The following is a 224,744-nucleotide window of genomic DNA, read 5'->3' as shown; positions in this document are numbered from 1 at the left end:
AGCGCCGCGCGGCGGGCGTGATCCTTGTCGCGGCCCTGCACACAGGCATGGCCCACAGTGCCGCAGGCCAGTTGCACCGAACAGCGCGTCACCGTCATCTCGCCAAGGTTGAAGCGCGCCCCGGTTCCTCCGGCGCGGCCCTGCACCATGACCGTGCCAATCTCGGGCGGACGCAGGCAGGTATGGGGCGCCAGGTCCGGCATCAGGCCGGCCAGCTGCGCGGGCGGCGCCTTGGCCAGCACAGAGATCCAGGCGCGGCGTGCATCGGGTTCAGGGGTATGGGGCATTCCGGCCTCGACAAGCTTGCGGATATGTCTAGATTACTATACAACTATACAAATCCATACGCGCCCAGCCCTGAGTCCTCAACCCTCGTTTCGTGAAATTTTGGTGACACCATGCCCAGAGCGCCGATCTGGACCGCCATCGCCGACACGCTTTCGTCGGAAATCGCCAAGGGACATTACCATCCCGGCGACCGCCTGCCGACCGAGGCCGACCTGGCCGCACGCTTTGGCGTCAACCGCCACACCGTGCGCCATGCGTTGTCGGCACTGGTGCAGGCCGGGACGATACGGACCCGGCGGGGGGCTGGCGCCTTTGTCACGGCGCGCCCGACGGAGTATGCCCTGGGGCGCCGCGTGCGGTTCCACCAGGCGGTCAGCGACTCGGGCCGCACGCCGTCGCGTCGGCTGACGCTGCTTGATACCCGTGGCGCCAACAGCAAGGAGGCAGAGGCGCTGCGCCTGGCCCCCGGTGCGTCGGTGCATGTCGTGGAAGGGGTCTCGCTGGTGGACGGGCAGCCGCTGGCGGCCTTCCGGTCCGTCTTTGACGCGGTGCGCTTTCCCGACTTCTTGCGCCATATCGGGGACCGGCAATCCATCACCGCCGCGCTGGCCGCCTGTGGCCTGCCTGATTACACGCGCGCGCAGACCCGTCTGACGGCGAAACTGGCCCCGACGGTGCTTGCGCTTGTGCTTGAACTTCCCGAGGGCGCGCCGATCCTGCGCTCGGTCGCCATCAACGTGGATACGATGGGCGTGCCGGTGGAATATGGCACCACCTGGTTTGCAGGCGACCGCGTGACGCTGACCGTCGCGCCGGATTGAGCGACAGGGCGCGGCGTCGCCTTGCGGCAGATATCTTGGGGGTGCCTTGCCCGTGACGCGGGCCGTTGGCCCCAGGGGGCAGCGCGGCGTCACGCCTTAGCGGTATTTCTCCACAAAGGCTTCGGCACCCAAGCGGCGGAAATCGGGCAGCGCCTCGCGCAGGCGGTCATGGCTCCAGTCCCACCAGGCCAGGGTTGCCAGCCGTTCGGCCAGGTACGGCGGAAAACGGTCGCGGATCGGGACTGCCGGGCATCCGGCGACGATGGCAAAGGGCGCCACATCCCGCGTGACCACCGCCCCGGCCGCCACGATGGCGCCCATGCCTACCGTCACCTCGGGCTTGATGATCGCGCCATGGCCGATCCAGCAATCCGGCCCCAACACCGTACGCCGTGCCGAACGGGCGGCAAAGAATGCGGCGTCATCCTCCAGGTCTTCCCAGTAATACGACGAGCGGTAGGTGAAATGATGCAGGGCCGCGTGCCCGATCGGATGGTCGGTCGGCCCGATCCGGGTCAGTGCGGCGATGTTCGAGAACTTGCCGACCGTCGTGTTGGCAATGTCGGCCAGCCGGTCGCAATAGGCATAGTCGCCGAATGCGGAATTCTGGATGCGGGCGCCCTGGCCAATCTCGCACCAGCCGCCAAAGGTGGAATTCACCACCTGCGCGCCGGGATGCAGGACTGGGGCGTCGGGGGACAGCTTGGGCATTGGTCATTCCCCCTTGATCAGCTTGCGGCGCAGCCAGCCCGACAGGCTGTCCATCGCCATCACGGTCAACACGATCAGCACCATGTAATAGGCGACATCCTCCCATTCCTTCTGGGTCTGGATCGCCTGGGTCAGCAACAGCCCGATGCCGCCGCCGACGATGGCCCCGATCACCGTGGCGCCGCGCGTGTTGGATTCCAGGAAATACAGCACCTGGCTCAGCAGCACCGGCATCACTTGCGGCAGCACGCCGAACCGCGCCCGTTGCAGGGTATCGGCGCCGGTGGACCGCACACCTTCCACCTGCTTTTCGTCAATGTTCTCCAAGGCTTCGGAGAACATCTTGCCAAAGCTTCCGGTGTCCGTCAGCAAAATGGCCAATGATCCGGTCATCGGGCCGGGCCCGAAGGCGCGGGCCAGGATGATCGTCCAGATCAGCCCGTCCACCCCGCGGATGAAATCGAACACCCGGCGCAGGCCAAAGCGCACGGGGGCCAGCGGGTTCATGTTGCGCGCGGCCAGAAAGCCCAGCGGCAGCGCGACCAGAGCCGCACCAAAGGTGCCCAGAAACGCCATCAGCACGGTTTCCGACATGGCCCAGGCCACATCGCCATGCCGCCAGACCCGGTTGGTCCAGAAATCCTGCGCCATGGCGGCGATGTTGGGCATATCGGCCCGCACCCGTTCCCCCCACAGCGCCGCGCCCGCCAGTTCCCCCCAGGTCATGTAGTGGAACGGGCTGTCCAGCGTGAAGAAGAACATTTCCCAACCGGGGGAATAGCGGAACACCTCGACCTTGGACCGGGTATAGGTGAAGCGACCCGCGTCGGTTGTCACCGTGACCCGGTTGGCCGATGCGTTGATCCAGTCGGGCAGCGGCAGGGGGGCGGTCAGGTGCAGCTCGGTGTCTGCCGGGCGAATGTCCACCGTGCCATAGCCGGGAACGACATAGCGCGCGCCCTGGGTGTCATAGGTGACCAGATGGCCGCCGCCCAGATCGACCGTGGTGACGTCCCCCGACGCAGTGATCCACCCTGGCAGACGGTCGGCAGGATAGACCGCCTTGGTGTCGCCCTCGATCGAGACGCTCAGCGCGCCGCTGCGGTTGTCGCGTGTCACATGTGTCTTGTGCGACAGGAAATCCGACAGCAGGATGGCGGCGTTGTCCATCCGGGCGCGGGCCGCCAGCCCGGCCAGATCAAAGGCCACGGCGGCATACAGCAGATAGGCCAGGATCGCCGCCGGAACCGCAAAGGACAGCAGGCGGCGGCGGGCGAACAGGGCCGTCACGGTTTCGGTCTGCATGGGCGACAGGGTTGCGGTGCTCATGGGATCAGCCTTTCACCAGACGGTGGCGCGCGTGGTCGGACAGCCGGTCGATGGCGACGATGGCCAGGAACAGCAGCAGAAAGATCGCCACCACCTCGTCATAGCGGCCCATGCCCCATTGCATGGCGATCTTGAGGTCATAGCCGATGCCGCCCGAGCCGACGAAGCCAAGGATCGCGCTGGCCCGCACGTTGATTTCAAAGCGCATCAGCGCATAGGACATCCAGTTCGGCGCCACCTGCGGGATCACGCCCAGATACATCTGCTGCCCCCAGGTCGCCCCGGTCGAGGCAAGCCCCTCGACCGGCTTCAGGTCGGCATTCTCGGCCACTTCGGAAAACAGCTTTCCCAGCGCGCCCGCCGTATGCAGCGCGATGGCCGCCACCGCAGGCACCGGGCCGCCGCCAAGGATATAGATCAGCACAAGCGCGATGACGATTTCGGGGATGGCACGGCTGGCATCCATCGCGCGGCGGAACAGTGGCGTCAGGCGCGGCCAGCGCGCCAGCCCGCGGGTGGACAACAAGGCCAGCATCATCCCCGCCAATCCGCCAAGCAGGGTGGACACGGCGGCGATGTTCAATGTCTCGATCAGCGCGGGGAGGTGGTCCAGAAACAACTCCGGCAGGTTCGCGCGCTTGTCCCAGGCCTCGGCCAGCACTTCGGCGGGAAAATCGAAGACCTGCGGCAGCCCTTGCCAGAAGCCGCCAGCATTGCGGCTTTCGGTCAGCCGGAACCCCGAGGCCATCAGCGCCACGAACAGCACCACCAGGATCCCGCCATACATGCGGCGGCGGCGCACCAGGTCCAGATAGGCGGCGCCTGCGGGGCCGGGGTCGGGGTGCGGATCCCGCTTGGGTCCGAAGGCTATGTCGACCATGGGATCTCTCGTGGCTGGGGGCGGATATGAAATTGCCGTGCCCCCGGACAGGGAGGACACGGCAGAGGCGCTTGAAAACTCAGTTTTTCCTGGCGGATTCCTGCAACTTCCGCGCCGCGATGATGCCCAGATAATCCTCGTGTTTCACCGGAACGAAATCCTTGGCGTCGCCAGCGGCCACGTTGTAGCCGCAGGCCGGATCGGTTTCCCACATCGTGTCCAGCATGGCGAACATCTTGTCCTTGACGTCTTGCGGCAGGGACTTGCGGATCACCATCGGCCCTTCGGGGATCAGCTTGGACCGCCAGATCTCGGTCAGGTCGTTCATGTCCACCAGACCGGAATCCGATGCCTTGCGAAATGCGCCCGAGTTGAACCCGTCTTCCCAGTTGCCCAGACCATCGGCCCAGGACACGCCGGCCGCGAAATCGCCGTTTGCCACGCCGACGATGGACTGCTCGTGCCCGCCAGAAAAGCGCACTTCCGAGAAATACTGCTCCAGCGGTCCGAAGGTTTCCGTCAGTTCCGCACCCGGCACCAGATAGCCCGAGGTCGAGTTGGGATCGGCAAAGGCAAAGGACTTGCCCTTGGCGTCGGCCATGGACCGGATGCCCGAATCCGCACGGGCAAAGCCGATGGCGTAATAGCCGGTCGTGCCGTCCACGTTCTGCTTGGTCAGCAGCACTTCGACCGCCTCGGGGTTGGTCAGATAGGTCTTGGCATAGGCCGAGGCGCCCAGCCAGGCATAGTCCAGCGTCCCGCCCAGCAGGCCCTGGATCACGCCGTCATAGTCGGCCGGGGTGAACAGCTTGACTGGCACGCCAAGCAGTTCTTCGGTCTTGCTGCGCAGGCACTCGGTCGAAACCATGCGGTCCTGCGCGTTTTCGCCGCCCAGAATGCCGATGTTGAACTGGGTGATGCCCTGGGCCGAGGCGGCCGAGGCAAGGGCGGTGGTGGCGGCCAGCAGGGTGGCGGCAAGCGTTTTCATGGGGTGCTCCATGGGTGGGGTTACGGGATCAGCTCAGCATCCGGTCCGCATAGGCGCGGTCGGGGGCCGTTTCGGTGGGAATAGCGGTCGAAGTGGCGGATTCATTGAAGCTGGCATCGGCGCCATAGATGTCGCGCGCGACGCCGGTGGACAGCTGGTCGGGCGTCCCGTCGAACACCACCCGGCCGTCGCGCATTCCGATCACGCGGTCGCAATAGCGCCGCGCGGTGTCCAGCGTGTGCAGGTTGGCGATGACCATGCGGCCATCCTCGACATTGATGCGTTTCAGCGTGTCCATCACCACCTGGGCGTTCATCGGATCAAGGCTGGCGATGGGTTCGTCGGCCAGGATGATCCTGGGATCCTGCATCAGCGCGCGGGCGATGGCGACGCGCTGCTGCTGGCCGCCCGACAGCGCCTCGGCGCGTTTGGGGGCCTGTTCGGCAATGCCCAGCCGGTCGAGGATCTCCAGCGCCTTGAGGATGTCGGCACGGGGCCACAGGTTGAACATGGTGGCCAGGGTCGAGCGCCGCGACAGGATGCCGTGCAGCACGTTCGAGGCCACATCCATACGGGGAACAAGGTTGAACTGCTGAAAGATCATCGCGCAGTTGCCTTGCCATTGGCGGCGATCAGCGCCACGCAGGGCCAGCACATCCTGCCCGTCGACCAGAATCTGCCCCGAACTGGCATCGGTCAGCCGGTTCATCATGCGCAGCAATGTGGACTTGCCCGCCCCCGAGCGCCCGATGATCCCGACAAAGGCGGGGCGGTCCACGGCAAAGCTGACATGATCCACCGCCGCGCGGGTTCCGAAGATGCGGGTCAGGTTTCGAACGTCCAGCATGGTGCCTCCGGCTTGCGTCGGGGCGAGTCCTAGGCGCGGGCTGTGACAGGCCGCCGACGGTTCGTTGAAGGTTTTGCGACGCTTGCCCGCCGGGGTGGGGGCCGATAACACTCGGTGCCATCGCAAGCGAAAGGACCGGCATGACCGAACGAGCCGCACAGAGGGCCGCACCGCCTGCCGCGCCCGGCATTGCGCCGCCGCGCGTCGCGGTGCTGGGCGCGATGGCGCTGGTGTCTGTGTTGGCTGCGGGGGCGGCGGGCATGGCCAGTTGGCGCAACGGGCTGGGCGCCCTCGATGCCCGGCTGGAGGACCGCCTGTCGATCACCGCCCACGGGCTTGGCTCCGAGGTGGAGCGCCTGCGCCATCTGCCGCGCGTGCTGGGCGAGGATCCGCGCCTGTGGGCGGCGCTGGATCGTCCCGGCGATGCATCGGCTGTGGCGGCGGCCAACGGGTATCTGCAACGGATGCGCGATCTGACCGGCGCGGACGAAGTGTATCTTGTCGCGCCCAGCGGCCTGACGCTGGCCGCATCGAACTGGAACGAGCCGGGCAGTTTCGTGGGCATGAACTACAGCTTTCGCCCCTATTTCCTTCAGGCCATGCGGCAGGGCGCGGCGCATTACTATGCCATCGGCGTGACAACCGGGCGGCCCGGCGCCTTTCTGTCGGCGCGGCTTGGGCCTGCCGATGCGCCGGGCGGGGTTGCGGTGGTCAAGATGGATCTGGGCGGAATGGAGGCCGCCTGGTCCCGCGCGGGGGAACTTGCGGCGGTGGCGGATGCCGATGGGGTGGTGTTTCTGTCCTCGGTGCCCGGCTGGCGCTTTCGCCCGCTGGCCCCGCTGGACCCGCAGCGGCTGGACCGTATCGCGCAGGAGCAACGCTATGCCGGGCTGTCCCTGGCCGAGGCAGAGCCGTTACCGGTCGAGGATCGGGTGATGTCACGTGCGGGGCAGGGGCAGGTGCGGCTTGGCTTTGGTATGGTTCCGGGCACCGACTGGCGGCTGTTGCAGGCGCTGCCGATGGCCGAGGCCCGGACCCAGGCGCTGTTGGTGGCGGCGGTGACGGCGGCGGCGGGGTTCCTGCTGTCGGCCTTTGCGCTGGTGGTGATGCAGCGCCGCCAGATCCTGCGCCTGCGTCTGGTCGAGGCCGACCGGCTGGAGGCGCGGGTCGAGGAACGTACCCGCGAACTGGCCGCAGAGGTCGAGGAGCGGCGGCGGGCCGAGGCGGAGTTGCGGCGCACCCAGGAAAGTCTGATCCATTCGGCCAAGCTGGCCGTGCTGGGCCGCATGTCGGCGGCCATCGTGCACGAGGTGGGACAGTCGCTGTCGGCGCTGGACAACAACCTTGCCGCGGCAGAACTGCATGGGGCCCGCGGTGCGGCGGACCGGCTGGCCCCGGCCCTGGGGCGGTCGCGGTCGATGCTGCGCCGGTTGCAGGGGGTTGTCGCGCGGCTGCGCGGATTTGGCAGCCGTCAGGTGCCGGTGGCGCTGGGCCCCGTGGGGCTGGAACCCGTTCTGACGGTGGCGGCGGAACTGGTGCAGCCGCGCGCGCGGGAACTGGGCGCAAGGCTTGACCTGCCCCGCGCGGCCTTGCCCGCCGTGCAGGGGGACGGGCCGCGTCTGGAACAGGTGCTGACCAATCTGATGCTGAATGCGCTGGAGGCGACGGCCCGCGCCGACCGCCCCCGGCGGGTTGTGGTGGCCGTCGCAGGTGGACCCGACGCGGTGGAGATCACGATCACCGACACCGGCCCCGGCATTCCGCCCGAGTTGCTTGACGACGTGATGGAACCCTTTGTCACCACCCGCACCGGCGAAGGGTTGGGCCTTGGCCTGTATATCGTGCAATCGCTCCTGGAACAGATGCAGGGCAGCCTGCGGTTCGGGACGGATGCCACCGGCACCACCGCCACGGTGCGCCTGCCTGTCGCGCTGGCCAGGGGGCGGGCGGCATGACCAGTCGCGGACAGATTGCCTTTGTCGATGACGAACCCGACCTGTGCGCAGCGGCGGCGGATTGGCTGGAAAGTTCTGGCTTTGCCGTGGCCACATGGTCCGACCCGGTGCGCGCCCTGGCCGAGATTGATCCGGCGCGTTGCGATGTGGTGCTGACGGATCTGCGGATGCCCGATCTGCCCGGCGACAGGCTGATGGCGGGCCTGCGCGCGCGTGATGCCGATCTGCCTGTCATCCTGATGTCGGCCCATGCCGATGTGCCGGTTGCGGTGGCGGCGATGCGCGAAGGTGCGCATGATTTCATCGAAAAGCCCTATATGGCCGAATATCTGGTGGCGGTGCTGGACCGTGCCGTCGAATGGCGCCGCCTGCGGCGCGAGATCGCCCAGGCCCGCGCCCCGCAGACACGCCGCGACCGGGTGGACCAGCGCCTGATCGGGCGTTCGCCCGCCATGGCCCATCTGCGCGAGGCGGTGTTGCAACTGGCCGATGTGCCCGTCGATCTGTTGCTGACAGGCGACGCGGGCACCGGGCGCGAAACGCTGGCGCGGCTGATCCACGACATTTCGCGCCGGGCGCGACGGCAGTTTGTCGCGTTGGATTGCGCCGCGATTCCCGAAGGGGCGCTGGAGGCGGAACTGTTCGGGCATGAACGCGGCGCCTTGCCGGGCACCAGCACCGAGCGCGCGAGCCGGTTCGAATTCGCCACGGGCGGCACGATCTATCTGGCCGGTATCCAGGCGCTGTCGTCCGGGTTGCAGGCCCGTCTGATCCGCGTGTTGCAGGACCGTGCGGTCGTGCGGCTGGGGGGCAATGCGCCGCGCCCGGTGGATGTAAGGCTGATCGCCTCTACCACGGGTGATCTGGCCGGACAGGCACGGCAAGGCGGGTTCCGGCAGGATCTGTACTTCCGCCTGTCCAGTGCGGGGCTGCGTGTGCCCTCGCTTGCGGAACGGCCCGAGGATATTGCGGCGCTTTATGCCCAGTTCCTGACCGAGGCGGCGGCCCGGTTCCGCCGCCCTGCGCCCGAACCCGGCCCTGCCGAGATGGAGGTGTTGCGCGCCCGTGCCTGGCCCGGCAACCTGCCGCAGCTGCAGGCGGCGGCAGAACGTCACGTGTTGGGACTGCGCGACGATTCCGGGCGGGGGCCGATGCCCAGTGCGACCCCGGATGACCGGCTGCCCTTGCCGCGCCGCGTGGCGGTGTTCGAGGCGCAGGTGATTGCCGAGGCGCTGGCACGGTGTGGCGGGTCTTCGGCGGCGGCGGCGGAGCTTCTGGGGGTGCCGCGCCGCACGTTGAACGAAAAGATCGCCCGCTATGGCTTGCGGGAGGGGGACGGCGCCTGAGACGGCGCGCGGCCCGCTCCGGCATTACGCGCGCCTGTCCCGCATCCTCGACCCGGCACCGGAACGCGGGCGGAATTTCGCCAGCCCTGGGCGCCCTGGCGGAATTCCGCCAGCACCGGGCCAGATCACGCGCAGGCAACGATTTTGTTACCGCCTTGTTTCCGGTGAATTTTCGCCAGAACCGCCCGAGAAACGGGCGCCTTGAAAAAAATGCTTCGTTCATGCCGTTCGGGCGCCCACCCTGAAGGTCGATTCACAAGGGAGGGGAATACCCATGACTCGCATGTTCACCATCATCGCGGGCGCCGCACTCGGCGCGGCCAGCGTCGGTCTGAGCGCCACGGCGGCGCGGGCCGAATTCATCAACGTGCTGACCGGCGGCACCTCGGGCGTCTATTATCCGCTGGGTGTGGCGCTGTCGGAGCTGTATGCCGGTGGCATCTCGGGCGCGCGGACCCAGGTGCAGGCCACCAAGGCATCGGTCGAGAACCTGAACCTGCTGGCGGCTGGCCGGGGCGAAGTGGCCTTTGCTCTGGGCGATTCCGTGATGGCAGGCTGGGAAGGCCGCGAGGAAGCGGGCTTCAAGGCGCCGCTGACCAATCTGCGCGCCATTGGCGGGATGTATGACAACTACATCCAGATCATCGCCGAGAAATCGGCCGGGATCGAAACCATTGCCGATCTCAAGGGCAAGACCATTTCCGTCGGCGCCCCGGCCTCGGGCACCGAGTTGAACGCCCGCGCCATCTTTGCCGCGGCTGGCATGAGCTATGGCGACATGGGCAAGGTGGAATATCTGCCCTATTCGGAATCCGCCGAACTGATCAAGAACCGCCAGTTGCAATCGACGCTGCAATCCTCGGGGTTGGGGGCCGCCTTCATCAAGGATCTGTCCACCACCCACGAGATCACCATCGTTTCGATTCCTGCCGAGATCGTGAATTCCATCGGGGCGCCCTACAAGGCGGCAGTGATCCCCGCGGGCACCTACAATGGCCAGGATGCCGAAGTGCCGACGGCCGCAGTGACGAACATTCTGGTCACGTCGGAGAAGGTGTCCGAAGAAACCGTCTACCAGATGACCAAACTGATGTTTGAAAACATCGACAAGCTGCGCGCGGCCCATTCGGCGGCCTCGGCGCTGGATCCGGCAAAGGCGGTGCAGGCGCTGCCGATCCCGCTGCATCCGGGTGCTGAAAAGTACTACCGCGAAATCGGCGTCCTGAAGTGACGGGCGGACGGGCAGGGGGCATCCCCCCTGCCTGACCCCAGCGGGAACGCGCGGGCCAGCCCGGCGCGTTCCTTCGTCTCTCTTCCCGGCCACGAGGAAACGCCATGAGCCAGTTGCCCCATTCCAAGGATACCCCTACCGCCGACGAAAAGGTCGAGGGCCTGCCCCCCGGTTTCGGCACCGGCCTGCCGGGCCGCATCGCCTTCTGGATCGCCTTTACCTTTTCCCTGTTCCAACTTTGGGTGGCGGCCTATGGCGCGCTGGCCAGCCAGATCGTCCGGGCCATGCATGTCGGATTCCTGCTGCTGCTGGGGTTCGTGCTGATCGGCAACCTGCTGGCCAAGACCCGCATGGGGCAAGGGGTTTACTGGGTGCTGGGCATACTCGGGTTTGGCACGGGCCTGTACAACTGGGTGTTCTACAAGGATCTGATCCTGCGGTCGAATTTCCTGACCACGGCGGATCTGATCGTCGGTGCCGTCCTGATGGCGCTGGTGTTCTGGCTGGCGCGGCGGCTGATGGGCTGGCCGCTGGCGATCATTGCCGGGATCTTCCTTGCCTATTGCGCCTGGGGGCAGCACCTGCCGGGGCTGCTGGGCCATCGCGGCTATGACTGGGACATGCTGATCGAGCATTTCGGCTTTGGCACCGAGGGGATCTATGGCTCTCCGGTCTATGTGTCGTCGGCCTATATCTTCATCTTCGTGGTCTTTGCGGCGTTTCTGGAACGCGCCGGGATGCTGGATCTGTTCAACGACGTTGCGCTTGGCCTTGTCGGGCACTGGCGCGGTGGCGCGGCGCAGGTCTGCACGCTGTCCTCGGCGCTGATGGGCACCATCTCGGGTTCGGGCGTCGCCAATGTGGTGGCCTCGGGGCAATTCACCATTCCGTTGATGAAGAAATCCGGCTTTCGCCCCGCCTTTGCCGGCGGGATCGAGGCGACTGCCTCGATGGGCGGGCAGATCCTGCCGCCGGTGATGGGTGCGGTCGCCTTCATCATGGCCGAAACGCTGAACCTGCCCTATGGCGATGTGGTGCGCGCCGCTATCGTGCCCGCGCTGCTGTACTTCGGCGTGTGTTTCTGGAGCGTGTATCTGGAATCGGGCAAGCACGGCCTGCTGGGCCTGCCCCGCAACGAACTGCCCAGCCCGTGGCAGGCGTTGAAGAAACAGTGGATGCTGCTGATCCCGCTGGGCGCGCTGGTCTATATGCTGTTTGCCAACTATACGCCGATCTTTGCCGGGTCCATGGCGCTGGCGCTGGTCGTGGTGCTGATCCTGGGCATGGCCATCGCGGCCACCATCGGGCCGGTTGCCTTCCGCTTTGCCTTCTGGATCGCCCTGGGGCTGGCATCGGCGGCGTTCCTCAAGTTCGGCGTCAACCTGCTGATGATCGTGATCGGCGTGCTGCTGGCGGCCTGTGTGGTGCTGCGGGGCGGGCGGCAGGCGCTGGTGATCGTGCGGGATTCGCTGGCACAGGGTGCGCGCAATGCGCTGCCGGTCGCGGCCGCTTGCGCCATCGTCGGCATCGTGATCGGAACGCTGACGCTGACCGGCATCGCCTCGACCTTTATCGGTGCCGTGATCCGTATTGGCGAGAACAACCTCTTCCTGTCGCTGGTGCTGGTGATGATCACCTGCCTGATCCTGGGCATGGGGATTCCGACGATTCCGAACTACATCATCACCTCGTCGCTGGCCGGGCCTGCGCTGGAACAACTGGGCGTGCCGCTGCTGGTCAGCCATATGTTCGTGTTCTACTTTGGCATCATGGCGGACCTGACCCCGCCTGTCGCGCTGGCCTGTTTCGCCGCGGCACCGATGGCAAAGGTGTCGGGGCTGCGCATTTCCATCGACGCGACCAAACTTGCGATTGCCGGGTTCGTCATGCCGTTCATCGCCGTCTATTCGCCGGTGCTGATGTTGCAAGAGCCCTATCCGGGGTCGTTCTTTGCCGAAACCTTCGGCTATTGGGCAGAGTTCCTGTGGACACTGGCGCAGGCGGCGTTTGCGGTCGGGCTGTGGGGTGTGGCGGTTGTCGGCTTCCTCGTCGCACCGGCCGCCATGTGGGAGCGCGCGATGGCGCTGGGAGCAGGCATCTTGCTGGTCACGCCGGGCATGGAAACCGATCTGGCAGGCTTTGCGCTGGGGATTGCCTTTGTGGTGCAGCATCTGTTGCGTCATCGCGGCAAGCCCTCCATGCCGGTGGCCGCCTGATGCTGTGCGTGGCTGCTGCCGGCGCCATTCTGGCGCTGGCAGCGGACAGGTTCACCCTGGAATGGACCCATTCCGTCACCCGCACCCAGTGGGAGGAAAGCTGGGTCGCCGGCCCCGAGGGCCTGCACCCTGTCGAAGCCCGGATCGCCGGCCCCGGCGCCGGGATGGAGATCCCCGACGGAGCCTGGCGCGTGCCGGGCGGCTGGCGGTACCGGGTGCAGGTGCCGCCGCAGAAACTGGTTGTGCTGGCAAGTTCCGGCGCCACGCCTTCGGGGTGGCGAGTGTGTGCGGCGGGCCAGTGCCACGATCTGGCGCTGGCGGCCGATGCGCCTGTGCGGATGTGGTGGGGCGCGCGCTGCGCATAGCCAGCGCCCCCCGCGATCGCGTTCTTGCCCTTCCCCTTTCCATTCGGGCAAAAGCCTGCAAACATGCCGCGCTGCCGGGCATGGCGACAGCCGGCAGACGACAGGGCAACGTGGCAACGCTGGACGGGTGTGCAGGAATGCAACATGCACAGGACAGGTTCCAGTGGGACGATCTGCGCTATGTTCTGGCCGTTGCGCGGGCGCGCTCGGTTTCGGGGGCGGCGCAGCAGTTGCGCGTGGACCACACCACAGTCAGCCGTCGGGTCAGCAGGCTGGAGCAACTGCTGAACACGGCGCTGTTCAACCGCACCCGGTCGGGCTATTCGACCACGGCGGCCGGGGCGCGGGTGGTGGAACTGGCGCAGCAGATGGAAAGCGCGCTGATCCGGTGCGAAGGCGAGATCACCAACCGCAACGATGAATTGCGCGGCACGGTGCGGGTGGCCGCGCCGGACGGGTTTGGCAGCATCTTTCTGGCGCCTCGGCTAGCGCAGCTTTGCACCGATCACCCGGAATTGCGGGTCCAGCTTTATCCATCGCAAACGCGCTACAGCCTGGCCGACCGCGAGGTGGATATTGTCATCGGGCTGCAAAAACCCGCGACCGGACGGCTGACGGCGCGCAAGTTGACGGAATATCGCATCCGCCTTTATGCCAGCCGCAGCTATTGCGACCTGCATGAACTGCCCCGCAGTTTCGAGGCGCTCCAGGCTGCGCCGATCATCGGTTATGTCGAGAATCTGGGCACCGAACCGCCCGTCGATTTTCTGCCCTTGTTGCCCGGCAAGGTCCGGGCGCGGTTTGCCAGCTCGAACCTGTTGGCGCAGATCAATGCGGTTCTGGCCGGGCAGGGCATCGGGTTTCTGCCCGATTTCGTGGTGGACGGGCGGCCCGAATTTGTCCCGGTTCCGGTCGAATTCCAGATCGACCGGGAACTCTGGCTGATGATCCACGAGGACAACCGCAATCTGGCCCGGGTGCAGGCCGTGGCCGAATTCATCCAGTCCGAGGTGCGCAAGAGCCGCAGCACCTTTTTCGCAGACTAGCGCCAGTCTGCCCCATTCATCTGCATGAGGGTCACGTGAATCCAGTTCCACTGCACCGCGAAAGTGTTGTGCCGCAAACGTCGCGCCCGGATCCGTCGCGTCTGGTGGCCGGGGATCCGGTACATACCACCTGGAATGTCGAAGAGCGCGGGGCGCTGTTCGCCGGGATCTGGCAATCGACGCCGGGCAAGTGGCGCGTGGCCTATGACGAGTGGGAATATGTCCATATCCTATCGGGCCATTCTGTCCTGACGGATGATCAGGGCAGCGAGACAGTTCTGAAAACCGGGGACCGCTGGATCATCCGCCCCGGATTCTCCGGCACCTGGGAGGTGATCGAAACCACGGTGAAGGACTATGTGATCCTGGCCTGAGCGGGCCGGTTCAGCAAAAGGGGGCTTTGTGCCCCCTGATCCGGTTGGCGGGCCAACCGTAACGTTCCCCGCAGGATCGGTCGATCACAGCGGAAAGAGGCAGGGGGGGATCCCCCCTGCCGATGGGATCATTCCCAGGACATCGCCGTCAGATCGTCGATCGGCGCAGGCCAGTTTTCCCACAGCCCCTTGAGCCCGGCCTTGGCGACGCCCGCCTTGGCAAGTTGGAACAGATAGACGTTCACATAGTCCTGCGCGATCATCTCCTGCGCGGCCTTGGTCAGATCCGAGCGCTTGTCCGGATCGACCGTCACGGCCAGTTCGTCGATCAGGGCGACGAATTCCGGCTTGCCATACTGGAAGTAATAATCGGGCCGGGCGTAGATGTTGATGTCCATCGGCTCGACATGGCTGATGATGGTCAGGTCGAAATCCTTGCCGCGGAACACCTGTTCCAGCCATTGCGCCCATTCGAGGTTGGAGATCTCGGTCTCGACCCCGACGGCCCGCAGTTGTGCGGCAATGATCTCGCCGCCGCGGCGCGCATAGGTCGGCGGGGGCAGGGCCAGCCGCAGTTTCAGGTTTTCCACGCCGGCCTCGGCCAGCAGGGCCTTGGTCTTTTCAGGATCATGGGCCGAAAGGCCGGTCAGATCCACGTAGTCCGGGTGGTGCGGGGCGAAATGGGTGCCGATGGGGGTGCCATAGCCGAACATGGCTCCGTCGATCACCTCCTGGCGGTTCACCGCATGGGCGATGGCCTGGCGGACCTTTACATTGTCCAGCGGCGCCTGCCGGTTGTTCATGGCAAGGATCGTCTCACCCTCTGTCGAGCCCTGGAGAACCTGGAACTCCGGGTTGCCTTCGAACTGGGCCAGCGTCTCGGGGGCGGGGAAGTTGGGGAAATAGTCCACTTCGCCGGTCATCATGGCGTTGAAGGCGGCGGTCGGGTCGGAAATGATCTTGAAGGTGGCGCGGGCCAGGGCCGGTTTTTCGCCCCAGTAGTCCGGGTTGGCCGCCAGTTCGATGGAATCGCCCTGGGTCCATTTCACGAACTTGAAGGCGCCGGTGCCGACCGGGTTGGTCGCATTGCCAGCCACGGATTCCGGCCCCATGATGACCGCATCGCCCCAGGCCATGTTGAAATCGAAATTGCCCGTGGGCGCCTTCATGGTGATCTTCACCGTCAGCGGATCCACCACCTCGACGGTCTCGATATTGGCGAAAAGCTGCTTTTGGGCGTTGGTGCTGCCTTCGGCGGTGGCGCGTTCCAGGCTGAACTTGACGTCCTCGGCATCCATCGTGGTGCCGTCATGGAATTTCACGCCGTCGTTCAGGTGAAAGACCCAGACCTTGCCGTCTTCCTCGACGTCCCAGCTCTTGGCCAGAAGCGGATGGATCGAACCATCCGGGCCAAAGCGGGTGAGACCCTCGAAGATGTTGATCTGGGTAACTTCGCGGATCGCCGCCGCCGCGCCCGAGGTCGGGTCGAGGTTCGGCGGCTCCAGCACCAGACCCACGGTGACGCTGTCCTGCGCCAGCGCGGAACCGGCCATCAGCGCCAGCGCCGCCACCGAGAGTTTCATACGGTTGAACATGGGATAACCTCCGTGTCGCGGGGCATTGCGCCCCTTGTTGTGATGGTGGGATCAGGCCAGAAAGCAGTTACAAAAGCAACTCTTTCAGGGTCAACGCCATGACCCGCGCGCTGTCCATCATGTCGTCCACGCCGATCCATTCGTCCGGCTGGTGCGCCAGATCCAATACGCCCGGCCCATAGGCGATGCAGTTCTTCAGCTTGCCGATGCGGTCGATGTGCTTTTGGTCATAAGTGCCTGGCGAAACGACATATTCCGCGTGTTTGCCCAGAACCTTGGCGATGGCGCCGGCGACGGTCCGCACCACGGGGGCGGATTCGTCGGTCATGCTGGGCTGCACTTCGAACAGGTCGCGCACCTCGTATTCGAAACTGGGCCGCTGCGCCTTGACCCGCTCCAGCAGGGTCGAGATCTCGCCCTTCACGTCCTTGATGTCTTCCTCGATCAGGAAGCGACGGTCGATGATGATGCGGCAGCGGTCGGCCACACAGGGCGCTGGCAGGCCGGTAAAGCCCGGCTCGGGTTCCGGCTCGCCACCATGGATCGAGTTGATGTTCATGGTCGATTGCCGGGCCCCGGCGGGGATCACCGGCATGGCCGTGTGCTTGGTGGTCAACAATGGATAAAGCTGGTGTTCCATCTGTTCGAGCACCGCGCCCATATGGCGGATCGCGCTGTCGCCCAGAAAGGGCATCGAGCCATGGGCGATGCGCCCCTTGGTTTCGATTTCCGCCCACCATACGCCCCGGTGGCCCAGGCAGATACGGTCCTTGTGCAGCGGCTCCGGGATGATGACATGCTGCACGCGATCCGGGCTGAAATAGCCCTTTTGCGCCATATAGGCCACGCCGCCGAACCCGCCCGATTCCTCGTCGGCGGTCGCGGAAATCTCGACCGCGCCCTTGAACTCGGGGCAGGCGGCGATAAAGGCCTCGGCGGCGATGATGCTGGCGGCAAGGCCGCCCTTCATGTCGCAGGCGCCGCGGCCATAGATCTTGCCATCGGCCAGTTCGCCACCGAACGGATCCCTGGTCCAGCCGTGGCCGACCTCGACCACGTCATGGTGGCTGTTGAAATGCACGCATTCGCCGGGCTGCCCGCCCTCGCGCCGTGCCAGCAGGTTCCAGCGCGGATAGGTCTCGCTGTCGCCCGGTGCGCCATGGGCCCGGATGAATTCCACTGTGAAACCCTTGGGTTCCAGCCGGGCGGCAAGATAATCGCAGATTTCCCGGTAGTTGCGCCCCGGCGGATTCAGCGTCGGAATGCGGATGAGGTCTTGCGTCAGCGCGATCAGGTCATCGCGGCGCGCGGTGATTTCGGAGAGGATGCGGTCTTCGGTCATGGTGCGCGCACGATGCGCCAGCGCGACGTCCCTTGCAAGAGCATGAAAGCGGATGACGCTGGGGATGCAATTTGCGATAACGCTTCCCAAATCAGGTGAACGTATTTTCCGCAGGAGTATCCCATGGCCGATTTCGATGCCGCAATCCGCAAGAGCCAGGAAGAGGTCGCCAAGGCGCAGACCCGGATCTCCGCCGTGACCGCCAGGGTCGAGGAAGCGCGGGCCAAGATCGCGCAGGACGGCCCCGAGATCGACATCGAAACCGCAACGCTGGAAGATGTTCACCAACACACCGAACTGATGAACGCGAATATCGCCGAGCTCATCATGGGGCTGGATGATGTGACGGCCGCCTTCTCGAAGGATTTCGACGAGATGCGCAGCAAGACCGGCTGGGAGAGCTTTATCGGCGTCTTCTCGCGCGGCAAATCCGAATCGCTGCGCCAGGAACGCCTGCGCACCGCGTCCATCGACACCAAGTTGCAGGATCTGATCGCCAAATCCGACGTGATCGTGCGCCTGCTGCAATCGCAACTCGATCTGCTGAACGAGCAGAAGGTCAAGGTCGAAGGCAATCTTGGCGAAACCCTGACCGACCGCGAGACGGTGGTGGGCCAACTGGAAGCTGTACGGGCCGAAATCGCGGCACTGGATCCCCGGCTGATCGAACTGGAAAACCGGATCTCGGTCGAACAGGACGCCGCCGCGCGCACCCGGCTCGAGACCGATCTGGCGGCCCTGAACGCGCGTCACAATGCGCTGGTGCAGGACGAACAGGTGATGCTGGCGAAATCCCAGACGCTGGAGCGCTATATCGAAAAGGGCAAGACCTGGGTCGACTCGCTTACCAATCAGGCGGCGACCCAACTGGTGCTGATCAACAAGCTGCAAACCGATACCAAGCAGCGCGTCGTCTTGTATGATGCGCTGGTCAAGTCGCTGAAAACCGCCCAGCAACAGGATGTCGCGCACCGCATCAACGAAATCGGCGTCCAGACCGACAAAGAGGCCCAGACCGCCATGGCCGCCATTGGCACCGCCACCAACCAGCGCATGGCCGACATGCTCGAAGCGCACGAGGACCACATGGTCTTTGCCCGCAAGGTTCTGGAACAGAAGGCCAAGGCCGATGAACGCTTTGCCCGCCGCTTTGCCCGGATCGTCGAAAAGCACGACAAGAACCTCTACGGGCAGAACTGACGCGCCCCATGGTCGATCAAGCCCCTGACCATACCGAACTCTACGATGACCTTGCCGCCCGGCGCTATTTTGCCAAGTTCGACCGGATCACCGGCCATATGCCGCGCGTCGCGGCGGAACTGGAACGCGATGGCCATCTGAGCCGCCCCGAACTGCGCCTGATGGGCGGCTATATGGAGGCGCTTCAGCGCAGCTTTCAGGCGCTGTCGCTGAAATATCTGATGACGGGCCGGGCCGAAGGGGCCGGAATCCGGCAACGGCTGGCCTTCGACCGGCACGAAAGCGGATTTCCCGTCGCGGCGGAACTGCTGTTCATGGCCAATGACACCGCCCAGGCCATGGGGCATCTGGCGGCGCTTCCCTCCGAGGATGAGCTCAAGGACCGGATGATCCGCCAGATCGTCGGCGAACATACCTTGCCGACGGGGCTGCAATACAGCCTCGCCCAGCGGCTCTATTACCAGATGCTGGTGCAGGGCGGCCTGTTTCTGGCACGCAATGACGTACAGGCCCAGTGGCTGGCCGGGGACGACGGGCAGCGGCGCACCTGGCTGTTGTCATGGGCGGTCTATGACACGCTGGTCAATCTGCCGGTCATCTATCTGATGCAGGTCGAGGATTCGGGGCGCGTCCCGCTGCCCAGGGATGACCGCCGCTGGCCGGCCGCGCAGTCGCATCTGATGGCGCAGTCGCTGAACGGGCTGAAACTGCTGACGATTGCCCAGGGCTTCGACACCGATTACGACGATCTGCACCCCAAGCATCTGAAACGCCTGCACCTTGGCCCGATGTATTCCAGCGCCTTCACCCTGCAATCGGGCCCTATCGGCGAAGTGCTGGCCGAGGCCCGCGCGCCCGAAGGCCAGGACTGGTCGCTGGTCTGGACGCTGGAGGTGCTGACCGCTTCGGGCAGCCAGCGGGAAAAGACCGGCTGGTTCTCCACTGCGGAACGCCAGACCTTCGCCCTTGACCCCTTCATGGGGCGCGGCGCCGAAACCGGCGCCAGTGCCACCCACCGTTTCGTCATCCTGCCCGAGCGCCCCTATCAGGTGCTGGCCGAACGCAATCCGCCCGGTTTTCATGACGTTACCCGTTTCGTGGTCGCTCCGGCCGGCCATGTGATGAAGGTCCGCTGAATGCGGCCCCCTTTCATCTTGCCCCAAATACCCTGGGGGTCCGGGGGTGAAACCCCCGGCCTCTCCGCCTGACCCGAGGTTCGCCATGTCCAGCCCCCGCGATACGATGGAACTGCGCGAGGAATCGATCCGCGCCCATTACGCCGCCGCACTTGCCCTGCTGCAGGGATTTGATCACGCGCCCCGCCTGGCGACTGCCCGCAGCGCCGAACCGGCGCCCGAGCGTTCTGCCGGGATTCCCGCCAGATCGCGCTTTCGCTCCACGACACCGGGGCTGGTCACGCGGCCTGCCGTGCGGCCGGGCACCGTTCATGTGCTGGACCGGATCGGCGCTGTGGCCGAGGATGGCCTGCCCACCCCCGCCAGCGCCTCTGCCACCCAGGCGTTGCGCCGGGCGCTGGCGATTGCTCTCGCGATGGGCGAGACCTATTCCGACCGCACCGGGCTGGTCGAACTCAAAAAGGCCAATCTCGAATCGCGGCTGCCTGCGCCCCGCCGCGCCGAATTCACCGAACTCCTGGCGGCCGAGGCGCTGGCGGTCCTGCATACCTTTGCCAATGCGCTGGCCTATCTGGTGGCGCCCCATCTGGGCGAGACCACCGTCGATATCGGCGGTGTCGAGGAGGTGTTGACCGACAACGCTGCTCTGGCCCTGCATGGGGCCCTGTGGGAACTCGATCAGGACATCGCCGCCTTCGGCAGTGATGACAGCCGCCTGCTGGCCACCCTTGCCGCCTTTGCCGAGGGGGTGATGACCAAGGCGCAGGCTCGCGCCGAAACCGCGCCGCGCCTGGCGCCCTTCACCCAGGCAAGCTGGCAAGTCGAGGCCGACGGGCTGACCATCGCGGGCTTTGCCCCGGCCCGCAAGGCGCGCGGCACCACGCTGACCATGGCGTTCAAGAAACCCTCCGAGGTGATCGGCAACCACATTGCCAAATATCAGGCGATGAAACTGGCCAAGATGCTGATGGCCTACGACTTCGACCGCAAGCTGAACCCCTTTGCCGAACTGGGCGGCTTCATCTTCACCTTCATGGGCGATGGCGCACCGGGAACCGGCAAGACCACGCTGATCCAGATGATGGCCGGGCTGCTGAACGACTATTGCAAGGTGGCGGGCTATCCGTTCCGCTACCAGAATTTCAGCATCGACCAGATCGACAGCTATCAGGGCAAATCGGGCCAGAACGCGAAATCCTTCATCACGAACATTTTTGACCCGGCGGTGATCGGCTTTGGCACCATCGACGATATCGACCAGATCGCCGGCAAGCGCGGCGACCGCCAGTCCAGCGCCGGCCAGCAAGAGGTGACGGCGGTGTTCATGGAGGCGTTTGCAGGTGCCAACACCGTCGTGCGCGGCAACTGCACCTTTGGCATGTTCTCGAATTTTCCCGAGAATGTGGATGACGCGCTGCGCCAGCGCGCGGGCGCGCGCTTCCTGGTCGATGGCCCCCAGTCGCGCGAGGATTACATCGACATCCTGTCGCTGCTGCTGGGCAAGAACCACGCCATTCCCCTGGGCGCGCATGACCTGTTCGCGGCCCAGGCCATCCAGCGCGCGGTGGCCGACAGTTTCGCCGCCCACAACCTGCCGCACGAGGGCGGGTTGCGCGCCGTATGGGACAGGGTGGCGGCAGAGCTTGGCCCGCTGGACACGCTGGCGAAACTCGGCAGCTATCTCAAGGCGATCCAGACCGCCGACCCGCGCTTTACTGGCCGCGCGATCAAGAATATCACCGATGCGGTCAAGGTGCGGGCGATGGATGTGGACCTGCCCGACGCATGGATGGAACAGCCCGATCTGTTCCTGTTCCAGCCCTATGACCGCAAGACCGCGATGCTGCGCGAAATGGTCCGCCCGATCACGGTTGAGATGGTGGTGCAGGAAATCAACCGCTATGCCGACAGCGAATTCCGCTATGCCGACAAATCGGACGAAGTGGCGATTGCCAACATGGTCCGCGACATGGGCCGGACCGAGGAAGCCAGACGACGGTATCTCGAGGGGCGGGGGTGAGCGTCACATGACCCGTATCGCCCCGCATACGCGCGACCAGGCAAAGGCGCTGCGCCTGGATATGACCCGCCAAGAGCGCCGGCTCTGGACGCAACTGCGCGAGCTCAACCGCCTGATCGGCACCCGGTTTCGCCGGCAGGCGCCGGTTGGCTCCTACATTGCTGATTTTTGCGATTTCGGCCGCCGTCTGGTGATCGAGGCGGACGGCGGCGGGCATGGCGGGTCGAAAGATGCCGTCAGGGACGCCTGGTTCGCCCTTCAGGGGTTACGGCTGCTCCGGTTCTGGAACCGCGAGATTGAGGATAATCTGGATGGCGTCATGCAGGTGATCCTTGAGGCGATTGAAGCGGCCCCCCCACCCCCTCCCTCCCCCACAAGGGGGGAGGGGGCCACCCGGCACTGCACCGGCGCGCCGCGATGGAAACCCGGCGCCTCCCCTCCCCCTCGTGGGGAGGGGATGGGGGAGGGGGGCAGCCCGCACCACCCCGGCGGCCAGACAGGACTCCAGCCATGAAACGCCTCATCGAAAAGGGCCTGATGTTCGGCAACCTTGTCGAAATCGCCAGCCCGGCGCTTGTCACGCGCTACAACCGTGCGCTCAAACACCTGACCGGGCGGGAAACGCAGCTTCAGGATTTCCACATCGACATTTCCGGCTATTCGCCCGAAGTGGGCGACGAGCTGGGGGATGATCTGTATCTCAACCCCGACGGCGCCAACCGGCAATTCATCCTGCTGAGCACGGCGCAGAAACATGCGCCGCTGCTGAATGCCAAATTCTCCACCGCCCGCGGCATCCTGCGCCAGTTCATCGACGCCAATGAATCGCAACTGTTCGCCTTGACCGCGCGGGATGCGGTGGCGGGGGAATTGCAGAATTCGGTCTATGAGCTGTCGAACCCCGCGCGGCTGTTCGACATCCGCCGCATCACGGTCGAGGCCGATACCATCGGCCGCCATGTCGCCGATGCGGGCAAGCTGACGACGCTGATCGAACGTTTCCGCACCGAACCCGATGGCTGGCGCGATGATGTGCTGATTGCTGACATGATCGGGCTGGCGAAAAAAACCGGCGACGTGACCCGCGTGCCCATTGCCCTGCCGGCCATGGGGTTCGAACAGGCGAATTTCTGGACCAGCCATTTCGGCGGCCTCTATATCTTCCGCAAGGCCGCCGCCCCGGCCGCGATCAGCGTGGCCCCGCCCGAGTCGCTGGGCGCGTTGCCCATCGGTCAGGTGATCTGGCTGCGGAGCAGGAACATGCTGGCGGATTGGCTGGCCAAGAACGCGCTGGTCGAAAGCATCGTGACCGCGCGCAACGTCGATACCGCCGCGCTGTTGCGCCAGAAGATGGATTTCGTTCTGGTCGCCGCGGCGGACAAGCTGGGCCTTGATCTGTCGGGGGCCACCCGCGCCGATCTGCGCCAGATCGCGCGCAAGCTGGGCAGCGCGCTGCCCGAGGAATTCACCGGGCTGGCTGCCGTCCTGCGATGGGCCGAAACGGGCGGCGACTGGCCGCAGATCAGCTCTGACCATCCGGCGTATTTCTATCTCTTGCGCGCGGTGCAGGGGCCGGACAAGGGGCTGGTCAACATGCTGCTGTCGGAGCTTTCGCCGCTGGATGTGCGGCAGATGTATATCTGCCACAAGGAACTGTTCTACCACAGCTATGCGCAATGGTCTGATGCCAAGCGCGGCTGGGTGGCGGAATTTCTGGAACGGGAATACAAGATCGACAAGGCCGGGGCGCGTGCTGCCCTGTTCGGCCCCGAACCGGCGATGGACGAGACGCCCCGCTCTGCCCCGCGCGTTGCCGGGCCGTGGACGGGAACGCCCATCCGGGCGGTCGGCCCATGGGGCGCTGTGGCAAGGGAGCGGCGATGATCGGTTTTCTGCGGCTTGGGATCTTTCTGCTGATCGGGCTTTCGGTGCTGTATGTGCTGATATCCGTCTTTGCCCGGTCGCTGGAACGCGAGCGGCTGGAGAAACGCTGGGATGCAGGGCAGGGCGAGGGCGAGCGGACCGCCTATGTCGAGGCAGGCATGGCCCGCTACCAGAAATCGCTGCGCCGCCGTTTGCTGTGGGGCGTCTACATCGTGCCGCTGGTGGTGATCGGTGTGCTGATCTATGTGCTGAACTTTTCCTGAGGAGTGGGTGTGATGCGCTGGCTGAAACGAGGGTTCTGGACCACACTGGTGCTGCTGGTGGTGACGGTCCTGCACTACACCCTGCCGCAGACCGACATCGTGCGCGTGGTCGGCACCGAAACCCGCCGCATCGACTTTGGCGAGAATTCGTTCTTCTGGTCCGGCCCCGATGTCGGCACTGCGACCGGCGGCCTGACGCGCGACGTGTTCTTCATCCAGACCGTGCGGCCCAACGGGCGCCCGATGGTCTATCGCAACGAGGATACCGGCTGGGGCTGGCCGCCGTATTTCAAGTTCAACAGCTACAACCTTCAGGCGGTCTCCACCTCGCTTGTCTCGCAGTCCGAGGCGCCGAAATGGGTGGCGATCAAGCATTATGGTTGGCGGAACGAGTTCTTTACCATCTTTCCCAACGCCATCGCCGTGCGGCAGGTGTCTGGCCCCGATGAAACGATCGTGCCGTGGGATTCTATCCTCATCCTGATCCTGCTGGCCGGGCTGGTCGTGCTGATCTGGCGGATGCTGGCGCAGTTCCGCGAGCGCATGATCGACCCGCTGGTGGACGAGGTCGGCGACAGGTTCGATGCGATGGATGCCCGCGCGGACGAGGCGCGTGGCCGGGCGCGCGGACTCTGGGGGCGTTTTGTCGCCTGGCTGAACACCTGGAAGGGCAAGCCCCGGCGCTGACCGCCCGGCAAGGGCGGGCGAGGGCACCACCGGGGCAGGCCGACCCGCCGGGCTGCTGGCTGCCCCGCAGAACACATCGACCCATGCGATGCGTCGCATCACCGAAAATCATGTGTGCCTGCCAGGGGTCTGCCATTGTTTGCGGCCTGCCGCAGGGGTAGCGAGGCAGGTACCGGACGCCGCGTCCGGCGGGGAGGGAATCATGGTGCAGCCTGTCGGGGCTGGGCGCTCGGCAGCGCCCGTGTCGGACAATATCAAGGGCGCGGGTTTCATGCTTGTTGCCATGGCGGCCTTTATCCTTGGCGACGCCTGCATGAAGGTGGTGATCGGCCATATCCCGCTGTATCAGGCGGTGACGTTGCGCGGGGTGGTCACGGTGCCCCTGTTGCTGGTGCTGGGGCGGCTGTTCGGCGGCATCAACCTGACCCGACTGCGCGACTCGTGGCGCGTGATCAGCCTGCGCACGGCCGGAGAAATCGGCGCAACGCTGACCTTTTTCTATGCGCTGGTGAATATGCCGCTGGGCGCCTTGTCGGCCATCCTGCAATCCGCCCCCCTGGCGGTGACGGCCGGGGCGGCGCTGTTCATGGGGGAAAAGGTCGGCTGGCGGCGCGGCCTTGCGATTGTCGTCGGCTTTGCCGGTGTGTTGTTGATCGTGCAACCGGGAACCGAGGGTCTGAACATGGCGGCGGTGGTGGCGCTGATTTCGGTGGGGTTCATCGTCGTGCGTGACCTCTCGACCCGCCGTTTGCCTGCGGATGTTCCATCGGTGGGGGTGGCGCTTGTGGCATCGGTTGCGGTGATGGCGACGGGCGCGGTCCTGTCGCTTGGTACGCCCTGGCAGCCCGTGCCGCTTGCGGTTCTGCCGATTCTGGTGCTGGCGGCGGTGCTGGTCAACATCGGGTATATCTTCATCATTCGCGTCATGCGTGTGGGCGAGGTCGGATTCACCACGCCGTTTCGCTATACGGCTCTGGTCTGGGCGATGGCCCTTGGCTGGCTGATCTGGGGCGAGGTTCCGCGGCCGACGACGCTTGTCGGTGCGGCCATCGTCGTCGCATCTGGCCTGTTTGTCCTGCTCCGCGAGGCGCAACTGGGCCGCACCCGGCGGCACTGACCGCGCTGGTCGTGTGCAAGGGCTTGACCTTGCCACGCTTTCCCTGCGCAAATGCCTGCCAACCGGGCACCGAGTCCCGGATACGTCACAAAAGGGACATTGCCCGTGTTTGCCATTCCTGCCATCCGTACCCTGTCGGCCTTTGCCCTTGCTGCCCTGTTGGCGGCCTGTGGCGCGGCCCCGCCGCCCGCCCCGCTTGAAGTTCCGGGCTATGGCACGGTCGAGGATGGAGGATTTACCATCGCCGCCGTGCCGCCCGATTTCGCGCCGCTGCAAAACCGCCGGACCACCGTCAGCTACGCCGGGACCGAGGCGCCGGGGACGATCGTGGTCGATCCGCATGTCAAGCTGCTGTACCTTGTCGGCGACGACGGCACGGCAGAGCGGTACCGGATTGCCGTAGGTGCCGAAGGCCGCGGGCTGCGATCGACCACCTATGTCGGACGCAAGGCCGAATGGCCGTCGTGGACACCGACCCGCAACATGATCCGCACCCAGCCCGAGCTGTATGCCGATCTTGCCGATGGCATGGGGCCAGGGCCGGACAATCCGCTGGGTGCGCGGGCGCTCTATCTCTATCGTGGCGGCAAGGACACGATGTTCCGCATCCATGGCACGGGGGACTACACGTCTATCGGTCATGCCACGTCGGCGGGCTGTATCCGGCTGTACAACCAGGACATCCTTGATCTGTACGAACGTGTGCCCAGCCGCGCGACGATCAAGATCCGCAGTGTCGCCGAATCCCGGCTGCTGGAAGGCGATGCGGCTGTCGATGCCTCGTTGGCGGCGGATGCCGAATTCCTGGCCCGTACCGAGCTTGCGCTGGCCGAACGTCGCCGGGCAATGGGGCTGGAATAACCCCCCCTCGCGGGTGCAAGGTGCAACCAAAGGCCCGGTCGGCAAGGACATGCTGGCCGGGCCTTTGCGTTTCGTGCAGCGGGTTTCAGCCCTGCGCCCGCAGGGCCCGCCCGATGACGATGTTCATGATCTCTCCTGTGCCATCCATGCATTCCGCGATGCGTACGGCGGCCAACTGGCGGGCAAATCCGTTTTCACGCTTCAGCGCATTGGCTCCCAGCGCCCGCATCGTCTGGCTGATCGTGTCAAAGGCGCTGCGGGTGCCCAGCTTCTTGGCATGGGCGGTCAGCGTGGCGTCGGGCGTGCCGGTCTCGAAGTGGCGGGCGGCCTGAAAGGTCAGGCTGCGGCTGGCCTCGATCGCGGTGGCGGCATCGGCCAGAATCCATTGCATCCCCTGATGGTCGATCACCGGCTTGCCAAAGGTGGACCGCCCTGCGGCATAGGCCAGCGCGCGGTCCATCGCGCCCATGGCCGCCCCGTTGCACATCGCGGCCACGCCCAGCCGGGCGACGTCGATGCCGTACATGGCGGCCTTGAACGCGGTACCGGGGGCGAAGGCCACGGCCGTATCCGGGGCAAAGGCGCCGTCAAAGGTCAGGTCGGTGGTGCCCATGGCGGCCGACCCCATCAGGTCCAGCGCCGGTTCCACCAGCACCCCGCTGTCGCCGCGTGCAAAGCCAAGCGCGGTCACGCCACGCGCGCCGCTGCCGGGTTCGGTCTGGCAAAAGGCGGCAAAGATGTCGGCATATAGTCCGTTCGTGACCCATGCCTTGCGCCCGCTGACCGCATAGCCGCCCGTCACCCGCTGGGCATGGGTGGTGATTGCCGTGGCATCCGATCCGGCCCCCGGTTCGGTCAGCAGAAACGCCCCCACCGCCTGACCAGAGATCAGCCGGGGCAGTGCCGCCGCGCGCAAGGCGGCATTGGGCGACAGCGACATGGCCACTGTCACATTGGTATGCACCGCCAATGCACAGGTGAACCCCATGTCGCGCCGGGCGAGCTCCTCATAGATGCGCAGCTGAGTGGCCACACCATCGCCAAAACCGCCCAGATCGCGCGGGATTGCCGTGCCGGTGAACATGGAGATCGCCTCGCGCAGCGCGGATTCCGGGCTGGCGGTGCCGGTATCCCAGGCCTCGCCTTGCGGGGCAAGAACGCGGTCGGCAAATTCCACCGCTGCGGCGATGCGGTTGGCGTTGACGGGGCCGTGGGGTTGGGCAAGCGGCTGATAGGTCATGGATCGTCCCTTAGATGTGCAGCGCATGGCCAAACGCCTTCAGCGCGGCCTCTGGAAACGCTTCGCCCTGGGTGGGATGGGCATGGATGGTTCCGGCAATGTCCTGCACCGTTGCCCCCATCTCGATCGCCAGGGCAAAGGCGGCGGCCAGTTCGGAGATACCCGCCCCCACCGCCTGCACGCCCAGCACCAGCCCGTTGTCCTTGCGCGAGACGACGCGGATGAACCCATCCTCGCGGCCCAGGGTCATCGCCCGGCCATTGGCCTTGAAGGGAAAGCTGTCGCTGCGCGCGGCGTCGCCCGCTTCGGACGGCGACTGGCCGACGGTGACGAGTTCGGGGTCGGTAAAACAGATGGCGGGCATGGCGCGCTTGTCCCAGGCGGCCCGGCCGCCTGCGGCAGTGTCCACCGCGATTTCGGCCTGCGCCATGGCGCGATGGGCCAACATCGGCTCGCCCGTCACATCGCCGATCGCCAGAATTCCGGTCATCGAGGTGCGCATCCGGTCATCGACCCGCAGGAAGGGGCCGTCCATCGTCAGACCCAACGGCTCGATCCCGGCAGTGTTCGGGCGGCGGCCAACCGTGACCAGCACCTTTTGCGCCGCAACCTCTGCCGCGCCGTCTGGCCCCCGTACAGTCAGCCCGCTGTCGCTCAGCCCCAGCGCCTGCGTGCCGGTCAGCACCGTGACCCCCAGCGCGGCCAGCCGGGCGGCGACGGGTGCGGTCAGATCCGCATCATAGGCGGGCAGGATGCGTTCCCCGGCCTCGATCACCGTGACCTTGGCGCCCAGCTTGGCAAAGGCCGTGCCCAGCTCCAGCCCGATATAGCCGCCGCCCACCACCGCCAGCGATTTCGGCACCTCGGTCAGCGCCAGCGCCCCGGTCGAGGACAGCACGCGCCCGCCAAAAGGCAGGAAGGGCAGCTCCACCGGCACCGATCCGGTGGCGATGATCACCGTTTTCGCCTTGACCGTGACTGGGCCCTCGGGGGTGTCCACCGCGACGGTCTTGCCATCGACGAACCGCGCCCGGCCCGTGACCACGCGCACCTTTGCCTTTCTCATCAAACCGGCCACCCCGCCGGTCAGCCTGGATACGATGCCATCCTTCCACGCCATGCCCTTGGTCAGGTCGATGCCGGGCGCACCGGCCGAAATCCCCAGCGGGTTATCGTGGGTCAGTTCGGTCGCGCGGTGGAATTCCTCGGCCAGATGGATCACCGCCTTCGACGGAATGCAGCCGATGTTCAGGCAGGTGCCGCCGGGCTGGGCGGCCTCGACCACCACGGTATCCAGGCCGCGTTGTCCTGCCCGGATCGCGGCGACATAGCCGCCGGGGCCTGCGCCGATGACCAGCAGTTGGCAGGCGATCGTTCTCATGCCTCGCCACCGGTGAACAACAGGGCGGGTTCTTCCAGCAAGCCCTTGATCCGCTGGACAAAGGTTGCGGCGTTCCAGCCATCGACAATGCGGTGGTCAAAGCTGGAGGACAGATTCATCACCTTGCGCGGGACAAAGCCGTTGCCATCCCAGACCGGGCGGATCTGCATCTTGTTCACGCCGACAATGGCGACCTCGGGGTGGTTGATGATCGGGGTATGCGAGATGCCGCCCATCGGCCCCAACGAGGTGATGGTGATGGTGCTGCCCGTCAACTCGTCGCGTGTCAGCGTGCCCTTGCGCCCGGCCTCGGCCAGCCGGGCCAGTTCACCCGCCAGATCCCACAGGCCGCGTGCCTCGGCATGGCGCAGGTTGGCCACGACCAGCCCGGTCTGGGTCTGCACGGCGATCCCGGCATGAACGGCGCCATACTGGTGCACGATCCCGGCATCGTCATCGAAACGGGCGTTCACCACCGGCTCGTCGCGGATGGCGATCACCATGGCGCGGATCAGAAAGGGCAGCAGGGTCAGCTTGGGCTGTCCCTCGGTGCGCGAGCGGTTCATCGTTTCGCGCAGGTCTTCCAGCCTGGTGGCATCCACATCCTCGACATAGGTGATATGCGGGATGCGGCTGCGCGAGGTGGACATCTTGTCCGCGATCATCCGGCGCAGGCCGACGACCTTGATCTGCCTGACCGTCAGGTCGCGCTGGCGGGCGGCGGTGGCCGACGCCGCACCGGGGCCAGCGGCGAATACCGCGTCCAGATCGGCATGGGTGATGCGACCCGCCGGGCCGGTGCCGGGCACAGCGCGCAGGTCGATCCCGGCATCGCGGGCGCGGGCGCGGACGGCGGGCGAGGCAAGCGGCGCCTCGCCTTCGGGGCGTGGCGCGCGGGCGGTGGCAGCGGGCGGGGCAGCGGCGGGTTTGGGTTGCGGGGCAGGAGGCACCGGCGCAGCGGGGGCCGGTGGCTCGGCCTTGGCCGGTTCCGTCTTGGGGGCGGGTTCTGCCCCATCCCCCTCGCCGTCCACCTCGATGCGGATCAGCGCGGCACCGATGGCGATCACCTTGCCCACCTCGCCGCCCAGTTCGACCACCTTGCCGCCAAAGGTCGCGGGGATTTCCACCGTTGCCTTGTCGGTCATCACGGCGGCCAGCGGCTGATCCTCGGCGATCAGATCGCCGGGGGCGACCAGCCATTCCACCAGTTCCGCTTCGGCGATGCCTTCGCCGATGTCCGGCATCTTGATCGTGCGAATGCCCATGGCTCAGCCCTCCATCACATCGCGCAGGGCTTGCGCCACCCGGTCGGGGCCGGGAAAGTACAGCCATTCCTGCGCATAGGGGTATGGTGTATCGTAGCCCGCCACCCGTGTGATCGGCGCCTCCAGATGCCAGAAACACGCCTCTTGCACGATGGCCGACAGCTCGGCGCCGAAGCCGCTGGTCTGCGTTGCCTCGTGCACGATCACGCAGCGCCCGGTTTTCGCCACCGAGGTCTCGATGGTCTCGTAGTCGATCGGCACCAGCGTGCGCAGGTCGATCACCTCGGCGTCGATGCCGGATTCGGCGGCAGCGGCCAGCGCCACATGGACCATCGTGCCATAGGCCAGCACCGTCACCGCCTGACCGGGACGGCGCACCACCGCCTTGCCCAGCGGCACGGTATAATGCCCCTCGGGCACCTCGCCCAGCTCATGCGCCGACCAGGGCACCACCTTCTGGTCATGGTGGCCATCAAAGGGGCCGTTGTAGAGGCGCTTGGGCTCCAGAAAGATGACGGGATCGTCATCCTCGATGGCCGAGATCAGCAAGCCCTTGGCATCATAGGGATTCGAGGGGATTACCACCTTGAGGCCGGTGGAATGGGTGAAACAGGCCTCGGGGCTTTGCGAATGGGTCTGGCCGCCAAAGATGCCGCCGCCCGTGGGCATCCGGATCACCATGGGGCAGGTGAACTGCCCGGCCGAGCGATAGCGCATCCGCGCCGCTTCCTGGGTGATCTGGTCATAGGCGGGAAAGACATAATCCGCGAACTGGATTTCCACGCAGGGCCGCAGGCCATAGGTGGCCATCCCCACGGCCACGCCCACGATGCCACCTTCGGCAATCGGCGTGTCGAAACAGCGGGTCTTGCCGTATTTCGCCTGCAACCCTTGCGTGCAGCGAAACACACCGCCAAAATACCCCACATCCTCGCCAAAGACGACCACGCGGGAATCCTGGCCCATCTTGACGTCCATCGCATCGCGGACGGCCTCGATCATCGTCATGCGTGCCATGGTCAGATCCCCGCTTTCTGGCGCTGGCGGCGCAGGTTTTCCGGCATGTCCTTGTAGACATCGCTGAACATGGCGCCCGCCGGGGCCGTGCCGCCGTCCAGCATGGTGCCAAAGGATTCCGCGATCTTCTGTTCGGCCTTCACATGATCCTCGATTTCCGCCTGCGCCTGGTCATGGCGTTCGTCCGACCATTCGCCCATGGCGATCAGATGCTGCTTCAGCCGTTCGATCGGGTCGCCCAGCGGCCAGGCCGCCGCCTCGTCCTTGGCGCGGTAGACCCCGGCGTCATCCGATGTGGTGTGCGAGGCCGCGCGATAGGTCAGCCATTCGACAAAGGTCGGGCCATGGCCCTGCCGCGCCCGTTCCGTCACCCATTTCGAGACCGCCAGCACGGCCAGATAATCATTCCCGTCCACCCGGATCGCAGGCAACCCATAGCCGATGCCCCGCGTGGCAAAGGGCTGCGATCCGCCCCCCGTCAGACCGGCAAAGGTGGAAATGGCCCATTGGTTGTTGACCAGATTCAGCACCACAGGAGGCTTGTAGACCGAGGCGAACAGCATCGCCCAATGAAAGTCCCCTTCGGCCGCCGCGCCATCGCCGATCCAGCCCGCGGCGATCCGGGTATCTTCGGCAATGGCCGATCCCATGGCCCAGCCCACCGCCTGCACGAATTGCGTGGCCAGATTGCCCGAGATCGAGAAAAACCCGTGATCCTTGGCCGAGGTCATCACGGCCAGTTGGCGCCCCTGGATCGGATCGCCCGCATTGCCGAACACCTGGTTCATGTACAGGTGGATCGGATAGCCTGCCGCAAACAGCAGCCCCTGCTGGCGATAGGTGGGAAAGTTCATGTCGCCCTGTGCCAGCACCGACTGAAAGCCGCAGGCAATCGCCTCTTCGCCGGTGCATTGGGCGTGGTTGGTGGTTTTGCCCTGCCGCTGGGCCATCTGCATCCGGCGGTCGATGGTGCGGGTCGTCATCATGTCGCGCAGGCCCTTGCGCAACATGTCGGGGTCCACCGCGCCCAGCCAGTCGGCCCAGGGGCCTATCGCGCCGCCCTTGCCGTCCATCAGCCGCACAAGGCCCCAGGGCATGTCGCGCATCGCCTCGGCGGGTTCGTCCAGCGCGGGCATCCGGGTCTCGCCGGGGGCGGCCATCGGCAGGTAGTCAAAGTTCGGCGCCTCGCCGGGGCGGGCAGGGGGATCGGGCACATGCAGCCGGATCTTCGGGGTCTTGTCCATGTCGGGTTCCTTGGAAGCGGGCCGTCAGGCGAAGCCGTATTTTCCCGGATTCAGAATGTTCTGCGGATCCAGCGCCTGTTTGATGGCGGCCATGAAATCCACCGCGTCGCCCAGTTCCTTGCGCAGATAGGGGGCCTTGCGCTGACCCACGCCATGTTCACCGGTCGAGGTGCCGCCCATGGCAATCGCCCGCGCCACAAGACGCGCGGTAAAGGCATCGACCGCCGCCACCTCGTCGGGTCGGGCGGGATCCAGCGTCAGCAGGACGTGGAAATTGCCATCGCCGACATGCCCCAGGATGGGCCCGGTCAGCCCGTGCTGCACCAGATCGTCCTGGGTTTCCACCACGCAATCGGCAAGGCGAGAGATCGGCACGCAGACATCGGTGGAAAACACCTGCTTGTCCGGCGCAGCGGCGGCGGCGGCCCAATAGGCATCGTGCCGCGCCTGCCACAGCTTGCCGCGTTGCGCAGGGTCGGGCGACCAGGCAAACCCCTTGGCTCCGTTCCCTTCGGCAATGGCGCGGAACGTGTCGGTCTGGGCCTGAACCTCGGCCGGGCTGCCGTGGAACTCCACGAACAGCGTGGGCGCGACCGGCAGGCCCAGCCTTGAATAGGCGTTGCAGGCGGCCACCTGTGCCTCGTCCAGCAGTTCGACACGGGCCATCGGCACGGCGGACTGGATCGTCTCGATGACGGTGGTGCAGGCATCCTTGACGCTGGCGAATGTGCAGGTGCCAGAGCCGATGACCTCCGGGATCGGATAGAGCTTCAGGGTGATTTCGGTCATCACGCCCAGCGTGCCTTCGGACCCGACCAGCAGCCGCGTCAGGTCATACCCGGCCGACGTCTTTTTCGCGCGCTGTGCCGTGCGGATCAGGCGGCCATCGGCCATGGCGGCCTGCACGGTCAGGACATTGTCCTTCATCGTGCCATAGCGCACCGCCGTGGTGCCCGAGGCGCGCGTGGCCGCCATGCCCCCGATGGACGCATTGGCACCGGGGTCGATGGGAAAGAACAGCCCTGTATCGCGCAGCCAGGAGTTCAGCGCCTCGCGCGTGATGCCGGGCTGGACGGTCACGGTCATGTCCTCGGTCGAGACGGACACCACCTGATCCATCCCTGCCAGGTCGATGGACAGCCCCCCCTGCGGCGCGTTCAGATGCCCTTCCAGCGACGACCCGGCACCAAAGGCAATGACCGGCATCCGGTGGCGGGCACAGATGGCAACAGCCGCTGCCACCTCCTCTGCCGTCTCTGCCTTCAGCACGGCATCGGGCAGTTCCGGCGCAAGATAGGTCACGGTATGGGTATGGGTGCGGCGGCTGCCAAGGCTGCGGTCCAGCCGGTTGCCAAAGCGTTCGGTCAGGGCCGCGCAGGCGCCTTCGATGTCGCGGGGGGGCAGGGTCATGGTCGTCTCCGGTCAGGAACGGCGCAGGCGTTCGGCATCGCGCACGGCCCCCTGGGCCGCCGAGGTGACAAAGGCCGCATAAAGCCGCAAGGCGGTGGAAATGACGCGCGGACGCTGGGTCGCGGGGCGCCAGGCGGCCTCGCCCAGGGCCTCCATCGCGGCGCGGCGGGTGGCCAGAATGCCGGGCGTCAGATCCACGTCGATGCGGCGGTTCGGAATGTCGATCATAATCGGGTCGCCATCCTGGACAAGGCCGATGACCCCGCCGCTGGCCGCCTCGGGCGAGACATGGCCGATGGACAGGCCGGCGCTGCCGCCCGAAAAACGGCCATCGGTGATCAGCGCGACGGTCTTGTCCATGCCGCGGGCGCGCAGGATGGTGGTCAGCTTCAGCATCTCGCGCATCCCAGGCCCACCGCGCGGCCCCTCGTAGCGCAGGATGATGGCATCGCCGGGCTGGATGGTGCCGTCCAGAATGGCGGCTTCGGCAGGGTCTTCGTCATCGAACACCCGCGCCACGCCGCGGAAATTCAGGATCGAGGCATCGACGCCCGCCACCTTCACGATGCAGCCGTCCTCTGCCAGATTGCCATACAGCACCGCCAACCCGCCATCCTGCGAATAGGCGTTGGGGCCATCGTGGATGCAGCCGTTCACCGGGTCGGTGTCGGCGGTGGGATAGCGGCGGTTCTGCGAAAATGCCCGCAGCGACGGGATGCCGCCGGGCGCCGCGCGGTAGAACTCCAGCACTTCGGGCGATGGGTTGCGGCGGATGTCCAGCCGCTCGATCGCCTCGCCCAGCGTGGCGGAATGCACCGTGGGCACATCGCGGTTGATCACGCCCAGACGGTCCAGTTCCCCCAGCAGGCGGAACACGCCGCCTGCGCGGTGCACATCCTCCATGTACCAGTCGGCGGTCGAGGGCGAGACCTTGGACAGATGCGGGGTGGACCGGGAAATCCGGTCGATGTCCTGCATGGTAAAGGGAATTTCGCCCTCTTGCGCGGCGGCCAGCAGGTGCAGAACCGTGTTTGTGGATCCGCCCATGGCCACGTCCATCCGCATCGCATTCTCGAACGCGCCAAAGCTGGCGATGGACCGGGGCAGGACGCTGGCATCATCCGCGCCGTAATATCGGCGGCACAGATCCACGATCAGCCGGGCCGATTGCAGGAACAGCTGTTCGCGGTCGGCATGGGTCGCCAGCAGGGTGCCGTTGCCCGGCAGCCCCAGCCCCAGCGCCTCGACCAGGCAGTTCATCGAATTGGCGGTGAACATGCCCGCGCAAGACCCGCAGGTCGGGCAGGCGCTGCGTTCGAATTCCTGCACCTTGTCATCGCCAGAGTCAGGATCGCTTTGCACGATATAGGGGTCGATGGCCGAGATGCGAGCATCCTTGTCGGCCCATGTCACCTTGCCCGCCTCCATCGGCCCGCCCGAGACGAAGACGGCCGGTATGTTCAGCCGCAGCGCCGCCATCAGCATTCCGGGGGTGATCTTGTCGCAGTTGGAAATGCAGACCAGCGCATCGGCGCGATGCGCCTCGACCATGTATTCCACGCTGTCGGCGATCAGATCGCGCGAGGGCAGCGAGTAGAGCATCCCGTCATGGCCCATGGCGATACCGTCATCGACGGCGATGGTGTTCATCTCTTTCGCCACGCCACCCGCGCGGTGCACCTCGTCGGCGACCAGCTTGCCCAGATCGCGCAGATGGACGTGCCCCGGCACGAACTGGGTGAACGAATTGACGACCGCGACGATGGGCTTGCCGAAATCGCCATCCGTCATCCCGGTCGCCCGCCAGAGCGAACGGGCAAAGCTGCGGTCCTTGCCGGCGGTGGTGCGTCTGGAGCGAAGTTCGGGCATGGCGGAAATCCTGTTGGCGGGCATGGCTGGGCCGGACGCGCGCCCGCAGGGCCGCGTTGGGGGTGGGGTGCAATGCGTGGCGGGGGCGCGGGAAGGGGCCGGGGCGCGGCGTCTGGCGCGCCCCGGTGGTCAGATCACCGGACCTTGCTGGCAAGGAAGCCGTCGAACGGCAATTCGGCCAGACGGTTCCAGACACGCTGCTTTTCGGTATAGGCCGACCATTGGTCGTACATCTTCTTGAAGGCCGGATTCTGCGCCGCGTATTCCGTATAGACCTCGCGCGAGGCCGAGTAGCCCGCCTCCAGCAGATCCTGCGGGAACACGCGCAGTTCCGTGCCCTGTGCCGCAAGGCGGTACAAGGCCTCGGGGTTGTTGGCGTCGTATTTCGCCAGGCAATGCGTCATCGTCTCGCAGGAGATGGTTTCCAGCGCGGCCTGATAGGCGGGCGGCAGGCTGTCCCACTTTTCCTTGTTGATGTAGAGCGAGGCGTTGGCCGTGCCCTCCCACCAGCCGGGGGCATAGTAGTATTTGGCAACCTTGTAGAAGCCCAGCTTTTCATCGTCATAGGGGCCCGAGAATTCGGCGGCGTCCAGCGTGCCACGCTCCAGCGCCGAATAGATGTCGCCCCCCGCGATCTGCTGCGGCACCACGCCCAGACGCGCCATGATGGTGCCGCCCATGCCCGCGATGCGCATTTTCAAGCCGCTGAGATCGGCCAGCGAGTTGATTTCCTTGCGATACCAGCCACCCATCTGGGCGCCGGTGTTGCCAGCGGGAATGGCGTGGATGTTGTAGCCGGCCATGAATTCGTTGACCAGTTCGCGCCCGCCACCATAGTACAGCCAGCCCACATGCTGACGGGTGTTCAGGCCAAAGGGCAGCGAGGTGTCGAACTGGAACGTCGGATCCTTGCCGATGTAGAAGCTCGACAGCGTATGCGCGCATTCGACGGTGCCTTCCTGCACCGCGTCCAGCGCCTGAAGCCCGCCGACAAGCTCGCCCGCCGCGAATGGCTGGATGGTGAAATTGCCATCGGTGATTTCGGCGATGCGCTTCGACAGATGCTCGCTGATACCATAGAGCGTATCGAGGCTTTTCGGATAGCTGGACGTCAGGCGCCAGCTGATCTTCGGCATGGATTGCGCGATGGCGGGCGCCGCGACGGTGGTCGCAGCCGCAGCCAGCCCCGCCCCTTTGATGAACGAGCGTCTGTGCATGAAGTCCTCCCTTGGCCAGTCACTTCTCTGGTGCAAGGGTTTTACTGCGCCGATCCGGCAAGCGTCACATGGATTATCGCGCTTCGGCTGTGCAGGAATGCCCGGACGTGGCCGGGCTGCGCCCTGCGAACCGCATGATCGCGGCCGACCCGCCACAGGGCCGCGCCTCCGGTGAGGTCGAGCGGCAGCGTCGCAGGCGGTCGGCCGCGGCCGCGCGGTCAGCGTTTCGGCCAGGCCCAGGGTGGGGGGGCGTGTCCGTCGATCACGGTTTCGCCAGTCGCCTTGCGAAGGTCATGCGTCAGCGCGCCTTCGGCATCCAAGGCGGCGGCAAGTGCGGCGCTGTGCGACACGACAACCAACTGGCTGGTCCGCGCCGCCGCCGCGATCAGCCGGGCAAGGGGGGCGATCAGATCGGGGTGCAGGCTGGTTTCGGGTTCGTTTAGCACCATCAGTTCCGGCGGGCGTGGCGTCAGCAGCGCCGCCGCCAGTAACAGGAACCGCAACGTGCCATCGGACAGTTCCGCCGCGCCCAGCGGCCGCAACAGCCCGTGCTGGCGCATCTGCACGGCGAACAGCGCCTCGTTCCGCACCACCTCGACCAGGGCGCCGGGAAAGGCATCGGCGATGGCGGTGTCAAAGGCCACGTGGTCGCCCACTTCGCGGATGGTCTGGATGGCGGCGGCAAGATCGGCGCCATCGCCTGCCAGAACCGGGGTCCGGGTGCCGACACGGGCCCGGCGGGCCGGCGCCTCGCGGTCGGTGCGCAGATGGTCATAGAACCGCCATGCCCGCATCCGGTCGCGCAATGTCAGCAGTTCGGGCGCGGTCGCGGCATCGGCGGCATGGGTCATCATGCTGTCATAGGGCGGCAGTCCGGTTGCCAGATGCAGCCATGCGCCCTTGTCTCCGCGGGCACGTACCAGCGTATTGGTGCGTTCCGCGATGACATTGTGGCGGTTGAGGCACTCTCCGACCCAGACGGCTTCGGTCTTGATCTCGGGGTCCTGGGCAAAGGCGCTGGCCCCGGCCACGGGCAGGCCAAGGTCGACGGCATATCCGTAGTCGTCGGCGGCAAACCCCAGCTTCAGCGCGACGCGATCCTTGCGGACGGTGCCTTGCACGGCGACCTCGCCGCGGTGCATCGCGCGCGATATGGTTTCCGGCCCGGCCCACAGGGTAGAGCCCAGCCCGCCCTCGGCGGCCAGCGATCCGATGGCCCGCCCCTGCGCGACCTCTGCCAGCAACCGCAGGGCCCGATACAACGAGGATTTGCCCGTCCCGTTCGCGCCTGTAACCACCGTCAGCCTGTCCAGCGGCAGGACGATGTCGCGCAGGCTGCGATAGCCCGAAACGGCCAGGGTCAGGATCATCGGCGCTCCCGGAGACATGCAAGGCAGATGCCTCTGGTCTAGGGCAGGGCTCAGGCGTCGGCAACAGGTCAGTGCGCGCCGCCCCTGCGCGGCCCTGCCGGGCGCCCGCGCCCGGCGCGGCCCACGGCCGTGCGCTGCCGCGCCGTGGCGGCCAGGCAACGGGCGTGGCGGCGGTCTCAGTTGGCGGCGGAGGTCTTTGCGGTGGTCGCCTTGGTGGTTTTGGGGCGGGCGGTCGCCTTGGCCGTCGATGCCGCCGCCTTGGCTGCTGTCGTCGTTTTCGGCTTGGCTGCCGTTTTCGGCTTGGGCGCCGCCTTTGGCTTGGTTGCAGCCTCCGCCTTTGGCTTGGCCGTTGCCTTTTGCTTGGCGGCTGTCTTGGGCGCGGCTGCTTTTGCCTTTGTGGTCTTGGCCTTGCCCGATTTGCCGCCTTTGGATGCCTTGGCGGCAATCAGTTCCAGCGCCTGATCCAGCGTCACATCCTCGGGGGTCAAGTCCTTGGGCAGGGTTGCGTTCACCTTGGCCCATTTCACATATGGCCCGTACCGCCCTGGCATCACATTGACCGGCCCGCCATCCGGGTGTTCGCCCAAGGTTCGCAGCGGTTCCGATGCTGCGCTTGCGGGGCGTCCGCCGCGCGCGGCCTTTTGGGCCAGCACCTCGACGGCGCGATTCATGCCGATGGTGAATACCTCTTCGACATCGGGCAGGTTGGCATAGGTGCTGTTATGCTTGACGAAGGGACCAAAGCGGCCGATCGCCGCCTCGACCGGGGCACCGTCTTCGGGATGGGCGCCGATCTGGCGCGGCAGCGACAGCAGATCCATCGCGCGCTCGAAGGTCAACGCATCGGGCGCCCAGCTTTTGGGCAGGCTGGCGCGGGGCGGCTTTGGTATGTCCTCGGTCGGTTCGCCCTTTTGCACATAGGGCCCGAAGCGCCCGTTGCGCAGCGTGACATCGACACCGTCCACCGTTCCCAGCACCTTGCCATCCAGCGCCGCCGCCGGATCGTTCGCGGCAACCGAGATCGGGCGCGTGTACCGGCATTCGGGGTAGTTTCCGCAGCCGATGAAGGCCCCGCCGGACCGGGCGGTCTTCAGATGCAGGCGGCCTGCTCCGCAGACCGGGCACGACCGCGGATCCGTCCCGTCCGGGCGCGGCGGGTAAAGATGGGGGGCCAGAAACTCGTCCAGCTTGTCCAGCACTTCGGTGATGCGCAGATCGGCGGTTTCCGCCACCGCCGCCGAGAAATCGCGCCAGAACCGCGCCAGCACATCCTGATAGGCACGCTCGCCCGCCGACACATCGTCCAGCTCGCCTTCGAGATCGGCGGTGAAGTCGTATTCCACGTAGCGCCGGAAGAAATTGGTCAGAAAGGCCGTGACAAGCCGCCCGGTATCTTCGGGAATCAGCCGGTTCTTGTCCTTGCGCACATAGCCGCGATCCTGGATCGTCGTCACGATGGAGGTATAGGTCGAGGGGCGCCCGATCCCGAGTTCCTCCATCCGCTTGATCAGCGTGGCTTCGGTATAGCGCGGGGGTGGCTGGGTGAAATGCTGTTCCGGGGCCGGGTCGCGCTTGTCCAGCTTTTCGCCCTGCATCACCTGGGGCAGGCGGCGGCTGTCCTCGTCTTCCTCGTCGTCGCGGCCTTCGTCATAGACCTTGAGAAACCCGTCGAACTGGACGACCTGGCCGGTTGCGCGCAATTCCACCTGCCCGTCGGGGCTGGCGAAATCGACGGTGGTGCGTTCCATGCGGGCGGCGGCCATCTGGCTGGCGATGGTGCGTTTCCAGATCAGATCGTACAGGCGGCGCTGATCGGTATCGGTGATGCGCAGCTTTTCAGGGCTGGCCGACAGATCGGTCGGGCGGATGCATTCATGCGCCTCTTGCGCGTTCTTGGCCTTGTTCTTGTACATGCGGGGGCTGTCGGGCACATAGGCGGGGCCAAAGACCGCCTTGATCGTGTCGCGCGCGGCCATCACCGCCTCGGGCGCCATGTCGATCCCATCGGTCCGCATATAGGTGATGTGCCCGGCCTCGTAGAGTCGCTGCGCCGCCGACATCGTCGCCTTGGATCCCATGCCGAACTTGCGGCTGGCCTCCTGTTGCAGGGTCGAGGTCATGAAGGGCGGAAAGGGATTCCGCGTTGCCGGTTTCGACTCCACGGATTTTGCAGTGAAATCCCGGCTCTGGATCGCGGCGACCGCCAGTTCCGCCGCCTCGGCGGTGGCCAGGTCGAACTTGTCCAGCTTCTTGCCGCCCAGCACCGTGAGGCGCGCGGTGATCTCTTGTCCGCGCGGGGTGATCATCGTGGCGGTGACGGTCCAGTATTCGCGGGCATTGAACGCCTCGATCTCCATCTCGCGTTCGACCACCAGCCGCAGCACGACCGATTGCACCCGGCCTGCCGACCGTGCGCCGGGCAACTTGCGCCACAGCACCGGCGACAGGGTAAAGCCGACCAGATAATCCAGCGCGCGGCGGGCCAGATAGGCCTCGACCAAGGCGGTATCCACCTCGCGCGGCTTGGCCATCGCGGCCAGGATCGCGGGTTTCGTGATGGCGTTGAAGGCGACGCGGCTGACCTTTTTGCCCTTTTTCAGGCTGGAGGCGAGCGCCTGTTGCAGGTGCCAGCTGATGGCCTCTCCCTCGCGGTCGGGGTCGGTCGCCAGGATCAGTTCGTCGTCGGTCTTCAGCGCCTCGGCAATGGCGCGGATATGCTTCTTGCTGTCGGCCGCGACCTCCCAGGTCATGGCAAAGTCCTGCTCGGGGTCGACCGAACCGTCCTTGGGCGGCAGGTCGCGGACATGACCGTACGAGGCCAGAACCGTGTAGCCGGAACCGAGATACTTGTTGATGGTCTTGGCCTTGGCCGGGGACTCGACGACGACGACTGCCATGAATGCTTCCTTTGCCGACCCTTGCGGTGGCTTGGGTAAATGGGGGAGTGGCGCGGGACTTGTCAAGGAAGGCTTGTGTCGCAATGTTTCAACGGCGTGTGGCCCGGCACCTGTCCAGCCACCGCAAGAGGGGGGGCTGGGCGGCCTGTCGCGGGGGGGCTGTGCCCAAGGGATCGGGCAGATGTCATGCCCGGCGTGCCGCCGCTGGCACATCCCGCAAGCCCGGCCTGGCGACCCGGAGGTTTGCCGCCTGCGCCGGGGTGTGAACCTGTCGTGATCCGCGAATATGGCGCGGCGTTTCGGTGAGCCTGTCCCCACGATGGCCGCCAGCATCCCGGTGGCTGGCGCCGTTCCCGGATGGTCGGGGTGCGAAGGTCGCCTGTGACCGGGGCGAGAAGCCGCCATTCTGACGCGCGGTCCGATGGCCGAATATGGGGCCGCTCCCCCCTTGGGCCAACGTCTTGTCAGCCGGAGCGGCTGAGCAGGCCGCCGGGGCGTCGTTCGATGTGGCCATCGAGTTCCAGTGCCAGCAGTTGCGATGCGACGCGGGCGGGGGGCAGGGCGAGGTCGCGGATCAACTGGTCTTCGGCCAGGGGGGCCGTGCCCAGCCGGTCAAGGATTGCCTGGTGCAGATCCCGCGTCTCGGCCTGCGGGCGCGGGGGCGGGCCAGGGGGAATTGCGGCCAGCGCCCGTTCCGACAGCCGGCCCGGCGCCATGGGGGCGACGGTGGCGACGGCACGGGCGGCAATGGCGCGCGCCGCCTCTGTCAGCCGGTTGGGGGCGATCGGCGTGGCGTCCGGCAAAGGCGGCGGGGCCATCGGGCGGATCTGCTGCGCGCGCGCAAGGGGTTGGGCAATGGCCTCCAGCACATCCGCCGCGCTGCGGATCAGGGTGGAGCCATCGCGGATCAGCAGATTGCATCCGGCTGCGCGCGCATCGGCCGGATGGCCGGGCACGGCCATCACCTCGCGCCCCTGATCCAGGGCGTTGCGCGCGGTGATCAGGCTGCCAGAGCGTTCTGCGGCCTCGACCACCACGACACCCACCGACAGGCCGGCGATGATGCGGTTGCGCGCCGGGAAGTGACGCGCCTGTGGTTCCAGCCCCGGCGGCTGTTCCGAGACGATGGCGCCTTCGGCCGCGATGCGGTCTGCCAGCGCGGCATTTTCGGCCGGATAGATCACATCGGCCCCGCCCGCCAGCACGGCAATGGTGCCGCTGCCCAGGGCGGCCTGATGTGCCGCCGCGTCAATGCCGCGTGCAAGGCCCGACACCACCGTCAGGCCGGCGGCACCCAGACCCTGCGCCAGCCGCGCCGCCATTCTTTGACCAAGGCTGGAGGCATTTCGGGCGCCGACCAGCGCCACCATCGGGCGGAACAGCCTGCCCGGATCGCCGCGCAGCCACAGAACCGGCGGCGCATCCGGCAGGTCGGCTAGGTCCGGCGGATAGTCCGGGGCCCCATGGCACAGCATCCGCATCCGCGCCTTGCGCGCCGCTGCCAGTTCAGCCCGCGCCACCCCCTCGGGGCAAATCTCGTATCCGGTGATCCCCGCAGCGCGGGCGATGCCAGGCAATGCATCCAACGCTGCCAGAGCCGAGCCATGTTCGGCCATCAGCCGGTGAAAGGTGGTTGGCCCCACGCGGCGGGAACGGATGAGACGGAGCCACGACAATCTGTCGTCTTCCGTGGTGGGTGGGGTGAAGGGTGTGGTGGAAGAATACAAACCGTGTTCCATCGCAACCTCGTCTCATCCGCGAGGCCAACCTGCACCACAATGGGTTAACAGGCCGTAAAGCAAAACGGCTGCCATCGATTTTTTCAGCCGGGGGCCAGACGCAGTGCCCGGCGCACGATCAGCAGGGTGATTGCACCGAACACGGCGGTCAGCGCCGCGCTGGTGCCGCCAAGAAAGGCCGCCGCCACGACCCCCGCCCCCGCGCCGATCACCAGGGCGCTGACCGGGCCGAACCAGCCGCGCCGATCAGCCAGGACGGCGACGGGCAGCGCGATCACCAGCCCCACCCAGGAATAGGCCGGGGCAAACACGCCCGCCAGCGCCGCCCCCATCAATCCCAGCGCAATCCCGGTGTCGAGCGCCCCGACCAGCGTCGAGGCCAGCCAGAGCAGCAGCCCGACAGGCACCGACCACAACCAGCCGATCAGCGCGGCCACCGCCCAGCCCGGCAGCCGGGTCGCCGGGCCAGAACGCCAGAGCATCATGCCGCCGATCCGCCCACGGTCAGCCCGCCCAGCATCAGCGTCGGCTGTCCCAGGCCCACGGGCACCCATTGCCCCGCCTTGCCGCAGTTACCGATGCCGGGATCCAGTTGCAGGTCGTTGCCGATGGCGCGGATCTGGCTCATGGCATGGGGGCCATCGCCGATCAGGGTGGCGCCTTTCAGCGCCTCTCCGACGACACCGCCCCGCACGCGATAGGCTTCGGTGCAGTTGAACACGAATTTTCCGTTGGTGATGTCCACCTGTCCGCCACCGAAGCCGACGGCATAGATCCCGTCCTTGAGATCGGCCAGGATCGCGGCAGGATCGTCGCCGCCGGGCAGCATGAAGGTGGTGGTCATGCGTGGCATGGGAATATGGGCGTGACCTTCGCGCCGACCGTTGCCGGTAGAGGCGCCGCCCATCAGCCGCCCGTTCTGCCGGTCCTGCATGTAGCCCACCAGGATGCCATCCTCGATCAGCACGTTGCGGGCCGAGGGTGTGCCCTCGTCGTCGATGGTGATCGAGCCGCGGCGGTCGGGCAGGGTGCCGTCATCCACCACGGTGACACCGCGCGCCGCCACCTGCTGGCCCATGCGGCCGGAAAAGGCCGAGACGCCCTTGCGGTTGAAATCCCCCTCCAGTCCGTGGCCCACGGCCTCGTGCAACAGCACGCCGGGCCAGCCCGGCCCGACGACAACCTCCATGGGGCCGGCGGGCGCTGCGACGGCGGTCAGGTTGACGCCGGCAATGCGCAGCGCCTCGCGGACCACGCCTTGCCAGTTGTCGCGCGCCATCAGCCCATCCAGCGAGATGCGCCCGCCGCCGCCCGCGCTGCCGCTTTCGCGCCGTCCGTCCTGATCCAGGATGACCGCGACATTAAGCCGCGCCATGGGCCGCACGTCACGCAGGCGGGTGCCTTCGGGGCGCAGGATTTCGATCTCTTGCAGCGATGCGGCAAGGCTCGCCGTCACCTGAACGACGCGGGGATCCTGGTCGCGGGCAAAGGCGTCGATCTCGCGCAGAGTGTCCAGCCGCAGCGCAAAGTCAGAGCCGGAGAGCGGGTCGACATCGGTATAAAGATGCCGGTTCGTGCCCGATGGCGGGGCGGCCAGAATTCCTCCGCCATCCCCCACGGCCAGCCGCGCCGTTTCCGAGGCCCGGCGCAGGGCAGCCAAGGAGATATCGGTGGAATGGGCATAGCCCGCCACCTCTCCCTTGACTGCGCGCAGCCCGAAACCCTCGGTCGCATCATAGCTCGCCTGCCGGATCCGGCCATCGTCCAGGACCAGCGACTCGGATCGCTTGCGTTCCAGAAAAAGCTCGCCATCCTCGGCCCCCGCCAGCGCCTCGCGCAGCACGGCCAGTGCTTCGGAGTCGTCCAGCCGGGTTTCGAAGGGGCGGAAAACCTCATCTGTCATCGGGGCACCTTTCTGCGTCGCAGCGCGTCGTTGATCCAGATCAAGCCGGGCGAGTTGTCGCACGTTTCGCTTGTCCGTCCGCGCACAATATGGTTTCACCACAGGCAGGAACAACGGGATTCTGTCCCGGCATTTGGACATTCTGTCCGGGCGCCGGGGCTGCGGCTAGCACGTCGCACCACGCACGAGAAAACGCACGGGATGAAGACATGCGCTTTTTGACCTCCTTTCCGGCCAGCCTGACCGCGGTTGTTGCCGCGTTCGCAGCCACCGCCGCCACTGCGCAGGAACAACTGCCGGTGATCGGTCGCCCCACGCAGGGGGCGATGGGGTTTCAGCCGGCTGCGACCGAGCTGGCGCATGACCTGCAGTGGCTGGACCACTTCATCCTCTACATCATCACGGCGATCGTGCTTTTTGTCACGGCGCTGATGCTGGTGGCGATCGTGCGGCACAACCGCCGCACCAATCCGACGCCTTCGACCTTTACCCACAACTCGCCGCTGGAAGTGGCCTGGACGGTGATTCCGATCGTCATCCTGATCGTCATCGGGGCCTTCTCGCTGCCGGTGCTGTTCAAGCAGCAGGAAATCCCGACCGCCGACATCACCATCAAGGCGACGGGCAAACAGTGGTACTGGTCCTATGAATACCCCGACCACGAGTTCGAGTTCGACAGCTACATGATCGGCTCGCCCGCCACCGGCGGCGACAACCGCCTGACCCCCGAGGTCGAGGCGCAACTGGTCGAGGCAGGCTACAGCCGTGAGGATTTCCTGCTGGCCACCGATACCGCCATGGTCGTTCCGGTTGGCAAGACCATCGTGGTTCAGGTGACCGCAGCGGACGTGATCCATTCCTGGACCATCCCCGCCTTTGGCGTGAAGCAGGATGGCGTACCGGGCCGTCTGGCGCAGCTTTGGTTCAAGGCGGATCAGGAAGGCATCTACTTCGGCCAGTGCTCGGAACTGTGCGGCATTGCCCACGCCTACATGCCGATCACCGTCAAGGTCGTCTCGGAGGCCGCCTATCAGGAATGGCTTGATGGTGCGATTGCCGAATACGCCGGTGTGCCGCGCACGGTGACGGTGGCTTCGGCCGATTGATGACAGGGACAGGCAGGGCCGCGTTCGGCGCGGCCCCACCGAAGGACCGGACATGACTGATTTTCGCGCCTCCGACATCGCTGGATCCGACCCGCACGAGGCGGGTTTTGGCGACTATGTCGCCTTGCTTAAGCCGCGGGTGATGTCGCTGGTGGTGTTCACGGCGCTGGTCGGGCTGGTCGTGGCGCCGGTTCCGGTGCATCCGTTCGTTGCCGCGACCTGCATCCTGTTCATCGCCTTGGGCGGTGGCGCCTCTGGCGCGCTGAACATGTGGTATGATGCCGATATCGACCGCATCATGAAACGCACCGCGAATCGCCCCGTGCCGTCGGGCAGGGTGACTGCCGGCGAGGCCTTGGCCATCGGCCTGGCATTGTCCGGCTTTTCGGTGGTCATGCTGGGCCTGGCGGCGAACTGGTTTGCCGGTGCCTTCCTTGCCTTCACCATCTTTTTCTATGCCGTGGTCTATACGATCTGGCTGAAACGCTCGACCCCGCAGAACATCGTCATCGGTGGCGCGGCGGGGGCGTTTCCCCCCATGATCGGCTGGGCCTGCGCGACGGGCGGCATCAGCCTGGAAAGCGTGATGATGTTCGCGCTGATCTTTGCCTGGACCCCGCCGCATTTCTGGGCGCTGGCGCTGTTCATGCGTTCGGACTATGACGACGCCGGTGTTCCCATGCTGACCGTCACCCATGGGCGCAAGGTGACGCGGGCGCATATCCTGGGCTACACCATCGCACTGGTTCCCGTGGCGATCGGTGCCGCGCTGACCGCAATCGGGGGGCCGCTGACGCTGGCCGTGGCAGTGGTGCTGAACGCATGGTTCCTGATCGGCGCCCTGCGCATCTGGCGCCGGGATGAGCCGGCCGCAGTGGCCGACGGCTATGCTGTCGAACGGCGCTTCTTCCGGTTCTCGCTGGTGTATCTGTTCCTGCATTTCACGGCGTTCCTGATCGAGGCAGGGCTGAAATCCTATGGGCTGGGAGGCTGGTGACATGACCTTTCGTCCCGACCACGAACTTCACCGCCGCCGCTTTGGCCGCAATGTCGGTCTTGGGCTGGTTCTCGTGGCCTTTGTCGCCATCGTTTTCGGCCTGACGGTCGTCAAGGTGACGAATGGCGATCCGATGCAGGCGTTCGATCACAGCGTGCGCCCGGAACTGCTGGAAAGGACTGGCGAATGAACCCACGTTTGAAAACCGCCAGCCAACTGGTGGGGGTTGCCGTCGTCATGGCGTCGCTGTCCTTTGCGGCGGTGCCGTTCTATGACTGGTTCTGCCGTGTGACCGGCTTCGGGGGAACCACCGCAACCGCGGCACAGGCGCCCGACACCATCCTGGAGCGCAAGATGACCATCCGCTTCGATGCCTCGCTCGAAGCCGGGATGCCATGGCAGTTCAAGCCTGCCCAACGCTCGATGCAGGTGCGCATCGGCGAGACGGGCCTTGCCTTTTACGAAGCCTACAACCCCACCGATCGCCCGGTGGCGGGCACCGCCAGCTACAACGTCACCCCCGACGCGGCGGGTGGCTATTTCACCAAGATCGACTGTTTCTGCTTTACCCAGCAGGTCTTGCAACCGGGCGAGCGGGTGATGATGCCCGTGACGTTCTTTATCGACCCACAGATCGTGACAGACCGCGAAGGCAAGTTCGTGCGCGAGATCACGCTGTCCTACACGTTCCATACCACAGACCTGCCCGAGGAACATGCGGCCGCAGAACCGCAGACCCCGGCGCCGGTGGCCAACTGACGCAAACGAGGGAATCGCGCAATGGCTCATGCAAAGAACCATGACTTCCACATCCTGAAGCCGTCGAGCCTGCCTTTCATCGCGGCGGTCGGGGCCTTCGTGATGCTGTTCGGGGCCGTCCTGTGGATGAGGGATGTCACGCCCTGGATGTTCTGGATCGGCTTCGTCGCCGTCATCTACACCATGTTCGCCTGGTGGTCCGAGATGGTGAAGGAATCGCAGGACGGCGACCATACCCCGGTCGTCCGCATCGGCCTGCGCTATGGCTTCATCCTGTTCATCATGTCCGAAGTCATGTTCTTTGCGGCATGGTTCTGGAGCTTTTTCAAGCACGCCCTGTACCCGATGGGGCCGATGTCCCCCATCAAGGACGGCGTCTGGCCGCCCGCCGGGATCGAGACCTTCGACCCCTGGCATCTGCCGCTGATCAACACGCTGATCCTGCTGTGCTCGGGCGCCGCCTGCACCTGGGCGCACCATGCCCTGGCGCATGAGAACAACCGCAAGGACATGATCAACGGCCTGGCGCTGGCCGTGGTGCTGGGCGTGTTCTTCACCATCCTGCAAGTCTATGAATACAGCCACGCAGCATTCGGCTTTGCAGGGAACATCTATGGCGCCAACTTCTTCATGGCGACCGGCTTCCACGGGTTCCATGTGGTGATCGGCACGATCTTCCTGCTGGTCTGCATGATCCGCGCGATGAAGGGGCATTTCACCCAGGACCATCACGTCGGTTTCGAGGCAGCGGCCTGGTACTGGCACTTTGTCGATGTGGTGTGGCTGTTCCTGTTTGCCGCGATCTACGTCTGGGGCCAGTAAGTCCCTGTTCGGGGGCTTGCCCCCGACGCGCGACAGAGTCACAAGACGCGGGCCGCAAGGCCCGCGTTGTCGTTTCAAGGGAACCCAGCCCGATGTTCCGTCGCCTGATCTTTCCGCTTCTGCTGGGCCTTGTGGGCTGTGGCATCCTGATCGGCCTCGGGGTCTGGCAAATGAACCGCCTGGCGTGGAAGCAAGGCGTTCTGGCCGAGATCGAAACGCGGATTTCTGCCCCTCCGGTGCCGTTGCCCGCCGAAGGAACCGCCAGCCCCTATCTTCCAGTGACCGCGACAGGCGCGCTGTCGGGCAACCGGCTGCGTGTTCTTGTCAGCCGCAAGCAGATCGGGCCGGGCTATCGCATCATCTCGGTGCTCGATACCGATGAGGGGCGGCGGGTGCTGGTCGATCTCGGTTTCATCCGCGACGGTGCCCCGGTGCCCGAGGTGACAGGGCATGTCACGGTTGTGGGCAACCTGCATGTGCCCGACGAGGTGGATGGGTTCACCCCAACGGCCGACCTGACCCGCAACCTGTGGTTCGCGCGCGATGTGCCCCAGATGGCCATCGTGCTGAACACCGAGGAAACGCTGATCGTGGCCCGAGATCCGGTTGTGCCGGGGATCGAGCCGATGCCGGTGGATACCGCCGGCATTCCCAATGACCATTTGCATTATGCGATCACCTGGTTCCTGCTGGCCGTCGTCTGGGCGGGCATGTCGGGCCTGCTGATCTGGCGGATGCGGCGCCCTGCTGCTTGAGGAGCTTCCGATGAACTATCTTTCCACCCGCGGCACGGCGCCCGAACTGACCTTTGGCGAGGCGATGATGACCGGGCTTGCCCGCGATGGCGGATTGTATCTGCCAGCCAGCATCCCCGTGATGACGCCAGAGGAGATCGCGGCACTGGCAGGCCTTGGCTACGAGGATGTGGCCTTTCGCGTGATGCGCCCGTTCATCGGCGATACCTTCACCGATGACGAGTTCAGGGGCCTGATTGCCCGCGCCTATCAGGGCTTCAACCACGCGGCGCGCGCGCCGCTGAAGCAACTGGCGGCGAACCATTTCCTGCTGGAGCTGTTCCACGGGCCGACGCTGGCCTTCAAGGACTTTGCCATGCAGCTCATCGGCCAGATGATGCAGGCCGCGCTGGCGAAATCGGGCAACCGCATCACCATTGTCGGCGCCACCAGCGGCGATACCGGCAGTGCGGCCATCGAGGCGTTCCGCGGTCTGTCCAATGTGGATGTGTTCATCCTGTTCCCGCATGGCCGCGTGTCCGAGGTGCAGCGCCGCCAGATGACGACGCCTGCGGAATCCAATGTGCATGCGCTGGCGCTGGACGGGGATTTTGACGATTGCCAGGCCCGTCTGAAAGACATGTTCAACCATTTCGAGTTCCGCGATACCGTAGGGTTGGCGGGGGTGAACTCCATCAACTGGGCGCGGGTGCTGGCTCAGGTGGTCTATTACTTCACCAGCGCCGTTGCGCTGGGGGCGCCGCACCGCAAGGTCAGCTTTACGGTGCCGACCGGCAATTTCGGCGATATCTTTGCGGGCTGGATCGCCCGGGCCATGGGTCTGCCCATTGATCAACTGGTGATCGCCACCAACCAGAACGACATTCTGGACCGCGCCCTGCGCAGCGGGGACTACGCGACCGATGGGGTGCGCCGCTCGATCTCGCCGTCGATGGACATTCAGGTGTCGTCCAACTTTGAACGCGCGTTGTTCGAGGTGCTGGGGCGCGACGGCGCTGCGGTGGCCAGCCTGATGGACGATCTCAAGACGACGGGCAGCTTCCGCATTCCGCAAGGGGCGCTCGAAACCCTGCGGGCCACCTTTGCCTCGGGCCGCTGCTCCGAAGACGAGACGCTGGCGACCATCCAGCGCACGCTGGCGCAATCGGGCGAGCTGATCTGTCCGCATTCCGCCGTGGCGGTGCATGTGGCCGAAAGCCATCTGGGTGCCACACCGATGATCACGCTCGCCACCGCCCATCCGGCCAAGTTCCCCGATGCGGTGGAACGGGCTACGGGCATCCGGCCGGCGCTGCCGCCCCGCATGGCCGATCTGTTCGACCGCGAGGAACGGGTGACGCGGGTGCCCAACGATCTGGCGGCGCTGGAGACGCTGATCCTGGAACGGACGGGCCGCGCATGATCCGGGTCGAGACACTTCCGAACGGACTTCGGATTGCCACCGATCCGATGCCGCGGCTGGAAACCGCGGCCATCGGTCTGTGGGTCAATGTCGGCGCCCGGCACGAGGCCGAGGATCAGAACGGCATCGCGCATTTTCTGGAACATATGGCGTTCAAGGGAACGGCCCGGCGCAGCGCCTTGCAGATCGCCTCCGAGATCGAGGATGTGGGCGGCTATCTGAATGCCTATACCTCGAACGAGAGCACGGCCTATTACGCCAGGGTGCTGCGTGCCGATGTGCCGCTGGCGCTGGACGTGATTGCCGACATCACCTTGAACCCCGCCTTCGAGGCGCGCGAGATCGAGGTGGAGCGCGGGGTGATCCTCCAGGAAATCGGGCAGATGCTGGACACGCCCGATGATGTGATCTTTGAATGGTTGCAAGAAACCGCATTTCCGGGCCAGCCGATGGGGCGGTCGATCCTGGGCACCACCGAACGGGTGTCCAGCTTTGACGCGGCCGATCTGCGGCGGTTCGTGGGTGCGCATTACCAGCCGGGGCAGATGATTCTGGCCGCAGCCGGGGCGGTGGACCATGAGGCCATCGTGGCTCAGGCCAAGGCGCTGTTCGGTGATCTGGCCGCACAACCGCGCAGCCAGTTTGCCCCCGCCCGCTTTGCCCCCGGCGAGCGCCGGGTGATCGAGGATCTGGAACAGGTGCATCTGGCACTGGCCTTTGCCGCCGAGGGGTGGCATTCGCCCGATCTGCATGTGGCCCATACCTATGCCGGCATCATGGGCGGCGGCATGTCCAGCCGCCTGTTCCAGAAGCTGCGCGAGGAGCATGGCATGTGCTACACGGTCGATGCCCAATCCAGCGCGCATGAGGATGTGGGGCTGATCACCATCTATGCCGGAACCGGGGCAGAGCAGGTCGGCGATCTGTGCCGCCTGACCATGGACGAGTTGAAGCGCGCCGCCGATGACCTCACCGAGGCAGAGTTGGCCCGTGCCCGCGCCCAGCGTCGCGCGGGGCTGCTGATGGGGCTGGAGGGGCCATTTGCCCGCACGCAGCATATGGCGCGCATGTTGGCGCTGTTCGGCCGCATCCCGGAAATGGATGAGATGGTGGCCGAGATTGACGCGGTGACGCTGGAGCGGGTCAAGGGCTATGCGTCGCGTCTTGCGGAGCGCGCGCAGATGGCGATGGCCGTCTATGGCCCGGCAGAGGCCGCACCCCAGGCGGGGGCGCTGCGCGACAGGCTGGCCGGGTGATGCTGGGTCTTCGGCGGCGCACGGTCATAGAGACATCGCGCCTGACGCTGCGCCTGCCGCAGCATTCCGATTATCGTGCCTGGGCCGGACTGCGCGAGGCATCTGCCGGGTTTCTGACGCCGTGGGAACCGGCCTGGTCGCCCGATCACCTGAGCCGCCGGGCGTTTACCGGCCGGGTCGCCTGGGCCGCACGGGTCGAGGCCGATGGCAGCGCCCTGCCGCTGTTCCTGATCCGCCGGGCTGACCGGGCGCTGATCGGGGCGATCACGCTGGACCATATCCGCCGTGGACCGGCACAGGCCGGCACCATCGGCTACTGGATCGGCCAGCCCCATGCCCGCAACGGCTATATGCGCGAGGCGATCGAAGGGCTGTGTCATCACGCCTTTGCCAAGATGGATCTCAGCCGGATCGAGGCGGCGTGCCTGCCGGACAATGCCGCAAGCCGTGGTGCGCTGGAAAAATGCGGCTTCAAATACGAGGGGGTCGCGCAGGCCTATCTCCAGATCGGCGGGCGGTGGCGCAATCACGTGCTCTATGCGCTGTTGCGGCATGACCGGCGCGGGCGTACGGGCGCTGGCTAGCCAGGTCCGGCACCCGAGCGATGCCCGCGCCATGACAGGATGCACGACGACAAAGGCCGGGGTTCGCCCCGGCCCTTTGTCATTCCAGAAGACAAGAAAAAGGCGACAGTCCCAGGGAGGAGGAGGGGACTGCCGCCGAGAACGATTGGCCCAGGGAGGAGGAGAGGGCCTTTCGCATTCTGATGGGGCACCTTGGCACCCCGAAACTTGTGGCGGCGACCCCAGGGAGGAGGAGGGGGCCGCCGCCGATGACGAAAGGCCCAGGGAGGAGGAGGGGCCCGTCGCATCCGGTGTGGGGCACTGATGCGCCCCGGAAACTGGTGGCGGCAACCCCAGGGAGGAGGAGGGGGTTGCCGCCGGTCACGATCGGCCCAGGGAGGAGGAAGGGCCTTTCGATCAGGATCAGGGCCTTGGCCCTGTAGAGTTGCGGCGATCCGAGGGAGGATAGATCGCCGCTGTGCTGCCGCCCCAGGGAGGAGGAGGGGGCCGCAGCCTGTTCGTTACTTGACCGCCTTGCCGTAGGCTGCTTCCAGCGCCACGCGGGTGATCATCGACCGGCTGATGCCGAGGTCTGCAAGTTCACGCCCGCTCAGGCCCTGGAGTTCGCTCAGGGTCTGTTTGTAGACGTGGTGACGTTCCATTGCCTCGCGGATACTTGCGACGAGACCCTTCAGCGACAGGCCAGAGGCGGCCTTGACGTGGTGGGTGGTGGTCGGTGCGTAAGCCATTTCAGTCTTCCGGTTCTGTCTCCGGGGTGGCTTCGGTGCCGCCCCTGTTGAAGCCAAGATGGGGCAAATGCTGCGAATGCACAATACTTCCGGGCATCAATGCTGCCTTGCAGCAATTGCATGGCTTACGCTGGGTAAGTCGTTGATGGATTTGATGCAGCTCGCGCAAAATCCGGGCAGTTCGCCAACGCCCCTTGCCCTTTCGGGCGTTCAGGACGACGTTTGCGGCAAGGATCGGGCTCGTTGCAGCCTTGTGAACAATCGGAGGTTGTGAATGTCTGTCACGCGTGAAGAGGTTCTGCGGGTGCTGTCAAGCATCGCGCTGCCGCAGGGCGGCGATCCGGTGTCGCGCGACATGGTGCGGGCCCTGGTCATCGACGGCGCAGAGATTCGTTTTGTGCTTGAAGTATCGGGTGCCGAGGAGGCGCGGGCCCTGGCGCCTGTCCAGGCCGCCGCCGAGGCGCGTCTGGGCGCCCTGCCGGGGGTGGCGCGGGTATCGGTCGTCATGACAGCGCCAACCGCGGCCAAGACGCCGCCGGATCTGAAGATCGGACGCCACCCGACACCACAGCAGGCCGGGCCGCAGGCAGTGCCGGGGGTGGCGCGGATTCTGGCGGTTGGCTCGGGCAAGGGGGGCGTGGGCAAATCCACCGTCTCGTCGAACCTGGCGGTGGCGCTGGCGCGGCAAGGGCGGCGCGTCGGGTTGCTGGATGCCGACATCTACGGCCCCAGCCAGCCGCGGATGATGGGCGTCAACCAGCGTCCGGCCAGCCCCGACGGCAAGACGATCATTCCGCTGCGCGCGCATGGCGTGACGATGATGTCCATCGGCCTGATGCTGAAAGAGGGCGACGCAGTGGTCTGGCGCGGACCGATGCTGATGGGCGCGTTGCAGCAGATGCTGGGGCAGGTGACCTGGGGCGAACTGGATGTGCTTATCGTCGATCTGCCGCCGGGCACGGGGGATGTGCAACTGACGCTGTGCCAGCGGTATCAGGTGACGGGCGCGGTGGTGGTGTCCACCCCGCAGGACGTGGCGCTGCTGGACGCGCGCAAGGCGCTGAAGATGTTCGACATGCTCAAGACCCCCGTTCTGGGGTTGATCGAGAACATGTCCAGCTTCTGTTGTCCGCAATGCGGACATGAGTCGCATATCTTCGGCCATGGCGGGGTCCGGGCCGAAGCGGCGGCGCTGGATTTGCCGTTCCTGGGCGAAATCCCGATCAGTCTGGATGTGCGGTTGGCAGGCGATGCGGGAACGCCGGTTGCGGCCGGTGCGGGGGCGGTATCCGACGCCTATGCCCGGATTGCGGCGCGTCTGGTGGCGGAGGGGGTCGCCTGAGATCTTGCGCCCGCCGCGCAGCACCCCTCCGTTCCCGGCCCTCGGATCCGACCGATCCGGGGGCCGTTTTCTGTGCGCATCACGCCCGCACGGCCAGGATCGCGCGGCATCTCATGGATCCCGCAGGGCAAGATCGGTGGCCGGTCTGGAAGTTCATGGAATCCGGCGCCAGGTTTGCCGGTCGAAACCGGGGGTAAATGGAACCGGGGGGCCGATCTCCGAATCAAGCGGATGTGTTCGACGGTGATTCGGACGGAACTTGACGAAATGTTCCTGTTTTGATCTAATGCAAGGGTCGGTTTGACCGGCCTGTTGCGTGGCGGCCAATAGGCCCCGGAACTTTCTGGAACTTTTCTCTGGCGAGGATGGTTATCAACATCTTGTAGATCTCAATTCGGTTTCCGCTACAAATGTGACTTTCCGGGGCGGCGGACTCTGGCTTTTGTGCCGCATCTGCCCATGGAGTTCCATGAAGCTCCAAAAAAGTCCTTGCTGGGCCAATTCGCTCGTGGCAATCATTGGTCAACCGGAAACGGGGAGCAGTGAACCACAAAAGGGGCGATCCAAACAGACCCCGACCTGAGGCAGGTTTCACAGGTTTCCTCCCGGAAAAACAACAAAAGACGGACAGTATCCGGCCAAGCAGCGAGCAGACACCCCCCCAGGTAGCAGCTCGGCCGGTCAGCCCGGAAACGGGACAGAGGGCGGCGGATCGGGCAGTGGCAGCAGCCCGATCCGCCGTTGTCATTCAAGGCCCCCTTCAGAGGGGCGGAACGAGGGTAAAGGGGCGCAGGCGTGCACTTCTCGGGCACGATCACGCAGCGGGTGGATGGGAAGGGGCGCGTCTCCATTCCCGCCGATTTCCGCGCCGTCCTGGCCGAAGGCGATCCCGCCTATGACCCTGACACCAAGCGGTTGCGGATGCGCGTCGTCTATGGCGACCCAAGCCGCAAGTGCCTGGAAATCTACACAATCTCTGCCTTTGACAAGATCCTGAAGCGGGTGGCGACATTGCCCGAAGGGTCGGACGAACGGGAAATCCTGGAACTGTTCCTGGTGTCCGGCTCGGAGGTGGTCGAGGTCGATGCCGACGGGCGGACCATTCTGGCCCAACGGCTGCGCGACCATATGGGCCTGCCCCGCGATGGCGGAGAGGCGGTCTGTGCGGGCGCGCTGGATCTGTTCCGGATGTGGACCCCCGAGGAGTTCGAGGCCGAGCGCCAGCGCAAGATGGCGGCGGTCAAGGCGCGTATGGCGGGCGGCGGCAATATCCTGAAACTGCTGCCCCCCAACCCGGAGGGCTGATCGCGTGCACAGTCAACGCAGCATCGCGGGCAGGGTGGCATGACCGACCAGCCCCATATTCCCGTCCTTCTTGGTCCCATCCTGCGTCTGTGCGCGCCGATCACGGGCATTTGGCTGGACGGTACGTTCGGTGCGGGCGGCTATGCGCGCGGCTTGCTGGAGGCCGGGGCCGGCTGCGTCATCGGGGTGGACCGCGACCCCAGCGCGCTGGCACTGGCCGAAGGCTGGCGCGGGCAATACGGGGACCGGCTTCGGCTGGTCGAAGGCACGTTCTCGGAGCTGGATACCCATGCCCACGAACCGCTTGACGGCGTGGTGCTGGACCTGGGCGTGTCCTCGATGCAGCTTGATCAGCCCGAGCGCGGATTCTCCTTTCTGCGCGATGGTCCGCTGGACATGCGGATGGGCGATACCGGCGACAGCGCCGCCGATCTGGTGAACGAGGCGGACGAAGCGGTTCTGGCCGACATCCTGTATCATTTTGGCGAGGAACGCGCCTCGCGCCGCATTGCGCGGGCCATCGTGCAGGCACGCGGGCGCGGGCGGATCGAGACCACCGGCGCCCTGGCAGAGATCGTGTCGTCCTGCCTGCCGCGCCCGAAGCCGGGGCAAAGCCATCCTGCGACCCGCAGCTTTCAGGCGTTGCGCATTGCCGTGAACGCGGAATTTGACCAGTTGGTCGAGGGACTGGCGGCAGCGGAACGGGCGTTGAAGCCGGGCGGGCTGCTGGCGGTCGTCAGCTTTCATTCGCTGGAAGACCGGATCGTCAAACGGTTCTTTGCCGATCGCGCGGGCGCAGACGGCCATGGAAACCGGCATGGTCCGGGCAGCCTTGCGGCGCCTGCGCGCTTTGTGACGCTGACCCGCAAGCCGGTGGGGGCGGATGACGATGAACTGGCCGCCAATCCGCGCGCACGGTCGGCCCTGTTGCGGATCGGACGGCGCACCGAGGCGCCGGCAGGGCCGGTCGATCCGTCTACCCTGGGCGCCCCCCGCCTGCCAGTCAGCCGCCGGAAAGGCCGATAAGCCATGCGCTCTGCCCTTGTGATCCTGTCGTTTCTTGCCATGCTGGCCTCGGGGTTCTGGGCCTACCGCGAGAATTACGCGACCAAGGTTGCCCTGCGCGAGGCGCAGCGCCTCGGGGCCGACATTGGCCGGTTGCAAGAGGCGATTGCCGTGCAGCGCGCCGAATGGGCCTATCTGAACCGCCCCGACCGGCTGGCCGAACTGGCATCGGCGAATTTTGACCGGCTGGGGCTGTTGTCCATGTTGCCCGAGCAATTCGCCGAAACCCGTCAGCTGCCCGAACCTGCCGCCGATCCATTGGCGAACGGGCTGGATGGTGTCGCCATCGTTTCCGCCGAAGACGAGGACTTGCTGCCATGAGCCCCCGTGCACCGTTGCGTCCGCTCGCCCGTATTCTCGACGCCCGCGCCAGGGGCGAAAACCCCGATGCCATCGAGGCTGCGAATATCCGCGACCGCAATGCGGCGATGCATGACAAATCGCGTGCCCGCGCCGAAAGCCGGTTGCTGCTGCTGGTGATGGCATTCTGTGCGGCGTTCCTGACCATCGGCATTCGTATGGCGGCGCTTGCAGGGGCCGAACCGGATGAGCCGCGCGCCATCGTCTCGGGCAGCCGCATTCAGGCGCAGCGCGCCGATATCGTCGATCGCAACGGAAATGTCCTTGCGACGAACCTTGTCACCCATGCGCTGTATTCGCATCCGCGTGACATGGTGGACCCGGAGCGCGCCGCGCGCGAACTGGCGCGCATCTTTCCCGACATGGACGAAGACCGGCTGTTGAAGCAGTTCACCGGCAAATCCGCCTTCCTGTGGCTGCGCCGCAAGCTCAGCCCCGAACAGATGCAGGCCGTGCATGACATCGGCGAGCCCGGCCTGTTGTTCGGCCCGCGCGAGATGCGGCTCTATCCGAATGGCAAGCTGGCGGCCCATGTGCTGGGCGGCGCCAGTTTCGGGGCAGAGGGCGTGCATTCCGCCGAGGTGATCGGCGTGGCAGGCATCGAAAAGGCGCTGGACGACCGGCTGCGCAGCCCCGATCAACTGGACCAGCCGCTTCGGTTGTCGCTTGATCTGTCGGTCCAGGCAGCGATTGCCGAGGTGCTGCACACGGGCATGAAGCTGCTCAACGCGCGCGGCGCCGCCTCGATCCTGATGGATGCCCAGACCGGAGAGGTGCTGGCCATGGTCAGCCTGCCGGATTTCGACCCCAACGACCGCCCGCTTCCTCCGACCGCAGGCGATCCGGCCGACAGCCCGATTTTCAACCGGGCGCTTCAGGGGGTCTATGAGCTTGGTTCGGTGATGAAGATCTTTCCGGTCGCCCAGGCGCTGGAGCTTGGGCTGATGAACCCCGACACGATGGTGAACTCGTCCAGCCCCATGCAGCTGGGCCGGTTCCGGGTGCGGGATTACAGGAACTATGGCCCGCAACTGTCTGTCACCGATGTGATTGTCAAATCCTCGAACGTCGGGACAGCGCGGGTGGCGGCGCAGGTCGGGCCGGTGCGCCAACAGGCGTTCCTCAAGGAACTCGGGCTTCTGGACGCGTCGCCGGTGGAACTGATCGAGGCCGCGCGGGCACGCCCGCTGTTGCCGCGCAAATGGTCCGATATCGCGGCGGCCACCATTTCCTATGGGCACGGGATGTCCACCAGCCCGATGCAACTGGCCGCAGCCTATGCCGCCATGGTGAATGGCGGCTACAAGGTGACGCCGACGCTGATCAAGCGCGAGGCGCCACCACCCAGAGGCGCGCCGGTGATCTCCGAGCGCACATCGGCGCAGCTGCGCGACATGCTGCGCAAGGTAGTGGAAAAGGGCACCGCCCGCATGGCCGAGGTGCCCGGCTACCACATCGGCGGCAAGACCGGCACGGCGGACAAGCAAAAGCCGACCGGCGGCTATCACAAGGACAAGGTGATGGCGAACTTTGCCGGTGCCTTTCCGATGAACGATCCGCGCTATGTCATCGTCGTGTCGCTGGACGAGCCGGTGGAAACCAGCGGCACCGAGGCACGCCGCACCGCAGGCTGGACGGCTGTTCCGGTAACGGCGGAAATCCTCCGGCGGGTCGCGCCGCTTCTGGGGTTGCGCCCGGCAGAGGTTGAAGCCCATGTGCCGAGCAAGGTAACAGCGGTGCGCAACTAGCCACGGGGACGGACATGACGGGCGCGGACGGGCGGAGCCTAGCAGACCTTGGACTTTCGGCACGGGCGGGCCGCGATGCGCGGATCACCGGGCTGGCGGTGGACAGTCGGCTGGTCAAGCCGGGACATCTGTTCGCGGCCCTGCCGGGCAGCCGGGTGCATGGCGGTGAATTCATCCAATATGCCCTGCGTATGGGGGCAGGGGCCATCCTGACCGACCCGGCGGGTGCGCGGATCGCTGCGGCAGAGCTGGCCGCCAGCGATGCCGCCCTTGTCGTGGCCGAGGATCCGCGCGAGGCGCTGGCCCTGGCCGCAGCCCTGTGGTTCGGTGCCCAGCCGGAGGTCATGGTCGCTGTCACAGGCACCAACGGCAAGACGTCGGTGGCCACCTTTACCCGCCAGATCTGGCAGGCGCTCGGGCATCCGTCGATCAACATCGGCACCACGGGGATAGAGGGCGACTGGGCAGCCCCCGCCGGGCATACGACGCCCGAGCCGATCACCCTGCACCGGCGGCTGTCCGAGGCGGCCGCGGCAGGCATCACCCATGCGGCGATGGAGGCATCGTCCCATGGACTTGACCAGCGGCGGCTGGATGGTGTGCGTCTGGTCGCTGCGGGCTTCACCAATCTGACGCAGGATCACCTCGACTATCACCACACGATGGACGACTACTTCAACGCCAAGGCTGGCCTGTTCACCCGGCTGTTGCCCGAGGATGCGGCAGCGGTGATCAACATCGACGATGCCTATGGCCAGCGGCTCTATGGTCTTGCACAGGACCGGGGCTGTCCGGTGATGGCGACCGGGTTCGGGGCCGAGGCCGATCTGCGCATCCTGGCGCAGCGCTTCGACGCCACCGGGCAAGAGGTGCGCTTTGCCTGGCTGGACGAACCCCGGCAGGTGCGGCTGAACCTTGTGGGCGGGTTTCAGGCGGCCAATGTCGCCGTGGCCGCCGGGCTGGCCATGGCCGCAGGGGCAGATCCCGACGAGGTGCTGTCGGTGCTGCCGCGCCTGACCACGGTGCGCGGCCGGATGCAGCTTGTGGCAACCCGGCAGAATGGCGCGGCGGTCTATGTCGATTATGCGCATACGCCCGATGCCGTGGCCACGGCGCTGCGGGCCTTGCGCCCGCATGTCATGGGCCGCATCGTTGTCGTGCTGGGCGCCGGGGGCGACCGCGATACATCCAAGCGGCCCCTGATGGGGGCGGCGGCGGCAGAATTTGCCGATGTGGTCATCGTGACCGATGACAATCCGCGCAGCGAGGATCCGGCCGCGATCCGCGCGGCTGTCATGCTGGGCTGCCCCGAGGCCACAGAGGTCGGCGACCGGGCCGAGGCGATCCTGCGCGCGGTCGATGCGCTGTTGCCGGGCGATGCGTTGCTGATCGCGGGCAAGGGCCACGAGACCGGGCAGGAAATCGCCGGTCAGACCTACCCCTTTGACGATGCGGAACAGGCCAGTGTGGCCGTGGCTGCGCTGGATGGCATGATATGACACCGCTCTGGACATCGGCCGAGGCGGCCGCCGCCACCGGCGGGCAGGCGACATGTGACTGGCTGGTCAGCGGCGTGTCCATCGACACCCGCACCCTGCGCCCCGGCGATCTGTTCGTCGCCTTGCAGGCGGCGCGGGATGGCCACGACTTCGTGGCGCAGGCGCTGGCGAACGGGGCAGGCGCCGCGCTGGTGTCGCGCATTCCCCAGGGTGTCGCGCCCGATGCGCCGCTCCTAGTGGTGCCCGACGTTCTGGCGGCGCTTGGCGCCCTTGGCCGGGCGGCGCGTGCGCGTTCCGGGGCGCGGGTCGTCGCCATCACCGGATCGGTCGGCAAGACCTCGACCAAGGAGATGCTGCGCGCCATGCTGGCCGGGCAGGGCCATGTGCATCTGGCCGAGGCCAGCTACAACAACCATTGGGGCGTGCCGCTGACGCTGGCGCGGATGCCGGCCGATACCGGCATCGCCGTGCTGGAAATCGGCATGAACCATCCCGGCGAGATCGAGCCGCTGGCCCGCATGGCCCGCCCGCATGTCGCGTTGATCACCACCGTTGCCCCGGCCCATATGGCAGCCTTTGGCAGTCTGGAGGGGATCGCAGCGGAAAAGGCCGCGATCTGCGCCGGGCTGGAGCCCGGCGGCATTGCCATCCTGCCCGCAGATCTGGAGGTGACACCGATCCTGACGGCGGCGGCGACGGCGGCAGGCGCCGGGATTGTGACCTTCGGCGCCACGCGCAGCGACTGGCACCTGACCGAGACGCGCGTGGTTCAGGATGTCACCGTGAACACCGCAGCTACGCCCATGGGGGCCCTGCTGTACAAGGTTGCCAGCCCAGGCCGCCATTTTGCGATGAATGCACTTGGCGCCCTGGCCACCGCCGTGGCGCTTGGGGTGGATCCGGCCATGGCCGCCGCCGATCTGGGCCGCTGGTCCCCGCCGCAAGGCAGGGGGCAGCGCGAACGTATCGTGCTGGATGCGGTGGACGAGGCCTTGTACTTTGAACTGATCGACGATGCGTTCAACGCCAATCCGGCCTCTGTTGCCGCCAGCCTGGATCTGTTCGCACAGACCCGCCCCCGCCACGGCATCGGACGTATCGAAAAGGGCCGGCGCATCGCCATTCTGGGCGATATGCTGGAACTGGGCCCGGACGAACTCGAAATGCATCGCGCGCTGGCCGATCATCCTGCCATGGCGGCCATCGACCTTGTGCACTGCGTCGGCCCCCGGTCGCAGGCGTTGTGGAACGCGCTGCCGCTGGCCAGGCGGGGCGAATGGCACGCAGAGGCGGCGGCCCTGGTCGAACGCGCGCCGCATCTGGTCGATGCGGGCGATGTCGTGCTCGTGAAGGGGTCGAAATCCATCAAGGTCTCGTTGGTGGTTGACGCGCTCCGCCGTCTGGGGCACGGGCAGCGCGGCGACGACGCGGAAGGTAGCTGATGCTTTATGGATTGACCCAGTTCTCCGAAGGGGGCGACCTCTTCAACCTGTTCCGCTATATCACCTTCCGGGCGGGCGGGGCGTTCTTCACGGCGCTTGTGTTCGGGTTCCTGTTTGGCCGGCCGCTGATCAACTTTCTGCGCCGCAAGCAGAAAAAGGGCCAGCCGATCCGCGACGACGGCCCGGCCAGCCACTTTTCCAAGGCCGGTACGCCCACGATGGGCGGGCTGCTGATCCTGTCGGCGCTGATGGTATCCACGCTGTTGTGGTCGCGGCTCGACAATCCCTATGTCTGGATCGTGCTTGGCGTCACGCTGGCCTTTGGTCTGATCGGTTTTGCCGATGACTATGCCAAGGTCACCAAGATGAACACCAAGGGCGTGTCGGGCCGGGTGCGCATGGGGATCGGCCTTGTGGTTTCCGCGCTGGCCGCAGGTGCCGCCGCCTGGTTCCACCCCGAGGCGCTGTCGGGGCAACTGGCCATGCCGGTGTTCAAGGATGCGCTGATCAACCTGGGCATCCTGTTCGTGCCCTTTGGCATGATCGTCATCGTCGGCGCGGCCAATGCGGTGAACCTGACCGACGGGCTGGACGGGCTGGCCATCATGCCGGTGATGATTGCCGCAGGCACCTTGGGCGCCATTTCCTATGTGGTCGGCAACGCGGTGCTGACCGGCTATCTCGGCGTGCACTTCGTGCCGGGTACCGGCGAATTGCTGATCTTCTGCTCGGCCCTGATCGGCGGGGGCCTTGGGTTCCTGTGGTACAATGCGCCCCCGGCGGCGGTGTTCATGGGCGATACCGGCTCGCTGGCGCTTGGCGGTGCCATCGGGGCGATTGCGGTGTGCACCAAGCACGAAATCGTGCTGGCCATCGTCGGCGGCCTGTTCGTGGTCGAGGCGCTGTCGGTCATCATCCAGGTGCTGTACTACAAGCGCACGGGCAAGCGGGTGTTCCTGATGGCGCCGATCCATCACCACTTCGAAAAGAAGGGATGGGGCGAGGCGCAGATCGTGATCCGGTTCTGGATCATCTCGCTGATCCTTGCGCTGATCGGGCTTGCCACGCTCAAGCTGCGCTGACTGCTGCGGCTTGAATGCCGCACGGCTCCCCTGTAGGACGTGCCAAACCCATTCAGTGGAGCGGCCCATGGCGTCTTATCAGTATGTCTATCACATGGACGGCGTGTCCAAGACCTATGCCGGCGGCAAGAAGGTTTTCGAGAACATCCGCCTGAACTTTCTGCCCGGCGTCAAGATCGGTGTTGTCGGCGTCAACGGTTCGGGGAAATCGACCCTGCTGCGCGTCATGGCCGGGCTCGACAAGGATTTCACCGGCGAGGCCTGGGTCGCCAAGGGCGCGACCGTGGGCTATCTGCCGCAAGAGCCGCAGCTTGACCCCGCGCTGAATGTGCGTGGCAACGTCATGGAAGGGGTCAAGGCCAAGCAGGCCAAGCTGGACCGCTACAACGAACTGGCGATGAACTATTCCGACGAGACCGCCGATGAAATGGCGCGTCTGCAAGACGAGATCGACGCCGAGAACCTGTGGGATCTGGACAGTCAGGTCGATGTGGCCATGGAGGCCCTGCGCTGCCCGCCGGACGAGTCCGATGTCGAAACCCTGTCGGGCGGCGAACGCCGCCGCGTCGCGCTGTGCAAGCTGCTGCTTGAGGCGCCCGACATGCTGCTGCTGGACGAACCGACCAACCACCTTGATGCCGAAACCATCGCCTGGCTGCAAAAGCACCTGATCGAATACAAGGGCACGATCCTGATCGTGACCCACGACCGCTATTTCCTGGACGATATCACCGGCTGGATCCTGGAGCTCGACCGTGGGCGCGGCATTCCCTACGAAGGGAACTATTCCGCCTGGCTGGAACAAAAGGCCAAGCGCCTGTCGCAGGAAGCGCGCGAGGACAAGTCGCGCCAGAAGACGCTGGAACGCGAACTCGAATGGATCCGCGCCGGGGCCAAGGCCCGTCAGGCCAAATCCAAGGCCCGGATCAGCGCCTACGAGGAAATGGCGAACAAGACCGAGCGCGAAAAGATCACCACCGCACAGATCATCATCCCGAACGGCCCCCGTCTGGGCGGCAAAGTCATCGAGATCGAGAATCTGTCCAAGGCCTATGGCGACAAGCTGTTGATCGAGAACCTGACATTCTCGTTGCCGCCGGGGGGCATTGTCGGTGTCATCGGGCCGAACGGGGCCGGCAAGTCCACGCTGTTCAAGATGCTGACCGGCGCCGAAACCCCCGATGCCGGCACGGTGACGATTGGCGATACGGTCAAGCTGGCCTATGTGGACCAGTCGCGCGATGCGCTGGACCCCAACAAGACCGTGTGGGAAGAAATCTCCGAAGGGCTGGAGGTTCTGGAACTGGGCGATGCCACGATGAACAGCCGCGCCTATTGCGGGGCGTTCAACTTCAAGGGCGGCGACCAGCAGAAAAAGGTCGGTCTGCTGTCCGGGGGCGAACGCAACCGCGTCCACATGGCCAAGCTGCTGCGCCGTGGCGGCAACGTCCTGCTGCTGGACGAACCGACCAACGATCTGGACGTCGAAACGCTTCAGGCGCTGGAGGCCGCGCTGGAAGATTTCGCCGGGTGTGCGGTGATCATCAGCCACGACCGCTTTTTCCTCGACCGGCTGTGCACGCATATTCTGGCCTTTGAAGGCGAGGCGCATGTCGAATGGTTCGAAGGCAACTTCGAAGCCTACGAGGAAGACAAGGTTCGTCGCCTTGGCGCGGATTCGATTGAGCCCAAGCGCGTGAAATACAAGAAATTCACCCGCTGAGGCAGGCGAAAACCTGAACAGGTCTGGGGGCGTTCGCGCCCCCTTTTGCTTGGGCAGCCCACCGCGCGCAGGGGCAGGGACGAATTAACCGGACCGCGCGATCCTTGGCCTTCATCAACCATGAGGGCAGGCATGAAAACCGTGCGACAGATTGCCGAAGAAATCGTGGCCCGCGAAGGCGGGTTCGTGAATGACCCTGACGATCCGGGTGGGGCAACAAACCATGGCGTGACCATCCACACCCTGCGGAGGCTGGGGCTGGATCTGAACCGCGATGGCAGGGTCGATGTGGCCGACGTGCGGCAACTGGACCGGGTGCAGGCGGTGGACATCTATATCCGGCACTATTTCGAGGCGCCGGGATTGGGACGGTTGCCCGACTGCCTTCAGGCGCCGGTCTTCGACATGTTCGTGAACGCAGGCAGCAACGCGATTCGCATCTTGCAACAGATGTTGGCCCGCATGGGCTATGAAACGGGGGTGGACGGGGTGCTGGGCCCCCAGACCCTGCGCCACGTTCATCTTGCCGCCGCCCGCGACGCCGCCTTGCTGGCCGATGCCTACGGGATCGAGCGGCGGAACTACTATTACCGCCTTGCCGATGGCCGCCCGGCCAGCCGCAAATATGCCCGGCGGCAGAACGGGTCCAAGGGGGGGTGGATCCTGCGCGCCGAGGAATTCATCTCGCCCCGCTTTCATCTGACCGAGGCCGAGCATCGCCAAAGGGTGGCATCATGGGGCTGATCGGGCGGATCGTGGGGTCTCCGACGGCTGTGGCGACCCTGGGGCAGGCCGCGCGCGAGGTCGCGGAGGTCTTTACCCCGAACGCCACCCGCGCGCTGGATCTGTCACATCAGAGCGGACAGGCGGCGCTGGCGCAGCATGGCGCGGAATTCGTTCATGCGCCATCGAACTGGTTCGACCGCGGCGTCAACGGGCTGAACCGTTTGCCCCGGCCCATGCTGGCCTTGGGCACATTGGGCCTGTTCGTCTATGCGATGGTGGAGCCTGAGGGCTTTGGTCAGCGAATGCAGGGCCTTGCACTGGTGCCAGAGCCGCTGTGGTGGCTGCTGGGGGCGATTGTCGCCTTTTACTTCGGGGCGCGGGAAACCCATTACCGCCGGGTGCGCAGCCTGGGGGGCGCGGAACCGCCCGCAGAGCCGACGATGCAGGCACCGGGCGAGGCGGATAGCGCAAATCCGGCACTGGCCCAATGGATGCATCGGGGGGGCGAGCGATAGCGCCGCATGGACTTTGCCACCGGGTGGGCCCATATCTTGGGCATGGACCGGGATTATGATGTGATCATTGCAGGCGGGGGGCTCAACGGCCCGGCGCTTGCGCTTGCGCTGGCGCAGGGCGGCTTGCGTGTGCTGGTGGTGGATGCGCGCCCTGCCAGCGCGCGTGCCTCCGAAGGGTTCGACGGGCGGGCCTATGCGCTGGCGCTGGCCTCGCAGCGGCTGCTGTCCGCGCTTGGTGTCTGGCCGGCAGTTGCCGCGCTTGCCCAGCCGATTCTGGGGATCCGCACCTCTGATGGTGTGCCGCCCGAAGGGGCGGCGCCCTTTCTGCTGGGCTTTGACCATGGCGAGTTGGACGAGGGTGCCATGGGCTTCATGGTCGAGGACCGGCACCTTTATGCCGCCTTCCTTGCGGTGCTGGAGGCTGCACCGGGCGTGACCCTGCGCAGCGGCGATTCGGTGGTTGGCCAGCGCGTGGATGGCGCGCAGGTGACGGTGGCGCTGGCGTCGGGGCAAGTGCTGCGGGCCGCGCTGCTGGTCGGCTGCGACGGGCGCACCAGTGGGGTGGCGCAGCGTGCGGGCATCCGCCGTCACGGCTGGGGCTATGGCCAGACCGCGTTGGTCGGGGCGATTCGCCCTGAACATCCGCATCAGGGCCTGGCGCATCAGGTCTTTTTGCCCGAAGGACCGTTGGCCATCCTGCCATTGCGCGGCGGGCTGGCCTCGATCGTCTGGTCCGAGAGCGAGGCGAACGCCCGCACCATCGCCGCGATGGGCGACGAGGAATATCGCGTGCTGCTGGAATCGCGCATCGGCCATCTGACCGGGCATCTGGACCTGGCGGGGCCGCGATTCTCTTACCCGCTGACCCTGACGCTGGCGGATCGCTATGCCGCCCCGCGCATCGCATTGGTGGGCGATGCGGCGCATGGTGTGCATCCGATTGCGGGGCAGGGGCTGAACCTGGGCCTGCGCGATGTGGCCGCTTTGGCAGAAGTGCTGGCCGAGGCGCGCGCGCGGGGCGAGGATATCGGGGCGGTGGATGTTCTGGAACGCTATCAACTGTGGCGCCGGTTCGATTCGACTGTGCTTGCCCTGGGGATGGATGCGGTCAACCGGCTGTTTTCCAACACGAATCCGTTCTTGCGGGCAGTGCGTGGTCTGGGAATGCGCGCAGTGGCGGCGATGCCTGGCCCGCGCCGCAGCTTTATCCGCGAGGCAGCGGGGCTGTCGGGAACCCTGCCGAAATTGCTAAGCGGGCAGCGGCTGTAACCACATCGGTTGAGGCCGGAAAAACCAAAGGCCCGCCAGTGGCGGGCCGTATTGGGGCGTATCCGGGGTGTATCAGCCGCCCCAGGTACGGACCGGGCCGCAATCCATATGCACGAAGTTCGACCGGGAATAGCGCCCGACACCGCCCGAGGCGCAGGCTTCTGCCGCGCGGGCCATCTGGCTGACCGACCGCGACTTCAGCCGCAGATCCGCCGCCTGGCCCTGCATGTGCAGCGAATTGCGCGCCACGCCACGGGTGTTGGAACGCAGCGCCGAATTGGTCTGCGGCGACCGATAGCCCGACAGCAGCATATACGGCTCCGACACATCCATCATGCGATGGGCCGCTGCCATGATATCCAAGGTGCGCGCGTCGATCCGATGGACCGTCCCGGTGCGAACATCGCGCATGAAGTGGTTGATTTCCTTGAGGGATTCGGCAACGTACTTGCCGTCGATCCAGTAGATCGTATCAAGGCTTTCGCCCGTGCGGCCCGAGTACATCCGAACACGGCGAATGTCCCCGGCCCCGCGCAGGAACCCGAATGCGTTGCTGTAGGTGGGAGCCGCTGCCACGATGCCAGCCGCGAAGATCCCGAGCAGCCTGCGCCGCGAGAGATCGGTCGATCCGGTTTGAGTCATTCTTGCTCGCCTGTCCCCAGTAGACTGTCCGCGTGGCAGAGCCGCGGTTGGTCCAACGTTCGTCTCGTCGTGCATCCCCAAATGCCCAGACTGTATGGCACGGTTCGATTCGGCAACCAACCCTTCTGGTGGCCACTGTTTCGCAAGTTCCGTCATATCGGCGAATTATTGCTGAATTGCTGACGTCAAGGGCAGGATTTCTGCCCGACTTCGTGGCAACGCGGCAACAAGACGGGGAAGGGAGGTGCGCATGACCGCGCGGCGGCGATGGACTCTGGCGGGTATTCTGCGCAATTTGCCAACATGGGCCGGGGTTTGGGAACGGACCTGCCAGTACGTCGTGCCATTGTCCGGGGGTCATCATGCAATCCTTCTTTCCAGCCCGTTTGCGCCGCCATCTGTTCGTGGCCTCTGGCGTGGCATTCGTGGCTTTGGCGGGGGCGGTCGCAGCACAGCCGACGGGTGGCCTTGCATCGGGCGGCGCGGCGTTGGTGATGAAATCGGCGCTGCCACATCTGAACGGGTTTCGTCAGGCGCTGGCAGCGGCGGCGGCCGAGGATGCGCCGGTTGCGGCCTTCTTCCGTGATCGGGGCTACGAGGCTTTCTGGACCGCAACCGATGCCGAGGCAGAGGTGCGCCGGGCCGCGCTGCTGGCCGCGCTGGAGACGGCGCCTGCTCATGCGCTGCCGGTGGCGCGCTATGATGCCGCGGCGTTGCGGCGCGCGTTCCGCGACCTGCGCTCCGAAGGGGATCGCGGGCGGCTGGAGGTGCGGCTGACCCGCGCGCTGCTGGATTTCGCGCGCGATCTGCAAACCGGGGTGATTGACCCCAAGCGGGTGGATGCGGGGATCGTGCGCGACGTGCCCCGTCATGCGCCCGAGGACATCCTGCAAGGCTTTGTCACCGATGCAGCGGCCTATCTGCGCAGCCTGCCGCCGCAGAACCCGGAATATGCCCGTCTGGCCAAGGCCCGTCACCGGATGCTGGCACAGATGGCGGCGGGGGGCTGGGGCCCGCAAGTGCCTGCAAAGACGCTGAAACCCGGCGCGACGGGGGCTGCCGTCGTTGCCCTGCGCGACCGGCTGGTCGCGATGGGCTATCTGGCGCGCAGTGCCACGATGACCTACGGCCCGGAGATTCAGGCCGCGGTGCGCGCCTTGCAGTTCGATCACGGGCTGACCGCCGATGGTGTGGCGGGTGAAACGACCATGGCGGCCATCAACGCCGATCCGCAGCAGCGGCTTGCCGCCGTCACCGTGGCGATGGAACGCGAGCGTTGGGCGAATATCGAACGCGGCAAGCGCCATATCTGGGTGAACCTGACCGATTTTACCGCCAAGATCATCGACGATGGCAAGGTCACATTCTCGACCCGTGCGGTGATCGGATCGACGATGACCGACAAGCGCACGCCCGAGTTCAGCCATATGATGACCTATATGGAGATCAACCCGGACTGGACGGTTCCGCCCGGCATCATCCGGCGCGACTATCTGCCGAAATTGCAGGCCAATCCGGGGGCGCTGTCGCATTTGCAGGTGGTCGATTCGCGTGGCCGTGTCGTGCCGCGCAGCGCCATCAACTTTGCCGCCTATTCGGCACGCAACTTTCCGTTCAACCTGCGCCAGCCGCCGGGCGCGTCGAATGCCCTGGGCCGGGTGAAGTTCATGTTCCCCAACCCCTGGTCGATCTATCTGCACGATACGCCTGACAAGCATCTGTTCGCGCGGGACAATCGGGCCTACTCCTCTGGTTGCGTGCGGTTGAACGACCCGTTCGATTTTGCCTATGCGCTGCTGGCACCGCAGGAAGCCGATCCCAAGACGGCCTTTCACAAGGTGCTGGATTCGGGCCGGCAGGAGCGTATCGTTCTGACGCCTCCGGTCCCGGTGCATCTGGATTACCGCACCGCCTTTACCGATGCGCGCGGGCGGTTGCAGTTCAGGGCCGATATCTATGGCCGTGATGCCTTGATCCATGCCGCCCTAGTCCGGGCCGGGGTGGATGGCTGAGTGAGGCCCCCTCCACGCCTTGTGCTGGACGCTTGCGTGCTGTTTCCGACGGTTCAGCGCGAATTGCTGGCAGGTGCCGCGCAGGCGGGGTTGTATCAACCGCTGTGGACCGCACGCATTCTCGAAGAATGGGCGCGCGCGGTGCGCAAGCTGGGTCCGGGCGCCGAGGATGTCGCGCGCGCCGAGATCGCGCTGTTGCGGATTGCCTTTCCGCGCGCCGAAGTCCCGGAGGCGCCACATGTGGCCCGGCGCCTGCATCTGCCGGACGAGAACGACCTGCATGTTCTGGCTGCTGCGATTGCTGCCGGGGCAGATGGCATTGTCACGGTGAATGCGGCGGATTTTCCGCGTGGCACTCTTGCCGCCGAAGGGCTGGAACGCCGCGATCCCGACGGTCTGCTGTGGCAGTTCGCCTCGCAGGCGCCCGAGGTCATGGCGCAGGTGGCCGAAGCGGTGCGCGCCAAGGCCGAGGCGATTTCCGGTCAGCCCCAGCCGCTTAAGGCGTTGCTGAAACGGGCGCGGCTGGGCCGACTGGCGCGGTTGCTGGGCTAGACGGCGGCAGGCCGGCCCGGCCGGTGCACCAAACTCTGTCTGGTCAGGATGCGCACGGCTCTTTCCCCGCCCGGCGGCAATCGCTACAACTTCGCCGAAACTGCTGGAGAGGCCCATGCCAGAGCCCGTGTCGATGACTGCATTTGCCACCCGTCGCGGACAGGGCGAGGGGCGGCTTGCCTTGTGTTCGTGGGTCTGGGAGATACGGTCCGTCAACGGCAAGGGGCTGGATGTGCGTCTGCGCCTGCCCGACGGGATCGAGGGGCTGGAGGCGGCCGTGCGGTCCGAGCTTACCCGGCGGCTGACGCGCGGCAATGTCACCGTGGGCCTTCGCCTGACCAGGGGCGCCGGTGGCGAGGGGCTGCGGATCAATGCCGGAATGTTGTCTGCCGCGCTGGCGGCCCTGGCCGAGGTGCAGGAGGCTGCCGCGCTCGCCGGGGTGGCGCTGGATCACCCGACGACCGCCGAAGTGCTGGCCATCCGTGGCGTGACAGAGGCCGTCAGCGCCGAGGATACCGACACCTCTGCCCTGCTGGCGGCGTTGATGGCCGATTTTTCTGTGGTGTTTTCGGCGTTCGAGGCGATGAGACGCACCGAAGGCGCGGCGCTGGCCACCGTTATGGCCGATCAGATCGACGGTATCGCCACCCTGACCGCTGCGGCCCGCGCCGCCGCCGAGGCCCGCCGCCCCAAAGCCGCCGAGGCGCTGACCGAGGCGATGGCCCGCATCGCTGGCGCGGTCGAGGCCGACCCGGCCCGCGTGGCGCAGGAATTGGCGATCCTGGCGGTCAAGGCGGATGTGATCGAGGAGATCGACCGCCTGACCGCCCATATCGCGGCCGCCCGCGCGCTATTGGCCCAAGGCGGGCCGGTGGGGCGCAAGTTCGATTTCCTCGCGCAGGAATTCAACCGCGAGGCCAATACCCTGTGCTCGAAATCCGGCGATATCGCCCTGACGCGGATCGGGCTCGACCTCAAACACCTGATCGACCAGATGCGCGAGCAGGTCCAGAATCTGGAGTGACCCATGGCCCGGCGCGGTCTTTTGCTGATCTTGTCCTCGCCTTCGGGGGCGGGAAAATCCACCCTTGCGCGGCGTCTGATGGACTGGGATCCGACGATCCGGTTTTCCGTGTCGGCCACCACGCGAAACCCCCGGCCCGGCGAACAGGACGGGATTCATTACCACTTTCACAGCCATGACTCGTTCCGCGCTTTGGCAGAAGGCGGCGAGATGCTGGAACATGCCGAGGTCTTTGGCAATTTCTACGGCAGCCCGCGCGCCCCTGTCGAACAGGCCATGCGCGAGGGGCGGGACACGCTGTTCGATGTCGATTGGCAGGGCGGACAGCAGATCCGCAACTCGGCGCTGGGGTCCGAGGTGGTGTCGGTCTTTATCCTGCCGCCGTCGATTGCCGAACTCGACGCACGTTTGCGCGGCAGGGCGCAGGACAGTGACGAGGTGATCGCGGGCCGCATGGCCAAGTCGCAATCGGAAATCAGCCATTGGGCGGAATATGATTATGTGCTGGTCAACCGCGATCTTGACCAGACGGCGCAAGACCTGATCACCATCATCCGCGCGGAACGCCTGCGCCGTGCCCGTCAACCTGATCTGGTCGGGTTCGTGCGCGATCTGGATGCCGAATTCGCGCAGCGCGCCTGACCCTGGGGAGAACCGGATGATCTATGCACTCGACGGCCACGCACCGCAGCTTGATACCGATAGCTGGATAGCCCCCGGTGCCCATGTCATCGGCAAGGTCGTGCTGGAGGCCGGCGCCAGCGTCTGGTTCGGCGCCGTGCTGCGCGGTGACAACGAGGAAATCCGTATCGGCTGCGGCTCGAATGTGCAGGAAAACTGCGTCTTTCACACCGACATCGGTTATCCGCTGACCGTCGGGACGAATTGCACCATCGGGCACAAGGCGATGCTGCATGGCTGCACCATCGGGGACGGCAGCCTGATCGGCATGGGGGCCACCATCCTGAACGGTGCGCGCATCGGCAAGGGCTGTCTGATCGGTGCCGGGGCGCTGATCACCGAAGGCAAGGAAATTCCGGACGGCAGCCTTGTGATGGGGGCGCCCGGCAAGGTGGTGCGGGCGCTGGACTTCGATGCGCAGGCCCGGCTGATCAAATCCGCCGAAAGCTATCAGGCCAACATGCGCCGGTTCCGCACCGGACTGACACCACTCTAGGCGCCGGCGGTTGCCTGCGCGCGCGGTGGCCCGGCCTGCTGCGGGTGTCAGGCGATGGCCGGGTTTGCCACCCTGTCATAGAGCGCGAGATCCTCGGCCATCACACCGCGCAGACGCGCGAGCGTTTCGGGGCGCAGGGCCAGATCGGCCTCTGGCGAGACATTCAGCCGGGGCAGGATGATCTCGCAGTTCAGCCGCTCTTCGAGGAAATCGACAAAGGTGCCGATGTCTTCGTAGCGGAAAATCCGGTCAACCGGGGGTTTTCCGGGCGGGGTCAGGAAACGGGACTGCGCGCCGACATTGGCAAAGCCGGGCTGCGGCCGCTCGCAATAGGCATTGGCGAAATCGTCAAAGCTCATGTCGCGGGTCGAGGCGTTCTGATCCAGCAGATCCTCGCGCCGGCGAAAGCGATACCAACTGCCCAGCCAGTCGATCGGTTCGCGCATCAGGGCCACGGTCGTGAATTCCTCGCCCGAGGCGACCTTGAGATACGGGCCGATGAAACGGTGGAACCGCTGCACGGTGGTGTGCTTGAGCACCGGCGGCCGCTGCACCGAGACAGCCGCCAGCGGCTCCAGCGCGGCAGCCAATGCGGTGGACCCGGTCTTGGGCGTGGCCAGAAACACCAATCGCTGATCCCAGAATACAAGCATCCGCCCCTCCTTTTCTGAAGACGGTTTAGCGGGCGGGCAAAGAGCCGTAAACCTTCCCTTAAGCAATTTCTGAAAACCTTGTGATTACAGAGAATACGATTGATATGTTCTCGTTTTGATCGCATACATGTGCGAACGGGTCGTGAACAAACCGGCGATTGCCGCGCCGTTGCGGCTATGGGATAAGGGATGGCGAAAATGGCGGGATCGACCCTTCTGGACTTCGGCGGAAAGCGGGACATGGACAAGAACAAGGCGCTGGAAAGCGCGCTGGCACAGATTGAACGCAGCTTTGGCAAAGGCTCGATCATGCGGCTCGGGTCCAACAACCCGATCGCCGAGATCGAGTCGACCTCGACCGGCTCGCTGGGCCTCGACATCGCGTTGGGGATCGGCGGCCTGCCCAAGGGCCGTATCATCGAGATCTATGGGCCGGAATCCTCGGGCAAGACGACGCTGACCTTGCATGTCGTGGCCGAGGAACAGAAAAAAGGCGGCGTCTGCGCCTTTGTCGATGCGGAACATGCGCTGGATCCCGGCTATGCGAAAAAGCTGGGCGTGAATCTGGATGAATTGCTGATCAGCCAGCCCGATACCGGCGAACAGGCGCTGGAGATTGTCGATACGCTGGTGCGCTCGGGCGCTGTCAGCCTGGTCGTCGTCGATTCGGTCGCCGCGCTGACGCCGAAATCCGAAATCGAAGGCGACATGGGCGACATGCAAATGGGCAGTCAGGCCCGCCTGATGAGCCAGGCCATGCGCAAGCTGACCGCCAGCATCGGGCGCAGCAACTGCATGGTGATCTTCATCAACCAGATCCGCATGAAGATCGGCGTGATGTTTGGCAGCCCCGAAACCACGACGGGCGGCAATGCGCTGAAATTCTATGCCAGCGTCCGCCTGGACATCCGCCGCACCGGCTCCATCAAGGACCGGGACGAGGTGGTGGGCAACTCGACCCGCGTGAAGGTGGTCAAGAACAAGGTCGCGCCGCCGTTCCGCGAGGTGGAATTCGACATCATGTATGGCGAAGGCATCTCCAAGACCGGCGAACTGCTGGATCTGGGCGTCAAGGCCGGGGTGATTGAAAAGTCCGGTAGCTGGTACTCGTGGGGCGACGAACGCATCGGCCAGGGGCGCGAGAATGCCAAGGGCTTCCTCAAGGCAAACCCGAGCGTGGCCAACGAGATCGAAGGGAAAATCCGCGGCGCGAACGGGCTTGATTTCTCGGTCCCCCCCACGGCCGATGATCTGACCGAATAAGCGTTGCAGGGCAGGGCCGTCGCAGGACTGTCATGGTGGACAGCTACTGCGGCGCCCGCTAAAGGGATGGGCGACAGAACGCCCGGAGGCCCCGTTACGCCATGCCCTCGTTGAACGATATCCGTACCACATTCCTCGATTTCTTTGCCCGCAACGGGCATCAGGTGGTGCCTTCAAGCCCGCTGGTGCCTCGCAACGACCCGACGCTGATGTTCACCAACTCGGGGATGGTGCAGTTCAAGAACTGCTTCACCGGGGTCGAACGGCGCGACTATGTGCGCGCCACATCGTCGCAGAAATGTGTGCGGGCGGGCGGCAAGCACAACGATCTGGACAATGTGGGCTATACCGCCCGGCATCACACGTTTTTCGAGATGCTGGGCAATTTCAGCTTTGGCAACTACTTCAAATCCGAGGCGATCCCCTTTGCCTGGGAACTGCTGACCAAGGATTTCGGCATCCCCAAGGACAAGCTGCTTGTCACCGTCTATCACACCGATGACGAGGCGGCGGCAATCTGGAAAAAGGTCGCCGGCCTGTCGGATGACCGCATCATCCGCATTCCGACCAATGACAATTTCTGGATGATGGGCCCGACGGGCCCCTGCGGTCCTTGCACCGAGATCTTTTATGATCACGGCCCCGGCATCTGGGGCGGCCCGCCGGGCAGCCCCGACGAGGATGGCGACCGCTTCATCGAGATCTGGAACCTCGTGTTCATGCAATACGAACAGTTCGAGGATGGCTCCAAGCGCGAGCTGGACATGCAATCCATCGACACCGGCATGGGGCTGGAGCGTATCGGGGCATTGTTGCAGGGCAAGCACGACAATTACGACACCGATCTGATGCGCAGCCTGATCGAGGCCAGCGCCCATGCCACCAGCAGCGACCCGGACGGCAAGGGCAAGATCCACCATCGGGTGATTGCCGACCATCTGCGCTCGACCAGCTTCCTGATTGCCGATGGCGTGACGCCCAGCAACGATGGCCGCGGCTATGTGCTGCGCCGGATCATGCGGCGCGCGATGCGCCATGCCCATATGCTGGGCGCGCAGGATCCGGTGATGTTCCGTCTGGTTCCTGCGCTGGTGCGCCAGATGGGGGCCGCCTATCCCGAACTGACCCGCGCGCAGGCGCTGATCGAAGAAACGCTCAAGCTTGAGGAAACGCGGTTCAAGCAGACCCTGGACCGCGGGCTCAAGCTGCTGGATGCCGAACTTGACGGGCTGGACGAAGGCGCCCCGCTGCCGGGTGCTGCCGCGTTCAAGCTGTACGATACCTATGGATTCCCGCTGGATCTGACGCAGGATGCCTTGCGCGAAAAAGGCCGCGAGGTGGAAACCGCAGGTTTTGATGCCGCCATGGCCGAGCAAAAGGCCAAGGCGCGCGCAAGCTGGGCCGGTTCGGGCGAAGCGTCCGATGCGGCGATCTGGTTCGAACTGGCGGAAAAGCACGGCACCACGGAATTCCTTGGCTATGAGACCGAGACTGCCGAAGGCCAGATCCTTGCGCTGGTTCAGGACGGCGCCGCCAGCGACAAGGCCAGCGGCACGGTGCAGATCGTGGTGAACCAGACGCCGTTCTATGCGGAATCGGGCGGGCAGGTCGGGGATACCGGCTATATCCGGTCCGAAACCGGCACTGCGGTGATCAAGGATACCCGCAAGGCGGCTGGTGTGGTGATCCATGTGGCCGAGGTGTCCGAGGGCCATCTGGAACGCGGCCAGCCCGTCAAGCTGGAGGTGTCGCATATCCGCCGCAGCGCGATCCGTGCCAACCATTCTGCGACCCACCTGCTGCACGAGGCGCTGCGCCGTGCCCTGGGCGACCATGTGGCCCAGAAGGGCAGCCTGAACGCCGAGGATCGCCTGCGCTTTGACTTCAGCCATACCAAGGCGTTGTCTGGCGACGAGCTGTTGGCGGTCGAGGCCGAGGTGAACGCCTATATCCGCCAGAACACCCCCGTCGAAACCCGCATCATGACGCCAGATGATGCCCGTGCCATCGGGGCTCAGGCGCTGTTCGGCGAGAAATATGGCGATGAGGTGCGCGTCGTGTCGATGGGCAGCCTGCCGGGGTCTGGCAAGGGGGCCGACGGCAAGACCTACAGCCTGGAGCTTTGCGGTGGCACGCATGTCGCGCGCACCGGCGATATCGGGGCCTTTGTCGCGCTTGGCGATTCCGCCTCGTCGGCGGGGGTGCGCCGGTTCGAGGCATTGACCGGGCAGGCGGCGCTGGATCACCTGCGGGCCCAGGCCGCGCGGCTGGCCGAGGCCGCAGCCGTGATCAAGGCCGCACCTGCCGATCTTGCCGAACGACTGCGCGCGCTGGTCGACGAGCGCAAGGCCCTGACCAACGAGGTGGGGCAATTGCGGCGCGAACTGGCCATGGGGGGCGGGTCGGGCAAGGGCCCCGACGCGCAGGACATCAATGGCGTCAAGTTCCTGGCTCAGGTGCTGCAAGGCGTTTCGGGCAAGGATTTGCCGGGGCTGATCGATGAGGCGAAGGCCAGGCTCGGCTCTGGTGCGGTGCTGCTGATTGCCGATGCCGGGGGCAAGGCGGCGGTGGCGGCCGGTGTGACGGCTGATCTGACATCGCGTCTGTCGGCGGTCGATCTGGTCAAGGCGGCTGCCGGGGCGCTTGGCGGCAAGGGCGGCGGTGGTCGCCCGGATATGGCGCAGGCCGGAGGCGCCAGCGTCGAGAATGCCGAAGCCGCCATCAGCGCCGCTGCGGCCATCATCGGGGGGAACTGACCATGCCGGGTGCGTACTGGATCGCACATGTGACCGTGACGGACGAAGAGGCTTATGGCCGCTACGCCAAGCTGGCCGGGGCGCCCATCGCGGCGCATGGCGGGCGGTTTCTGGCCCGTGGCGGGCGCTATGTGCAACTGGAGGGCAATGACCGCGCGCGCAATGTGGTCGCGCATTTCCCCTCGGTCGAGGCGGCGGTCGCCTGTTATCGGTCGGCCGAGTATCAAGAGGCGCTGAGCCATGCGCGCGGAGCCTCTGTCCGCGATCTGGTCGTCGTCGAGGCGGTGGAGTAACATTATGAAAGCGTTTGTATTTCCCGGTCAGGGGTCGCAATCCATCGGCATGGGCAAGGCGCTGGCCGATGCCTATCCCGCCGCCCGCGCCGTGTTCGACGAGGTGGACGAGGCGCTTGGCGAAAAGCTGTCGGATCTGATCTGGAATGGCCCGATCGAGGATCTGACGCTGACCGCGAATGCCCAGCCCGCCCTGATGGCCACCTCGCTGGCGGCGCTGCGCGCGCTGGAGGCAGAGGGCGTCAGGATCACCGATGCGGCCTATGTCGCCGGGCACAGCCTTGGGGAATATTCCGCGCTGGCCGCTGTCGGCACGCTGAGCATTGCAGACACCGCGCGCCTGCTGCGCATTCGGGGCCGCGCTATGCAACAGGCCGTTCCGGTGGGTGTGGGCGCCATGGCCGCCTTGCTGGGGATGGATTTCGCCACCGCCGCCGAGGTTGCCGCCGAGGCCGCACAAGGCGAGGTGTGTCAGGCGGCGAATGACAACGATCCGTCGCAGGTGGTGATCTCGGGCCACAAGGCAGCGGTCGAGCGTGCCGTGACCCTTGCCAAGGAACGTGGTGCCAAGCGGGCGATGTTGTTGCCGGTCTCTGCGCCATTCCACTGCGCTTTGATGCAGCCTGCGGCCGAGGCGATGGCCGAGGCCCTTGGCACTGTGACCTTCCACCCTCCGGTGGTGCCCGTGGTGGCCAATGTGCGTGCCGAGGCGGTGAAAGACCCGGATCAGCTGCGCAAGCTGTTGATCGAACAGGTGACCGGCTCGGTGCGCTGGCGCGAATCGGTGCTCTGGATGGCGGCGCAGGGCGTGACCGAGTTCTGGGAGATCGGCGCAGGCAAGGCGCTGTCGGGGATGGTCAAGCGCATCGCCCGCGACAGTTCCACCCGTGCCTTTGGCTCGCCAGAGGATGTGGCCGCGCTGTCAGCCTGAAATCGCAGGCTGCGCGCCTGATTTCCGTGCTACGTTGAAACGCCGGGTGGCCCTTTGGCCTCCCGGTTTTTTGGCGGGAGGACGGGACTCTCATGGCAAGGTTTGACGGCAGCTCAACTGACGATTCACTAGAAGGCAGCTATTCTGCGGACGAAATCTATGGCTACGGCGGCAACGATACGCTGCTGGGCCTTGGCGGCGAAGATTCCATCTATGGTGGCGATGGCAATGACCGGATCACCTCTGGTTGGTCGGACGATGGCAGTGCGTTGCATGGCGATGCAGGGGATGATGTCATCTTTGCGCAAAGCAGCCATGACCGGGCCTATGGTGGCGATGGGGCAGACCGGATCTTCATCGGGTTCTCCACGCATTTCGTGAACGGTGTCATGGCCTCGGGCGGTGATGGGGATGATTATTTCCGCATCTCCTCCACCAACGAGGCCGATATCTACGGCGGCAGCGGCACCGATACGTTGGAGGTGTTCTGGACCGGCCCCGGTGCGATCACGGTGCGCGAGGATGGGGGGGCTTGGGTGATCCGGCAACAGCCGTTCGACTTTGCCACCGCCCCCTACGAGATCACCGCCACTTCGGTCGAGAACCTGATCCTCTATGCCAGCGAATTGGCCGACGATATCGTCACCGGCGCGGGGAATGATGTGATCTATGCCCGCGGTGGCGCCAATATCGTCGATGCGGGGGCGGGGGATGATCTGGTCCATTACTGGGCCAACGTCGCCAATACACTGGACGGAGGAGAGGGGCAGGATACGCTGGATGCCCGTCTGACGCTGACCCCCTATTTCGTCGTGGGGCATGATGGCGCGGTTGATGACGGCAACCTGTCCCTCATCCGTGGCTTCGAGCAATTCGAGGTGCATGGCGATCGCGGTGCCGATTTCATCTCGCTGGGCGGGCAGGATGACCGGGGCTGGGGCGGGCGCAACGCCGATACGCTGTTCGGCAATGATGGCGATGATGTGTTGCGCGGGCAGTTCGGCGATGACGTGCTGTATGGTGGCGCGGGACAGGACCGGCTGCGGGCAGGGCGCGGCGATGATCTGTTGTTCGGCGGCGATGGCGATGACCGGCTGTTTGCCGGTCGCGGCGCGACAACCCTGTATGGCGGCGAGGGGGAGGACCGGATCGTGCTGAAAGACGGCTCCGGCCTGCTCTATGGCGATGCCGGGGCAGACCGCTTTCATATCCGGCCCTTTGTCAATATGACGGCGCCCGCCACCATCGGCGACTTCACCTCTGGCGAGGATCGGCTGTATCTGCGGGGCGATCTGTTCCACAACATGCCGCCCGCAGGTCGATTGGACGAGGATCTGCTGGTGTTCGGTGGCGTGGCGGGCGGCCAGGCGCAGTTGTTCCTGACCTATGACGCAGAGACCGACCTGACCAGCCTCTGGTGGGACGCCGACGGCGAGACTACGGATCATGCCCCGATCCGGTTCCTGCACTTCGCAGGAGAACCGGGCCTGACGCATGAGGATATCTGGATTCAATAGCGGCCCGGACCTCATCGCAAGCAAAAGGGCCGCCCGATCGGGCGGCCCTTTCAACGGTAATAGGATACCGCAGGATTACATTTCGTCCAGTGCGTCCACGGCTTTGGTCAGGTCGTCCTTGCTGACTTCCTTGTCCGTCACCTTGGCACCTGCAACGATATGATCGACGACCTTGTCTTCAAAGATCGGGGCGCGCAGTTGCTGCTGGGCTTGCGGGTTCTTCTGGATGAACTCGAAGAACTGGCGTTCCTGGCCGGGATACTGGCGAGCCTGGGCCAGAACGGCCTGGGTCAGCTCGGCATCCGTGACCTGCACTTCGGCCTTGCGACCGATTTCAGCCAGCAACAGGCCCAGACGCACGCGGCGTTCGGCCAGCTTGTTGTGCTCTTCGGTCGGCTCGATGGCGCCGTGGTTGTGGTCGTGGACGTTGGGGTTTTCCTCGTGCCACAGCTGATGCGCGATCTGGCCCGCTTCGGCCTCGACCAGGCTGGGCGGCAGGTCGAACTTGACCAGCGCATCCAGTTGATCCAGCAGCGACCGCTTGAGAACCGCACGCGAGGCGCCGGAATATTCGGCCTCCAGACGTTCGGAAACCTGTGCCTTCAGCGCCTCCAGCGATTCGGCGCCGAATTTCTTGGCCAGTTCGTCGTCGATCTCGGCGGCCTTCGGTGCCTTCACCTCTTTGACGGTGCAGGCGAACACGGCTTCCTTGCCAGCCAGATGGGCCGCGCCATAGTTTTCCGGGAAGGTCACGGTAACCGAGACATCCTCGCCAGCCTTGGCGCCGACCAGTTGCTCTTCGAAACCGGGGATGAACGACCCCGACCCCAGCACCAGCGGGTAATCCTCGCCGGCGCCACCTTCGAATTCGACGCCATCGACCGAACCTTTGAAGTCGATCACGACCTGATCGCCGTCCTTGGCCTTGGAGCCTTTCTTGCGGTCCTCGAAGGTCTGGCCGGCCTTGGCCAGATTTTCCAGCGCCTCGGTCACTGCGGCTTCGTCGGCCTTGACGACCAGACGTTCCAGCGTGATGCCCGACAGGTCGGCCTCGGGGATCTCGGGCAGTTTCTCGTAGGACATGTCAACCACGAGATCGTCGCCTTCTTTCCAGGTGTCGCCACCCTTCATCTCGATCTTGGGTTGCAGGGCCGGGCGGTCCCCCGATTTCTCGAAATGCTCGTTCATCGCACCGTCGATGGCGTCCTGCATGGCGTCGCCCATCAGGCGCTGGCCGAATTGCTTGCGCAGGATCGCCATCGGCACCTTGCCCTTGCGGAAGCCCTTGATCTCGACTTCCGGCTGCGCCTCGAGCAGTTTCGCCTCGACCTTGGCGTCGAGATCGGCGGCGGGCACCGTAATGGTGTAGCCGCGCTTGAGGCCTTCGTTCAGGGTCTCGGTGACCTGCATGGTGTCCTTCATCCTTATCAATGGTGCGGGCGGAGGGACTTGAACCCCCACGCCTTGCGGCGCCGGAACCTAAATCCGGTGCGTCTGCCAATTCCGCCACGCCCGCGCATTCTACAAGCGCGGGGCAGCCCCGTTCCGAGGGCCGCCCCGCATTCCGCGCCCTTCTAGCAAAGGCCCGGCGGGGATGCGAGAGGAAAAAACGGGCTTGCGCGGCGCGGCATCACAAGGGGGGCATCGTCGATTTTCCCTGTGGGCGCCCCAATCCTGCCGCAATTGGCCGCAAGATGGCAACAATACGCCGCTTGTGCCGGAGCATCGCCATGCCGACCCAGACGCTAGACGCCGCCACGGGAATCGCCTTGGGCACGTGGGTGATGACATTGCAGGGGGCATTGCCGGTTGAATTCCTTGCGGCGGGGGATCGGGTGATCACCCGGTCCGGTGCGCGGGTGCTGCGCGGGATCACCGTCAGCGTGTTGAGGGATGTCGATGTCGTCGAGGTTGCGCCGGGTGCGCTTGGCCATGACCGCCCCGAGCGGCAGTTGCAGTTGCCGGCCGGGCAGAAGGTGCTCGTGCGCGACTGGCGTGCGCAGGCCCTGTACGGCGCGCGCGAGGCGATGGTGCCCGTGGCGCGGCTGGTGGACGGAGAGTTCCTGCGCGAAACACGGGCGGCGGAACTGCGCCTGTTCCGTCTGGTCTTTGACGCGCCCGAAGTGATCTATGCCGATGGGGTGGAACTGATCTGCCAGCCGGAACAGGTGACTGCCTGATACCCCGGCAGGTTCGCAAAGGCGCGCGGTTTCGCGCGTCTTTTTGCTTGTTGGCCGCAGTGTTAACGCAAACGTCATGGACATGCGCCGCCCCCCCGCCTAAACCGTGCAGCAATCGAACATCCGCAGACAGGGAAGACCCATGCGCGCGACGAGAACCGTCCAGAAAATTCTTGCGAACTACGAAGGTGAAACCCCCGGCGTGAAGGCGAACCTGTGCCGGATGCTGATGGAGGGCAAGCTGGGCGGCACCGGCAAGATGATCATCCTGCCGGTTGATCAGGGGTTCGAACACGGGCCTGCCCGCAGCTTTGCCCCCAATCCGGCGGGCTATGACCCCCATTACCACTATCAACTGGCCATCGACGCGGGCCTGTCGGCCTATGCCGCGCCGCTGGGACCGCTGGAGGCTGGCGCAGATACCTTCGCCGGTCAGATCCCGACGATTCTCAAGGTCAACAGCGCCAACAGCCTGATGTCGGATGGCGCGGGCAAGAACCAGGCGGTGACGGCCTCGGTCGACGATGCGCTGCGCCTCGGGTGTTCGGCCATCGGCTTTACGATCTATCCGGGGTCGGACATGGCGCTGGACATGTTCGAGGAGATCGTCGAGATGCGCCGCGAGGCGGCATCCAAGGGGATCGCCACCGTGATCTGGTCCTATCCCCGCGGCGAGGCGGTCACCAAGGACGGCGAGACCGCGATCGACGTGTCGGCCTATGCCGCGCATATTGCGGCTTTGCTGGGCGCGCATATCATCAAGATCAAGCTGTCGACCGACCATCTGATGCAGCCCGAGGCAAAGAAGGTCTACGACAAGGAACAGATCGACATTGCGAGCCTGGCCGCGCGGGTGAAGCACTGCGTTCAGTCCAGCTTCAACGGGCGCCGGATCATCGTGTTCTCGGGCGGTGCGGCCAAGGGGGCCGATGCGGTCTATGACGATGCGCGCGCCATTCTTGCCGGGGGCGGCAACGGCTCCATCATCGGGCGCAACAGTTTTCAGCGGTCGCGCGAGGATGCGCTGGCGATGCTGGGCAAGCTGGTCGACATCTACAAGGGCAAGGCCTGAGGCGCGGGAGGCGGCGGGGGGCAGCCGCCCCCCGCACCCCCGGCTTCAAGGGGACGCTTGCGCCCCCTTGAAAATCCCCCAAGGGTATTTCTGGCAAGATGAAGGGGCAGGGCGTTGGTCCTGCCCCTTTGCACATCCACTGTGCAGTTGCAGCAAATGCGGTGCGGCAAGCTTTGCGCTATTGTCGGCCCCGACATGCAACACCCGGAGGCCCCATGGCAGCGCAGAATACACCTCAGTCCTATGGCAGTGTGGCGCGTGGGCTGCATTGGCTGACCGCAGGGCTGATCCTGCTGTCCTGGCCGCTGGGGCAATGGGCCACGGGGCTGCCGCATGATACGGGGGCTGCACTGGCCTTCAAGGCGCAGGTGTTTTCGGTTCACAAGACGTTGGGGATTGCGGCGTTTTTCGTCGGGCTGGCCCGCATGGTCTGGGCGCTGACGCAGGTGCATCCTGCGCCGGTCCGGCCGGACCGAGGCGTCGAGGTCTGGCTTGCGGCGCTGGTGCATTGGGCGTTGTATCTGGCGCTGGTGCTTGTGCCGCTGACCGGCTGGATCCACCATGCCGCGACCGAAGGCTTTGCGCCGATCCTGTGGCCTTTGGGTCAAGGGCTGCCGCTGGTGCCGAAATCCGAGGCTCTGGCCGCCGTCAGTGGCGCTGCCCATGCCGTCTTTACCAAGGTTCTGCTGGGTGTCGTGCTGTTGCATGTGGGCGGGGCGTTGAAACATGCGCTGCTGGACCGGGACGGAACGCTGCGCCGCATGGTGTCGGGCCATTCCGCAGGGAAGGGCAGCCCGTCCGCCCCGCGCGGCACCGCAGTCGCGGCCATGCTGGTCTGGGTCGCGGCGGGCGGGGTTGCCTTGACCCTGGCAGGGCCCGCCTCGGCGCCGCCCCCGGCCGCACCTGGCCCGGTAACTGCCCAGGCTGCGGGCGACTGGCGGGTGCAGGAGGGCAGCCTGGGCATTGCGGTGCGGCAGATGGGCGCGGTGGTCGAGGGGAGTTTTGCAACCTGGTCCGCGGCGATCCGCTTCGATCCTGACCGGACAGAGGGCAATCATGTCGATGTCTTGGTCGATGTGGCAAGCCTGCGGCTTGGCTCGGTCTCGGCACAGGCCACGGGGCCGGAGTTTCTGAACGCCGAGGCGCATCCGCAGGCGCGCTATGTGGCGCAGATCCGGCGCGATGGCGATGGCTGGCTTGCCGACGGCACGCTTGCGCTTGGGGACGCCGAAGTTCCGGTTCTCTTGCCGTTCACGCTGGAGATCGACGGACCCCGCGCCACGATGCGCGGCACTGTGCGGCTGGACCGGCGGGATTTCGGCATCGGGGCAGCCTATCCCGATGAAAAGACGGTCGGGTTTGCGGTCGAACTCTCTGTCGCGCTTGTGGCAGAGCGGATCTGACGCTCGTATCGCGCCTTGGCCAGCGACCTATCGGCGGCCGCCCTTGATCTGATCCAGGTGTATTTGGGGGCTTCTGCGGCCCGGAGCAGGCCGGGGGGGGGGCGATTGCCCCATTGGTCGTCAATCGCCGCCAATGCGCCGGCACCCGTCATGCCGACATGGAAAAGCCGCCGGTTTCCCGGCGGCGTCCTCGCATTCCGGTCCGATCACTCGGCCTTCATCGCCTCGATCGAGATGTCGATCTTCACCTCATCCGAGATATAGGGCGCGAACATGCCAAGGTTGAACTCCGACCGCAGCACCGTGGTGGTTGCATCGAATCCGACCCAGGGCTTGTTCATCATCGGATGATCGCCCTTCTGGTTCAGCCTGGCCTCCAGCACCACGGCCTTGGTCACGCCATTGATCGTCAGGTCACCAGTGATCTGCGCGGTGGTTTCCCCGGTCACTTCGATCGCGGTGGATGCGAATTTCACCGTGCCATTGGTCTCGGCGTTGAAGAAGTCGGGCGACATGAAGTGGTCGAAACGCTCTTGCCAGCCGGTCAGCATGGTGGTCACGGGGAATTCGACCGTGACCGACGATTGTGCGGGATCGGCTTCGTCGAACGAGATGCTGCCTTCGAAGCCCGAGAACATGCCGTAGCTGGTCGAGAAACCAAGGTGGTTGTAGCTGAACACGATCTGGCTGTGGCTGGCATCCAGCACATAGGCTTCGGGTGCGGCCAGAGCGGGGCTGGCGGCAAGGGCGGCGATCAGGCCGAAGGGGGCAATGCGGAACATCGGGGTCTCCTGCTGGAATGACTGTCCTACCCCTGATGCCGCAGCGCAGCACCTGCGGCAATCCGGCACCCGTGAACAGACGACGTGCGGTGGCGAACATCACGATCCCGCAGGGTCGGCGTGCTTGCATTGGGGACTGGTGCGTGTATAAGGCGCCATCCTTCCGCCGGACCCTTTCACCGGCGCATCCCCTCATGGACGGGGGCGGAAGGAAAGCCCGTCCTACGAAATGCGCCTTGATATCGGAGCCTACATGCCCCTTTACGAGCATGTCCTCATCGCGCGTCAGGACTTGTCCAGCGCGCAGGCCGAAGGCCTGGTCGAACATTTCTCCGCAGTACTTTCGGACAACGGCGGCACTGTCGTCGGAACCGAATACTGGGGCGTCAAGACGATGGCCTACAAGATCAACAAGAACCGCAAGGGGCATTACGCCTTTTTCCGCACCGACGCGCCTTCGGCCGCCGTGCAGGAAATGGAACGTCTGGCCCGTCTGCACGACGATGTCATGCGCGTTCTGTCGATCAAGGTTGAAACCCATGACGATGGTCCGTCTGTCCAGATGCAGAAGCGTGACGAACGTGGCGACCGCGATGGCGGCCCGCGCGAGCCGCGTGGCGATCGTGGTGATCGCGGCGGTTTCGACCGTCGTGAGCGTCGCTGAGCAGGGAGCCTGAACCATGGCAAGCAAACCGTTTTTCCGCCGCCGCAAGGTCTGCCCGTTCTCGGGCGAGAATGCACCCGCAATCGACTACAAGGACGTGAAACTCCTGCAACGCTACATCTCGGAGCGTGGCAAGATCGTTCCCGCCCGTATCACCGCCGTCTCGGCCAAGAAGCAGCGTGAACTCGCCCGTGCCATCAAGCGCGCGCGGTTCCTCGCCCTGCTTCCCTATGCCGTGAAGTAAGGAGAAAGACAGATGCAAGTCATCCTGCTTCAGCGCGTGGCCAAGCTTGGCCAGATGGGCGAAGTCGTCAAGGTCAAGGACGGCTACGCCCGCAACTACCTGCTGCCGCAAGGCAAGGCGCTGCGTGCCTCGGAAGCCAACATCAAGAGCTTCGAATCGCGCAAGTCCCAGCTGGAAGCCCAGAACCTGGAAACCAAGAAAGAGGCCGAAGCCGTTGCTGCAAAGCTGGACGGCCAGATCTTCGTGGTGATCCGTTCGGCCTCGGAATCCGGCGCGCTCTACGGCTCCGTCACCGCGCGCGACGCGGCCGACGCTGCGACCGCAGCAGGCTTCACCGTGGATCGTGGCCAGATCGTTCTGGACAAGCCGATCAAGGATCTGGGTCTGCACGGCGTGACGGTTGTTCTTCACCCCGAGGTTTCGGCGAAGATCAGCATGAACGTCGCCCGTTCGGTCGAAGAGGCCGAACTGCAAGCCTCGGGCAAGTCGATCCAGGAACTGGCGGCCGAAGCCGAAGCCGCCGCCGAGATGGACATCCAGCAGCTGTTCGACGATCTGGGCGGCGCTGCGTCCGAAGAATAAGTCGCCCCGACGGGACGATGCACCCCCGCGCCGCAACCCGGCGCGGGGGTTTCTTTTTGGCCGTCATGCAAGGGCGGTTCTTGTGGCTGCCGTGGTCCGGTCGGATCGCAACGCGTTGCGCGCTGCCGAGCGGCGCCGAAGGCTTGCCGGATGGCGCCGAGCGGCTGGTGCCAAAGCCATGCGGGCCTGGTCCGCGACAGGGGACGAGCCTTCAGGCAGGCGTCAGTTGACGGGTTCCTTGTAGACGCCCTGTTCCTTCAGCGCGTCCATGACCTCTTTGGGCATGTAGGTCTCGTCATGCTTGGCAAGGATCTCCGAGGCGACAAAGACCCCTTCGACCAGCTTTCCGGTGCCGATCATACCCTGGTTCTCGCTGAACAGGTCGGGCAGCACGCCGGTAAAGGCAACCGGAATGGTCGCCCCGCCATCGGTGACGCGGAAGGTCACGGTCTTGCCCTGACCGCGCAGGATGCTGCCTTCCTCGACCAGCCCGCCCAGGCGGAAAGTCTCTGTATCCGGTGGAGGTGCCTCCATCACCTGGCTGGGCGAGCGGAAGAAGTTGATGCCATCCCGCATCGCATATCCGACAAGGCCGGTGGCCAGCGCCAGCGCCACGGCTGCCACCGAAAGGATCTGGATACGGCGTTGCTTGCGAAGTGATTTCATGGCGTTACGGGAAGATCGGCGCAAGCGTCAGGCCCGCCGTCTCTTCTACCCCCAGCATCAGGTTGGCGTTCTGGATCGCCTGCCCGGACGATCCCTTGGTCAGGTTGTCCAGCGTGGCGACCACCATGGCGCGGCCGGCGATCCGGTCGCCGATCACCCCGATATGGCAGAAGTTCGATCCACGGATATCGCGGGTCGAGGGCAACTGGCCAAGGGGCAGCACCTGGATGAACGGTTCCGCCGCATAGGCCGCGGCCAGTGTCGCATGGATCTGTGCGGCGTCGCCATCGACATAGACATTGGCCAGAATGCCCCGGTTCATCGGTGTCAGATGCGGGGTGAACTGCACATGCACCGGGCGGCCCGCCAGCAGGCTGAACTCCTGATCGAATTCGCCCAGATGCCGGTGCTTGCCCCCTGCCGAATAGGCGTGCGTGCCTTCGGACAGTTCCGCATGAAGCAGGTTTTCCTTGAGGCTGCGCCCGGCGCCCGAGACCCCGGCCTTGAGGTCGATCAGGATGCGGTCAAGGTCGATCACCCCGGCGGAAATCAGCGGGCGCAGGGCATATTGCCCGGTGGCAGCGTTGCAGCCCGTGCCTGCCACCAGCCGCGCGCCCCGGATCTGGTCGCGGTAGAATTCGGTCAGGCCATAGACCGCCTCTGCCTGCAATTCCGGGGCGGCATGGGGCTGGCCATACCATTTTTCATAGGCCGCCACATCGCGCAGCCGGAAATCGGCTGACAGATCGACGATCTTCAGGGTGCGGGGCAGTCCGTCGATCACCAGTTGCGTGGTGGCATGGGGCAGGGCGCAGAAACACAGATCGACGCCGGAAAAGTCGATCTCGTCGATCTTTTGCAGACGCGGCAGGTCGAGATGGCGCAGAAAGGGGAACACATCGGCCATCGCCTGGCCTGCCTTGCGGTCGGCCGACAAGGCCACGATGCGCATGGCAGGATGGGTGGCGATCAGGCGCACCAGCTCGGCACCCGTATAGCCCGATGCTCCGAGAATGGCGATGCGATGGGTCATGGCTGTCTCCCTTGGCTTGGGGCAGTCATGCCGCCAAGAACCGTGCCGCGCAATAGGAAACCATGCCGCAGGGGGCCTGCTGCGCCGCCGTCGGGCCCCAGGCACATCACGGTCGCGGGAGCGCGGGCTGGCAGAGGGGGCGGGGCGCTTTGGATCGGGGGGGCAAGGCGCGGGCCACGCCCAAGGGCCGTATTCGACGCGGCGTCGCTTGACTCTTGCCGGTGCGGGCGATACCAGCCGCCATCCACGGGCGTCGCCCTTGGGTTTCATTGGTGTTGGTGGCCCCCGCAAGGGGTAGCCTGTCGGCCAAGGGGCAGCTCCCCGCGGCAAAGGACAACGCCCTTCACAACGTCGAAGGAGATCAGCGTGACCAAACGGACCGCTGCCAAGTACAAGATCGACCGCCGCATGGGCGAAAACATCTGGGGCCGTGCCAAGTCCCCGATCAACAAGCGGGAATACGGCCCCGGCCAGCATGGTCAGCGCCGCAAGAACAAGCTGTCGGATTTCGGTACCCAGCTGCGCGCCAAGCAGAAGCTGAAAGGCTACTATGGCGACCTGACCGAAAAGCAGTTCCGCAAGATCTATGGCGAAGCCGAGCGCGTCAAGGGCGATACGGGTGAGAACCTGATCGGTCTGCTGGAGCGTCGTCTGGACGCCGTGATCTACCGTGCGAAATTCGTCCCGACCGTGTTTGCCGCACGCCAGTTCGTGAACCACGGCCACGTGACCGTGAACGGCCAGCGCGTCAACATTGCCTCGTACCGTGTCAAGGAAGGCGACGTGATCGCCGTTCGTGACCGTTCCAAGCAACTGGCCATCGTGCTGGAATCGGTCGGCCTGACCGAGCGTGACGTGCCGGATTACCTGGAAGTCGACCATTCCAAACTGACCGCGACCTTCGTGCGGACCCCGGCCCTGGGCGACGTGCCCTATCCGGTGCAGATGGAACCGAACCTGGTTGTCGAATACTACGCGAAGAACTGATCCTTCGCCGATCCTGTGCTTTGGAAAGGGCTCGTGCATGGCACGGGCCCTTTTCGCATTCCCGGCCGGATGGCCGGATGCCCACCTGGCGGCCCCCGGTCTGACTTTGGCTCTGGTCAGAGGGCTGCGGCACGGCTAGAACCCCCCTGCACCGCAGGGGAGTTCCATAGCCATGCATCCGACCATAAGGCCGCAACCGGGCATTCTGGACATCGCGCTGTATCAGGGTGGCCAGTCCCATGTGGCGGGTGTGTCCAATGTGGTGAAGCTCAGCTCGAACGAGAATCCGTTCGGAGCATCGGACAAGGCCAAGGAGGCGTTCCAGCGATCGGTTCACACCCTGCACCGTTACCCGTCCACCGATCATGCCGGCCTGCGCCAGGCGATTGCGGATGTCTACGGGCTGGATGCGGCGCGGATCATCTGTGGCGTGGGGTCGGACGAGATCATCACCTTCCTGTGCCAGGCCTATGCCGGGCCGGGGGACGAGGTGATCCATACCGAACACGGCTTTCTGATGTATGCCATTTCGGCCCGCGCGGTGGGCGCCACCCCGGTATCGGTGCCCGAGCGCGAGCGGACCACGGATGTCGATGCGATCCTTGCGGCCTGCACCGACCGCACGCGGCTGGTGTTCCTGGCCAATCCCAACAATCCCACCGGAACGATGATCGGACATGGCGAGATCGCGCGGCTTGCGGCCGGGTTGCCGCCGCAGGTTCTGTTGGTGCTGGATGGCGCCTATGCCGAATTCGTCGGGGGCTATGACGGCGGCGCCACGCTGGTGGACAGCCGCGAGAATGTCGTGATGACGCGGACCTTCTCCAAGATCTTCGGCCTTGGCGGGTTGCGGATCGGCTGGGGCTATGGCCCGGCCCATGTGATCGACGTGCTGAACCGGGTGCGTGGGCCGTTCAACCTGTCCACCGCGGCGCTGGACACCGCCGAGGCCGCCGTGCGTGACCAGGACTGGGTGAACAAATGCCGCGCCGAAAACACCCGGATGCGGGCCTGGCTGGCCGAGGCGCTGGCGGAATTCGGCGTGCCGTCGGACACCTCCACCGCGAATTTCATTCTGGCACGGTTCCAGAACGAGGCCGAGGCCGTGGCCTGCGACGAGTTCCTCAAGGAGCGGGGCCTGATCGTGCGGCAGGTGGCCAGCTACGGCCTGCCGCATTGCCTGCGCATCACCGTCGGCGACGAGGCAAGTTGCCGCCGGGTGGCCCATGCCATCGGCCAGTTCAAGGGCGCGCGCGAGTGAGTCGGGTCTACGAACGTGTTGCGCTGATCGGGCTGGGCCTGATCGCCTCCTCCATGGCCCATGCCATGCGGGCGCAGGGTCTGGCCGGGCATATCGCGGGCCATGCCAAGACCGCCGAGTCGCGTCAGGCTGCGCTGGACATCGGGTTTTGCGATACGGTCCATTCCACGGCGGCAGAGGCGGTGGCCGATGCCGATCTGGTGGTTCTGGCGGTCCCGGTGGGCGCCATGGGAGAGGTGGCGGCCGAGATTGCCCCCTATCTGAAACCGGGCTGCACAGTCACCGATGTGGGATCGGTCAAGGGCGCCGTGGTCGAGGCGGTGGCGCCGCAGGTGCCGCAGGGCGTGCAGTTCATACCGGGGCATCCGATGGCCGGCACGGAATATTCCGGGCCGCATTCCGGCTTTGCCGCGCTGTTCCGCAATCGCTGGTGGTTGCTGACCCCGCTGGAGGGCACGGATCCGGCTGCGTTGGATCGGTTGCGCCGTCTGGTCGAGGGACTTGGCGCCAAGGTCGATACGATGGAGGTGGCACACCATGATCTGGTGGTGGCCGTCGTCAGTCATGCGCCGCATCTGATCGCCTATACGATGGTGGGGGTTGCCGATCACATGCGCCGGGTGTCGAGTTCCGAGATCATCCAGTATTCGGCGGCGGGCTTTCGGGATTTTACCCGTATCGCGGCCAGCGATCCGACGATGTGGCGCGATGTGTTCCTGACCAACAGAGAGGCGGTTCTGGATATTCTGGGTCGTTTCAACGAGGAATTGTTCATGCTGCAACGCGCGATCCGCATGGGCGATGGTGAGCAGCTTCACGCCTATTTCACCCGCACGCGCGCAATTCGTCGTGGCATCATCGAGGCGGGGCAGGATACTGCGGCCCCGGATTTCGGCCGGGTCGGAGATTCGGTGCGAAAGGACTAGGGGTGCGGTTCGGCGGGGTGTGGCTCAGGACGGGGGCGATCATGCTGGTGGGGCTGGCGGGCCCTGCATTGGCACAGGCGCCGGAGCATTCGCCGCGCCCGCTGTCGCGTCCGTTGCCGGAAACGGCGCCGCCCATGGCCCGCCCCGCGCTGACCATCATGCCGGAACATGCCCCCCGGCGCCGTCCTGCCGGGCAGGGAGCGGGGGGCGCGGTGGCCGTGCCGCCGCCGGTCGCATTGCCCGAGATCGTCTTGCCGCAACTGGGCCGGTTGGCGCTAGCGTCGGTCCCGCCGCCGGGGTTGCAACCTGTCGCGCCCGCCGCCTTGCCGCAGGCCGAGGGGCTTGCCCTGTCGGTGGCGCCACCGCCCGGACTGGTTGCGCCGGATGCGGCCCGGAGTGTGCAGCAGCCTCTGGTGGCCGATGCGGCGGTGCCGCAGGACTGGCAGCCGACGGCAGCGCCATCGCATCGGCCGGTCTTGCGCAAGGAGGGGGTGGCGCCCGGTCTGGCCGCGCTGTCGCGTCCTGCGGAGCTGCCCGGCGATCCGGGGTTCGAACGGTCCGCACCGCCTCCGGCGCGGGGGGCCGAGGCCGGGGAAGGGGCGGTGCTGCATGACAGTCCGGCCCAACGGCCCAAGGCCCGTCCGGCGGGACTGATGGCCAGCGCAGCGCCTGCGCCCGGCATGGCCGCGCGCCTTGTGGCGGCGCTTCGCCCCGAGCCGCGCCCGGCGGGCCTGGTGCGCAAGGCACGGCCTGCGACACAGCCGGAAAACCTTGCGCCGGTCGCCGCCATCATCCGCCCGGCGCCGGGCACCGGCCCCGTGACCGGCAGGCGCGGATCGGTCTGCGGCGTGCCTGGCATCCAGGGCGAGACCATCGGCCCCATCGTTGCCCGCGTCGGCGGCTGCGGTGTGCCGAACCCGGTCCGGATCACCTCGGTCGCCGGGGTGAAGCTGTCGCAGCCGTCCATCGTGGATTGCGACACCGCCCGCGCGTTGAACGCCTGGGTCGAGCGCGGGCTGAAACCTGCCTTTGGCGCGACCGGCGGCGGGGTGGCAGGGTTGCAGATCGCAGGCCATTATGTGTGCCGCACCCGCAACCACAAGAAAGGCGCCCGCCTGTCAGAGCATTCGCGCGGCAAGGCCATCGACATATCCGCGATCATTCTGGCCAATGGGCAGGCGCTGTCGATCCTGCGCGACTATCGCGGTCGCAGCGGCCAGCCGATCCGCCAGGCCCACAAGGCGGCCTGCGGCATCTTTGGCACCACCCTTGGCCCCGGTTCTGACGGAATGCACGAGGATCACCTGCATTTCGACACCGCGCGCCACCGCAACGGGCCCTATTGCCGCTGACGTGGCGCTGTCGGGGCCGCGCAACCGGCCCTATCGCAGGCGCGGCGCAGGACCGAGCAGCAGCGGCCCGAGCGAAATGGCCCCGTTTGCCAGCGTCAGCGGCAGGGTGATCGCCTCGCCCTGCGGTGTGAGCGAGTCCAGCGCGGATTGCCAGCTTGCGCGAAAGTCGGGTGCCACAAGCCCGGCGGCGATGGCCAGGTCCAGCGCCTTGGTGGCGCCCTCCAGCCGCAGGTCCAGCCGCCCTGCGGCAAAGCCCGCCGCATCGGGCACCAGATCGCCCGAGACAAAGGCGCGGATCTCGCCCCAGTCCACCCGCGCCTCGCGCAGGATCACGCGGGTCAGCGCCGGGCGGGTCCGGCCCGCGTGCCGGTCCAGCCCGGCACTAAGCGTCAGGGTGGCGTCCAGCCGGACCAGCGTGGCCTGCGCGGGCACCGTGCCGGGGGGCAGGCGCGACAGGAACGCTGGCGAAGGCGCGATGTCCCGCGCCTCGATCCCCAGGTCATGGGCCAGCGCCAGCCCGACGGCGGGCCGGGTGGCCAGCGACAGATGCGCGGCCCGGCCATCGACCAGCCCGCTCAGCCCAAGACCCTCTGCCACGAACTGAAAGCGGTCCAGCGCCAGATCCGTGCCGGGAACCAGCACCAGACTGGCCTGCGCCTTGTCCGCGGTCAGCAGAACCGGCCCAGCAGGCGTGTCCAGGCGCTGCTCGGGGGCAAAGGCGGCAATCAGATGCCACGGCTTGTAGCTGAGCGACAGGATCTGCACAAAGGGCGCCTGCCAGCCCCACGGCCCGCCGGGGGGGGCGATTGCAGGGCGCTCGATCGTCAGGTCGATCCGGTTGGGATAGCCCTGCACGTCGATGCCACCGTGTTCTGCCTGCCAACCCTCGGCCTGTCGGGCGGCGAACCAGCCCTGTGCCGTTTTCAGGGCGGTTTCCGAGGCGAACCACCACCAGCCCGACCAGCCCGCGATGGCCAGAACCGCTATCCACAGAAGCCCGCGCATTGGCGCCCCTCTTTCCATTTGCCGCTGGCTGTTGTCTACAGACCGGACAGCGCCGCGACCAGCCCCGAGACATGACCGTGACCGAGACAGCCCCCCGCCCCTTGTGGATCTTTGCCTATGGCTCGTTGATGTGGCAGCCGGATTTTCCGGTGGCCGAGGCGCGGGTGGCACGGGCGACGGGCTGGCATCGAGGCTTCTGCATGTGGTCGATCCATCATCGTGGCAGCCCTGAGGTGCCGGGGCTTGTGCTGGCGCTGGACCGTGCCGAAGGCGGGTATTGCGATGGTCTGGCCCTGCGCGTCGCGCCGGGCGCCGAGGCCGAGACGCTGGCCATGGTGCGCGAACGCGAACTTGTCTCGTCGGCTTACCTGGAGATCACGTTGCCGGTGCAGTTGCGCGATCGGGGCGTCGCCGAAACGCTGGCCTATGTGATCGACCCGGCCCATCCGCAATATACCGGCCCGCTGGAGCCCGAAGAGCAGGCGCAGATCATCGCGCGGTCCTGCGGTGGGCGGGGGCGGAACTGCGACTATCTGTGGTCCACGGTGGCGCATCTGGGGGAACTGGGCATTGCCGACCGGGATCTTGACTGGCTGTCCCGGCGTGTGCGCCAGCTTGTGGCCGAGTGAGGGGGCTTTCGCCGGGCACCCTGCCTGTGGCACAGTTCCGGCAAAAAGGCAGGCGGGCATGATCGGAACATTCGCACGGGCCATCGCTGTGCTGGTGCTGGCGGCAGGGCTGGCATCAGGGGCCGCGCTGGCGCAATCCCCCCAGTTTTCGGCGCTTGCGCGGGCGGATGGCACTGCCAGCCGGCTGTGGGCCGAGGACGAGGTGCTGGCGCTGGATCTGGCGCTGAGCCATGCCGTGCCCTGGCGCCTGCGTTTTCTGGCAGGGCCGCCGCGTCTGGTGGTCGATTTCCGCGAGGTGGATTTCCGGGGGCTCGATACGGCCCGGTTGATGGCCGGTGTGCCGGGGCAGGTGACGGATCTGCGCGCAGGCCCGGTGCGCGATGGCTGGTCGCGGCTTGTCGTTGCGCTGGATCGCCCCCGGCTGGTCGCCGAAGCCGAGTTGCGGACCGCGCAGCGCGGTGGCGAGGAGGCGCTGTTGCGCCTGCGTCTGGCGCCCGCCGCCGCTGCCGATTTTGCCGCCGAGGTGGCCCGCCCCGATCCGCCTGGCTGGACCTTGCCGAAACCGGCACGGGTGGCGCCGCCGCGCAAGCCTCGGGGGCAGGGGCCGCTGGTGGTGGTGCTGGACCCCGGCCATGGCGGGCTGGATCCAGGTGCCGAACGCGATGGCCACAGCGAGGCGCAGCTGATGCTGACCTTTGCGCGCGAGTTGAAAGAGGCGTTGGTGCGCGCGGGTGTCGCCCGCGTCGTGATGACCCGCGAGGATGACAGTTTCGTGCCGCTGGAAACCCGCGTGGCGATTGCCCATCAGGCGGTGGCGGATGTGTTCCTGTCGCTTCATGCCGATGCGCTGCCCGAAGGGGTGGCGACGGGGGCGACGGTCTATACCCTGGCCGCGGCAGCGTCGGACGAGGCCTCGGCCGCGCTGGCCGAGCGACATGACCGCGATGCGCTGATGTCGGGGGTGGATCTGACGGGGCAGGACGATCTGATTGCCGGGGTGCTGATGGACATGGCGCGGCGCGAAACCTCGCCCCGTGCAGGCCGGCTGGCCGAGGCGCTGGTGGCGGCGATGCGGGAGGCCCGGCTGACCCTGCACAAGGTGCCCCGGCGCGCGGCGGCGTTTTCGGTGCTGAAGGCGCCGGACATCCCGTCGGTGCTGATCGAACTGGGCTATATGTCCTCCCCCCGCGATCTGGCGCGGCTGACCGATCCGGCCTGGCGGGCGCAGATGGCCGGTGCCATTGTCGCGGGGCTGGCGGGCTGGGCGGTCGAGGATGCGGCGGCGGTGGGGTTGTTGCGGCAATAGGCACGGGCGGGCCAGGCGGGACGCGCCGGGGGCATTCTGCCCCCGGACCCCCTGAGGATATTTCCGGCAAGATGAAACCGGCGCTGTCAGGCCCGGTCTGCGCCGGGACGATGCAGCAGAGATTGGACGGTATAGACGAGGATTGCCGCACCGACCGCGCCTGCGGCGGCGATCCCCAGCAGGACGATCAGGTCGATGGCACCGCCGATGTCGGTCAGCCCGGACCGGGTGATGGCGAAGACGAACCAGACGGCGGCGATGGCGCCCAGCGGCATGGCAAGCTGGGCCAGCAGGAACTTGCGCCAACTGACCGCGCGGTCGCGGACGAGGACATAGAGGTAGAGCAGCGTCACCAGCGCGGCGAGGCCGACCAGGGCCCAGAACAGGCTGCGCCCGAACATTTCCTCGAAGACGGCCAGCAGGGTGGTGAGGGTCAGGTCTTTCATCGGTCTCTCCTCAGGCGTCGCCGCGCAGCATGGCGTTGTAGGTGGCTTTGAGGGCGACTTCCTTCATCAGCCAGGAAATCCACAGCTCTTCGAGCGGCGGGATGATGCCGGGGAAGCTGGGCACCAGATTGTCCTTGTAGTCGAATTCGATCAGCATCGCGCGGCCGACGCGGGTGATCAGCGGGCAGGATGTATAGCCGTTGAAGGTCTCGCGGCCCTCGCGGCCTTGAATCTGGGCGACGAGATGATCCTCGACGACGGGCTGGTGCCATTTGACCGAGGCGGCGGTCTTGCCCTTGGGCACGCCTGCGACATCGCCGATGGCAAAGACCTCGGGGTGGCGCAGGTGGCGCAGGGTTTTCTGGTCCACCTCCAGCCAGCCCTGATCGACCCATTTGTCGGCCCAGGACAGGCCCGACTCGCGCACGACCTGCGGGGCGCGCTGGGGCGGGATGACGTTGATGAAATCCCAGGGCAGATCCCGGTCGCCGTCGGGTGTGGCATAGGTTGCCACCTTGCGGGCCGGGTCGATGGATTTCAGCACATGATCATAGGCGGTGGCGATGCCGCGTTCGCCAAACAGCATCCGCACCTTTTCCGACACGATCGGCACGCCGAACAGGGTCTTGTTCTGGGCGGTGTAGGTGATGGACACATTGGCCCGGTTGCCCTTGCGGGTGGCCATGTCCTCCAGCAGGAAGGCCAGTTTCAGCGGGGCGCCCGCGCATTTCATTTCCGTGGCCGGGCGCCCGATCAGCGCATTGCCCCCCCTGGAGACAAAGGCATCCATGGCGCGGAAGGTCGCTTCGGCCGCCTGGGGGCTGTGGTAATGCGCCCCGATGCCGTTCTGGCCGATCATGTCGGTCGAGAAGCCTTCGACCGCGTCCCAGTCAAGCGCGAGGCCGGTGGCGACGATCAGATAGTCATATTCCAGCCGCGTGCCGCCGGTGGTGGTGACCGATTTTGCCACCGGGTCGATGGCGGCCGCATGTTCAGGGATCAGGCGCACCGCCTGCGGCAGCCAGTCGGTGGTCCGGGTCACGGAATAGGCGGCCGGTTTGAGACCTGCGGCGATCAGGGTGAAGCCGGGTTGATACCAATGCTCTTGCCGGCCATCGACGATGGTGATCGTTGCGCCGTCGAGCCGACGGGCGAGGCGGTTGGCAAAGGCCGTCCCGCCCGCCCCGGCACCGAGAATCACGATGCGGGCCTTGGTCTGGACAGTCTGGGCGCGGGCCGGGCCGGGGGCGGCGGCCAGTGCGGCCAACCCTCCGGCCAGGCCCAGAAAGGTGCGGCGCGACGCGGCGCCGACGGGGATGCGGGACATGGGGACTCCTCCATTCACATTCTCAAATTCGCATGTGATATATGCTGTGGCCTTGATGCATGTCAAAACGCTTGCAGGAAAATGATGGCATCCTGTTGCAGGTTTTCAGGATGCCGGCACGCGCCGGCAGGCGGAGGTGACGATGCGATTGACGACACGGACCAATCTGGCGATGCGGGCGTTGATGTACTGTGCGGTGAATTCCGGGCGGCTGGTGCGCAAGCACGACATTGCCGAAGCCTGCGACGTTTCGGAAAACCATCTGGCGCAGGTGATCCATGCGCTGGGGCAAAAGGGATTTCTGACCACGCGGCGGGGGCGGTCGGGCGGGCTGATGCTGGGGCGCCCGATGGAGCAGATCACCGTTGGCGCGGTGTTTCGCGAGATGGAGGCCGAGGTTCCCTTTGCCGAGTGTTTCCTGCCTGGTGGCGGCGCCTGTCCGCTGCGGGCCTGCTGCAAGCTGAAATGCGTGATGACAGAGGCGCTTGAGGCATTCTATGCGCGGCTGGACACGGTGACGCTGTCGGATCTGGTCGCCGGGAATGACGGGCTGCAAGAGCTGCTGTGCGCGGCGTGATCGGCCTGGCCAATCCCTGGGGCAACTGACATATAGCTGTCAGGTATCTGCGGCGCCCGCGTCTGCGGTCTTTCGGCGGCAGCGATCTGGGCGTACATCGGTATCAGGATGAAATCCCCTGCGGGGGCCATGCAAGGAGCAATCCCATGCTGAACAATATCGGCCTGCCCGGCCTTCTGCTGATCGCTGTCATCGTGCTGGTGCTGTTCGGGCGCGGCAAGGTCAGCGCCTTGATGGGCGAGGTGGGCAAGGGCATCACCGCCTTCAAGAAAGGCGTGAGCGAGGAGACCACCGAAATCAACAAGGCCGCCGATGCGGCGCGCGACGTGACGCCCACCCCCGAGAAAGACAAGGTCTGATCGGGGCCGGGCCGGAGGAACCGCGATGCTGGACATCGGTTGGTCCGAACTGCTGATCATCGGGGTGGTTGCGCTGATCGTGGTGGGTCCGAAGGATCTGCCCGTGATGTTCAAGACCCTTGGCCGGTTCACCGCTCGGGCGCGTGGAATGGCGCGGGAATTTCAACGCGCCATGGATCAGGCGGCGGATGATTCGGGGATCAAGGACGTGGCCAAGGATCTGAAATCCTCGACCACAGAGGCCACTGCGGGGCTGGATGCGCTGAAGGGGGCCGCGGACAAGTTCGAGAAATGGGATCCGCGCCGCCCTGTCAGCTCCGCGGCCAAGGCCGCTGTCTCGGCCGTGACCGCTGCCCCCGCCGCTGCGGCATCCGTCGCGCCTGACCCGCAGCCGGCCGCCACCCCCGACGCTGTCACGGAAGACCCCAAGGCCCAAGCATGAATGCCGACCCCAGTCTGAACGCCGAAGAGATCAACGATACCGCCGCCCCGCTGATCGAACATCTGGCAGAACTTCGCACCCGGCTGATCTGGTCTGTCGTGGCCTTTCTGGTCGCGATGGTGCTGTGCTTTACCGTCTGGAATCCGATCTTCAACTTTCTGACCCAGCCGATCTGTCAGGCGCTGTCGGAACGTGGGCAGGATTGCGGGCTGGTTCTGATCAAGCTTCAGGAAGGCTTCTTCGTCGCCATCCGCATTTCGGTGCTGGGCGGGTTCGCGCTGTCCTTTCCGGTGATCGGCTATCAACTGTGGCGCTTTGTCGCGCCGGGGCTGTACCGTTCGGAAAAGGGGGCCTTGCTGCCGTTCCTGCTGGCCTCGCCGGTGATGTTCTTTCTGGGCGCGGCCTTTGCCTATTACATCGTGCTGCCCATCGCCTTCGCCTTCTTCCTCAACTTCCAGCAAGGCGGGCTGGAGGCGACCGAAGGCACCAACCAGCTTGCCGCCATCGGTTTTCAGGGCTCGGTCGAGGAATATCTGTCGCTGACCACCAAGTTCATCATGGCCTTCGGCATCTGTTTCCAGCTGCCGGTGCTGCTGACCCTGCTGGGCAAGGCGGGCATCGTCAGTTCGCGCGGGCTGGGGGCGATGCGCAAATATGCCGTCGTGATCATCCTGCTGGTCGCGGCGCTGGTGACTCCGCCGGATATGATGAGCCAGGTGATCCTGTTCGGGGCGGTTTATCCGCTGTACGAGATCTCGATCTGGCTGATCCGTCGCATCGAGCGCAAACGCGAGGCGAAACTGCGGGCCGAGGGTCTGTGGATGGATGAGGACGAGGACTGATCGACGTGACTGACCCGATGCTGCGTATTGCCGAGGCGCTGGAACGCCTTGCCCCCCGTCCGATGCCTGCGCCCGACTTTTCGACTGCCGATGCCTTCTTGTGGCATACCGATCCCGATCACCTGCAAGCGGTGCAGGATGTGGCGCGTGTCGATATCGGCCTGCTGGTCGGGGTGGATCGGGCGCGCGACACGCTGCTGACCAACACCCGCCAGTTCGCGCGCGGATTTGCCGCCAACAATGCGCTGCTCTGGGGCGCGCGGGGGATGGGGAAATCCTCGCTGGTCAAGGCTGCCCATGCCGCGGTGCGTGCCGAAGGCACCGACCTGAAGCTGGTCGAGATCGGCCGCGAGGATCTGGCCAGCATCGGGCGGCTGCTCGCCCATCTGCGCGCGGCGTCGGACACCCGCTTCCTGCTGTTCTGTGACGATCTGTCGTTCAGCCACGACGACCAGCATTACAAGGCGCTGAAGGCGGTGCTGGACGGCGGCATCGAAGGGCGCCCGGCGAATGTGCTGTTCTACGCGACCTCCAACCGCCGCCACCTGATGCCCCGCGACATGATCGAGAATGAACGCTCCAGCGCGATCAGCCCTTCGGAGGCGGTCGAGGAAAAGGTCTCGCTCTCGGATCGTTTCGGCCTTTGGCTGGGCTTTCATCCTTGCGATCAGGATGCCTATCTGGCGATGATCGAGGGCTATTGCGCCGCCCATGGCCTGAAGGTTGCCCCCGATACCCTGCGGGCAGAGGCCATCGAATGGCAGGCCACGCGCGGCAGCCGGTCGGGCCGTGTCGCCTGGCAGTTCTTTTGCGATCTGGCGGGCCGACGCGGGGTGGCTGTCGGCTGACCCCCTCCCGGCGCGGTGCCCCTTCGCCGGGGCGGTAGCCCTGTGGCGCGAATCTGGATCAGGGCAACATGGCGCGGAGCGGGCGCGCGGGGCAGGGGCATTCCTTGTCTTGGCGCTGATGGAGAGGCGCGGGGGCGCGCGAGTGGCCCCCCGCAGCCAGGGTCACAGCGCGCGCGCGGCTTCCAGCACCTCGTCGGCATGGCCCGCGACCTTGACCTTGGGCCAGACGCGCGCGATCCGCCCTTCGCCATCCACCAGGAACGTGGCGCGGGTGATGCCCATGAAGGTCTTGCCATACATGGATTTTTCGCCCCATACGCCATAGTCTTCGCAGGTGGTGCCGTTTTCGTCCGACGCAAGAACAATGCCAAGACCATGCTTGCGGCAGAACTTGTCGTGGCTGGCGGGGCTGTCTTTCGACAGTCCGATCACGGTGACGCCTGCCGCCTCGAATTCTGCGCGGCGTGCCGTGAAGTCCAGGGCCTCGGTCGTGCAGCCGGGGGTGTCGTCCTTGGGATAGAAATAGACCACCACCTTGCCGGGGCGCAAGGCAGACAGGGTGATGCTTCCGCCGCCATCACGGGGCAGGGTGAAGTCGGGGGCCATGTCTCCGGTGTCGGGCATCGGGGGTCTCCTTTGGACTGACGATCTTTTGTGTTTCAGCTCCGGATCGGCGAAGATAAAGCCGGGCCAAGGAAAAATAGGATCGCAGATCGGTATGGGCAAGGTGGCGGGCCGCAGCACAGCGCCAGAGACACCGGGGCAAGACCCCGTTGCCCCGCCCACGTCGGCCGCTGCCACGGGGGGGCGCCGGCGGCGGCCTATGCGCCCCCGCTTGTCCTGGCAGCGCCGGTTGATCCGGGCGACGATTGCGGGCGCCGTGGCCTTTCTGGTGTTCACCGGTCTGTTGGCGGCGGGCGCGGCGCTGTTTTCCGGTCGCCCCGTTGCCTTGCCGGTCTGGATCGTGGCCGAGGCCGAACAGCGCCTGAACGCAGCACTTGGCGGGCAGGCGGCCGTGTCCGTTGGCGGGCTGGAGGTGGTGCTGAGCCCGTCGCGCCTGCCGGAGTTGCGCATGGAGGATCTGCGGCTCAGCCGTCCGGGCGGCGGGGGACTGTTGGTGTTGCCAGAGGCGCAGGCGCGGTTTTCCGGTGCCGCCCTGTTGCGTGGCCGGATCGAGCCGGTGGCCGTGCGCCTGTCGGGGGCGCAGATCGGATTGCGGCGCGAGGCGGACGGGCGGCTGGATTTCGACCTGGGCGATGGCGCAGGCGCGCCCGGCAGTCTGGCCGAGGTGCTGGAGCGGGTGGATGTCTTTTTCGAGCTTCCGGCGCTGGCCACCTTGCAGACGATCGAAGCGCAGGCCGTGACGTTTTCGCTGGATGACCGGCGGGCAGGCCGGGTCTGGACGGTGGGCGACGGGCGCATTGCGCTGATCCGGTCGCCAGAGGAAACGGTCGTGGATCTGGGCATGGGGCTGGTCGGTGGCGGAGCGGCCCCCGGCACGGCGCAGATGCGCTTCGGGATCCGGCATGGTGGCCAGGGCGCGCGGCTGTCGGTGCGGGTCGATGGGGTCGCGGCTGCCGATATTGCCGCCCAGACGCCGCTTCTGGGCTGGCTTGGGGTGCTGGATGCGCCGATCTCGGGGGATCTGCGCGGGGAACTGGGGGAGGATGGTGCCGTCACCGGGCTGGAAGGATCGCTGTCGATCGGGTCCGGGGCGCTTAGCCCGGTAGATGGTGCCCGTCCGCTGCCGATCCGGTCGGCCGAAATCGTCTTTGGCTATGATCCGGTGCGCGCGCGGTTCACGGCCAGCCGCCTTGCCGTTGACAGCCCGGCCTTGCGTCTGACGGCCAGCGCCCATGCCGATGTGGTCGGCCCCGCGCCGACCGCGCCCGAGGCGTTCGTGGCGCAGATCCGCTTCGGCGATGTGGTGTTCAACCCCGAGGGGGTCTTTGCCGAGCCGGTCCGGTTCTCCGAAGGTGCGATGGATATCCGCCTGCGGCTGGATCCGTTTTCCGTGGACCTGGGGCAGTTGTCGCTGGTCGAGGATGGGCGGCATCTGCTGGCGCGCGGCGGGGTTCAGGCGGGGGCACAAGGCTGGACCGTCGCGGTGGACCTTGAACTTGACGCGATCCGGCATGACCGCTTGCTGGCGTTGTGGCCCGTGGGGCTGGTGCCGAATACCCGCGCCTGGCTGACCGACAACGTGCAGCAGGGGTTGCTGTTCGATGTCAAGGCAGGCTTGCGTCTGCGCCCCGGGCAGGAGCCCCGGCTGTCGCTGGGCTACGAGTTCGAGGATGCCGATGTCCGCTTCATGCCCACGCTGCCGCCGATCCAGAGCGGGCGCGGCTATGCAACGATCGAAGGCCAGACCTATACCACGGTGGTTGAAGACGGCCATGTCACCCCGCCTGTCGGGGGGCAGATCACCGTGGCGCGGTCGGTCTTTCGCGTGCCGGACATCAACGCCAAGCCGGCACCCGCCGAGATTACCCTGCAAACCGAAAGCAGTGTCGCCGCGGCATTGTCGCTGCTGGATCAGCCGCCGTTCGGGTTTCTGACCAAGGCGGGGTTGGCCCCCGATCTGGGCGACGGGCGCGCGCGGCTGGTGACGGAATTGCGGCTGCCGCTGGCGCAACGGTTGCAGCTCCAGGATGTGACGTTCACCGTTCTTGGCACGCTGGAGGATGTGCGGTCCGACAGTCTGGTGCCGGGGCGTATGCTGACTGCCGATCGGCTCGACCTGCGCGCCGATCCGTCTGCCGTGGCAATCGCGGGGCGGGGGCGGCTGGGGCAGGTTGCCTTTGATGCGGGCTGGACGCTGCCGCTGGGGCCGGGGCAGGGCGGTGACAGCCGGATTGTCGGCACGATGACATTGGACAAGGGCGTCGCGTCCGAGTTTCTGGCGGGTCTGGGTGACGATGCGGTGTCGGGGTCCGGGTCGGCCAGCTTTACGGTCGATCTGCCCCGAGGCGGCGCCCCGGTGCTGGAGCTGCGGTCGGATCTGGCGGGTGTCGGCGTGCGGATCCCCGAGCTTGGCTGGTCCATGGGGGCAGGCGCGCGCGGCAAGCTGGATCTGCGGGGCACGCTGAAGGCGCCGGTGACGCTGGACCGCGTGGTCCTGCAAGGGCCGGGGCTGAGCGCCGAGGGCACGGTTCACCTGACGGCGGATGGCGGGCTGGACCGTCTTGCGCTGTCGCGGCTGCGGCTGGGCGGCTGGCTGGATGCGCAGGCCGACCTGACGGGTCAGGGCAAGGGCCGCGCCCCGGTGGCACGTTTGACGGGTGGCACCCTGGATTTGCGTCATCTGCCCAAGGGGGGCGGCGTGCCGGGCGGCGGTGGCACGGGCGGCGGGGCGCTGGATGTGGCGTTGGATCGGGTGCAGGTCTCTGGCGGGATCGCGCTGCATGGCGTGCGCGCCACGGTGAAAACCGGCAGGGGGGGAATGGACGGGCCGTTCCGCGGATCGTTGAACGGCAAGGCCCCGTTGACCGGCCAGATGGTGCCGGGCGCGCGGGGCACCGCCTTTCGCATTCAGGCCGAGGATGGCGGGGCGATGCTGGCCGCCGCCGGGTTGTTCGCCAAGGCATCGGGGGGCAAGCTGGATCTGGCGCTGACACCCACCGGGGCGCCGGGCACCTATGAGGGGACGGTGGACATGACCGGCTTTCTGGTGCGCGACATGCCAGCCCTGGCCGAATTGCTGAATGCGATTTCCATCGTCGGGCTGATCGACCAGCTGGCAACCTCTGGTCTTGTGTTCTCCGAGGCGAAAGGCGGGTTCCTGCTGACCCCCGATGCCGTGGAACTGCGCGAAGGGCGGGCCGTCGGCGCGTCGTTCGGGGTCTCGCTGGAGGGGGTGTATTCCCTGGCCGCCGATCAGTTGAATCTGCGCGGCGTGATCTCGCCTTTCTATCTGATCAACGGTATCGGATCGGTGCTGACCCGTCCCGGAGAGGGGTTGGTCGGCTTCACCTATCGCGTGCGGGGCAGTTCAGCCGCGCCGCAAGTCACAGTCAATCCGCTGTCGGTGCTGGCGCCCGGCTTCTTCCGCGACCTGCTGCGCCGCCCGGCGGCCCGGATCACCCAATGAAACTTGACGATTTCGATTACCACCTTCCCGAGCATCTGATCGCTACCCGGCCTGCAAGGCCGCGCAGTGCCGCGCGGTTGCTGGTGGCGCGCGGCGATGCGATTGCAGATGCGCATGTGCATGACCTGTGCGCGGCCCTGCGCCCCGGTGATCGGCTGGTGCTGAACAACACCAAGGTCATTCCGGCCAGGCTGACCGGGCGCCGCTTGCGCAACAGCGCGCAAGGCATGGTCGAGGCCAAGGTGGAAATCACCCTGATGGAACCTGTGCCGTCGGGGGGGTGGCGGGCCCTGGCGCGGCCGTTGCGCAAGCTCAAGGAAGGCGAGCGTATCGTGTTTTCCGAGCGGCTGTCGGCGCTGGTCGTGGCGCGCGGCGCCGAGGATGTGGTGCTGGACTTTGACCTGAACGGCGCCGATTTCGATGCGGCGCTGGCCGAAGCGGGCACCATGCCCCTGCCGCCCTATATCGCGGCCTTGCGCGCGCCCGATGCGCAGGACGATCAGGATTATCAGCCGGTTTTTGCCCGCCACTCCGGGGCGGTGGCCGCCCCGACCGCCAGCCTGCATTTCGATGAAGACCTGCTTGCCGCCCTCGCCGCCATGGGCGTTGCCTTTACCGAAGTCACGCTGCATGTCGGTGCCGGAACCTTTCTGCCGGTCAAGGTCGATGACGTGACGACCCACCGGATGCATTCCGAATGGGGTGAAGTGACGGAACGTGCCGCCGCAGAGATCAACGCAACCCGTGCCGCAGGCGGGCGGATCATCCCGGTGGGCACCACGGCTCTGCGCCTGATCGAAAGTGCGGCGGGGGATGACGGCCTGATGCCCTGGCAGGGCGAAACCGACATCTTCATCTACCCCGGCTATCGGTTTCGCATTGCCGATGGGCTGATGACCAATTTCCATCTGCCCAAATCCACGCTGCTGATGCTGGTGTCCGCGCTGATGGGCAAGGACCGGATCGACCGGATCTATGCCCATGCCGTTGCGCAGGGCTACAGGTTCTTTTCCTATGGCGATGCGTCGCTGCTGTTGCCCAAGGGGTAATCGGCGCCGTTCGAGGCGCGCTGGCGCCGATGTGAAGTTCGACACGCTTTCGCTGCGGCGCGCTGGCGGATATGGCTGCGCGCGCATCTGCCGGGGAGGAGACCTGCCATGATCAAGGTTCTGGGAACGTCGTGGCCGCTGTTGGCGGGGGTCATGCTGCTGATGGTCGGCAATGGCATCCAGGGATCTTTGCTGGGGATCCGGGGCGCGCTGGAAGGGTTTTCGACCTATCAGATGTCGATTGTCATGGCGGGCTATTTCCTGGGCTTTCTGGGGGGCTCGCGGCTGGCGCCGGTGCTGATCCAGCGCGTGGGGCATGTTCGGGTCTTTGCCGCGCTGGGCTCGCTGATCTCGGCGGTGCTGGTTCTGTATCCGGTGGCGCCCGAGGTCTGGTCGTGGACGGCGATGCGGATCCTGATCGGTTTCTGCTTTTCCGGCGTCTATGTCACCGCCGAAAGCTGGCTGAACAACGCCTCCACCAACGAGACACGGGGGCAGGCGCTGTCGGCCTACATGATCGTGCAGATGATCGGGATCATCGCCAGCCAGGTGCTGTTGAATGTCGGCGATCCGTCGGGGTTCATTCCGTTCATCCTACCGTCGGTGCTGGTCAGCCTGGCGTTCCTGCCGATTCTGTTGTCCGCCTCGCCTGCGCCGGTGTTCGACACCACGCAGCGCATGGGCTTTGCGCGGTTGTTCGCCGTGTCGCCGCTGGGCTGCGCCGGGATGTTGCTGACCGGCGGGGTCTATGCCGCGATGATGGGCATGGCGGGGGTCTGGGGCATGACCGTGGGCTTGACGGTGCCCGAGATCTCTATCTTCGTCGGGGCGATGTATGCGGGCGGCCTGGTGCTGCAATTCCCGGTCGGCTGGCTGTCGGACCGCATGGACCGGCGGCGGTTGATCCTGCTTTTGTCGCTGGCGGGTGCGGCGGTGATGCTGTTGGCATCGTTGGTGCAGACCGGGTTCGCGCTGCTGGTCGTCATTGCCGTTCTGCTGGGGGGCATCGTCAATCCGATCTATGCGCTGCTGATCGCGCATACCAACGACTTCCTGCCCAAGGAGGAAATGGCGGGCGCGTCTGCCGGGCTGCTGTTCCTGAACGGGCTGGGGGCGGTGGTCGGGCCCCTGGCGACAGGCTGGATGATGGACATGCTGGGGCCGTCGGGGTTCTTTGCCTTTATCGCCCTGCTGCTGGGGGCGTTGGGCCTCTATGTGGGGTGGCGGATGACGCGGCGCGAAACACCGCCGGGTGCGCCGGGCTACCACCCCATCGCGCCGACCGCCTCGGCCATCGCGGTGGAGGCTGTCATGGAGCGCGGGTCCGACGGCTGAGATTGCGCGGTGGCCGCAAAGCTGTCAGGGTGCCGGAAACAGGAGGATTTCGGCATGAGCGATCCGGTTGAAGTGCTGGACTACTGGCTGGGCGAGCTTGGGCCCGAAGGCTGGTATGCGGGCGGCGAGGAACTGGATGCCGGGATCCGCGACCGTTTCGGAGATCTGTGGCAGGCGGCGGCGGATGGCGGACTGGACCATTGGACCGAAGGACCGGCCGGTGTGCTTGCCTTCATCGTGGTGACCGACCAGTTCCCGCGCAACATGTGGCGTGGCAGCGCCAAGGCGTTTTCCACCGATGCCATGGCGCTGGCGGCCGCGCGCAAAGCGATCGCAGCGGGCTGGGACATGGAAGTGCCAGAGCCCGAGCGCCAGTTCTTTTACCTGCCGTTCATGCATTCCGAAGACCTGGCCGATCAGGAGGAATGTATTGATTTGATGGTTGAACGAATGCCGGAAACCGGGGCCTCGAACGTGCTCCACGCGAGGGCGCATACCGAGATCATCCGCCGCTTTGGCCGTTTTCCCTATCGCAACGCGGCATTCGGACGCGAAATGACCGCAGACGAACAGGCGTTTCTCGACGGTGGTGGCTACATGTCGGTCGTGGAGTCGCTGAAATCTCCGGAGTGAAACCGCCATGCGCAGAGAGCATGGCGGGCAGTCCGCAAGGGAATTGCCGCGTTTGAGAAAATAGTTTAACGGTAAACCACTTTCTTGAGGGAGGGGAAAATGGCCGCCAGAAAGTTCGATATGATCGTGATCGGTGCGGGTCCGGGCGGCTATGTGGCCGCGATCCGGGGCGCGCAACTGGGGTTGAGTGTTGCCATCGTCGAGCGCGAGCACCTGGGCGGCATCTGCCTGAACTGGGGCTGCATCCCGACCAAGGCGCTGTTGCGCAGCGCCGAAGTGTTCCACCTGATGCACCGCGCCAAGGAATTCGGGTTGAAGGCCGATGGCATCGGCTATGATCTGGATGCGGTCGTCGCGCGGTCGCGCGGCGTGGCGAAACAACTGTCGGGCGGCATCGGCCACCTGATGAAGAAGAACAAGATCACCGTCGTGATGGGCGCGGCAACGCTGCCCGCGCAAGGCGTGGTCAGCGTCAAGACCGACAAGGGCGTCGAGGATCTGGCAGCCCCTGCCATCGTGCTGGCCACCGGCGCCCGCGCCCGTGAATTGCCGGGGCTGGAGGCGGATGGCGACCGGGTCTGGACCTACAAGCACGCGCTGCAACCCAAGCGGATGCCCAAGGATCTGCTGGTGATCGGCTCGGGCGCCATCGGGATCGAATTTGCCAGTTTCTACAATACCCTGGGCGCCAAGACCACGGTGGTCGAGGTGATGGACCGCATCCTGCCGGTGGAGGATGCCGAGATTGCGGCCTTTGCGAAAAAGCAGTTCGTCAAGCAGGGCATGACCATCTTGGAAAAGGCCACGGTGAAAAAGCTGGACCGCGCCGCCGACAAGGTGACAGCGCATATCGAGATCGGTGGAAAGGTGGAAACCCGCGTCTATGACACGGTGATTTCGGCGGTTGGTATCGTCGGCAATGTCGAAAGGCTGGGGCTGGAGGATCTGGGCGTCAAGCTTGACCGCACCCATGTCGTGACGGATGAATATTGCCGCACAGGGGTCAAGGGGCTGTATGCCATCGGCGATATTGCCGGGGCGCCCTGGCTGGCGCACAAGGCCAGCCACGAAGGGGTGATGGTGGCCGAACTGATCGCCGGGCAGCATCCGCACCCGATCAAGCCGAACTCGATTGCCGGTTGCACCTATTGCCATCCCCAGGTGGCCAGCGTCGGGCTGACCGAGGAAAAGGCCAAGGCGGCCGGGCATACGGTCAAGGTGGGGCGCTTCCCCTTTATCGGCAATGGCAAGGCGATTGCCCTGGGCGAGCCGGAAGGCATGATCAAGACGGTGTTCGATGCCACGACCGGCGAGTTGCTGGGCGCGCATATGGTCGGTGCCGAAGTGACCGAGCTGATCCAGGGCTATGTCGTCGGGCGCACGCTGGAAACCACCGAGGCCGAGCTGATGGAAACGGTGTTCCCGCATCCGACCCTGTCGGAGATGATGCATGAATCCGTGCTGGATGCCTACGGCCGCGCCTTGCACATGTGATCGGGCTACTGCGCCCGTCCTCCGACGGCGGGGAGGGGTGCCGCGCGGATCATGCGGGGGTGTCCTGGGGTGGCAGGCTGTCGGCCACGGGCTGCCACGCCTGACCCGATGCGATCAGGCACATGCGCCCGTCGGGCAGGGTGACGGTCAGGCTCCAACTGCCCGAAGGATCGGCCGCGAACAGCTCGACCACCTGATGCGGGCCGGATAGCCCCATGCCCCGCCGGGTTTCCTGATGGCGGTCGGCCAACAGCGCCAGCACCTGGGCGCGCGGACCGCAGTTTGGCGCGGGCTGGCCATGCCCGGCATGGGTGGCCAGGATCAGCCCGGCAAAGCCAAGCGAGAGGGCAAAGAGTTTATCCATCGGTCTGCCTTTCGGATGTGCAGGGCCAGGCCGGGCCGCTGCCCGGCGCAAGGTCTGCGCTGGTGGAATGGGCGCCGTCATGGCGCATGTCCCTATCATGTCTGCTGTCGGCAAACGCCGGGTTAATCCCCCGCTCGCCGCGCTGCGGCGGAAAGGGGCTTGCGTGATCGGTCGCAAACGTGATCTTTGGCGCAACAAAATTGCCCGGAGGGAATCATGGATCGGTTGTCGCACCCTTGGCGTTCGGTGTTGTACATTCCCGGCTCGAAAGAGCGGGCATTGGAAAAGGCCAAGGGGCTGCCCGCGGATGCCATCATCTTCGATCTCGAAGATGCGGTTGCCATCGAGGAAAAGCCGCGCGCCCGTGCGCTGCTGGCCGAAACCCTGCGCAGCGCCGACTATGGCCAGCGCGCGCGGATCGTGCGGATCAACGGGCTGGACACCGACTGGGGCCGTGACGATGTGGCGGCCATGGTGGGCGTGCCGCTGGAGGCGATCCTGATCCCCAAGGTCAATTCGGCGGCGGATGTCCAGGCGGTGGCCGACCTGATCCCCGATGTCGATCTGTGGGCGATGATGGAAACCCCGCTGGGCATGTTGAACGCGGCGGGGATTGCCGCGCATCCGCGCCTTGTGGGCATGGTGATGGGCACCAATGATCTGGCCAAGGATCTGGGCACCCGGTTCCGTGCCGACCGCCTGCCGATGATCACCGGGCTGGGCCTGTGTCTGCTGGCTGCGAGGGCGCATGGGGTGACGATCGTCGACGGCGTCTACAACGCTTTCAAGGATGCCGAGGGACTGCGCGCCGAATGCACGCAGGGCCGGGACATGGGCTTTGATGGCAAGACGCTGATCCACCCGGATCAACTGGCCGTGGCGAACGAGGTCTTTGCGCCGTCCGAGGCCGAGATTGACCTTGCCCGCCGCCAGATCGCCGCCTTTGACGCCGCAAAGGCCGAAGGGCAGGGCGTTGCGGTTGTGGATGGCAAGATCGTCGAGAATCTGCATATCGTCACCGCACAGGCGACGCTGGCCAAGGCGCAGGCGATTGCTGCCCTGTCGGCGGGGTAACACCGGCGAGACGCGAGCGAGAGGCAAGCCATGACCCTGCTGATTCTAGGACTGGCCCTGTGGTGGGGCGCCCATCTGTTCAAACGAGTGGCGCCCGGCGCGCGGGCCAGCATGGGCGATCAGGGCAGGGCGATGGTCACGGCCCTGCTGCTGGTGTCGCTGGTGCTGATGGTGCTGGGGTACCGCGCGGCCGATGGCGCCGTCTATTGGGGCCGCAGCCCGGCCATGGTCGGGATCAACAACCTGCTGATGCTGGTGTCGGTCTATCTGTTTGCGGCCTCGGGCATGAAAACGGCGGTGGCCCGGCGTTTGCGCCACCCGATGTTGCTGGGCACCTTGCTGTGGGCCGTTGCGCATCTGCTGGTGAATGGCGATGTGCCCTCGCTGGTGCTGTTCGGCGCAATCGCCCTGTGGGCGGTGGTCGAGATGATCGTGATCAACCGTGCCACGCGCTGGGTTCCGCCCAAGGGCAAGGGACCGAAGATGGAGGTCTTTGCGCTGCTGGGCACTGTTCTGGTCTACGGCGCCATTGCGGGCGTGCATTACATGCTGGGCTATCCAGCGTTCGGGTGAACCTATGAAACTGTATCGACTGCTGACCGAGGATGACACATCGGCCTTTTGCCACAAGGTGACGGCCGCGCTGAACAAGGGGTGGGCGCTTGAGGGCTCTCCGGCCTATGCGTTCGATGCGGCGCGGGGTGTGATGCGCTGTGCGCAGGCCGTGGTGAAGGAAGTGCCCGGCATCTACACGCCGGACACCAAGCTGGGCGACCACTAGGCCCGCCGCTGCGCCGGTTTCCGGCGCCGGCCATGGTCAGACGGGCATCGGCGCCGCCACCGCACGGGCGGCGCCAGACCGAACATTGAGATTTCACAGCAAAGGGCAGCGCAATGAAGACCAATCCGGGGCGGTTCTTCGAGGACTATACCGTCGGCGAGACCATCGTTCATGCCGTGCCGCGCACCGTGTCGGGCGGCGAGCGCGCGCTGTATCATGCGATCTATCCGTCGCGCCATGCGCTCTATTCCTCGGATGAATTTGCGCGGGGCTGTGGTTTGCCGCAAAGCCCGATGGAGGATCTTGCGGCCTTTCATGTGGTCTTTGGCAAGACGGTGCCCGATATCAGCCTGAACGCGGTTGCCAATCTGGGATATGCCGAGGGGCGCTGGCTGCGGCCGGTCTACCCTGGCGATACGCTGCGCTCTGAAAGCACTGTCATCGGGCTGAAGGAAAATTCGAACGGCAAATCGGGCAATGTCTATGTCCGCACGCGCGGATTGAACCAAGATGGCGATGTTGTGCTGGACTACGTGCGCTGGGTGATGGTGCGCAAGAACCGGCTGGACGCGCCAGCGCCCGAGGCCGTGCTGCCCGAGCTTCGCAAGGTGGTGCCGGCCAGCGATCTTGTGGTCCCAGAAGGGCTGGATTTCAGCGGCTATGATTTCGCATTGGCGGGCGAGCGGCACCGCTGGGGCGATTACGAGATCGGCGAGCAGATCGACCATGTCGATGGCGTGACCATCGAGGAAGCCGAACACATGATCGCCACCCGGCTGTGGCAGAACACGGCCAAGGTGCATTTCGATGCCACGTTCCGCGAAGACGGCCGTCGGCTGATCTATGGGGGCCATGTGATCTCTATGGCGCGGGCGCTGTCCTTCAACGGCTTGGCAAATGCGCAGATGATGGTCGCGCTGAACGCCGGGGCCCATGCCAACCCCTGTTTTTCCGGCGATACGGTCCGCGCGTGGTCCGAGGTGCTGGACAAGGCCGAGACAGCGGCGCCGGGTGTGGGCGCGCTGCGGTTGCGGTTGGTCGCGGTCAAACAAGGCGCCGCGCCTTTTGCGCTAAAGGGCGAGGACGGGAAATACCGCCCCGAGGTGTTGCTGGATCTGGATTACTGGGCGCTGATTCCCCGCTGATCTGATCAAGCCATTCTGTAACTGCCTTCAATATGGGCGAAAATTCGCCGCGCTGCGCTGCGGCATTGCGTCTTTGCGATTGCAGCGTGGCGCGGTTGCATCACCTGCCGCGTCCTGCGTGACCGCCCGTATCGGCCGCTGGTGGCGGCGCAAGTGCCATGGTTCCGTTACCTTAGTGACATGCATCCGAGGAACATCATGCGCTTGATCATCGCCTCTTCCGTTCTTGCCCTGGCCGTTGCCGCGCCGGGCCTTGCTGCCGCCCAGGAGTTGAAATTCTCGGGCGGGGCGACCATTGCCTCCAAATATGTCGCGGACGGGATCGAACAGACCAAGGGCATCGCCGTCCAGCCCTGGATCGAAGGCGAGATCAACGGGTTCTACTTCGGCGCCTGGATGTCGAACGTCGACAAGGCGCTGCTGGGCGGCGACTCGGTCGAGACTGATCTGTATTTCGGATATCGTGGCGAGGCGGGCATCCTCAGCTATGACATCGGCTATACCCGCTACTATTACAACAAAAGCGGCAACTGCTGCGGCGATCTCATCCTGTCGATGGGCGTGGCGGCGACCGACAAGCTGGGCCTGGGCCTCAAGATCAAGCACAATCCCAGCACCTCGACCAACCCGGCCAAGCAAAGCAACCTGTCGGTCTCGGCAGACTACGCCTTTACCGACCAGTTCTCGATGGGGGCCACCTATGGCAAGGTCACCAAGGGCGGCATGACATACTGGTCGGTCGGTGGCAGTTACGCGATCAACGACGCCTTCGGCATCGGCCTGACCTGGTACGACACCGATGTCAGCAAGGGCGTGGCCGTTCTGTCGCTGGACTACGCCTTCTCGTTCAACTGACCGGCTTTGTCCGATCACAGGGGCCGCGGCACCGAGTCGCGGCCCTTTTGCGTGGTCGTGCCGTGCCCCGGCATGTGATCACTGGCAAAAAAAGCGTGATCACAAATCCCTGTTTTTGGCATGTTAGCGCCTGTCGGGCAGCACTTGCAGCAGCTTGCCCCGTGACAGTCGCGTGAAAAGCGGTAAAGAAGGGGCGAAAGTCAGCGCCCGTCGCGGGCGCCAGCGAAAAGGGAACCAAGCGATGGCCGAGCCAAAACGGGTGGAACGCCCCCTTTCCCCCTTCATGATCGGGCCGTACTACCGGCCACAGATGACCTCGATCTCGTCGATCATGATCCGCATCACCGGATTGGCGCTGATCGTCGGTATCGCGCTGATCGCGGCCTGGATCCTGTCGGCGGCCATTTCGGAACCTGCGTTCGACTGTGTGAACTGGCTGGTCACGTCCTGGTTGGGCTGGCTGGTCTGGATCGGCTCTGCCTGGGCGATATGGTACCATCTGCTGGGGGGCGTGCGCCATTTCATCTTTGACGCAGGCAAGGCGATGGACATTCCGACCGCCGAAAAGCTGGGCTGGGCCATGTTCATCGGCGCCACGGTCCTGACCGTGATTACCATCATCGTCGCAGTGGTGTGAAGGAGCCTATGATGCGTTATCTGACCCCCCGCAAGCGCGCCGAAGGCCTGGGCGCCGCCCGCCACGGGACCGGGCATCACATCGCCATGACCGTCTCGGGCTGGGCGCTGCTGTTCATCGTGCCGGTGTTCGTCTTCGTGCTGGCCCGCACCCTGGGACAGGGATACGAGGCGGTCCGCGATACCTTTGCCAACCCCTTTGTGGCGATCCTGACCGGGCTGTTCCTGTTCGTCGGAATGCGCCATTTCGCCAAGGGCGCGCAGATGGCGATCGAGGATTATGCCCATGGCTTTACCCGTGAAGCCCTTGTCATGCTCGCCAATGCGGTTGCCTATCTGGTGATCGCCGTGGGCTTTTATGCCCTGATCAAGCTTGCGCTCTGAAAGGCCCGACAGATGACTGCTGCATATCCGTATGAAGTCCACGAATACGACGTGGTGGTGGTAGGGGCCGGTGGCGCGGGCCTGCGTGCGACGCTGGGCATGGCCGAACAGGGCCTGCGCACCGCCTGCATCACCAAGGTGTTCCCCACCCGCAGCCACACCGTGGCCGCACAGGGCGGCATCGCCGCCAGCCTGTCCAACATGGGCCCGGACAACTGGCAATGGCACATGTACGACACCGTCAAGGGGTCGGACTGGCTGGGCGACACCGACGCGATGGAATATCTCGCGCGCGAGGCGCCCAAGGCCGTGTACGAGCTGGAGCACTACGGCGTGCCGTTCAGCCGCACCGAAGAAGGCAAGATCTATCAGCGCCCCTTTGGGGGCCATACCACCGAATTCGGCGAAGGCCCGCCTGTCCAGCGCACCTGCGCCGCGGCCGACCGCACGGGCCATGCCATCCTGCACACGCTCTATGGCCGGTCGCTCAAGGAAAAGGCCGAGTTCTACATTGAGTATTTCGCGCTGGATCTGATCATCACCGATGGCGTCTGCACCGGGGTTCTGGCGTGGAAACTTGACGACGGCACGATGCATGTCTTCAACGCCAAGATGACCGTTCTGGCAACCGGGGGCTATGGCCGGGCCTATTTCAGCGCGACCAGCGCGCATACCTGCACCGGCGACGGTGGCGGGATGGTGGCGCGGGCCGGTCTGCCGTTGCAGGACATGGAATTCGTGCAGTTCCACCCCACCGGCATCTATGGGTCGGGCTGCCTGATCACCGAAGGCGCGCGGGGCGAAGGCGGGTATCTGACCAACGCCAATGGCGAGCGGTTCATGGAACGCTATGCCCCCCACTACAAGGATCTGGCGCCGCGCGACTATGTCAGCCGCTGCATGACGCTGGAAATCCGCGAAGGGCGCGGCGTGGGCAAGGATGGCGACCATATCCACCTGCACCTGAACCACCTTCCGCCGGCCACCCTGGCCGAACGGCTGCCGGGCATTTCGGAATCGGCCAAGATCTTTGCGGGCGTCAACGTCAACAAGGAGCCGATCCCGGTTCTGCCGACCGTGCATTACAACATGGGCGGCATTCCGACCAACTACTGGGGCGAGGTGCTCAACCCCACCGCCGACAACCCGGATGCCGTGTTCCCCGGCCTGATGGCTGTGGGCGAGGCGGGCTGCGCCTCGGTGCATGGGGCGAACCGTCTGGGCTCGAACTCGCTGATCGACCTTGTGGTCTTTGGCCGGGCGGCGGCGATCCGCGCCGGGTCCGTGGTGGACCGCGACAGTGCCATCCCTGCGACCAACAAGGCCGAGGTGGACAAGGCGCTGGCCCGGTTCGATGCGGCCCGCCACGCCAATGGCGCAATCCCGACCGCCGACCTGCGGCTGGAGATGCAGCGCACCATGCAGCGCGATGCGGCAGTGTTCCGCACGGAAAAGACGCTGGCCGATGGCGAGCGCGCGATGACAGAGATTGCCGGCAAGATGGCCGATCTCAAGGTCACGGACCGCAGCCTGGTCTGGAACAGCGACCTGATGGAAACGCTGGAACTGGCGAACCTGATGCCGAATGCGCTGGCCACGATCTATGGCGCCCATGCCCGGACGGAGAGCCGTGGCGCCCATGCGCATGAGGATCATCCGCATCGCGATGACGCGACCTGGCGCAAGCACTCGCTGGCCTGGGTCGATGGCGACAAGGTGTCGTTGGAGTACCGGCCCGTCCATACCGATCCGCTGACGACCGAGGCCGAAGGCGGCATCAGCCTGAAGAAGATCGCCCCGGCAGAGCGGAAGTTCTGACCATGCTGTGGGGCGTGCCTGATCGTCATGTCGTCCCGCGCGCCGCCCGGCGCGTGGTGGGGCCGAGGATCGGGTTTGCCTGTCTGGCACTGATGGCGGCCTGCTCGCCGCAGTCCGCGGCGGATGCCGTGCTGCGCCAGGCCGCAGGCAGTGTGGTGCAGCCGATTGTCGAGGGCTGGATGCAACCCGCGCAGGCCGAAGGTGTCACCCGCTGCCTGCTGGATGCGGCACAGCCCGATGAGTTGCGCGCGCTGGCGCAGGATGTCGGCACCATGGGTGGGACGCGGCCGCGTGCCGGTGTGCTGACCCTTGGCAGCCGCCCGGCGGCACGGGCCTGTATCGGGGCCGCCGGGCTGCCACAGATTCCGGGGGCCTTGTGATGCGCGTGACGGCAACCGCGATGGCGATCTGCCTTGGTCTTGCCTCCTGTGGGCCGATGACCCTGCAAGATGCCGAGCGCGACTGTTACCGCGATGCGCGGCTGGCGCAGGGGCCGATGGGCGAGGTGCGCATCGGCGCCGCGACCGGGCCGGGCGGCACCCGCCCGGTGGGTGGCCTGCAACTGGACCTGTCGAGCGATTATCTGACAGGACGCGACCCCGAACAGGTCTGGCGGTCTTGTGTGCAGCGCCGGTCGGGCCAGTTGCCGACGCGGTCCTTCGGATCGGTCCCGCCCGACATCCTGCCGCGCGAACCGGGGAGGTTCTTTTGACCCGGCCCGCGCCCGAACCCCGCCCGGATCATGTGACCGGGCCACCCGATGGGGCGCGCGGAGGCGCCTGATCCTCCGCCGCCGGTGTGCCCGGCGAGTCTCGTGAACCCCGGTGGCGTGTCAGAGGTGGCCGCTTCCATGTAAGACCCAGACAGGACGAAAAGGGAAACCCATGGTCCAGTTCAGCCTTCCCAAGAACTCGAAGATCCGCACCGGCAAGACCTGGCCCAAACCTGCGGGGGCCAAGACCATCCGCAAGTTCCAGATCTATCGCTGGAGCCCCGATGACGGCGAGAATCCGCGGGTCGATACCTATTTCGTCGATATGGACGATTGCGGCCCGATGGTTCTGGACGCGCTCCTCTACATCAAGAACAAGGTCGATCCGACGCTGACCTTCCGCCGGTCGTGCCGCGAGGGGATCTGTGGATCGTGTTCGATGAACATCGACGGGATCAACACGCTGGCCTGCATCTATGGCCTGGACGAGATCAAGGGCGATGTGCGCATCTATCCGCTGCCGCACCTGCCGGTGGTCAAGGATCTGGTGCCTGATCTGACGCATTTCTATGCCCAGCACGCCAGCATCATGCCCTGGCTGGAAACCAGATCGAACACCCCCGCCAAGGAATGGCGCCAGTCCATCACCGACCGCAAGAAGCTGGACGGGCTGTATGAATGCGTGATGTGCGCCTGCTGCTCGACCTCGTGCCCGAGCTATTGGTGGAACAGCGACAAATACCTTGGACCCGCCGCATTGCTGCATTCCTATCGCTGGCTGATCGACAGCCGTGACGAGGCGACGGGCGAGCGTCTGGACGGGTTGGAGGATCCGTTCAAGCTGTATCGTTGTCACACCATCATGAACTGCGCCAAGACCTGCCCCAAGGGGCTGAACCCGGCCAAGGCGATTTCCGAGATCAAGCAGATGATGGTCGAGCGCGTCGCCTGAGCCGCTGCGCCGCCGTCGACCGGGTCGCGGGGGTTTTCCACCCCCGCACCCCCGGAGGGTATTTCCGGCAAGATGAAAGCAACAGGCCGTTTCCGTCCCGGAGGCGGCCTTTGTGATTGCTGCGACGCAGCGTAAACTTTGCGCGTGCGGCATGTCGAGGTTGCGGAATTGGCGGTGGTCGACGGCAGGGCGGGTGCCTAGATGGAGCCTGCGGGAGGACAACCGCGAAGGAAGACTGACATGAGCATTCCGATGATCCGCGCTGCTGTGCAGGCGCCGAAGCCTGACACTGACGCGATAGAGGCCGCCGCCGCGTCGCTGGCCTATTGGACCGCGCCCGTCGCGGCCAATATTCCGGCCCGCCCGCAGCGCGATCTGAGTCCCCTGGAGCAGATGTACGCCTATTTCGATTGAGTGGCGCAAGGGGCGCCTGGTGCAGGACGATGGGGCTTGTGCCGCGTCGCGGGACCGGGCAGGGAGCAGTATGGCGTTCGTGCTGATCCTTTTGCTGCCGGTGATCGGGCTGGTGTTCTGGTGGTACGGTCGGGGTGCCACGGTGACGCGGGCCTGCCGCTGGCGCCTGGACCGCGATGCCGGTCCGGGCCATTGGCAGTGTGTTGTCTGTCGGGCGACATGTGACCTGCCCCCGGGCCAGGCGCCGCGCCACTGCCTGCGCCAGGCTGCGACGGATGAACACGGCTGAAAGGCTTGTCCCAGCGCGGCGTCCTGCGTAAACGGGACAGACGCGCAGCTGATGGACGACCGATGCCCCGCAATTCCGAACCTTCGACCGACCGTGCCGCTTCGAAACGGGTTGGCGCCCTGCGCGGCCTTGCGCCGTTTCTGAAGCCCTATCGCGGTCAGGCGCTGCTGGCCGGTGGTGCGCTGATCCTGACGGCCATGGTGACGCTGGCGCTGCCGCTGGCGGTGCGCCGCGTGGTCGATGGATTTGGCGAGGGGGCAGAGCTGCTGGACAGCTATTTCGCGGCGGCCCTGGGGCTGGCCACGCTGTTGGCGGTCGGGACGGGGCTGCGGTTCTATGTTGTCACCCGGCTGGGCGAGCGGGTGGTCGCGGATTTGCGCCGGGCGTTGTTCGACCGTTTGCTGGGCCTGTCGCCGTCGTTCTACGAGCGGATGATGACCGGCGAGGTGATCAGCCGCCTGACGACCGACACCACGCTGATCCTGTCGGTGATCGGCTCTTCGGTTTCGGTGGCCTTGCGCAATGTGCTGACCCTGGTGGGGGGGCTGGTGTTGCTGGGGGTCACGTCGCTCAAGCTGATGGGGCTGGTGCTGTTGATCGTGCCGCTGGTGGTGGTGCCGATCATCGTGTTGGGGCGTCGTCTGCGCGCACTGAGCCGCGAGACCCAGGACTGGATCGCGCAATCCTCTGGCAATGCCTCGGAGACGCTGCTGGCGGTGCAGACCGTTCAGGCATTCACCCATGAAGCGGCGAGCCAGGAGAGTTTTGCCCGGATGACCGAGGCCAGCTTTGCCGCGACCCTGCGCAGGATCGGCACGCGGGCCGTGATGACGGTGATCGTGATCTTTCTGGTCTTTGCCGGAATTGTCGGCGTGTTGTGGATTGGTGCCAACGATGTGCGCGCCGGAACCATGAGTGCGGGCGAACTGGTGCAATTCGTGATCTATGCCGTGCTGGTGGCGGGATCGGTGGGGGCGCTGTCGGAGATCTGGGGCGAATTGCAGCGGGCTGCGGGGGCGACAGAGCGCCTGGTCGAGTTGCTGGATACCCGCGACAGCGTGGCCGACCCGGTACGCCCGCAGCCGGTGCCGCAGCCGGTCCGGGGCGAGATCCGGTTCGAGGATGTCGGATTCCGCTATCCGACCCGGCCCGATACCTCGGCGCTGCATGGCGTATCGCTGTTTGTGCGGCCGGGCGAGACGGTGGCGTTGGTCGGGCCTTCGGGGGCCGGAAAGACCACCATGCTGCAACTGCTGCTGCGCTTTTACGATCCTCAGCAGGGGCGGGTGGTGCTGGATGGGGTGGATTTGCGCGATATGGCGCGGTCGGAATTCCGCAAGGCGCTGGCACTGGTGCCGCAGGATCCGGTCATCTTTGCCACCTCTGCGCGCGAAAATATCCGCTTTGGCCGCCCCGAGGCCAGCGATGCCGAGGTTGAGGCCGCCGCACGGGCCGCGGCCGCGCATGAATTCATCGCCGCCTTGCCGCAGGGCTATGATACCCAGGTGGGCGAGCGTGGCATGATGCTGTCGGGTGGGCAAAAACAACGGATTGCGATTGCACGCGCCATGTTGCGCGATGCCCCGGTCCTGTTGCTGGACGAGGCGACCAGTGCGCTGGACGCGGAATCCGAGCGGTTGGTGCAGGAGGCTTTTGCACGGCTGTCACAGGGCCGGACGACGCTGGTGGTGGCCCATCGGCTGGCGACGGTCAAGCAGGCGGACCGGATCGTCGTGTTCGATCAGGGCGGCATTGCCGCCGTGGGCACGCATGACGAACTGGTGGCCCAGGACGGGCTGTATGCCCGGCTGGCGCGGCTGCAATTCGCCACCCCTGCCGAGGCGGTCTGAGGTCCGGCCAAGGATATTCCCCGGCGCGCGCAGTTGATTTCCCGGCCCCCAGCGGCGACAACCTGTCAGGGCCGGGCGTTCCGGCTGCCATGCAGGAGAGTGAGATGGGTCTGTGGTCCTTTGTGAAAGATGCCGGAAAATCGCTGTTCGGTTCCAAGGCCGAGGCGGCGACTGCGCCGGATGAAGCCGCGCTGATGCAGGAGGTCGAGGCGTTGGGCCTTGATGCAAGCGGCGTGGATATCAAGGTCGAGGGCGACAAGGTGGTGGTCAAGGGCGCCGCCGTATCCCCCGAGGTGAAGGAAAAGATCATCCTTGCGGTCGGCAACGTCGAAGGTGTCGCAACTGTCGAGGCAGATCACGACGGCGACGCGGCCCCGGTCTTTCATACGGTGGTCAAGGGCGACACGCTGTCGGCGATCGCCAAGAAGACCCTTGGGAATGCAAACCGCTACCCCGAGATCTTCGAGGCCAACAAGCCGATGCTGACGCATCCCGACAAGATCTATCCCGGCCAGGTGTTGCGTATCCCCAAAGCCTGAGCCGAGAGGGTCCGGGCGCGCCAAGCGCCCGGCCTTCGCGCAGCGTCATGCTTGCAAGCGTCGGGGAAAGCCACCATTTTCCTCTAAGGAGACCGCTCAGGGGGGAGAACTGAAGATGGCTCGTTTCGCAACGATTGCCGACCGCGATTCCGTGGAACAGGAAATGCCCTGGGCCGATCGCAAGATTGCCGTGACGTTGCATGGCTTTCTGTCCGATGTCGCACGGCGGCATCCGAACAGCCCTGCGATCACCTTTCAACTGATGTCGGGTGCCAGCGATCCGGCGCAGACCCTGACCTGGTCAGAGCTTTTGGGCCGTGTGACGCAGGCCGCCAACCTGTTCCGCAGCCTTGGTGTCGGCGAGCAGGACGTGGTGGCCTATGTCTTGCCGAACAGCCTTGAAACGGCGGTTGTTCTGCTGGGCGGTGCCACGGCGGGAATCGTGAACCCGATCAATCCGCTGCTTGAGCCAGAGCAGATTTCCGCCATTCTGCGCGAGACCAAGGCCAAGGTCGTGGTCACGCTGAAGGCCTTTCCGAAAACCGATGTCGCGCAGAAGGTGGCCGAGGCGGTCAAACATGCGCCCGGCGTGAAAACCGTTCTGGAGGTGGACCTCAACCGCTATCTGACCCCGCCGAAAAGCTGGATCGTCCCGTTGGTGCGGCCAAAGAACCCGGTCGGGCATACGGCTGTGGTCAAGTCCTTTGCCAGCGAAAGCCGCCGCCAGCCGTCGGATCGCCTGACCTTTGCCGACAGCGCGGCAGACAGGGTGGCCGCCTATTTCCATACGGGCGGCACCACAGGAATGCCCAAGGTCGCGCAGCACAAGTATTCGGGCATGATCTACAACGGCTGGCTGGGGTCGGAGATGCTGTTCACGCACAAGGATGTGCTGATCTGCCCGCTGCCGCTGTTCCATGTCTTTGCCGCCTATCCGATCCTGATGTCGGCCATCGCCTCGGGCGCGCATGTGGTCTTTCCGACGCCCGCCGGCTACCGCGGCGACGGGGTGTTCGACAATTTCTGGAAACTGATCGAACGCTGGCAGGTCACTTTCATGATCACGGTGCCCACGGCGATCTCGGCGCTGATGCAGCGGCCGGTCAATGCCGATGTGTCCAGCCTGCGGATGGCGATTTCCGGGTCTGCGGCCCTGCCAGTCGAACTCTACAACCGTTTCAAGGCGGCCACGGGGGTCGAGATTGCCGAAGGCTATGGCCTGACCGAGGCGACCTGCCTTGTCTCGTGCAACCCGGTCGAGGGGCTCAAGAAGATCGGGTCGGTCGGCATTCCGTTTCCCTATACCCATGTTCGCATCCTGCAAAAGACCAACGGCACGTTCCGTGAATGCGAGGTCGATGAGGTGGGCGAGATTTGTGTCGGCAATCCGGGGGTCTTCGAAGGCTCGACCTATACCGAGGCCGACAAGAACCATGACCTGTTCGCCGAAGAGCGGTTCCTGCGCACCGGCGATCTGGGGCGGCTTGATGCCGATGGCTATCTTTGGATCACCGGGCGGGCCAAGGATCTGATCATCCGGGGGGGCCACAACATCGACCCGGCCGTGATCGAGGAGGCGCTGCTCAAGCACGAGTCGGTGGCCTTTGCCGGTGCCATCGGGCAGCCCGATGCGCGGGCGGGGGAGCTGCCTTGCGTGTATGTCGAACTGGTGGCGGGCAAGCAGGCCACCACGGCCGAGTTGCTGCAATTTGCGGCCGATCATATCACCGAACGCGCGGCGGTTCCCAAACATCTGGAAATCCTGCCGGAACTGCCCAAGACGGCGGTGGGCAAGATCTTCAAGCCCGACCTGCGCCGGCTGGCCATCGCGCGCGTCTATACCGATGCACTGTCCAAGGCGGGTGTTGCGGCCGAGGTTGCCGCCGTTACAGAAGACAAGAAGCGTGGTCTGGTTGCCCGCCTGCGCCGCACCGGCCCGGTGGACGATGCCAAGGTGGCGCAGGTTCTGGGTGAATTCACCACACCGTGGGAATGGCAGGCGGGGGCCTGAGGCCCCCATCCGCCCTGGCTGTGCGCGTCAGCGGAACCGTCCGGCGATTGGCGCGACCGGGGCGCGTGCCAACCCTGGGCGAAGGGCCACCGCCGGTCCGGGTTTGCTGGCGGGGCCCGGCCCTTGTTCGTCTTGTCCGCTGCGGCGGAAATCGCTGGGTGTCTTGCCGGTGTGATGCTGGAAGGCCCGCGTGAAATAGGCGGCCGAGGTGAACCCAAGCGCCTGTGCGACCTCTTGCACCGGGAGCCGGGTTTCGGCCAGCATCCGGCGCGCCTCGAACAGTACCCGGTCCGACAGGATCGCCTTGGCCGAGCGGCCTGTCGTGGTGCGGCAGACCCGGCTGAGATGGGTGGGTGTCACCCCCAGGGCCGCGGCATAGTCCGCCACCCCGTTGCCCGAGCGGAAATCGCGTTCCAGCAACTGGGTGTAGCGCGCGGCCAGCTTGCGGGCGGATTCCGGGTGCGGCAGATCCTCGGGAGGATGCGAGGCGATCTGGCGTTCCAGCCAGACCGACAGCAACCCCAGATAATGCTGCGCCGCCCGGTCATGGGCGGGTTTGTCGCCGGCCTGTTCACGCCCGATCGAGTCAAGGATCAGGTTCAGCTCGACCTGCGCCGAGTTTTCCCGGATCCGCAGGTGCTGCACCTTTTGCGGCAATGTCAGCGCGGTATCGCGGCCAAAGAAGACGGCGGTGCCAAACACATGCTGCCCGACCTCGAATCCGTGCATCGTGCCGGCGGGAATGAAGATCGCGTTGTTGGGCCCATAGCCGCGGGTCATGCCTGCGATGGTGATACGGCCCTGGCCACGGGTGAACCACAAGAGTTGCGGCTCTGACAGGGATCGCATCGCCTCTACACGCCAGCGGCCACCTGCGGCCAGCCGGGGAATCGCCACAAGGCGAACGTTGGATGTCGTCATGCTCGGGTCGGGCATTGGGTTGTCCGTTCTGGTTTTGCCCGAACTTACGCCCGGAACCCGTTGAGACCCAAGCGAATTCTACCGTTTTGCGTCGAGATTTCCCTGATCGGGCCGCAGCATCGGGGGCAAGTCGATGGCGGGCCAGTGGCCCAGACGGTTGCGCATCCAGGTGCGCTGACGCTTGGCATACTGACGTGTAGCGGTGCAGGCCGCGTCAACCGCAACATCAAGTGTCAGCCTGCCATCGAGATGCGCCATCAACTCTGGCGCACCGATGGCACGGGCCCATGGGCGGTTTGCCGCCCATATGGGGCGCACCGCCTGAACCTCGTGCAATGCGCCATCCTGAATCATCTGTCCGAACCGTCGAGTGATTCGGGCGTCGAGCCAGTCGGACCCAGGGCGCAGCACCAGCGCATGAGCCGATTCGAGCGGCAAGACCGGCGGTCCGGTTTCGTCCTGCCAGGCGGCCAATCCCCGCCCTGTCGCCTGCAAGACCTCCCATGCGCGCTGGATGCGGACGGGATTGCGCCGGTCGATCCGGGCCGCCGTCGCGCCATCGAGTTCGGCCAGAAGGGCGTCATGGCCCCGCTCCGCCATCTGACGGTCGGCAAGGGCGCGGATCTCTGGCGGGGTCGGGGGGATCTCGGCCAGACCTGCTGTCAGCGCAGTGAAATAAAGCCCGGTTCCCCCGACAATGACCGGGCGCGGATCCGCCTTCAGCAGCTCTGCCACCTCGCGCAGCCAATGGCCGACCGAATAGTCCTGATCGGGGGAAACATGGCCGTACAGCCGATGGGGCGCCTGCGCCTCTTCTGCGGGCGAGGGGCGTGCGGTCAGCACCCGCCAGCAGGAATAGACCTGCAACGCATCGGCGTTCACCACCTGCCGGCCCTGGGCACGCGCCAGCGCCAGCGCCAGCCCTGATTTGCCGCTGGCCGTCGGCCCGGCGATCAGGACGGGGCGGTCGGGCGGCACCTTGGTCAGCCAGTTTGCAATCGGGTCGGGTTCTTCGTTGATCATGGCGGCGTTTTCCGACATTTTGCGCGCCAGTCAACCGTGCGGGATTCTGATACCCCGGCGGTCCACCGGATCACGACAGATACAAGAGGCAGGCATGGGCACCATCGACGGGGCAGAGCAGGCGCGCGGCGGCGTGACCTACAATCGGGTCATGCTGAAGATTTCCGGCGAGGCGTTGATGGGCGATCAGGGCTTTGGCCTGCATCCACCCACCGTGCAGCGCATCGCGCAAGAGGTGAAGGCGGTTCACGAACTGGGTGTCGAAATCTGCATGGTGATCGGCGGCGGCAACATCTTTCGCGGCCTTGCCGGGTCGGCACAGGGGATGGAGCGGACGACAGCCGATTACATGGGGATGCTGGCCACCGTGATGAACGCGCTGGCGATGCAATCGGCGCTGGAGGCGCTTGGCGTCTTTACACGGGTCATCAGCGCGATTCCGATGGATCAGGTCTGCGAACCCTACATTCGCCGCCGCGCCGTGCGGCACCTGGAAAAGAAGCGGGTCTGCATCTTTGCCGCCGGTACCGGCAACCCGTTTTTCACCACCGACACGGCCGCCGCGCTGCGGGCCAACGAGATGGGGTGCGAGGCGGTGTTCAAGGGCACCAAGGTGGATGGGGTCTATGACAAGGATCCCAAGAAATTCACCGATGCCAAACGCTATGACACCGTCAGCTATGACGAGGCGCTGGAAAAGAACCTGGGCGTGATGGATGCAACGGCGATTGCGCTGTCGCGCGACAACCGCCTGCCGATCATCGTGTTCAGCCTGGACGAGCCGGGCGGTTTCCGCGGGATTCTTGCCGGGCGCGGAACCTATACGACCGTGAAGGGCTGAGGCCGACCCCCTCTATACCCAGCGCCTGCCTTCGCCTATAGAGGCGAGGGCGCCCCGTACGACCGGGGGCTGGAGGACCGCAGGCAGAAGAAGGAAGCACCCATGTCCGATGATCTGGAGATCGACCTCGACGATCTGGAACGCCGCATGGACGGCGCGATGACCAGCCTTCGGGCGGAATTCGCCTCGCTGCGTACGGGCCGTGCCTCTGGCAGCATGTTGGATCCGATCCAGGTCGAAGCCTATGGCCAGATGACGCCGATCAACCAGCTTGGCACCGTGAACGTGCCCGAACCGCGCATGGTGGTGATCAACGTCTGGGACAAGGGTCTGGTCGGCAAGGTGGAAAAGGCGATCCGGGAATCCGGGCTGGGCATCAATCCGCAGCTGAACGGCACGCTGATCATGCTGCCGATTCCGGAATTGAACGAACAGCGCCGCAAGGAACTGACCAAGGTTGCGGCGGGCTATGCCGAACATGCCCGCGTCGCGATCCGCAACGTGCGCCGCGATGGCATGGACAAGATCAAGAAGGCGAAATCCGACGGGATGCCCGAGGACGAGCAGAAGATGTATGCCGACGAGGTCCAGGCATTGACCGACAAGATGATCGCCGCCGTCGACAAGGCGCTGGAAGGCAAGCAAGCCGAGATCATGCAGGTCTAGTCCAGGTCCAGCCAGCGCAGGAGGCGGGCCGATGCCGTCCGACAGCTCATCAGTGCCGCAGCATGTGGCGATCATCATGGATGGCAATGGTCGATGGGCCACCGGACGCGGATGGCCCCGCCTGGTCGGTCATCGCAAGGGGGCAGAGCGCGTCAAGCAGATCGTGCGCTGCGCCCCCGATCTGGGCATCAAGTGGCTGACGATCTACGCCTTTTCTACCGAGAACTGGAAGCGGTCCACCGAAGAGGTACTGGGCCTGATGGGCCTGTTCTCGCGCTATATCGAACGCGAGGCCGACCGGCTGTCGGCCGAAGGCGTGCGGATGCGTTTCATCGGGGACCGTTCGCGGCTGGATGAGCGGCTGCAAAAGCTGATGGCGGGGATCGAAACCCGCACCGCCAACAACACGCGGCTGAACCTGACCGTGGCGATCAACTATGGTGGCCGGGATGAAATCATCCGCGCCGGGCGCAAGATTGCCCAGGCAGTGGCCGAGGGCCGGCTGGACCCCGATAACGTGACCGAATCCACGGTGTCGGACGTTCTGGATACGGCCAACATCCCCGACCCGGATCTGGTGATCCGCACCAGCGGTGAAACGCGGGTGTCAAACTTTCTGCTGTGGCAGGCGGCCTATGCGGAATATGAATTCACGCCAACCCTGTGGCCCGATTTTTCGCCTGCGGAACTGGCATTAATCCTGGCACGCTTTGGCGGCCGCGACCGCCGTTTCGGCGGGGCGGAGCCTGCATGACCGGCGAACCCAGACGCTGGGCCGATCTGAAGGCGCGGGTTCTGTCGGCGCTGGTCATGGTCGCGGTCGGCGCGGTCGAGATCTGGCTGGGCGGGTTGCCTTTTGCGGCGCTGGTGCTGGTCGTGATCGGCGCGATGGTCTGGGAACTTGCGCGCATGACCGGCAGGTCGGTGACGGGGCGGACGCCGGGGATTCTGGCCGCCCTTGCGATCGTTTCGCTGGCCGGGGCCATGTGGCTGCCGTCGGACCATGCCGAACTTCTGTTGGCGGTACCGGCCCTGGGGCTGGCGCTGACCAAGCGCAATGATCGCCGGATCGCCACCCTCTACGGGCTTGCCGCGCTGATGGCGGGCTATGGGCTGGTCGCCTTGCGCGATCTGGGGATGGAGGCGCTGATCTGGCTGGTTGCCGTCGTCATCGCGTCGGATGTGCTGGGCTATTTCGCGGGCCGGATCCTTGGCGGGCCGAAATTCTGGCCTGCGGTCAGCCCCAAGAAAACCTGGTCGGGCACCGTGGCGGGCTGGATCGGCGCGGCGCTGGTCGGACTTGCCTTCGTGCTTTGGGGTGGGGCAGGCTGGGGCCTTGTGATCCTGTCGCCGCTGGTCGCCTTTGCAGGCCAGTTGGGCGATATTGCCGAAAGCTGGATCAAGCGCAGGGCAGGGGTCAAGGACAGCTCTGGCCTGATTCCCGGCCATGGTGGGGTGATGGACCGTTTCGATGCGCTGATCGGGGCGGCGGTGGTTGTCATGGCGCTGGGGCTGGTGATGCCGCTGCCCTTGCCGGGAGTGTGATGTGCGCAATGTGTCGATCTTTGGCGCCACCGGCTCTGTCGGTGAGAACACGGTCGATCTGATCGCCCGGTCGCCGCAGGAGTATCGCGTTGTCGCCTTGACCGGCGGGCGCAATGTGCGACGTCTGGCGCAGCAGGCCATCACCTTGCGCGCAGAGCTTGCAGTGACCGCCCATGACGATTGCCTGCCTGCCCTGCGCGATGCCCTTGCTGGCACCGGAGTAGAGGTTGCCGCAGGGGCGCAGGCCATTGCCGACGCAGCCGACAGACCTGCCGACTGGACCATGAGCGCGATTGTCGGCGCCGCGGGCCTGGTGCCCAGCCTGCGCACCGTGGCGCGCGGCGGCACGCTGGCATTGGCGAACAAGGAATCTCTGGTCTGCGCGGGGCCGTTGCTGATGCAGACCGCCCGCGCCAATGCCGCAACGATCCTGCCGGTGGACAGCGAGCATTCGGCCGTGTTCCAGGCGCTGGCCGGGGCGCCGGTGGCGGCGGTCGATCTGGTGACGTTGACCGCCTCGGGCGGGGCATTCCGCGACTGGCCTATGGAGCGACTGGTCCGCGCGACCGTGGCCGAGGCCAGTACGCATCCGAACTTCGCCATGGGGCAGCGCATCACCATCGACAGTGCGACCATGTTCAACAAGGCGATGGAGGTGATCGAGGCGCGGGAGTTCTTTGGTCTTGCGCCTGACCGGATCGACGTGGTGATCCAGCGCGAGCAGATCATCCATGCGCTTGTTGCCTTTCGGGACGGGGCGGTGATGGCGCATATGGGAATGCCGGACATGCGCCATGCCATCGGCTACGCGCTGCACTGGCCTGAACGTGCGTCCCTGCCAGTGGACCGGCTGGATCTGCGCAAGCTGACAAGCCTGAGCTTTTCCGTGCCGGACGAGGCGCGGTATCCGGCCTTGCGCCTTGCGCGCGAGGTGATGGCGGCAGGTGGTCTGGCGGGGGCGGCGTTCAACGCGGCCAAGGAGACGGCGCTGGACCAGTTCATCGCGGGCGCCATCGGCTTTGTCGACATGGCGGGGCTGGTCGAGGACACCCTTGACCGGATCTCGCGCGATTGTGGCCTTGGAAATGCCCCGGACAGCCTTGAGAACGTGCTGCAAATGGACGACCTTGCCCGCCGGACGGCGGCGGGGATCGCCCTTGACCGGGGCAAACAAGGATAGACAATGGATTTTCTGGCGCAGCTTCCATCCTTCGGCAACGTGATCTGGACGCTGGTTGCCTTTGTCGCCGCCCTGTCCGTGATCGTGGCGGTGCATGAATACGGGCATTACATCGTCGGACGCTGGACCGGGATCAAGGCGGATGTGTTCAGCCTGGGATTCGGGCCAAAGCTGTTCGGCTGGACCGACCGGCACGGCACGCATTGGCAGGTGGCGGCCTTGCCTTTTGGCGGCTACGTCAAGTTCAAGGGCGATGCCGATGCGGCCTCGGGCCGCGACGAACATGCGCTGGACACCATGAGCCCCGAGGAGCGCCGCGATACCATGCATGGCGCGCCGCTCTGGGCACGTTCGGCCACGGTGGCGGCGGGGCCGGTGTTCAACTTTGTCTTGTCGATCCTGATCTTTGCGGGCATCGCCCTGTGGAGCGGTATCGCTACCGAAGAGGCCCGCGTGGGCCAGGTCAAGCCGATGCCGCTGGCGCAGACGCTGCAACCGGGCGATCTGATCACCGCGCTCGATGGCCAGCCCGTGGCGGGATTGGGCGATTTCTACACCGTGGCCGACGGCCTGACACCTGCGCCGGTCGTCAGCTATACGGTGGACCGGGGCGGGCGGGTCGTGACGCTGGAGGGGCCGTTCCCCTTCCCGCCGGTCGCCGATCTTGTGCAACCCGATTCGGCGGCCCAGTCGGCGGGATTGCAGGCCGGGGACGTCGTCGTTTCGGTCAACGGCACCCCCATTCACGCCTTTGCCGAATTGCGCAAGCTGATCGGCGAGTCCGAAGGGGCCGCCCAGACCCTCTCCGTCTGGCGCGACGGTCAGGTTCAGGACATCACCCTGACGCCGCGCCGCGTGGATCTGCCCAGCCCGGACGGCGGTTTTGAAACCCGCTGGCTTCTGGGGCTGACGGGCGGGCTGGTGTTCGAACCCGAAACCCGTCGCGCAGGCCCGTTCGAGGCGTTGTGGCTGGGGGCGCGGCAGACCGGCATGATCGTGCAGACCTCGCTGTCCGGTCTGTGGCACATGGTGACAGGCGCCATTTCCAGTTGCAATCTGCGCGGTCCGCTGGGAATCGCGGAAAGTTCAGGCAATGCGGCGGCGCAGGGCACCATGACCTTCATCTGGTTCATCGCCATGCTGTCCACCGCGGTCGGCATGATGAACCTGTTCCCGATTCCCGTGCTGGACGGCGGGCATCTGGTGTTCCACGCCTGGGAGGCTGTTACCGGCAAACCGCCCAGTGACCGGGCGCTGCGCGGGCTGATGACGGCGGGATTGGCACTGTTGCTGACGCTGATGGTCTTTGCCTTGACGAATGACCTGTTCTGCCCCTGATTTTTGCCAAAATGCGGCCATATTCCGTTGCTAGACGGGGCGTACCGGGCGACTGGGCGCCCGGCGTGCCCCTTGTCGCGGAGTATCGTCATGCAGACGCTTGCCAGTGGCTATCGTAGCCTTTCGCTGATCGTCAATCTCAACTGGGACAGGCTGTTTTCCCTGGGCACCATCCTGGTGGGTTTGCTGGCCGGGGCGTTCCTTGGTTCGGTACTGACGAATCTGTAATTCAGGTAATCTGGCCAGCCAAAGGCGCGGACCCGCATGGTCCGCGCCTTTGTGCTTTTGACAAGCCTGCCCGTTCGGGCTAGTCAGGATCGAAACAGGCGGCGACCGGGGGGTTTGTCTTAATGTACGGATTTGATGGCTTCCGGGGTGCAATGATGGCTGGTTCGCGTATGCGCAACGGGGTTCTTGCGGTTCTACTTGCGTCTGCGGTTGGTATTTCTGCGGTGCCTCTGCCGTCCTTCGCGCAGGGATATCGCTTTTCCAGCGTCACGATCGAGGGCAACCAGCGGATCGAACCGCGCACGATTCTGGGCCACGCCCGTATCGCGCGCGGCGATGCGCTGTCGGCGGCCGATCTGAACGATGCCTATCAGCGGCTGGTGAATTCCGGCCTGTTCGAAAGCGTCAGCCTGACCCCGCGTGGCGGCACGCTGGTGATTGCCGTCAAGGAATACCCCACGATCAATGTCGTGAACTTTGAGGGGAACCGGCGGCTCAAGACCGAAGACCTGCAAAAGCTGATCGAGTCGCGGTCGCGCCGTGTCTATTCCCCCGCGACGGCAGAGGCGGATGCCGCCCAGATTGCCGAGGCGTATTCGGTCACCGGGCGCATGGCCGCGCGGGTCGAGCCGCGGATCATCCGTCGCTCTGACAACCGTGTCGATCTGGTGTTCGAGATTGCCGAAGGCCGCGTCGTCGAGGTGGAGCGGCTGTCCTTCGTTGGCAACCGCGCCTTTACCGACCGTCGCCTGCGTCAGGTGTTGCAGACCAAACAGGCCGGCCTGCTGCGCCAGTTGATCAGTTCGGATACCTATGTGGCCGAGCGGATCGACGTGGACCGCCAGTTGCTCAAGGATTTCTACCTGTCGCGCGGCTATATCGACTTTCAGGTGCAGGATGCCAGCGCCGAGATGGCGCGCGAGCGGGACGGGTTCTTCGTCACCTTCACCGTGCGCGAGGGGCTGCAATACAAGTTCGGCCAAACCCGCGTGATCTCGGAAGTCGAAGGGGTGAATGCCGACGATTATGCGTCGCTGCTGCGCCTGCGGCCGGGGTCGATCTACACCCCGTCCGATGTCGAGGCCGTGACGGCCCGGATGGAGGCGCTGGCCAGCCGCAAGGGGATCAACTTCCTGCGGGTCGAGCCGCGGATCAAGCGCAACGATGCCCAGCAAATCCTGGATATCGACTTTGCGCTGGTCCGGGGCGAACGCATCTTTGTCGAGCGTATCGACATCGAGGGCAACACCACCACGATGGATCAGGTGATCCGTCGCCAGTTCCGCACCGTCGAGGGGGATCCGCTGAACCCGCGCGAGATCCGCGAGGCGGCCGAACGGATCCGGGCCCTGGGCTATTTCGAGAATGCCAATGTCGAGGCGGTCGAGGGCACCAGCACCGAAGGCGTGATTGTCAAGGCGACCGTTCAGGAAAAGCCCACCGGGTCGCTGTCCTTTGGTGCCAGCTATGGCAAGGCCGATGGTGTCGGCTTCATGGTGGGCCTGTCGGAGTCGAACTTCCTTGGCCGTGGCCAGTTCGTGTCGCTGGACCTGAACCTCGGGGCGTCGGACGCAACCTCGTCCTTCACCTTCTCGGAACCCGCGTTGCTGGGGCGTGACCTGAAATTCACCTTCTCTGGCCTTTATGCCCAGACCGAGGCGAATTACGCCAGTTGGGATTCCCGGCTGGTCCAGGGCGGGATCGCGCTGGAATTCCCGCTGTCGCAGACCGCCCGGCTGGAAACGCGCTATACGCTGAACAAGTCGCGCATCTTCAACGTCTCGACAGGCGGGACCGATGCCGATGGCAATCCGATCCTGGCCTCCAGCCCGATCCTTCAGCGCGAGGAATTGCGCGGCTCCCTGTGGGGGTCGGCGGTGGGCTATACGCTCAGCCTGGACAATCGGCGCGGCGGGTTGGCAGGGCGCACCGCCTATGTCTTCCGGTTCTCGCAGGACGTTTACGGCGTCGGGGGCGACCTGAAGTTCCTGCGGTCCGAAGTCTTTGCCGGGACCCAGACCTCTATCCTCAACGGTGATGTGCGGCTGCGGGCCGAATTCGAGGCCGGCGCCATCGCCACCTCTGGCAGCAGCGGCACCAGGGCGAGCGAACGCTTCTTTCTCGACAGCAAGATCCGCGGGTTCGAGCCTTTCGGCATCGGCCCACGCGATACCGGGGCAGGGCGCAACGACCCGCTGGGCGGCAACTACTACGCCGTTGCCCGGATGGAGGCGGATTTCCCCGTCGGTCTGCCCGAGGAATACGGCATTCGGGGCGGCGTGTTCTTTGATGTCGGTTCGGTCTGGGGTCTGAACGATACCGCCGGTGCGACCGGCACGGTGGATGACAAGCTGCGCTTGCGCTCGTCTGTGGGGGTCGCGCTGTTGTGGGATACGCCGCTTGGGCCGCTGCGCTTCAACTTTGCCAAGGCGCTCAAGAAGCAGACCTATGACAAGGAACAGCGCTTCGATCTGACGATCTCGACCAAGTTCTGATGCGCCGCGCGGGCATTGGTCCGGTTTTGGCTCTGTGGGCGCTGAGTGTGGCGCCCATGGCCTATGCACAGGGGGCCGGGGATCGGCCGCAGGACGGGCTGTCGCCCGGAACGGTGCAACTGCCCTTTGTCACGCTTGACGACGGGCGGTTGTTTTCCGGCAGCCGCTATGGTCAGGCCCTGTTGGCCGAGCTGGAGGCAGAGCAAAAGACGCTTGCCGCCGAGAACCGCGAGATCGAGGCCGACCTGGCGCAGCGCGAAAGGCAATTGACCGACCGGCGCCCCACCCTGGCCCCCGAAGAATTCCGGTCGCTTGCGAACAGCTTCAATTCCGATGTCGAGGATCATCGCAACGCGCAGAAATCCAAGGAGCGCGCGATCTATCAGCGCCACGACGAGGCGCGTCTGCGTTTCCGCGACGTAGCCAATCAGGTGTTGGCGCAGGTGATGCGGGAACGCGGTGCGCTGGCCATAATTGCTGAAGAAGCGATCGTTCTGGGCTTTCGCGAGATCGACATCACCGATGCCGCCATCGCCCGCATGGATGAGCTGATCGGCGATGGTGCGGATTTGCCCCGACCGACGGATCCCGTGGAACCGCCTGTCCCGCCTGCGCCCTGACGCCGGTTGGCTGGACACCATGTGACCGACTTGCTAGCACATCTCTTGCCGCGCCTGTCGCGGTCTTGCCGGAAGGACCTGTAATGACCGATGCCGCCCGCACCGAAGCCGATCTGGATCTGATCATGCGGATCATTCCGCACCGCTACCCGTTCCTGCTGGTGGACAAGGTGCGTGATATCGTGGTGGGCGACTCTTGTATCGGCATCAAGAATGTCACCTATAACGAACCGCATTTTACCGGCCATTTCCCCGGATTGCCCATCATGCCCGGCGTGATGATCGTCGAGGCGATGGCGCAGACATCGGGCATTCTGGTCGGGCTGACGATGGATCTGGTGGACAAGAACGCCAAGGTCTTCTTCATGGGGGTCGAGGCGTGCAAGTTCCGCCGCAAGGTGGTGCCGGGCGATGTGCTTGAACTGCATGTCAAGGCATTGCGCGGTGGCGGGCGTGTGTGGAAATTCGAGGGTCGCGCGATGGTTGGTGATGAACTCGCGGCCGAGGCGACCTTTACCGCGATGTTCGATGTGGCAAAGGGCTAGGCGATGTCCATCGATCCCGGCGCACAGATTCATCCGACTGCGGTGATCGAGGCGGGGGCCGTGATCGGCCCCGGCTGCGTCATCGGGCCTTTCAGTCTGGTCGGTCCCGAGGTGGTTCTGGGCGAAGGGGTGGTGCTCAAGTCCCATGTGGTGGTGACAGGCTGGACCGAGATCGGGCCCGGCACCGAGATCTGGCCGTTTGCCGTGGTTGGCGAGGTTCCGCAGGATCTGAAGTTCAAGGGCGAACGCACGCGGCTGGTTGTCGGGGCTCGGTGCCGTATCCGCGAAGGCGCCACGCTGAACACAGGAACCGAGGGCGGCGGCGGCATCACGCGCGTGGGCGACGACTGCCTGTTGATGACAGGATCGCACGTCGGGCATGATGCGACCGTTGGAAACCGCGTGATCCTGGCCAATCAGGTTGCAGTGGCGGGCCATTGCTGGTTGGGCGACGATGTGATCATTGGCGGACTTTCAGGCATTCACCAGTGGGTCCGGGTCGGGCGCGGCGCGATCATCGGGGCCGTTACGATGGTGACAAACGATGTCATACCCTTTGGACTTGTGCAGGCCCCGCGTGGCGAACTGGACGGGCTGAACCTGGTCGGGCTCAAGCGCCGTGGTGTGAACCGGGCCGAGATCACCGCCTTGCGCGCCGCCTATCAGATGCTGGCGCAGGGGGAAGGCGCCTTCGTTGACCGCGCCCGCCGTCTTGCCGACGAAACCGAAAGCGCCCATGTGCGCGAGGTGACGGACTTCATCCTTGGCGCAACCGACAGATCGTTCCTGACCCCACGCTGAACGGGGCATGTGCCGGGCGGGCAGGGCGCCTATTTTGCAATCTGCTCCTGCCGGACGAACATGTTGGCCCAGGCGCGGTCGATCAACTCGGGGGTCATCTGGTAGGGGATACCTTCGAAGTCGCAGACGGCAATCATCTGGTCGATCAGATAGACCGGCTGGTAGTTGGCAAAGGTGTTGCTGATTGTCGGATACTTGACCTTGAGCAGATGCAGGAGCGCCGCCTCGTTCAGCGGCATTCCCTTTTTCTTGGCCACCATGGCAAAGATCTTCAGGAACATTTCCTGATTGGGGCCATCCACCTTGATCTTGAAGAAAATCCGCCGCAGGGCGGCGCCGTCGAAGATCTCGTTCGGGTGAAAGTTGGTGGAAAAGATCACCAGCGTGTCAAAGGGCACTGTGAACTTTTCGCCCGATTGCAGCGCCAGGATGTCGCGGCTTTCCTCCAGCGGCACGATCCAGCGGTTGACGATCTTTTGCGGCGGCTCTGCCTGACGGCCAAGGTCGTCGATGATGAAGATCCCCCCCGTAGCCTTGAGTTGCAGGCTGGCCTGATAGGTGCGGGCGACGGGGTTGTAGGCCAGGTCCAGCATGTCCAGCGACAGTTCGCCCCCCGTGATCACCGTAGGCCGTTCGCAATAGACATAGCGCGTGTCATAGCGGTTCGAGGTGCGCCGCAACTGGTTGGGGTCATCGACCGCCGCTTCGGCCTTGGCGTGGACGATCGGGTCATAGACGGTGATGATCTGCCCGGAATATTCGATGGCGCGCGGCACATAGATCCGGTCGCCCAACGCATCGCGGATCCCGTTCGAGATACTGGATTTGCCGTTGCCGGGCGGGCCATACATCAGGATCGACCGCCCCGAGGTGACAGCAGGCCCAAGATTGTCGATCAGATCCGGCGGCAGGATCAGATGCCCCATGCCGCGCAACAGTTCGGTCTTTGTCAGTTTCAGCTTGCGGACCGATTGCCGCGCGACCTGATCCTTGTAGGCCGCCAGGGGCACCGGCATCGCGCCATAATATTCCGATTGCGCCAAGGCATCCAGGGCACGGGCCTTGCCGCCGTCGGTCAGTTGATAGCCCATTTCATTGCCGCTTGTGGCATGCAGTGTTCCGGTCGCCTCGATCAGGCGTTGGCCGCGTGTCAGATCGACCAGTTCCTGCACCAGCGGGACCGGCAAGCAGACGATCCGCGCCAGATCGCTGACCAGCGACAGGTTCATGCGAAACATTGTCTTGAGCAGGATGTCCCGCATCATCACCATGCCAAGGCCCACATCCTCCAGCCGCCGCAGGGCCGGCGGCGGGGTCACATTGGAGACGGGTTCGACATGCACGTTCATGGGCGGCCTCGCGCGGACTGACTTGCTCGCAACCCTGCCGTCAGATTCCGGCAAATTCACGGCGAGGACGCGAAACCTGCGTGCCTTTTCGCCGGCCCCGTGCGGCGGCGGGCTTGGGCCCAAGAAAAAGGCCACCCCTGGTGTGGGGTGGCCGTATCGCCGATCGGGGGCGAGGCGCCGGGTCAGGCGGGTTCCAGCATTCCCCGCTCTCGTGCCAGTTCGGTCATACGGGCCTGAAGCTTTTCAAAGGCGCGCACTTCGATCTGGCGGATGCGTTCGCGGCTGACACTGTATTGCGACGACAGATCTTCCAGTGTCACGGGTTCGTCCGACAGGCGGCGTTGGGTCAGCACATCGCGTTCACGCTCGTTCAGCACATCCATCGCCTGCGTCAGCAGCGACAGGCGTGCCTCCATCTCGTCGCGTGCCTCGTAGGCACCGGCCTGATCGGCATCTTCATCCTCCAGCCAGTCCTGCCACTGGCTCGACCCCTCGCCATCGGATCCGACGGTTGCATTCAGGCTGGCATCCGACCCCGAGAGGCGGCGGTTCATCGACACCACCTCATCCTCGGTCACATTCAGGTCATGGGCGATGCGGGCAACGTTTTCCGGCCGCAGGTCGCCATCTTCCAGGGCGCCGATGCGGGATTTTGCCTTGCGCAGGTTGAAGAACAGCTTTTTCTGCGCGCTGGTCGTCCCCAGCTTCACCAAGCTCCAGGACCGCAGGATATATTCCTGGATGCTGGCGCGAATCCACCACATCGCATAGGTGGCCAGACGAAACCCCTTTTCGGGGTCAAAGCGTTTGACCGCCTGCATCAGGCCCACATTCGCTTCGGAAATCACCTCGGCCTGCGGCAGGCCATAGCCGCGATAGCCCATGGCGATCTTGGCAGCCAGGCGCAGGTGGCTTGTGACAAGCTGATGCGCGGCTTCGGTGTCCTGATGGTCGGCCCAGCGTTTGGCCAGCATGTATTCTTGCTCGGGTTCGAGCATGGGAAACTTGCGGATTTCCTGCATATAGCGGTTCAGCCCCTGTTCGGGGCTAGGGGCGGGAAGGTTGGCATATGTGCTCATGGTCATATCATCCCTGTCTGGTCCGGGGCACTGACCTTGGGGGTCGGCTTCTCCGGCGTTGACGCTAACGTAAGCATCGCCGACCGGAGCCTCAAGAGGGGGCATCCTGCGGATTTGCTGACTATTATACGGATCAATGCCGCATTCCGTTCATCTGTTCCTGCGGATTTCAGTCGGGTCACGCGGATGTCAGGGCGCGTGACCACGCGCGAGGGTGAAAACACCCGCAGGATCATGTGCGCGGGGCGCGCAGGGTCTCGATCAGGGTGGTCATGTCGGCGGGCAGGGGGCTTTCGAAATGCAATGCCTCACCCGTCACCGGATGCGAAAACCCCAGCGTGGCGGCATGGAGCGCCTGGCGCGGAAAGGCATCGACGGACTCTGCCGCCTGTCCCAGCGCGCGGGCCGGGGCCTTGCGCCGGCCGCCATAGGTCGGATCGCCGACCAGCCCATGTCCGCCATAGGCCAGATGGACGCGGATCTGATGGGTGCGTCCGGTTTCCAGCCAGCAATCCACCAGGGCAATCGCGGGGGGGGTGCCAAAGGTGTCGACCACCCGCGCGCGCGTCACGGCATGGCGGCCACCATGGCTGACCACGGCCTGGCGCTGGCGGTCGGCGCGGTGGCGGTCCAGTTGCGTTGCGATGCGGATCACCCCGCCCGATTCCACCGTTACCCCAGCCAGCCCGCGCAGGCGCGGATCACCGACCGACGGTACCCCATGGACCAGCGCGAGATAGTGGCGATGCACATCATGCCGTTCGAACTGTGCGGCAAGGCCGTGATGCGCGCGGTCCGATTTCGCCGCGACCAGCAGGCCAGAGGTTTCCTTGTCGATCCGGTGGACAATGCCGGGGCGGCGTTCGCCACCGATGCCCGACAGCGTATCCCCGCAATGGTGTAGCAGCGCGTTCACAAGCGTGCCGCGCGGGTTGCCGACTGCCGGATGCACCACCATGCCCGCAGGCTTGTCTATGACGATCAGATCGGCGTCTTCCCAGACAACCGCCAGCGGAATATCCTCGGCCAGCGTCTCGACGGTTTCGGGCTCGCCCAGAACGATCTCGATGATCTCGCCTTCGGCGACCTTGTCGCGGGCGCCCAGCACCGCCCCGTTCCGCGTGACGGCGCCATCCGCGATCAGTCTGGCCAGGCGCGAGCGTGACAGTGCCGCCTCCTCTGGCACATCGCGGGCAAGGGCCTTATCAAGGCGGCCAGGCGGATCGTCGGCAAGGACGACCCGCAGAACCGTGCTGGAAGGATCGGACACCATGGCTCTTACCCCGGATGACGGCACGGGCACTGCGCTGCCTGCCTCGGTGCGTTTGCTGCAATGGCTGGTGATCGGCCTGACCGCCAGCATGATCGTGGGCGTCATAGCGGTGGTTGTCGTGGTTGTCACCCGTTTCCCGGCACGGCCCACCCCGCCCGTGCCCGAGATGCTGGAATTGCCCGACGGTGCGACGGCGCTGTCCGTCGCGCAAGGGGCTGACTGGATCGGAATCACCACGACGGATGACCGCATCCTGATCTATGACCGCAGCACGGGTGTCTTGCGCCAGACGATCACACTGAGCCGGCCCTGATCTGCGGCGCCGTCTCTATTGCAGATGCTGCCCGGCCCAGGCCAGAACGCCCGCCACGGCCAGCCCCAGAACCACGGCCACGGCAATCTTCCAGACCGACCAGGGACGCTCGCCCTTGACCTTGCCGGTCTGGCCATTGACGACAAAGCGATAGCTTTTGCCACCATATCTGTAGGCCGCCGTCCACACCGGCAGCAGCACGTGCTTGAAGGTCTCCTCGGACCAGTCGGTATCAATCCGCTCGATCCGTTGCTCGTCGCCACCGATGGCGCGGCGCGCATCGCCGGTGATCACCTCGGCCATGATCTCGCGCGCCCGTCCGTGTCCCTGATCCAGCGGCACCGAATAGGCTTCGGCCTGAAATCCCGACAGATACTCTGCCGCATGGGGCTGAAGGGCGGACAGATCCCAAGGGGCCAGCGCCTCGGTATATCCGCGCGGCAGGCTGTCGGAGCCGATCACCAGCACATCGTCGAACCGGCGTGACACCCACCCGCGCACGGCGGTCCAGCGGATCTTGCGCACCCGTTGTTCGCGCCGTTCCGACTTGCCGTTGACGTTCACCGTCACCCATTGGGTTTCATAATAGGCATCGCCCCGCTGCCCGGCATATCGGCTGCGCGTGGCGGCGTCGAAGGTCCAGAACGGCACATAGATCCCGGTCAGCAGGCGACCCTTGCGGGCATAGTCCTGCAAACCGTTTGGCGCGAACCACAGCCGCCCCAGCCAGTTGACCATTGCAGCACGGGCATCGCGTTCTGGCACCGCGAATGGCAACAGCGCCTGCGGCCGGATCGCCCGGTGTGGCACCTGCTGCGGGACCACAGGCGTGGCGCAAAAGGCGCAGGTCGTCGCCTCGACCTGCTCGCCCAGTTCCAGTTCTGCCCCGCAGCCGGGGCAGCGCGAAACGCGCACCTCCTCCATCGCCGACGGGGGCAGGGCGCCCCGCAGGGCTGTGTCCAGATCGTGTTCGGCCAGCGCCCGGTGGCGGTCGCGCACCGGCAGGTCGGGCATGGGCTGCACATGCCCGCAATGGCCACAGGCAAGTTGCCCCGACTTCGGGTCGAAGGTCAGGGCAGCGCCACAGCTTTCGCAGGGCCAACTGGTTGCGGCGGGGGGCATCGGGGGCAGGCTCCGGTCTGGTGTCAGGCAGGTGGCGGCGGCGGCGGCACGCGAGCCATCAGCGCGGCAAGGGCCGGCACCTCTCCGGCAGCTTTCCAGCCTGCCATTCCGGCCGACCAGACCAAGGTTGCGCGGGTCAGGCGCCCCTGGGCCACCAGACCGGGCAGCGCGTCGGCGCCAAATGGCCCTTGCGATTGCCCGCTTTCGGCCAGATGCCATTCCACCGCCGGATCGTTCGGCACCGGCGGGGGCGCCGGGGCTGCGGTGCGTCCCCCCCAAGGCCCAGCCATTCCCATGGCGGCCCCCATTGCCGCCCCCATCCCGGCGCCCATGGCCGAACCGGGCGCCTCTGCGGCCTTGCCCATGGCTTCGGCCGCCGCAAACTGGCCGTATTTGTTCAGGTCGCCGACGATCCCCATCGAGGTGCGCTGATCCAGCACCTTTTCCACCGCTTCGGGAAGCGAGATATTCTCGATGACGAAATCGGGCAGTTCCAGCCCGTATTGCGCCACGGCCGGGCCCATCGCCTCTTGAACCAGCGCGCCGAGCTGGTTGAGGTTCGCGGCCATGTCCAGCGCGGCAATGCCCGAATTGGCCACCACGCGCGAAAACTCCTGCACGATCACATCGCGGATATGGACGGTGATTTCCTCGGTGGTGAATTCGCCATCCGTCCCGACGATCTCGGTCATGAAGCGGCCCGGATCGGTCACGCGCATGGAATAGGCACCAAACGCCCGCAGCCGCAGCGGCCCGAATTCCGGGTCGCGCAACATCACCGGGTTGCGCGTGCCCCATTTCTGGCCGGTGAACCGGGTGGTGTTGACGAAATAGACCTCGGATTTGAAGGGCGACGAAAACCCGTGGTCCCAATGCTGCAAGGCGGTCAGCACCGGCATGTTGTTGGTTTCCAGCATGTAAAGCCCCGGCCCGAACACATCGGCCAGTTGCCCTTCGTGGATAAAGACCGCGGCCTGTCCTTCGCGCACGGTCAGCTTGGCGCCATACATGATGGCATGGCCCTGACGGTCGAACCGCCAGACCATGGTGTCGCGCGTGTCATCCACCCAGTGGATCACGTCGATGAACTGACCTTTCAGAAACCCGAATACCATCGTCAATTCTCCTTGCCGGATCACCGGCCTTGTCCTGCCTGGCGTTGCGTATGGGCAAACCCGTTGCCCGCGTCGCCGGTCCTAGCTGCCACCCCCAATGGCCTGGGCGATGATCGGCCCCAGCAAGGGGCGCACCTCGGCCTCGCGCATACCGGGCTTGAGCCGCCGGTCATACAGCACGCGCAACAATGTCTCGTCCATGCCGGTCAGCGTGGCAAATTCCTCGTCATCGTTGAAGATCGACGGGCGCGCGCGCGGGTAGTCATTGGCCAACCCCAGACCCTGTGCCATTTCCTCGTGAAAGCACGACAGGCGCAGCACATCGGGCAGCTCCGACCGGATTACCGCCAGCGCGCCGGAATAGATCGGGCTGTCCCCATCGGAGATGGCCAGAACCATGCAAAAAGTTGAAAGCCCCATGCCCGTCGCCGATTCCAGTTCGCGCGGATCGAGGCCGGGGAACAGTGCCGCCCATTCCGCGCCCTTGGTCGGGCGTTCGTCTTCGGAAACCACGTAGATCCAGTAATTCGGCGCATGATCGGTCACGCTGATCGACAGGCCGGAATGCCGGGCCAGCCGCGCGGCATAGGTCGCCACCGTGGCCCGGTCCTTGGCCCGTGTCTGCTCGGGGACAGACTCACCGAACCGCAGGCCGATCCGTATCGGTTTTTCCCACCGGCGCAGGCGCGAAGGAACCTCGCGCGCGATCAGTCGGCCGCGTTCGCTGACATATTCATCATACAGGGCGATGCGAACGAAATTGTCGGCGATCTGGCGCGGGCCCCAGGGGGTGTCAGCGCCGCCCCCATCGGTGCGCAACAGGCCGCGCGCCAGCAGATCGGCCTCGACCTTGGCGAAATGCGCCGCGACGGCCCGGCTGGCGGCCGAAGGTTCGGCCGTCGGCGGTTGCGTCTGTGGCGGCAGGCTGCGGGGCGAGGGGCGCAGGCTTGGCCCCCCCGTGCCGATCAACGCGCAGGCAGACAGGGCCGCCACTGCCAGCGCGCCCGTTGCCCCCCGAACAATCCGCCCGACGTGCTGGCGCATGTCAGCCCTTTGCAGCCCGGCCGCTGGCCGACGCCAGGGTATCGCGCAATTCCGCTTCCATTTTCACCAGTTCCTCCTCGGCCGCCGCGCGGCGTTTCTTGCCCTCGTCGGCGATGACGAGGCTTTCCTGGATCGTGGCGATCAGCGTGGCGTTGGCCTTCTTCACTGCCTCGATATCGAACACGCCGCGCTCCATCTCCTGACGGACAACGCGGTTGGCCTGCTGGAGGTTCTCGGCATTGGCGGTCAAAAGATCGTTGGTCAGGTCATTCGCCGCGCGGATCGATTCCGCCGCCTCGCGCGAGCGCTGGATGGTCACGGCCTGTGCCAGTTGGGTTTCCCACAGCGGTACGGTGTTCACCAGCGTCGAGTTGATCTTGGTGACAAGGCTCTTGTCATTCTCTTGCACCAGCCGGATCGAGGGCAGCGACTGCATGGTCACCTGGCGCGTCAGCTTCAGGTCATGCACCCGGCGTTCCAGATCATCGCGGGCTGCGCGCAGGTCGCGCAGGGCCTGTGCCTTGAGCATCTTCTGATCTTCGGTCGCCGCCTCCATCTCGGCCACGGCGGCGGGGATCACGGTCGCGTCCACCTCGGCCAGCTTGGCTTCGCCAGCGGCGATGTACAGGGCCAGCTCCTGGTAGAATTCCAGCGTCTTTTCATACAGTTTGTCGAGCGCCTTGATGTCCTTGAGCAGTTTGTGCTCGTGTCCCAGCAAGGTCTCGGTGATCTTGTCGATCTGGGCCTGGACGGTTTCGAACCGCGCGACGAATTTGGCAAAGGGTGCGGCGCGGCCCATCAGGCGCTCCCACCAGCTTGCCTTGCGGCGCACGTCCAGCTCGCTGACCGAAAAGCCCCGGATCGTCGTGACGATCTGCGCCAAGGCGTCGCCAGCCGGGCCAACATCCTTGTTCTTGACGTCGGTCAGCATGTCCTGGCTGATGACCTGAAGTTCGGCCTGGGCGCGCGATCCGAATCCGATGATGGATTGCGCGTCGCTCAGGTCGACTTCGGCCATGCGGCTGCGGATGCTCTCGGCCACAGGGGCGGGGGCGTCGGCAAGCGGCACCACCTCGCCGCCCGGTTCGGGCAGGACCACGGCTGTCACGTTCTCGACTTCGGCAAGGATGGCAGTGGCCGCGCTGCGGGTCGTTTCGGTCATGTGGGCCTCTTACTGGATACTGGGCGCCGGTGCGCCATGGGGATCAGCCGCGCGGCGCCTCTTGGGCAAGGCGTTCGCGCAGCACTTCAATTTCAACGTCCATCCTGCTGCGATCATTCGACAAAAGCGTCTCGGACTTCTGCGAGAACCGCGTGTCCAACTCGTCGAGCAATGACAGATAATCGGCACGTGCACGCGCATCGCGGGTCGTGCCGTAGACATGGGCGAACTGTGCCGTCGCGGCGCGGGCGCCGTCGAGGTAGACCGACAGATACCTGCGCGAGGCGGTCAGGTCGCGGGGGTCGTTCTCCACCGTGCGGAACATCGCGCGGGCGGTGGTGGCGAACTGGTCGAGCCTGTCCATGATTTCGCGGTCGGCAATCGGGCGGGCAGCCTCGCGCATGGCGGTCAGGTGCTTTTCGGCTTCGGCCACGGCGGTGGCCACCCGTTCCGTCTGAAAGCTGTCGACACCCTCCATCCCCTTGTCGGACAAGGGGTCGGGGCCAAAGGCGATCAGATGCAGCCCGGCGCCCAGGGCGCCCAACAGGATCGGGGCAACCACACCCGTGCCGGGCGCCCAGGCGGCCAGCCCGATGCCAAGCCCGGCCAGAACCGAACCGAAGATCTTGCGCGGGATCGCAGGCCGGCGGGCGATGCTGCGCGCCTCCCATGCCTCGTGCGCTTTTTCGCCCTCGCGCGTCAGCCAAGCGGAAAGCAGCAGCAGACCAAAGGCCACCAGATCGGCGCTCAGGCCGACCGGCCCTTGCCGAAAGGCGGTAAGGGGCAGCACAAAAGGCAGCAGAAACATCAGGTTGACCCGTGCGCCCGCACGGGCAGGCCGCGATGACCGCAGCGGCGCCGCCTGTCCCTTGGGGCCGGGCCGCGCGCCGGGACTGTACTTGCCGCCATATCGCTGGCTCATGGTCCGGTTCCTGTCACGGCTGCATAGATCATCAGCGCAGCCAGCAGCACAAAGGCCGTGCGTCTGATACCCGTTTGCCCCATCTGCGCCTCCAGCCGCCTGTGCTCTACAGGACTATATGGGATCGCCGCTTGCCGATCCATCCCGCCACGGGGGGAATTTGCAAGCCATGGCAGCAGATTGCCGCCTGTTGCCTAGCGTCTGGGTCCGCCCTTGGGGGGGCGGGGGGATTGGGTCGGCCCGCCGCGCGCGCCGGGTTTCGGGCCGCCGCCGGTGCGGGGGCCGGACGCCACATCGCCCGTCCGCGATCTGCCCTGAGCCGTTGCGCCCTTGGCGCCGGGCTTGCCGGGGCCTTTGGCGCCGGGCTGCCGCCGTTCGGCCGCGGCGGATGTCGTGCCCGTCTTGCCGGGTGCCCCGGTCCCGGCCCCGGTGCCTGTCGCGGTGCGGCTGGCGGACTTGCCGGCGGGGCCTGCGCGCGTACCGGCCTTGACCGCCCCACGCGGCGTGCCTTCAGGGCGCGGCATCGGGGTTTCGTCCAGGCCCAGTTGGTCCTTTAGCATCCGCGGGCGGATCTCTGCCACTTCGCCGGGTTTCAACTCGCCCAACTGGAAGGGGCCATAGCTGACGCGGATCAGCCGGTTCACGGCCAGGCCGACCGCCTCCATCGCGCGGCGGATCTCGCGGTTGCGGCCTTCGCGGATGCCGATGGTCAGCCAGGCATTCGCGCCCTGCTGCCGGTCCAGCGAGACGGTCATCGGCTGAAAGTTTTCGCCGTCCACGACAATCCCCTTGCGCAGCGGTTCGAACTGGCTGTCCTCGGGGCGCCCGTTGACCCGCACGCGGTATTTGCGCAGCCAGCCGGTCGAGGGCAATTCCAGCCGCCGTTTCAACCCGCCGTCATTGGTCAGCAGCAGCAGCCCTTCGGAATTCAGATCCAGCCGTCCGACGGTCATGACCCTTGGCAGATCCTCGGGCAGGTGGTCGAACACGGTGGCACGGCCCTGTTCGTCGCGTGCGGTGGTCACAAGCCCCTCGGGCTTGTGATATAGCCAGACGCGGGGCGGTTCGGGCGGGGCCAGCGGCGCGCCGTCGACCGTGATCCGGTCCTTCGGGGTGACATCGAGGGCAGGGCTGTCAAGCACCTTGCCATTCACGCTGACCCTGCCTTCGGCGATCATCCGTTCGGCATCACGGCGCGAGGCGACGCCGGCCCGTGACAGAACCTTGGCGATGCGGTCGCCACTGGGCTTTGCCGTTTCGGCGGCTGGGGGCAGGGGCGACGCCTTGGCCTTTGGCGGGCGGGGCGCGGCCCCGGTTCTTGCGGGCGTATCGGTCGGGCGGCGGGACATGGCGGGCTCTGCTACGCCCGGCGTGGCGCGGGACTGGATACCCCGGCGGCGCTCTGCCCCCGGACCCCCGAGGATATTTGTATCAGGCCGAAGGGGCAAGGCGGCTTGTCCTTTGATCGGCGCCGGGGCAGAACTCCGGCATGAGCCCCTTTCGCAGCTACATGGATCTGGCCTTGGCAGAGGCGCGCGCGGCGGCCCTGCGGGGCGAGGTGCCGGTGGGCGCCGTGGTGGTGGCGCCGGGCGGACAGGTGGTGGCGCAAGCGGGCAACCGCACGCGAGAGTTGAACGACCCCACGGCCCATGCCGAAGTGCTGGCCATCCGCGCCGCCTGTGCCGTGGCGGGGGGCGAGCGGTTGCCGGGCCATGACCTGTACGTGACGCTGGAGCCGTGTCCGATGTGTGCCGGTGCGATTTCGGCCGCGCGGATCGCGCGGTTGTACTATGGCGCGGCCGATCCGAAATCCGGCGGGGTCGCCCAGGGGCCGCGCGTCTTTGCGCATCCCCAGTGCCATCATGTTCCCGAGGTCTACGATGGTATCGGCGCTGCCGAGGCGGCGGCGCTGTTGACCGGGTTCTTTTCCGGCCGCCGGTGAGCGAATCGTTGCCAGATGCGTGGCGGCAGGATCATCTGGCAATATTCATATGTTTATACGAAAGGGGAGGTTCGTATGATCCGCAGGACATTCATTGCCGGGGCGGTGGCGGCGCTTGTGGCTGGCAGCATGGCGCTGGCCGACGGGGCAGGGCCGAAAGTGGCCATCCATGTCGATCAGGATGATCAGGCGACCATGAACATGGCGCTGAACAATGCCGTGAACATCATCAGCCACTATCAGGCGCTTGGGCAGACCGCGACGGTCGAGATCGTGACCTATGGGCCGGGTCTGACAATGCTGCGCAAGGATATTTCGCCGGTGGCATCGCGGATCGTCGATCTGTCGATGCAGCATGAGACGATCAGGTTTTCCGCTTGTCTGAATACGGTGGAATCCATCCGGCAACGCACACAAAAGGATGTTCCGCTGCTGGACGAGGCCGAGACCGTGCCATCGGGCGCGGTGCGGCTGATGGAGTTGCAATACGAAGGCTATGCCTATCTGAGGCCGTGATCCGGGCAGCGGGGCAGGCGGCTGGCCTGCCCCGCTGCGGGGTCACAGGACGATCGGCTGCATGACCTGCGGCTCTATCACCCGCACGCCGGGCGCCACCCCTGCCTTGAGGGCATCTGCCGATTGTTCGAGCAGCGGGAAGGTGCGGTAGTGGCACGGAATGATGGTCTGGAAGTTGAAGAACTTGCGCGCCGCATAGGCTGCGCGCTTCATGTCCATGGTGAAATGGCCACCTGCTGACAGGATGCCGATTTCCGGCGCGTGCAGGTCATTGAACACGCCCATGTCGGCCATCACGTCGGTATCGCCCGAGAAATAGATCGTGCGCCCGGCATGTTCGATCATATAGCCGTTTTCCGCCCCAAGATAGATCGGCCCCTGTTCGCCCGAGAACGACGAGGAATGCGAGGCGGCAACCATCGTCACGTTCACATCGCCAAGCTTGATCGTGCCGCCATTGTTGAAGCCGATGGTCTTGCACCCGTCGCGCGCTTCGACCCAGGTGGTCAGGTCGTATTTGCCGACCAGCGGGATTCCCCGATCCTTTGCAATGCCCGGCGCGTCCGAGATGTGGTCGCCATGACCATGGCTGACCAGAACGGCTGTTGCACCGGCGATCGCATTGGACCGTTCGTCGGCGGGAAACATCGGATTGGTCAGCCAGGGGTCAACCAGAAGGCATTGGTCGCCAATCTCGATGCGAAAGCCGGAGTGGCCAAGCCAGGTGATCTTCATCATGTGTCCTTTCAGTCTGGCGCGCGGGGGCGGGCGTCTGCCGGGAAGTACGCCGGGGGACGCGGCCCGGTTCACCCGTCCGTGCCAAAAACGGGGGCCGGGGCTTGAGCGAACCGCGCAGGTGCGCCACCTTACGCAGGCAATCACGGAGTTTCCATGACAAACGCGACGGGCTGGCTGGCGCCGGTGAACAGCTATTGTGAACGGACGGGGCCGGAATATTGGTCCGAGCCGGTGAATGCGCTGACCAATCTGGCCTTCATCGTGGCAGCGGCGATCGTCTGGCCACGGGTGGCGGGGCGCCCGACCGGGCAGGCGATGGCGGTCACTCTGGCGGTGATCGGGGTGGGGTCGTGGTTGTTCCATACCCATGCCAACCGACTGACCGGGCTGATGGATGTGCTGCCGATCCTGGGGTTTATCCTGCTGTATGTCTTTGCCGCGACGCGGGATTACCTTGGGGCCCGGCCTTGGGTGGCGGGGGTGGTGACGGTGGCCTTTGTGCCCTATGCCGCGCTGACAGTGCCGCTGTTTTCCATGATTCCGGGGCTTGGGTCATCGGCGGGCTATGCGCCTGTGCCTGTGCTGATCGCGGCCTATGCCTGGGTACTGCGGCGGCGGGCGCCCGAAACGGCACGCGGGCTGACGCTTGGCGCGGCACTTCTGGTCGTCTCGCTGACCTTTCGCACGCTGGACATGCCGGTCTGCGGGGTGCTGCCGCTGGGCACGCATTTCCTGTGGCATATCCTGAATGCGGTCATGCTGGGCTGGATGATCGAGGTCTGGCGCCGCCATATGGCCAGGCGGGGGGCATAGCCCGCTCCTCGTGCCTTGCACCCTTGCGGCCGCGCCGCTAAACGGAACCCGACAGACGGAGGCACCCATGTCCACCATCGACATTTCCACCGCCCGCAAGGTGGCCCATCTTGCCCGCATCCGCGTGGCCGAAGACCAGTTGCCGCAACTGGCCGAGCAGCTGTCGGGTATCCTGACCTTCATGGAACAGCTGAACGAAGTGGATGTGGACGGCATCGAGCCCATGACATCGGTCACGCCGATGCGGCTGAAACGCCGCGTCGACGAGGTGACGGACGGGGGCTATCCCGACAAGGTTCTGAAGAACGCTCCCGATGCCCGCGAGGGCTTTTTCGCCGTGCCGAAGGTGGTGGAATGACCCTGAACAGCCTGACCATTGCCGAAGCCCGCGACGCGCTGCGCAAGGGTGACTTCACTGCCGAAGACCTGACCATGGCCTGCATGACCGCGATGGATGCGGGCGATGCGCTGGGGGCCTATGTGCACAAGACCCCCGATCTGGCGTTGCAACAGGCTCGGGCGGCGGATGCGCGGCTGAAGGCGGACGATGCCCCGGCAATGTGCGGCATTCCGTTGGGCATCAAGGATCTGTTCTGCACCAAGGGCGTGCCCTCGCAGGCCGCGTCGAACATTCTGTGCGGGTTCAAGCCGGAATATGAATCGACCGTCACGGCCAAGCTGTTCGCCTCGGGTGCGGTGATGCTGGGCAAGCTGAACATGGATGAATTCGCCATGGGTAGCTCGAACGAATCCTCGTGCTATGGCAATGCGGTCAACCCCTGGAAGGTGGATGACCGGCTGTTGACCCCTGGCGGGTCATCGGGCGGGTCGGCCAGCGCGGTGGCGGCGGACCTGTGCCTTGCCGCCACGGGCACCGATACCGGCGGGTCCATCCGTCAACCTGCGGCCTTTACCGGCATCGTGGGGATCAAGCCGACCTATGGGCGTGTCAGCCGCTGGGGCATTGTCGCCTTTGCCTCCAGCCTCGATCAGGCTGGGCCGATGACCAAGACGGTGCGCGATGCCGCGATCATGCTGGGCGCCATGGCAGGCCACGACATGAAGGATTCGACCAGCGCCGACATTCCGGTGCCGGATTTCGAGGCTGCGCTGACCGGGGATATCCGCGGCAAGAAGATCGGTATCCCGCGCGAATACCGCATGGACGGAATGCCTGCCGAGATCGAGAAGCTGTGGAACGACGGCACCGCGATGCTCAGGGACGCGGGCGCCGAGATTGTGGATATCAGCCTGCCGCATACGAAATACGCGCTGCCCGCCTATTACGTCATCGCGCCGGCCGAAGCCTCCAGCAACCTCGCGCGCTATGACGGTGTGCGCTATGGCCATCGGGCCAAGCTGGCGCAGGGCGACGGTATCGTTGACATGTACGAAAAAACCCGCGCCGAAGGCTTTGGCGCCGAGGTGCAGCGCCGCGTGATGGTCGGCACCTATGTGCTGTCGGCGGGGTTCTATGACGCCTATTACAACCGTGCCCGCAAGGTGCGCGCGTTGATCAAGCGCGATTTCGAACAGGTGTTCGAGGCTGGCGTCGATGCAATCCTGACCCCGGCCACCCCGTCGTCGGCCTTTGGCCTGGGCGAGATGGCCAATGCCGATCCGGTTGAGATGTATCTCAACGACGTGTTCACGGTTACGGTGAACCTGGCCGGTCTGCCCGGAATCTCGGTTCCGGTCGGGCTGGATGCCAAGGGGTTGCCGTTGGGCCTGCAACTGATCGGACGCCCCTGGGACGAGGCAGGGTTGCTCAATCACGCCCATGTGCTGGAACGTGCGGCAGGCTTTGTGGCCAAACCGGAAAAATGGTGGTAAGGGCCGCCGTTGAACGAACTTCCGAGGCCCGAATGCACCGCCTTGCCCTGACTGCTGTTTGTCTGACCGCGCTGGCCGCCTGCCAGCCCGAGGTGCCCGATTCCGCGCGTGGGGTCGGGTTTGAAAGCTATTCCGACTACATGCGCCGCCGTGACGCGCAACTGGCCGATGGTGGGCAGCCCATGGTCAGCGGCCCCGCGATCAGCACCGAGTCCGTCTCTGCCAGCCCTATCGGCGGCACCTTGCCGACCACGCCACTGGCAACCACACCGCTGGCAACCGCCTCGGCCCTGCCCGAGGGGGCGCGGCCGCGTGGCGATGCACCGGCCGGTATCCGGACCGAAGGGGGCGAGATGGCCCGTTCCGGGATTTCCGACGAGCAGGAGTTTTCCGCCGTCGCCTCGCGCGAGACCATCGAATCCGATGCCGAGCGCCTGCGCCGTCAGCGCGAGCAGTATGTGGTCGTGCAGCCCACGGCGCTGCCGCAGCGCAGCGGGGATGTCGGTCCGAATATCGCGCAGTTCGCCACATCGACCAGCCATGCACCGGGAACCAAGATGTACAGCCGGTCGGGCATCCGGTTCCGCAGCTATGAACAGGCCTGTGCACCGTTTTCCTCGGCCGACCTGGCCCAGATCGAATTCCTGCGTCGCGGCGGCCCCCAGCGTGATCCGATGGGCGTAGATCCCGACGGGGACGGTTTTGCATGTGGCTGGGATCCGCGCCCCTTCCGGGCCGGTCTGAACTAGGTGGCCGCGCCTTCGCCGAATTTCGGCGAACGGCGGGACGGCCTGCGCCCGTCGCTTGTGGTCGTGCACTACACCGCCATGGAAAGCTGTGCGGCTGCACGGGATCGGCTGTGCGACCCCGCCTCCGAGGTTTCTGCGCATTGGTTGATCTCTGAGACCGGCGCAGTCGATGCGCTGGTGCCCGAGACCAAGCGCGCCTGGCACGCCGGGGCCGGGGAATGGGGCGGGCAGGGCGACATCAATTCGCGCTCGATCGGTATCGAACTGGCCAACCGAGGCGACCACCCCTTTCCCGAACCACAGGTTCTCGCGCTGGAGCAGCTTTTGCGCGGGATCCTGGCGCGCTGGCGCATTCCGCCCCAGGGCGTGATCGGCCATTCCGACATGGCGCCGGGGCGCAAGGCGGATCCGGGCGCGCGTTTCGACTGGCGCAGGCTGGCACGCGCGGGGCTTTCGGTTTGGCCCGACGAGGGCGGCGCGGCACCGCCTGCCGCCTTTGATGCGGCGGCGCGGGCCTTTGGCTATCCGGCCGCAGTGTCCCCTGAACTGCGGCTTTCGGCGTTTCGTCTGCGGTTCCGGCCATGGGCCAAGGGGCCGACGGATGCCAGGGACGCCGCCATGGCGCTGGATCTGGCGCGGCGCTTTGCGCCCTAGCTAGCGTGGGGTGCCCATCATCAGCACCCAGGTCAACTGCCCGGCAGAGGTCGTGGTCAGGCCAAGCGCGGCTTCGGTCGCGTCGGCAGCCAGGACGTTCTTGCGATGGCCCGGCGAGCGCATCCAGTAGAACATCGCCTGTGGGGCGCTGTGAAAGCCAAGCCCCAGATTCTCGGCCACCATCCGGTAATCATACCCGGCCCGCAAGGCGCGGATGCCGGGGCGCGACCCGTCAGACCCTTGATGCCCCAGAAAGGCCCGCTGCGCATTGTCGCAGGCGTGGGAATGGGCGGCGGCGGCCAGCCGGGCATCCGGGCGCACCGGACGCAGGCCCGCATCGGCGCGTGCACGGTTGATTTCGGCCAGCAAGGCCGCCTGTTCCTGCACAAGGGCCGGATCGGCGGCGCAGATATATGCAGGCGCCATGGCCAGAACGGAGGGGCGCGGCGCAGAGGTGCTGGTCACGCTGACGCAACCTGTCAGCAAGGCCAGGAACACGACAAGACTCGGGCGGTGCACTCCAACCTCCTTCGACGGTACCCTGCACCGCTAAGCAGGTATTGGGGCCAAATTTCGACGCGATGGCGGCGTTTCGTGTCACCGGCGCCCTTGCACCAGCACCCAGACATTGCGGCCCTTCGCCGTGCGGCTCAGGCCAAGACCGGCCTCGGTCAGGGCCGGGTTCAGCAGATTTGCCCTGTGGCCGGGTGAACGTGCCCAGAAATCGACCATGGCCTGAACGGTTGCATGGCCAAGGCCCGTGTTCTCTGCCGCGTCCCGATAGTCATACTGCCCGCGTCGAAGGCGCTGGGCCAGATCAGAGCCATCGGACCCGGTATGGCTGTAACTGCTGCGCGCGGCATTGTCGCAGGCATGTGCCTGTGCAACCAGCGCCAGCTGTCGGTTGGCCTGCAACGCGCGGATCCCGGCCCCGGCCCGCAGGCGATTGACCGCAGCCAGAACCTCAGCCTCGGTCTTGGTGGCGAGTGTTGCCGCACAGGTGCCTTGCGCCAGGGCGGGCGCGGTGCTGGCGAGACCGGCCAGCAGCAAGGACAGTACAAGGGCAAGGCGCATCTTGAACGCTCCGCTGATGTCGGCAGAAAGGGCGGGCAGTGGTTGCCCGCCCCCCGTCATCATGCCAGCATGGCCATCGGGCTTTCCAGCAGATCGACAACGGCCTTGAGGAACTCGGCCCCCAATGCGCCGTCGATCACCCGGTGATCGACCGAAAGCGTCATCGACATGACGGTGGCCACGCCCAGACTGCCATCGGCCTTGACCACGGGCTGTTTCAGCCCGGCGCCCACCGCCAGGATCGAGCCGTGGGGCGGGTTGATCACGGCATCGAAATTCTCGATCCCGAACATGCCCAGGTTCGATATGGCCATCGAGCCGCCAACATATTCATGCGGCGCCAGTTTCTTGGTGCGCGCGCGGGCGGCCAGATCCTTCATTTCGGCGGACAGGGCCGACAGCGATTTCAGATGCGCATCCTTGATCACAGGGGTGAACAGCCCGCCCTCGACAGCCACGGCCACTGCGACGTCGGATGGCTTGAGCCGATAGATGCGGTCGCCTGCCCATACCGCGTTGGCATCTGGCACCTGTTGCAGCGCCATCGCGCAGGCCTTGATGATGAAGTCGTTGACCGACAGCTTCACCCCACGGCTGGCCACGCTGGCATTCAACTGTTCGCGGAAGGCCATCAGCGCATCCAGACGCACACCGCGCCGCAGGTAGAAATGCGGGATCGTCTGCTTGGCCTCGGACAGGCGCGCGGCAATGGTGCGGCGCATTCCGTCAAGCGTGACCTCGTCATAGGCGCGGCCGTCCAGCATCCTGGCCACCTGATCGGCGGTTGGGCCTGTGGATGCGGTGGCCTTGGCCGGGGCAGGCGCGGCCTGTGCGGTGGTGGCCGGGGTCGGCGTCGCAGCAGGCCCGGCAGCGGACGCCGGTGCCGGGGCAGGCGTGGCGCTCAGCCCCTCGACATCGGCGCGCACGATGCGGCCATTGGGGCCGGACCCGGCGACGCCGGACAGGTCGATCCCCTTTTCCGCCGCGATGCGCCGCGCAAGGGGCGATGCAAAGACGCGTTTGCCGCCGGTGGCGGCCGGGGCCGGTGCGGCGGCCGGGGCTGCCGTCGTGGCCGGTGTGGCGGCAGCTTCGGGTTTGGCCGGTGCCGATGTTGGCGCCGGTGCAGCGGCGGCCTTGGGCGCAGGGGCCGCGCTGGCGCTTTCGCCATCTTCAAGCAGCGTGGCGATCGGGGTGTTGACCTTGACGCCTTGGGTGCCTTCGGCCACCAGCAGCTTGCCGATGGTGCCTTCATCGACAGCCTCGAATTCCATCGTGGCCTTGTCGGTTTCGATCTCGGCCAGGATGTCGCCGGATTTGACGGTATCGCCCTCGGACACCAGCCATTTGGCGAGTGTCCCTTCCTCCATCGTCGGAGACAGCGCGGGCATCAGGATTTCGGTTGCCATGGTCCCCTCTCCTTAGCGGTAACAGACGGATTTGACGGCCTCGACCACCTCGGCGGTCGTGACAAGCGCGAGCTTTTCGAGGTTCGCGGCATAGGGCATCGGCACGTCCTTGCCGGTGCAGTTCAGGACCGGCGCGTCGAGGTAATCGAAGGCATGGGTCATGAGATAAGCCGACAGATGGTTGCCGATGGCCCCGACGGGGAAACCCTCTTCGACGGTCACGCAGCGGTTGGTCTTCTGCACGCTGGCGACCAGCGTGTCATAGTCGATGGGACGCAGGGTGCGCAGGTCGATCACCTCGGCGCTGATCCCCGCTTTTGCCAGCTGGTCGGCGGCTTCGAGCGCATAGGTCATGCCGATGCCAAAGGACACGATGGTGACATCCGTCCCCTCGCGCCAGATGCGGGCCTTGCCGAAGGGGATGGTGAAATCCTCGAGCACGGGCACGTCGAAGGACTTGCCATAGAGGATCTCGTTTTCCAGAAAGACCACGGGGTTCGGATCGCGGATTGCCGATTTCAGCAGACCTTTGGCATCGGCAGCGGAATAGGGCATGACGACCTTGAGGCCGGGAATCTGCGCATACCACGCCGCGTAATCGTGGCTGTGCTGGGCGCCCACGCGGGCAGCGGCACCGTTGGGGCCACGGAATACGATGGGGCTGCCCATCTGGCCACCCGACATGTAAAGCGTCTTTGCCGCCGAATTGATGATATGGTCAATCGCCTGCATGGCGAAGTTGAAGGTCATGAATTCGACGATCGGTTTCAGCCCGCCCCAGGACGCGCCCACACCGATGCCGGCAAAGCCGTGTTCGGTGATCGGCGTGTCGATCACCCGCTTGGCGCCGAATTCATCCAGCAGACCCTGCGAGATCTTGTAGGCGCCCTGGTATTCACCGACTTCCTCGCCCATCAGAAAGACGGTCGGATCGCCGCGCATTTCTTCGGCCATGGCCTCGCGCAAGGCTTCGCGCACGGTCATGGTCTTGGTCGGTGTCCCGGCTGGGTAGTCGGGTGCGACGGTCTTGACCGCGACAGGCGCGGCCGGCGCAGGTTGTGCCGGGGCGGGAGCCGCAGCTGCCAGGGCGGCAGCCGCGGTGGCCGCAGGCGCGGGGGCAGCGGCTGGCGCCGCTGCGGGCGCGCTGGCGTCGGCGCTTTCGCCCTCTGCGATCAGCGTGGCGATGGGGGTGTTGACCTTCACGCCTTGGGTGCCTTCGGCCACCAGCAGCTTGCCGATGGTGCCTTCATCGACAGCCTCGAATTCCATCGTGGCCTTGTCGGTTTCGATCTCGGCGATGATCTGGCCGGATTTGACGGTATCGCCCTCGGACACCAGCCATTTGGCCAATGTGCCTTCCTCCATCGTGGGAGAAAGTGCGGGCATCAGGATTTCAATTGCCATGGTTCTCCCCCCTCAGGCGTAGATGTCGGTCCAGAGTTCCTCGAGCGCGGGCTCGGGGCTCTCTTTGGCGAATTCGGCCGAATCGTTGACGATTGCCTTGATGTCCTTGTCGATCGCCTTGAGGTCGTCGTCGGTGGCATGGCCGCCCTGGATCAGCAGATCGCGCACATGTTCGATGGCGTCGCGTTCGTCGCGCATCTTCTGCACTTCCTCGCGTGTGCGGTATTTCGCCGGGTCGGACATCGAATGGCCGCGGTAGCGGTAGGTCATCATTTCCAGGATATAGGGGCCCTTGCCCGCCCGGCAGTGTGCCACGGCCTTTTCGCCCGCCGCCTTCACCGCCAGCACATCCATGCCATCGACCTGTTCGCCCGGAATGCCGTAGGCGACGCCGCGTTCATACAGCGTGGTGGATTTGGTGGCGCGTTTGACGCTGGTTCCCATGGCATACTGGTTGTTCTCGATGACAAAGATCACCGGCAGATCCCAGAGTTCGGCCATGTTGTAGGTTTCATAGACCTGGCCCTGGTTCGCCGCCCCGTCGCCGAAATAGGTGAAGGTGACATTGTCATTGCCCAGATACTTGTCGGCAAAGGCCAGCCCGGCGCCAAGCGGCACCTGCGCCCCCACGATGCCATGGCCGCCATAGAAATGTTTCTCCTTGGAGAACATGTGCATGGAGCCGCCCTTGCCCTTGGAATAGCCGCCCTCGCGCCCGGTGAGTTCGGCCATCACGCCGCGCGCCTCCATGCCGCAGGCCAGCATATGGCCGTGATCACGGTAGGAGGTGACGCGCTTGTCCCCTTCCTTGGACGAGGCTTCGAGCCCGACGACCACCGCCTCCTGGCCGATGTAGAGATGGCAAAAGCCGCCGATCAGGCCCATGCCATAAAGTTGGCCGGCCTTTTCCTCGAACCGCCGGATCAACAGCATGTCGCGGTAATATTTCAGCAGGTCGTCTTTGGATACGTTCGGCTTGTCGGCCGGCTTCTTCGCTGCCACGGCAAGTCCCTCCCCTCGACTGGTGTGGAATAGTTTAGCGTTAAACTATCCGCAGCCTGTCGATGGGGCAAGTGAAAATGCGGGACAGGCCAAGCCAAGGCCCGCGCTGTCCGGTCATCGGACGGCGCGGGCGGCACGGGGGGATGCCTCCGGCGGGGGTATTTTTGGCAAGATGAACAGGCGGCCGTGGCGGGGCCTCAGGCCTCGCCCCAGAGTGCCACGAATTCGCGCCATTCGCCCTTGTTCATGCCCGAGGCTTCCTGCGTCACGCTTTCGCCGGCCAGGCGGCGCTTTAGCGTCTCGATCGCCTTGGCGGAAAGCGTGGTCCCGCCCATGCGGTAATCCTCGAAGGCGGCATGGGCGAGGGGCACCCAATCCTTGACGCAGGCCGAGATCGCATCGGCATAGACGCGGATTTCGTATTGGGCATGGGCATCGGCGCGCAGGCGCAGGAAGTGGAACAGGTTGTGCAGGTCGGTTTTCCAGTACCACTGGGTATAGATGTTGGCTGGCAGGTTCATCCGGGCCAGTTCGCGGGCCAGTCCCTGCTGGCCGTCCTGGCTCAGCATCGATTCGTAGCTGTCATAGCTTTGCGCCGCATCGCGCTTGAGGATGTCGAGCACCCGCGCGGCCTCGGGGCCATCCAGCACGGCGCCACGGCCCTGGTTGTTGACCCGCGATTGTGCGGCAAGCTGGTCGGGGGCCGGAATGTAGAATTCGCGGTCGAGGATGGAATAGCGCGCGGAGTATTCGTTGACGTTCGCCGTGCGGTGCCGGATCCATTGACGGGCGACGAAGACCGGCAGTTTCACATGCAGCTTGATCTCGCACATCTCGAAGGGCGAGGAGTGCCAGTGCCGCATCAGATAGCGGATCAGCCCTTCGTCATTGCTGACATGTTTCGTGCCGGCGCCGTAGGACACGCGGGCGGCCTGCACGATGGCGGCATCGTCGCCCATGTAGTCGATGACGCGGATGAACCCGTGGTCGAGCACCTGGTGGGCGCGGTAGAGATGCGCCTCCATCCCTTCGGAGACGGCGCGCAGGGTGGGGCGCGGGGTGGCGCGTAGGGCCTCGATCTCGGCGAGCTGTTCGGGGGTAAGCGGCATCGGGGCCTCCGGTCGGCTGTCAGCAGGGGTGGGGGCGGTGGCGCCTCCGACAGTGTCCTTACGTGATCGGGGGCGATTGCGAAAGCCCGTCTGCCCTGTCGGGCGCGAGGTGGGGGGCGGGCTGCGCGACCTTTCTGCACCATGCGCCGCATGGTGTATTCAGCGCCAGATTGACAGGATCGTGAGCCTTGGGCACTGTTTGGCAAAACGACAAAGATCGGGCAGTCATCATGATCAGGAATTTCGCGCCGCTTGCGGCGGCCGCTTTTGTTGCGGCTTGCGGCGGTTCGCCGCTGAATTTTGGCGGCACAGTCCCCGAGCCCACCCCGCCGGGCGAGATCGGCGAAGACGCGCCGATCACCGGAATCGAGGTTCCCGAGGTCGTCGCGCAGCATCTCAAGACCGCGACCTACAGCCCCGGCGCACCGACGATGCAGATTGATCTGCGCACGCTGGACGGCACGCCGCTGGCCGCGACCTATCGGCGCGCGGCGGCTTTTGACGCGGCGGGGTTCGAGGCCTATACCGTGCAGGAAACCCGGTCGCAGCGGCAGTTTCTGGCGTTGTTCAAGCGTGGCGCCGCCGTCGAGGCGGGGGTGGTGGCGGATGGTGGGCAGTTCGTCAACTATTTCGGCGGTGCAACCTTTGCGCGGTTGCAGCCCTTTACCCTGCCCACGCCGATGACGCCTGCGCCGACCCCGAGCAACCCGACGCCACAACCGACCCTGTTGGCCACCTACACCGGCGGCTACATCGGGGTGCTGAATCGTGGCACGGCGGTGCCGCATCCGGGCACGCCGTTTGACCCGCATCGTTCGGACCGGGTGACCGGCGAGGTGATGATGAATGCCGATTTCAACGCGCAGAACATGTCGGTCAACGGTGGGGTGCGCGGTCGGCAGGTTGTCGATACCGGCGAGGCGCTCAAGGATATTTTCTTCGAGGTCACGCAGATCACGCCGCAAGGGGCCTTTTCGGGGGTGATCAAATTCGATCCGCGCACGGTTGTCGGCAATTATGCCGGGGTCTTTGGCGGTGCGGGTGCGGCCGAGGTGGCGGGCGCCACCATCCTGCGGCCGATCGAGGGGGATCCGACCACGCGCGAACATGGCGCCTTTGTGCTGCCGAAATGCGCACCGGGCGACGCGGCCCCGTGCCCCTGACGCTGTCGGGTCTGCGACGGGCGGCGCTGGCCGGGATGATCGGCCTGCTGGCCTCGTCCGTGGCAGCCCAGACCGTGAGCATCAGCGCCGAAGAGGCACGCGCCGGTCTGCGGCAGGCCATGGCCGACGGGAGGCTGGATGTTGCCGAACCCTTGGCGCAGGCGATCCTGCGGCGGACACCGCAGGACTATGCCGCACATGCCGCGCTGAGCCAGATCGCTTTGCAGCGGGGCGATGTCGTCCTGGCGGACCGCGCCGCACGGCAGGCGGTGGCTCATGCGCGGTCGCCTCGCGACAGGTTCGAGGCGGCGCTTTTGCGGGCGCGTGTGACCGAGCAGGCAGATGGCCCGCTGGCGGGTGTCGCGGCGATGTACTGGACACGCCGCGCGGCAGAACTGGCGCCGCATCCGGCCTATCGGTCGGCGGCGGTCGGCGAGTTGCAGCGCATCCGGGGCGAGGCGCGGTTGCAACTGAATCTGGGGGTCTCCGTGTCGCCCAGCAGCAATGTGAACAATGGCAGCCGCGAGACCTATATCGAATTGCCGGGCTGGGGCGGGCTGGCGTGGTTGTTGTCGCCGCAAAGCCGGGCCTTGTCGGGCTGGGTGGCCGAAGCGACGGTGTCCGGGCGATACCGTCTGGCGGAAAGCCCGGTGTCGGCGCGATATGTGCGGTTCGCCGCGCAGCAGCGCAAGGTGCGCCTGTCCGGTGCCTCGCGGCGCCTGCTGGACGATTGGCGGGCGTGGCAGGTTGCGGCGGGCAATGCGCCCCCGCCGGATCCCGACTATGACTTTGCCGCCGTCGAGGCGGGCGTTCAACAGATCATGGTGCTGGGCAAGGGGCAGGCGGCCTTTGGGGCGACCCTGGGACACAACTGGTTCGGGGGGCGGGATCTGTCGGACTATCTGCGGCTGGATGCGCAGCTTGAACAGGCCGTGGCGCCGGGGGTGATGCTGTTTGGCACCGCGCAAGCGGAACGGCAGTGGCGCAAGGGGGCGGCCGATCCGGTGGTCGATACGCTGACCCTGCAAGCCGGTGCGGTGCGGCACCTCGAGTCCGGTGCCCGTCTGCGCCTGAGCCTTGGCGCGCGCCACACCGAAGCGGCCAGCCTGGACACCCGGCACAAGGCGCTGATGGGCCGGATCGGCTGGGAACCCGCCACGCCGATGGCCGGGGTGCGGATTGAAACCTCGCTGGGCATCGAGGGGCGCAGATATGATCCGTCGATGCTGGCACCGCAGGGGCGGCGCGATTTGCGGCTGGATGCCGGCGTTTCCGTGACATTCCAGAAACTCGACTACATGGGGTTTGCCCCCATGGTGGATCTGCGGGCCAGCCGCAACGCCTCCAACGTGAAGCTGTATGACGGGCGCGATCTGGGCATCGCCTTCGGGATCCGGTCGGTGTTCTAGGCACGGGTGGTGTCCTGTGGCGGCCGTGCCTATGTTCCAGTGACGGAACAAAGGAGACCGCCATGTCGATCCGCTATCTGCACACCATGGTCCGCGTGCTGGATCTGGAAAAATCCATCGCCTTCTATGCCTTGCTGGGCCTGACCGAAACCCGCCGCATCGACAGCGAGCAAGGGCGCTTCACGCTGGTGTTCATGGCGCCGCCGGGACAGCCGGACTGCCCTGTGGAACTTACGTGGAACTGGGATGGCGACGAAGGATTGCCCAGCGATTCCCGTCACTTCGGGCATCTTGCCTATGAGGTTGACGATATTTATGCCACCTGCGCCCATTTGCAGGCCAATGGCGTGACGATCAACCGCCCGCCCCGCGATGGCCGCATGGCCTTTGTGCGCAGCCCGGACAATGTATCGGTCGAGCTGTTGCAAAAGGGAGCGGCCAAGGCAGCGCAGGAACCATGGGCCAGCATGGCCAATACCGGGCATTGGTAAGCGGACGGGCGGTCGCTGCTGCCCCTGCCGGCCTTGTCGGTCGGGGGTGGCAGGCGGCGCGGCCCGGTGCGCGCAAGGGGCAGGGCGGATCGGGGGGCCGGATCGGGCAACAGATTGTTTCCAGCCGGATCGCCCGTGCCACAGGTCTGCCGTATTGTTTGCACACATCTTCCATGATGCAACTTCAGCTATGGGCCTATGCGACGCTGGCCCGTGACCGGCTCCGAAGGCAGTATCATGATCGACGAGACGACACTGACCGCCGCCGGAATGTCCGGCATCCGCCAGGCCTGGCTTGAGCGGCTGGAAGATCTGGCCGAGGACAGCGGGTATTTCGAACCGCTGGGGCCGCGCCATTGGGCCTATTTCGCCGACGAGGGGCCCACTCTGCTGGTCAGCTTTCAGACCATCCAGTCGCTGGAATCGCGCGACCCCGGCGTCATGCCAGAGCCTCAGCGCGTTGCCGAGGCGCAGGGCTGGTCGCAACTGTGCCTGTTGTCGGACGGCGAGACCTGGTTCCGCGACCGGCGGGTCTGGGGGTATTTCGACCGTCTGATCGACGAAGGGTTCTTCGAGGATTTCGACCGGGTGGTATTTCACGGCGCGGGCATGGGCGGTTATGCGGCCTGTGCGTTCAGCGTCGCGGCGCCAGGGGCGAGCGTTCTGGCGATCCGCCCCGTGGCGACGCTGGCGCCGGTGGTGGCGGGGTGGGACCGCCGTCACATGGCGGCGCGGCGGCTGGACTTCTCCAGCCGGTTCGGCTTTGCGCCGGATATGGTCGAAGGGGCGGGGCCGGTGGCGCTGATCCACGATCCGGCGGTGCCGGAGGATGCCATGCACAGCGCATTGTTCCGCCGTCGCCATGTCGTGCCGCTGGCCTGTCGATACCTTGGTGCGCAGCCCGAGCAGGCGTTGGCGGATATGGGGGTGCTGGAACCGCTGTTGCTGGCCGCGGCCGAGCGGCGCCTGACCGGGGCCTTGTGGTCCGGGCTGTGGCGCAGGCGGCGCGATCATCTGCCCTGGGTGCGCAACCTTGGCGCCCGGCTGGCCGCCGGCGCCTCGCGGCAGCGCGAGGTCGCGTTCCTGGAGCTTGCAACGCGGCGTTTTCCCCAGGCACCACGCTTTCGCAAGCGGCTGGAAATGCTCACCGCCCCGCCTGCCTGACAGATTCCCCGCCGGAAATTGCTGCAAGGGCTGGCGGCAGACAGGGAACTGGGGTAGGAGCGCGCGTGCCGCAAGCTGGAGACTCCCCATGAAAGCTGCCGTCATCACCTTTCCCGGATCGAACTGCGACCGCGACCTGGCCGTGGCCTTTGAACAGGCCGGGTTCCAGGTGTCGCGCGTCTGGCACAAGGATAGCGACCTGCCCGCTGGTGCCGATGTCGTGGGTGTGCCCGGCGGTTTCAGCCATGGCGACTATCTGCGCTGTGGTGCGATTGCCGCCCGTGCGCCGATCATGGCGGCCGTCCATCGCCACGCCGAACGGGGTGGGTTCGTGCTGGGGATCTGCAACGGCTTTCAGGTGTTGACCGAAGCGGGCCTTTTGCCGGGCGCCTTGATGCGCAATGCCGGGCTGAAGTTCGTCTGCAAGCCGGTCGTGCTGAAAGTGGAAACGGTGGACAGCGCCTTTACCACCGACTACGCGCCGGGCCAGCACCTGACCGTGCCAGTGGCGCATCACGACGGCAATTATCAGGCCGATGCCGACACGCTGGACCGTTTGGAAGGCGAAGGGCGCGTTGCCTTTACCTATGCCGACAATCCCAATGGATCGGCCCGCGACATTGCAGGGGTTCTTTCGGCCAATCGTCGGGTGCTGGGCATGATGCCGCATCCTGAACGGGCGGCGGATCCCCTGTTGGGCGGCACCGACGGATCGGCGCTGTTCCGCGCGCTGGCAGGGCAGTTGGCCAACGCCTGACCTGCGCGCCTTGCCGCTGCTGCCTGCGGGCCCTAGAGTGTGGCCATGAGCGGGCCAACGGATTTCGAGATCGACGCACAGGGGGGCAAGCGGCGAACGCTGGTCCTGCGCACGGTGGCCTTTGCCATCGTCGGGGTGGCGGTGGCCGTTGTCTGGTTCACCCACCAGTTCCTGACCGAGCGTTTCACCGAAGCCACGCGGAACCGATCCGAGCTGCGGCTGGCGCTTTATACCGGCAACCTGATGTCCGAATTGCAGCGCAACTCGGTGGTGCCGCTGTTGCTGGCGCGTGACCCCGCGCTGACGGGGGCGCTGGACAAGGGCGATTATTCCGTCACCTCGCAGCGGCTGATCATGTTGCAGGGGGAACTGGGCACCGCGTCGATGGTGCTGCTGGATGGGGACGGCCGCACGGTTGCCGCCACCGATCGGAACCGGCTGGGCACAAATCACCGTCATCAGCCCTATTTCGTCGAGGCGCAGCGCGCCAAGGACACGGTATTTTCGGCCTGGCGCCGCGAAACGGGGGGCTATGGCTTTACCTTCTCGCGCGCCCTTGTGGCCGGGGGCAAGGCGCGCGGGGTCATCGTGGTCGAAGTCGATCTGATGAAATACGAACGCTCCTGGGCCGGATTTGCCGATGCGGTTGCCGTGGTTGACAGCGAAGCGCATGTCGTATTGGCGACAGAGCCGCGCTGGCGCGGGTTGTCGCTGGACGAGGCCTTGGCGGTGCGGGATCCGCCCTCGGCCATCGAACGGGCGTTGCAGGTGACGTCCGACTGGACGCAGGCCCCGCCCGATGCCCGGCTGCGCGGAGAGGCCGTGATGCGGACAGAGGCGCGGGTGCCGTTCCGGGGATGGCGGATCGTCATGTTCTCGCGTTACGATCCGGTGCGCGAGCGGGTGAATGCCTTTCTGGCCATGGAAATCATGGCCTTTGCCTTGCTGACGGCGGGCGGGTTCTATCTGATGTCGCGCCGCGCCCGCTTGCAAAGCCGCGAATTTCAGCGCGAGTCGGCGGAACTGCGGCTGCTCAACGCGCGTTTGAAACGCGAGATCGCCGAGCGGGAGCGGATGCAACAGAACCTGGCCGTAGCAGAACAGACACTGGCCCAATCGTCGAAACTGGCGGTTCTGGGCGAGATGTCGGCTGCGGTCAGCCATGAACTGAACCAGCCGCTGGCCGCGATGAAAACCTATCTGGCCGGGGCGCGCCTGCTGCTGCAACGGCGCAAGCCGGACGAGGCGCTGGCCAGCTTTCAGCGCATCGACGATCTGATCGACCGGATGGGTGCGATCACGCGGCAGTTGAAATCCTATGCCCGCAAGGGCGGAGAAGCCTTTGCGCCGGTGGATTTCAAGGCCTGTATCGGCGAGGCGCTGTCGATGATGGAGCCGCAACTGAAACCCCGTCGCGTGCGGATCAGCCGCAGCCTGCCGCGTGCGCCGGTGATGGTGATGGCCGATCGCATCCGGCTGGAACAGGTGATCGTGAACCTGCTGCGCAACGCATTGGATGCAACGCGCGATGTGACTGATCCGCGGATCGACATCATCCTGAGCGCAGAGGATACCGCAACCCTGACCGTGCAGGACAACGGCCCCGGCATCACCGATCTGGACAAGCTGTTCGAACCGTTCTGGACGACCAAGAAGCCCGGCGAGGGCGTGGGTCTTGGCCTGGCCATCTCGTCTGGCATCGCCGCGGATCTGGGCGGGCGCCTGACCGCACGCAATGGTGAAGGGGGCGGCGCTGTCTTTGACCTGTCGCTTCCCCTATTGGACACGAACGCAAATGCAGCCGAGTGAGGACATATGGCACGGGCGATGAAGGTGGCGATCGTTGACGATGAGGCGGATATGCGCGCCTCGATCAGCCAGTGGCTGGCGCTGTCGGGGTTCGATACCGAAACCTACCCCTCGGCCGAAGATGCGCTGAAGGCGATCGGGCCAGAGTTTCCGGGCGTCGTGATTTCCGACATCAAGATGCCGGGAATGGATGGCATGGCGCTGCTCAAGCGCCTGATGGGTATGGATTCGGGCCTGCCGGTGATCATGATTACCGGCCATGGCGACGTCCCCATGGCCGTCGAGGCGATGCGGGTGGGGGCGTTCGACTTTCTGGAAAAGCCGTTCAACCCTGACCGGATGACCGATCTGACCAAACGGGCAACCAATCAGCGCCGCCTGACGCTGGACAACCGGGCCTTGCGGCGCGAATTGTCCGACGGCACCACGCTGATGAAAAAGCTGATCGGGACCAGCGCGGCGATGGAGCGCCTGCGCGAGGATATCCTCGATCTGGGGCAGGCCGACAGCCATGTGCTGATCGACGGGGAAACCGGCACCGGCAAGACGCTGGTGGCCCATGCGCTGCACGCTGTCGGGCCGCGCGCCAGCCGCAAGTTCGTGACGATTTCCTGTGCGGCCTATTCGGAACAGGCGCTGTCGGACCGGCTGTTCGGGCCGGTCGCCGAAGGTGCCGGGCTGCCCTTGGTCGAGGAGGCGCGGGGCGGCACCCTGTGCCTGGAGGATATCGAGGCGCTGCCGAACCCGTTGCAGGCGCGGCTGCTGACGGTGATCAACGAACAGGGCACGCCGCCCGAAACCCGGATCATTGCGCTGTGCAACGAACATGCCCCGGACAAGACGCTGGAAGATGTTCTGCGCCCCGATCTCTATTATCGGCTTGGCGCCATGAAGATCACCCTGCCGCCGCTGCGGACACGTGGCGAGGATATTCTGACGCTGTTCACCCGCATGTCGGAACAGTTCGCCGAGGAATATGGCTGTGATGCCCCGCAAGTCACCGCGCAAGAGGCCGCCCAGCTATTGCAGGCGCCATGGCCGGGCAATGTGCGCCAGTTGGTCAATATCGCCGAGCGGGCCGTGTTGCAGAACCGGCGCGGCTCTGGGTCCATCGCGTCGCTGCTGATGGCCGACAACGAGGCATCCGACACCGGCGCCATGACGACCGAGGGCAAACCGCTGAAGGAATATGTCGAGGCATTCGAGCGGATGCTGATCGACAACACCATGCGCCGCCACAAGGGCAGCATCGTCGCGGTGATGGAGGAACTGTGCCTGCCGCGTCGGACATTGAACGAGAAAATGGCGAAATATGGCCTGCAACGGCAGGATTACGTCTGATCGTATCCGGCGGCCAGTCGGCAGTCGCGCGGCCGGCCCGAGGAGCCGCCGGAAACGGCGGGCCTGCTGCGGGGCGGTGGAACGCTGGCGCATGATGGGCGGTGCCCTGCCGCTGCGGCTGGGAATATCCCTTGAAAATAGCCCATTGTGTTCGCCTCCCCTTTCCCGGTAGGGTCGCAACACGCGGGGCCACGGCCCCGCCCGCAATTCTCTGCGCATTGTCTGCCGGGCGGCCCAGTGCTGCTAGGTCAACGATACCGCAGCCGGAATGGCCGCAAGGCCGCAAGTTGCCCGAAGGTCCAAAAGCCGACGGGACGAAACAGTCGGGCGTCGCAAGACCCCCGGAGAGAGCCACGATGGTGCGAGACGGATCGGCGCAGAGGATGACGGGGCGGCCCATGGCCGCGCCGCCCGAGTGCCCCGCCCGGCGCCTTCCCCAGACAAGTCACCCTCTTTCAACCGCTGGTCTGTCCGGTGTCCCGACAGGGGCGCCGCCGGGCAGGCCGGGATTGCAGCGGGGTGCAATGGAATGCAATGGCAAAGAAAATGCTTATCGATGCCACCCACCCGGAAGAAACACGGGTTGTGGTGGTCGACGGAAACAAGGTCGAGGAATTCGACTTTGAGACAGTAAACAAGCGCCAGCTGGCCGGGAACATCTATCTCGCCAAGGTCACGCGGGTGGAACCGTCGCTACAGGCGGCTTTCGTGGATTATGGCGGGAACCGGCACGGGTTCCTGGCCTTTGCCGAAATCCACCCGGACTATTATCAGATCCCGGTGGCAGACCGTAAGGCGCTGATCGAGGAAGAACGCGCCGCGCAGCGCGCCGAGGCGGACGAGGACAATGGCCGCCGCCGCAAGCCGTCGCGCAAGCCCCAGCCAAAGGCTGAGAGTGCGAAAAACCCGGATTCCGTGACCAGCACCGAAATCGGCGCGATGGATGTCGTCGATCTGGGGGATGATGCCGGGGCCGACCTGCTGTTCGGCACCGAGGCTGCGCCGCTTGCGGCCCAGTCCGGCGATGCGCCTGCGCTGCCCGACGCACCGGATGCGGAGAATGGCGACGAGTCCTATCACGCGGTCGATCACGCCTCTGACCTCGACGACGAGATCGAGTCGGTTGCCGAAGAGGACGTGTCCGAGGAAATCCCCGAGCCGCGTCGCGCACGCCCCAAGCGCTACAAGATTCAGGAAGTCGTCAAGGTCCGGCAGATCATGCTGGTTCAGGTCGTCAAGGAAGAGCGCGGCAACAAGGGCGCGGCGCTGACGACCTATCTGTCGCTGGCAGGCCGCTACTGCGTGCTGATGCCGAACACCGCACGCGGCGGCGGCATTTCGCGCAAGATCACCAATGCGGTGGACCGCAAGAAGCTCAAGGAAATCGCTGGCGAGATCGAGGTGCCCGAAGGCGCCGGGCTGATCATCCGCACGGCGGGCGCCAAGCGCACCAAGGCGGAAATCAAGCGCGACTACGAATACCTGTGCCGGCTGTGGGAACAGATCCGCGATCTGACCTTCCAGTCGCACGCACCCGCCCCGATCTATGAGGAGGGCGACCTGATCAAACGCTCGATCCGCGATCTTTACAGCCGCGAGATCGACGAAATCCTTGTCGAGGGGCCCGTGGGCTTCCGCACTGCCAAGGATTTCATGCGGATGATCATGCCGTCCCATGCCGGGGTGGTGCAGCCCTATGCCGACACCCAGCCGCTGTTCGCGCGCTATCAGGTGGAAAGCTATCTTGCAGGCATGTTCAATCCGGTCGTTCAACTGAAATCGGGCGGATACATCGTCATCGGGATCACCGAGGCGCTGGTGGCGATCGACATCAACTCGGGCCGTGCCACCAAGGAAGGCTCGATCGAAGAGACCGCGCTCAAGACCAACCTTGAAGCCGCCGACGAAATCGCCCGCCAGTTGCGCCTGCGCGACCTTGCAGGGCTGATCGTCATCGACTTCATCGACATGGAAGAGCGCAAGAACAACGCCGCCGTCGAAAAGCGCCTGAAAGACAAGCTCAAGACCGACCGCGCGCGCATCCAGGTGGGCCGCATCTCAGGCTTTGGCCTGCTGGAGATGAGCCGTCAGCGCCTGCGTCCGGGGATGCTGGAATCGACGACGCAGCCTTGCCCGCATTGCCATGGCACCGGCCTGATCCGCTCGGACGACAGCCTTGCGCTGGCGATCCTGCGCGCGCTGGAGGAAGAGGGCACGCGCAAACGGTCCAAGGAGGTGCTGGTCAAGGCGCCGATCGGGATCGTGAACTACCTGTTCAACCACAAGCGCGAGCATATCGTCCAGATCGAGACCCGCTATGGCATGGCCGTTCGGATGGAGGCCGATCCCACGCTGATCAGCCCCGATTACGTGATCGACAAGTTCAAGACCGCGACCCGCGTTGTGGCGCCGCTTGCGCCCGTGGTGTCGCATGATGCGTCCGCCATGCCCGAGTTGGAAGACGAGCCGGTCGAGATCGAGATCGAGATCGAAACCGACGAGGTCGAGGCCGTGGTCGCGGATGCCGCAGAGGTGGCCGAGACCGCCGAGGCACCGGCCCCCGAGGCCAAGGACGGCGAAGGGCAGGGCAACGGCAAGAAAAAGCGCCGCCGCCGCCGCCGTCGCCGGGGCGGATCGTCGCAAGAGGCGAATGGCGCCGGTGAGTCCGGTGCCGATGGGGACGACGACAGCGAGGGCGATGACGGTGACGACGGCGAGGCCGATGATGTCGCCGCCGAGCCCGACGTCATTGCCGAGGTGGCGCCGGTGATCGTGCCTGCTGCCGCTCCTGTGCCGGAGGCGCCGGTGGCCGTGGCAGCCGAAGCCGTGATCGCGCCTGCCGAGATCCTCTCCGAAGTGGTCGAGACGGCAGAGCCGCAGCCCGCCGTGGCCGAAGAGGTGGCGCCCGCCAAACCCAAGTCCACCCGGTCACGCAGCAAGACGGCGACGCCCAAGGCCGCGGCCGAGCCCAAAGAGCCGGCCAAGCCCAAGACGACCCGGTCGCGCAGCAAGACGGCGGCGTCCAAGGCGGCCGCGCCGGTTGCCGAAGCAACGGTCGAGGCCGCACCCGAAGCCGAGGTCGAAGCGCCGGCGAAGCCGACACGCAAGCGCAGCACCTCCACCTCGACCAGCCGGTCGCGCAGCAAGGCCAAAGCCGCCGAGGCGGCAGATGCGGTGACTCCGGCCGAGGCGGTCGAAGCTGCGGCGGTTGCTGAAACCAACCCGACCGCTGATGCGCCGGTTGAAGTGGCTGCCGCCGAACCTGCGGCACAGCCCGAGGCGGAGACCACCGAAGGCGAGTCCAAGCCGCGCCGTCGCGGCTGGTGGTCTGCCGCGCGCTGACGGACTTGCAGACGGTCACAGGCCGGGCAGCCACGCCCATGTGACCGTCTGCCCCCGTGACGCGGGCGGCGCGCTGCGCTATGCGTGCCTCTGAACAGCGCCAAGGAGGGGGAATGTTCGGCATCGACCTGATCGACGCGGGTATGTTGCCTGCGCTATTCGTGGCAGCCCTTGCGGGGCTGCTGTCGTTTCTCAGCCCTTGCGTTCTGCCTATCGTGCCGCCCTATCTGGCCTATATGGGCGGCGTTTCCGTCAACCAGATGCAGGGGGCGGAGCGTCGGGGGCCGGTCGTGCTGGCGGCCGGCTTCTTCGTTCTGGGTCTGTCCACTGTGTTCCTGATCCTGGGGATCGCCGCGTCGGCATTGGGACGGGCCTTGCTGCAATACCAGGACTGGTTCGTTACCATCGCCGGGATCGTGATCATGGTCTTTGGCGCGCATTTCGTCGGGGTGTTCCGCATCCCGTTTCTGGACCGCGAGGCGCGGGTGGATGCGGGGGATCAGGGCGGATCGGCATTTGGTGCCTATGTGCTTGGCCTTGCCTTTGCCTTTGGCTGGACGCCCTGTCTGGGGCCGATCCTTGGCGCGATCCTGTCGATGGCCGCGTCCGAGGCCGATCTGGCGCGCGGTACCGTGCTGTTGGGCGGCTATGCCGTGGGACTGGGTATTCCGTTTCTGCTGGTCGCGGCCTTTTTTCCGGCGTTGCAGGGACCGATGGCGTGGATGAAGCGGCATATGGGGCGGATCGAGCGGATCTCTGGTCTGTTGTTGTGGACGGTCGGCCTGATGATGCTGACGGGGCAATTCGCGGCATTTTCGTTCTGGCTGCTCGAAAGCTTCCCCATTCTGGCCACGTTGGGGTGATACCCCGTCGCTGTGCGGATGGCGACCGGGGCCTCCGGCGGGGGTATTTGGGGCAAGATGAAACGGGCAACGCAACAGGGACGGGTGGCGCGGCGGGTGGTGATCTATATCCCCGGCTTCGATCCGTTCCCGCCGCGTCGGTATCGGGAGTTGTACCGCAAGGAAGGCGCAGCGCAGGCGCGGCTGTCGGGCTATGATCTGACGCTGGCGGCTGCCGGGTCGGGCTGGACGGTTCAGGCGCGGATCGAGGGGGCCGAGGTCGAGACCCGGTTCGAGGTGCTGGTCTGGCACGATCTGGTGCAGGCGGCGATGCCGGATGGTATTGCGGCGACCTATGGCCAGATGTTGCGCACGGCCTGGGTCTATTTCGGCACGGGTGCGGTCTGGCCGCTGTTGCGGTTGCGCAAGGGACCGTTGCTTGCCGCCTGTTATCCGGTGGGGATGCTGTTGGGGCAGTTGGCGCTCGCGGGAGGGGCCGGCTGGCTGATCTGCCTGGCGCTGGCGGTCTGGCTGCCGGTCTGGCTGGCTGCGGTTCCGGCGCTGGTCGGGGCCTGGGGGCTGCTGCGGCTGTTCAAACGGTGGGACAGCAAGATCTTTGCCCATTACCTGATGCATGATTTTGCCTATGGCGCTGCCTTGCGCGGCGCCTATGCGCCCGATCTGGAACGGCGGCTGGCGGAATTCGGGGCCAGGACCCGTGCCGCGATGGCGGAAGATGTTGATGAGGTGCTGGTTGTGGGCCATTCCTCGGGGGCCCATCTGGGGGTGTCGGTGTTGGCGGATCTGCTGCGAGAGGGGCTGCCGGACGGTCCGGTGCTGTCGTTCCTGACCCTGGGGCAGGCGGTGCCGATGGTGTCGTTCCTGCCGCAGGCGCAGAGGTTGCGGGCCGATCTGGCGATGATGGCCGGGCAGGGACGGATCCCGTGGGTGGATGTATCGGCGCCGGGAGATGGCTGCACCTATGCGCTGTGCGATCCTGCGGCGGTGACGGGGGTGGCGCCGCCCGATGCGCGATGGCCGCTGGTGTTGTCGGCGGCCTTCAGCCAGACGTTGAGCCCGGCCAGGCGGGCCGAGCTGAAATGGAGGTTCTTTCGCCTGCATTTTCAGTATCTGTGCGCCTTTGACGCCTTGCCGGATGCGCCCGATGCCTATGAATATTTCCGCATCACCGCCGGACCGCTGACCTTGTGGGACAGGATGGGGCGCCGCGTGCCATCGCCAAGCCGAATCGTGACGCCTGTGTCGCGCTACAGGGATGTCGCATGACCCCGCCGAAGCCCGCCAGCCGCCCCGACAAGGTATCCTTGCTGCGCTATCTGCGTCTGTTCCGGGCGGATATTCTGTCAGCCCAGCCGGCCCGATTGTACCGCGCCTGGATGGCAGAGTTCCGCACGCCGTTCTTTCGCAGCTATCTGTGCAACGATCCCGCGCTGGTGGATCTGGTGCTGAAGCAGCGGCCGGATGACTTTCCGAAGTCTGGCCGGATCGGTGAAGGATTGCGGCCGCTGCTGGGCAATTCGGTCTTTCTGACCAATGGCGAGGTGTGGAAACGCCAGCGCCGCATCATCGACCCCGCCTTTGAAGGAGGGCGGCTGCGCGATACCTATCCGGCCATGCTTGCGGCAGGGCAGGCCGCGGTGGCCCGGCTGGCGCCCGGCGTGGTCGAGATGGAGAGCCATACAAGCCATGCCGCAGCGGATGTGATCTTTCGCACGCTGTTCTCGATTCCGATCGAGCACGAGGTCGCGGCGGCGGTGTTCGACCAGTTCCGCGACTATCAGCGGACCCAGCCGATCCTGAACCTTGCCGCCTTTGTTCCCCTGCCGCGTTGGGTGCCGCGCCTGCATCGGCGCCAGACCAGGCGCACCGCCCATGCGATCCGGCGCCTGATCGAACGTCTGACGGCCGAGCGGATGGCGGCGATCAGGGCGGGCACGGCGCCCGACGATCTGGCCACCAAGATCATGACCACGGCGGATCCGGTGAGCGGCGAGCGGTTCGACACCGACGAGATGGTGGATCAGGTGGCGATCTTTTTTCTGGCCGGGCATGAAACCAGTGCCTCTGCCCTGGCCTGGGCGCTGTATCTTCTGGCGACCCATCCCGAGATCCAGGACAGGGTGGCGGCAGAGGCGCAGGTCTTTGCTGCGGATCCGTCCTTTGGCAACCTGTCGAAACTGCGCTTTACCCGCGATGTGTTCCGCGAGACGCTGCGGCTGTATCCGCCTGTGCCGATGATGGTGCGCGAGACGACCCAACCCGAATGTTTCCGTGACCGGGAGGTGACGACGGGCGCTCAGGTTGTGCTGTCGCCGTGGCATCTGCACCGGCATGAACGGTTCTGGTCTGCGCCCGATGATTTCGACCCGGACCGCTGGGGGCGCGACGAGACGCGGGCCTGCGCGCGCAGTGCCTATATGCCATTCTCGGCAGGTCCGCGTGTCTGCACCGGCGCCGGGTTTGCCATGGTCGAGGGCACGCTGCTGCTGGCGCTGATTGCCGGGTCATTCCGCTTGCAGCCGGATGGCCCGCCCCCGGTGCCAGTCGCGCATCTGACCGTTCGCGCCAGGGACGGCATATATCTGCGGCTGTCGCGGCGCGTGGTCAGCGCTGATAGGCACGGTTGAAGCGGGTCTCCAGCCAGCCTGTCAGCCGCACCAGTGGCCACAGGATCATCACATACAGGATGGCGGCGCCGATCAGCGGCGTAGGGTTGGCAAACAGCGCCTGGGCGTCGGTGGCCTGTTTCAGAAGATCGGTCATCGCAACGACAGAGGCCAGCGAGGTATCCTTGATCACGCTGACGCAATTCGAGGCATGGGGCGGGATCACCAGGCGGATCGCCTGCGGCAGGATCACCTTGCGCATCGTGGTCCAGAACCCGAGACCAAGGGCAGAGGCGGCTTCGAACTGGCCTTTTGGCACTGCCTGGATCCCCGCGCGCACCACTTCGGCCGCATAGGCTGCGAGGACCAGCGACAGCGCCACCGCAGCCGCGACGAAAGAGGACAGGACGATCCCGGCAAAGGGCAGGGCGTAGTAGATCAGGATCAGCACCACCAGCACCGGCAGCGCGCGCATCAGATCGGTGTAGATGACCGCAAGCCAGCGGAGTGGTTTTGGCGCATAAAGCCGGACAAGGCTGATCCCGATGCCCAGGGCCGTGCCGCAGACGATCGCCACGGCCCCCAGTAGCAGCGTATTGCCAAGCCCCCGCAACAGGATGGGGATTGACCGCCGCAGGACGTCAAGGTTGAAGAAGATGTCGATCGCGTCCATGATGCCTCCCGGCGGGCGGCCCGCCAAAGATGGCGGGCCGGTCAGGTCAGTTGGTGGCGGAGGTGGGCACCGGCACCGGCAGCGGGGTCAGGGTCAGGCTGCCGGCGGCAGGTTCGACCCCGAACCATGTCTGAAAGATCGCGGCCATTGTCCCATCGGTTTTCATGGCCGAGATCGCCTCGTTGACTGCGGCCAGTTGGGGATGATCCTTGGTCATCATGATGGCGAAACGCTCGCCTGTGATGATCTCGTCCGGAACGTCGAGACCCTTCATCTGCGTGGCGGCATAGCGCAGGCCGACCACATCGTTCAACGCGGCATCCAGACGCCCGGTCAGGATGTCGGTCAGCATGTTGGCCGTGGTGGTATAGGTTTTCAGTTCCTTGAACCCCAGTTCGTCCTTGCGCTCGGTCAGCCATTTTTCGGCGAAGGTGGTGGCGACGGTGCCCACCGTGCGCCCCTTGATGTCGGCGACCTTGGCCACGTCCGAGCCGGTCCGGGTGGCCAGCCCCAGCGCGCCCTCGATATAGGGTTGGGTAAAGGACTGGCTGCCCAGCCGCTCGTCGGTGATCGTGAGCGAGGAGATCGCCATGTCGATCCGGCGCGAGGCGGTGGCGGGAAACAGAGCGGTGAAATCATAGCCCTCGATCGCCACGGTGGTGCCAAGGCGTTTCGCAATCTCGGTAACGATATCGACCTCGAATCCTTCGAACTTGCCTGACTCGGTCTTGGTCTCCCATGGCGGGTTGGCGGGGTAGGAGCCGACTTTCAGCGGGTCGGCGGCCAGGCCGGGCAGGGCTGCAAGGCTCAGGCCAAGCGCGGTGGCAAGCCCAAGGGCAATACGGCGGGTGATCATGGGGCATCTCCTGCTGGGTGGTCCGCCACGCGGGAATCGGCGACGGTTGCAGGGATGCTGCCACAAAAATGATCACGAAATGAAGGTATCTTTTGATCAAACATCACAGAGCGGCAAGTTGAGCTCGTGCCGGGCCCATGGGAAGATATGCAGCGCCCCACGCAGCACTGGCCGGAACGCTGCTTGCGCGCGACGAACTGGCCGGGTGGCTGCAAGGCATGACGCGCTATTCGGGCGGTGGGTCTGACCGTCCGTTCTGGCTGGAAGCCTATGGGGGCCGGTCCTATTCGGTGGAGCGCATGGGGTGGGATCCGGTCTATGTGGACTTGCTCACGGTTGGCGTTCTGGGCGGGATCCAGCCCGATCGGCTGCGCAGCCTGCTGATGAAGTCCGACGATGACAGCTTGTTGGCGCGCTTCCTGCCGGTCTGGCCGAACCCGGCGCCGATCAAGCGCCCGAGCGTCCTGCATGATGAAGCCTTCATTGACGCGGCGCTGGGCCGTCTGCTGTCGCTGGACATGCCGACGGATGAGGAGGGCCACAAGCGCCCATGGATCGTCCCCTTCGCGGAAGATGCCCGAGACCTGCTGGACGCTTTCCGGCAACAGGTGCGGGACTGGGAAGGCGGCGCCGAGGGGCTGCTTCTGTCGTTCATCGGCAAGCTGCCCGGCCTTTCGGTGCGCCTGTCGCTGGTTCTGGGGATGATGGACTGGGCCAGCGGCGATGCCGAGGAACCGCGCGAAATCACGATCGCCCACTTCGGGGCGGCTGCGCATCTGGTGGAAAGCTACCTGTTGCCGATGGCTCGCCGCGCCTATGCCGAGGCGGCGGGGGCCAAGGGCGAGCGGGCCGCGCGGCGGTTGGTGGCGCTGATCCGCGAGGCCGGGCTTACCCGCTTCACCACGCGCGTAGTGTTGCGGATGGAGTGGACCGGGCTTGCGAGGTCCGATGACTTGAACCCCGCATTGGTCGTTCTGGAGGAGGCCGACATCATTCGCGCCGTTGAAAACCCCGCCCCTGCGCAGGGCGGGCGCCCGTCACGGCTCTACATTGTCAACCCAGCCGTTCACCGGAGGCAGGAATGACCAGATGGCTACAGGCCGCGAGGGCCGCAAAGGCGGCCTTACCTCCCGGCGACAAAACCGACACAACCGACGCAACCCAATCCATGGGCGAAGTGCCTCACCTATCTGCACAACCTGAAATGGTTGTGTCGGTTGTGTCGGTTTTGTCGGAAGGTGGTATGCCCCGCCCAAAGCCCAGCGCGCCCGCGCCTTCACGGCTGGATGGCCCCGTTTCCATTGGCATCGTAGCGGATACCCCGCGCGCGCTGTGCAGCGTAACCGACAGGCCCATGACGTGGACGGGTAAGGTTGTGTCACTGGATGCATGGCGCCGCCTGTCGGCCTGGGACCGGCACGGGCCGGAGTTAGCGTCCGAGGAGCTGGTGTAAATTCATCGCCGTCGGCGGTGTGATCCCGGGTGGCCATCGAGGTGTATGTTCGAGGTGGAGTTTGGCGACTTCAACCACGGACCCTACGGAGACCCCGATGACCAAGACGAACATGGACCTGTCCGAGCTTCTGGCCAAGCACGATCAGGGCGACTTCCTGCGCGGCATTGCCGAAGCCGTGCTGCAACTGATCATGGAGACCGATGTGGAAGGCATCATCGGCGCCGGCCGGCATGAACGCAGCGGCGAACGCACGACCTGGCGCAACGGGTATCGAGAGCGCGCTCTCGATACCCGTTTGGGCACGCTGACCCCGATAGAGGCCCATGAAGGCCGCCACATCACGGCGACAACCAGCAACGGGGTTTCCCGCCATGGGTCTCCGTCACCCTGCGACCTGTCATGGCATGGTCACCAGAGACCGTCAGGGCACATTGGGCCGCCTACATGACGTCGGGGGTCTCGTCAGCATTCAAGGACAGATCGACGCGGGGAAAGTTGGCCATAGCGCGGGTCATTGCCTTGATAGTGACCTCACCATAGTTGGCGGCAGAGGTTCCATCAGCGTGACCTTGAAAGGCGTCTCGCGTTTCCTTGTCGATCCCGACGTCGCGGCAAATCGTCTTGAAGCGGTGTCGCCATGCGTGGTTTGGCTTGATGCGCCTATCCTCAATTCCCACTACGTCCCGCACCCATTCGGCCACTTTCTTGCCCACACTTTGCGCGGCGGAAAGGGCTTGTTCGCGCGTCGGCTTCGGGTCGGTGACGACAGGTCGAGACACCGAGGCCTTGAACAGGTCGGCCAATCCCATTTCCATGAGGTGTTCATGCACCGGCACAATTCGGTAGCTGCCGCTTTTTACCGACCCCGCTTCTGGCGTTATACGCAGGCAGGGAACACCGGCCTCGGTTATGAAATCATCACCGCGTAGTTGCGCTGTCTCGGTAATCCTTGCACCAGTATAGGCACATATCCATGGCAGCCAACGAATGGCCAACTTGTTGTGCTCGAAACGCTTGCCCAGTTCTTTGGGGTCCACCAGCGCGGCGGTCAGAACGCGCGCGGCCTCTGCATCGGTGTAGCCGGAGGGTCGTTCCTTGTTCGGCTTGTAATACTTGTAACGCTTGTCGGCCAACGGGTTCTTGTCCAGCCTGTTCTTGTCCACCCCGACCCCGAACACCGCCTTCACGGCTGCAAGATACTTATCGCTTACGGTTCTGGCGCTTACGCCTGCCTGCACCAGTGAATCGCACCATTCATCGACCTTGAGCGGGGTCACTGACATTGCATCGTCATGACCAAGATAAGCGATCAGTTTAGCGACCTTTGCGCGGAAATCGGCGATGGTCTTGTCAGACCCGCCGCCCGGCTTGGTTCGCTGTTGCGCCTCCCAAAGGTCCAAGAGGCTGGTCAAGGTCACCTTCGGCGCTGCCCTCTGTGCCTTCTCGGGGGCCGGGTAGCGCTCAAGCGTGGCGTCGGGGCGGAAATCGCCCACTGACCGGCGGCGCTGGAACTCTGCCCATTCCAGCCATGCCTTGTGCATCTCGTTCAACAGGCGCTGTCGGCTGTAATCGTCAATCACCAAACCCTGTTCCAGCAACAGGCGGTTCGCATCGTCACCGTGCCATCCCTCAAGTGCCTGCGCTGATTCCCCGGCTTGCCCCTCAAGCCGCAGCACTTGGTCCCAGACGGCGGGTTCGCCGGTTTCGGCTTCCACAATCGAGTCCAGTTCGCGCCGGTATGTGCCCACCAAGGCGACGATCTCGCGCAGCGCAAGCCCCTTGGGTTCAGCGCGTAGCGCGGCCCAGACCTTGTTTTGCTTTGCTTGGGCCTCGGCATGGCGGGCCTTGGCCTCTACCGTGTCTTTGGTTCTCAGGGACCACGACGCGTCAGGCTTTCCGAACTTCTCGCGCAGGTCTGCGGGTGTCTTCTGGCGGAAGTAATAGACGCCTGTCTTTGGGTGTTTGTGCGGGCGGGACATAGCCAAAACCATGCTGGTGTGGAACCTCGGTGTAGAACCGAGATCATCCTAACCCTCAGGTATCGCACAAGTTTCTGATATGAAAGCAGAAAATATGGTGCTGTGAGAGAGGATTGAACTCTCGACCTCTCCCTTACCAAGGGAGTGCTCTACCACTGAGCTACCACAGCATCCTGTTTCCGGTCTTTTCTGCCATTGCTCTGGCAAGCGACCCACCGAAAATGTCGTTGCTTTCAACTGCTTTGGCTGCGGTGTCTGCCCGTTTCGGGGTGTCTGGCCGCTCTGCCGCTACAGCGTCGTGCGAGGCGGGGAATAGACGCAAACTCTGGGCGGTGCAAGAGGGCGTGGAGATTTTTTCGCAGGGGACCGCAGGTTCCTTGGTGGCGCCGTTCCGGTCTGTGCGGGTGGGCCTGCCTTGCGCCAGAGCCCAGGTGCCTTGAGTGGCGGGCGTGCCCCGTTGCCGGGGCACGCTGGCGGGGTGTCAGCCGCCGGCCTTGGTCAGGGCCTGATCCAGATCGGCGATGATGTCCTTGGCATCCTCGATCCCGATGGAGACGCGCAGCATATTGGGCGCGGCGCCCGAGGCGGCCTGCTGTTCGGGCGTCAACTGGCGGTGGGTGGTCGAGGCGGGATGGATCACGAGGCTACGGGTATCGCCGAGGTTCGCCACATGGCTGAACAGCTCCAGCGCGCCGACAACCTTGACCGCCACATCATAGCCCCCCTTGACGCCAAAGGTGAACAGCGCGCCGGCGCCTTTGGGGCAGACGGTCGGCACACGGGACTTGTAGGGCGAGGAGTCGAGCCCGGCATAGGTCACGACCTCCACCCTGGGATCGGCTTCCAGCCAGGCGGCGACCTTCTGGGCATTTTCCACATGGCGCTGCATCCGCAACGACAGCGTTTCAATGCCCATCAGCGTGTAATGGGCGGCCTGCGGATTCATCGTCATGCCCAGATCCCGCAGGCCCACGGCGATTCCGTAGAAGGTAAAGGCCATGCCGCCCAGTGCCTCGTGGAATTTCAGCCCGTGATAGGCGGGTTCGGGCGCCGACAGCGAGGGGAACTTGCCGCTGGCCGACCAGTCGAAGGTGCCGGAATCCACCACGCAACCGCCGGTCACGGTGCCGTTGCCGGTCAGGTATTTGGTGGTCGAATGTACGACGATGGTGGCACCCAGTTCGATCGGACGGCACAGATAGGGGGTGGCGGAGGTGTTGTCGACGATCAGCGGCAGCCCGACCTTTGCGGCCACCTTGGCGACCGCCGGAATGTCGGTGATATACCCGCCGGGGTTGGCGATGGATTCGCAGAAGATCGCGCGGGTGTTGTCATCGACAGCGGCCTCAAGGGCTGCCAGATCGTCGAAATCGACGAATTTGGCCGACCAGCCGAATTTCTTGATCATGTTGGTCAGCTGCTGCACGGTGCCGCCATAGAGCCGGGTCGAGGCGACGACATTGGTGCCCGGCTGCATCAGCGGGAACAGCGCCATCACCTGTGCCGCATGGCCCGAGGAACAGCAGAACGCCCCGGCGCCGCCTTCCAGGGCCGCGATACGTTCGGCCAGCGCCGATACGGTGGGGTTCGTCAGCCGCGAATAGATGTAGCCGACCTCTTGCAGGTTGAAGAGCGCGGCGGCGTGGTCGGCGTCGCGGAACACATAGGCGGTGGTCTGGTAGATCGGCACCTGCCGCGCGCCGGTGGCCGGATCGGGCCTGGCGCCCGCGTGGATTTGCAGTGTATCGAAACCGAGTTGTCTGGACATGAAAACCTCCCCTTGGGTTGCGCGCCACCCTAGGCGCGGCGTCGGCCCGGTGCAACGGGGCCGGGATGGAAAGGACGGGCGTCCCCCGAGCCAGACGACCGGGAAACGGGCGTTCCGCCGCTGCGTCCAGTGTTGGAACCAGAGCCTGCTCAGCCCGCCTGCGCGGCCAGAATCGCGTCGGTGTCGATACCCGAAACCGCGCCGGGCAGGGCGCCACGCTGGCCTTCGACCCGCGTGGCGATCCAGGCGTCGGCCATGGCGGCCTGCCCGTCGCGCAGCAGGACCGAGGCGCCGAACAGCACCGCCAGCCGTTCGGCGAACAGCCGCGCCTCGGCCTCGGGCGGCAGGCCGGGCCAGCGCCCCAAATGCGCGCGCAGGGCGGCATCATAGCGCCGGTCGGCGCCGGTCGCGGCCATCAGTTCGGCCCGCAACGCCTCGGCCGCCGCAGGTTCACGGGCCAGCGCGCGCAGGATGTCAAGGCATATGACATTGCCCGACCCTTCCCAGATACCGTTCAGGGGCGCCTCGCGGTACAGCATCGGCATCGGAGTGTCCTCGACATAGCCCATGCCGCCAAGGCATTCCATCGCCTCGCCGATCATCCAGATGCACCGCTTGTTGGACCAGAACTTGACCACGGCCACGGCGATGCGGGCCAGCGCGGTCTGTGCCGGATCGTCAAAGGCGCGGGCCACGCGCATGGCCATGGCCAGCGCCCCTTCGGCCTCGACGGCCAGATCGGCGAGCACGGCACGCATCAACGGCTGGTCGATCAGTCGGCGCTGAAAGGCGCTGCGCCCATTGGCCCACCAAAGCGCCTCGGCCAGTGCGCCGCGCATCAGTCCGGCAGGGGCCATCGCGGTATCAAGGCGGGTGTGCTGCACCATCTCGATGATGGTGCGCACGCCCTGTCCCTCTGGTCCCAGTTGGTGCGCCCAGGCGTTGTGATATTCGATTTCCGAACTGGCATTGGCGCGGTTGCCCAGTTTGTCCTTCAGCCGCTGGATGTGCAGCGCGTTGCGTTCGCCATCCGGCGTCCAGCGGGGCACGACAAAGCAGGTCAGGCCGCCCGGCGCCTGCGCAAGGGTCAGAAAGCCGTCGCACATCGGAGCGGAACAGAACCATTTATGCCCGGTGAGGCGCCAGCCCTCGCCATCGGGCTGGGCAGTGGTCGTATTGGCGCGCACATCCGAGCCGCCCTGTTTTTCGGTCATCGCCATGCCCATGGTCGCGGCGCGTTTGTGCGACAGGGGCACAACCGCCGGATCATAGGCGCGGGCCGTCAGCCGGGGCTGCCATTCGGCGGCCAGGGCCGGATCTGCTGCCAGCGCGGGGACGGCGGCATAGGTCATCGTCATCGGGCAGCAAACGCCGGGTTCCACCTGCGACAGCATGTAGAGCATCGCGGCATGGGTGGCATGGCCCCCCGGTGTGCCATCCCAGGCGCAGGCCGCGTAACCATGCGACAGGCCCAGATCCATCAACTGATGATAGGCGGGGTGAAAGACCACCTCGTCCAGCCGTCGCCCGGTGCGGTCGAACAGGCGCAGTTCGGGCAGGTGGCGGTTGGCCAGGCGCCCGGCCTCGCGCATGTCCTCGGCCCCGGCGCGGGCGCCGAAACGGGCCAACTGGGTGCTGTCGGTGCCCGCACGGCCCGCCCAGCGTCGCAAGGCAGGATCGCTGGCCCACAGATCGCGGGCGGCAGGCGTCGGCTGGTTGAACACCTCGTGGGTGGTCTGGTGGCTGCGCGGGGCATGGGGCATGACGGATCCTCCTTGGAGGGAAGCGTTTCACGCGCGGGTGGGGCGGTCAAATGCGATGAGGGGTGACGTTGCGGCGCGACGGACGGGCAGGCCGGGGCTGCCCCGTGCCCCCCTGTCCCTGCGGCCTGCCACCCCAAGGGTATTCAGGCCAGGGCAAAGGGGCAGAAAGCTGCAAAGGGATGAGTCGGGGCGGTTTTCAATCTGATTCGGCTGTGGCATTGTGGTGGCACAGGGGCGACGAGACCCCGTTCGAGGCAGACCATGACCGGACCTTCCAGCCGCCCGCCCGTGGGCACGGCCCTTTTGCTGATGATGGCCGTGGCGATCACCAGCTATTTTGCCTTTGCCGCGATGCAGGGCGACCATGGGCTGTTCCGCCGCGTGCAGATCAAGGCCGATATTACCGATCTGCAAGCGCGCAAGGCAGAGCTGGAAGAGGAACTGGCGCGGATCACCAATCTGACCACGCGCCTGTCGGACACCTCGCTGGATCTGGATTTGCTGGACGAGCGCGCGCGCGTGGTTCTGGGCTATCTGCGGGCCGACGAAGTGGTCATCCACTGAGACCGCCGTTGCGGCGCGGGGGCTGGCCCCTTATGTCTGGGGCAACCAACCGAAAGAGGCCCCCATGACCATGTCCCTGCCGCAGCCCGTCTTCGATGCCAATGCCAGCGGGGGCAGCGGCCTTGGGCGTCTGCCGGAGTGGGATCTGCGCGATCTGTATGCCGCAGAAGATGCACCGGAAGTCACCCGCGATCTGGACTGGCTCGATGTGGCCTGCGCAGAGTTCGCGGCGGACTACGAAGGCAAGCTGGCCGGCTTGGATGCAGCCGCGATGCTGGCTTGCGTGACGCGGTACGAACAGATCGACGTGATCGCCGGGCGGCTGATGTCCTTTGCAGGGCTGCGTTATTACCAGAACACCATGGACAGCGGCCGGGCCAAGTTCATGGCCGATGTGCAGGACCGCATCACCAATGCCACCACGCCGCTGGTGTTCTTCAGCCTGGAGTTCAACCGGCTGGACGAGACGCATCTGGCGGGCTTGCTGGCGGCGGATGCCGGGCTGGCGCGGTACAAGCCGGTGTTCGACCGGATGCGCGCCATGCGTCCCCACCAGCTATCGGACGAGTTGGAGCGGTTCTTGCATGACGAATCCGTCGTGGGGGCAAGTGCCTGGAACAAGCTGTTCGACGAGACGATGGCGGGGCTGACCTTTACGGTGGCCGGCGAAGACGAAGACCTGAACCTTGAATCGACGCTCAACCTGTTGACCGACACGGACCGGGCCAAGCGCGAGGCCGCGGCGCGGGCGCTGGCGGCGGTGTTCGACAAGAACATCAAGCTGTTCGCACGGGTCCACAACACGCTGGCCAAGGAAAAGGAAATCCACGACCGCTGGCGCAAGATGCCCAGCCCCCAGCATGGGCGGCACCTGTCGAACCATGTGGAACCAGAGGTGGTCGAGGCGCTGCGAAATGCGGTGGTCGCGGCCTATCCCAAGCTGTCGCACCGCTATTACCGGCTGAAGGCGAAGTGGATGGGCCTGGACACCTTGCAGGTCTGGGACCGCAACGCACCGCTGCCGACCGAAGCCCCGCGCAGCGTGGGCTGGGACGAGGCGCGCGAGACGGTGATGCAAGCCTATGCCGGTTTCGATCCGCGCATGGCCGAGATTGCGCAGCCCTTCTTTGACAAGGGCTGGATCGATGCCGGGGTGAAACCGGGCAAGGCACCGGGCGCCTTTGCCCATCCGACCGTGACCACCGTGCATCCCTATGTGATGCTGAACTATCTGGGCAAGCCGCGCGATGTGATGACGCTGGCGCATGAACTGGGGCACGGGGTCCACCAGGTGCTGGCGGCCGGGCAGGGGGAGTTGCTGTCCTCGACCCCGCTGACGCTGGCGGAAACCGCCTCGGTCTTTGGCGAGATGCTGACCTTCCGCAAGCTGCTGGATGCCGCCAAGACCCCGGCCGAGCGCAAGACGCTGCTGGCCGGCAAGGTCGAGGACATGATCAACACGGTCGTGCGGCAGATCGCGTTCTATGATTTCGAATGCAAGCTTCATGCGGCGCGTGCCGAAGGCGAGTTGACGCCCGACGACATCAACGCATTGTGGATGAGCGTGCAGGCGCAGTCACTGGGCGATGCCTTTGACTTCATGGACGGATACGAGACGTTCTGGGCCTATATCCCGCATTTCGTGCATTCGCCGTTCTACGTCTATGCCTATGCCTTTGGCGATGGGCTGGTGAATGCGCTTTACGCGGCCTATGCCAGCGGGCTGGAGGGGTTCGAGGACAAGTATTTCGATATGCTGAAAGCTGGCGGGTCCAAACACCACAAGGAGTTGCTGGCACCGTTCGGGCTTGACCTGTCCGATCCGGCGTTCTGGGACAAGGGGCTGGAGATGATCGCGGGCTTTATTGACGAGCTGGAGGCGATGGAGGGCTGAGGCCCTGATCGTGGCGCGAATGGCGGGGGCAGAGCGGGGGTTTTCCACCCCCGCACCCCCGAGGGTATTTGTGGCAAGATGAAGGGGTGGGCGCATCCGCAGGGTGGTCAGCGGCCGTAGGCGGCGACAAGGCCCAGATGCATCAGCAGGGCGCCCGCCAGCGCAAGGCCCATCGGGAATTTCTTGCTGGTCCAGCTGATCCAGTCGGGCGTTGCGCGGCGGATTGGCGGCAGGGCGCGCATCAGGCGGTGGGCGACAAAGGCGGCCAGCAGGCTGGCGGCGAAGATGCCGATGAACAGTCGCAGATCGCCCAGGGCCACGAAGGGCGCCATGGCGGCAGCAAATTTGGCATCGCCTGCGCCGATCAGCCCTGCGATGGTCAGGGCGAAGGTGATGCCGAGCACGATGCCAAGGTGCAGCCAGCGCCAGCCATATTCCGGCAAGGGCAGTGCGACCAGCCCGATGATGGCAAAAACCCCGGCAAGTGCCAGAACGGCGTTGTTGGGGATCTTCATGAACTTCATGTCGCTCCAGGCGACCCAGAGCGCGATGGGGGCCACCAGCGGCAGGAACCACAGCGCCTCGCGGGCGGTTGCCGTCAGCATCAGCCGCGCTTTACATTGGCGTCGAGCGCGCGCAGCGATCGGACCGCAGTGTCGAAATGCTGTGGATGGGTGTCGATCGCCTCTTGCAGCAAGCCACGGCCCACCGTCACGTCGCCACTCTTGATGGCTGTCAGGGCCATGGTGTGCAGCAGTTCGGCCCGTTCGGTCTGGGTCATGTCGATGACCGGCAGGTCGTATTTGCGTTGCGCCCCGCGGGCCATGACCAGGTTGTTCTTGGCGGTGAACATTTTCGGGTCATAGCTGATGGCCTCGCCGAACAGTTTTTCGGCGCCCGGATAATCGCCGCGCGACAGTTTCGAGAACCCCCAGTTGTTCAGCACGCCTGCCGGGCGATTGGTCAGGCCCTGGGCGATCTCGTAGAAACTGTCGGCCTTGGCCCATTGCTTGTTGGAATCTGCGACCATGGCCTCGAGCCGGTACCGCTGAAAGGTCTCGTGCGTCGGAGGAATGGTGTTGAGCACCTCCTGGGCGCGTTTCCAGTCGTTGGCGCGGATCAGCGCATCGGCGAGTTCGACCTTGTCATCGGCATTGGAGTCGGGGCGGGTCACGACGCCTTCCCAGATCTTTGCCGCTTCGGGGGCCTTGCCTGCCCGCACCAGCGCCTTGCCCAGGTTGCGTTGCAGGTCGATCCGGTCGGGGTTTTCGGCTGCGGTGCGGGTGAAATAGGCCACGGCTTCGTTCGGATCCCCGACCGTCAGCATGATGTCGGACAGGTTGCTTTCGTCGATGACGTTGACGGATTTCATCGCGCGGGCGACTTCCGCGTCTGAATTGCGGTTGCAACCCGCAAGCGCGATGCCGCCAAGGCACAGCGCAACAATCACAGGGTGGCGCATTTCGCGTCCTTTATGCTCGACCCTCTAGCGCGACAGCAGCAGATATTCGCCCTGGCCCCGCCGCACCAGCGAGAAGTTTGCCTCAGTCTTGACATCATAGACGCGATTTTCGGTTCGTGCGATAGCCAGACGCAGGTTTTCGCGGATGGAGTCCGAATTGCCACTGTCCAGCGCATAGGCGCGTTGGAACACGCGGCGGGCCTCGCCGGTTTCGCCTTTTTCCATCAGCACCACACCAAGATTGTTCAGCGCCGGAACGAAATCGGGGCTGAGTTCCAGGGCACGGCGCAGCATCTGTTCGGCCTGACCCAAGCGGCCGAGCTTGAGGTTGGTCGAGCCGATCGCGGACAGCACATCGGCATTCACGCCCTGCTCTGCCGCAGCACGGTAATAGGCGCGCAGGGCAAGGTCATGTTCGCCAGCCTCCAGCAGGCGGTGCCCGACGGTCAGCCCGTCGACCGCCTGTCCACGGCTGTCTGTGCCAGGCGCAACGCCTTCGGGTGCGCGCAAGCCGCCCGTGGTGCCACAGGCGGCCAACAGGGCCGTAAACACGGCGGCGGCAATGGGCCGCCAGGAAACCGACACGCTAGAACGCTCCTCCACCCAAGGTCGTGGCGATGCCGTAGATGGACGGGCCGATCAGGACGACCAGCAGCGGGGGCACCGTGAACAGCATTGTGCCCAGAGTCAGCTTGGTCGGCAAGACGTTCGCCTTTTCCTCGGCGCGCATGACGCGCTTGTCACGCATTTCTGCCGCATAGATCCGCAGCGCCTCGGCGATAGATGTGCCGAAGGTGGCGGATTGCACCATGGTTGTGACGAAGGAGGCGATATCCGGCACCCCCGAGCGTTCGCCGAAATCACGCAGCACCTGGGCACGTTCCTTGCCGGCCTTGATCTCTTGCGCGACCAGTTCGTATTCCTCGCCAAGGGCGGGATAGCCCAGCTTGATTTCCTTCGAGACCCGGATGATCGCCTGATCCAGCGATTGCCCGGCCTCGACGCAGACCAGCATCATGTCGAGACTGTCGGGAAAGCCATTGACCATCTCCTCGCGTCTGGACTGGACGCGGCGTTCCACCCAGTAGCTTGGCAGGAAATACCCCGCCACGCCGGGCAGCAGGGCCGTCAGCATGAGGTTGGTGGCGCTGGGCGGCGTGGTGTCATCGTTGTTGAGCAAGGTGTAGATCACACCAACCGCCAGAAGCGACAGGCCCAAAGCGAATTGCGCGGCGTGGAAGTTGCGCACCGCCGTCTTTTGCCGATAGCCCGCCCGCATCAGCTTGAGCCGTGCGGCGCCCATTTCCTCGGCCTTTTGCGGTTCGAGGAAATGGGCGAATTTCTCCAGCTTTTCGGCGTAATCGACACTGCGCAGGGTCTTCTGGCCCTCTGCACGGCTGTTTGTCCGCGCGATCGACTCGCGCAGCTTGTCCAGCGGATCGGCCTTGCGGTTCAGAAACGACGGCAGCGCGATCAGGATCAACAGGACGCCAAGCGCCCCGGTGACCAGCAAAGGGCCGGTCGGGCCCAGGGTGTCCACGATCAGCGCGTTGATATCGCTTACAAAACTCATATCGTCACACCTTGATGTTGACCATGATCTTCATGTAGATCACATTGATCGTCAGGACGGCCCCCACGACCAGCGCGGTGGGGATGAAATAGGCCGTCTCTTTCACCTCGTCGTAGTAGTCCGGTTTGATCACCTGGATCATGATCATGGCGGCGATGGGAAATCCCGACAGGAACATGCCCGACCACTTCGCCTCGGCGGTGATCGCCTTGACGCGGCGGAACAGCTTGAAGCGCGAACGGATCACCTTGGCCAGCCCGTCCAGCACCTCGGCGAGGTTGCCGCCCGATTGCTGCTGGATGGTGACGGCCACGGCCAGGAAGCGCAAATCCTGCATGTCCATCCGCTCGGCCAGGGCCTTGAGACTGTCGCCAACGTCACGTCCATAGGCGGATTCGTCGGCGATCACACCGAATTCGGTGCCCAGCGGATCGGGAATTTCCTTGGCGACAATGCCGATGGCCGCCGAAAAAGGGTGTCCCACGCGCAGGGAGCGGACCATCAGTTCAACCGCGTCGGGCAGTTGTTCTTCCAGCAGGTCCATGCGTTTCTTGGCTTTTTTGTTGACCCAGACAAAGACACTGCCAAAGCCCATCACCACCGCGACCAGCAGCCGGACGGGTGTTTCCGCCTCGGTGCCGATGGTCAGGCCAATGTAGGCGACGCCCGACATGGCCACCATGATCCCGATCAGGGCCTTGGGCGAAAAGGCGATATTGGCCTTTTGCGCCTTTTCGGCCAGCACGGAGTAGAGCGGTATCGACCGCGATTTCAGGTGCTGGCCCATTTCCTTGCGGAGTTGTTCCAGAACCTGTTCGCGGTTGCCGCCCTTTTCCAGCAGGGCAAGGCGGCGGTTGACCTTGCGGTCAAGCCTGATCGATTTGCCAAAGACCGTCAGATACAAGCCTTCGACCAGCAGGAACACGCCCAGGGCGACAAGGCCGTAGATCAGCGGGGCCGTCGAGAATTCCATGATGTGTTCCTATGGCAGGGGTTCGTAGATCGTGGCGGGCAGGTCGTAGCCCCACTGCTTGAAGCGGTCGGAATAGGCAGAGCGCACCCCGGTCGCGTTGAAACGGCCGATGATCTTGCCATCCGGCGCCACGCCAAGCCGTTCGTAGCGAAAGATCTCCTGCATCGAGATCACGTCTCCCTCCATCCCGGTAATCTCGGTGATCGAGGTCATGCGGCGGCTGCCGTCCTGAAGGCGGGAGGCCTGCACGATCAGGTTGACGGCGCTGGCAATCTGGGCGCGCATGGCTTTCAGCGGCATTTCGATCCCCGACATGGCCACCATGTTTTCCAGGCGGCTGACGGCATCGCGGGCATTGTTGGCGTGGATCGTGGTCATGGAGCCGTCGTGGCCGGTGTTCATGGCTTGCAACATGTCGATCACTTCTTCGCCGCGGGTTTCGCCGACGATGATCCGGTCTGGCCGCATCCGCAGTGCGTTGCGCAGGCAGTCGCGTTGCGTGACCGCGCCTTTGCCTTCGACGTTGGCCGGGCGGCTTTCCATGCGGCCGACATGGGTTTGCTGAAGTTGAAGTTCCGCCGTGTCCTCGATGGTCAGGATACGCTCGTGATCGTCGATGAAGCTGGACAGGGCGTTCAGCGTTGTGGTTTTCCCCGATCCGGTACCGCCCGAGACGATCACGTTCAGGCGCGTGGCCACTGCGGCTTGCAGGTAGGCCGCCATCTCTTCGGTAAAGGCGCCGAAACGGACCAGATCCTCGATCTTGAGCTTGTCCTTCTTGAACTTGCGGATCGAGACGAGCGAGCCATCCACCGCAACCGGCGGCACCATGGCGTTGAAACGGCTGCCGTCCTGCAACCGGGCGTCGACATAGGGGTTCGATTCGTCAACCCGGCGTCCAACGGCGGACACGATCTTGTCGATGATCCGCAGCAGGTGCTTTTCATCCTTGAAGGTGATGTCCGACAGCGTCAGCTTGCCCGCCCGTTCGATGAAGATCTGATGCGGGCCGTTGATCAGGATGTCGTTGACCGTATCGTCCTTCAGCAACGGTTCGATAGGGCCAAGCCCCATCACCTCGTCGTAAAGTTCCTGATACAACTGGCTGCGGTCTTCCTTGTTCAGGACAACCGACAGCTCTGCCAGCGCCTCGTTCGAGATGTCGGCGATTTCGGAGCGCAGATCTGCCTCGGAGGCATGTTCCAGCGCCGAGAGGTTCAGGTTCTCCAGCAGCCGCTTGTGCAGTTCGACCTTGAGCGAGCCCAGCCGCTCCTTGCGCTTCTTGTCCTTGTCGGCGGCAACCGCCTGGGCCGGTGCGATCGGCGGGGCGGCGTTCTGTTTCAGGCTGGCCAGAGGGGCGCGGCTTGGCAGCCCCGCAGGAGGCGCAACAGCCGCAGCCGCGCTGACCGTTGCCGGAGCACCCTTGTCGATGGACGACTTGCGATAGCGGGAGAACATGCGGGACCCCTTACTTCCGGGCGGTTTCTACGGCCTTGTTCAGGTCGTTGATCTGTCGGGCCAGCTTCTGGATTTCCTTGCGCAGCGGATTTTTCGCTGCATTTTCGGACAGCGGCAGCCCGTGGTCATTGGATTGGGTCAGCGGCTTGCCCGCATCGGGCAACATGACCTCGATCTCGATCGACAGGCTTTCGGCCAGGCGTTTGGCGCGGCTCTTGCCCGAGAGGTCGGTAAAGCCCGGCGCGCGGTTCAGGGCAAAGCGCAGCTTTTCGTGCGGCAGGTTCTCGGCCTTCAACGCACGGACCAGGCGCAGGGCGTTCTGGGCACTGCGCATGTCCAGTTCGATCAGGGCAAAATACACATGCGCCTGATTCAGTACCGTTTCAGTCCATTGCACGATGGTCTTGGGCATATCGACGATGATGAAGTCGAAGTTCGCCCGCGCCATTGCCAACAGGCGATTGATATCCTCTGCCGTCACGAAATCCAGCGGGAGCATGTCGGCGGGCGATGTGAAGACATGCAGCTTGTCATTGAACGACAACATGGATTGCACAAAGGCGTCGCTGTCGATCGACGCGGTGTCGGACAGAATTTCGAACACCTGATCGCGGCGCGGCAGATCCAGATAGGTCGCAACCGATCCGAACTGGAAATCCAGGTCGATGACGCACACACGCGGCGCATCGGTCTTGGACAGTGTGGCCAGTTCCCAGGCCAGGTTCACCGCGAACGAGGTTGCGCCCACCCCTCCTGCCAGGCCATGAACCGGCAGGATCACGCCGTCGCGGTCGCCCTTGGCCTTGAAGGCCGGTGGGGCCTGCCCGGTTTCGGGCGCGACTGTGACCGCCGACGGCGGCGGGGCAGGGCGGCGCAGCCGATCCACCGCATCATGCAATGCCCCTTCGGGCAGCGGGTAGGGCACGAAGTCTTCGGCCCCCAGCCGCAACAGTTGGTGCAGGCTTGCCGGGCTCATCTGATCGGCGACAAGAATAACGCGAATTCCCTTGTCGCGGGCGGCGGTCACAACCTCGGAAATCTCCGCAAGGTTGCTCTCGTCATCGGCATCCACCGCGACCGCGATGAATTCCAGCGCGGCGGCTTCGGGTTGGCCGAAGAACACCAGCGCGTCGCCGAATGACAGATCGCCCCAGCCTTCGCCAAGCTCGGCCTCCATATCCTCGATCAGCAGATCGAAGTTCTGTACATCCCGCGATACCGTGCAGGCGACCACGGGGGCCGGTTCGGGATGCAGTTGGGCCACGTTTGCCATACGCCAATCCTCGGTTTCCGGGGCAGGATCTCGGGCGGCGCCACGGCCACCCGAAACGGCCCCGCACGACTCAGTGGTCGCGCGCTGTGCTTCTTGATTGCAAGGTCGTGGGAAATGGTGGCGAGAATTGGGCTAAAAAGTCGTCATTCTTCGGTATTTTAGATGTAAAAAGCGCGGAACGTGACGTTCCGCGCCTTTGGTCGCCATTGGGTCTGACAGATGCGTCAGTCGCCGGTGTCGCCGACCTGTGTCACGACGGGCTTGTTCTGCGGATGCTGGCGTTCAGCCTCGGTGATGTATTCGCGGAACACGACTTCGGCATATTTGCCGTTCATCACGGTCGGATGCCGTTTCACGAACCCGCTCACTTCGGTGACGGTCCGGCGGTTCTGGCGTTCCTCGTTCGTGGTCTGGATGATGGGGCGGGTCTTGCCGTAGCTGACCATCGCCTCCAGCCGCGAACGGCTGATACCCTGGGTGCCCAGATAGGCCACAACCGCCTGTGCCCGGCGCAGGCCCAACCCCTTGTTATAGGCGTCGGAGCCGACAAGGTCGGTATGGCCGAACACGCGGAAGCGCACTTCGGGGAACTGGCGGATCCAGTGGGCCTGACGGCGCAGGATATCCTGCGCCTGTCCGTCCAGAACAGCCGAATTGAAGGCAAAGTTCACCGTATCCGGCACCTCGCGCGAGAAGCGCCCGGCCAGATCCATCACATAATCCTTTTGGCCAGACTGGATCATGGTGTTGTTCATGGTGGCGTCGCCAAAGCCGGTCGTGCTGAGTTCGGCACCCATTTCGTGATCGGCACAGGCGGTCAGGGCAAGCAAGGCAAGGACGGCAACGGGGGCGCGCAGCGAAAGGGCCATGGCGCTTACTCCATCACATAGCCATAGGGGGCGGTGAAATCCTGCCGGGCCACCTCGCCCGCAGCACCCTTGGGCGCCTTGCGGTCGCCGCCTGCCACCTTGCCGAACAGGAAGAACTCCTTTTCGCTGGGCAGCTTGATGCGGTCGGTCGGCAGGGCCAGGGCCTCGCCTCGCGTCGGGGTGACAAGATGCGGGGTGACGATGATCACCAGTTCCGACTGTTCACGATTGTAGTCCGCCGAACGGAACAGCGCACCCAGGATCGGAATGTCGCCCAACCACGGAACCTGGCCCTTGAGATTGCGGAAATCGTCCTGCAACAGACCGGCGATGGCAAAGCTTTCGCCGTCGCGCATCTCGACCGTGGTCGAGGTTTCCCGCCGCTTGAAGCCGTTGATCGAAATGCCCGACGCCTGCACCGCGATGGAGCTGTCCAGCGCAGAAACGGCGGCGTTGATCGTCAGGTTGATCGCATCGCCATCCACCACACGGGGGGTGAAGTTCAACTCGACCCCAAAGGGCTTGTACTCCACGCTGATGCCGCCATCGTCATCCCGTACCGGGATGGGATACTCGCCACCGGCAAGGAATTTGGCCTCTTGCCCTGACAGGGCGGTAAGGTTCGGTTCGGCCAGTGTCCGCACGACCCCCTTGGATTCCAGCGCCTCCAGCAGCACGGCGAATTGCATCGACCCCGCCGAGAACCCCAGCCCCAGCGCACCCGCGCTTTGGGCATTGATCGGGAAGCTGCCACCGTCGAACACGGTTCCGATCGCGCCGCTGCCGGTAAAGTTGCCGGTTCCGCCCACCACACCGGCGCGGCCAGCCGTGCCGCGCGCAGCCAGCGAGGCCGACAGCGATTTTGACACCGACCGCTGCATTTCGGCAAAGCGCACTTTCAGCATGACCTGCTGCGTACCGCCCACGCTCATCAGGTTCGAGACCCGGCCAGGCGCATAGCGTTCGGCGAGGTCCAGGGCACGGTCCAGCCGCGCGATGGACGATACCGTGCCCGACATGACGATCCCGTCATTGGCGGTGCGCACCTCGATCTTTTCGGCGGGCAGAATCTGGCGCAGGCGTTCCTTGAACTCTGCGATATCCGGCGTCACCTGCACTTCGACGTTAGAGATCAGCCGCCCATCCGCCGACAGCAATGTCAGCGTGGTGCGTCCCGGCGTCTTGCCAAGCACATAGATCGAACGGTCCGACAAGGTGGAAATATCGGCGATGCCGGGGTTGGCAATCGACAGTTCGGCAAAGGGCGTGTCACTTTCCACGACGACGGCGCGGTTCATCGGAACCTGCAAGGCAGATGCCGCCTCGCCGCGCATGACGCGTATGCTTTCACCCACGGCACCTGTTGGTGCCATGAACAGGGCCAATGAAAACCCCATCAGGCTGGCCTGCCCGATCAATCTGATACTCATGTGACCTGCCTCTCCGATCACCGCTGCCCGCCGGATCTGCGTCCGGTTCGTTGGTCTTGTACACCACTATTGCCCGCAGTCTGCATGAACCCGCGAATCATTGCAAGTTTCAAGACGTTACACTGCATCCGGCCGCTGGGGCGGATCGGCACATCCAGGACTCGCGGCGCAAGATGTAGGGCGCAGGTGATCCTGCCATACCATATGGGCGAGGGGCTAAGACGCCTTGTGGCGGAAATGCCTCAGCACATGCAGGCGTATGGCGGTGGCCAGCCCGGTGTCCGGCGCGCGGGCGGCGTCTATTTCCGCAGCCAGGGCCGCAAGCGGGCGGCCCTCCAGTGCGGCGATTTCCTGTAACGCCTGCCAGAAATCATCCTCCAGCGAAACGCTGGTGCGGTGGCCGTGCAGCGTGATCGAGTGTTTGAGCGGTCGGTCGGACATGGTGTGCCAGTTTGTTGGGCAGGGATGGGCGGGGCCCCCGGATCTTGCCGCGCCGACCTTGCCGCTGCGCAGGTGGCAATGCAAGACTTGCGCCGTCGGACAGCACAGGAGATGGCGATGGCAGGGATCGGGCATAACGGTGGGCCGGACTGGAACGGCCTTGCCTGGCGCAAGCATTGCTGGACCACTGCGCGGGCGCGGTTGTTGCCCGTCCTGCCGGTCGAGGTGGTGCGTATGCGGGTGAAACGCGCCGCTGAACTGGGGCTGGACTACAAGACCTATGCCGGCGTGCGCGCCGCAAGCGGGCATGATGTCATCGCCTTTCTGTTTTCGACAAATGCGCTGCGTGTCGATGCCGTGGCCCGTATTGCCGCGCCCGAAGCGGTGCATCTGGCGGCGATCACCGGGGCGGACCGGATTGCGCTGGCACAATCCATGCCGCCCGGCGCGTTGGTGGCGGCCAATCCCGGCGCGCTGGATCGCGCCCATGTGGCGCCCCGCCCCTTTGCCTCGTTTGCCCAGGCCGCAGCGGCCCTGCGCGAGGCGATGGGAAAGCTGCCGGGGGATCAGGTGGTTCTGGTCGGGTCCGATGCGCCGTGGGAACGCGAATGGCTGATGGCGGGCAAGCTGGCCGCGCTGTTGCCCGCAGAGCGGTATTTCGCCCGCGCCTCGTGACTCAGGTGTCGTCGCGCTTGTGGCCGTCCAGATCGCGCGCAGCCTTGTCCGTCTGGGCGCTGGCCAGTTCCTTTTCCGCTTTGCTGCGCCCGAATCTGGCGGCATTGGCATCGGCTTGGGTGCGGGCGGCCTTGCGGGCCGCCTCTTTCCGTTTCTGGCGCAGGTTGATCAGTTCGGCCATCTCCGTCCTCGCCGGTACCTGCGGAGCGCGCGCCCGCCGGAAGGTTCGGTCCGGGGCCGCTGCGCCCGAACCCTCGTCTCAACCCGTCGGCTCAGCCCTTGGGGCTGATCATGTCCTCGGGGCGGACCACGCGGTCAAAGGTTTCGCCGTCGACGAAGCCCAGGTTGATCGCCTCTTCGCGCAAGGTAGTGCCGTTCTTGTGCGCGGTCTTGGCAACCTTTGTCGCGTTGTCATAGCCGATGGTGGGGGCCAGCGCCGTCACCAGCATCAGCGATTCCTTCATCAGCTTGTCGATGCGGGTGACATTGGCCTGGGTGCCCGCGACCATGTTATCGGTAAAGCTGCCCGCCGCATCGCCCAGCAACTGCATGGATTGCAGCACGTTGTAGGACATCATCGGATTGTAGACGTTCAACTCGAAATGGCCCTGGCTGCCGGCAAAGCCGACGGCGGCGTCATTGCCCATGACATGGGCGCAAACCATGGTCAGCGCCTCGGCCTGGGTCGGGTTGACCTTGCCGGGCATGATCGACGATCCCGGCTCGTTTTCCGGCAGGATCAGCTCGCCCAGACCCGAGCGCGGGCCAGAGCCCAGCAGACGCATGTCATTGGCGATCTTGAACAGGCTGGCAGCCACGGTTTTCAGGGCGCCGCTGAACATGACCATCGCGTCATGGGCGGCCAGCGACTCGAATTTGTTCGGCGCTGTGACAAAGGGCAGGCCGGTGATGTCGGCAATCTGCGCGGCGACGCGGCTGTCCCAGCCCACACGGGTGTTCAGCCCGGTGCCCACGGCGGTGCCGCCCTGCGCCAGTTCGTAGATGTCGGGCAGGCAGGCCTTGACCCGCTCGATCCCTTTGGCGACCTGATGGGCGTAGCCGCCGAATTCCTGGCCCAGCGTCAGCGGCGTCGCATCCTGGGTATGGGTGCGCCCGATCTTGATGATGTCCTTGAATTCCTCGGACTTCGCCTGCAACGCAGCGTGGAGCTTTTCCAGACCCGGCAGCAGCACGTCGCGCGCCAGCATCCCGATGGCCACATGCATGGCGGTGGGGAAGGTGTCGTTCGACGATTGCCCCATGTTGCAATGGTCGTTGGGGTGGACCGGCTTCTTGCTGCCCATAACGCCGCCCAGCATCTCGATGGCGCGGTTCGAGATCACTTCGTTTGCGTTCATGTTCGACTGCGTGCCCGAGCCGGTCTGCCAGACCACCAGCGGGAAATTGTCGTCGAACTTGCCGTCGATCACCTCTTGCGCGGCGGCGGCGATGGCGTCAGCCAGTTCGGGGGCCATGTCGCCTTGGGCCTTGTTGACCAGCGCGCAGGCCTTCTTGATCACGCCAAGTGCACGGATGATCGGCACCGGCTGACGCTCCCAGCCGATGGGAAAGTTGATGATGCTGCGCTGGGTCTGCGCGCCCCAGTATTTGTCGGCGGGGACGTCCAGCGGGCCAAAGCTGTCGGTCTCGGTGCGGGTGGCGGTCATCGGGGCCTCCTGAATGCTGCGCTGCCTTGCATAGTGCGGGGCAGGGGCGGAATCAATCGGTATGCCGCTGCATACATCGCGCGTGCGCCGGTCAGGCGCGGCGGAAATGCAGGATACGGGCGGGGGGCAGATTGCCCCAGACCCGCCTGCGCGGCGTCACGCGCAGGCCAAGCCGTAGCATCTGCCCCGGCGTCAGCGGTGTCTTGGGGCCGTAGGTGAACTGCACATAGACCCCGCCGACCGCCAGCACCTGAAAGGCGGCCGCCAGAATTTCCTCGCGAAGCTCGTGCGGCATCGACAACAGCGGCAGGCCCGAGATCACCCGTTCCGCCTCTGCCGGCATGTGATCCGGGGCGCTTTGGGCCGGGCCGTGCACCACGGTCACGCCGGGAAACCGCTGGCGCAGGTGGCGGACGAACTCCTCGCTCATTTCAAACAGTGTCAGGTTCTGCGGTGGAACGCCCGCAGCCAGGATCGCCTCGGTCAGCCGCCCGGTTCCGGGGCCGAATTCCACAACCTTGCCACTGTGCGGGCCCAGCCCTTCGGCCATGGCGCGGGCAAGCGCCGGTGACGACGGTACAACCGCAGACACCATGCGCGGATTGCGCAGGGCCTCTTTCAGGAACAGCCGTGTATCCTGAAGCATCGTCTCAGGACTTGCGGAAGCGGTCGAGCCGCACCACCTCGGCCTCTCGCGGGGGGGGCGGGGGATCGTCATCGCCGCCGTCATCATCGTCGTCTTCGTCGGTGGCGTCCTCGTCATCATCCTCGTCATGCGACTCGAATCGCAGACCGAATTCTACCGAGGGATCGACAAAGGTGCGCAGCGCGTCGAAGGGAACGCGCATCGGTTCGGGCTGGTTGCCGAAATTCAGCGTGACGGTGAACCCCTCGTCATCGACCATCAGGTTCTCGAACCAATGCTGGATCACGATGGTCATTTCCGATGGATAGCGGGCGCGCAGCCAGTCGGCAATCTGCACATCGGGGTCGGTCGTGTCGAAGGTGATGAAGAAATGGTGCGCGCCGGGCAGACCATGGTCGGCCACGTCGGTCAGCACTTGCCGGATCAGGCCCCGCATCGCCTGATGCATCAGGTTGCCGTAATCGATGCCACGCGCCATGCCGCCCCCTCGTCGTGTTGTCGGCCAGCATAGGGGATTTGACCCGCGATGGAAGGGGGCGGGCCGGATTTTTCGCCGCACTCGCAAAGTCCGCATCCCGGACCGGCCACAGGGGCGGATCAACTGGTCGGGGCGGTCAGTTCGCGCAGCATCTTGGCGCGTATCGCGCGGGCATAGTCCAGATGGCCCTGTGCCGTCTCCACGAATCCGCGCGGCGTGATCACCCAGCGCCGATAATAGTTGGTGATCGACAGGCCCATCGACTCGATTGCCAGCCCGTTGACCTCTACCCCCGCCTCGATCGCTGCGCGTCTTGCGCGCGGGGTTGTGAAGCCGACGTTTTCGTCCCCGTCGCCGGACATGTCGATGATCTTGCGCCGGCAATCCGAAACGGCCGAAAACTGCGCCAGAGAAAACTCCAGCGCCTCGCCCACCGCCGTGTCCGAGCCTGGAAAGGCGCGCGGCATGGTGCGCACCCGTTCCGCCATGCGGTCAACGGCGCGCTGGTCGAGCATCCGTTGCCAGGGGATCACCAGGGCCTGTTGCCCCAGCGCAGACCATTGCACCACGGCAAGCGCGACCTGTTCCTGCACCAGCACCTCGCGGATCTGACGGTCGGCGAGTGCCGCCGCCAGCCCATCGGCCTGCAAGCGCCATTCGCCGGCATCGACCGAGCCCGAGACATCCATGGCCAGCACAAGCGCGGCCTTGCAGGCGTGGCCCGCACCGGGCAGCATGAGGGACAGGGCAAAGGCAAGGGCGCGCATGGCCCGAGCCTAGCGTCATTCACATCGCAAATCGACGGCTGATCACAGCTCGATCTTCTGGAATCCGTCGCGCAGGGCGGTGGACCAGGCTTCGGACATGGCGCGGAAATCGGGGTCGCCCGCCTCGATCCGCCGGGCCGCTGTCACCTTCAGTGCGTCCTTGTCGATCACCGCAAGATCCAGCGGCATTCCGACCGACAGGTTCGACCGCAGGGTCGAATCCATGCTCAGCAGCACGGCCTTTTGTGCATCAAGCAGGCTGGTCGATGGTTTGACCACACGGTCCAGGATCGGCTTGCCATATTTGTGCTCGCCAATCTGAAGAAAGGGTGTGTCCTCGGTCGCCTCGATGAAATTGCCTTCGGGATAGATCAGGAACATCCGCATCCCGCCGCCCTTGCGCTGACCCGCCACGATCATGCTGGCGCTGGCGCCCTGGCCCATGGCCGACAGCTTTTCCTGAATTTCGCCACGCACGGCGGCAAGGGTCGAGCCGACGATCTCGGCCACGGCCAGCATGGTGGGCGCCCGCAGAATGCAGGTCGTGGGATCGGCATCGGGCGAATCGTTCATGTCGCGCAGCCGGGCAATGGTCGTCTGCGTGACCGACAGGCTGCCCGCCGTCATGATCACGATGACGCGTTCGCCCGGCACCTCGAAGGTGAACATCTTGCGATAGGTGGCGATATTGTCCAGCCCGGCATTGGTGCGGGTGTCCGACAGCAGCACCATTCCTTCGTTCAGCAGCAGGCCCACGCAATAGGTCATCGTCACATATCCGATTCGGTTGCGAGACCGACGCTAGCGGGAATTCTGCACCGCGGAAACGGGGCAGGGCACACACACCGCGCCTTGCCAGAGAAATAGCCAGGCTGTGGCTGCCGTGCCAAGGCGCTATTGCTGTGCGTTCTGCACCGATTGGACCGCGACCCGCACATCCATCTGTTCTTCGCCGGGGCTGCGGGCGATGCCGCGGATCGGCGCGGCGTCACGGGCGTCGAAACCGGAACCAAGCCGGATATACCGCTCATCGGGGCAACAGCGGTTCGCGGGATCGAACCCGACCCATCCCAGCCCGTCCACCCACAGTTCTGCCCAGGCGTGGGCGGCCTCGTGTGGTCTGCCCTCGGCATCCGCCAACAGATAGCCCGAGACATACCGCCCCGGCATCTCGCGGTCGCGGGCACAGGCGATCAGGGCATGGGCATGATCCTGGCAGACGCCTTCGCCCATGGCCAGCGCCTCGGCGGCGGTGGTGTGGGCATGGGTTTTGCCGGGGGCATAGGCGATGGATTCCGCCACGATGGCAGCCAGCCCATGAGCCAGCGCCAGAGAGCTGTCCGCCTCGACCGACCGGGCCAGCGCGGCCAGCGCGGCATCGGCGCGGGTTGGCCCGGTTTCGCGCAGATAGGCCATGGGCGATACCTGCTCGCGGTGTCCGCGCAGCACGCCCGTAAGGTCGCGAGTCTCGACCAGGCCCGTCACGGTCACGGTGATTTCAGAGACGGGCCCCGCCACCGTCCAACCCTGGATCCAGTCGCCGGCGCCATCCCGGAACCCGCCGCCCTTTACCCCGCCAGATACGGTGACCTGCCAATCCTCTACCCGCTGGCCGTCAAAGCTGGAAGGATGCAGCCTATGGCTTTGCACCGCGGCGCGCACCGGCTGGTCATAGCGGTAGAGCGTCACATGTTCGACGGCCAGCCTCATCGCACATCCCCGTTCAGATAGGCGTCATGGATGGTCCGTCCGATCCCCGAGATTTCACCGATGAAGCGGGTCAGGAATTCGTGCATTCCTTCCTCGAAAATATCCTCGACCTTCATCTCGGCCAGTTCCCCCAATATGCCGCGCGCCGCCTGCTGCGCGGCGCCCGAACGATGATAGCGCTTTGCCAGCCGGTCAAGATGCAGTGTCAGCCCCTCGACACAGGTGATCAGCGACCGGGGGCACTGGTTGTTCAGGATCAGGAAATGCGCGATCTTGGCCGCCGTCACATCGCCGCCATAGGCCCAATGGAAGGCCCGGTGCGACGACATGGCCCGCAACAGCGTGGTCCATTGATAGTTGTCCAGCCCCGATCCCACGAAATCGGCTCTTGGCAGCAGCACATAGTATTTGACGTCCAGCAGCCGCGCGGTGTTGTCGGCGCGTTCCAGAAAGAACCCGAGGTTCAGGAAATCATGCCCGTCGTTGCGCAGAAGCGTGGCGTCGATCGCGCCGCGCACCATGGCCGCATGGCGCATCGTCCATTCCGTCAGGGTGAACAGCGACAGGTCGCTGCGCGGGGTCCGTTCCAACTGACGCAGTTCCTGAAAGGCGGTGTTCAGCGCGTCCCAGACCTGCACCGACAGCGCCGTCCGCACGATCCGCCCGTTCTCTCTTGCCCGCGTGATGCAGCTAGCCACCGAAGAGGCATTGTCGCGGTCAAAGAACAGATGGCTTTCTATGTTTCGCTGCACGGCCTCGCCGTATTTGCGGGCAAAGGCGTCGGCACTGCCCCCGGCGTGCAGCAGCGCATCCCATTCGTTGCGGTAGCCTTGCCCGGCATTGGGCAACAGGGCGATCCGCGCGCCCACTTCCAGCAGCCGCGCCGCGGTTTCGGCGCGCTCCATGTAGCGCGCCAGCCAGTGCAGGTTGTCGGCGGTCCGGCTCAGCATGACAATTCCTCCCGGCAACGGCTGGCGTTTTCATCTGACGGCACAGATCCGGCGGGGGTGTGCGTCGGCGCCCCATCCGTTCGGCAAACTGTCGGCGCGGGGCGCAGGGGCCTTGGTGCCGTCTGCGCCAGTCCATCGGATGCCCGCATCATTCCGCCAGCACCCATGTATCCTTGACCCCGCCACCCTGCGACGAGTTCACCACCAAGGATCCGTCGCGCAGCGCAACCCGTGTCAGCCCGCCCGGCACCAGTTCGATCCGCTCGCCCACCAGGCAATAGGGGCGCAGATCGACATGGCGGGGTGCCACGCCCTCTTCGACAAAGGTCGGCACGGTCGACAGCGCCAATGTCGGTTGCGCAATGTAATTGTCCGGGTCTTCGATGATGCGGTGGCGGAACGCCTCGATCTGTTCGGATGTCGATTTCGGCCCCACCAGCATCCCGTAGCCACCCGAGCCATGCACCTCCTTGACCACCAGTTCGCCCAGGTTTTCCAGCACATATTTCAGCTCGTCCGATTTCTGGCATTGCCAGGTCGGCACATTTTGCAGGATCGGTTCCTCGCCCAGATAGAAGCGCACCATTTCGGGCACATAGGTATAGACCGCCTTGTCGTCGGCCACGCCTGCCCCCGGCGCCGAACAGATGCTGACGCCGCCCGACCTGTACACATCCATCAGCCCCGGAATGCCCAGCATGGAATCGGGGCGAAAGCACAGCGGGTCCAGAAAGCTGTCGTCGATCCGGCGATAGATCACATCCACCTTGCGGGGGCCTTCGGTGGTGCGCATCCAGACGAATTCGCCCTCTACGAACAGATCCTGCCCCTCGACCAGTTCGACGCCCATCAGATCGGCCAGAAAGCTGTGTTCGTAGTAGGCGCTGTTGAAATGACCCGGTGTCAGGATCACCACATTGGGTTCGTGATTGCACTTCGGCGGTGCCACAGAGGCAAGCGTGCGGCGCAGCGCCTCGGGGTAGCCATCGACAGGCTGGATGCGGTTTTCCCGGAAGATGTCGGGGAACATCCGCATCATGATCTCGCGGTTTTCCAGCATGTAGGACACACCCGACGGCGTGCGGCAGTTGTCCTCTAGCACATAGAAATCATCCGGTCCGGTGCGCACCAGATCAATGCCCACGATATGGCTGTAGACGTCCTTTGGCGGGCGGATCCCGGCCACCGCCTTTTCATAGGCCTCGTTGCAATAGACCAGCCGTGCCGGGATGCGCCCGGCCCGCACGATCTCGCCCCGGCTGTAGACATCGGCCAGAAAGGCGTTCAGCGCCCGTGCCCTTTGCTTGATCCCGCGTTCCAGCCGGGTCCATTCCTGATTGGTGAAGACGCGCGGGAACATGTCAAAGGGGATCAGCCGGTCCGGGTCGCCCCCCTCGCCATAGACCGCGAAGGTGATTCCGATGCGCCGGAACAACTCCTCGGCCTCGGCCTGTTTCATCTGGCGCAGGGCTGCGGGCATTGCCGCCACCCAGTCCTGAAGTCTCGCATAGGGAGGGCGCACCCGCCCCGAATGGAACATTTCGTTAAAAAAACTTGTCACGATGCCCCCTGATGCACTCGTTAACACCAGTCAATCACTGCGGGCGGCGAAAGGACAAGCCCCCTGATCGGGGCGGTTGCGTCAGGTGGGTGGGTCTGCCTGTTTTTTGTGCAAGTACCGGGTGTGAACGGGGGGTGACTGGCGGAACCTGCCCATGCCATCGGCATTCAAGGGCACTATGCGGGCCAGTCGCGTGAAAAAGTGGCAGGTTGCCGGGTTGCCCTGCACCCGGCCAGGCGGAGGTCTGTGCCGATCTGCGCGGCTGTGGGGGCGCGACTGCGCCCTGCCTCGGGTCGCGGGGTCGCGCTGTGCCGCCATGGCTTGCGCCGCTGTGCGACAGGAGATGTTCCCTTTTCGTGCCCGCTGCCCTAAGTTTGCCCCATGCCGCGCGATCCTGTTCTTGTCGTCGATCCCAAAGGTCTGGCCTGCCCGGCGGGGGGATTCCATGTCGATCCGTCCGGCAAGGTGGCGCTGGCGGTCGTGACCCATGCCCATGCCGATCACGCACGCCCCGGCGCAGGGGCCTATCTGGCGACGCCCGGCACGGCGGTGATGCTGCGTCAGCGGCTGGGCCGTGTCACCGTGCAGGAATTGCCCTTTGGCCAACGATTGCGCGTCGCGGGGGCCGAGGTCAGTTTCCATCCCTCCGGCCATCTGCCCGGCGCAGCACAGGTGCGGATCGAGGTGGGGGGCGAGATCTGGGTGGTCTCTGGCGACTACAAGACCGAGGAGGACGGCCTTGCCGAACCGTTCGAGCCGGTGGCCTGCCATGGGTTCGTCACAGAATGCACCTTTGGGCTGCCGGTGTTCCGCTGGTCGCCGCAGGCGCTGGTTGCCGATCAGATCCGGGGCTGGTGGCAGTCCGCTGCGGCCGCAGGGCAGGGGGCCGCGATTGCCGCCTATTCACTGGGCAAGGCCCAACGGTTGCTGCATCTGCTGGCCGGAACCGGGCCAGGGCCAGTTCTGTTGCACCCGGCTGCGGCTGCGGCCACCACGGCGTTGGCCTCTGTCGGCTACTCCCTGCCGGCGGCATCTGTGTGGGATGGTGCGGCGCTGCCATCGGGCGCCCTGCTGATTGCGGCGCCGCAGGCCGGGCTTCCGGCCCGGACCCGCAGCGCGATGGCTTCGGGCTGGATGGCGCTGCGTGGCACGCGGCGCGGCGCGGGCCAAGGTTTCGTATTGTCGGATCATGCCGACTGGCCGGGACTGAACGCCGCCATCCGGGCCACCGGCGCCAGCCGCGTGCTGGTGACGCATGGCTATGAAGACGCCTTTGCCCGCTGGCTTTGCGAACAGGGCCTTGATGCGGCGCCGCTGACATCCGCTGCGGGGCGGGCATGACACAGGCCGCCGTCCCCCCTTGCACCCATCGGATCACGCGTCTGGCCGGTCGACGTGCCGGGACGACCCGTGCCCCCGTGCGCAGGCCATGAGGGCGTTTGCCGCCCTGATCGAGGCGTTGACGACCGGCGCCCCTGCGGTTCCCGCGCTGGGCGCCTATCTGCGGTCGGCATCGCCTGTCGAGGCGGCGCATGTGCTGTCCTGGGTATCTGGCCAGCGCCCCCGGCCCGCCGTGACGCTCGCCGCCCTGCGTCAGGCCGCCTGTCGTGCCGAGGGGATCCCCGACTGGCTGTTCGAGGCAAGCCGGGCCGCTGCCGGCAGCGTGGCCGAAACGATTGCCCATCTGTTGCCCGACGCCCCGACCCCCGAGGAGGTCGCGCCGCAGGATCTGCTCGGGCAGTGTCGCGGCCTGGAGCCCGATGAGATCCTCGCGCGGCTTGAGGTCTTGCCGGTTACGGTCCGGCTGGCCGCGATCCGCCTGTTGACCGGCACGCTGCGCCTGACCCTGCCTGCGCCGCAGATTGGCCAGGCACTGGCAGAGATCAGCGGGGGCATTGCGGGGGCAATCGTGCTGAAGCTGGAGACCTGGAGGCCAGAGATGGGGCTTGCCGCGCTGATCGCTGCGGTCGCCCCGGAACAGATCGCCCGGCCCTTTGCCACACTGCGCCCGTTCACGGGGCCCGCTGGTCCGGTTGCGGACTGGGCCGCCTTTCCCCGCATGGACCAGCCGCGCCTGCAAGTGCTGCGCCGGACCGGCCCGGCGCAGGTCTGGGCCGAAGATGGCAGGTTGCTGACCGGGACCAGGCCCGACCTTGCATCGGTCTTGCAGGATCTGGCAATCGGCACCGTGATCGAGGCGGTAGAGCCGCAGCCCGGTGTCCTGTGGGCGCTGGATCTGCTGGAATGGCGGGGCCAACCCGTGGCGGCCCTTGGTTTCGCGCAGCGCCGGGCCTTGCTGGCGGAGGGTTGCGGCGGGCCGATCGGCCTTGCGCCCGCCGTGCCCGCGACGGACTGGGCCGCGCTTGAGTTGATCCGTCGGCGGGAGGGCCTGTGGCTGCGTCGTCAGGATGCCGGCCCGGACTGCCCCTGGCATGACTGGGCGCCGCATCCGCGCGAAACCGATGCGGTGCTGGTCCATGCCGAACTGGGGTCCGGCGGCCGGGACATCGCGGGGCTGACCTTCGCCGTGCGCTCTGGCACGGCCTTGGTGCCGGTCGCCCGGACCATCGACGGTCTGTCGCGCGAAGATCTGGACGATCTGGGCACCTGGATCCGCCGCCATGCAACCGCGCGTTTCGGTCCGGTCCGCGAGGTGCCGCCCCGGCGCCTCTACCGGCTGGGGTTCGAGGCGGTGGACCCGGCACCGCGCCGCAAGGCGGGGCTTTGGCTGCGTGCGCCGCGGATCCTGGCCTATCTGCCGGATCATTCCCCCGATCAGGTTGCCAGGCTGGACAGCCTGACCGACCCGGCGCTTGATCCGCGCGGCCAAGACCGCTAGACAGCCCTACCCATGACACAGGAGACAGCATGGCCGGAGGCTCTGCATTTGCCCGACTGAAGGTCCGCCTTCATCCCGAGGGGCGCAAGTTCGTCGCCATTTTCGCAGCCGTCACCCTGGCGCTGTTCCTGATCTGGGAACCGCTGGGCTGGGTGGGTGTGATCCTGACAATCTGGTGCCTCGCCTTTTTCCGCGACCCGATCCGCGCGGTCCCGCAGCAGGACGGGCTGGTCGTCAGCCCGGCCGATGGCGTCGTCCAGATGATCGAACGGGTGGCGACACCGCCGGAACTGGGAATGCAGGCGGCAGAGCTGACCCGCATCTCGGTGTTCATGGATGTCTTCGACTGCCATGTGAACCGCGCGCCCATTGGCGGGACAGTCACGAAAGTGGCCTATGTCGAGGGCAAGTTCCTCAACGCCTCGCTCGACAAGGCGTCTTTGGACAACGAGCGCAATGGCCTGCTGCTGACGCTGCCCGACGGGCGCGAGGTGGGCATGGTCCAGATTGCCGGACTCGTCGCCCGCCGCATCCTGTGCTGGGTCCAGCCGGGGCAGGCGCTCGACACCGGAGAGCGCTTTGGCCTGATCCGGTTCGGCTCGCGCGTCGATGTGTATCTGCCCGATGGTGTCGCCCCGCTGGTCGCGGTGGGGCAAAAGGCGGTGGCCGGTGAAACGGTGCTGGCCGATCTGGCAGCAGGCCCCGTCGCGCGCCGCGCGCGGATGATCTGAGCCATGGACAACCGGCGCGAATCCCTTCCGTTCCTGCATCTGGTGCCGAACCTTGTCACCATCATCGGGCTTTGCGCCGGGCTGACGGCCATCCGCTATTCCTTTGACGGGCGGTTCGCGGTGGCGACCGGGCTGATCGTCTTTGCCGCGCTGATCGACGGGCTGGACGGTCTGATCGCCCGGCGCCTGCGGGCCACCAGCCAGATCGGGGCCGAACTCGACTCGCTGTCGGATTTCGTTTGCTTTGGTGTGGCCCCGGCCATTGTCGTCTTTCGCTTTGGGATGACGCAGGATCCGGGGCTCGGCTGGGTCTTTGCGCTGGTGTATGCGATCTGTTGCTGCCTGCGTCTTGCGCGGTTCAACGTGATGCGGGCCAGCCCGGACGCGCCGGGCCATTTCGTCGGGGTTCCCGCTCCGGCAGGGGCGGGGCTTGCGCTGATGCCGGTCTTTGCCACCTTTGCCGGGATCGTCGATCTGGCTGACGTGCCGCTGCTGGTGGCGCTGTGGCTGGGCATGATCGGCGTGCTTATGGTCAGCCGCATCCCTACCCCTTCGGCCAAGGGCCTGCGGGTGCCGCGCGACAAGGCGGTCTATGTGCTGGTCGGCGCCGCCCTGATGGTCGGGCTGATCCTCAGCCGGTTCTGGCTGCTGATGTTCGTGCTGGGCCTTGCCTATCTGGCGGTCGTCCTGTGGCAGGCGGTGCGCCACCGCCGCTTCTGACATGCGGCGCCTGTCGCGCTGATCCGAGATCCCCGCCAAGGACTGCGCGCCTCTGTCGCGCAGCCGGGGCAGACAAACCCTTTCCCCGGTTTGCGCATTCCCGCCGCCGTTCCCCTTGCACCCCCGCCAGATATATGTTCCACAACCCCTGTGGTGCCAGACGGGTGCCAAGCGGAACGGATGGCGGAAGGCATGGCGAATACGGGTATGAAACCGACCGAGGAAATCTCGGTACGCGAAGTTTTCGGAATCGATACCGACATGAAGGTCAAGGCCTTCGAGGATCGCACGGATCGCGTTCCCGCGATCGACCCGACCTACAAATTCGACCCGGACACGACCCTGGCCATCCTTGCAGGCTTTGCCTACAACCGTCGCGTGATGATCCAGGGCTATCACGGCACCGGCAAATCCACCCATATCGAGCAGGTGGCGGCACGGCTGAACTGGCCTTGTGTGCGTGTCAACCTTGACAGCCACATCAGCCGGATCGACCTGATCGGCAAGGATGCCATCAAGCTTGAAGACGGCAAGCAGGTCACGAAATTCCACGAGGGGATCCTGCCCTGGGCGCTGCGCAACCCCGTTGCCATCGTGTTCGACGAATACGACGCCGGGCGAGCCGACGTGATGTTCGTCATCCAGCGCGTGCTGGAACATGACGGCAAGCTGACCCTGCTGGATCAGAACGAGATCATCACCCCGCATCCGTCCTTCCGCCTGTTCGCCACGGCGAACACCGTGGGTCTGGGCGATACGACCGGCCTGTATCACGGCACCCAACAGATCAACCAGGCCCAGATGGACCGCTGGTCGCTGGTGGCCACGCTGAACTATCTGTCGCATGATGCCGAGGCGGCCATCGTGCTGGCCAAGAACCCGCATTACAACAACGAGAAGGGCCGCAAGACCATCAATCAGATGGTCACGGTGGCCGACCTGACCCGCACGGCCTTTATGAATGGCAACCTGTCCACGGTGATGTCGCCACGGACGGTGCTGAACTGGGCCCAGAATGCCGAGATCTTCCGCAATGTCGGCTATGCGTTCCGTCTGTCGTTCCTGAACAAATGCGACGAGCTGGAACGCCAGACTGTGGCGGAATTCTATCAGCGCTGCTTTGGCGAAGAGCTGCCGGAATCGGCAGCGAGCCAGGCGATGAAATAGCGCGGCCGATCCTGTCGGAAGGATGCAAGGGCGCCCCTCGGGCGCCCTTGGTGTTTTCGGATCAGGCGGGCTGCGGGTGATCCTGACGGGCGCGCGGCAAGGCGCGCATCGCTGCGGCCGTTTTCGGCGGGATCGGCCGGATCGTACCGGGGGGCGCGAGGGTGGCGCCCGTGGCCGGCATGGCGTCGGGCAGGGGGCTCTCTTGCGGTTTGCGGGACTTTGCCGCCTCGCACAGCAGCGCCAGTCCGATCTGTAGCGCGATGCCACCCAGAATGATGCTTGCGTCCAGCGTCAGCCCGGCGGGGTATCCCGCTTCGTCCAGCATCAGCCGCAGGATGCGTGCCACAAAGGACAGCATGGTGCCAAAGGCGAAAACCGGCAACGCCTGCCGCCCCATCACGGCCAGGAGCCGCAAACCGGGTGCCGTGGCGGCGGTGCGCAAGGCGGGCCAGGCGCTGGCCAGATAGGCCAGCGACAGCACATGCAGCAGGCGGGGCAATTCCACATAGCCCTTGTCGAACTGCACGAACAGCCGGGGCACGCCCAGATCCGCGAGCGCGCCCAGCAAGGCCCGCCCGCCATGCGCCACCTGCGGCACGCTGACCCAGACCAGCGAAACACCAAGATAGCCTGCCGCCAGCGCCACCAGTTTCGGGTGCACCGGCACCAGCCGTTGGCCCGCTTTCAGCCGCAGACCGATCAGCAGACCCACCACAAAGATCAACTGCCATGACAGCGGGTTCAGAAACCAGCCGTTCAGCCCCGGATAGGTGGTCAGGTTCACCCGCGCGGTGCCTGCCAGCAGCCACAGCCCGACAGACCCGGCCAGCAGCCCCATCGGCCGCCGTATCCCCAGCCACAGGGCGGCTGGGGTTGCCAGCAACAGCAGCACATAGAGCGGCAGGATGTTCACATATCCGAATTGGTGCAGCATCAGCGGCAGTCCGACGAACACCCCCAACGGGTCGCGCAACAGCGCGTCGAAGTTGTCGCCCAGCATCAGCGCCGGGTTGCCGCCGAACCGCATCAATCCCGCCACCAGGGCAAGAACGGCCAGCGACAGCATCAGATGCACCTGATAGAGCGACCATGCCCGCCCCCAGGGCCGCAGCGCCGCCCGCCAGACGACCCCGTCCGAGAAGCCCCGCCCATAGGCCAGCGCGGCAGAGATCCCGGCCAGCAGGACAAAGGCTTCGGCTGCGTCCGAAAAGCCGAAATTCCGGCTTGTCACCCGCTCGAACATATTGCCGGGCACGTGGTTGATGAAGATCATCGTCAGCGCGACGCCCCGGATCAGGTCGATCCGGTGGTCTCTTGGGGTGGAACGGGCAAACGGTTGATCTGACATCAGTTTTCCGATGTGGATGCACGGGGCATTGTACATAGCCCCGGTGGCTGCCCCTGTCATGCGCCGAACGCGGTCAGGCGCGCGCGCGACGGAATGCCGCCTGTTCCTTGCAACGGCATAGGCGCCCGCCTGCCGGTTGATGCCGGGTTCCATCCCTGGTCATGGTGTAACGGCGATGTGATCGCAGGATGGCCCGCGCCGCCCGACTCGTGCGGTGCCATGCGAATGGCTGCCTCCTCGCGATGGTCGTGCGGTGCCGCCTGCGTTGCCTAGCCGCCGAAGCCCCGCTCCCCGGCGCGCAGATGCGGCACGCAATTTTGCCGAAGTTCATTTGATTGGCGGTCAATCGGGGTGCATGATGCAATCATGCGCAGTTTGCGAATGGCGACCATGCTGCTCTGTCTGGTTCTGACGCCTGCAATGGCCGTCGGTCAGAGCAGGCCCGATCCAGAGGGCGCGCTGTATCGCTTTGCCTCCTGTGCGGGGCGATTGTCTGCCCTGATGGAGCATCAATGGCTGATGGACCCGGCGGCATCGGATCGCACCGATGGCCTGCGCCGCCAGGTGCTGGAACTGCTTGCGGCGGTCGCGCAGGACCGTCCGGCTGCGCAGGCGGCCATGATGTTGCGGATCGAGACCAAGGCCGCCCATGCCGCGTTGTTGTCCGCTGCAACATTCGGCGCCAATGCGGCGGCATCCGATCAGGCAAGGCGGCTGGAGCGCGCCTGTACATCACTTCTTGGACTGTCGTGACAGAAAAAGGGGCGGTCGCCCGCCCCCGATCACTCGCACACAAAGACCCACTCAGCCGCGCGCGGCTTTGGTCGCTTTGGTCCACCAGATCAGCTCATCCAGCATCGCCTTGGCGCTGCCGCCAATGCTGCCCTCGATGTCGCCCAGATTGCCCGAGCCGCCAAAGCCCGGATGCACCTTCATGAAATCGCCACCGGCGATGTGAACCGCCGACCGGGTCGAGGCCATTTGCAATTCGATCCCGATACCGCGCAGATGTTCCGCCGCGCGCGCGCCGCCCACACCGCCATAGCCGACGATGCCGAACGCCTTTTGGTTCCATTCGACATAGGCCTGGTCCAGCGCATTCTTGAGCGCGCCGGTGATCGAGTGATTGTATTCCGCCACGATGAAGATGTAGCCGTCGAACTCGCCGATCTTCTTTTGCCAGGCGACGGCCTTTTCGTTTTTTGACGGCGCCCATAGATTCGACGCTGCTTCATCGAACAGCGGCAGGTCAAAATCGCGCAGGTCCACGATTTCGGCGTCCATGTCGCCACGTGCGTTGGCCTGGTCGAGGATCCATTTGGCGGGAATCTCGCCGAAACGGGTGGGGCGGGTCGATCCGATGATGACGGCAATCTTGGGTTTGGACATCGTGAATTTCCTTTTGGATGCTGCGTCGCAGGGGTGCTGCGTCTGGTGCCAGAGGTGGCGCGTCGATGGCCCGCGATCAATTCTGCGCAAGTGTCAAGCCGCTGTGCATCTGCGCACGGAACCGGGCGCCATTCTCCTCTTGCGGTGCTGCATACGCATTCTTGCGCTTGGCTCTGCCGGGTGTATGTTCGGGCCATGAACAAGCCCGTCGACAACCCCGCAGATCCCTTCAAGAAAGCCTTGGCCGAGGCCACGCGGACCATGGCGGATGATCCCGACCTGACGGTGACCTATTCGGTCGATCCGGCCGGGATGACCAAGGACACGATGCGCCTGCCGCAGGTGTCGCGCCGCATGACCCGTGACGAGGTTTTGCTGGCCCGCGGCACGGCGGATGCCTTTGCGCTGCGCCACAAGTACCATGACGACGGCACAGCCGGGCGCTATGCCCCGACCGGCCAACTGGCCCGCGACATCTATGAGGCGATGGAAACTGCCCGCTGCGAGGCGGTGGGCGCCCGTGTGATGCCGGGAACGGCCGTCAACATTGATGCCAAGATCGCGCACGAGGCCGATCGCAAGGGCTATGGCCAGATCACCCAGGCGTCGGATGCGCCGCTGGCGGTGGCTGCGGGCTATCTGGTGCGCCATCTGGCCACTGGCCGCCCCCTGCCGCGCGGGGCGCAGAACGTGATGGATCTGTGGCGCGGCTTCATCGAGGCGCAGGCCGGCGGCACGCTGGAAAATCTGGGCGATGTGCTGGCCGATCAGGCCGCATTCGCCCGGCTTGCCCGGCAGGTGATTGCCGATCTGGGATATGGCGATCAGTTGGGCGACGACCCCGACCAGAACGACAATCAGGACGAATCGGAAGAGCAGGGCGAAGAGGACGACGATCCCGACAGCGCCGGGTCCGAAGACGATCAGCAGGACGACGAGGGCGATGCCGACCCCGAGCGCAGCCAGGACGAACAGCAGGATGCCGCGCAGGCCCAGGTCTCGACAGAAGACTCCGAAGATCTTGACGATATGGAAGAGGCCGACAACCCGGCCCCCGATGCCCCCCCCGAACCACCTCCGCCGCCCGCGCTGTCGGATGCCGATCCGAATTACCGTGCCTATCTGACCCAGTTCGACGAGGAAATCCGCGCAGAGGATCTGGCGGAGCCTGCCGAGCTGGAGCGCCTGCGCGCCTATCTGGATCAGCAACTGGAGCCGCTGAAAGGCGCCGTCAGCCGCCTGGCCAACAAGTTGCAGCGCCGCTTGCAGGCCCAGCAGAACCGGAGCTGGCTGTTCGATCTGGAGGAAGGCATCCTCGATGCGGGCCGTCTGGCCCGCGTGGTCGCCAACCCGACGACGCCGCTGTCGTTCAAATGGGAAAAGGACACCGAGTTCCGCGATACCGTGGTGACGCTGCTGCTGGACAATTCCGGCTCCATGCGCGGCCGCCCGATCTCCATCGCGGCGATCTGCGCTGATGTGCTGGCCCGCACGCTGGAGCGCTGCGCCGTCAAGGTCGAGATCCTCGGTTTCACCACCCGCGCCTGGAAGGGCGGACAAAGCCGGGAAAAATGGCTGGCCGACGGGCGCCCGCAACAGCCGGGCCGTCTGAACGACCTGCGCCATATCATCTATAAATCCGCCGATGCCCCCTGGCGGCGGACGCGCGACAATCTGGGCCTGATGATGAAGGAGGGCCTGCTGAAGGAAAACATCGACGGCGAGGCGCTGGAATGGGCGCATCGCAGGGTCACGGCGCGACGGGAACAGCGCAAGATCCTGATGGTGATCTCGGACGGTGCCCCGGTTGATGACAGCACGCTGTCGGTCAACCCGGCGAGCTATCTGGAGAAACACCTGCGCGATGTGATCGCCATGGTGGAAAAACGCAAGCAGGTGGAGTTGATCGCCATCGGGATCGGCCACGACGTGACCCGCTATTACGAGCGCGCCGTGACGATCACGGATGTCGAGCAACTGGCAGGTGCGATGACCGAACAACTGGCCAGCCTGTTCGATACCGACCCGCGCAAACGTGCCCGTGTGCTGGGCATGTCCAAGGCTGCCGGCTGGCGATAGGCGGACACTCCCGCAGGTCGTTCACCCTGCCAGGGCAGGGCGCTCCCTTTGGGCATGGCGTCGCGCGTGTCGCGCGACGTGCCTCCGGCGGGGGTATTTGGGGCAAGATGAAAGCTGGCGCCGAGAGGCGCTTGGGGGCCGCTTTTCCCGCATCTTCAGGATCATGTTCCTGACGGAAACGTCCGCCCGGTGGGAGGTCGCAGGATCAGGGCCGGGGGTGGAGCAGGGTGGACACCGCCTCGATCACTTGCGCCTCGCGCGGATCCCAGTCGCCGTCGGCTTCGGCCACCCGCCGCAGGGCGGCACGCAGGTCCGCGCGGTGTGCGGGCGGCAGGGCGGCGCGCAACATCGGGCCGAGTTCGGCCGTTGCCGGCAGAGTCTGCGCCAGTCGCTCGCTCTCGGCCCGCAGGCGTGCGGCCTCGACCGGACCAAGGCCGAACATCGCGCCCAGCAGCCGGTCCATTTCGCGCAGTTCCTCGACCCTCAAGGTCGCGTCTGCCTGCGCGACCCGGATCATCAATGTGCCCAGCAGGTGCCGGGCATCTGCTTGCGGCAGGGGGCGATCCGGCGGGACGCCACGCAGGCGATCCAGCAACCTGGTGAGCATGGGCTGTCCTCTTGCCGTCTTGCTCCGCAGACCATTGCGCAGGACGGCAGGGGGTGCAACCCTGCACCGGATTTCGTGTTGCAGGGGGTTCGACATGTTGCAGTCCTTCACCGCCACCACCACGCCTGATCAGGGTCCGCCCCGGCTGGCGGCCTTGCGCGCGGCCATGCGTGCGGACGGGGTGCAGGGGTTTCTGGTGCCGCGCGCGGATGCGTTTCAGGGGGAATATGTGGCCGCCTGTGACGAACGGCTGGCCTGGCTGACGGGCTTTACCGGATCGGCGGGTTTCTGCATCGCGTTGACGGCGCTTGCAGGGGTGTTCATCGACGGGCGATACCGTTTGCAGGTGCGCGCGCAGGTGGCGCCCGAGTTCACCCCGGTGCCCTGGCCCGAAACCCAGGCTGGTCCCTGGCTGCGCGCCAATCTTGCCAGCGGCGTGGTGGGTTTTGATCCCTGGCTTCACACTGCCGACGAGATGGCGCGGATCGAGACGGCGCTGGCCGGACATCCCGTGACGCTGCGCCCGATGCGCAACCTGCTCGATACCGTGTGGCCTGACCGGCCCGATCCGCCGCAGGGGCAGGTCTGGCCCCATCCCGATCATCTTGCCGGGGAAAGTTCGGCCAGCAAGCGTGCCCGTCTTGGCGCCGTGCTGCGCGCGGCAGGTCATCGCGCCGCAGTGCTGACCCTGCCCGATTCGATCTGCTGGCTGCTGAACATCCGGGGTGCGGATGTGCCCCGGAACCCGGTCGTGCAAGCCTTTGCCATCCTGCATGATGATGGCCGCGTCACTGTCTTTGCCGATCCGGAAAAGTTCGGGCCAGAGGCACGGGCCGCGCTGGGCGATCATGTCACGCTGCGACCGACAGTTGCCTTTGTCCCTGGTCTTCGCAGTCTGCAAGGCCCCGTGCGGGTGGATCGCAGTTCGGCTCCGCTGGCCGTCTCCTCCGAATTGCGCGAGGCAGGCGTGGAGGTGGTATGGGGCGACGATCCCTGTCGTCTGCCCAAAGCCTGCAAAGCCCCCGCCGAGATTGCGGCAAGCCGCGCGGCGCATCTGCGCGACGGCGTGGCGATGGCAGAGTTCCTGTGCTGGCTGGATGCCCAGGCGGCGGCGGTCAGCACCGGCGCCCGGCAGACCGAGATTGGCGTCGTCAAGGCGCTCGAGGCATTTCGCCGGGCAACCAATCAGTTGCACGACCTCAGTTTCGAAACCATCTGCGGGGCAGGGCCGAACGGGGCAATCGTTCATTACCGCGTGACCGAGGCGACCGATCGCGCGCTGGAGCCGGGCAGCCTGTTGCTGGTCGACAGCGGCGGCCAGTACCGTGACGGCACCACGGATATAACGCGCACTGTGGCCATCGGTGCCCCGCCCAAGGGGGCGGCAACCGCCTTTACAGCCGTGTTGCAGGGCATGATTGCCATCTGCCGCGCGCGCTGGCCCAAGGGCCTTGCCGGACGCGATCTGGATGCGCTGGCGCGGTACAACCTATGGCTTCAGGGGCGCGACTACGACCATGGCACAGGTCACGGGGTTGGCGCCTTCCTGTCGGTCCACGAAGGTCCGCAGCGCCTGTCGCGGGTCTCGGAGGTGCCGCTGGAGCCGGGCATGATCCTGTCGAACGAGCCGGGCTATTACCGCGAAGGCCACTACGGAATACGCATCGAGAACCTTGTCGTGGTTCAGCCGGCAGGCGCGCTGCCCGAGGGCGACACCGCCCGGTCCATGCTGGAATTCGAGACGCTCACACTCGCCCCAATCGACCGGACCCTGATTCTGGCAGACCGGCTTTCACCGGGCGAGCGGGACTGGCTGAATGCGTATCACGCCAGGGTGCTGGCCGAAATCGGCCCGCAGTGCACCGCCGATACCCGTGCCTGGCTGACCAGCGCCTGCGCCCCGATCTGACTTGCGGCGGCTTTCATCTTGCCGGAAATACCCTCCGGGGGTGCGGGGGTGGAAAACCCCCGCTGCGACAGCGCAGAAAGCGAACGGCCGGGCAAGGGCCCGGCCGTTCTCCGTTCGTTTGCCGGCGCTTAGAAGCCAGCTTTGATCTTTTCGAACTCCGCCAGTTGACGCTCGCGCAGTTGCGGGTTGTTGGGCACCTGGGGCAGGGTCGGGGCATCGACATGACCCAAGCCCGCGATCTCCAGATCTTCTTCGGATTTCAGGGCCATGCCCTTCAGATTGCTGTGGCCGTAGCCAAGTTCGTCCATCAGGGCGACAGCGGCATCGGGGCGCAGCCACGAGTTCATGAAATCATAGAGCTTGTCTTCGGAACCGGGGCCGTCCTTCATGTTCACAAAGCCGCAGACAAAGGTGGACGATCCCTCGGTTGCCTCGCGCTGGAAACCGACGGGGTAGTTTTCGGCCTGCAAGAGTGCGACGCCATCGTTCCACGACCATGACACCAGAACGGCGCCCGAGGCCATTTGCTGGGTCTGTTCCGACGGATCCGCCCAATAGGCATAGACATTCTGATGCGCCTCGCGCAGCCAGGCGGCGGCGGCGGCATATTGTTCTTCGGTGACTGCGGTCCAGTCGGTTACGCCGGTGGCCAGATAGGCCAGCGCCCAGACATCGTCCGAGCTGTCGGGCATCGAGGTGCGGCCCTGGTATTTCGGGTTCACAAAGACCTGGAGCGAGGCGACATCTTCCGCCGGAACCTGATCGGTGTTGTAGGCCACGGCCGTGGCGCCCCAGTAGCTGGGCAAGAACCACAGTCCCGCATCGTCCTTGAACACCGGCGAGTCCAGGAATTCGGGGTCGATGTCGGCCAGCGCGGTCAGCCGCGATTCATCCCAAGGTTCGATCAGCCCGGCATCGCGGTATTTCGACACCATCTGCGAACAGGGGTGCACGGCATCGACCTTGAAGCCGGACGCCACCTTCTGGAACGCCTCGTCATCGTCACCGAACAGCGCGAAGGTGGGGGGGGTGCCATGTTTGGCGACATAGTCGGCGAACAGGCCATCGACCTCGAACCCGGCCCAGTCGAAGACGGTCAGTTGCGGATCTGCGGCCATGACCGGGGTGGCAAGGGCAAACGCGGTCACAGAGGCCAGAAGGGCAGGCTTGCGGATCATGTCAGGTCCATGGTTGGAGAGTGGGAATACCGAACCGTAGAATAGCCCTGCTGCGGTCTCAAGCGTTTCCGTTGCCTGGCGCGCAACTTCATGCCGTTCGGCGCTTTTCCGCGCGCCATAGTGGCACAGGGCGTGATTCAGGGCAGGTTGCGGCTTGCCTCGTCGCCATGGTGCGTCCTATGGGTTGGGGCTTGTCAGCGTGCCGCAGGTCGTGGACAACTTGGGGCAACCGGCGCCAGTGTTTTGCCGGGTAGGCCGTCACTACGGGCATTCGGATTGTTGCAAAAAGGTCGGGGACGGTGATCACTCCCGCATATTGCGTGACCATGGCACGCTACAATCGTTGGCAGAACCGCTGCATTCTTCAGGCCGCCGAGGGGTTGGAGCCATCGGCCCGGCGCAAGCCGCGCGGGGCGTTCTGGGGCTCGATCTCGGGAACGCTGTCGCATCTGCTGTGGGGCGACCTGATGTGGATGAGCCGTTTCGATGGCGGCGCCCGTCCGGTCGGGGGGCTGGCTAGCAGCGCCGATGCCCATGGAGTGTGGGAGGATTGGCGGCGCGAACGGCAGGCGACGGATGCCAGGATCATCGGATGGGCTGACCGGCTGACAGAGGCGGAGTTGCAGGGCGATCTGTTCTGGCATTCCGGGCTGGCCGGGCGCAGCGTCACGCGGCCAATGGCGCTTTGCGTCATGCATTTCTTCAACCATCAGGCCCATCATCGTGGGCAGGTCCATGCCATGTTGACCATGGCAGGAGCCAGGACCGAGGATACCGACCTGTTCGTCATGCCTGACGAGGCGGACTGGATGTAGGGCGCGGTTGGCGCCACATGCCATGGCCAGACGGGCGCCGGACCCTTGCTGGACGATCCCGAACAACCCGACCGGACACAGGTGTAACACAGTGGACATGCAGGAGACCTTGCCCGACCCCTTGCGGCGCTGGCTGTCAGGGCGCGGCTGGGCGCTGCATCCGCATCAGGCCGAGATGCTTGCACGTGCTGGCGAGGCTGCAACCTTGCTGATCGCCCCGACCGGCGGTGGCAAGACATTGGCGGGCTTTCTGCCGACCCTGGCCGAACTGGGCGCCGCGCCCGCGCCGGGATTGCATACGCTTTATGTCTCGCCGCTCAAGGCGCTGACAGCCGATATCGCGCGCAACCTGCGTGCGCCGGTCGAGGGGGCAGGGCTGGCGATCCGGATCGAGGACCGGACCGGCGATACATCGGCCGCTGTCCGTCGGCGTCAGCGGGCCGATCCGCCGCATATCCTGTTGACGACGCCCGAAAGCCTGAGCCTGCTGCTGTCCTACGAGGATGCGCCACGCATCTTCGCGGGCCTGCGCCGGGTGGTGATCGACGAGGCCCATGCCCTGGCCGAAAGTCGGCGCGGCGATCAGTTGATGCTGGCATTGGCGCGGTTGCAGCGGATGGAACCGGGGCTGCGCCGCGTGGGCCTGTCGGCCACGGTCGAGGATCCCGACGCGCTGGCGCGGTTTCTGGCAGCGGGCGGTCAGGGCTGTGCCATCGTGCGCGCCGATCCGGGGCCGGAGCCGGACATCGCCATGCTGGAGACCGCGACCCCTCCGCCCTGGTCGGGCGGCGGCGGGCGCCATGCGGTGCCCGATGTGCTGCACCAGATCGCGCAGCACCGCATCACGCTGATCTTTCACAACACGCGGGCGCAGGCCGAGCTGTTCTTTCAGGCCCTGTGGATGGAGAATACCGACGGCCTGCCCATCGGCATCCACCATGGCGCCCTTGCGCGCGAGCAGCGCCAGCGGGTCGAGGCGGCGCTGGCGGCAGGGCAGTTGCGGGCGGTGGTTTGTACCGGCACGCTGGATCTTGGGATCGACTGGGGCGATGTGGATCTGGTGATCCAGATCGGCGCGCCAAAGAACGTCAAGCGGCTGGTCCAGCGGATCGGACGGGCCAACCACCGCTACAATGCGCCGTCAAAGGCCCGGCTGGTGCCCGCGAACCGCTTCGAGGTCGTCGAATGTGTGGCCGCACTGGAGGCGGTGCGCGCCCGAGATCTGGATGGCGATCCGCGGGGCCCCGGCCCGCTGGATGTGCTGTGTCAGCAAATCCTGATCGCGGCCTGTTCCGCGCCGTTCGCGGCGGATGATCTTTATGTCGAAGTCACGGGGGCGGGCCCCTATGCGGGGCTGAGCCGCGCCGATTTCGATGCCTGTCTCGACTATGCCGCGACGGGGGGCTATGCCTTGCGGGCCTATGACCGCTGGCAGCGCCTGATGCTGCGCGATGGCCTGTGGCGCTTGCGCGATCCGCGTTCGGCTGCCGTGATCCGGCAGAACATCGGCACCATCATCGACACCGAGACGCTGAAGGTGCGCCTGCGCGGCCGGGGCGGCGTGCCGCTGGGCGAAATTGAAGAGGGGTTCGCGGCCACCCTGACCCCCGGCGATACCTTTCTGATGGGGGGCGAGGTGGTGCGGTACGAGGGGCTGCGCGAGCTGACGGTCGAGGTCACGCGCAATCCGGGGCGCGCGCCCAAGGTGGCCGTGTTCAACGGAACCAAATTCGCCACCTCGACCCTGCTGTGCGACCGGATGCTGGCGCTGTTTCAGCGGCCCGGCTGGCCGGGGGTGCCGGTTCACACCGCGCGCTGGCTGGCCTTGCAGCGCGAACGGTCGCGGCTACCGGAACCGGGGCGGCTGTTGGTCGAGAGTTTCCCGTGGGACGGGCGGGCGCAAACGGTGATCTATGGCTTTGCCGGGCGCAATGCGCAGCAGACGCTGGGGTTGTTGCTGACCAACCGGATGGAGGCCGAAGGGCTGAACCCGCTGGGCTTTGTCGCCACCGATTACGCCACGCTGATCTGGGGGCTGGAGCCGGTGCCCGACATCTGCCCGCTGCTGGACCCGCAACGGCTGCGCGAGGGGCTGGAGGGCTGGCTTGCCGGAAATGCGGTGATGAAGCGGACCTTCCGCTCGGTGGCTATCGTGGCGGGACTGATCGAACAGTCGCGCGCAGGGCAGCGCAAATCGGGCAGGCAGGCCACCTTTTCGTCCGATATCCTGTATGACACGCTGCGGCGCCACGACCCGGACCACCTGCTGTTGCGGATCACGCGGGACGAGGCGGCACGCGGGCTGGTGGATTTCGGCCGGATCGAGGCGATGCTGGAACGTGTCGAGCGGCGCATTGACCATGTTCATCTGGAGATGCTGACCCCACTTGCCGCACCGCTGATGCTGGAGCCGGGGCGCATTCCCATCCATGGGGCCGCGCGCGAGATCCTGCTGGACCGGGCGGCAGGCCAGTTGATGCAGCGCGCGGGCCTTGGCCAACTGGAGGGATGAGCGGCCAGGTCCGGGGGTGTTCTGCCCCTGGCGCGCGCGTGGGTGCGCATCCCCCCGCCGGAGGATCCCGCATCAGGGTGCAAGGCTGCGCGGGGCTTGCACGGCGGCGGGCGATCTGGTGGGATGCAGAGGGGTCGGGGCTGGGCATGAGCGGATACGGTTTCACATTTCACGGCGAGCGGCTGGAGGCGCGGGCCTCGGGTGTGTTGTGGTGGGCGACCGAGCGCACGCTGATCGTGGGAGACCTGCATTTCGGCAAGGCGCAGCGTATGGCCTTGCGCGGCGGCGGCCTGTTGCCCCCCTATGAAATGCGCGAGACCCTTGCGCGGCTCGATGCCGAGATTTCCCTGCTGGATCCGGCTGTTGTGATCGCATTGGGCGACAGTTTCGACGACCCCGAGGCCGAGGCGCGGCTGCTGGAGGCCGATGCCGCCTGGCTGGCGCGGCTGATGGCGGGGCGTGTCTGGTTGTGGATCGCCGGAAACCATGATCCGGGGCCTGTCGCACTGGGCGGGAGCCTGGTGTCACGGTGGCAGCATCGGGCCTTGTCGTTTCGCCACATTGCCCAGGAGCGGGGCGAGATTTCGGGGCATTTCCATCCCAAGGCCCGTGTTGCCGGTGTGGCGCGACCCTGCTTTCTTGTCGATGCCGACCGGGTGATCCTGCCCGCCTTCGGGGCCTTTACCGGCGGGCTTGATTGCCGACAGCCGCCGCTGTCGGACTTGATGGGCGCCGATGCGCTGGCCGTGCTGACAGGAACGCGGGCGCGGGCTGTGCCGATGCCGCGTTGATGTGGCCGGGGCTGGCTGTAGACAATGACGGGCAAGCAGCGCGGGTGCCCGAATTTCGTTTAAGCTTGAAATTTCTATCGGATTGCGCTTTGATCGCACCTGAATGAGGGAGAGTTCCATGACCACCGATTTTGCCGCCACCAAGGCGATGTTCGACCTGCCGAAAGGCGTGATCTACCTGGATGGCAATTCGTTGGGCCCCCTGCCGAAAGGGGTGGCCGAACGCCTGGGGCGCGCGGTGACTGACGAATGGGGCCAGATGCTGATCACCGGCTGGAACAAGGCTGGCTGGATGGAGATGCCCGCCCGCGTCGGCGACCGGATCGCGCGGCTGATCGGTGTGGCGCCCGGCACCGTGGTGATGGGCGATACCCTGTCGATCAAGGTCTATCAGGCGCTGGCCTCGGCACTGGAACTCAATCCGTCGCGGCGTGTGATCCTGTCGGATACCGGGAACTTCCCGTCGGATCTGTACATGGCCGATGGGCTGGTGCGCACCCTGGGGCAGGGCTACACCCTGCGCACGGTCGCACCGGAGGATGTGCTGGACGCCATCGACGAGACGGTGGCGGTGACGATGATCACCGAAGTGGACTATCGCACCGGGCGGCGCCACGACATGAAGGCGATTACCGCGCGCGCGCATCAGATGGGCGCGCTGGCGGTGTGGGATCTGGCGCATTCGGCAGGTGCGCTGGATTGCGCGCTGGCCGACTGCGATGTCGATTTCGCGGTGGGGTGCACCTACAAATACCTGAACTCCGGCCCTGGCGGTCCGGCCTTCATCTATGTCGCGCCGCGTCATGCCGAAACGGTGCGTCCGGCCCTGTCGGGCTGGCTGGGCCATGAATCGCCCTTTGCCTTCGATCTCGACTATCGCCCCGGTCGCGGGATCGAGCGGATGCGCGTCGGCACGCCGCCCATCCTGCAACTGGTGGCGCTGGATGCGGCGCTGGATGTCTGGGCAGACGTTACCTTGGCCGACCTGCGCGCCCGCTCCTTGCATCTGACAGATGCCTTTATTGCCGGGGTCGAGGCGGCCTGCCCGGAACTGACGCTGGTCACACCGCGCGATCATGTCATGCGCGGTTCGCAGGCCAGCTTCCGTCACCCCGAGGGCTACGCCATCATGCAGGCGCTGATTGCCCGCGGCGTCATCGGCGATTTCCGTGCCCCCGATATTCTGCGCTTCGGCCTGACGCCGCTTTACATCGACGAAGGGGATGTGCAGGCTGCGGTGGCGATCCTGAAGGATGTCATGGACCACCGCCTGTGGGATCGCCCCGAATATCGTACACGTGCCAAGGTGACCTGAACACTCCATGCCGCGCTCTGATACATATCCCCTTGCCAGAGGCATCTGGGTTGCCCGCCAATGCAGGCAGGTGTGCCGGTTGCCGCTGGCAGGGATATCCGGGGCAGAGCGAATGGGCCCGCGCCTGCCTCCGCTGTGCCGGCCGTCGGGGTGGGCCTGTCTGTGGCGGCGCCTCGGGTCGGTGTCCATCCTGTGTCGGAGGGATGTGGTTGCCGTCTGACAGCCACTTGCAGCCACAGGAATTCCGACATGACCAAAACCCCCTATGATCCTGCCCGCGAAGGCGCGCAGATGTCCTTTGATGGCCGCCTTTCTTATGGCGACTATCTTCAGATCGACCGGCTTCTCGACAGCCAGCGCCTGCTGACCGGCGCGCATGACGAGATGCTGTTCATCATCCAGCATCAGACCAGCGAGTTGTGGATGCGTCTTGCATTGCACGAACTGGACGCGGCGCGCACAGCGATTGCCGCAGATCGCGCGCGCGAGGCGTTCAAGATGCTTGCCCGCATTGCGCGGATCTTCGAGCAACTCAACAGCGCCTGGGATGTGCTGCGCACCATGACCCCCAGCGATTACACCACCTTTCGCGAGGGTCTCGGGCAATCGTCGGGCTTTCAATCGCACCAGTACCGGCTGATCGAATTCGCTGTGGGCAACCGCAATCTGGCGATGATCCGCCCCCATGCGCACCGGCCCGAACTGGTCGCCCTGCTGGAGGCCGAACTGGCCCGGCCAAGCCTTTATGACGAGGCATTGCGCTTTCTGGCCCGGTCGGGTCTGCCCGTGCCACAGGATGTGCTGAACCGCGATCTGCGCAGCCACTGGACCCCGCATGACGGGGTCCAGGCGGTGTGGGAGGCCGTTTACCGCGACCCCAAAGCCTATTGGGAAGCCTATGAACTGGCCGAGAAACTGGTCGATTTCGAGGATTATTTCCGCCGCTGGCGGTTCAACCATGTCACCACCGTCGAACGGGTGATCGGGTTCAAGCGTGGCACGGGCGGCACGGCCGGGGTGCAGTATCTGCGCCGGATGCTGGAGGTGGAGCTGTTCCCCGAGCTTTGGCATCTGCGCACCACTTTGTAGGGCGTAGCGGGGGCGCCCGGAATTTCGTTTGAGTTCTGCGGGCTCGGGCCTAGACTTCATGTTGTGCGAACAACCGGAGCCTGATGATGCGCCCCCTCCTTGCGGCCCTTGCGCTGGCGATTCTGGCCGCCTGTACCTTTGATCCAGAGACCGGCACCTTCGTCGAGGTGAAAGAGGAACCAAGGCCGGTCGCCTATGTGGCGGCCAAGGATGGCGCCCATGCCATTCCTGCGGTGGATGCCAGCAAGGTGCCGCTGGCCTATCAGCGCACTCTGGTGCCCAACCCGCTGAAGGACGAAGCGCCGGGAACCATCCTGGTCGATACCCAGACCCGGCATCTCTATCTGATCCAGGACAAGCGCACCGCGCTGCGCTATGGTATCGGCGTGGGGCGCGAGGGCTTTGGCTGGTCGGGCGAAACGGTGGTGGCGCGCAAGGCCCACTGGCCCACCTGGACGCCGCCGCCCGAGATGATCACGCGCCAGCCAGAGCTGGAGCGCTGGCGCGAGGGCCAGCCCGGCGGGCCGAGCAATCCGCTGGGTGCACGGGCGATCTATCTGTACAAGGACGGCCACGACACCGGCTTTCGCATCCACGGAACGCCGCAGTGGCAATCCATCGGCAGCAACGCGTCATCGGGGTGTTTCCGCATGATCCAGCAGGATGTGCTGGATCTGTATGATCGGGTGTCGCCGGGGGCGAAGGTGATTGTCCGATAGGTTCAGCGCAGGTTCCTTGTGCCGGGGCGGCAGAGCGGGTCAGGGTCATCTTGTCGAGCCCCGGCCATGTCTTGCAGCAGGCAGGTTGATCCCAGGCAAGACCTGCGCGCGTTCACCCGTGAGCAGAGAAGCGCCCGAGGCCCCTTTCGGATCACCACATGGAACGGGGGAGGGTGAAGGCCATGGAAGAGGAGAACCGGCGCCTGAAGCGGATGTATGCCGACCTGAGCATGCAGGCGGATCTGCTTAAGGAAGCCCTCGGAAAAAATAGATCGGCCATCTCAACGCCGCGAGATGGCCGAGAAAGCGGTGGCGCGACGAGGTGTCAGCATTGCGCTGGCCTGCAGGGCCTTTGGGGTCAGCGAGACCTGCTATCGCTACAGCCCGAAGCTGAAGGACGAGAACGAGGAGATTGCCGATCTGCTTGTCGGGCTGACCGATGCCCGCAAAACTTGGGGCTTTGGCCTGTGTTTCCTGCACCTGCGCAACGTGAAGGGGCATCCGTGGAACCACAAACGGGTTTACCGCATCTACTGTGCCCTTGAACTGAACCTGCGCATCAAACCCCGCAAGCGGCTGAAGCGCGAGAAGCCCGATGTCCTGACGGTGCCTGAGGCTCCGAACATGACATGGTCCATGGACTTCATGGCTGATCGCCTGGGGGATGGCCGCCAGTTTCGGCTGCTGAACATGCTTGATGACTTTAACCGCGAAGGGCTGGGCATCGAGGTCGACTTCTCGCTACCTGCCGAACGGGTGATCCGGAGCCTCGACAGGATCATCGAATGGCGCGGCAAGCCTGGCACCATTCGGGTCGACAACGGCCCGGAATACATCAGTGGCAAGCTGCTGATCTGGGCCGAGAAACGCGGCATCACGATCCAGCACATCCAACCCGGACAGCCGCAGCAGAACGCCTACATCGAACGCTACAACCGCACCGTCCGGCAGGAGTGGCTCGATCAATACATCATCGAAACCATCGAGGAGGCTCAGGACTTCGCCACGCAATGGCTATGGACTTACAACAACGACCGCCCGAACATGGGCACCGGCGGTATCACACCCGCCGGCTCTGTTGCACAAATCCCGTGTGGGATTCATCTCATGAATCCAGCGTGGTAGCTGGGATACATGAGCAGACCTACACCCCCGACCTACAGGAC

213 protein-coding genes, 2 tRNA genes and 2 pseudogenes (1 of these 217 running past the window's edge) are annotated in these 224,744 nt (G+C 65.5%); 136 read left to right on the top strand and 81 right to left on the bottom strand.

The window, feature by feature from the left end; all coding sequences use genetic code 11:
• On the bottom strand, positions 1–287 hold the 5' portion of the coding sequence (phnG, locus tag BW970_RS11720; protein ID WP_076531487.1) for a phosphonate C-P lyase system protein PhnG. 160 nt of this gene lie to the left of the window's left edge; only the first 287 of its 447 coding nucleotides appear in the window; it begins with the start codon at positions 285–287; its stop codon lies beyond the left edge, outside the window.
• A 111-nt stretch (positions 288–398) separates the two neighbouring features.
• Between phnG and phnF the strand changes: the two genes are divergently transcribed.
• Positions 399–1,109, top strand: coding sequence for a phosphonate metabolism transcriptional regulator PhnF (phnF, locus tag BW970_RS11715; protein ID WP_076531485.1), 711 nt, complete (start codon positions 399–401; stop codon positions 1,107–1,109).
• A gap of 96 nt (positions 1,110–1,205) precedes the next feature.
• Here phnF and BW970_RS11710 read toward each other — a convergent pair whose 3' ends face one another.
• The 5 genes from BW970_RS11710 to phnC all read right to left on the bottom strand — a co-directional run bounded on the left by BW970_RS11710 (position 1,206) and on the right by phnC (position 5,864).
• Complete coding sequence (locus tag BW970_RS11710; RefSeq protein ID WP_076531483.1) at positions 1,206–1,820, bottom strand: LbetaH domain-containing protein; 615 nt, start codon at positions 1,818–1,820, stop codon at positions 1,206–1,208.
• Positions 1,821–1,823: 3 nt separating this feature from the next.
• Positions 1,824–3,149: a phosphonate ABC transporter, permease protein PhnE gene (gene phnE, locus BW970_RS11705; RefSeq protein WP_076531481.1), complete on the bottom strand. Its 1,326-nt coding sequence runs from the start codon at positions 3,147–3,149 to the stop codon at positions 1,824–1,826.
• Between the two features lie 4 nt (positions 3,150–3,153).
• Entirely contained in the window at positions 3,154–4,029 is an 876-nt protein-coding gene (phnE, locus tag BW970_RS11700; RefSeq protein ID WP_076531479.1) for a phosphonate ABC transporter, permease protein PhnE, read from the bottom strand.
• 79 nt (positions 4,030–4,108) lie between these two features.
• Positions 4,109–5,017, bottom strand: a complete 909-nt coding sequence (gene phnD, locus BW970_RS11695; RefSeq protein WP_076531477.1) for a phosphonate ABC transporter substrate-binding protein — start codon at positions 5,015–5,017, stop codon at positions 4,109–4,111.
• 28 nt (positions 5,018–5,045) lie between these two features.
• Positions 5,046–5,864: a phosphonate ABC transporter ATP-binding protein gene (gene phnC / locus BW970_RS11690; protein ID WP_076531475.1), complete on the bottom strand. Its 819-nt coding sequence runs from the start codon at positions 5,862–5,864 to the stop codon at positions 5,046–5,048.
• 140 nt (positions 5,865–6,004) lie between these two features.
• Between phnC and BW970_RS11685 the strand changes: the two genes are divergently transcribed.
• The 7 genes from BW970_RS11685 (at position 6,005) to BW970_RS11655 (ending at position 14,397) form a co-directional block, all read left to right on the top strand.
• Positions 6,005–7,819: an ATP-binding protein gene (locus BW970_RS11685; protein ID WP_083701240.1), complete on the top strand. Its 1,815-nt coding sequence runs from the start codon at positions 6,005–6,007 to the stop codon at positions 7,817–7,819.
• Positions 7,816–9,165: a sigma-54-dependent transcriptional regulator gene (locus BW970_RS11680; RefSeq protein ID WP_076531474.1), complete on the top strand. Its 1,350-nt coding sequence runs from the start codon at positions 7,816–7,818 to the stop codon at positions 9,163–9,165. Before BW970_RS11685 ends, BW970_RS11680 begins: the two co-directional genes overlap by 4 nt.
• A gap of 274 nt (positions 9,166–9,439) precedes the next feature.
• The gene (locus BW970_RS11675) at positions 9,440–10,396 is read left to right on the top strand and encodes a TAXI family TRAP transporter solute-binding subunit (protein WP_076531472.1); all 957 of its coding nucleotides are present in this window, start codon (positions 9,440–9,442) and stop codon (positions 10,394–10,396) included.
• Between the two features lie 104 nt (positions 10,397–10,500).
• On the top strand, positions 10,501–12,612 hold the full coding sequence (locus tag BW970_RS11670; RefSeq protein ID WP_076531471.1) for a TRAP transporter permease: 2,112 nt from the start codon (positions 10,501–10,503) through the stop codon (positions 12,610–12,612).
• 8 nt (positions 12,613–12,620) lie between these two features.
• Positions 12,621–12,977, top strand: a complete 357-nt coding sequence (locus tag BW970_RS11665) for a DUF1850 domain-containing protein (protein WP_371870133.1) — start codon at positions 12,621–12,623, stop codon at positions 12,975–12,977.
• A 137-nt stretch (positions 12,978–13,114) separates the two neighbouring features.
• Positions 13,115–14,023: a LysR family transcriptional regulator gene (locus BW970_RS11660; RefSeq protein WP_076531469.1), complete on the top strand. Its 909-nt coding sequence runs from the start codon at positions 13,115–13,117 to the stop codon at positions 14,021–14,023.
• 35 nt (positions 14,024–14,058) lie between these two features.
• Positions 14,059–14,397, top strand: coding sequence for a cupin domain-containing protein (locus BW970_RS11655; RefSeq protein WP_229740496.1), 339 nt, complete (start codon positions 14,059–14,061; stop codon positions 14,395–14,397).
• 128 nt (positions 14,398–14,525) lie between these two features.
• Here the strand turns inward: BW970_RS11655 and BW970_RS11650 are convergent, their stop codons facing one another.
• Both BW970_RS11650 and BW970_RS11645 read right to left on the bottom strand, forming a co-directional pair.
• Positions 14,526–15,992 (bottom strand): ABC transporter substrate-binding protein, encoded by a 1,467-nt coding sequence (locus tag BW970_RS11650; protein ID WP_076531466.1) that lies wholly within the window; start codon positions 15,990–15,992, stop codon positions 14,526–14,528.
• A gap of 67 nt (positions 15,993–16,059) precedes the next feature.
• Positions 16,060–17,334, bottom strand: coding sequence for an acetylornithine deacetylase/succinyl-diaminopimelate desuccinylase family protein (locus BW970_RS11645; protein ID WP_076531464.1), 1,275 nt, complete (start codon positions 17,332–17,334; stop codon positions 16,060–16,062).
• Positions 17,335–17,457: 123 nt separating this feature from the next.
• On the opposite strand from BW970_RS11645, the gene BW970_RS11640 reads away from it, so the two are divergent.
• The 9 genes from BW970_RS11640 (at position 17,458) to BW970_RS11600 (ending at position 26,502) form a co-directional block, all read left to right on the top strand.
• Positions 17,458–18,534, top strand: coding sequence for a coiled-coil domain-containing protein (locus BW970_RS11640; protein WP_076531463.1), 1,077 nt, complete (start codon positions 17,458–17,460; stop codon positions 18,532–18,534).
• Between the two features lie 8 nt (positions 18,535–18,542).
• Entirely contained in the window at positions 18,543–19,670 is a 1,128-nt protein-coding gene (locus BW970_RS11635) for a hypothetical protein (RefSeq protein ID WP_076531461.1), read from the top strand.
• Between the two features lie 85 nt (positions 19,671–19,755).
• Positions 19,756–21,690 (top strand): AAA family ATPase, encoded by a 1,935-nt coding sequence (locus BW970_RS11630; RefSeq protein ID WP_076531459.1) that lies wholly within the window; start codon positions 19,756–19,758, stop codon positions 21,688–21,690.
• 7 nt (positions 21,691–21,697) lie between these two features.
• On the top strand, positions 21,698–22,204 hold the full coding sequence (locus BW970_RS11625) for an endonuclease domain-containing protein (protein ID WP_076531457.1): 507 nt from the start codon (positions 21,698–21,700) through the stop codon (positions 22,202–22,204).
• The gene (locus BW970_RS11620; RefSeq protein ID WP_076531455.1) at positions 22,201–23,574 is read left to right on the top strand and encodes a DUF6638 family protein; all 1,374 of its coding nucleotides are present in this window, start codon (positions 22,201–22,203) and stop codon (positions 23,572–23,574) included. Before BW970_RS11625 ends, BW970_RS11620 begins: the two co-directional genes overlap by 4 nt.
• On the top strand, positions 23,571–23,837 hold the full coding sequence (locus BW970_RS11615) for a hypothetical protein (protein WP_076531453.1): 267 nt from the start codon (positions 23,571–23,573) through the stop codon (positions 23,835–23,837). Before BW970_RS11620 ends, BW970_RS11615 begins: the two co-directional genes overlap by 4 nt.
• A gap of 12 nt (positions 23,838–23,849) precedes the next feature.
• Entirely contained in the window at positions 23,850–24,524 is a 675-nt protein-coding gene (locus BW970_RS11610; protein ID WP_076531451.1) for a DUF1523 family protein, read from the top strand.
• A gap of 202 nt (positions 24,525–24,726) precedes the next feature.
• Complete coding sequence (locus BW970_RS11605; protein ID WP_076531449.1) at positions 24,727–25,641, top strand: DMT family transporter; 915 nt, start codon at positions 24,727–24,729, stop codon at positions 25,639–25,641.
• A gap of 105 nt (positions 25,642–25,746) precedes the next feature.
• The gene (locus tag BW970_RS11600) at positions 25,747–26,502 is read left to right on the top strand and encodes a L,D-transpeptidase (protein ID WP_076531447.1); all 756 of its coding nucleotides are present in this window, start codon (positions 25,747–25,749) and stop codon (positions 26,500–26,502) included.
• Positions 26,503–26,587: 85 nt separating this feature from the next.
• Here the strand turns inward: BW970_RS11600 and BW970_RS11595 are convergent, their stop codons facing one another.
• The 13 genes from BW970_RS11595 to tldD all read right to left on the bottom strand — a co-directional run bounded on the left by BW970_RS11595 (position 26,588) and on the right by tldD (position 45,054).
• Positions 26,588–27,742 carry an acyl-CoA dehydrogenase family protein gene (locus BW970_RS11595; protein ID WP_076531445.1) on the bottom strand — a complete coding sequence of 385 codons (1,155 nt, stop codon included), beginning with the start codon at positions 27,740–27,742 and terminating at the stop codon, positions 26,588–26,590.
• 10 nt (positions 27,743–27,752) lie between these two features.
• Positions 27,753–29,123, bottom strand: coding sequence for a dihydrolipoyl dehydrogenase (gene lpdA, locus BW970_RS11590; protein ID WP_076531443.1), 1,371 nt, complete (start codon positions 29,121–29,123; stop codon positions 27,753–27,755).
• Positions 29,120–30,388 (bottom strand): dihydrolipoamide acetyltransferase family protein, encoded by a 1,269-nt coding sequence (locus tag BW970_RS11585; RefSeq protein ID WP_076531441.1) that lies wholly within the window; start codon positions 30,386–30,388, stop codon positions 29,120–29,122. The genes lpdA (BW970_RS11590) and BW970_RS11585 overlap by 4 nt, the downstream gene beginning before the upstream one ends.
• Positions 30,389–30,391: 3 nt before the next feature.
• A complete protein-coding gene (locus BW970_RS11580) occupies positions 30,392–31,405 on the bottom strand; it encodes an alpha-ketoacid dehydrogenase subunit beta (RefSeq protein WP_076531439.1) in 1,014 nt (337 codons plus the stop codon).
• 2 nt (positions 31,406–31,407) lie between these two features.
• On the bottom strand, positions 31,408–32,649 hold the full coding sequence (locus BW970_RS11575) for a thiamine pyrophosphate-dependent enzyme (protein WP_076531437.1): 1,242 nt from the start codon (positions 32,647–32,649) through the stop codon (positions 31,408–31,410).
• A 24-nt stretch (positions 32,650–32,673) separates the two neighbouring features.
• A complete protein-coding gene (locus BW970_RS11570; protein WP_076531435.1) occupies positions 32,674–34,059 on the bottom strand; it encodes an FAD-binding oxidoreductase in 1,386 nt (461 codons plus the stop codon).
• Positions 34,060–34,071: 12 nt separating this feature from the next.
• The gene (gene ilvD / locus BW970_RS11565; protein ID WP_076531433.1) at positions 34,072–35,928 is read right to left on the bottom strand and encodes a dihydroxy-acid dehydratase; all 1,857 of its coding nucleotides are present in this window, start codon (positions 35,926–35,928) and stop codon (positions 34,072–34,074) included.
• A 134-nt stretch (positions 35,929–36,062) separates the two neighbouring features.
• Positions 36,063–37,145, bottom strand: coding sequence for a TRAP transporter substrate-binding protein (locus tag BW970_RS11560; protein ID WP_076531431.1), 1,083 nt, complete (start codon positions 37,143–37,145; stop codon positions 36,063–36,065).
• A gap of 218 nt (positions 37,146–37,363) precedes the next feature.
• Complete coding sequence (locus BW970_RS11555; protein ID WP_076531429.1) at positions 37,364–38,515, bottom strand: AAA family ATPase; 1,152 nt, start codon at positions 38,513–38,515, stop codon at positions 37,364–37,366.
• 176 nt (positions 38,516–38,691) lie between these two features.
• A complete protein-coding gene (gene topA / locus BW970_RS11550; protein WP_076531427.1) occupies positions 38,692–41,412 on the bottom strand; it encodes a type I DNA topoisomerase in 2,721 nt (906 codons plus the stop codon).
• 464 nt (positions 41,413–41,876) lie between these two features.
• On the bottom strand, positions 41,877–43,151 hold the full coding sequence (dprA, locus tag BW970_RS11545) for a DNA-processing protein DprA (RefSeq protein WP_076531425.1): 1,275 nt from the start codon (positions 43,149–43,151) through the stop codon (positions 41,877–41,879).
• Between the two features lie 83 nt (positions 43,152–43,234).
• The gene (locus BW970_RS11540; RefSeq protein WP_076531423.1) at positions 43,235–43,636 is read right to left on the bottom strand and encodes a hypothetical protein; all 402 of its coding nucleotides are present in this window, start codon (positions 43,634–43,636) and stop codon (positions 43,235–43,237) included.
• Positions 43,633–45,054, bottom strand: coding sequence for a metalloprotease TldD (tldD, locus tag BW970_RS11535; RefSeq protein WP_076531421.1), 1,422 nt, complete (start codon positions 45,052–45,054; stop codon positions 43,633–43,635). The genes BW970_RS11540 and tldD overlap by 4 nt, the downstream gene beginning before the upstream one ends.
• A gap of 209 nt (positions 45,055–45,263) precedes the next feature.
• On the opposite strand from tldD, the gene coxB reads away from it, so the two are divergent.
• The 9 genes from coxB (at position 45,264) to BW970_RS11490 (ending at position 52,735) form a co-directional block, all read left to right on the top strand.
• Positions 45,264–46,160 carry a cytochrome c oxidase subunit II gene (coxB, locus tag BW970_RS11530; protein ID WP_076531419.1) on the top strand — a complete coding sequence of 299 codons (897 nt, stop codon included), beginning with the start codon at positions 45,264–45,266 and terminating at the stop codon, positions 46,158–46,160.
• A 52-nt stretch (positions 46,161–46,212) separates the two neighbouring features.
• Positions 46,213–47,157 carry a heme o synthase gene (cyoE, locus tag BW970_RS11525; protein ID WP_076531417.1) on the top strand — a complete coding sequence of 315 codons (945 nt, stop codon included), beginning with the start codon at positions 46,213–46,215 and terminating at the stop codon, positions 47,155–47,157.
• Position 47,158: 1 nt separating this feature from the next.
• A complete protein-coding gene (locus BW970_RS11520) occupies positions 47,159–47,347 on the top strand; it encodes a hypothetical protein (RefSeq protein WP_076531714.1) in 189 nt (62 codons plus the stop codon).
• Entirely contained in the window at positions 47,344–47,916 is a 573-nt protein-coding gene (locus BW970_RS11515) for a cytochrome c oxidase assembly protein (protein ID WP_076531415.1), read from the top strand. The genes BW970_RS11520 and BW970_RS11515 overlap by 4 nt, the downstream gene beginning before the upstream one ends.
• A 21-nt stretch (positions 47,917–47,937) precedes the next feature.
• Entirely contained in the window at positions 47,938–48,738 is an 801-nt protein-coding gene (locus BW970_RS11510; RefSeq protein WP_076531413.1) for a cytochrome c oxidase subunit 3, read from the top strand.
• 92 nt (positions 48,739–48,830) lie between these two features.
• Complete coding sequence (locus tag BW970_RS11505) at positions 48,831–49,493, top strand: SURF1 family protein (RefSeq protein ID WP_076531411.1); 663 nt, start codon at positions 48,831–48,833, stop codon at positions 49,491–49,493.
• Between the two features lie 10 nt (positions 49,494–49,503).
• On the top strand, positions 49,504–50,895 hold the full coding sequence (gene thrC / locus BW970_RS11500; protein ID WP_076531409.1) for a threonine synthase: 1,392 nt from the start codon (positions 49,504–49,506) through the stop codon (positions 50,893–50,895).
• Positions 50,892–52,151: a M16 family metallopeptidase gene (locus BW970_RS11495; protein ID WP_076531407.1), complete on the top strand. Its 1,260-nt coding sequence runs from the start codon at positions 50,892–50,894 to the stop codon at positions 52,149–52,151. The genes thrC and BW970_RS11495 overlap by 4 nt, the downstream gene beginning before the upstream one ends.
• Entirely contained in the window at positions 52,151–52,735 is a 585-nt protein-coding gene (locus tag BW970_RS11490) for a GNAT family N-acetyltransferase (RefSeq protein WP_076531405.1), read from the top strand. Before BW970_RS11495 ends, BW970_RS11490 begins: the two co-directional genes overlap by 1 nt.
• 500 nt (positions 52,736–53,235) lie before the next feature.
• Here BW970_RS11490 and BW970_RS11485 read toward each other — a convergent pair whose 3' ends face one another.
• A complete protein-coding gene (locus tag BW970_RS11485) occupies positions 53,236–53,463 on the bottom strand; it encodes a DUF1127 domain-containing protein (RefSeq protein ID WP_076531403.1) in 228 nt (75 codons plus the stop codon).
• 274 nt (positions 53,464–53,737) lie between these two features.
• Here BW970_RS11485 and BW970_RS11480 point away from each other — a divergent pair, with 274 nt between their 5' ends.
• The 12 genes from BW970_RS11480 (at position 53,738) to BW970_RS11425 (ending at position 67,539) form a co-directional block, all read left to right on the top strand.
• Positions 53,738–54,805: an Mrp/NBP35 family ATP-binding protein gene (locus BW970_RS11480; protein WP_076531401.1), complete on the top strand. Its 1,068-nt coding sequence runs from the start codon at positions 53,738–53,740 to the stop codon at positions 54,803–54,805.
• A 795-nt stretch (positions 54,806–55,600) separates the two neighbouring features.
• Complete coding sequence (locus BW970_RS11475; protein WP_076531399.1) at positions 55,601–56,110, top strand: division/cell wall cluster transcriptional repressor MraZ; 510 nt, start codon at positions 55,601–55,603, stop codon at positions 56,108–56,110.
• A 39-nt stretch (positions 56,111–56,149) separates the two neighbouring features.
• Positions 56,150–57,136: a 16S rRNA (cytosine(1402)-N(4))-methyltransferase RsmH gene (rsmH, locus tag BW970_RS11470; protein ID WP_076531397.1), complete on the top strand. Its 987-nt coding sequence runs from the start codon at positions 56,150–56,152 to the stop codon at positions 57,134–57,136.
• Positions 57,137–57,139: 3 nt separating this feature from the next.
• The gene (gene ftsL, locus BW970_RS11465) at positions 57,140–57,496 is read left to right on the top strand and encodes a cell division protein FtsL (RefSeq protein ID WP_076531395.1); all 357 of its coding nucleotides are present in this window, start codon (positions 57,140–57,142) and stop codon (positions 57,494–57,496) included.
• Positions 57,493–59,283 (top strand): peptidoglycan D,D-transpeptidase FtsI family protein, encoded by a 1,791-nt coding sequence (locus tag BW970_RS11460; protein WP_076531393.1) that lies wholly within the window; start codon positions 57,493–57,495, stop codon positions 59,281–59,283. The genes ftsL and BW970_RS11460 overlap by 4 nt, the downstream gene beginning before the upstream one ends.
• A 14-nt stretch (positions 59,284–59,297) precedes the next feature.
• Positions 59,298–60,782, top strand: coding sequence for a UDP-N-acetylmuramoyl-L-alanyl-D-glutamate--2,6-diaminopimelate ligase (locus BW970_RS11455; protein WP_076531391.1), 1,485 nt, complete (start codon positions 59,298–59,300; stop codon positions 60,780–60,782).
• A complete protein-coding gene (locus tag BW970_RS11450; protein WP_076531389.1) occupies positions 60,779–62,224 on the top strand; it encodes a UDP-N-acetylmuramoyl-tripeptide--D-alanyl-D-alanine ligase in 1,446 nt (481 codons plus the stop codon). The genes BW970_RS11455 and BW970_RS11450 overlap by 4 nt, the downstream gene beginning before the upstream one ends.
• Complete coding sequence (mraY, locus tag BW970_RS11445; RefSeq protein ID WP_076531387.1) at positions 62,224–63,306, top strand: phospho-N-acetylmuramoyl-pentapeptide-transferase; 1,083 nt, start codon at positions 62,224–62,226, stop codon at positions 63,304–63,306. The genes BW970_RS11450 and mraY overlap by 1 nt, the downstream gene beginning before the upstream one ends.
• Before the next feature lie 67 nt (positions 63,307–63,373).
• Positions 63,374–65,029, top strand: coding sequence for an energy-dependent translational throttle protein EttA (gene ettA, locus BW970_RS11440; protein WP_076531386.1), 1,656 nt, complete (start codon positions 63,374–63,376; stop codon positions 65,027–65,029).
• Between the two features lie 132 nt (positions 65,030–65,161).
• Positions 65,162–65,773: a holin-associated N-acetylmuramidase gene (locus tag BW970_RS11435; protein ID WP_076531384.1), complete on the top strand. Its 612-nt coding sequence runs from the start codon at positions 65,162–65,164 to the stop codon at positions 65,771–65,773.
• Entirely contained in the window at positions 65,764–66,270 is a 507-nt protein-coding gene (locus tag BW970_RS11430; RefSeq protein ID WP_076531383.1) for a holin family protein, read from the top strand. Before BW970_RS11435 ends, BW970_RS11430 begins: the two co-directional genes overlap by 10 nt.
• Before the next feature lie 42 nt (positions 66,271–66,312).
• Positions 66,313–67,539, top strand: coding sequence for a UbiH/UbiF/VisC/COQ6 family ubiquinone biosynthesis hydroxylase (locus BW970_RS11425; protein ID WP_076531713.1), 1,227 nt, complete (start codon positions 66,313–66,315; stop codon positions 67,537–67,539).
• A gap of 72 nt (positions 67,540–67,611) precedes the next feature.
• On the opposite strand, the gene BW970_RS11420 is transcribed toward BW970_RS11425, so the two are convergent.
• The gene (locus BW970_RS11420; protein WP_076531381.1) at positions 67,612–68,181 is read right to left on the bottom strand and encodes a peptidoglycan L,D-endopeptidase MepK; all 570 of its coding nucleotides are present in this window, start codon (positions 68,179–68,181) and stop codon (positions 67,612–67,614) included.
• Between the two features lie 362 nt (positions 68,182–68,543).
• Between BW970_RS11420 and BW970_RS11415 the strand changes: the two genes are divergently transcribed.
• The 5 genes from BW970_RS11415 (at position 68,544) to BW970_RS11395 (ending at position 72,946) form a co-directional block, all read left to right on the top strand.
• Entirely contained in the window at positions 68,544–70,193 is a 1,650-nt protein-coding gene (locus BW970_RS11415; RefSeq protein ID WP_083701236.1) for a L,D-transpeptidase family protein, read from the top strand.
• Positions 70,194–70,745, top strand: coding sequence for an RSP_2648 family PIN domain-containing protein (locus tag BW970_RS11410; RefSeq protein ID WP_076531380.1), 552 nt, complete (start codon positions 70,194–70,196; stop codon positions 70,743–70,745).
• 115 nt (positions 70,746–70,860) lie between these two features.
• Positions 70,861–71,769, top strand: a complete 909-nt coding sequence (locus BW970_RS11405) for a YicC/YloC family endoribonuclease (RefSeq protein ID WP_076531377.1) — start codon at positions 70,861–70,863, stop codon at positions 71,767–71,769.
• Positions 71,770–71,772: 3 nt separating this feature from the next.
• On the top strand, positions 71,773–72,411 hold the full coding sequence (gene gmk / locus BW970_RS11400; protein WP_076531376.1) for a guanylate kinase: 639 nt from the start codon (positions 71,773–71,775) through the stop codon (positions 72,409–72,411).
• A gap of 16 nt (positions 72,412–72,427) precedes the next feature.
• A complete protein-coding gene (locus tag BW970_RS11395) occupies positions 72,428–72,946 on the top strand; it encodes a gamma carbonic anhydrase family protein (RefSeq protein WP_076531709.1) in 519 nt (172 codons plus the stop codon).
• A 47-nt stretch (positions 72,947–72,993) separates the two neighbouring features.
• Here the strand turns inward: BW970_RS11395 and BW970_RS11390 are convergent, their stop codons facing one another.
• Positions 72,994–73,599 carry a sulfotransferase family 2 domain-containing protein gene (locus tag BW970_RS11390; protein WP_076531374.1) on the bottom strand — a complete coding sequence of 202 codons (606 nt, stop codon included), beginning with the start codon at positions 73,597–73,599 and terminating at the stop codon, positions 72,994–72,996.
• 198 nt (positions 73,600–73,797) lie between these two features.
• Between BW970_RS11390 and recA the strand changes: the two genes are divergently transcribed.
• The 5 genes from recA to BW970_RS11365 all read left to right on the top strand — a co-directional run bounded on the left by recA (position 73,798) and on the right by BW970_RS11365 (position 80,359).
• Positions 73,798–74,862, top strand: coding sequence for a recombinase RecA (gene recA / locus BW970_RS11385; protein ID WP_076531373.1), 1,065 nt, complete (start codon positions 73,798–73,800; stop codon positions 74,860–74,862).
• A gap of 101 nt (positions 74,863–74,963) precedes the next feature.
• Positions 74,964–77,618 (top strand): alanine--tRNA ligase, encoded by a 2,655-nt coding sequence (alaS, locus tag BW970_RS11380; protein WP_076531371.1) that lies wholly within the window; start codon positions 74,964–74,966, stop codon positions 77,616–77,618.
• 2 nt (positions 77,619–77,620) lie between these two features.
• Positions 77,621–77,911, top strand: coding sequence for a DUF1330 domain-containing protein (locus tag BW970_RS11375; RefSeq protein ID WP_076531369.1), 291 nt, complete (start codon positions 77,621–77,623; stop codon positions 77,909–77,911).
• Between the two features lies 1 nt (position 77,912).
• The gene (gene fabD, locus BW970_RS11370) at positions 77,913–78,842 is read left to right on the top strand and encodes an ACP S-malonyltransferase (RefSeq protein ID WP_076531706.1); all 930 of its coding nucleotides are present in this window, start codon (positions 77,913–77,915) and stop codon (positions 78,840–78,842) included.
• Between the two features lie 92 nt (positions 78,843–78,934).
• Positions 78,935–80,359, top strand: a complete 1,425-nt coding sequence (locus tag BW970_RS11365) for a calcium-binding protein (protein ID WP_076531368.1) — start codon at positions 78,935–78,937, stop codon at positions 80,357–80,359.
• Positions 80,360–80,434: 75 nt separating this feature from the next.
• On the opposite strand, the gene tig is transcribed toward BW970_RS11365, so the two are convergent.
• Together tig and BW970_RS11355 are read right to left on the bottom strand one after the other, a co-directional pair.
• Entirely contained in the window at positions 80,435–81,769 is a 1,335-nt protein-coding gene (gene tig / locus BW970_RS11360) for a trigger factor (protein ID WP_076531366.1), read from the bottom strand.
• Positions 81,770–81,790: 21 nt separating this feature from the next.
• A tRNA-Leu gene (locus BW970_RS11355) sits at positions 81,791–81,875 on the bottom strand.
• Between the two features lie 214 nt (positions 81,876–82,089).
• On the opposite strand from BW970_RS11355, the gene BW970_RS11350 reads away from it, so the two are divergent.
• The 3 genes from BW970_RS11350 to BW970_RS11340 all read left to right on the top strand — a co-directional run bounded on the left by BW970_RS11350 (position 82,090) and on the right by BW970_RS11340 (position 85,014).
• Positions 82,090–82,539: a Hint domain-containing protein gene (locus tag BW970_RS11350; protein ID WP_229740497.1), complete on the top strand. Its 450-nt coding sequence runs from the start codon at positions 82,090–82,092 to the stop codon at positions 82,537–82,539.
• Between the two features lie 142 nt (positions 82,540–82,681).
• A complete protein-coding gene (locus tag BW970_RS11345; RefSeq protein ID WP_076531363.1) occupies positions 82,682–83,611 on the top strand; it encodes a class I fructose-bisphosphate aldolase in 930 nt (309 codons plus the stop codon).
• Between the two features lie 215 nt (positions 83,612–83,826).
• The gene (locus BW970_RS11340) at positions 83,827–85,014 is read left to right on the top strand and encodes a cytochrome b/b6 domain-containing protein (protein WP_076531362.1); all 1,188 of its coding nucleotides are present in this window, start codon (positions 83,827–83,829) and stop codon (positions 85,012–85,014) included.
• A gap of 206 nt (positions 85,015–85,220) precedes the next feature.
• Here BW970_RS11340 and BW970_RS11335 read toward each other — a convergent pair whose 3' ends face one another.
• Positions 85,221–85,796: a YceI family protein gene (locus BW970_RS11335; RefSeq protein WP_076531360.1), complete on the bottom strand. Its 576-nt coding sequence runs from the start codon at positions 85,794–85,796 to the stop codon at positions 85,221–85,223.
• A gap of 253 nt (positions 85,797–86,049) precedes the next feature.
• On the opposite strand from BW970_RS11335, the gene rpsF reads away from it, so the two are divergent.
• Genes rpsF through rplI form a run of 3 tightly spaced genes read left to right on the top strand, consistent with a single transcriptional unit; the run spans position 86,050 to position 87,286 of the window.
• A complete protein-coding gene (gene rpsF, locus BW970_RS11330; RefSeq protein WP_076531703.1) occupies positions 86,050–86,460 on the top strand; it encodes a 30S ribosomal protein S6 in 411 nt (136 codons plus the stop codon).
• 16 nt (positions 86,461–86,476) lie between these two features.
• Positions 86,477–86,704: a 30S ribosomal protein S18 gene (gene rpsR / locus BW970_RS11325; RefSeq protein WP_028028232.1), complete on the top strand. Its 228-nt coding sequence runs from the start codon at positions 86,477–86,479 to the stop codon at positions 86,702–86,704.
• Between the two features lie 12 nt (positions 86,705–86,716).
• The gene (gene rplI / locus BW970_RS11320) at positions 86,717–87,286 is read left to right on the top strand and encodes a 50S ribosomal protein L9 (RefSeq protein WP_076531358.1); all 570 of its coding nucleotides are present in this window, start codon (positions 86,717–86,719) and stop codon (positions 87,284–87,286) included.
• 222 nt (positions 87,287–87,508) lie between these two features.
• Here rplI and ccmE read toward each other — a convergent pair whose 3' ends face one another.
• On the bottom strand, positions 87,509–87,952 hold the full coding sequence (ccmE, locus tag BW970_RS11315) for a cytochrome c maturation protein CcmE (RefSeq protein ID WP_076531357.1): 444 nt from the start codon (positions 87,950–87,952) through the stop codon (positions 87,509–87,511).
• A gap of 4 nt (positions 87,953–87,956) precedes the next feature.
• Positions 87,957–88,985, bottom strand: coding sequence for an N-acetyl-gamma-glutamyl-phosphate reductase (argC, locus tag BW970_RS11310; protein WP_076531355.1), 1,029 nt, complete (start codon positions 88,983–88,985; stop codon positions 87,957–87,959).
• A 366-nt stretch (positions 88,986–89,351) separates the two neighbouring features.
• Here argC and rpsD point away from each other — a divergent pair, with 366 nt between their 5' ends.
• The 4 genes from rpsD (at position 89,352) to BW970_RS11290 (ending at position 93,511) form a co-directional block, all read left to right on the top strand.
• Positions 89,352–89,972 (top strand): 30S ribosomal protein S4, encoded by a 621-nt coding sequence (rpsD, locus tag BW970_RS11305; RefSeq protein WP_076531353.1) that lies wholly within the window; start codon positions 89,352–89,354, stop codon positions 89,970–89,972.
• Between the two features lie 172 nt (positions 89,973–90,144).
• Complete coding sequence (hisC, locus tag BW970_RS11300) at positions 90,145–91,233, top strand: histidinol-phosphate transaminase (RefSeq protein ID WP_076531351.1); 1,089 nt, start codon at positions 90,145–90,147, stop codon at positions 91,231–91,233.
• Positions 91,230–92,159, top strand: a complete 930-nt coding sequence (locus BW970_RS11295; protein ID WP_076531349.1) for a prephenate/arogenate dehydrogenase family protein — start codon at positions 91,230–91,232, stop codon at positions 92,157–92,159. The genes hisC and BW970_RS11295 overlap by 4 nt, the downstream gene beginning before the upstream one ends.
• Positions 92,160–92,200: 41 nt before the next feature.
• The gene (locus tag BW970_RS11290) at positions 92,201–93,511 is read left to right on the top strand and encodes an extensin family protein (protein WP_144038941.1); all 1,311 of its coding nucleotides are present in this window, start codon (positions 92,201–92,203) and stop codon (positions 93,509–93,511) included.
• 30 nt (positions 93,512–93,541) lie between these two features.
• Here the strand turns inward: BW970_RS11290 and BW970_RS11285 are convergent, their stop codons facing one another.
• Positions 93,542–94,516 carry a DUF2125 domain-containing protein gene (locus tag BW970_RS11285; protein WP_076531347.1) on the bottom strand — a complete coding sequence of 325 codons (975 nt, stop codon included), beginning with the start codon at positions 94,514–94,516 and terminating at the stop codon, positions 93,542–93,544.
• A gap of 77 nt (positions 94,517–94,593) precedes the next feature.
• Here BW970_RS11285 and BW970_RS11280 point away from each other — a divergent pair, with 77 nt between their 5' ends.
• The gene (locus BW970_RS11280) at positions 94,594–95,145 is read left to right on the top strand and encodes a gamma-glutamylcyclotransferase (RefSeq protein WP_268235099.1); all 552 of its coding nucleotides are present in this window, start codon (positions 94,594–94,596) and stop codon (positions 95,143–95,145) included.
• A 58-nt stretch (positions 95,146–95,203) separates the two neighbouring features.
• Positions 95,204–96,451 carry an N-acetylmuramoyl-L-alanine amidase gene (locus tag BW970_RS11275; RefSeq protein ID WP_076531343.1) on the top strand — a complete coding sequence of 416 codons (1,248 nt, stop codon included), beginning with the start codon at positions 95,204–95,206 and terminating at the stop codon, positions 96,449–96,451.
• 86 nt (positions 96,452–96,537) lie between these two features.
• Here the strand turns inward: BW970_RS11275 and BW970_RS11270 are convergent, their stop codons facing one another.
• Both BW970_RS11270 and BW970_RS11265 read right to left on the bottom strand, forming a co-directional pair.
• Positions 96,538–96,897 carry a DUF5368 domain-containing protein gene (locus tag BW970_RS11270; RefSeq protein ID WP_076531341.1) on the bottom strand — a complete coding sequence of 120 codons (360 nt, stop codon included), beginning with the start codon at positions 96,895–96,897 and terminating at the stop codon, positions 96,538–96,540.
• 10 nt (positions 96,898–96,907) lie between these two features.
• The gene (locus tag BW970_RS11265; protein ID WP_076531339.1) at positions 96,908–98,224 is read right to left on the bottom strand and encodes an NAD(P)/FAD-dependent oxidoreductase; all 1,317 of its coding nucleotides are present in this window, start codon (positions 98,222–98,224) and stop codon (positions 96,908–96,910) included.
• Positions 98,225–98,366: 142 nt separating this feature from the next.
• On the opposite strand from BW970_RS11265, the gene BW970_RS11260 reads away from it, so the two are divergent.
• The 5 genes from BW970_RS11260 (at position 98,367) to BW970_RS11240 (ending at position 101,292) form a co-directional block, all read left to right on the top strand.
• Positions 98,367–98,801 carry an RrF2 family transcriptional regulator gene (locus tag BW970_RS11260; protein WP_076531337.1) on the top strand — a complete coding sequence of 145 codons (435 nt, stop codon included), beginning with the start codon at positions 98,367–98,369 and terminating at the stop codon, positions 98,799–98,801.
• 146 nt (positions 98,802–98,947) lie between these two features.
• Positions 98,948–99,160 carry a twin-arginine translocase TatA/TatE family subunit gene (locus BW970_RS11255; protein WP_076531335.1) on the top strand — a complete coding sequence of 71 codons (213 nt, stop codon included), beginning with the start codon at positions 98,948–98,950 and terminating at the stop codon, positions 99,158–99,160.
• 25 nt (positions 99,161–99,185) lie between these two features.
• On the top strand, positions 99,186–99,602 hold the full coding sequence (gene tatB, locus BW970_RS11250) for a Sec-independent protein translocase protein TatB (protein ID WP_076531333.1): 417 nt from the start codon (positions 99,186–99,188) through the stop codon (positions 99,600–99,602).
• Positions 99,599–100,444, top strand: a complete 846-nt coding sequence (gene tatC / locus BW970_RS11245; RefSeq protein WP_076531330.1) for a twin-arginine translocase subunit TatC — start codon at positions 99,599–99,601, stop codon at positions 100,442–100,444. Before tatB ends, tatC begins: the two co-directional genes overlap by 4 nt.
• A gap of 5 nt (positions 100,445–100,449) precedes the next feature.
• Positions 100,450–101,292 (top strand): ATP-binding protein, encoded by an 843-nt coding sequence (locus tag BW970_RS11240; protein WP_076531328.1) that lies wholly within the window; start codon positions 100,450–100,452, stop codon positions 101,290–101,292.
• Between the two features lie 162 nt (positions 101,293–101,454).
• On the opposite strand, the gene bcp is transcribed toward BW970_RS11240, so the two are convergent.
• Positions 101,455–101,916, bottom strand: a complete 462-nt coding sequence (bcp, locus tag BW970_RS11235; protein WP_076531326.1) for a thioredoxin-dependent thiol peroxidase — start codon at positions 101,914–101,916, stop codon at positions 101,455–101,457.
• A gap of 199 nt (positions 101,917–102,115) precedes the next feature.
• On the opposite strand from bcp, the gene BW970_RS11230 reads away from it, so the two are divergent.
• The 5 genes from BW970_RS11230 to lpdA (BW970_RS11210) all read left to right on the top strand — a co-directional run bounded on the left by BW970_RS11230 (position 102,116) and on the right by lpdA (BW970_RS11210) (position 109,893).
• Entirely contained in the window at positions 102,116–105,382 is a 3,267-nt protein-coding gene (locus BW970_RS11230) for a YhdP family protein (RefSeq protein ID WP_144038940.1), read from the top strand.
• Complete coding sequence (gene queA / locus BW970_RS11225) at positions 105,379–106,431, top strand: tRNA preQ1(34) S-adenosylmethionine ribosyltransferase-isomerase QueA (protein WP_076531325.1); 1,053 nt, start codon at positions 105,379–105,381, stop codon at positions 106,429–106,431. The genes BW970_RS11230 and queA overlap by 4 nt, the downstream gene beginning before the upstream one ends.
• A 108-nt stretch (positions 106,432–106,539) precedes the next feature.
• A complete protein-coding gene (locus BW970_RS11220; protein ID WP_076531322.1) occupies positions 106,540–107,766 on the top strand; it encodes an MFS transporter in 1,227 nt (408 codons plus the stop codon).
• 54 nt (positions 107,767–107,820) lie between these two features.
• On the top strand, positions 107,821–108,399 hold the full coding sequence (locus BW970_RS11215; protein ID WP_076531320.1) for a DUF924 family protein: 579 nt from the start codon (positions 107,821–107,823) through the stop codon (positions 108,397–108,399).
• A gap of 99 nt (positions 108,400–108,498) precedes the next feature.
• Entirely contained in the window at positions 108,499–109,893 is a 1,395-nt protein-coding gene (lpdA, locus tag BW970_RS11210) for a dihydrolipoyl dehydrogenase (RefSeq protein ID WP_076531318.1), read from the top strand.
• 49 nt (positions 109,894–109,942) lie between these two features.
• Here the strand turns inward: lpdA (BW970_RS11210) and BW970_RS11205 are convergent, their stop codons facing one another.
• Entirely contained in the window at positions 109,943–110,257 is a 315-nt protein-coding gene (locus tag BW970_RS11205; RefSeq protein ID WP_076531316.1) for a hypothetical protein, read from the bottom strand.
• 216 nt (positions 110,258–110,473) lie between these two features.
• Here BW970_RS11205 and BW970_RS11200 point away from each other — a divergent pair, with 216 nt between their 5' ends.
• The 16 genes from BW970_RS11200 (at position 110,474) to BW970_RS11130 (ending at position 123,717) form a co-directional block, all read left to right on the top strand.
• A complete protein-coding gene (locus BW970_RS11200; protein ID WP_076531314.1) occupies positions 110,474–111,331 on the top strand; it encodes an HpcH/HpaI aldolase/citrate lyase family protein in 858 nt (285 codons plus the stop codon).
• Between the two features lie 30 nt (positions 111,332–111,361).
• Positions 111,362–111,904, top strand: coding sequence for an NnrU family protein (locus BW970_RS11195; protein ID WP_076531312.1), 543 nt, complete (start codon positions 111,362–111,364; stop codon positions 111,902–111,904).
• Between the two features lie 4 nt (positions 111,905–111,908).
• A complete protein-coding gene (locus BW970_RS11190) occupies positions 111,909–112,112 on the top strand; it encodes a DUF1737 domain-containing protein (RefSeq protein ID WP_076531311.1) in 204 nt (67 codons plus the stop codon).
• Positions 112,113–112,225: 113 nt separating this feature from the next.
• Complete coding sequence (locus BW970_RS11185) at positions 112,226–113,257, top strand: MaoC family dehydratase (RefSeq protein WP_076531309.1); 1,032 nt, start codon at positions 112,226–112,228, stop codon at positions 113,255–113,257.
• A gap of 198 nt (positions 113,258–113,455) precedes the next feature.
• Positions 113,456–114,112 (top strand): TorF family putative porin, encoded by a 657-nt coding sequence (locus BW970_RS11180; RefSeq protein WP_076531308.1) that lies wholly within the window; start codon positions 113,456–113,458, stop codon positions 114,110–114,112.
• Between the two features lie 241 nt (positions 114,113–114,353).
• Positions 114,354–114,749: a succinate dehydrogenase, cytochrome b556 subunit gene (gene sdhC, locus BW970_RS11175; protein ID WP_076531306.1), complete on the top strand. Its 396-nt coding sequence runs from the start codon at positions 114,354–114,356 to the stop codon at positions 114,747–114,749.
• An 11-nt stretch (positions 114,750–114,760) separates the two neighbouring features.
• A complete protein-coding gene (sdhD, locus tag BW970_RS11170; RefSeq protein ID WP_076531305.1) occupies positions 114,761–115,132 on the top strand; it encodes a succinate dehydrogenase, hydrophobic membrane anchor protein in 372 nt (123 codons plus the stop codon).
• A 12-nt stretch (positions 115,133–115,144) separates the two neighbouring features.
• Complete coding sequence (sdhA, locus tag BW970_RS11165) at positions 115,145–116,950, top strand: succinate dehydrogenase flavoprotein subunit (protein ID WP_076531303.1); 1,806 nt, start codon at positions 115,145–115,147, stop codon at positions 116,948–116,950.
• 2 nt (positions 116,951–116,952) lie between these two features.
• Positions 116,953–117,330 (top strand): hypothetical protein, encoded by a 378-nt coding sequence (locus BW970_RS11160; protein WP_083701230.1) that lies wholly within the window; start codon positions 116,953–116,955, stop codon positions 117,328–117,330.
• Complete coding sequence (locus BW970_RS11155) at positions 117,330–117,662, top strand: hypothetical protein (RefSeq protein ID WP_076531301.1); 333 nt, start codon at positions 117,330–117,332, stop codon at positions 117,660–117,662. The genes BW970_RS11160 and BW970_RS11155 overlap by 1 nt, the downstream gene beginning before the upstream one ends.
• A 172-nt stretch (positions 117,663–117,834) precedes the next feature.
• A complete protein-coding gene (locus BW970_RS11150; RefSeq protein ID WP_076531299.1) occupies positions 117,835–118,614 on the top strand; it encodes a succinate dehydrogenase iron-sulfur subunit in 780 nt (259 codons plus the stop codon).
• Between the two features lie 240 nt (positions 118,615–118,854).
• On the top strand, positions 118,855–119,028 hold the full coding sequence (locus tag BW970_RS20745) for a hypothetical protein (protein ID WP_159441436.1): 174 nt from the start codon (positions 118,855–118,857) through the stop codon (positions 119,026–119,028).
• 70 nt (positions 119,029–119,098) lie between these two features.
• Positions 119,099–119,317 carry a hypothetical protein gene (locus BW970_RS11145; protein WP_076531298.1) on the top strand — a complete coding sequence of 73 codons (219 nt, stop codon included), beginning with the start codon at positions 119,099–119,101 and terminating at the stop codon, positions 119,315–119,317.
• Positions 119,318–119,379: 62 nt separating this feature from the next.
• Positions 119,380–121,167, top strand: a complete 1,788-nt coding sequence (locus BW970_RS11140; RefSeq protein ID WP_076531296.1) for an ABC transporter transmembrane domain-containing protein — start codon at positions 119,380–119,382, stop codon at positions 121,165–121,167.
• Between the two features lie 104 nt (positions 121,168–121,271).
• Positions 121,272–121,706 carry a peptidoglycan-binding protein LysM gene (gene lysM / locus BW970_RS11135; RefSeq protein WP_076531294.1) on the top strand — a complete coding sequence of 145 codons (435 nt, stop codon included), beginning with the start codon at positions 121,272–121,274 and terminating at the stop codon, positions 121,704–121,706.
• 115 nt (positions 121,707–121,821) lie between these two features.
• Positions 121,822–123,717, top strand: coding sequence for an acyl-CoA synthetase (locus BW970_RS11130; RefSeq protein WP_076531293.1), 1,896 nt, complete (start codon positions 121,822–121,824; stop codon positions 123,715–123,717).
• 27 nt (positions 123,718–123,744) lie between these two features.
• Here BW970_RS11130 and BW970_RS11125 read toward each other — a convergent pair whose 3' ends face one another.
• Both BW970_RS11125 and miaA read right to left on the bottom strand, forming a co-directional pair.
• Positions 123,745–124,653, bottom strand: a complete 909-nt coding sequence (locus BW970_RS11125) for a helix-turn-helix domain-containing protein (RefSeq protein ID WP_076531291.1) — start codon at positions 124,651–124,653, stop codon at positions 123,745–123,747.
• A 63-nt stretch (positions 124,654–124,716) separates the two neighbouring features.
• Complete coding sequence (miaA, locus tag BW970_RS11120; protein ID WP_229740498.1) at positions 124,717–125,661, bottom strand: tRNA (adenosine(37)-N6)-dimethylallyltransferase MiaA; 945 nt, start codon at positions 125,659–125,661, stop codon at positions 124,717–124,719.
• Positions 125,662–125,755: 94 nt separating this feature from the next.
• Between miaA and pyrH the strand changes: the two genes are divergently transcribed.
• The 11 genes from pyrH (at position 125,756) to lpxA (ending at position 135,920) form a co-directional block, all read left to right on the top strand.
• Positions 125,756–126,502: a UMP kinase gene (pyrH, locus tag BW970_RS11115; RefSeq protein ID WP_076531288.1), complete on the top strand. Its 747-nt coding sequence runs from the start codon at positions 125,756–125,758 to the stop codon at positions 126,500–126,502.
• 102 nt (positions 126,503–126,604) lie between these two features.
• Positions 126,605–127,168 carry a ribosome recycling factor gene (gene frr / locus BW970_RS11110; protein WP_076531287.1) on the top strand — a complete coding sequence of 188 codons (564 nt, stop codon included), beginning with the start codon at positions 126,605–126,607 and terminating at the stop codon, positions 127,166–127,168.
• A gap of 31 nt (positions 127,169–127,199) precedes the next feature.
• Positions 127,200–127,922, top strand: a complete 723-nt coding sequence (gene uppS, locus BW970_RS11105) for a polyprenyl diphosphate synthase (RefSeq protein ID WP_076531285.1) — start codon at positions 127,200–127,202, stop codon at positions 127,920–127,922.
• Positions 127,919–128,713: a phosphatidate cytidylyltransferase gene (locus BW970_RS11100; protein ID WP_076531283.1), complete on the top strand. Its 795-nt coding sequence runs from the start codon at positions 127,919–127,921 to the stop codon at positions 128,711–128,713. Before uppS ends, BW970_RS11100 begins: the two co-directional genes overlap by 4 nt.
• Position 128,714: 1 nt before the next feature.
• Positions 128,715–129,893, top strand: a complete 1,179-nt coding sequence (dxr, locus tag BW970_RS11095) for a 1-deoxy-D-xylulose-5-phosphate reductoisomerase (RefSeq protein WP_076531282.1) — start codon at positions 128,715–128,717, stop codon at positions 129,891–129,893.
• A gap of 3 nt (positions 129,894–129,896) precedes the next feature.
• Positions 129,897–131,231, top strand: a complete 1,335-nt coding sequence (gene rseP, locus BW970_RS11090; RefSeq protein WP_076531280.1) for an RIP metalloprotease RseP — start codon at positions 129,897–129,899, stop codon at positions 131,229–131,231.
• Between the two features lie 90 nt (positions 131,232–131,321).
• Positions 131,322–131,459: a hypothetical protein gene (locus tag BW970_RS20930; RefSeq protein WP_188475558.1), complete on the top strand. Its 138-nt coding sequence runs from the start codon at positions 131,322–131,324 to the stop codon at positions 131,457–131,459.
• Positions 131,460–131,614: 155 nt separating this feature from the next.
• Entirely contained in the window at positions 131,615–133,954 is a 2,340-nt protein-coding gene (bamA, locus tag BW970_RS11085; RefSeq protein WP_076531695.1) for an outer membrane protein assembly factor BamA, read from the top strand.
• 56 nt (positions 133,955–134,010) lie between these two features.
• On the top strand, positions 134,011–134,574 hold the full coding sequence (locus BW970_RS11080; protein WP_159441435.1) for an OmpH/Skp family outer membrane protein: 564 nt from the start codon (positions 134,011–134,013) through the stop codon (positions 134,572–134,574).
• A gap of 83 nt (positions 134,575–134,657) precedes the next feature.
• Positions 134,658–135,119 (top strand): 3-hydroxyacyl-ACP dehydratase FabZ, encoded by a 462-nt coding sequence (gene fabZ, locus BW970_RS11075; protein WP_076531277.1) that lies wholly within the window; start codon positions 134,658–134,660, stop codon positions 135,117–135,119.
• A gap of 3 nt (positions 135,120–135,122) precedes the next feature.
• Entirely contained in the window at positions 135,123–135,920 is a 798-nt protein-coding gene (gene lpxA / locus BW970_RS11070; RefSeq protein WP_076531276.1) for an acyl-ACP--UDP-N-acetylglucosamine O-acyltransferase, read from the top strand.
• A gap of 29 nt (positions 135,921–135,949) precedes the next feature.
• Here the strand turns inward: lpxA and BW970_RS11065 are convergent, their stop codons facing one another.
• From BW970_RS11065 to BW970_RS11055, 3 genes are all read right to left on the bottom strand, one after another.
• Positions 135,950–137,269 carry a P-loop NTPase family protein gene (locus BW970_RS11065; RefSeq protein WP_076531274.1) on the bottom strand — a complete coding sequence of 440 codons (1,320 nt, stop codon included), beginning with the start codon at positions 137,267–137,269 and terminating at the stop codon, positions 135,950–135,952.
• Between the two features lie 182 nt (positions 137,270–137,451).
• Entirely contained in the window at positions 137,452–138,348 is an 897-nt protein-coding gene (gene rpoH, locus BW970_RS11060) for an RNA polymerase sigma factor RpoH (protein ID WP_076531693.1), read from the bottom strand.
• Positions 138,349–138,580: 232 nt separating this feature from the next.
• Entirely contained in the window at positions 138,581–139,621 is a 1,041-nt protein-coding gene (locus BW970_RS11055) for an RluA family pseudouridine synthase (protein WP_076531272.1), read from the bottom strand.
• On the opposite strand from BW970_RS11055, the gene BW970_RS11050 reads away from it, so the two are divergent.
• Positions 139,620–139,934 carry a DUF6476 family protein gene (locus BW970_RS11050; RefSeq protein WP_076531271.1) on the top strand — a complete coding sequence of 105 codons (315 nt, stop codon included), beginning with the start codon at positions 139,620–139,622 and terminating at the stop codon, positions 139,932–139,934. The two genes, BW970_RS11055 and BW970_RS11050, sit on opposite strands and share 2 nt — an antisense overlap.
• A 15-nt stretch (positions 139,935–139,949) precedes the next feature.
• Here BW970_RS11050 and BW970_RS11045 read toward each other — a convergent pair whose 3' ends face one another.
• From BW970_RS11045 to BW970_RS11020, 6 genes are all read right to left on the bottom strand, one after another.
• The gene (locus tag BW970_RS11045; protein ID WP_076531269.1) at positions 139,950–141,056 is read right to left on the bottom strand and encodes a TFIIB-type zinc ribbon-containing protein; all 1,107 of its coding nucleotides are present in this window, start codon (positions 141,054–141,056) and stop codon (positions 139,950–139,952) included.
• Between the two features lie 23 nt (positions 141,057–141,079).
• Positions 141,080–142,171 carry an SPFH domain-containing protein gene (locus tag BW970_RS11040; RefSeq protein WP_076531691.1) on the bottom strand — a complete coding sequence of 364 codons (1,092 nt, stop codon included), beginning with the start codon at positions 142,169–142,171 and terminating at the stop codon, positions 141,080–141,082.
• 81 nt (positions 142,172–142,252) lie between these two features.
• On the bottom strand, positions 142,253–143,215 hold the full coding sequence (locus BW970_RS11035; RefSeq protein ID WP_076531268.1) for a DUF2927 domain-containing protein: 963 nt from the start codon (positions 143,213–143,215) through the stop codon (positions 142,253–142,255).
• Between the two features lies 1 nt (position 143,216).
• Positions 143,217–144,377 (bottom strand): toxic anion resistance protein, encoded by a 1,161-nt coding sequence (locus tag BW970_RS11030; protein ID WP_076531266.1) that lies wholly within the window; start codon positions 144,375–144,377, stop codon positions 143,217–143,219.
• A 43-nt stretch (positions 144,378–144,420) separates the two neighbouring features.
• Positions 144,421–145,299 (bottom strand): 5-bromo-4-chloroindolyl phosphate hydrolysis family protein, encoded by an 879-nt coding sequence (locus BW970_RS11025; protein ID WP_076531265.1) that lies wholly within the window; start codon positions 145,297–145,299, stop codon positions 144,421–144,423.
• A 194-nt stretch (positions 145,300–145,493) separates the two neighbouring features.
• Positions 145,494–146,648, bottom strand: a complete 1,155-nt coding sequence (locus tag BW970_RS11020) for a pseudouridine synthase (RefSeq protein ID WP_076531263.1) — start codon at positions 146,646–146,648, stop codon at positions 145,494–145,496.
• A gap of 140 nt (positions 146,649–146,788) precedes the next feature.
• Here BW970_RS11020 and BW970_RS11015 point away from each other — a divergent pair, with 140 nt between their 5' ends.
• On the top strand, positions 146,789–147,241 hold the full coding sequence (locus tag BW970_RS11015) for a nucleoside deaminase (protein ID WP_076531261.1): 453 nt from the start codon (positions 146,789–146,791) through the stop codon (positions 147,239–147,241).
• A 75-nt stretch (positions 147,242–147,316) separates the two neighbouring features.
• Positions 147,317–147,757 carry a DsrE family protein gene (locus tag BW970_RS11010; protein ID WP_076531260.1) on the top strand — a complete coding sequence of 147 codons (441 nt, stop codon included), beginning with the start codon at positions 147,317–147,319 and terminating at the stop codon, positions 147,755–147,757.
• Between the two features lie 42 nt (positions 147,758–147,799).
• On the opposite strand, the gene BW970_RS11005 is transcribed toward BW970_RS11010, so the two are convergent.
• Positions 147,800–148,492, bottom strand: coding sequence for a metal-dependent hydrolase (locus tag BW970_RS11005; RefSeq protein WP_076531258.1), 693 nt, complete (start codon positions 148,490–148,492; stop codon positions 147,800–147,802).
• A 156-nt stretch (positions 148,493–148,648) separates the two neighbouring features.
• Between BW970_RS11005 and BW970_RS11000 the strand changes: the two genes are divergently transcribed.
• From BW970_RS11000 to BW970_RS10980, 5 genes are all read left to right on the top strand, one after another.
• The gene (locus BW970_RS11000; protein ID WP_076531257.1) at positions 148,649–149,308 is read left to right on the top strand and encodes a ceramidase domain-containing protein; all 660 of its coding nucleotides are present in this window, start codon (positions 148,649–148,651) and stop codon (positions 149,306–149,308) included.
• Positions 149,309–149,375: 67 nt separating this feature from the next.
• On the top strand, positions 149,376–149,666 hold the full coding sequence (gene gatC / locus BW970_RS10995; RefSeq protein ID WP_076531255.1) for an Asp-tRNA(Asn)/Glu-tRNA(Gln) amidotransferase subunit GatC: 291 nt from the start codon (positions 149,376–149,378) through the stop codon (positions 149,664–149,666).
• Positions 149,663–151,141 carry an Asp-tRNA(Asn)/Glu-tRNA(Gln) amidotransferase subunit GatA gene (gene gatA, locus BW970_RS10990; protein WP_076531254.1) on the top strand — a complete coding sequence of 493 codons (1,479 nt, stop codon included), beginning with the start codon at positions 149,663–149,665 and terminating at the stop codon, positions 151,139–151,141. The genes gatC and gatA overlap by 4 nt, the downstream gene beginning before the upstream one ends.
• Positions 151,142–151,173: 32 nt before the next feature.
• Positions 151,174–151,890 carry a hypothetical protein gene (locus BW970_RS10985; protein WP_076531252.1) on the top strand — a complete coding sequence of 239 codons (717 nt, stop codon included), beginning with the start codon at positions 151,174–151,176 and terminating at the stop codon, positions 151,888–151,890.
• Positions 151,891–152,544: an N-acetylmuramoyl-L-alanine amidase gene (locus tag BW970_RS10980; protein ID WP_076531251.1), complete on the top strand. Its 654-nt coding sequence runs from the start codon at positions 151,891–151,893 to the stop codon at positions 152,542–152,544.
• Here the strand turns inward: BW970_RS10980 and BW970_RS10975 are convergent, their stop codons facing one another.
• The 6 genes from BW970_RS10975 to thyX all read right to left on the bottom strand — a co-directional run bounded on the left by BW970_RS10975 (position 152,545) and on the right by thyX (position 158,539).
• Positions 152,545–153,063 (bottom strand): CAP domain-containing protein, encoded by a 519-nt coding sequence (locus BW970_RS10975; RefSeq protein ID WP_076531249.1) that lies wholly within the window; start codon positions 153,061–153,063, stop codon positions 152,545–152,547. It abuts the gene before it with no gap.
• 78 nt (positions 153,064–153,141) lie between these two features.
• The gene (locus BW970_RS10970) at positions 153,142–153,618 is read right to left on the bottom strand and encodes a CAP domain-containing protein (RefSeq protein WP_076531689.1); all 477 of its coding nucleotides are present in this window, start codon (positions 153,616–153,618) and stop codon (positions 153,142–153,144) included.
• Between the two features lie 59 nt (positions 153,619–153,677).
• On the bottom strand, positions 153,678–155,024 hold the full coding sequence (locus tag BW970_RS10965) for a pyruvate dehydrogenase complex dihydrolipoamide acetyltransferase (RefSeq protein WP_076531247.1): 1,347 nt from the start codon (positions 155,022–155,024) through the stop codon (positions 153,678–153,680).
• A gap of 12 nt (positions 155,025–155,036) precedes the next feature.
• Entirely contained in the window at positions 155,037–156,428 is a 1,392-nt protein-coding gene (locus BW970_RS10960) for a pyruvate dehydrogenase complex E1 component subunit beta (protein ID WP_076531246.1), read from the bottom strand.
• A 12-nt stretch (positions 156,429–156,440) separates the two neighbouring features.
• Complete coding sequence (gene pdhA / locus BW970_RS10955; protein ID WP_076531244.1) at positions 156,441–157,430, bottom strand: pyruvate dehydrogenase (acetyl-transferring) E1 component subunit alpha; 990 nt, start codon at positions 157,428–157,430, stop codon at positions 156,441–156,443.
• Between the two features lie 197 nt (positions 157,431–157,627).
• Complete coding sequence (gene thyX, locus BW970_RS10950) at positions 157,628–158,539, bottom strand: FAD-dependent thymidylate synthase (RefSeq protein WP_076531243.1); 912 nt, start codon at positions 158,537–158,539, stop codon at positions 157,628–157,630.
• 230 nt (positions 158,540–158,769) lie between these two features.
• On the opposite strand from thyX, the gene BW970_RS10945 reads away from it, so the two are divergent.
• The 11 genes from BW970_RS10945 to BW970_RS10895 all read left to right on the top strand — a co-directional run bounded on the left by BW970_RS10945 (position 158,770) and on the right by BW970_RS10895 (position 173,505).
• A complete protein-coding gene (locus BW970_RS10945) occupies positions 158,770–159,702 on the top strand; it encodes a hypothetical protein (RefSeq protein WP_144038939.1) in 933 nt (310 codons plus the stop codon).
• Positions 159,693–161,111 carry a surface lipoprotein assembly modifier gene (locus BW970_RS10940; RefSeq protein ID WP_159441434.1) on the top strand — a complete coding sequence of 473 codons (1,419 nt, stop codon included), beginning with the start codon at positions 159,693–159,695 and terminating at the stop codon, positions 161,109–161,111. Before BW970_RS10945 ends, BW970_RS10940 begins: the two co-directional genes overlap by 10 nt.
• 62 nt (positions 161,112–161,173) lie before the next feature.
• Complete coding sequence (locus BW970_RS10935; RefSeq protein ID WP_076531238.1) at positions 161,174–161,602, top strand: VOC family protein; 429 nt, start codon at positions 161,174–161,176, stop codon at positions 161,600–161,602.
• A 237-nt stretch (positions 161,603–161,839) separates the two neighbouring features.
• Positions 161,840–162,766, top strand: a complete 927-nt coding sequence (locus BW970_RS10930; protein ID WP_076531687.1) for a hypothetical protein — start codon at positions 161,840–161,842, stop codon at positions 162,764–162,766.
• 88 nt (positions 162,767–162,854) lie between these two features.
• A complete protein-coding gene (gene purQ / locus BW970_RS10925; protein ID WP_076531237.1) occupies positions 162,855–163,523 on the top strand; it encodes a phosphoribosylformylglycinamidine synthase subunit PurQ in 669 nt (222 codons plus the stop codon).
• Positions 163,524–163,568: 45 nt separating this feature from the next.
• A complete protein-coding gene (locus BW970_RS10920; protein WP_083701227.1) occupies positions 163,569–165,332 on the top strand; it encodes a sensor histidine kinase in 1,764 nt (587 codons plus the stop codon).
• 6 nt (positions 165,333–165,338) lie between these two features.
• A complete protein-coding gene (locus BW970_RS10915) occupies positions 165,339–166,673 on the top strand; it encodes a sigma-54-dependent transcriptional regulator (protein ID WP_076531235.1) in 1,335 nt (444 codons plus the stop codon).
• A gap of 534 nt (positions 166,674–167,207) precedes the next feature.
• Positions 167,208–170,015, top strand: coding sequence for an Rne/Rng family ribonuclease (locus BW970_RS10910; protein WP_076531233.1), 2,808 nt, complete (start codon positions 167,208–167,210; stop codon positions 170,013–170,015).
• Between the two features lie 113 nt (positions 170,016–170,128).
• The gene (locus BW970_RS10905; RefSeq protein ID WP_076531231.1) at positions 170,129–170,878 is read left to right on the top strand and encodes a cytochrome c biogenesis CcdA family protein; all 750 of its coding nucleotides are present in this window, start codon (positions 170,129–170,131) and stop codon (positions 170,876–170,878) included.
• Between the two features lie 57 nt (positions 170,879–170,935).
• Positions 170,936–172,144 (top strand): hypothetical protein, encoded by a 1,209-nt coding sequence (locus BW970_RS10900; RefSeq protein ID WP_076531228.1) that lies wholly within the window; start codon positions 170,936–170,938, stop codon positions 172,142–172,144.
• Complete coding sequence (locus tag BW970_RS10895; protein WP_076531226.1) at positions 172,141–173,505, top strand: cytochrome P450; 1,365 nt, start codon at positions 172,141–172,143, stop codon at positions 173,503–173,505. The genes BW970_RS10900 and BW970_RS10895 overlap by 4 nt, the downstream gene beginning before the upstream one ends.
• Here BW970_RS10895 and BW970_RS10890 read toward each other — a convergent pair.
• Positions 173,483–174,157 (bottom strand): amino acid ABC transporter permease, encoded by a 675-nt coding sequence (locus tag BW970_RS10890; RefSeq protein WP_076531224.1) that lies wholly within the window; start codon positions 174,155–174,157, stop codon positions 173,483–173,485. The two genes, BW970_RS10895 and BW970_RS10890, sit on opposite strands and share 23 nt — an antisense overlap.
• Positions 174,158–174,203: 46 nt before the next feature.
• The gene (locus tag BW970_RS10885; protein ID WP_076531223.1) at positions 174,204–175,013 is read right to left on the bottom strand and encodes an ABC transporter substrate-binding protein; all 810 of its coding nucleotides are present in this window, start codon (positions 175,011–175,013) and stop codon (positions 174,204–174,206) included.
• A 137-nt stretch (positions 175,014–175,150) separates the two neighbouring features.
• Between BW970_RS10885 and BW970_RS10880 the strand changes: the two genes are divergently transcribed.
• Positions 175,151–176,098, top strand: coding sequence for a DUF3987 domain-containing protein (locus BW970_RS10880; RefSeq protein WP_076531221.1), 948 nt, complete (start codon positions 175,151–175,153; stop codon positions 176,096–176,098).
• A 465-nt stretch (positions 176,099–176,563) separates the two neighbouring features.
• Positions 176,564–176,776: pseudogene (locus BW970_RS10870) on the top strand (transposase); the annotation flags it as partial.
• A 133-nt stretch (positions 176,777–176,909) separates the two neighbouring features.
• Here BW970_RS10870 and BW970_RS10865 read toward each other — a convergent pair.
• The 4 genes from BW970_RS10865 to BW970_RS10850 all read right to left on the bottom strand — a co-directional run bounded on the left by BW970_RS10865 (position 176,910) and on the right by BW970_RS10850 (position 181,979).
• Positions 176,910–178,448 carry a DUF6538 domain-containing protein gene (locus tag BW970_RS10865; RefSeq protein WP_159441433.1) on the bottom strand — a complete coding sequence of 513 codons (1,539 nt, stop codon included), beginning with the start codon at positions 178,446–178,448 and terminating at the stop codon, positions 176,910–176,912.
• A gap of 95 nt (positions 178,449–178,543) precedes the next feature.
• A tRNA-Thr gene (locus BW970_RS10860) sits at positions 178,544–178,618 on the bottom strand.
• A gap of 311 nt (positions 178,619–178,929) precedes the next feature.
• Complete coding sequence (locus BW970_RS10855; protein WP_076531216.1) at positions 178,930–180,216, bottom strand: O-acetylhomoserine aminocarboxypropyltransferase/cysteine synthase family protein; 1,287 nt, start codon at positions 180,214–180,216, stop codon at positions 178,930–178,932.
• A 149-nt stretch (positions 180,217–180,365) separates the two neighbouring features.
• Positions 180,366–181,979: an acyl-CoA dehydrogenase family protein gene (locus BW970_RS10850; protein WP_076531214.1), complete on the bottom strand. Its 1,614-nt coding sequence runs from the start codon at positions 181,977–181,979 to the stop codon at positions 180,366–180,368.
• A gap of 261 nt (positions 181,980–182,240) precedes the next feature.
• Between BW970_RS10850 and BW970_RS10845 the strand changes: the two genes are divergently transcribed.
• Complete coding sequence (locus BW970_RS10845) at positions 182,241–182,543, top strand: FtsB family cell division protein (RefSeq protein ID WP_076531212.1); 303 nt, start codon at positions 182,241–182,243, stop codon at positions 182,541–182,543.
• 64 nt (positions 182,544–182,607) lie between these two features.
• Complete coding sequence (locus BW970_RS10840; protein ID WP_076531210.1) at positions 182,608–184,437, top strand: M3 family oligoendopeptidase; 1,830 nt, start codon at positions 182,608–182,610, stop codon at positions 184,435–184,437.
• 107 nt (positions 184,438–184,544) lie between these two features.
• Here the strand turns inward: BW970_RS10840 and BW970_RS10835 are convergent, their stop codons facing one another.
• From BW970_RS10835 to BW970_RS10790, 10 genes are all read right to left on the bottom strand, one after another.
• Complete coding sequence (locus tag BW970_RS10835; RefSeq protein ID WP_076531208.1) at positions 184,545–185,042, bottom strand: prepilin peptidase; 498 nt, start codon at positions 185,040–185,042, stop codon at positions 184,545–184,547.
• Positions 185,042–185,899 carry a tetratricopeptide repeat protein gene (locus BW970_RS10830; protein ID WP_076531205.1) on the bottom strand — a complete coding sequence of 286 codons (858 nt, stop codon included), beginning with the start codon at positions 185,897–185,899 and terminating at the stop codon, positions 185,042–185,044. Before BW970_RS10830 ends, BW970_RS10835 begins: the two co-directional genes overlap by 1 nt.
• 24 nt (positions 185,900–185,923) lie before the next feature.
• Positions 185,924–186,484, bottom strand: coding sequence for a tetratricopeptide repeat protein (locus tag BW970_RS10825; RefSeq protein ID WP_188475559.1), 561 nt, complete (start codon positions 186,482–186,484; stop codon positions 185,924–185,926).
• Between the two features lies 1 nt (position 186,485).
• Positions 186,486–187,472, bottom strand: coding sequence for a type II secretion system F family protein (locus BW970_RS10820; RefSeq protein WP_076531203.1), 987 nt, complete (start codon positions 187,470–187,472; stop codon positions 186,486–186,488).
• A 4-nt stretch (positions 187,473–187,476) separates the two neighbouring features.
• Positions 187,477–188,445 carry a type II secretion system F family protein gene (locus tag BW970_RS10815; protein WP_076531201.1) on the bottom strand — a complete coding sequence of 323 codons (969 nt, stop codon included), beginning with the start codon at positions 188,443–188,445 and terminating at the stop codon, positions 187,477–187,479.
• Between the two features lie 9 nt (positions 188,446–188,454).
• Positions 188,455–189,903, bottom strand: coding sequence for a TadA family conjugal transfer-associated ATPase (locus BW970_RS10810; RefSeq protein ID WP_076531198.1), 1,449 nt, complete (start codon positions 189,901–189,903; stop codon positions 188,455–188,457).
• Positions 189,904–189,913: 10 nt separating this feature from the next.
• Positions 189,914–191,176 carry a CpaE/TadZ family protein gene (locus BW970_RS10805; protein ID WP_076531195.1) on the bottom strand — a complete coding sequence of 421 codons (1,263 nt, stop codon included), beginning with the start codon at positions 191,174–191,176 and terminating at the stop codon, positions 189,914–189,916.
• A 224-nt stretch (positions 191,177–191,400) separates the two neighbouring features.
• The gene (locus tag BW970_RS10800; RefSeq protein ID WP_076531194.1) at positions 191,401–192,045 is read right to left on the bottom strand and encodes an OmpA family protein; all 645 of its coding nucleotides are present in this window, start codon (positions 192,043–192,045) and stop codon (positions 191,401–191,403) included.
• Positions 192,046–192,050: 5 nt separating this feature from the next.
• Complete coding sequence (locus tag BW970_RS10795; RefSeq protein ID WP_076531191.1) at positions 192,051–193,475, bottom strand: type II and III secretion system protein family protein; 1,425 nt, start codon at positions 193,473–193,475, stop codon at positions 192,051–192,053.
• Positions 193,476–193,691: 216 nt separating this feature from the next.
• Positions 193,692–193,916, bottom strand: a complete 225-nt coding sequence (locus BW970_RS10790) for a ribbon-helix-helix domain-containing protein (protein WP_076531188.1) — start codon at positions 193,914–193,916, stop codon at positions 193,692–193,694.
• A gap of 117 nt (positions 193,917–194,033) precedes the next feature.
• Between BW970_RS10790 and BW970_RS10785 the strand changes: the two genes are divergently transcribed.
• Entirely contained in the window at positions 194,034–194,591 is a 558-nt protein-coding gene (locus tag BW970_RS10785) for a hypothetical protein (RefSeq protein ID WP_229740500.1), read from the top strand.
• Between the two features lies 1 nt (position 194,592).
• On the opposite strand, the gene BW970_RS10780 is transcribed toward BW970_RS10785, so the two are convergent.
• From BW970_RS10780 to BW970_RS10740, 9 genes are all read right to left on the bottom strand, one after another.
• On the bottom strand, positions 194,593–194,772 hold the full coding sequence (locus BW970_RS10780) for a DUF4169 family protein (protein WP_076531184.1): 180 nt from the start codon (positions 194,770–194,772) through the stop codon (positions 194,593–194,595).
• Between the two features lie 91 nt (positions 194,773–194,863).
• Positions 194,864–196,258 (bottom strand): class II fumarate hydratase, encoded by a 1,395-nt coding sequence (gene fumC / locus BW970_RS10775; RefSeq protein WP_076531182.1) that lies wholly within the window; start codon positions 196,256–196,258, stop codon positions 194,864–194,866.
• Positions 196,259–196,349: 91 nt separating this feature from the next.
• Positions 196,350–196,904, bottom strand: coding sequence for a class I SAM-dependent methyltransferase (locus BW970_RS10770; protein ID WP_076531180.1), 555 nt, complete (start codon positions 196,902–196,904; stop codon positions 196,350–196,352).
• A 4-nt stretch (positions 196,905–196,908) separates the two neighbouring features.
• The gene (locus BW970_RS10765; protein WP_076531178.1) at positions 196,909–197,382 is read right to left on the bottom strand and encodes an SspB family protein; all 474 of its coding nucleotides are present in this window, start codon (positions 197,380–197,382) and stop codon (positions 196,909–196,911) included.
• Positions 197,383–197,501: 119 nt separating this feature from the next.
• Positions 197,502–198,149, bottom strand: coding sequence for a DUF1194 domain-containing protein (locus BW970_RS10760; RefSeq protein ID WP_076531176.1), 648 nt, complete (start codon positions 198,147–198,149; stop codon positions 197,502–197,504).
• Positions 198,150–198,191: 42 nt separating this feature from the next.
• Complete coding sequence (locus tag BW970_RS10755; RefSeq protein ID WP_076531174.1) at positions 198,192–198,917, bottom strand: proteasome-type protease; 726 nt, start codon at positions 198,915–198,917, stop codon at positions 198,192–198,194.
• A 126-nt stretch (positions 198,918–199,043) separates the two neighbouring features.
• Positions 199,044–199,859, bottom strand: coding sequence for a transglutaminase family protein (locus BW970_RS10750; protein ID WP_076531172.1), 816 nt, complete (start codon positions 199,857–199,859; stop codon positions 199,044–199,046).
• A complete protein-coding gene (locus BW970_RS10745) occupies positions 199,856–200,809 on the bottom strand; it encodes an alpha-E domain-containing protein (protein ID WP_076531170.1) in 954 nt (317 codons plus the stop codon). Before BW970_RS10745 ends, BW970_RS10750 begins: the two co-directional genes overlap by 4 nt.
• A gap of 148 nt (positions 200,810–200,957) precedes the next feature.
• Complete coding sequence (locus BW970_RS10740) at positions 200,958–202,349, bottom strand: circularly permuted type 2 ATP-grasp protein (protein WP_076531168.1); 1,392 nt, start codon at positions 202,347–202,349, stop codon at positions 200,958–200,960.
• A 402-nt stretch (positions 202,350–202,751) separates the two neighbouring features.
• Between BW970_RS10740 and BW970_RS10735 the strand changes: the two genes are divergently transcribed.
• The 5 genes from BW970_RS10735 (at position 202,752) to cobS (ending at position 207,827) form a co-directional block, all read left to right on the top strand.
• Positions 202,752–203,711, top strand: coding sequence for a ligase-associated DNA damage response exonuclease (locus BW970_RS10735; protein WP_076531166.1), 960 nt, complete (start codon positions 202,752–202,754; stop codon positions 203,709–203,711).
• Between the two features lie 88 nt (positions 203,712–203,799).
• Positions 203,800–205,209, top strand: a complete 1,410-nt coding sequence (locus tag BW970_RS10730) for a DNA ligase-like domain-containing protein (protein WP_076531164.1) — start codon at positions 203,800–203,802, stop codon at positions 205,207–205,209.
• Positions 205,210–205,238: 29 nt separating this feature from the next.
• Positions 205,239–205,940, top strand: coding sequence for a phosphatidylserine decarboxylase (locus BW970_RS10725; protein WP_076531162.1), 702 nt, complete (start codon positions 205,239–205,241; stop codon positions 205,938–205,940).
• Between the two features lie 3 nt (positions 205,941–205,943).
• Positions 205,944–206,660, top strand: a complete 717-nt coding sequence (pssA, locus tag BW970_RS10720; RefSeq protein ID WP_076531160.1) for a CDP-diacylglycerol--serine O-phosphatidyltransferase — start codon at positions 205,944–205,946, stop codon at positions 206,658–206,660.
• A 180-nt stretch (positions 206,661–206,840) separates the two neighbouring features.
• Positions 206,841–207,827 carry a cobaltochelatase subunit CobS gene (cobS, locus tag BW970_RS10715; RefSeq protein ID WP_076531158.1) on the top strand — a complete coding sequence of 329 codons (987 nt, stop codon included), beginning with the start codon at positions 206,841–206,843 and terminating at the stop codon, positions 207,825–207,827.
• Positions 207,828–207,888: 61 nt separating this feature from the next.
• On the opposite strand, the gene BW970_RS10710 is transcribed toward cobS, so the two are convergent.
• Positions 207,889–209,175, bottom strand: a complete 1,287-nt coding sequence (locus BW970_RS10710; protein ID WP_076531681.1) for an OpgC family protein — start codon at positions 209,173–209,175, stop codon at positions 207,889–207,891.
• Between the two features lie 366 nt (positions 209,176–209,541).
• On the opposite strand from BW970_RS10710, the gene BW970_RS10705 reads away from it, so the two are divergent.
• A complete protein-coding gene (locus BW970_RS10705) occupies positions 209,542–209,928 on the top strand; it encodes a hypothetical protein (RefSeq protein ID WP_144038936.1) in 387 nt (128 codons plus the stop codon).
• A gap of 51 nt (positions 209,929–209,979) precedes the next feature.
• Here the strand turns inward: BW970_RS10705 and BW970_RS10700 are convergent, their stop codons facing one another.
• Positions 209,980–210,564, bottom strand: coding sequence for an NADPH-dependent FMN reductase (locus tag BW970_RS10700; RefSeq protein WP_076531154.1), 585 nt, complete (start codon positions 210,562–210,564; stop codon positions 209,980–209,982).
• Positions 210,565–210,759: 195 nt separating this feature from the next.
• Here BW970_RS10700 and cobT point away from each other — a divergent pair, with 195 nt between their 5' ends.
• Positions 210,760–212,643 (top strand): cobaltochelatase subunit CobT, encoded by a 1,884-nt coding sequence (gene cobT / locus BW970_RS10695; RefSeq protein ID WP_076531152.1) that lies wholly within the window; start codon positions 210,760–210,762, stop codon positions 212,641–212,643.
• A 205-nt stretch (positions 212,644–212,848) separates the two neighbouring features.
• Here cobT and BW970_RS10690 read toward each other — a convergent pair whose 3' ends face one another.
• Positions 212,849–213,250 (bottom strand): tellurite resistance TerB family protein, encoded by a 402-nt coding sequence (locus tag BW970_RS10690; RefSeq protein WP_076531150.1) that lies wholly within the window; start codon positions 213,248–213,250, stop codon positions 212,849–212,851.
• Between the two features lie 94 nt (positions 213,251–213,344).
• Between BW970_RS10690 and BW970_RS10685 the strand changes: the two genes are divergently transcribed.
• Complete coding sequence (locus BW970_RS10685; protein ID WP_076531148.1) at positions 213,345–215,159, top strand: aminopeptidase P family protein; 1,815 nt, start codon at positions 213,345–213,347, stop codon at positions 215,157–215,159.
• A 128-nt stretch (positions 215,160–215,287) separates the two neighbouring features.
• Here BW970_RS10685 and BW970_RS10680 read toward each other — a convergent pair whose 3' ends face one another.
• The gene (locus BW970_RS10680; protein ID WP_076531146.1) at positions 215,288–216,337 is read right to left on the bottom strand and encodes an ABC transporter substrate-binding protein; all 1,050 of its coding nucleotides are present in this window, start codon (positions 216,335–216,337) and stop codon (positions 215,288–215,290) included.
• A 299-nt stretch (positions 216,338–216,636) separates the two neighbouring features.
• Between BW970_RS10680 and BW970_RS10675 the strand changes: the two genes are divergently transcribed.
• The 7 genes and pseudogenes from BW970_RS10675 to BW970_RS10645 form a co-directional block, all read left to right on the top strand.
• The gene (locus BW970_RS10675; RefSeq protein ID WP_229740501.1) at positions 216,637–217,152 is read left to right on the top strand and encodes a DinB family protein; all 516 of its coding nucleotides are present in this window, start codon (positions 216,637–216,639) and stop codon (positions 217,150–217,152) included.
• 97 nt (positions 217,153–217,249) lie between these two features.
• Positions 217,250–219,664, top strand: a complete 2,415-nt coding sequence (locus BW970_RS10670; protein WP_076531144.1) for a ligase-associated DNA damage response DEXH box helicase — start codon at positions 217,250–217,252, stop codon at positions 219,662–219,664.
• A gap of 146 nt (positions 219,665–219,810) precedes the next feature.
• Positions 219,811–220,455 (top strand): ligase-associated DNA damage response endonuclease PdeM, encoded by a 645-nt coding sequence (gene pdeM, locus BW970_RS10665; RefSeq protein ID WP_076531678.1) that lies wholly within the window; start codon positions 219,811–219,813, stop codon positions 220,453–220,455.
• A 118-nt stretch (positions 220,456–220,573) separates the two neighbouring features.
• Positions 220,574–221,770, top strand: coding sequence for a kynureninase (gene kynU, locus BW970_RS10660; RefSeq protein ID WP_076531142.1), 1,197 nt, complete (start codon positions 220,574–220,576; stop codon positions 221,768–221,770).
• Positions 221,771–222,019: 249 nt separating this feature from the next.
• Positions 222,020–222,859 carry a tryptophan 2,3-dioxygenase gene (gene kynA / locus BW970_RS10655; RefSeq protein WP_076531140.1) on the top strand — a complete coding sequence of 280 codons (840 nt, stop codon included), beginning with the start codon at positions 222,020–222,022 and terminating at the stop codon, positions 222,857–222,859.
• An 86-nt stretch (positions 222,860–222,945) separates the two neighbouring features.
• Entirely contained in the window at positions 222,946–223,578 is a 633-nt protein-coding gene (locus BW970_RS10650) for a L,D-transpeptidase (protein ID WP_200799291.1), read from the top strand.
• Between the two features lie 170 nt (positions 223,579–223,748).
• Positions 223,749–224,703 (top strand): annotated as a pseudogene (locus BW970_RS10645) (IS3 family transposase); the annotation flags it as partial.
• Positions 224,704–224,744: the final 41 nt, after the last annotated feature.

It is taken from the genome of Gemmobacter megaterium (assembly GCF_900156815.1).
In the GTDB taxonomy this organism is placed as follows: Bacteria; Pseudomonadota; Alphaproteobacteria; order Rhodobacterales; family Rhodobacteraceae; genus Wagnerdoeblera; species Wagnerdoeblera megaterium.
Note: the sequence above shows the minus strand (reverse complement) of the source record. Positions and strands in the feature narration are given on the sequence as shown.

What these genes read in the sequence shown, in the direction of transcription:
- bcp (WP_076531326.1), bottom strand. Translation starts at nt 101,916, where the DNA reads ATGCCCGACACCGGAGACATGGCCCCCGACTTCACCCTGCCCCGTGAT.
- BW970_RS11335 (WP_076531360.1), bottom strand. Translation starts at nt 85,796, where the DNA reads ATGTTCCGCATTGCCCCCTTCGGCCTGATCGCCGCCCTTGCCGCCAGC.
- BW970_RS11580 (WP_076531439.1), bottom strand. Translation starts at nt 31,405, where the DNA reads ATGGCACGCATGACGATGATCGAGGCCGTCCGCGATGCGATGGACGTC.
- thrC (WP_076531409.1), top strand. Translation starts at nt 49,504, where the DNA reads ATGAACTATCTTTCCACCCGCGGCACGGCGCCCGAACTGACCTTTGGC.
- BW970_RS11645 (WP_076531464.1), bottom strand. Translation starts at nt 17,334, where the DNA reads ATGACCGAAGACCGCATCCTCTCCGAAATCACCGCGCGCCGCGATGAC.
- BW970_RS10680 (WP_076531146.1), bottom strand. Translation starts at nt 216,337, where the DNA reads ATGATCCGCAAGCCTGCCCTTCTGGCCTCTGTGACCGCGTTTGCCCTT.
- frr (WP_076531287.1), top strand. Translation starts at nt 126,605, where the DNA reads ATGTCCGATGATCTGGAGATCGACCTCGACGATCTGGAACGCCGCATG.
- BW970_RS10815 (WP_076531201.1), bottom strand. Translation starts at nt 188,445, where the DNA reads ATGGAATTCTCGACGGCCCCGCTGATCTACGGCCTTGTCGCCCTGGGC.
- BW970_RS11055 (WP_076531272.1), bottom strand. Translation starts at nt 139,621, where the DNA reads ATGGTGTCCGATCCTTCCAGCACGGTTCTGCGGGTCGTCCTTGCCGAC.
- BW970_RS11520 (WP_076531714.1), top strand. Translation starts at nt 47,159, where the DNA reads ATGACCTTTCGTCCCGACCACGAACTTCACCGCCGCCGCTTTGGCCGC.
- phnC (WP_076531475.1), bottom strand. Translation starts at nt 5,864, where the DNA reads ATGCTGGACGTTCGAAACCTGACCCGCATCTTCGGAACCCGCGCGGCG.
- coxB (WP_076531419.1), top strand. Translation starts at nt 45,264, where the DNA reads ATGCGCTTTTTGACCTCCTTTCCGGCCAGCCTGACCGCGGTTGTTGCC.
- BW970_RS11290 (WP_144038941.1), top strand. Translation starts at nt 92,201, where the DNA reads ATGCTGGTGGGGCTGGCGGGCCCTGCATTGGCACAGGCGCCGGAGCAT.
- BW970_RS10985 (WP_076531252.1), top strand. Translation starts at nt 151,174, where the DNA reads ATGCACCGCCTTGCCCTGACTGCTGTTTGTCTGACCGCGCTGGCCGCC.
- purQ (WP_076531237.1), top strand. Translation starts at nt 162,855, where the DNA reads ATGAAAGCTGCCGTCATCACCTTTCCCGGATCGAACTGCGACCGCGAC.
- BW970_RS10970 (WP_076531689.1), bottom strand. Translation starts at nt 153,618, where the DNA reads ATGCGCCTTGCCCTTGTACTGTCCTTGCTGCTGGCCGGTCTCGCCAGC.
- queA (WP_076531325.1), top strand. Translation starts at nt 105,379, where the DNA reads ATGAAACTTGACGATTTCGATTACCACCTTCCCGAGCATCTGATCGCT.
- bamA (WP_076531695.1), top strand. Translation starts at nt 131,615, where the DNA reads ATGGCTGGTTCGCGTATGCGCAACGGGGTTCTTGCGGTTCTACTTGCG.
- BW970_RS10820 (WP_076531203.1), bottom strand. Translation starts at nt 187,472, where the DNA reads ATGAGTTTTGTAAGCGATATCAACGCGCTGATCGTGGACACCCTGGGC.
- BW970_RS11195 (WP_076531312.1), top strand. Translation starts at nt 111,362, where the DNA reads ATGACCCTGCTGATTCTAGGACTGGCCCTGTGGTGGGGCGCCCATCTG.
- BW970_RS11680 (WP_076531474.1), top strand. Translation starts at nt 7,816, where the DNA reads ATGACCAGTCGCGGACAGATTGCCTTTGTCGATGACGAACCCGACCTG.
- BW970_RS10900 (WP_076531228.1), top strand. Translation starts at nt 170,936, where the DNA reads ATGAAACGGGCAACGCAACAGGGACGGGTGGCGCGGCGGGTGGTGATC.
- BW970_RS11285 (WP_076531347.1), bottom strand. Translation starts at nt 94,516, where the DNA reads ATGCGCGGGCTTCTGTGGATAGCGGTTCTGGCCATCGCGGGCTGGTCG.
- BW970_RS11230 (WP_144038940.1), top strand. Translation starts at nt 102,116, where the DNA reads ATGCGCCCCCGCTTGTCCTGGCAGCGCCGGTTGATCCGGGCGACGATT.
- BW970_RS11390 (WP_076531374.1), bottom strand. Translation starts at nt 73,599, where the DNA reads ATGCTTGTATTCTGGGATCAGCGATTGGTGTTTCTGGCCACGCCCAAG.
- BW970_RS11050 (WP_076531271.1), top strand. Translation starts at nt 139,620, where the DNA reads ATGGCTCTTACCCCGGATGACGGCACGGGCACTGCGCTGCCTGCCTCG.
- BW970_RS11205 (WP_076531316.1), bottom strand. Translation starts at nt 110,257, where the DNA reads ATGGATAAACTCTTTGCCCTCTCGCTTGGCTTTGCCGGGCTGATCCTG.
- BW970_RS10780 (WP_076531184.1), bottom strand. Translation starts at nt 194,772, where the DNA reads ATGGCCGAACTGATCAACCTGCGCCAGAAACGGAAAGAGGCGGCCCGC.
- tldD (WP_076531421.1), bottom strand. Translation starts at nt 45,054, where the DNA reads ATGACAGATGAGGTTTTCCGCCCCTTCGAAACCCGGCTGGACGACTCC.
- rpoH (WP_076531693.1), bottom strand. Translation starts at nt 138,348, where the DNA reads ATGAGCACATATGCCAACCTTCCCGCCCCTAGCCCCGAACAGGGGCTG.
- BW970_RS10965 (WP_076531247.1), bottom strand. Translation starts at nt 155,024, where the DNA reads ATGGCAACCGAAATCCTGATGCCCGCGCTGTCTCCGACGATGGAGGAA.
- gatA (WP_076531254.1), top strand. Translation starts at nt 149,663, where the DNA reads ATGACCCTGAACAGCCTGACCATTGCCGAAGCCCGCGACGCGCTGCGC.
- ftsL (WP_076531395.1), top strand. Translation starts at nt 57,140, where the DNA reads ATGCGCTCTGCCCTTGTGATCCTGTCGTTTCTTGCCATGCTGGCCTCG.
- BW970_RS11215 (WP_076531320.1), top strand. Translation starts at nt 107,821, where the DNA reads ATGAGCGATCCGGTTGAAGTGCTGGACTACTGGCTGGGCGAGCTTGGG.
- BW970_RS10705 (WP_144038936.1), top strand. Translation starts at nt 209,542, where the DNA reads ATGCGCAGTTTGCGAATGGCGACCATGCTGCTCTGTCTGGTTCTGACG.
- BW970_RS11480 (WP_076531401.1), top strand. Translation starts at nt 53,738, where the DNA reads ATGTCTGTCACGCGTGAAGAGGTTCTGCGGGTGCTGTCAAGCATCGCG.
- BW970_RS11610 (WP_076531451.1), top strand. Translation starts at nt 23,850, where the DNA reads ATGCGCTGGCTGAAACGAGGGTTCTGGACCACACTGGTGCTGCTGGTG.
- BW970_RS10945 (WP_144038939.1), top strand. Translation starts at nt 158,770, where the DNA reads ATGATCAGGAATTTCGCGCCGCTTGCGGCGGCCGCTTTTGTTGCGGCT.
- BW970_RS10755 (WP_076531174.1), bottom strand. Translation starts at nt 198,917, where the DNA reads ATGACCTATTGCGTGGGCCTGCTGCTGAACGAAGGAATGGTGCTGCTG.
- BW970_RS11405 (WP_076531377.1), top strand. Translation starts at nt 70,861, where the DNA reads ATGCCAGAGCCCGTGTCGATGACTGCATTTGCCACCCGTCGCGGACAG.
- BW970_RS10800 (WP_076531194.1), bottom strand. Translation starts at nt 192,045, where the DNA reads ATGGCCCTTTCGCTGCGCGCCCCCGTTGCCGTCCTTGCCTTGCTTGCC.
- BW970_RS11040 (WP_076531691.1), bottom strand. Translation starts at nt 142,171, where the DNA reads ATGGTATTCGGGTTTCTGAAAGGTCAGTTCATCGACGTGATCCACTGG.
- BW970_RS10810 (WP_076531198.1), bottom strand. Translation starts at nt 189,903, where the DNA reads ATGTTCTCCCGCTATCGCAAGTCGTCCATCGACAAGGGTGCTCCGGCA.
- BW970_RS11495 (WP_076531407.1), top strand. Translation starts at nt 50,892, where the DNA reads ATGATCCGGGTCGAGACACTTCCGAACGGACTTCGGATTGCCACCGAT.
- BW970_RS11350 (WP_229740497.1), top strand. Translation starts at nt 82,090, where the DNA reads ATGCCGACCCAGACGCTAGACGCCGCCACGGGAATCGCCTTGGGCACG.
- BW970_RS11155 (WP_076531301.1), top strand. Translation starts at nt 117,330, where the DNA reads ATGCGCGTGACGGCAACCGCGATGGCGATCTGCCTTGGTCTTGCCTCC.
- BW970_RS11005 (WP_076531258.1), bottom strand. Translation starts at nt 148,492, where the DNA reads ATGAAGATCACCTGGCTTGGCCACTCCGGCTTTCGCATCGAGATTGGC.
- cobT (WP_076531152.1), top strand. Translation starts at nt 210,760, where the DNA reads ATGAACAAGCCCGTCGACAACCCCGCAGATCCCTTCAAGAAAGCCTTG.
- BW970_RS10765 (WP_076531178.1), bottom strand. Translation starts at nt 197,382, where the DNA reads ATGGCGCGTGGCATCGATTACGGCAACCTGATGCATCAGGCGATGCGG.
- lpxA (WP_076531276.1), top strand. Translation starts at nt 135,123, where the DNA reads ATGTCCATCGATCCCGGCGCACAGATTCATCCGACTGCGGTGATCGAG.
- BW970_RS11150 (WP_076531299.1), top strand. Translation starts at nt 117,835, where the DNA reads ATGGTCCAGTTCAGCCTTCCCAAGAACTCGAAGATCCGCACCGGCAAG.
- BW970_RS10805 (WP_076531195.1), bottom strand. Translation starts at nt 191,176, where the DNA reads ATGGCAAACGTGGCCCAACTGCATCCCGAACCGGCCCCCGTGGTCGCC.
- BW970_RS11460 (WP_076531393.1), top strand. Translation starts at nt 57,493, where the DNA reads ATGAGCCCCCGTGCACCGTTGCGTCCGCTCGCCCGTATTCTCGACGCC.
- alaS (WP_076531371.1), top strand. Translation starts at nt 74,964, where the DNA reads ATGCCCTCGTTGAACGATATCCGTACCACATTCCTCGATTTCTTTGCC.
- BW970_RS10835 (WP_076531208.1), bottom strand. Translation starts at nt 185,042, where the DNA reads ATGCTGACGGCAACCGCCCGCGAGGCGCTGTGGTTCCTGCCGCTGGTG.
- argC (WP_076531355.1), bottom strand. Translation starts at nt 88,985, where the DNA reads ATGACCCATCGCATCGCCATTCTCGGAGCATCGGGCTATACGGGTGCC.
- BW970_RS11365 (WP_076531368.1), top strand. Translation starts at nt 78,935, where the DNA reads ATGGCAAGGTTTGACGGCAGCTCAACTGACGATTCACTAGAAGGCAGC.
- BW970_RS10670 (WP_076531144.1), top strand. Translation starts at nt 217,250, where the DNA reads ATGCAGGAGACCTTGCCCGACCCCTTGCGGCGCTGGCTGTCAGGGCGC.
- BW970_RS11200 (WP_076531314.1), top strand. Translation starts at nt 110,474, where the DNA reads ATGGATCGGTTGTCGCACCCTTGGCGTTCGGTGTTGTACATTCCCGGC.
- BW970_RS11140 (WP_076531296.1), top strand. Translation starts at nt 119,380, where the DNA reads ATGCCCCGCAATTCCGAACCTTCGACCGACCGTGCCGCTTCGAAACGG.
- BW970_RS11455 (WP_076531391.1), top strand. Translation starts at nt 59,298, where the DNA reads ATGACGGGCGCGGACGGGCGGAGCCTAGCAGACCTTGGACTTTCGGCA.
- BW970_RS11595 (WP_076531445.1), bottom strand. Translation starts at nt 27,742, where the DNA reads ATGACCTATCAGCCGCTTGCCCAACCCCACGGCCCCGTCAACGCCAAC.
- tig (WP_076531366.1), bottom strand. Translation starts at nt 81,769, where the DNA reads ATGCAGGTCACCGAGACCCTGAACGAAGGCCTCAAGCGCGGCTACACC.
- BW970_RS10700 (WP_076531154.1), bottom strand. Translation starts at nt 210,564, where the DNA reads ATGTCCAAACCCAAGATTGCCGTCATCATCGGATCGACCCGCCCCACC.
- BW970_RS10865 (WP_159441433.1), bottom strand. Translation starts at nt 178,448, where the DNA reads ATGTCCCGCCCGCACAAACACCCAAAGACAGGCGTCTATTACTTCCGC.
- kynA (WP_076531140.1), top strand. Translation starts at nt 222,020, where the DNA reads ATGACCAAAACCCCCTATGATCCTGCCCGCGAAGGCGCGCAGATGTCC.
- BW970_RS11045 (WP_076531269.1), bottom strand. Translation starts at nt 141,056, where the DNA reads ATGCCCCCCGCCGCAACCAGTTGGCCCTGCGAAAGCTGTGGCGCTGCC.
- uppS (WP_076531285.1), top strand. Translation starts at nt 127,200, where the DNA reads ATGCCGTCCGACAGCTCATCAGTGCCGCAGCATGTGGCGATCATCATG.
- BW970_RS11585 (WP_076531441.1), bottom strand. Translation starts at nt 30,388, where the DNA reads ATGGGCATTCGCACGATCAAGATGCCGGACATCGGCGAAGGCATCGCC.
- BW970_RS10855 (WP_076531216.1), bottom strand. Translation starts at nt 180,216, where the DNA reads ATGTCCAGACAACTCGGTTTCGATACACTGCAAATCCACGCGGGCGCC.
- BW970_RS11130 (WP_076531293.1), top strand. Translation starts at nt 121,822, where the DNA reads ATGGCTCGTTTCGCAACGATTGCCGACCGCGATTCCGTGGAACAGGAA.
- BW970_RS10845 (WP_076531212.1), top strand. Translation starts at nt 182,241, where the DNA reads ATGACCGGACCTTCCAGCCGCCCGCCCGTGGGCACGGCCCTTTTGCTG.
- BW970_RS10795 (WP_076531191.1), bottom strand. Translation starts at nt 193,475, where the DNA reads ATGAGTATCAGATTGATCGGGCAGGCCAGCCTGATGGGGTTTTCATTG.
- hisC (WP_076531351.1), top strand. Translation starts at nt 90,145, where the DNA reads ATGCATCCGACCATAAGGCCGCAACCGGGCATTCTGGACATCGCGCTG.
- BW970_RS11035 (WP_076531268.1), bottom strand. Translation starts at nt 143,215, where the DNA reads ATGCGCCAGCACGTCGGGCGGATTGTTCGGGGGGCAACGGGCGCGCTG.
- BW970_RS11575 (WP_076531437.1), bottom strand. Translation starts at nt 32,649, where the DNA reads ATGGACAAGACCCCGAAGATCCGGCTGCATGTGCCCGATCCCCCTGCC.
- BW970_RS11265 (WP_076531339.1), bottom strand. Translation starts at nt 98,224, where the DNA reads ATGTCCCGCATCCCCGTCGGCGCCGCGTCGCGCCGCACCTTTCTGGGC.
- lpdA (WP_076531443.1), bottom strand. Translation starts at nt 29,123, where the DNA reads ATGAGAACGATCGCCTGCCAACTGCTGGTCATCGGCGCAGGCCCCGGC.
- BW970_RS11430 (WP_076531383.1), top strand. Translation starts at nt 65,764, where the DNA reads ATGGGGCTGATCGGGCGGATCGTGGGGTCTCCGACGGCTGTGGCGACC.
- BW970_RS11625 (WP_076531457.1), top strand. Translation starts at nt 21,698, where the DNA reads ATGACCCGTATCGCCCCGCATACGCGCGACCAGGCAAAGGCGCTGCGC.
- pyrH (WP_076531288.1), top strand. Translation starts at nt 125,756, where the DNA reads ATGGGCACCATCGACGGGGCAGAGCAGGCGCGCGGCGGCGTGACCTAC.
- BW970_RS10760 (WP_076531176.1), bottom strand. Translation starts at nt 198,149, where the DNA reads ATGCGCGCCCTTGCCTTTGCCCTGTCCCTCATGCTGCCCGGTGCGGGC.
- BW970_RS11010 (WP_076531260.1), top strand. Translation starts at nt 147,317, where the DNA reads ATGATCCGCAGGACATTCATTGCCGGGGCGGTGGCGGCGCTTGTGGCT.
- BW970_RS10750 (WP_076531172.1), bottom strand. Translation starts at nt 199,859, where the DNA reads ATGAGGCTGGCCGTCGAACATGTGACGCTCTACCGCTATGACCAGCCG.
- topA (WP_076531427.1), bottom strand. Translation starts at nt 41,412, where the DNA reads ATGGCAGTCGTCGTCGTCGAGTCCCCGGCCAAGGCCAAGACCATCAAC.
- BW970_RS11560 (WP_076531431.1), bottom strand. Translation starts at nt 37,145, where the DNA reads ATGCACAGACGCTCGTTCATCAAAGGGGCGGGGCTGGCTGCGGCTGCG.
- BW970_RS10745 (WP_076531170.1), bottom strand. Translation starts at nt 200,809, where the DNA reads ATGCTGAGCCGGACCGCCGACAACCTGCACTGGCTGGCGCGCTACATG.
- BW970_RS11505 (WP_076531411.1), top strand. Translation starts at nt 48,831, where the DNA reads ATGTTCCGTCGCCTGATCTTTCCGCTTCTGCTGGGCCTTGTGGGCTGT.
- BW970_RS10730 (WP_076531164.1), top strand. Translation starts at nt 203,800, where the DNA reads ATGAGGGCGTTTGCCGCCCTGATCGAGGCGTTGACGACCGGCGCCCCT.
- BW970_RS11260 (WP_076531337.1), top strand. Translation starts at nt 98,367, where the DNA reads ATGCGATTGACGACACGGACCAATCTGGCGATGCGGGCGTTGATGTAC.
- BW970_RS10785 (WP_229740500.1), top strand. Translation starts at nt 194,034, where the DNA reads ATGGCAGGGATCGGGCATAACGGTGGGCCGGACTGGAACGGCCTTGCC.
- BW970_RS11650 (WP_076531466.1), bottom strand. Translation starts at nt 15,992, where the DNA reads ATGTTCAACCGTATGAAACTCTCGGTGGCGGCGCTGGCGCTGATGGCC.
- BW970_RS11080 (WP_159441435.1), top strand. Translation starts at nt 134,011, where the DNA reads ATGGCCTATGCACAGGGGGCCGGGGATCGGCCGCAGGACGGGCTGTCG.
- BW970_RS11660 (WP_076531469.1), top strand. Translation starts at nt 13,115, where the DNA reads ATGCAACATGCACAGGACAGGTTCCAGTGGGACGATCTGCGCTATGTT.
- BW970_RS11675 (WP_076531472.1), top strand. Translation starts at nt 9,440, where the DNA reads ATGACTCGCATGTTCACCATCATCGCGGGCGCCGCACTCGGCGCGGCC.
- BW970_RS10885 (WP_076531223.1), bottom strand. Translation starts at nt 175,013, where the DNA reads ATGATCACCCGCCGTATTGCCCTTGGGCTTGCCACCGCGCTTGGCCTG.
- dprA (WP_076531425.1), bottom strand. Translation starts at nt 43,151, where the DNA reads ATGGAACACGGTTTGTATTCTTCCACCACACCCTTCACCCCACCCACC.
- rsmH (WP_076531397.1), top strand. Translation starts at nt 56,150, where the DNA reads ATGACCGACCAGCCCCATATTCCCGTCCTTCTTGGTCCCATCCTGCGT.
- miaA (WP_229740498.1), bottom strand. Translation starts at nt 125,661, where the DNA reads ATGATCAACGAAGAACCCGACCCGATTGCAAACTGGCTGACCAAGGTG.
- cobS (WP_076531158.1), top strand. Translation starts at nt 206,841, where the DNA reads ATGGCGGAAGGCATGGCGAATACGGGTATGAAACCGACCGAGGAAATC.
- mraY (WP_076531387.1), top strand. Translation starts at nt 62,224, where the DNA reads ATGCTTTATGGATTGACCCAGTTCTCCGAAGGGGGCGACCTCTTCAAC.
- BW970_RS11255 (WP_076531335.1), top strand. Translation starts at nt 98,948, where the DNA reads ATGCTGAACAATATCGGCCTGCCCGGCCTTCTGCTGATCGCTGTCATC.
- BW970_RS11145 (WP_076531298.1), top strand. Translation starts at nt 119,099, where the DNA reads ATGGCGTTCGTGCTGATCCTTTTGCTGCCGGTGATCGGGCTGGTGTTC.
- BW970_RS11065 (WP_076531274.1), bottom strand. Translation starts at nt 137,269, where the DNA reads ATGAACGTGCATGTCGAACCCGTCTCCAATGTGACCCCGCCGCCGGCC.
- pdeM (WP_076531678.1), top strand. Translation starts at nt 219,811, where the DNA reads ATGAGCGGATACGGTTTCACATTTCACGGCGAGCGGCTGGAGGCGCGG.
- ettA (WP_076531386.1), top strand. Translation starts at nt 63,374, where the DNA reads ATGGCGTCTTATCAGTATGTCTATCACATGGACGGCGTGTCCAAGACC.
- BW970_RS11415 (WP_083701236.1), top strand. Translation starts at nt 68,544, where the DNA reads ATGCAATCCTTCTTTCCAGCCCGTTTGCGCCGCCATCTGTTCGTGGCC.
- BW970_RS11030 (WP_076531266.1), bottom strand. Translation starts at nt 144,377, where the DNA reads ATGACCGAAACGACCCGCAGCGCGGCCACTGCCATCCTTGCCGAAGTC.
- BW970_RS11605 (WP_076531449.1), top strand. Translation starts at nt 24,727, where the DNA reads ATGGTGCAGCCTGTCGGGGCTGGGCGCTCGGCAGCGCCCGTGTCGGAC.
- BW970_RS11345 (WP_076531363.1), top strand. Translation starts at nt 82,682, where the DNA reads ATGCGCGCGACGAGAACCGTCCAGAAAATTCTTGCGAACTACGAAGGT.
- phnD (WP_076531477.1), bottom strand. Translation starts at nt 5,017, where the DNA reads ATGAAAACGCTTGCCGCCACCCTGCTGGCCGCCACCACCGCCCTTGCC.
- BW970_RS11640 (WP_076531463.1), top strand. Translation starts at nt 17,458, where the DNA reads ATGGCCGATTTCGATGCCGCAATCCGCAAGAGCCAGGAAGAGGTCGCC.
- BW970_RS11100 (WP_076531283.1), top strand. Translation starts at nt 127,919, where the DNA reads ATGACCGGCGAACCCAGACGCTGGGCCGATCTGAAGGCGCGGGTTCTG.
- BW970_RS10890 (WP_076531224.1), bottom strand. Translation starts at nt 174,157, where the DNA reads ATGGACGCGATCGACATCTTCTTCAACCTTGACGTCCTGCGGCGGTCA.
- BW970_RS10910 (WP_076531233.1), top strand. Translation starts at nt 167,208, where the DNA reads ATGGCAAAGAAAATGCTTATCGATGCCACCCACCCGGAAGAAACACGG.
- BW970_RS10905 (WP_076531231.1), top strand. Translation starts at nt 170,129, where the DNA reads ATGTTCGGCATCGACCTGATCGACGCGGGTATGTTGCCTGCGCTATTC.
- phnF (WP_076531485.1), top strand. Translation starts at nt 399, where the DNA reads ATGCCCAGAGCGCCGATCTGGACCGCCATCGCCGACACGCTTTCGTCG.
- BW970_RS10850 (WP_076531214.1), bottom strand. Translation starts at nt 181,979, where the DNA reads ATGCCCCATGCCCCGCGCAGCCACCAGACCACCCACGAGGTGTTCAAC.
- BW970_RS11375 (WP_076531369.1), top strand. Translation starts at nt 77,621, where the DNA reads ATGCCGGGTGCGTACTGGATCGCACATGTGACCGTGACGGACGAAGAG.
- BW970_RS11485 (WP_076531403.1), bottom strand. Translation starts at nt 53,463, where the DNA reads ATGGCTTACGCACCGACCACCACCCACCACGTCAAGGCCGCCTCTGGC.
- phnE (WP_076531481.1), bottom strand. Translation starts at nt 3,149, where the DNA reads ATGAGCACCGCAACCCTGTCGCCCATGCAGACCGAAACCGTGACGGCC.
- tatB (WP_076531333.1), top strand. Translation starts at nt 99,186, where the DNA reads ATGCTGGACATCGGTTGGTCCGAACTGCTGATCATCGGGGTGGTTGCG.
- BW970_RS10690 (WP_076531150.1), bottom strand. Translation starts at nt 213,250, where the DNA reads ATGCTCACCAGGTTGCTGGATCGCCTGCGTGGCGTCCCGCCGGATCGC.
- BW970_RS11490 (WP_076531405.1), top strand. Translation starts at nt 52,151, where the DNA reads ATGCTGGGTCTTCGGCGGCGCACGGTCATAGAGACATCGCGCCTGACG.
- sdhD (WP_076531305.1), top strand. Translation starts at nt 114,761, where the DNA reads ATGCGTTATCTGACCCCCCGCAAGCGCGCCGAAGGCCTGGGCGCCGCC.
- BW970_RS11395 (WP_076531709.1), top strand. Translation starts at nt 72,428, where the DNA reads ATGATCTATGCACTCGACGGCCACGCACCGCAGCTTGATACCGATAGC.
- BW970_RS11670 (WP_076531471.1), top strand. Translation starts at nt 10,501, where the DNA reads ATGAGCCAGTTGCCCCATTCCAAGGATACCCCTACCGCCGACGAAAAG.
- fabZ (WP_076531277.1), top strand. Translation starts at nt 134,658, where the DNA reads ATGACCGATGCCGCCCGCACCGAAGCCGATCTGGATCTGATCATGCGG.
- sdhC (WP_076531306.1), top strand. Translation starts at nt 114,354, where the DNA reads ATGGCCGAGCCAAAACGGGTGGAACGCCCCCTTTCCCCCTTCATGATC.
- rpsF (WP_076531703.1), top strand. Translation starts at nt 86,050, where the DNA reads ATGCCCCTTTACGAGCATGTCCTCATCGCGCGTCAGGACTTGTCCAGC.
- BW970_RS10650 (WP_200799291.1), top strand. Translation starts at nt 222,946, where the DNA reads ATGCGCCCCCTCCTTGCGGCCCTTGCGCTGGCGATTCTGGCCGCCTGT.
- BW970_RS11570 (WP_076531435.1), bottom strand. Translation starts at nt 34,059, where the DNA reads ATGACCCTGCCCCCCCGCGACATCGAAGGCGCCTGCGCGGCCCTGACC.
- BW970_RS11025 (WP_076531265.1), bottom strand. Translation starts at nt 145,299, where the DNA reads ATGAGCCAGCGATATGGCGGCAAGTACAGTCCCGGCGCGCGGCCCGGC.
- BW970_RS11180 (WP_076531308.1), top strand. Translation starts at nt 113,456, where the DNA reads ATGCGCTTGATCATCGCCTCTTCCGTTCTTGCCCTGGCCGTTGCCGCG.
- BW970_RS10770 (WP_076531180.1), bottom strand. Translation starts at nt 196,904, where the DNA reads ATGCTTCAGGATACACGGCTGTTCCTGAAAGAGGCCCTGCGCAATCCG.
- BW970_RS10895 (WP_076531226.1), top strand. Translation starts at nt 172,141, where the DNA reads ATGACCCCGCCGAAGCCCGCCAGCCGCCCCGACAAGGTATCCTTGCTG.
- BW970_RS11160 (WP_083701230.1), top strand. Translation starts at nt 116,953, where the DNA reads ATGCTGTGGGGCGTGCCTGATCGTCATGTCGTCCCGCGCGCCGCCCGG.
- ccmE (WP_076531357.1), bottom strand. Translation starts at nt 87,952, where the DNA reads ATGAAATCACTTCGCAAGCAACGCCGTATCCAGATCCTTTCGGTGGCA.
- BW970_RS11420 (WP_076531381.1), bottom strand. Translation starts at nt 68,181, where the DNA reads ATGACTCAAACCGGATCGACCGATCTCTCGCGGCGCAGGCTGCTCGGG.
- BW970_RS11630 (WP_076531459.1), top strand. Translation starts at nt 19,756, where the DNA reads ATGTCCAGCCCCCGCGATACGATGGAACTGCGCGAGGAATCGATCCGC.
- BW970_RS10915 (WP_076531235.1), top strand. Translation starts at nt 165,339, where the DNA reads ATGGCACGGGCGATGAAGGTGGCGATCGTTGACGATGAGGCGGATATG.
- BW970_RS10740 (WP_076531168.1), bottom strand. Translation starts at nt 202,349, where the DNA reads ATGTTCCATTCGGGGCGGGTGCGCCCTCCCTATGCGAGACTTCAGGAC.
- lpdA (WP_076531318.1), top strand. Translation starts at nt 108,499, where the DNA reads ATGGCCGCCAGAAAGTTCGATATGATCGTGATCGGTGCGGGTCCGGGC.
- BW970_RS11190 (WP_076531311.1), top strand. Translation starts at nt 111,909, where the DNA reads ATGAAACTGTATCGACTGCTGACCGAGGATGACACATCGGCCTTTTGC.
- tatC (WP_076531330.1), top strand. Translation starts at nt 99,599, where the DNA reads ATGAATGCCGACCCCAGTCTGAACGCCGAAGAGATCAACGATACCGCC.
- BW970_RS10685 (WP_076531148.1), top strand. Translation starts at nt 213,345, where the DNA reads ATGTTGCAGTCCTTCACCGCCACCACCACGCCTGATCAGGGTCCGCCC.
- BW970_RS11685 (WP_083701240.1), top strand. Translation starts at nt 6,005, where the DNA reads ATGACCGAACGAGCCGCACAGAGGGCCGCACCGCCTGCCGCGCCCGGC.
- BW970_RS11635 (WP_076531461.1), top strand. Translation starts at nt 18,543, where the DNA reads ATGGTCGATCAAGCCCCTGACCATACCGAACTCTACGATGACCTTGCC.
- gatC (WP_076531255.1), top strand. Translation starts at nt 149,376, where the DNA reads ATGTCCACCATCGACATTTCCACCGCCCGCAAGGTGGCCCATCTTGCC.
- BW970_RS11000 (WP_076531257.1), top strand. Translation starts at nt 148,649, where the DNA reads ATGACAAACGCGACGGGCTGGCTGGCGCCGGTGAACAGCTATTGTGAA.
- BW970_RS11555 (WP_076531429.1), bottom strand. Translation starts at nt 38,515, where the DNA reads ATGATCCTGACCCTGGCCGTTTCGGGCTATCGCAGCCTGCGCGACATC.
- rpsR (WP_028028232.1), top strand. Translation starts at nt 86,477, where the DNA reads ATGGCAAGCAAACCGTTTTTCCGCCGCCGCAAGGTCTGCCCGTTCTCG.
- BW970_RS10710 (WP_076531681.1), bottom strand. Translation starts at nt 209,175, where the DNA reads ATGTCAGATCAACCGTTTGCCCGTTCCACCCCAAGAGACCACCGGATC.
- BW970_RS10960 (WP_076531246.1), bottom strand. Translation starts at nt 156,428, where the DNA reads ATGGCAATTGAAATCCTGATGCCCGCACTTTCTCCCACGATGGAGGAA.
- BW970_RS11620 (WP_076531455.1), top strand. Translation starts at nt 22,201, where the DNA reads ATGAAACGCCTCATCGAAAAGGGCCTGATGTTCGGCAACCTTGTCGAA.
- BW970_RS10935 (WP_076531238.1), top strand. Translation starts at nt 161,174, where the DNA reads ATGTCGATCCGCTATCTGCACACCATGGTCCGCGTGCTGGATCTGGAA.
- phnE (WP_076531479.1), bottom strand. Translation starts at nt 4,029, where the DNA reads ATGGTCGACATAGCCTTCGGACCCAAGCGGGATCCGCACCCCGACCCC.
- BW970_RS11515 (WP_076531415.1), top strand. Translation starts at nt 47,344, where the DNA reads ATGAACCCACGTTTGAAAACCGCCAGCCAACTGGTGGGGGTTGCCGTC.
- BW970_RS11540 (WP_076531423.1), bottom strand. Translation starts at nt 43,636, where the DNA reads ATGATGCTCTGGCGTTCTGGCCCGGCGACCCGGCTGCCGGGCTGGGCG.
- recA (WP_076531373.1), top strand. Translation starts at nt 73,798, where the DNA reads ATGGCGGGATCGACCCTTCTGGACTTCGGCGGAAAGCGGGACATGGAC.
- BW970_RS11510 (WP_076531413.1), top strand. Translation starts at nt 47,938, where the DNA reads ATGGCTCATGCAAAGAACCATGACTTCCACATCCTGAAGCCGTCGAGC.
- BW970_RS10840 (WP_076531210.1), top strand. Translation starts at nt 182,608, where the DNA reads ATGACCATGTCCCTGCCGCAGCCCGTCTTCGATGCCAATGCCAGCGGG.
- BW970_RS11425 (WP_076531713.1), top strand. Translation starts at nt 66,313, where the DNA reads ATGGACCGGGATTATGATGTGATCATTGCAGGCGGGGGGCTCAACGGC.
- BW970_RS10735 (WP_076531166.1), top strand. Translation starts at nt 202,752, where the DNA reads ATGCCGCGCGATCCTGTTCTTGTCGTCGATCCCAAAGGTCTGGCCTGC.
- rplI (WP_076531358.1), top strand. Translation starts at nt 86,717, where the DNA reads ATGCAAGTCATCCTGCTTCAGCGCGTGGCCAAGCTTGGCCAGATGGGC.
- fumC (WP_076531182.1), bottom strand. Translation starts at nt 196,258, where the DNA reads ATGACCGCCACCCGCACCGAGACCGACAGCTTTGGCCCGCTGGACGTC.
- gmk (WP_076531376.1), top strand. Translation starts at nt 71,773, where the DNA reads ATGGCCCGGCGCGGTCTTTTGCTGATCTTGTCCTCGCCTTCGGGGGCG.
- BW970_RS11015 (WP_076531261.1), top strand. Translation starts at nt 146,789, where the DNA reads ATGAGCCCCTTTCGCAGCTACATGGATCTGGCCTTGGCAGAGGCGCGC.
- BW970_RS11450 (WP_076531389.1), top strand. Translation starts at nt 60,779, where the DNA reads ATGACACCGCTCTGGACATCGGCCGAGGCGGCCGCCGCCACCGGCGGG.
- BW970_RS11270 (WP_076531341.1), bottom strand. Translation starts at nt 96,897, where the DNA reads ATGAAAGACCTGACCCTCACCACCCTGCTGGCCGTCTTCGAGGAAATG.
- cyoE (WP_076531417.1), top strand. Translation starts at nt 46,213, where the DNA reads ATGACTGATTTTCGCGCCTCCGACATCGCTGGATCCGACCCGCACGAG.
- BW970_RS11275 (WP_076531343.1), top strand. Translation starts at nt 95,204, where the DNA reads ATGATCGGAACATTCGCACGGGCCATCGCTGTGCTGGTGCTGGCGGCA.
- BW970_RS10920 (WP_083701227.1), top strand. Translation starts at nt 163,569, where the DNA reads ATGAGCGGGCCAACGGATTTCGAGATCGACGCACAGGGGGGCAAGCGG.
- sdhA (WP_076531303.1), top strand. Translation starts at nt 115,145, where the DNA reads ATGACTGCTGCATATCCGTATGAAGTCCACGAATACGACGTGGTGGTG.
- BW970_RS11220 (WP_076531322.1), top strand. Translation starts at nt 106,540, where the DNA reads ATGATCAAGGTTCTGGGAACGTCGTGGCCGCTGTTGGCGGGGGTCATG.
- BW970_RS10790 (WP_076531188.1), bottom strand. Translation starts at nt 193,916, where the DNA reads ATGTCCGACCGACCGCTCAAACACTCGATCACGCTGCACGGCCACCGC.
- BW970_RS11340 (WP_076531362.1), top strand. Translation starts at nt 83,827, where the DNA reads ATGGCAGCGCAGAATACACCTCAGTCCTATGGCAGTGTGGCGCGTGGG.
- BW970_RS11185 (WP_076531309.1), top strand. Translation starts at nt 112,226, where the DNA reads ATGAAGACCAATCCGGGGCGGTTCTTCGAGGACTATACCGTCGGCGAG.
- lysM (WP_076531294.1), top strand. Translation starts at nt 121,272, where the DNA reads ATGGGTCTGTGGTCCTTTGTGAAAGATGCCGGAAAATCGCTGTTCGGT.
- kynU (WP_076531142.1), top strand. Translation starts at nt 220,574, where the DNA reads ATGACCACCGATTTTGCCGCCACCAAGGCGATGTTCGACCTGCCGAAA.
- BW970_RS10930 (WP_076531687.1), top strand. Translation starts at nt 161,840, where the DNA reads ATGATCGACGAGACGACACTGACCGCCGCCGGAATGTCCGGCATCCGC.
- BW970_RS10880 (WP_076531221.1), top strand. Translation starts at nt 175,151, where the DNA reads ATGGGAAGATATGCAGCGCCCCACGCAGCACTGGCCGGAACGCTGCTT.
- BW970_RS11435 (WP_076531384.1), top strand. Translation starts at nt 65,162, where the DNA reads ATGAAAACCGTGCGACAGATTGCCGAAGAAATCGTGGCCCGCGAAGGC.
- BW970_RS10725 (WP_076531162.1), top strand. Translation starts at nt 205,239, where the DNA reads ATGGCCGGAGGCTCTGCATTTGCCCGACTGAAGGTCCGCCTTCATCCC.
- BW970_RS20930 (WP_188475558.1), top strand. Translation starts at nt 131,322, where the DNA reads ATGCAGACGCTTGCCAGTGGCTATCGTAGCCTTTCGCTGATCGTCAAT.
- BW970_RS11615 (WP_076531453.1), top strand. Translation starts at nt 23,571, where the DNA reads ATGATCGGTTTTCTGCGGCTTGGGATCTTTCTGCTGATCGGGCTTTCG.
- BW970_RS11710 (WP_076531483.1), bottom strand. Translation starts at nt 1,820, where the DNA reads ATGCCCAAGCTGTCCCCCGACGCCCCAGTCCTGCATCCCGGCGCGCAG.
- BW970_RS10830 (WP_076531205.1), bottom strand. Translation starts at nt 185,899, where the DNA reads ATGCGCCACCCTGTGATTGTTGCGCTGTGCCTTGGCGGCATCGCGCTT.
- ilvD (WP_076531433.1), bottom strand. Translation starts at nt 35,928, where the DNA reads ATGCCCGAACTTCGCTCCAGACGCACCACCGCCGGCAAGGACCGCAGC.
- rseP (WP_076531280.1), top strand. Translation starts at nt 129,897, where the DNA reads ATGGATTTTCTGGCGCAGCTTCCATCCTTCGGCAACGTGATCTGGACG.
- BW970_RS11125 (WP_076531291.1), bottom strand. Translation starts at nt 124,653, where the DNA reads ATGCCCGACCCGAGCATGACGACATCCAACGTTCGCCTTGTGGCGATT.
- BW970_RS20745 (WP_159441436.1), top strand. Translation starts at nt 118,855, where the DNA reads ATGAGCATTCCGATGATCCGCGCTGCTGTGCAGGCGCCGAAGCCTGAC.
- pssA (WP_076531160.1), top strand. Translation starts at nt 205,944, where the DNA reads ATGGACAACCGGCGCGAATCCCTTCCGTTCCTGCATCTGGTGCCGAAC.
- thyX (WP_076531243.1), bottom strand. Translation starts at nt 158,539, where the DNA reads ATGCCGCTTACCCCCGAACAGCTCGCCGAGATCGAGGCCCTACGCGCC.
- BW970_RS11020 (WP_076531263.1), bottom strand. Translation starts at nt 146,648, where the DNA reads ATGTCCCGCCGCCCGACCGATACGCCCGCAAGAACCGGGGCCGCGCCC.